The sequence below is a fragment of the Rhodobacteraceae bacterium M382 genome (assembly GCA_025141015.1).
Taxonomy (GTDB): Bacteria; Pseudomonadota; Alphaproteobacteria; order Rhodobacterales; family Rhodobacteraceae; genus Aliisedimentitalea; species Aliisedimentitalea scapharcae.
The window spans coordinates 1-230,686 of the sequence record CP081098.1; the positions used below are offsets into that span (position 1 = coordinate 1).

General features: G+C 55.4%; 211 protein-coding genes, 2 tRNA genes and 4 pseudogenes (1 of these 217 cut by a window edge). 108 read left to right on the forward strand and 109 right to left on the reverse strand.

Annotation, left to right across the window (positions count from 1 at the left end):
- The 5 genes from dnaA to gyrB all read left to right on the forward strand — a co-directional run bounded on the left by dnaA (window position 1) and on the right by gyrB (window position 7,062).
- Window positions 1–1,392, forward strand: a complete 1,392-nt coding sequence (gene dnaA / locus K3727_00005; protein UWQ91248.1) for a chromosomal replication initiator protein DnaA — start codon at window positions 1–3, stop codon at window positions 1,390–1,392.
- 249 nt (window positions 1,393–1,641) lie between these two features.
- Window positions 1,642–2,760 (forward strand): DNA polymerase III subunit beta, encoded by a 1,119-nt coding sequence (gene dnaN, locus K3727_00010; GenBank protein ID UWQ91249.1) that lies wholly within the window; start codon window positions 1,642–1,644, stop codon window positions 2,758–2,760.
- A gap of 93 nt (window positions 2,761–2,853) precedes the next feature.
- Window positions 2,854–3,951 (forward strand): DNA replication/repair protein RecF, encoded by a 1,098-nt coding sequence (recF, locus tag K3727_00015; GenBank protein UWQ91250.1) that lies wholly within the window; start codon window positions 2,854–2,856, stop codon window positions 3,949–3,951.
- Window positions 3,948–4,568 (forward strand): LysE family translocator, encoded by a 621-nt coding sequence (locus tag K3727_00020; GenBank protein ID UWQ91251.1) that lies wholly within the window; start codon window positions 3,948–3,950, stop codon window positions 4,566–4,568. The genes recF and K3727_00020 overlap by 4 nt, the downstream gene beginning before the upstream one ends.
- A 76-nt stretch (window positions 4,569–4,644) precedes the next feature.
- Window positions 4,645–7,062: a DNA topoisomerase (ATP-hydrolyzing) subunit B gene (gyrB, locus tag K3727_00025; protein UWQ91252.1), complete on the forward strand. Its 2,418-nt coding sequence runs from the start codon at window positions 4,645–4,647 to the stop codon at window positions 7,060–7,062.
- Window positions 7,063–7,434: 372 nt separating this feature from the next.
- Here the strand turns inward: gyrB and K3727_00030 are convergent, their stop codons facing one another.
- On the reverse strand, window positions 7,435–8,739 hold the full coding sequence (locus tag K3727_00030) for a hypothetical protein (protein ID UWQ91253.1): 1,305 nt from the start codon (window positions 8,737–8,739) through the stop codon (window positions 7,435–7,437).
- A gap of 137 nt (window positions 8,740–8,876) precedes the next feature.
- Here K3727_00030 and K3727_00035 point away from each other — a divergent pair, with 137 nt between their 5' ends.
- Both K3727_00035 and K3727_00040 read left to right on the forward strand, forming a co-directional pair.
- Window positions 8,877–9,131, forward strand: coding sequence for a hypothetical protein (locus K3727_00035; protein ID UWQ91254.1), 255 nt, complete (start codon window positions 8,877–8,879; stop codon window positions 9,129–9,131).
- A gap of 73 nt (window positions 9,132–9,204) precedes the next feature.
- Window positions 9,205–10,857: a sulfatase-like hydrolase/transferase gene (locus K3727_00040; protein UWQ93210.1), complete on the forward strand. Its 1,653-nt coding sequence runs from the start codon at window positions 9,205–9,207 to the stop codon at window positions 10,855–10,857.
- A 956-nt stretch (window positions 10,858–11,813) separates the two neighbouring features.
- Here the strand turns inward: K3727_00040 and K3727_00045 are convergent.
- From K3727_00045 to dctP (K3727_00120), 16 genes are all read right to left on the reverse strand, one after another.
- Window positions 11,814–12,698, reverse strand: a complete 885-nt coding sequence (locus tag K3727_00045) for an EamA family transporter (protein UWQ91255.1) — start codon at window positions 12,696–12,698, stop codon at window positions 11,814–11,816.
- Window positions 12,698–13,036, reverse strand: coding sequence for a tRNA-binding protein (locus K3727_00050; GenBank protein UWQ91256.1), 339 nt, complete (start codon window positions 13,034–13,036; stop codon window positions 12,698–12,700). The genes K3727_00045 and K3727_00050 overlap by 1 nt, the downstream gene beginning before the upstream one ends.
- An 11-nt stretch (window positions 13,037–13,047) precedes the next feature.
- On the reverse strand, window positions 13,048–14,112 hold the full coding sequence (locus K3727_00055; protein UWQ91257.1) for a tartrate dehydrogenase: 1,065 nt from the start codon (window positions 14,110–14,112) through the stop codon (window positions 13,048–13,050).
- A 12-nt stretch (window positions 14,113–14,124) separates the two neighbouring features.
- Complete coding sequence (locus K3727_00060) at window positions 14,125–15,579, reverse strand: NAD-dependent succinate-semialdehyde dehydrogenase (GenBank protein UWQ91258.1); 1,455 nt, start codon at window positions 15,577–15,579, stop codon at window positions 14,125–14,127.
- Between the two features lie 123 nt (window positions 15,580–15,702).
- Window positions 15,703–16,194 (reverse strand): Lrp/AsnC family transcriptional regulator, encoded by a 492-nt coding sequence (locus K3727_00065; protein ID UWQ91259.1) that lies wholly within the window; start codon window positions 16,192–16,194, stop codon window positions 15,703–15,705.
- Window positions 16,195–16,212: 18 nt separating this feature from the next.
- Window positions 16,213–16,935, reverse strand: coding sequence for a haloacid dehalogenase type II (locus tag K3727_00070; protein UWQ91260.1), 723 nt, complete (start codon window positions 16,933–16,935; stop codon window positions 16,213–16,215).
- Window positions 16,936–16,938: 3 nt separating this feature from the next.
- Window positions 16,939–18,294: an aminotransferase class III-fold pyridoxal phosphate-dependent enzyme gene (locus tag K3727_00075; GenBank protein ID UWQ91261.1), complete on the reverse strand. Its 1,356-nt coding sequence runs from the start codon at window positions 18,292–18,294 to the stop codon at window positions 16,939–16,941.
- A 125-nt stretch (window positions 18,295–18,419) separates the two neighbouring features.
- A complete protein-coding gene (locus K3727_00080; GenBank protein UWQ91262.1) occupies window positions 18,420–19,046 on the reverse strand; it encodes a TetR/AcrR family transcriptional regulator in 627 nt (208 codons plus the stop codon).
- 3 nt (window positions 19,047–19,049) lie between these two features.
- Window positions 19,050–20,360 carry a TRAP transporter large permease subunit gene (locus K3727_00085; protein UWQ91263.1) on the reverse strand — a complete coding sequence of 437 codons (1,311 nt, stop codon included), beginning with the start codon at window positions 20,358–20,360 and terminating at the stop codon, window positions 19,050–19,052.
- Window positions 20,361–20,362: 2 nt separating this feature from the next.
- Entirely contained in the window at window positions 20,363–20,857 is a 495-nt protein-coding gene (locus K3727_00090; GenBank protein ID UWQ91264.1) for a TRAP transporter small permease, read from the reverse strand.
- A 54-nt stretch (window positions 20,858–20,911) separates the two neighbouring features.
- Window positions 20,912–21,910 carry a TRAP transporter substrate-binding protein gene (locus K3727_00095; protein UWQ91265.1) on the reverse strand — a complete coding sequence of 333 codons (999 nt, stop codon included), beginning with the start codon at window positions 21,908–21,910 and terminating at the stop codon, window positions 20,912–20,914.
- Between the two features lie 37 nt (window positions 21,911–21,947).
- The gene (locus tag K3727_00100; protein UWQ91266.1) at window positions 21,948–23,069 is read right to left on the reverse strand and encodes a Xaa-Pro peptidase family protein; all 1,122 of its coding nucleotides are present in this window, start codon (window positions 23,067–23,069) and stop codon (window positions 21,948–21,950) included.
- 267 nt (window positions 23,070–23,336) lie between these two features.
- Entirely contained in the window at window positions 23,337–23,675 is a 339-nt protein-coding gene (locus K3727_00105) for a hypothetical protein (protein ID UWQ91267.1), read from the reverse strand.
- A gap of 123 nt (window positions 23,676–23,798) precedes the next feature.
- Window positions 23,799–25,088 carry a TRAP transporter large permease gene (locus tag K3727_00110; GenBank protein ID UWQ91268.1) on the reverse strand — a complete coding sequence of 430 codons (1,290 nt, stop codon included), beginning with the start codon at window positions 25,086–25,088 and terminating at the stop codon, window positions 23,799–23,801.
- Window positions 25,085–25,663: a TRAP transporter small permease gene (locus tag K3727_00115; GenBank protein ID UWQ91269.1), complete on the reverse strand. Its 579-nt coding sequence runs from the start codon at window positions 25,661–25,663 to the stop codon at window positions 25,085–25,087. The genes K3727_00110 and K3727_00115 overlap by 4 nt, the downstream gene beginning before the upstream one ends.
- Before the next feature lie 71 nt (window positions 25,664–25,734).
- Window positions 25,735–26,733, reverse strand: a complete 999-nt coding sequence (gene dctP, locus K3727_00120) for a TRAP transporter substrate-binding protein DctP (GenBank protein ID UWQ91270.1) — start codon at window positions 26,731–26,733, stop codon at window positions 25,735–25,737.
- A 578-nt stretch (window positions 26,734–27,311) separates the two neighbouring features.
- Between dctP (K3727_00120) and K3727_00125 the strand changes: the two genes are divergently transcribed.
- From K3727_00125 to K3727_00140, 4 genes and pseudogenes are all read left to right on the forward strand, one after another.
- Complete coding sequence (locus K3727_00125; protein ID UWQ91271.1) at window positions 27,312–28,742, forward strand: FAD-binding oxidoreductase; 1,431 nt, start codon at window positions 27,312–27,314, stop codon at window positions 28,740–28,742.
- 1,282 nt (window positions 28,743–30,024) lie between these two features.
- A pseudogene (locus K3727_00130) lies at window positions 30,025–30,418 on the forward strand (transposase).
- Window positions 30,415–30,762, forward strand: coding sequence for an IS66 family insertion sequence element accessory protein TnpB (tnpB, locus tag K3727_00135; GenBank protein UWQ91272.1), 348 nt, complete (start codon window positions 30,415–30,417; stop codon window positions 30,760–30,762). Before K3727_00130 ends, tnpB begins: the two are co-directional and overlap by 4 nt.
- 49 nt (window positions 30,763–30,811) lie before the next feature.
- Window positions 30,812–32,311, forward strand: coding sequence for an IS66 family transposase (locus K3727_00140; GenBank protein UWQ91273.1), 1,500 nt, complete (start codon window positions 30,812–30,814; stop codon window positions 32,309–32,311).
- 27 nt (window positions 32,312–32,338) lie between these two features.
- Here the strand turns inward: K3727_00140 and K3727_00145 are convergent.
- The 6 genes and pseudogenes from K3727_00145 to K3727_00170 form a co-directional block, all read right to left on the reverse strand.
- A pseudogene (locus K3727_00145) lies at window positions 32,339–32,533 on the reverse strand (IS110 family transposase).
- A 161-nt stretch (window positions 32,534–32,694) separates the two neighbouring features.
- The gene (locus tag K3727_00150) at window positions 32,695–34,926 is read right to left on the reverse strand and encodes an STAS domain-containing protein (GenBank protein ID UWQ91274.1); all 2,232 of its coding nucleotides are present in this window, start codon (window positions 34,924–34,926) and stop codon (window positions 32,695–32,697) included.
- Window positions 34,927–35,048: 122 nt separating this feature from the next.
- A complete protein-coding gene (locus K3727_00155) occupies window positions 35,049–35,630 on the reverse strand; it encodes an MASE1 domain-containing protein (protein ID UWQ91275.1) in 582 nt (193 codons plus the stop codon).
- Window positions 35,631–35,806: 176 nt separating this feature from the next.
- Window positions 35,807–36,016, reverse strand: a complete 210-nt coding sequence (locus K3727_00160; GenBank protein UWQ91276.1) for a hypothetical protein — start codon at window positions 36,014–36,016, stop codon at window positions 35,807–35,809.
- A 21-nt stretch (window positions 36,017–36,037) separates the two neighbouring features.
- Window positions 36,038–37,069 carry a glutamine synthetase beta-grasp domain-containing protein gene (locus K3727_00165; protein ID UWQ91277.1) on the reverse strand — a complete coding sequence of 344 codons (1,032 nt, stop codon included), beginning with the start codon at window positions 37,067–37,069 and terminating at the stop codon, window positions 36,038–36,040.
- A gap of 198 nt (window positions 37,070–37,267) precedes the next feature.
- On the reverse strand, window positions 37,268–37,447 hold the full coding sequence (locus K3727_00170) for a hypothetical protein (GenBank protein UWQ91278.1): 180 nt from the start codon (window positions 37,445–37,447) through the stop codon (window positions 37,268–37,270).
- Between the two features lie 76 nt (window positions 37,448–37,523).
- On the opposite strand from K3727_00170, the gene K3727_00175 reads away from it, so the two are divergent.
- From K3727_00175 to K3727_00215, 9 genes are all read left to right on the forward strand, one after another.
- Window positions 37,524–39,515: a mechanosensitive ion channel gene (locus K3727_00175; GenBank protein UWQ91279.1), complete on the forward strand. Its 1,992-nt coding sequence runs from the start codon at window positions 37,524–37,526 to the stop codon at window positions 39,513–39,515.
- On the forward strand, window positions 39,508–41,244 hold the full coding sequence (locus tag K3727_00180; protein ID UWQ91280.1) for a hypothetical protein: 1,737 nt from the start codon (window positions 39,508–39,510) through the stop codon (window positions 41,242–41,244). Before K3727_00175 ends, K3727_00180 begins: the two co-directional genes overlap by 8 nt.
- An 8-nt stretch (window positions 41,245–41,252) precedes the next feature.
- The gene (locus K3727_00185; protein ID UWQ91281.1) at window positions 41,253–42,737 is read left to right on the forward strand and encodes a response regulator; all 1,485 of its coding nucleotides are present in this window, start codon (window positions 41,253–41,255) and stop codon (window positions 42,735–42,737) included.
- Between the two features lie 48 nt (window positions 42,738–42,785).
- Entirely contained in the window at window positions 42,786–43,151 is a 366-nt protein-coding gene (locus K3727_00190; protein ID UWQ91282.1) for a response regulator, read from the forward strand.
- A gap of 43 nt (window positions 43,152–43,194) precedes the next feature.
- Entirely contained in the window at window positions 43,195–44,445 is a 1,251-nt protein-coding gene (locus K3727_00195; protein UWQ91283.1) for an ammonium transporter, read from the forward strand.
- A gap of 73 nt (window positions 44,446–44,518) precedes the next feature.
- A complete protein-coding gene (locus K3727_00200; protein ID UWQ91284.1) occupies window positions 44,519–45,769 on the forward strand; it encodes an ammonium transporter in 1,251 nt (416 codons plus the stop codon).
- Window positions 45,766–46,710 carry a type IV pili methyl-accepting chemotaxis transducer N-terminal domain-containing protein gene (locus K3727_00205; GenBank protein UWQ91285.1) on the forward strand — a complete coding sequence of 315 codons (945 nt, stop codon included), beginning with the start codon at window positions 45,766–45,768 and terminating at the stop codon, window positions 46,708–46,710. Before K3727_00200 ends, K3727_00205 begins: the two co-directional genes overlap by 4 nt.
- A gap of 13 nt (window positions 46,711–46,723) precedes the next feature.
- Window positions 46,724–50,641, forward strand: a complete 3,918-nt coding sequence (locus tag K3727_00210) for a response regulator (protein UWQ91286.1) — start codon at window positions 46,724–46,726, stop codon at window positions 50,639–50,641.
- A gap of 19 nt (window positions 50,642–50,660) precedes the next feature.
- A complete protein-coding gene (locus tag K3727_00215) occupies window positions 50,661–51,695 on the forward strand; it encodes a pentapeptide repeat-containing protein (GenBank protein UWQ91287.1) in 1,035 nt (344 codons plus the stop codon).
- A gap of 163 nt (window positions 51,696–51,858) precedes the next feature.
- On the opposite strand, the gene K3727_00220 is transcribed toward K3727_00215, so the two are convergent.
- From K3727_00220 to K3727_00230, 3 genes and pseudogenes are all read right to left on the reverse strand, one after another.
- The gene (locus K3727_00220) at window positions 51,859–52,149 is read right to left on the reverse strand and encodes a MobC family plasmid mobilization relaxosome protein (GenBank protein UWQ93211.1); all 291 of its coding nucleotides are present in this window, start codon (window positions 52,147–52,149) and stop codon (window positions 51,859–51,861) included.
- A gap of 179 nt (window positions 52,150–52,328) precedes the next feature.
- Window positions 52,329–53,186 (reverse strand): annotated as a pseudogene (locus tag K3727_00225) (hypothetical protein).
- Window positions 53,187–53,341: 155 nt separating this feature from the next.
- A tRNA-Arg gene (locus tag K3727_00230) sits at window positions 53,342–53,418 on the reverse strand.
- 115 nt (window positions 53,419–53,533) lie between these two features.
- On the opposite strand from K3727_00230, the gene K3727_00235 reads away from it, so the two are divergent.
- From K3727_00235 to K3727_00255, 5 genes are all read left to right on the forward strand, one after another.
- Window positions 53,534–54,559, forward strand: a complete 1,026-nt coding sequence (locus K3727_00235; GenBank protein UWQ91288.1) for a LacI family DNA-binding transcriptional regulator — start codon at window positions 53,534–53,536, stop codon at window positions 54,557–54,559.
- Window positions 54,556–55,764, forward strand: a complete 1,209-nt coding sequence (locus K3727_00240; protein ID UWQ91289.1) for a winged helix DNA-binding domain-containing protein — start codon at window positions 54,556–54,558, stop codon at window positions 55,762–55,764. The genes K3727_00235 and K3727_00240 overlap by 4 nt, the downstream gene beginning before the upstream one ends.
- 287 nt (window positions 55,765–56,051) lie before the next feature.
- Complete coding sequence (locus K3727_00245; GenBank protein UWQ91290.1) at window positions 56,052–57,206, forward strand: phosphoserine transaminase; 1,155 nt, start codon at window positions 56,052–56,054, stop codon at window positions 57,204–57,206.
- A gap of 64 nt (window positions 57,207–57,270) precedes the next feature.
- Window positions 57,271–58,866, forward strand: a complete 1,596-nt coding sequence (gene serA, locus K3727_00250; protein UWQ91291.1) for a phosphoglycerate dehydrogenase — start codon at window positions 57,271–57,273, stop codon at window positions 58,864–58,866.
- Between the two features lie 179 nt (window positions 58,867–59,045).
- The gene (locus K3727_00255) at window positions 59,046–59,255 is read left to right on the forward strand and encodes a hypothetical protein (GenBank protein UWQ91292.1); all 210 of its coding nucleotides are present in this window, start codon (window positions 59,046–59,048) and stop codon (window positions 59,253–59,255) included.
- A gap of 30 nt (window positions 59,256–59,285) precedes the next feature.
- Here K3727_00255 and K3727_00260 read toward each other — a convergent pair whose 3' ends face one another.
- Window positions 59,286–60,134 (reverse strand): TIGR00730 family Rossman fold protein, encoded by an 849-nt coding sequence (locus K3727_00260; protein ID UWQ91293.1) that lies wholly within the window; start codon window positions 60,132–60,134, stop codon window positions 59,286–59,288.
- Window positions 60,135–60,210: 76 nt separating this feature from the next.
- On the opposite strand from K3727_00260, the gene K3727_00265 reads away from it, so the two are divergent.
- The 3 genes from K3727_00265 to dapD all read left to right on the forward strand — a co-directional run bounded on the left by K3727_00265 (window position 60,211) and on the right by dapD (window position 62,719).
- Window positions 60,211–61,131, forward strand: a complete 921-nt coding sequence (locus K3727_00265; GenBank protein UWQ91294.1) for a threonine/serine dehydratase — start codon at window positions 60,211–60,213, stop codon at window positions 61,129–61,131.
- Between the two features lie 51 nt (window positions 61,132–61,182).
- Window positions 61,183–61,782: a GntR family transcriptional regulator gene (locus K3727_00270; GenBank protein ID UWQ91295.1), complete on the forward strand. Its 600-nt coding sequence runs from the start codon at window positions 61,183–61,185 to the stop codon at window positions 61,780–61,782.
- Window positions 61,783–61,891: 109 nt separating this feature from the next.
- Entirely contained in the window at window positions 61,892–62,719 is an 828-nt protein-coding gene (gene dapD / locus K3727_00275) for a 2,3,4,5-tetrahydropyridine-2,6-dicarboxylate N-succinyltransferase (protein ID UWQ91296.1), read from the forward strand.
- 106 nt (window positions 62,720–62,825) lie between these two features.
- Here the strand turns inward: dapD and K3727_00280 are convergent, their stop codons facing one another.
- The gene (locus K3727_00280) at window positions 62,826–64,391 is read right to left on the reverse strand and encodes a choice-of-anchor L domain-containing protein (protein ID UWQ91297.1); all 1,566 of its coding nucleotides are present in this window, start codon (window positions 64,389–64,391) and stop codon (window positions 62,826–62,828) included.
- 223 nt (window positions 64,392–64,614) lie between these two features.
- On the opposite strand from K3727_00280, the gene K3727_00285 reads away from it, so the two are divergent.
- Window positions 64,615–64,962 (forward strand): hypothetical protein, encoded by a 348-nt coding sequence (locus tag K3727_00285; protein UWQ91298.1) that lies wholly within the window; start codon window positions 64,615–64,617, stop codon window positions 64,960–64,962.
- 10 nt (window positions 64,963–64,972) lie between these two features.
- Here K3727_00285 and K3727_00290 read toward each other — a convergent pair whose 3' ends face one another.
- The 3 genes from K3727_00290 to K3727_00300 form a co-directional block, all read right to left on the reverse strand.
- Window positions 64,973–66,031 carry a transporter substrate-binding domain-containing protein gene (locus K3727_00290; protein ID UWQ93212.1) on the reverse strand — a complete coding sequence of 353 codons (1,059 nt, stop codon included), beginning with the start codon at window positions 66,029–66,031 and terminating at the stop codon, window positions 64,973–64,975.
- A 66-nt stretch (window positions 66,032–66,097) separates the two neighbouring features.
- Entirely contained in the window at window positions 66,098–67,084 is a 987-nt protein-coding gene (locus K3727_00295) for a Hint domain-containing protein (protein UWQ93213.1), read from the reverse strand.
- 110 nt (window positions 67,085–67,194) lie between these two features.
- Window positions 67,195–68,769: a Hint domain-containing protein gene (locus K3727_00300; protein UWQ91299.1), complete on the reverse strand. Its 1,575-nt coding sequence runs from the start codon at window positions 68,767–68,769 to the stop codon at window positions 67,195–67,197.
- Between the two features lie 363 nt (window positions 68,770–69,132).
- Between K3727_00300 and dapE the strand changes: the two genes are divergently transcribed.
- Genes dapE through rnr form a run of 3 tightly spaced genes read left to right on the forward strand, consistent with a single transcriptional unit; the run spans window position 69,133 to window position 73,190 of the window.
- Window positions 69,133–70,278 carry a succinyl-diaminopimelate desuccinylase gene (dapE, locus tag K3727_00305; protein ID UWQ91300.1) on the forward strand — a complete coding sequence of 382 codons (1,146 nt, stop codon included), beginning with the start codon at window positions 69,133–69,135 and terminating at the stop codon, window positions 70,276–70,278.
- 6 nt (window positions 70,279–70,284) lie between these two features.
- Window positions 70,285–70,872, forward strand: coding sequence for a TIGR04282 family arsenosugar biosynthesis glycosyltransferase (locus tag K3727_00310; GenBank protein UWQ91301.1), 588 nt, complete (start codon window positions 70,285–70,287; stop codon window positions 70,870–70,872).
- Window positions 70,873–70,928: 56 nt separating this feature from the next.
- Entirely contained in the window at window positions 70,929–73,190 is a 2,262-nt protein-coding gene (gene rnr, locus K3727_00315; protein ID UWQ91302.1) for a ribonuclease R, read from the forward strand.
- Here the strand turns inward: rnr and K3727_00320 are convergent.
- Window positions 73,187–73,600, reverse strand: coding sequence for a DUF1801 domain-containing protein (locus tag K3727_00320; GenBank protein UWQ91303.1), 414 nt, complete (start codon window positions 73,598–73,600; stop codon window positions 73,187–73,189). The genes rnr and K3727_00320 overlap by 4 nt on opposite strands.
- Window positions 73,597–74,295 (reverse strand): glutathione S-transferase family protein, encoded by a 699-nt coding sequence (locus tag K3727_00325; GenBank protein UWQ93214.1) that lies wholly within the window; start codon window positions 74,293–74,295, stop codon window positions 73,597–73,599. Before K3727_00325 ends, K3727_00320 begins: the two co-directional genes overlap by 4 nt.
- Before the next feature lie 86 nt (window positions 74,296–74,381).
- Here K3727_00325 and K3727_00330 point away from each other — a divergent pair, with 86 nt between their 5' ends.
- Window positions 74,382–75,101, forward strand: coding sequence for a YafY family transcriptional regulator (locus K3727_00330; GenBank protein UWQ91304.1), 720 nt, complete (start codon window positions 74,382–74,384; stop codon window positions 75,099–75,101).
- 69 nt (window positions 75,102–75,170) lie between these two features.
- A complete protein-coding gene (locus tag K3727_00335; GenBank protein ID UWQ91305.1) occupies window positions 75,171–76,493 on the forward strand; it encodes a lytic murein transglycosylase in 1,323 nt (440 codons plus the stop codon).
- Window positions 76,494–76,565: 72 nt separating this feature from the next.
- Here K3727_00335 and K3727_00340 read toward each other — a convergent pair whose 3' ends face one another.
- The 6 genes from K3727_00340 to K3727_00365 all read right to left on the reverse strand — a co-directional run bounded on the left by K3727_00340 (window position 76,566) and on the right by K3727_00365 (window position 83,910).
- Window positions 76,566–77,810 carry an ABC transporter permease gene (locus K3727_00340; GenBank protein UWQ91306.1) on the reverse strand — a complete coding sequence of 415 codons (1,245 nt, stop codon included), beginning with the start codon at window positions 77,808–77,810 and terminating at the stop codon, window positions 76,566–76,568.
- 6 nt (window positions 77,811–77,816) lie between these two features.
- Window positions 77,817–79,076: an ABC transporter permease gene (locus K3727_00345; GenBank protein ID UWQ91307.1), complete on the reverse strand. Its 1,260-nt coding sequence runs from the start codon at window positions 79,074–79,076 to the stop codon at window positions 77,817–77,819.
- Between the two features lie 77 nt (window positions 79,077–79,153).
- Window positions 79,154–80,230, reverse strand: coding sequence for an ABC transporter substrate-binding protein (locus K3727_00350; protein UWQ91308.1), 1,077 nt, complete (start codon window positions 80,228–80,230; stop codon window positions 79,154–79,156).
- 79 nt (window positions 80,231–80,309) lie between these two features.
- A complete protein-coding gene (locus K3727_00355) occupies window positions 80,310–81,410 on the reverse strand; it encodes an ABC transporter ATP-binding protein (protein UWQ91309.1) in 1,101 nt (366 codons plus the stop codon).
- A 340-nt stretch (window positions 81,411–81,750) separates the two neighbouring features.
- Entirely contained in the window at window positions 81,751–83,148 is a 1,398-nt protein-coding gene (locus K3727_00360; protein UWQ91310.1) for an aspartate aminotransferase family protein, read from the reverse strand.
- A gap of 66 nt (window positions 83,149–83,214) precedes the next feature.
- The gene (locus tag K3727_00365) at window positions 83,215–83,910 is read right to left on the reverse strand and encodes a GntR family transcriptional regulator (protein UWQ91311.1); all 696 of its coding nucleotides are present in this window, start codon (window positions 83,908–83,910) and stop codon (window positions 83,215–83,217) included.
- A 131-nt stretch (window positions 83,911–84,041) separates the two neighbouring features.
- Between K3727_00365 and K3727_00370 the strand changes: the two genes are divergently transcribed.
- The 4 genes from K3727_00370 (at window position 84,042) to K3727_00385 (ending at window position 88,060) form a co-directional block, all read left to right on the forward strand.
- On the forward strand, window positions 84,042–85,127 hold the full coding sequence (locus tag K3727_00370; GenBank protein ID UWQ91312.1) for a polyamine ABC transporter substrate-binding protein: 1,086 nt from the start codon (window positions 84,042–84,044) through the stop codon (window positions 85,125–85,127).
- Window positions 85,128–85,239: 112 nt separating this feature from the next.
- On the forward strand, window positions 85,240–86,367 hold the full coding sequence (locus tag K3727_00375; protein UWQ91313.1) for an ABC transporter ATP-binding protein: 1,128 nt from the start codon (window positions 85,240–85,242) through the stop codon (window positions 86,365–86,367).
- The gene (locus K3727_00380; protein UWQ93215.1) at window positions 86,367–87,248 is read left to right on the forward strand and encodes an ABC transporter permease subunit; all 882 of its coding nucleotides are present in this window, start codon (window positions 86,367–86,369) and stop codon (window positions 87,246–87,248) included. The genes K3727_00375 and K3727_00380 overlap by 1 nt, the downstream gene beginning before the upstream one ends.
- Window positions 87,245–88,060 carry an ABC transporter permease subunit gene (locus tag K3727_00385; protein UWQ91314.1) on the forward strand — a complete coding sequence of 272 codons (816 nt, stop codon included), beginning with the start codon at window positions 87,245–87,247 and terminating at the stop codon, window positions 88,058–88,060. Before K3727_00380 ends, K3727_00385 begins: the two co-directional genes overlap by 4 nt.
- 58 nt (window positions 88,061–88,118) lie before the next feature.
- On the opposite strand, the gene K3727_00390 is transcribed toward K3727_00385, so the two are convergent.
- The 3 genes from K3727_00390 to K3727_00400 form a co-directional block, all read right to left on the reverse strand.
- The gene (locus tag K3727_00390; protein ID UWQ93216.1) at window positions 88,119–88,895 is read right to left on the reverse strand and encodes an aminoglycoside phosphotransferase family protein; all 777 of its coding nucleotides are present in this window, start codon (window positions 88,893–88,895) and stop codon (window positions 88,119–88,121) included.
- A gap of 165 nt (window positions 88,896–89,060) precedes the next feature.
- Window positions 89,061–89,720: a flagellar hook assembly protein FlgD gene (gene flgD / locus K3727_00395; protein UWQ91315.1), complete on the reverse strand. Its 660-nt coding sequence runs from the start codon at window positions 89,718–89,720 to the stop codon at window positions 89,061–89,063.
- A 4-nt stretch (window positions 89,721–89,724) separates the two neighbouring features.
- A complete protein-coding gene (locus K3727_00400) occupies window positions 89,725–91,815 on the reverse strand; it encodes a flagellar hook-length control protein FliK (protein UWQ91316.1) in 2,091 nt (696 codons plus the stop codon).
- Window positions 91,816–91,899: 84 nt separating this feature from the next.
- Here K3727_00400 and K3727_00405 point away from each other — a divergent pair, with 84 nt between their 5' ends.
- The 7 genes and pseudogenes from K3727_00405 to K3727_00435 all read left to right on the forward strand — a co-directional run bounded on the left by K3727_00405 (window position 91,900) and on the right by K3727_00435 (window position 95,855).
- The gene (locus K3727_00405) at window positions 91,900–92,175 is read left to right on the forward strand and encodes a rod-binding protein (GenBank protein UWQ91317.1); all 276 of its coding nucleotides are present in this window, start codon (window positions 91,900–91,902) and stop codon (window positions 92,173–92,175) included.
- Window positions 92,168–92,527 carry a flagellar protein FlgN gene (locus K3727_00410; protein ID UWQ91318.1) on the forward strand — a complete coding sequence of 120 codons (360 nt, stop codon included), beginning with the start codon at window positions 92,168–92,170 and terminating at the stop codon, window positions 92,525–92,527. The genes K3727_00405 and K3727_00410 overlap by 8 nt, the downstream gene beginning before the upstream one ends.
- 204 nt (window positions 92,528–92,731) lie before the next feature.
- On the forward strand, window positions 92,732–93,940 hold the full coding sequence (locus K3727_00415; GenBank protein ID UWQ91319.1) for a flagellin: 1,209 nt from the start codon (window positions 92,732–92,734) through the stop codon (window positions 93,938–93,940).
- A 71-nt stretch (window positions 93,941–94,011) separates the two neighbouring features.
- Window positions 94,012–94,383, forward strand: coding sequence for a flagellar biosynthesis regulator FlaF (flaF, locus tag K3727_00420; GenBank protein UWQ91320.1), 372 nt, complete (start codon window positions 94,012–94,014; stop codon window positions 94,381–94,383).
- Window position 94,384: 1 nt separating this feature from the next.
- The gene (flbT, locus tag K3727_00425) at window positions 94,385–94,789 is read left to right on the forward strand and encodes a flagellar biosynthesis repressor FlbT (protein UWQ91321.1); all 405 of its coding nucleotides are present in this window, start codon (window positions 94,385–94,387) and stop codon (window positions 94,787–94,789) included.
- The gene (locus tag K3727_00430; protein UWQ91322.1) at window positions 94,786–95,586 is read left to right on the forward strand and encodes a DUF1217 domain-containing protein; all 801 of its coding nucleotides are present in this window, start codon (window positions 94,786–94,788) and stop codon (window positions 95,584–95,586) included. The genes flbT and K3727_00430 overlap by 4 nt, the downstream gene beginning before the upstream one ends.
- 104 nt (window positions 95,587–95,690) lie before the next feature.
- A pseudogene (locus K3727_00435) lies at window positions 95,691–95,855 on the forward strand (IS3 family transposase).
- An 85-nt stretch (window positions 95,856–95,940) separates the two neighbouring features.
- Here K3727_00435 and K3727_00440 read toward each other — a convergent pair.
- On the reverse strand, window positions 95,941–97,278 hold the full coding sequence (locus tag K3727_00440; GenBank protein UWQ91323.1) for a FliI/YscN family ATPase: 1,338 nt from the start codon (window positions 97,276–97,278) through the stop codon (window positions 95,941–95,943).
- A gap of 87 nt (window positions 97,279–97,365) precedes the next feature.
- Between K3727_00440 and K3727_00445 the strand changes: the two genes are divergently transcribed.
- Genes K3727_00445 through K3727_00485 form a run of 9 tightly spaced genes read left to right on the forward strand, consistent with a single transcriptional unit; the run spans window position 97,366 to window position 101,935 of the window.
- Window positions 97,366–97,761 carry a FlgB family protein gene (locus K3727_00445; GenBank protein ID UWQ91324.1) on the forward strand — a complete coding sequence of 132 codons (396 nt, stop codon included), beginning with the start codon at window positions 97,366–97,368 and terminating at the stop codon, window positions 97,759–97,761.
- 15 nt (window positions 97,762–97,776) lie between these two features.
- Window positions 97,777–98,169 carry a flagellar basal body rod protein FlgC gene (gene flgC / locus K3727_00450; protein UWQ91325.1) on the forward strand — a complete coding sequence of 131 codons (393 nt, stop codon included), beginning with the start codon at window positions 97,777–97,779 and terminating at the stop codon, window positions 98,167–98,169.
- Between the two features lie 19 nt (window positions 98,170–98,188).
- Window positions 98,189–98,479: a flagellar hook-basal body complex protein FliE gene (gene fliE, locus K3727_00455; GenBank protein ID UWQ91326.1), complete on the forward strand. Its 291-nt coding sequence runs from the start codon at window positions 98,189–98,191 to the stop codon at window positions 98,477–98,479.
- 1 nt (window position 98,480) lies between these two features.
- Entirely contained in the window at window positions 98,481–98,753 is a 273-nt protein-coding gene (locus K3727_00460) for a flagellar biosynthetic protein FliQ (protein ID UWQ91327.1), read from the forward strand.
- Window positions 98,753–99,469: a flagellar hook-basal body complex protein gene (locus K3727_00465; protein ID UWQ91328.1), complete on the forward strand. Its 717-nt coding sequence runs from the start codon at window positions 98,753–98,755 to the stop codon at window positions 99,467–99,469. Before K3727_00460 ends, K3727_00465 begins: the two co-directional genes overlap by 1 nt.
- A 21-nt stretch (window positions 99,470–99,490) precedes the next feature.
- On the forward strand, window positions 99,491–100,276 hold the full coding sequence (gene flgG / locus K3727_00470; protein ID UWQ91329.1) for a flagellar basal-body rod protein FlgG: 786 nt from the start codon (window positions 99,491–99,493) through the stop codon (window positions 100,274–100,276).
- The gene (gene flgA / locus K3727_00475; GenBank protein ID UWQ91330.1) at window positions 100,276–100,695 is read left to right on the forward strand and encodes a flagellar basal body P-ring formation protein FlgA; all 420 of its coding nucleotides are present in this window, start codon (window positions 100,276–100,278) and stop codon (window positions 100,693–100,695) included. Before flgG ends, flgA begins: the two co-directional genes overlap by 1 nt.
- 1 nt (window position 100,696) lies before the next feature.
- Entirely contained in the window at window positions 100,697–101,440 is a 744-nt protein-coding gene (locus tag K3727_00480; GenBank protein ID UWQ91331.1) for a flagellar basal body L-ring protein FlgH, read from the forward strand.
- 9 nt (window positions 101,441–101,449) lie between these two features.
- A complete protein-coding gene (locus tag K3727_00485; protein UWQ91332.1) occupies window positions 101,450–101,935 on the forward strand; it encodes a flagellar basal body-associated protein FliL in 486 nt (161 codons plus the stop codon).
- Window positions 101,936–102,399: 464 nt separating this feature from the next.
- Here K3727_00485 and K3727_00490 read toward each other — a convergent pair whose 3' ends face one another.
- The 11 genes from K3727_00490 to K3727_00540 form a co-directional block, all read right to left on the reverse strand.
- Complete coding sequence (locus K3727_00490; protein UWQ91333.1) at window positions 102,400–102,549, reverse strand: transposase; 150 nt, start codon at window positions 102,547–102,549, stop codon at window positions 102,400–102,402.
- A 175-nt stretch (window positions 102,550–102,724) separates the two neighbouring features.
- Window positions 102,725–103,111: a hypothetical protein gene (locus K3727_00495; GenBank protein ID UWQ91334.1), complete on the reverse strand. Its 387-nt coding sequence runs from the start codon at window positions 103,109–103,111 to the stop codon at window positions 102,725–102,727.
- Window positions 103,112–103,122: 11 nt separating this feature from the next.
- Window positions 103,123–104,214 carry a flagellar type III secretion system protein FlhB gene (locus K3727_00500; GenBank protein UWQ91335.1) on the reverse strand — a complete coding sequence of 364 codons (1,092 nt, stop codon included), beginning with the start codon at window positions 104,212–104,214 and terminating at the stop codon, window positions 103,123–103,125.
- Window positions 104,214–104,984 (reverse strand): flagellar biosynthetic protein FliR, encoded by a 771-nt coding sequence (locus K3727_00505; protein ID UWQ91336.1) that lies wholly within the window; start codon window positions 104,982–104,984, stop codon window positions 104,214–104,216. The genes K3727_00500 and K3727_00505 overlap by 1 nt, the downstream gene beginning before the upstream one ends.
- Window positions 104,981–107,065: a flagellar biosynthesis protein FlhA gene (gene flhA / locus K3727_00510; protein UWQ91337.1), complete on the reverse strand. Its 2,085-nt coding sequence runs from the start codon at window positions 107,063–107,065 to the stop codon at window positions 104,981–104,983. The genes K3727_00505 and flhA overlap by 4 nt, the downstream gene beginning before the upstream one ends.
- Before the next feature lie 12 nt (window positions 107,066–107,077).
- Window positions 107,078–107,839, reverse strand: a complete 762-nt coding sequence (locus K3727_00515) for a transglycosylase SLT domain-containing protein (GenBank protein UWQ91338.1) — start codon at window positions 107,837–107,839, stop codon at window positions 107,078–107,080.
- 103 nt (window positions 107,840–107,942) lie between these two features.
- Window positions 107,943–110,219 (reverse strand): hypothetical protein, encoded by a 2,277-nt coding sequence (locus K3727_00520; GenBank protein ID UWQ91339.1) that lies wholly within the window; start codon window positions 110,217–110,219, stop codon window positions 107,943–107,945.
- Window positions 110,216–111,085 carry a flagellar motor stator protein MotA gene (motA, locus tag K3727_00525; GenBank protein UWQ91340.1) on the reverse strand — a complete coding sequence of 290 codons (870 nt, stop codon included), beginning with the start codon at window positions 111,083–111,085 and terminating at the stop codon, window positions 110,216–110,218. The genes K3727_00520 and motA overlap by 4 nt, the downstream gene beginning before the upstream one ends.
- 73 nt (window positions 111,086–111,158) lie before the next feature.
- Entirely contained in the window at window positions 111,159–111,776 is a 618-nt protein-coding gene (locus K3727_00530; protein UWQ91341.1) for a hypothetical protein, read from the reverse strand.
- Entirely contained in the window at window positions 111,776–112,198 is a 423-nt protein-coding gene (locus K3727_00535) for a hypothetical protein (GenBank protein ID UWQ91342.1), read from the reverse strand. Before K3727_00535 ends, K3727_00530 begins: the two co-directional genes overlap by 1 nt.
- Window positions 112,199–112,208: 10 nt before the next feature.
- On the reverse strand, window positions 112,209–112,751 hold the full coding sequence (locus K3727_00540; GenBank protein UWQ91343.1) for a flagellar basal body-associated FliL family protein: 543 nt from the start codon (window positions 112,749–112,751) through the stop codon (window positions 112,209–112,211).
- A 118-nt stretch (window positions 112,752–112,869) separates the two neighbouring features.
- On the opposite strand from K3727_00540, the gene fliF reads away from it, so the two are divergent.
- From fliF to fliP, 4 genes are read left to right on the forward strand one after another with little or no spacing between them, the layout of a single operon-like run.
- Entirely contained in the window at window positions 112,870–114,483 is a 1,614-nt protein-coding gene (gene fliF, locus K3727_00545) for a flagellar M-ring protein FliF (GenBank protein ID UWQ93217.1), read from the forward strand.
- Window positions 114,483–115,079, forward strand: a complete 597-nt coding sequence (locus K3727_00550; GenBank protein ID UWQ91344.1) for an ABC transporter ATP-binding protein — start codon at window positions 114,483–114,485, stop codon at window positions 115,077–115,079. The genes fliF and K3727_00550 overlap by 1 nt, the downstream gene beginning before the upstream one ends.
- A complete protein-coding gene (locus K3727_00555) occupies window positions 115,072–115,368 on the forward strand; it encodes a FliM/FliN family flagellar motor C-terminal domain-containing protein (GenBank protein UWQ91345.1) in 297 nt (98 codons plus the stop codon). Before K3727_00550 ends, K3727_00555 begins: the two co-directional genes overlap by 8 nt.
- Window positions 115,365–116,105 (forward strand): flagellar type III secretion system pore protein FliP, encoded by a 741-nt coding sequence (gene fliP, locus K3727_00560; protein ID UWQ91346.1) that lies wholly within the window; start codon window positions 115,365–115,367, stop codon window positions 116,103–116,105. Before K3727_00555 ends, fliP begins: the two co-directional genes overlap by 4 nt.
- A gap of 21 nt (window positions 116,106–116,126) precedes the next feature.
- Here the strand turns inward: fliP and K3727_00565 are convergent, their stop codons facing one another.
- The gene (locus K3727_00565) at window positions 116,127–116,840 is read right to left on the reverse strand and encodes a GNAT family N-acetyltransferase (protein UWQ91347.1); all 714 of its coding nucleotides are present in this window, start codon (window positions 116,838–116,840) and stop codon (window positions 116,127–116,129) included.
- A 124-nt stretch (window positions 116,841–116,964) separates the two neighbouring features.
- The gene (locus tag K3727_00570; GenBank protein ID UWQ91348.1) at window positions 116,965–117,579 is read right to left on the reverse strand and encodes an XRE family transcriptional regulator; all 615 of its coding nucleotides are present in this window, start codon (window positions 117,577–117,579) and stop codon (window positions 116,965–116,967) included.
- 172 nt (window positions 117,580–117,751) lie between these two features.
- Between K3727_00570 and lpdA the strand changes: the two genes are divergently transcribed.
- The 8 genes from lpdA (at window position 117,752) to K3727_00610 (ending at window position 127,531) form a co-directional block, all read left to right on the forward strand.
- Entirely contained in the window at window positions 117,752–119,134 is a 1,383-nt protein-coding gene (gene lpdA / locus K3727_00575; GenBank protein UWQ91349.1) for a dihydrolipoyl dehydrogenase, read from the forward strand.
- A 12-nt stretch (window positions 119,135–119,146) separates the two neighbouring features.
- Entirely contained in the window at window positions 119,147–120,097 is a 951-nt protein-coding gene (gene lipA, locus K3727_00580) for a lipoyl synthase (GenBank protein UWQ91350.1), read from the forward strand.
- Window positions 120,098–120,115: 18 nt separating this feature from the next.
- Window positions 120,116–121,486, forward strand: a complete 1,371-nt coding sequence (locus tag K3727_00585) for a sodium:alanine symporter family protein (protein ID UWQ91351.1) — start codon at window positions 120,116–120,118, stop codon at window positions 121,484–121,486.
- A gap of 71 nt (window positions 121,487–121,557) precedes the next feature.
- Window positions 121,558–121,971, forward strand: coding sequence for a universal stress protein (locus tag K3727_00590; GenBank protein UWQ91352.1), 414 nt, complete (start codon window positions 121,558–121,560; stop codon window positions 121,969–121,971).
- A gap of 48 nt (window positions 121,972–122,019) precedes the next feature.
- Entirely contained in the window at window positions 122,020–123,117 is a 1,098-nt protein-coding gene (gene gcvT, locus K3727_00595; GenBank protein ID UWQ91353.1) for a glycine cleavage system aminomethyltransferase GcvT, read from the forward strand.
- Between the two features lie 17 nt (window positions 123,118–123,134).
- Complete coding sequence (gene gcvH / locus K3727_00600) at window positions 123,135–123,500, forward strand: glycine cleavage system protein GcvH (GenBank protein ID UWQ91354.1); 366 nt, start codon at window positions 123,135–123,137, stop codon at window positions 123,498–123,500.
- A 64-nt stretch (window positions 123,501–123,564) separates the two neighbouring features.
- Window positions 123,565–126,420 (forward strand): aminomethyl-transferring glycine dehydrogenase, encoded by a 2,856-nt coding sequence (gene gcvP / locus K3727_00605; GenBank protein UWQ91355.1) that lies wholly within the window; start codon window positions 123,565–123,567, stop codon window positions 126,418–126,420.
- Between the two features lie 244 nt (window positions 126,421–126,664).
- Complete coding sequence (locus K3727_00610) at window positions 126,665–127,531, forward strand: helix-turn-helix domain-containing protein (protein UWQ93218.1); 867 nt, start codon at window positions 126,665–126,667, stop codon at window positions 127,529–127,531.
- A gap of 31 nt (window positions 127,532–127,562) precedes the next feature.
- Here K3727_00610 and K3727_00615 read toward each other — a convergent pair whose 3' ends face one another.
- Both K3727_00615 and gabT read right to left on the reverse strand, forming a co-directional pair.
- Entirely contained in the window at window positions 127,563–128,993 is a 1,431-nt protein-coding gene (locus tag K3727_00615) for an aldehyde dehydrogenase family protein (protein ID UWQ91356.1), read from the reverse strand.
- Window positions 128,994–129,134: 141 nt separating this feature from the next.
- Window positions 129,135–130,439, reverse strand: a complete 1,305-nt coding sequence (gabT, locus tag K3727_00620) for a 4-aminobutyrate--2-oxoglutarate transaminase (protein ID UWQ91357.1) — start codon at window positions 130,437–130,439, stop codon at window positions 129,135–129,137.
- A 134-nt stretch (window positions 130,440–130,573) separates the two neighbouring features.
- On the opposite strand from gabT, the gene K3727_00625 reads away from it, so the two are divergent.
- The gene (locus K3727_00625; protein UWQ91358.1) at window positions 130,574–131,155 is read left to right on the forward strand and encodes a cupin domain-containing protein; all 582 of its coding nucleotides are present in this window, start codon (window positions 130,574–130,576) and stop codon (window positions 131,153–131,155) included.
- 29 nt (window positions 131,156–131,184) lie between these two features.
- Complete coding sequence (locus tag K3727_00630) at window positions 131,185–132,294, forward strand: CoA transferase (GenBank protein UWQ91359.1); 1,110 nt, start codon at window positions 131,185–131,187, stop codon at window positions 132,292–132,294.
- A gap of 116 nt (window positions 132,295–132,410) precedes the next feature.
- On the opposite strand, the gene K3727_00635 is transcribed toward K3727_00630, so the two are convergent.
- The 3 genes from K3727_00635 to dctP (K3727_00645) are packed head-to-tail and all read right to left on the reverse strand — an operon-like array spanning window position 132,411 to window position 135,365.
- Window positions 132,411–133,730, reverse strand: a complete 1,320-nt coding sequence (locus K3727_00635) for a TRAP transporter large permease subunit (protein ID UWQ91360.1) — start codon at window positions 133,728–133,730, stop codon at window positions 132,411–132,413.
- Window positions 133,731–133,776: 46 nt separating this feature from the next.
- Complete coding sequence (locus K3727_00640; GenBank protein UWQ91361.1) at window positions 133,777–134,352, reverse strand: TRAP transporter small permease subunit; 576 nt, start codon at window positions 134,350–134,352, stop codon at window positions 133,777–133,779.
- Window positions 134,352–135,365: a TRAP transporter substrate-binding protein DctP gene (gene dctP / locus K3727_00645; GenBank protein ID UWQ91362.1), complete on the reverse strand. Its 1,014-nt coding sequence runs from the start codon at window positions 135,363–135,365 to the stop codon at window positions 134,352–134,354. Before dctP (K3727_00645) ends, K3727_00640 begins: the two co-directional genes overlap by 1 nt.
- A 393-nt stretch (window positions 135,366–135,758) precedes the next feature.
- On the opposite strand from dctP (K3727_00645), the gene K3727_00650 reads away from it, so the two are divergent.
- The 5 genes from K3727_00650 (at window position 135,759) to K3727_00670 (ending at window position 141,017) form a co-directional block, all read left to right on the forward strand.
- Window positions 135,759–137,213 (forward strand): biotin carboxylase, encoded by a 1,455-nt coding sequence (locus tag K3727_00650; protein UWQ91363.1) that lies wholly within the window; start codon window positions 135,759–135,761, stop codon window positions 137,211–137,213.
- A complete protein-coding gene (locus K3727_00655; protein ID UWQ91364.1) occupies window positions 137,204–138,436 on the forward strand; it encodes a hypothetical protein in 1,233 nt (410 codons plus the stop codon). Before K3727_00650 ends, K3727_00655 begins: the two co-directional genes overlap by 10 nt.
- Window positions 138,436–139,347 carry a carbon-nitrogen hydrolase family protein gene (locus tag K3727_00660; protein ID UWQ91365.1) on the forward strand — a complete coding sequence of 304 codons (912 nt, stop codon included), beginning with the start codon at window positions 138,436–138,438 and terminating at the stop codon, window positions 139,345–139,347. Before K3727_00655 ends, K3727_00660 begins: the two co-directional genes overlap by 1 nt.
- Before the next feature lie 39 nt (window positions 139,348–139,386).
- Window positions 139,387–139,905, forward strand: a complete 519-nt coding sequence (locus K3727_00665; GenBank protein UWQ91366.1) for a VOC family protein — start codon at window positions 139,387–139,389, stop codon at window positions 139,903–139,905.
- 95 nt (window positions 139,906–140,000) lie between these two features.
- Complete coding sequence (locus K3727_00670; protein UWQ91367.1) at window positions 140,001–141,017, forward strand: C-terminal binding protein; 1,017 nt, start codon at window positions 140,001–140,003, stop codon at window positions 141,015–141,017.
- 9 nt (window positions 141,018–141,026) lie between these two features.
- On the opposite strand, the gene K3727_00675 is transcribed toward K3727_00670, so the two are convergent.
- The 5 genes from K3727_00675 to K3727_00695 are packed head-to-tail and all read right to left on the reverse strand — an operon-like array spanning window position 141,027 to window position 147,194.
- Entirely contained in the window at window positions 141,027–141,866 is an 840-nt protein-coding gene (locus K3727_00675) for a DMT family transporter (GenBank protein UWQ91368.1), read from the reverse strand.
- A complete protein-coding gene (locus K3727_00680) occupies window positions 141,863–143,218 on the reverse strand; it encodes an aspartate aminotransferase family protein (GenBank protein UWQ91369.1) in 1,356 nt (451 codons plus the stop codon). Before K3727_00680 ends, K3727_00675 begins: the two co-directional genes overlap by 4 nt.
- 58 nt (window positions 143,219–143,276) lie before the next feature.
- The gene (gene phnY, locus K3727_00685) at window positions 143,277–144,725 is read right to left on the reverse strand and encodes a phosphonoacetaldehyde dehydrogenase (GenBank protein UWQ91370.1); all 1,449 of its coding nucleotides are present in this window, start codon (window positions 144,723–144,725) and stop codon (window positions 143,277–143,279) included.
- Window positions 144,726–144,739: 14 nt separating this feature from the next.
- Window positions 144,740–145,984 carry a phosphonoacetate hydrolase gene (phnA, locus tag K3727_00690; GenBank protein ID UWQ91371.1) on the reverse strand — a complete coding sequence of 415 codons (1,245 nt, stop codon included), beginning with the start codon at window positions 145,982–145,984 and terminating at the stop codon, window positions 144,740–144,742.
- A gap of 22 nt (window positions 145,985–146,006) precedes the next feature.
- Window positions 146,007–147,194: a 2-aminoethylphosphonate--pyruvate transaminase gene (locus K3727_00695; protein UWQ91372.1), complete on the reverse strand. Its 1,188-nt coding sequence runs from the start codon at window positions 147,192–147,194 to the stop codon at window positions 146,007–146,009.
- A 116-nt stretch (window positions 147,195–147,310) separates the two neighbouring features.
- On the opposite strand from K3727_00695, the gene K3727_00700 reads away from it, so the two are divergent.
- Window positions 147,311–148,201 (forward strand): LysR family transcriptional regulator, encoded by an 891-nt coding sequence (locus K3727_00700; GenBank protein ID UWQ91373.1) that lies wholly within the window; start codon window positions 147,311–147,313, stop codon window positions 148,199–148,201.
- 34 nt (window positions 148,202–148,235) lie between these two features.
- Here the strand turns inward: K3727_00700 and K3727_00705 are convergent, their stop codons facing one another.
- The 10 genes from K3727_00705 to K3727_00750 all read right to left on the reverse strand — a co-directional run bounded on the left by K3727_00705 (window position 148,236) and on the right by K3727_00750 (window position 162,498).
- Window positions 148,236–150,257: a putative 2-aminoethylphosphonate ABC transporter permease subunit gene (locus K3727_00705; GenBank protein ID UWQ91374.1), complete on the reverse strand. Its 2,022-nt coding sequence runs from the start codon at window positions 150,255–150,257 to the stop codon at window positions 148,236–148,238.
- Complete coding sequence (locus K3727_00710) at window positions 150,257–151,369, reverse strand: putative 2-aminoethylphosphonate ABC transporter ATP-binding protein (protein UWQ91375.1); 1,113 nt, start codon at window positions 151,367–151,369, stop codon at window positions 150,257–150,259. The genes K3727_00705 and K3727_00710 overlap by 1 nt, the downstream gene beginning before the upstream one ends.
- A 135-nt stretch (window positions 151,370–151,504) precedes the next feature.
- Window positions 151,505–152,527 (reverse strand): putative 2-aminoethylphosphonate ABC transporter substrate-binding protein, encoded by a 1,023-nt coding sequence (locus K3727_00715; protein UWQ91376.1) that lies wholly within the window; start codon window positions 152,525–152,527, stop codon window positions 151,505–151,507.
- Window positions 152,528–152,933: 406 nt separating this feature from the next.
- Window positions 152,934–155,396, reverse strand: a complete 2,463-nt coding sequence (locus K3727_00720; GenBank protein ID UWQ91377.1) for an FAD-dependent oxidoreductase — start codon at window positions 155,394–155,396, stop codon at window positions 152,934–152,936.
- 86 nt (window positions 155,397–155,482) lie between these two features.
- Window positions 155,483–156,238 carry a DeoR/GlpR family DNA-binding transcription regulator gene (locus tag K3727_00725; protein ID UWQ91378.1) on the reverse strand — a complete coding sequence of 252 codons (756 nt, stop codon included), beginning with the start codon at window positions 156,236–156,238 and terminating at the stop codon, window positions 155,483–155,485.
- Window positions 156,239–156,404: 166 nt separating this feature from the next.
- Window positions 156,405–157,442, reverse strand: coding sequence for an extracellular solute-binding protein (locus tag K3727_00730; GenBank protein ID UWQ91379.1), 1,038 nt, complete (start codon window positions 157,440–157,442; stop codon window positions 156,405–156,407).
- 46 nt (window positions 157,443–157,488) lie between these two features.
- Window positions 157,489–158,298 carry an ABC transporter permease gene (locus tag K3727_00735; GenBank protein ID UWQ91380.1) on the reverse strand — a complete coding sequence of 270 codons (810 nt, stop codon included), beginning with the start codon at window positions 158,296–158,298 and terminating at the stop codon, window positions 157,489–157,491.
- A gap of 14 nt (window positions 158,299–158,312) precedes the next feature.
- On the reverse strand, window positions 158,313–159,242 hold the full coding sequence (locus K3727_00740; GenBank protein UWQ91381.1) for an ABC transporter permease: 930 nt from the start codon (window positions 159,240–159,242) through the stop codon (window positions 158,313–158,315).
- A complete protein-coding gene (locus K3727_00745) occupies window positions 159,242–160,363 on the reverse strand; it encodes an ABC transporter ATP-binding protein (protein UWQ91382.1) in 1,122 nt (373 codons plus the stop codon). Before K3727_00745 ends, K3727_00740 begins: the two co-directional genes overlap by 1 nt.
- 65 nt (window positions 160,364–160,428) lie before the next feature.
- Window positions 160,429–162,498, reverse strand: a complete 2,070-nt coding sequence (locus tag K3727_00750; protein ID UWQ91383.1) for an NAD(P)-binding protein — start codon at window positions 162,496–162,498, stop codon at window positions 160,429–160,431.
- Window positions 162,499–162,658: 160 nt separating this feature from the next.
- On the opposite strand from K3727_00750, the gene K3727_00755 reads away from it, so the two are divergent.
- Window positions 162,659–163,453: a helix-turn-helix transcriptional regulator gene (locus K3727_00755; protein UWQ91384.1), complete on the forward strand. Its 795-nt coding sequence runs from the start codon at window positions 162,659–162,661 to the stop codon at window positions 163,451–163,453.
- Window positions 163,454–163,546: 93 nt separating this feature from the next.
- Here K3727_00755 and K3727_00760 read toward each other — a convergent pair whose 3' ends face one another.
- From K3727_00760 to K3727_00810, 11 genes are all read right to left on the reverse strand, one after another.
- Window positions 163,547–165,043 carry an aldehyde dehydrogenase gene (locus K3727_00760; protein ID UWQ91385.1) on the reverse strand — a complete coding sequence of 499 codons (1,497 nt, stop codon included), beginning with the start codon at window positions 165,041–165,043 and terminating at the stop codon, window positions 163,547–163,549.
- Between the two features lie 15 nt (window positions 165,044–165,058).
- Entirely contained in the window at window positions 165,059–165,736 is a 678-nt protein-coding gene (locus K3727_00765) for a DUF1028 domain-containing protein (GenBank protein UWQ91386.1), read from the reverse strand.
- 123 nt (window positions 165,737–165,859) lie between these two features.
- Window positions 165,860–166,276, reverse strand: a complete 417-nt coding sequence (locus K3727_00770; GenBank protein ID UWQ91387.1) for a RidA family protein — start codon at window positions 166,274–166,276, stop codon at window positions 165,860–165,862.
- A 41-nt stretch (window positions 166,277–166,317) separates the two neighbouring features.
- Window positions 166,318–167,847 carry a 4-hydroxyphenylacetate 3-hydroxylase family protein gene (locus K3727_00775; protein UWQ91388.1) on the reverse strand — a complete coding sequence of 510 codons (1,530 nt, stop codon included), beginning with the start codon at window positions 167,845–167,847 and terminating at the stop codon, window positions 166,318–166,320.
- Between the two features lie 209 nt (window positions 167,848–168,056).
- Window positions 168,057–169,316, reverse strand: a complete 1,260-nt coding sequence (locus K3727_00780; GenBank protein UWQ91389.1) for an NAD(P)/FAD-dependent oxidoreductase — start codon at window positions 169,314–169,316, stop codon at window positions 168,057–168,059.
- Window positions 169,317–169,657: 341 nt separating this feature from the next.
- Window positions 169,658–171,073, reverse strand: a complete 1,416-nt coding sequence (locus K3727_00785) for an amino acid decarboxylase (GenBank protein ID UWQ93219.1) — start codon at window positions 171,071–171,073, stop codon at window positions 169,658–169,660.
- Between the two features lie 798 nt (window positions 171,074–171,871).
- A tRNA-Thr gene (locus tag K3727_00790) sits at window positions 171,872–171,947 on the reverse strand.
- 307 nt (window positions 171,948–172,254) lie between these two features.
- On the reverse strand, window positions 172,255–172,824 hold the full coding sequence (locus K3727_00795) for a hypothetical protein (GenBank protein ID UWQ91390.1): 570 nt from the start codon (window positions 172,822–172,824) through the stop codon (window positions 172,255–172,257).
- Between the two features lie 318 nt (window positions 172,825–173,142).
- On the reverse strand, window positions 173,143–174,642 hold the full coding sequence (locus tag K3727_00800) for a tetratricopeptide repeat protein (GenBank protein UWQ91391.1): 1,500 nt from the start codon (window positions 174,640–174,642) through the stop codon (window positions 173,143–173,145).
- 10 nt (window positions 174,643–174,652) lie between these two features.
- Window positions 174,653–176,062 (reverse strand): hypothetical protein, encoded by a 1,410-nt coding sequence (locus K3727_00805; GenBank protein UWQ91392.1) that lies wholly within the window; start codon window positions 176,060–176,062, stop codon window positions 174,653–174,655.
- A 53-nt stretch (window positions 176,063–176,115) separates the two neighbouring features.
- The gene (locus K3727_00810) at window positions 176,116–176,838 is read right to left on the reverse strand and encodes a uroporphyrinogen-III synthase (protein ID UWQ91393.1); all 723 of its coding nucleotides are present in this window, start codon (window positions 176,836–176,838) and stop codon (window positions 176,116–176,118) included.
- A 75-nt stretch (window positions 176,839–176,913) separates the two neighbouring features.
- On the opposite strand from K3727_00810, the gene tsaD reads away from it, so the two are divergent.
- Genes tsaD through K3727_00835 form a run of 5 tightly spaced genes read left to right on the forward strand, consistent with a single transcriptional unit; the run spans window position 176,914 to window position 180,106 of the window.
- Window positions 176,914–178,011, forward strand: a complete 1,098-nt coding sequence (gene tsaD, locus K3727_00815) for a tRNA (adenosine(37)-N6)-threonylcarbamoyltransferase complex transferase subunit TsaD (GenBank protein ID UWQ91394.1) — start codon at window positions 176,914–176,916, stop codon at window positions 178,009–178,011.
- The gene (locus K3727_00820) at window positions 178,008–178,970 is read left to right on the forward strand and encodes an NAD(P)-dependent glycerol-3-phosphate dehydrogenase (protein UWQ91395.1); all 963 of its coding nucleotides are present in this window, start codon (window positions 178,008–178,010) and stop codon (window positions 178,968–178,970) included. Before tsaD ends, K3727_00820 begins: the two co-directional genes overlap by 4 nt.
- A gap of 1 nt (window position 178,971) precedes the next feature.
- Window positions 178,972–179,241 (forward strand): YciI family protein, encoded by a 270-nt coding sequence (locus K3727_00825; protein UWQ91396.1) that lies wholly within the window; start codon window positions 178,972–178,974, stop codon window positions 179,239–179,241.
- Window positions 179,241–179,663 (forward strand): EVE domain-containing protein, encoded by a 423-nt coding sequence (locus K3727_00830; protein UWQ91397.1) that lies wholly within the window; start codon window positions 179,241–179,243, stop codon window positions 179,661–179,663. The genes K3727_00825 and K3727_00830 overlap by 1 nt, the downstream gene beginning before the upstream one ends.
- 47 nt (window positions 179,664–179,710) lie before the next feature.
- Window positions 179,711–180,106, forward strand: coding sequence for a DUF1761 domain-containing protein (locus K3727_00835; GenBank protein ID UWQ91398.1), 396 nt, complete (start codon window positions 179,711–179,713; stop codon window positions 180,104–180,106).
- Window positions 180,107–180,558: 452 nt separating this feature from the next.
- Here K3727_00835 and K3727_00840 read toward each other — a convergent pair whose 3' ends face one another.
- From K3727_00840 to K3727_00855, 4 genes are all read right to left on the reverse strand, one after another.
- Window positions 180,559–180,900 (reverse strand): DUF2853 family protein, encoded by a 342-nt coding sequence (locus K3727_00840; protein ID UWQ91399.1) that lies wholly within the window; start codon window positions 180,898–180,900, stop codon window positions 180,559–180,561.
- 137 nt (window positions 180,901–181,037) lie between these two features.
- Entirely contained in the window at window positions 181,038–181,385 is a 348-nt protein-coding gene (locus K3727_00845) for a hypothetical protein (protein UWQ93220.1), read from the reverse strand.
- A gap of 578 nt (window positions 181,386–181,963) precedes the next feature.
- The gene (ahcY, locus tag K3727_00850) at window positions 181,964–183,352 is read right to left on the reverse strand and encodes an adenosylhomocysteinase (GenBank protein ID UWQ91400.1); all 1,389 of its coding nucleotides are present in this window, start codon (window positions 183,350–183,352) and stop codon (window positions 181,964–181,966) included.
- 121 nt (window positions 183,353–183,473) lie between these two features.
- Window positions 183,474–183,788, reverse strand: coding sequence for a hypothetical protein (locus K3727_00855; GenBank protein UWQ91401.1), 315 nt, complete (start codon window positions 183,786–183,788; stop codon window positions 183,474–183,476).
- A gap of 207 nt (window positions 183,789–183,995) precedes the next feature.
- Here K3727_00855 and K3727_00860 point away from each other — a divergent pair, with 207 nt between their 5' ends.
- Window positions 183,996–184,592: an HD family hydrolase gene (locus tag K3727_00860; GenBank protein UWQ91402.1), complete on the forward strand. Its 597-nt coding sequence runs from the start codon at window positions 183,996–183,998 to the stop codon at window positions 184,590–184,592.
- 7 nt (window positions 184,593–184,599) lie between these two features.
- On the opposite strand, the gene K3727_00865 is transcribed toward K3727_00860, so the two are convergent.
- From K3727_00865 to K3727_00875, 3 genes are all read right to left on the reverse strand, one after another.
- Window positions 184,600–185,799 (reverse strand): glycosyltransferase family 61 protein, encoded by a 1,200-nt coding sequence (locus K3727_00865; GenBank protein UWQ91403.1) that lies wholly within the window; start codon window positions 185,797–185,799, stop codon window positions 184,600–184,602.
- A 10-nt stretch (window positions 185,800–185,809) separates the two neighbouring features.
- Window positions 185,810–186,364: an ActR/PrrA/RegA family redox response regulator transcription factor gene (locus K3727_00870; GenBank protein ID UWQ91404.1), complete on the reverse strand. Its 555-nt coding sequence runs from the start codon at window positions 186,362–186,364 to the stop codon at window positions 185,810–185,812.
- An 81-nt stretch (window positions 186,365–186,445) separates the two neighbouring features.
- The gene (locus K3727_00875; protein UWQ91405.1) at window positions 186,446–187,069 is read right to left on the reverse strand and encodes an SCO family protein; all 624 of its coding nucleotides are present in this window, start codon (window positions 187,067–187,069) and stop codon (window positions 186,446–186,448) included.
- Between the two features lie 91 nt (window positions 187,070–187,160).
- Here K3727_00875 and K3727_00880 point away from each other — a divergent pair, with 91 nt between their 5' ends.
- The 10 genes from K3727_00880 to K3727_00925 all read left to right on the forward strand — a co-directional run bounded on the left by K3727_00880 (window position 187,161) and on the right by K3727_00925 (window position 200,280).
- The gene (locus tag K3727_00880) at window positions 187,161–188,558 is read left to right on the forward strand and encodes an ActS/PrrB/RegB family redox-sensitive histidine kinase (GenBank protein UWQ91406.1); all 1,398 of its coding nucleotides are present in this window, start codon (window positions 187,161–187,163) and stop codon (window positions 188,556–188,558) included.
- A gap of 85 nt (window positions 188,559–188,643) precedes the next feature.
- Window positions 188,644–190,182: a PAS-domain containing protein gene (locus K3727_00885; protein ID UWQ91407.1), complete on the forward strand. Its 1,539-nt coding sequence runs from the start codon at window positions 188,644–188,646 to the stop codon at window positions 190,180–190,182.
- A 41-nt stretch (window positions 190,183–190,223) separates the two neighbouring features.
- Window positions 190,224–190,700 carry a tRNA (adenosine(37)-N6)-threonylcarbamoyltransferase complex ATPase subunit type 1 TsaE gene (tsaE, locus tag K3727_00890; GenBank protein UWQ91408.1) on the forward strand — a complete coding sequence of 159 codons (477 nt, stop codon included), beginning with the start codon at window positions 190,224–190,226 and terminating at the stop codon, window positions 190,698–190,700.
- The gene (locus K3727_00895) at window positions 190,693–191,697 is read left to right on the forward strand and encodes a phosphotransferase (GenBank protein ID UWQ91409.1); all 1,005 of its coding nucleotides are present in this window, start codon (window positions 190,693–190,695) and stop codon (window positions 191,695–191,697) included. The genes tsaE and K3727_00895 overlap by 8 nt, the downstream gene beginning before the upstream one ends.
- Before the next feature lie 11 nt (window positions 191,698–191,708).
- Window positions 191,709–192,377 carry a nucleotidyltransferase family protein gene (locus K3727_00900; protein ID UWQ93221.1) on the forward strand — a complete coding sequence of 223 codons (669 nt, stop codon included), beginning with the start codon at window positions 191,709–191,711 and terminating at the stop codon, window positions 192,375–192,377.
- Complete coding sequence (gene addB / locus K3727_00905) at window positions 192,370–195,288, forward strand: double-strand break repair protein AddB (protein UWQ91410.1); 2,919 nt, start codon at window positions 192,370–192,372, stop codon at window positions 195,286–195,288. Before K3727_00900 ends, addB begins: the two co-directional genes overlap by 8 nt.
- Window positions 195,285–198,644 carry a double-strand break repair helicase AddA gene (gene addA / locus K3727_00910; protein ID UWQ91411.1) on the forward strand — a complete coding sequence of 1,120 codons (3,360 nt, stop codon included), beginning with the start codon at window positions 195,285–195,287 and terminating at the stop codon, window positions 198,642–198,644. The genes addB and addA overlap by 4 nt, the downstream gene beginning before the upstream one ends.
- Before the next feature lie 61 nt (window positions 198,645–198,705).
- On the forward strand, window positions 198,706–199,026 hold the full coding sequence (gene trxA, locus K3727_00915) for a thioredoxin (GenBank protein UWQ91412.1): 321 nt from the start codon (window positions 198,706–198,708) through the stop codon (window positions 199,024–199,026).
- Between the two features lie 541 nt (window positions 199,027–199,567).
- Window positions 199,568–199,915, forward strand: a complete 348-nt coding sequence (locus tag K3727_00920; protein ID UWQ91413.1) for a Lin0512 family protein — start codon at window positions 199,568–199,570, stop codon at window positions 199,913–199,915.
- On the forward strand, window positions 199,915–200,280 hold the full coding sequence (locus tag K3727_00925) for a Lin0512 family protein (protein UWQ91414.1): 366 nt from the start codon (window positions 199,915–199,917) through the stop codon (window positions 200,278–200,280). Before K3727_00920 ends, K3727_00925 begins: the two co-directional genes overlap by 1 nt.
- A gap of 77 nt (window positions 200,281–200,357) precedes the next feature.
- Here the strand turns inward: K3727_00925 and K3727_00930 are convergent, their stop codons facing one another.
- Window positions 200,358–200,549 (reverse strand): DUF1127 domain-containing protein, encoded by a 192-nt coding sequence (locus tag K3727_00930; GenBank protein UWQ91415.1) that lies wholly within the window; start codon window positions 200,547–200,549, stop codon window positions 200,358–200,360.
- Window positions 200,550–200,682: 133 nt separating this feature from the next.
- A complete protein-coding gene (locus tag K3727_00935) occupies window positions 200,683–201,612 on the reverse strand; it encodes a hypothetical protein (protein ID UWQ91416.1) in 930 nt (309 codons plus the stop codon).
- A gap of 137 nt (window positions 201,613–201,749) precedes the next feature.
- Here K3727_00935 and hslV point away from each other — a divergent pair, with 137 nt between their 5' ends.
- A complete protein-coding gene (gene hslV / locus K3727_00940) occupies window positions 201,750–202,268 on the forward strand; it encodes an ATP-dependent protease subunit HslV (GenBank protein ID UWQ93222.1) in 519 nt (172 codons plus the stop codon).
- Window positions 202,269–202,356: 88 nt separating this feature from the next.
- Here the strand turns inward: hslV and K3727_00945 are convergent, their stop codons facing one another.
- Complete coding sequence (locus K3727_00945; GenBank protein UWQ91417.1) at window positions 202,357–202,746, reverse strand: DM13 domain-containing protein; 390 nt, start codon at window positions 202,744–202,746, stop codon at window positions 202,357–202,359.
- A 199-nt stretch (window positions 202,747–202,945) separates the two neighbouring features.
- On the opposite strand from K3727_00945, the gene hslU reads away from it, so the two are divergent.
- The 3 genes from hslU (at window position 202,946) to K3727_00960 (ending at window position 206,703) form a co-directional block, all read left to right on the forward strand.
- Window positions 202,946–204,253, forward strand: a complete 1,308-nt coding sequence (hslU, locus tag K3727_00950; protein ID UWQ91418.1) for an ATP-dependent protease ATPase subunit HslU — start codon at window positions 202,946–202,948, stop codon at window positions 204,251–204,253.
- Window positions 204,254–204,359: 106 nt separating this feature from the next.
- Window positions 204,360–205,472, forward strand: coding sequence for an alpha/beta fold hydrolase (locus K3727_00955; GenBank protein ID UWQ91419.1), 1,113 nt, complete (start codon window positions 204,360–204,362; stop codon window positions 205,470–205,472).
- Window position 205,473: 1 nt separating this feature from the next.
- Window positions 205,474–206,703 carry an MFS transporter gene (locus tag K3727_00960; GenBank protein ID UWQ91420.1) on the forward strand — a complete coding sequence of 410 codons (1,230 nt, stop codon included), beginning with the start codon at window positions 205,474–205,476 and terminating at the stop codon, window positions 206,701–206,703.
- On the opposite strand, the gene K3727_00965 is transcribed toward K3727_00960, so the two are convergent.
- From K3727_00965 to K3727_00975, 3 genes are read right to left on the reverse strand one after another with little or no spacing between them, the layout of a single operon-like run.
- Window positions 206,704–207,288: a Smr/MutS family protein gene (locus K3727_00965; GenBank protein ID UWQ91421.1), complete on the reverse strand. Its 585-nt coding sequence runs from the start codon at window positions 207,286–207,288 to the stop codon at window positions 206,704–206,706.
- The gene (locus K3727_00970) at window positions 207,285–208,328 is read right to left on the reverse strand and encodes a murein transglycosylase A (GenBank protein UWQ91422.1); all 1,044 of its coding nucleotides are present in this window, start codon (window positions 208,326–208,328) and stop codon (window positions 207,285–207,287) included. The genes K3727_00965 and K3727_00970 overlap by 4 nt, the downstream gene beginning before the upstream one ends.
- The gene (locus K3727_00975) at window positions 208,325–208,981 is read right to left on the reverse strand and encodes a Tim44/TimA family putative adaptor protein (protein UWQ91423.1); all 657 of its coding nucleotides are present in this window, start codon (window positions 208,979–208,981) and stop codon (window positions 208,325–208,327) included. The genes K3727_00970 and K3727_00975 overlap by 4 nt, the downstream gene beginning before the upstream one ends.
- A gap of 121 nt (window positions 208,982–209,102) precedes the next feature.
- On the opposite strand from K3727_00975, the gene K3727_00980 reads away from it, so the two are divergent.
- Both K3727_00980 and secB read left to right on the forward strand, forming a co-directional pair.
- A complete protein-coding gene (locus K3727_00980; protein UWQ91424.1) occupies window positions 209,103–209,624 on the forward strand; it encodes an FxsA family protein in 522 nt (173 codons plus the stop codon).
- Window positions 209,625–209,679: 55 nt separating this feature from the next.
- Entirely contained in the window at window positions 209,680–210,192 is a 513-nt protein-coding gene (gene secB / locus K3727_00985; protein ID UWQ91425.1) for a protein-export chaperone SecB, read from the forward strand.
- A 52-nt stretch (window positions 210,193–210,244) separates the two neighbouring features.
- On the opposite strand, the gene dnaQ is transcribed toward secB, so the two are convergent.
- Genes dnaQ through K3727_01005 form a run of 4 tightly spaced genes read right to left on the reverse strand, consistent with a single transcriptional unit; the run spans window position 210,245 to window position 212,979 of the window.
- A complete protein-coding gene (gene dnaQ, locus K3727_00990; protein ID UWQ91426.1) occupies window positions 210,245–210,967 on the reverse strand; it encodes a DNA polymerase III subunit epsilon in 723 nt (240 codons plus the stop codon).
- The gene (coaE, locus tag K3727_00995) at window positions 210,960–211,553 is read right to left on the reverse strand and encodes a dephospho-CoA kinase (GenBank protein UWQ93223.1); all 594 of its coding nucleotides are present in this window, start codon (window positions 211,551–211,553) and stop codon (window positions 210,960–210,962) included. Before coaE ends, dnaQ begins: the two co-directional genes overlap by 8 nt.
- Window positions 211,550–212,383, reverse strand: coding sequence for a shikimate dehydrogenase (locus K3727_01000; GenBank protein UWQ91427.1), 834 nt, complete (start codon window positions 212,381–212,383; stop codon window positions 211,550–211,552). Before K3727_01000 ends, coaE begins: the two co-directional genes overlap by 4 nt.
- A complete protein-coding gene (locus K3727_01005; GenBank protein UWQ91428.1) occupies window positions 212,380–212,979 on the reverse strand; it encodes a Maf family protein in 600 nt (199 codons plus the stop codon). Before K3727_01005 ends, K3727_01000 begins: the two co-directional genes overlap by 4 nt.
- A 407-nt stretch (window positions 212,980–213,386) precedes the next feature.
- Here K3727_01005 and K3727_01010 point away from each other — a divergent pair, with 407 nt between their 5' ends.
- The 7 genes from K3727_01010 (at window position 213,387) to K3727_01040 (ending at window position 220,765) form a co-directional block, all read left to right on the forward strand.
- Window positions 213,387–213,836, forward strand: a complete 450-nt coding sequence (locus K3727_01010) for a CopD family protein (protein UWQ91429.1) — start codon at window positions 213,387–213,389, stop codon at window positions 213,834–213,836.
- 128 nt (window positions 213,837–213,964) lie between these two features.
- Window positions 213,965–215,236, forward strand: a complete 1,272-nt coding sequence (gene rho, locus K3727_01015) for a transcription termination factor Rho (GenBank protein UWQ91430.1) — start codon at window positions 213,965–213,967, stop codon at window positions 215,234–215,236.
- Between the two features lie 31 nt (window positions 215,237–215,267).
- On the forward strand, window positions 215,268–216,551 hold the full coding sequence (gene mnmE, locus K3727_01020; GenBank protein UWQ91431.1) for a tRNA uridine-5-carboxymethylaminomethyl(34) synthesis GTPase MnmE: 1,284 nt from the start codon (window positions 215,268–215,270) through the stop codon (window positions 216,549–216,551).
- 12 nt (window positions 216,552–216,563) lie between these two features.
- The gene (gene mnmG / locus K3727_01025; GenBank protein ID UWQ91432.1) at window positions 216,564–218,432 is read left to right on the forward strand and encodes a tRNA uridine-5-carboxymethylaminomethyl(34) synthesis enzyme MnmG; all 1,869 of its coding nucleotides are present in this window, start codon (window positions 216,564–216,566) and stop codon (window positions 218,430–218,432) included.
- A gap of 14 nt (window positions 218,433–218,446) precedes the next feature.
- Window positions 218,447–219,046 (forward strand): 16S rRNA (guanine(527)-N(7))-methyltransferase RsmG, encoded by a 600-nt coding sequence (gene rsmG, locus K3727_01030; protein ID UWQ91433.1) that lies wholly within the window; start codon window positions 218,447–218,449, stop codon window positions 219,044–219,046.
- Window positions 219,047–219,074: 28 nt separating this feature from the next.
- On the forward strand, window positions 219,075–219,848 hold the full coding sequence (locus K3727_01035) for an AAA family ATPase (protein ID UWQ91434.1): 774 nt from the start codon (window positions 219,075–219,077) through the stop codon (window positions 219,846–219,848).
- A gap of 17 nt (window positions 219,849–219,865) precedes the next feature.
- Complete coding sequence (locus K3727_01040; protein UWQ91435.1) at window positions 219,866–220,765, forward strand: ParB/RepB/Spo0J family partition protein; 900 nt, start codon at window positions 219,866–219,868, stop codon at window positions 220,763–220,765.
- On the opposite strand, the gene K3727_01045 is transcribed toward K3727_01040, so the two are convergent.
- The 4 genes from K3727_01045 to rph are packed head-to-tail and all read right to left on the reverse strand — an operon-like array spanning window position 220,755 to window position 223,583.
- A complete protein-coding gene (locus K3727_01045) occupies window positions 220,755–221,108 on the reverse strand; it encodes a YbaN family protein (GenBank protein UWQ91436.1) in 354 nt (117 codons plus the stop codon). The genes K3727_01040 and K3727_01045 overlap by 11 nt on opposite strands.
- 3 nt (window positions 221,109–221,111) lie before the next feature.
- Window positions 221,112–222,266: a radical SAM family heme chaperone HemW gene (hemW, locus tag K3727_01050; protein ID UWQ91437.1), complete on the reverse strand. Its 1,155-nt coding sequence runs from the start codon at window positions 222,264–222,266 to the stop codon at window positions 221,112–221,114.
- Window positions 222,259–222,873, reverse strand: coding sequence for an RdgB/HAM1 family non-canonical purine NTP pyrophosphatase (gene rdgB / locus K3727_01055; GenBank protein ID UWQ91438.1), 615 nt, complete (start codon window positions 222,871–222,873; stop codon window positions 222,259–222,261). Before rdgB ends, hemW begins: the two co-directional genes overlap by 8 nt.
- Window positions 222,870–223,583: a ribonuclease PH gene (rph, locus tag K3727_01060; GenBank protein UWQ91439.1), complete on the reverse strand. Its 714-nt coding sequence runs from the start codon at window positions 223,581–223,583 to the stop codon at window positions 222,870–222,872. Before rph ends, rdgB begins: the two co-directional genes overlap by 4 nt.
- Before the next feature lie 115 nt (window positions 223,584–223,698).
- Between rph and hrcA the strand changes: the two genes are divergently transcribed.
- Window positions 223,699–224,763: a heat-inducible transcriptional repressor HrcA gene (gene hrcA, locus K3727_01065; GenBank protein UWQ91440.1), complete on the forward strand. Its 1,065-nt coding sequence runs from the start codon at window positions 223,699–223,701 to the stop codon at window positions 224,761–224,763.
- A 9-nt stretch (window positions 224,764–224,772) separates the two neighbouring features.
- Window positions 224,773–225,333 carry a nucleotide exchange factor GrpE gene (locus K3727_01070; protein ID UWQ91441.1) on the forward strand — a complete coding sequence of 187 codons (561 nt, stop codon included), beginning with the start codon at window positions 224,773–224,775 and terminating at the stop codon, window positions 225,331–225,333.
- Window positions 225,334–225,424: 91 nt separating this feature from the next.
- Here K3727_01070 and mutS read toward each other — a convergent pair whose 3' ends face one another.
- Complete coding sequence (gene mutS, locus K3727_01075; GenBank protein UWQ93224.1) at window positions 225,425–228,046, reverse strand: DNA mismatch repair protein MutS; 2,622 nt, start codon at window positions 228,044–228,046, stop codon at window positions 225,425–225,427.
- A gap of 162 nt (window positions 228,047–228,208) precedes the next feature.
- Between mutS and K3727_01080 the strand changes: the two genes are divergently transcribed.
- Together K3727_01080 and K3727_01085 are read left to right on the forward strand one after the other, a co-directional pair.
- Window positions 228,209–230,464: an NADP-dependent malic enzyme gene (locus K3727_01080; GenBank protein ID UWQ91442.1), complete on the forward strand. Its 2,256-nt coding sequence runs from the start codon at window positions 228,209–228,211 to the stop codon at window positions 230,462–230,464.
- A gap of 3 nt (window positions 230,465–230,467) precedes the next feature.
- On the forward strand, window positions 230,468–230,686 hold the start of the coding sequence (locus K3727_01085; protein UWQ91443.1) for a ribokinase. 654 nt of this gene lie beyond the right edge of the window; the window shows 219 of its 873 coding nt (coding positions 1–219); the start codon lies at window positions 230,468–230,470; the stop codon falls past the right edge of the window.

Below are 230,686 nucleotides of genomic sequence, written 5' to 3' on the forward strand. Positions count from 1 at the left end.
ATGACACAAGAGAAATGGGGACAACTCCGTCAAAAACTGCTCAAGACGGTTGGCCGGAATAATTATAAAACATGGATCGAACCGCTGCAGTTCGATCAAATGTCCGAGGGGGTTGTTACCTTTCAAGTGCCCACAAACTTTATGGGCAACTATGTCAGTCAGAACTTTGCTGATCTGATACTATATGAGTTGAACAATTCGGGGGAAACGGTTCAGCGTGTGGCCTTCAAGGTCGCTGCCAATACGGCCACCCGCCCGATGCGGGCATCCGAGACCCCCGCCGAACCCGAAGTCGAACAGGCCATGGCGCCAAAGTCGCAGTCGGCTTATTCGAACACCGGGCTGGATGAACTTCAGGCTGCGCCACTGGATGCGCGGTTCACTTTTGACAGCTTTGTCGTCGGAAAACCCAACGAATTGGCCCATGCAGCGGCGCGTCGTGTTTCTGAAGGCGGCCCCGTGACATTCAATCCGTTGGTTCTGTACGGCGGTGTCGGCCTGGGTAAAACCCACCTGATGCACGCAATCGCCTGGGAACTGAAAGCCCGTAAACCCGAGCTGAATGTCCTGTATCTGTCGGCCGAGCAATTCATGTACCGGTTCGTGCAGGCTCTGCGCGAACGCAAGATGATGGATTTCAAACATCTGTTCCGCTCTGTTGATGTCCTGATGGTTGACGACGTGCAATTCATCGCAGGCAAGGACAGCACCCAGGAAGAGTTTTTCCACACCTTCAACGCGCTGGTGGATCAGAACAAGCAGATCATCATTTCTGCCGATCGCGCACCGGGCGAGATCAAGGATCTGGAAGACCGTGTGAAGTCGCGGTTGCAGTGCGGGCTGGTCGTTGATCTGCACCCCACCGATTATGAATTGCGTCTGGGGATCCTGCAGACCAAGGTTCAGCAATATCGCACGACCTACCCGGATTTACAGTTGGCAGATGGGGTTCTCGAGTTTCTGGCACATCGGATCTCTACCAATGTGCGCGTGCTCGAAGGTGCGTTGACCCGGCTGTTTGCCTTTGCGTCTCTGGTCGGACGCGAGATCGACATGGATCTGACCCAGGATTGTCTGGCCGATGTGCTGCGCGCCTCGGAACGCAAAATCACGGTCGAGGAAATCCAGCGAAAAGTGTCGGATTACTACAATATCCGCCTGTCTGACATCATCGGCCCAAAGCGTCTGCGCTCCTATGCCCGTCCACGCCAGGTGGCAATGTATCTGTGCAAGCAACTGACCAGCCGGTCCTTGCCTGAAATCGGCCGCCGGTTCGGCGGACGGGACCACACCACAGTGATGCATGGCGTCAAGCGGATCGAAGAATTGAAGCTGACCGATGGGCAGATCGCCGAAGATGTGGAAATGCTGCGGCGCGCGCTGGAAGCGTGAGGGTTGAGATCTGGGCGGTGCGTGCAAGCACGCACCCTACAATACGTTGAACACATTGGCCCCGAACATCAGTGTTCGGGGCCTTTTCGTGGTCAGATGGGCAACGAATCCCGGTGTTCTGAACCATTCCTGGGATCCGCCTCTTGACGCCCCCGAAAAACCTGCCGAGAAATCCAAGAAAAAACCTTGTGCCGAAGGGGTAACACGTTAACGTGCTTCTCCCGGCCATGCGGAGAGGAAATTAGGGACATGAAGATCAGCATCGAACGCGGCACCCTGTTGAAAGCCGTATCGCAGGCCCAGTCGGTCGTTGAACGCCGCAATACAATTCCGATTCTGGCCAATGTTCTCATCGAAGCCGAAGGTGACCAGGTTCAGTTCCGCGCCACCGATCTGGACATCGAGGTGGTCGACAAGGCCCCTGCCCAGGTCGAGCGCGCCGGTGCCACGACCGTGGCAGCGACCACGCTGCACGAAATTGTCCGCAAGCTGCCGGATGGTGCGTTGGTGACCCTGATCGCAGACAATGCCGCCGGGCGTCTGACGGTGGAGGCCGGGCGGTCGAACTTTTCGCTGGCCACCCTGCCGCGCGAAGATTTCCCCGTCATGGCGACTTCTGAATACCAGTCCAATTTCTCCGCCAATGCGGCGGTGTTGCGTCGGCTGTTCGACAAATCAAAATTTGCCATTTCGACCGAAGAAACCCGGTATTACCTGAATGGCGTCTATCTGCATGTGTCGGATGGTGACAACGGCAAGGTTCTGCGCTGTGTGGCCACGGATGGTCACCGGCTGGCGCGCATCGATTCGGACCTGCCGCCCGAGGCGTCGGATATGCCCGGTGTCATCGTGCCCCGCAAAACCGTGGGCGAGCTGCGCAAGCTGCTGGATGACGACGAGATGGACATCGCCGTTTCTGTTTCGGAAACCAAGATCCGGTTTGCCACGCCTGACATCATTCTGACCTCCAAGGTCATCGACGGCACCTTTCCCGATTACACGCGTGTCATTCCCACCGGCAACACACGCCGCCTGGAGGTCGATGCAGCCGAGTTCGCTCAGGCCGTTGATCGGGTTGCAACCGTGTCGTCAGAACGGTCGCGCGCGGTCAAGTTGCAGTTGGACGAAGACCGGTTGATCCTGTCGGTCAACGCCCCCGACAGCGGTGCCGCCGAAGAGGAATTGGCTGTGGCTTATGGCGACGAACGGCTGGAAATCGGGTTCAACGCGAAATACCTGCTGGAGATTGCCAGCCAGGTGGACCGGGAAAACGCGGTGTTCATGTTCAATTCCTCAGGTGATCCGACCCTGATGCGCGAAGGCAATGACCTGAGCGCCGTCTACGTCGTGATGCCGATGCGTGTCTAAGCGCGCCTTTGGCACGCGGCCTCCCCTCTTGGCGGCGAAGCCGCCTGCCGGGCAGCGGGACGGGGATATTTTGACCAGAAGAAGGGGGCACGCGTGCTGGCCTTGAAGGCATTGAGCCTGTCCCATTTTCGTTCGCACAAACGGGCCGAGCTGGAGCTGGACGGGCGACCGGTGGCGCTGCATGGGGTCAACGGCGCGGGCAAAACCAACATTCTGGAAGCGGTATCGCTGTTTTCACCTGGACGCGGATTGCGGCGGGCCAGTGCTGCGGAAATGGCCCGCAAACCTGAAGCGTTGGGATGGAAGTTGAAAGCGCTGATTTCCAACGCTGAGCAGACATTCGAGGTGGAAACCTGGTCCGAAGCAGGATCGCCACGTCAGGTTCGAATCGACGAAAAGGCTTCGAACCAGATTGCATTGGGACGGATTGCGCGGGTTGTCTGGTTGATCCCGTCAATGGACCGTCTGTGGATCGAAGGCGCAGAAGGGCGACGACGGTTTCTCGACCGGATCGCGCTCAGCTTTGACCCCGAACATGCCGAAGCCTCGCTGATCTATGAAAAGATGATGCGGGAACGCAATCGGTTGCTGAAGGACCAGATCCGGGATGCCCATTGGTATGCGGTTATCGAAGCCCAGATGGCGACCGCGGGTCTGCGCATTCATACAGCCCGGGTGCGCGCATTGGATTTGATACGCCAGGCCCAGGAAAAGGCACAAACCGCCTTTCCCACTGCTGATCTGGAACTGGTCCAAAGCGAGGGTGCCATGCCGGGTACCGAAGCGGACCTGCTAGAGGCGTTTGCCGAGAGCCGGTTTCGCGATATTCAGGCCGGGCGCACATTGGTCGGACCGCATCGGTCGGATTTGAATGGGGTCTTTGTCGCCAAGGCCGTTCCTGCGCGCGAATGTTCCACAGGCGAGCAAAAGGCGTTGCTGGTATCGTTGATCCTGGCAAATGCACGGGCCTTGGCCGAACAGACCGGATCCCCGCCCATTGTGCTGCTGGACGAAGTGGCCGCCCATCTGGATGCAGGCCGCCGGGCGGCGCTGTATGACGAGATCTGTGCCCTGGGGGCCCAGGCCTGGATGACCGGCACCGGACCCGAGCTGTTTGCCGAACTGGACACCCGCGCACAGGTTCTGGAAGTCACAGATGACAGCGGTCTCTCAAAGGTCAGCCTGACATGACAATCACGGTTTGGGATCTGGTTCTGTACGCAGGGGCATTGTTCATTCTGTTTCTGACCCCCGGACCCGTTTGGCTGGCCCTGATGGCCAGGTCGGTGTCCGGCGGGTTTACGGCCGCTTGGCCGTTGGCATTCGGCGTGGCGGTCGGAGACATCCTGTGGCCGCTGATCGCCATTGCCGGCATGTCTTGGGTCGTCTCCGAAATCTCTGGGGTCATGACTGTTCTGAGATGGGTGGCGACGTTGATCTTTCTGGGGATGGGCATAGGCCTGTTGCGCCATTGCGATGACAGGCTGCAAGAGAACAGGGCCCTGACCCGTCCAGGGGCCTGGGCCGGGTTCCTGGCTGGTGTTGTCGTCATTCTGGGCAACCCAAAGGCCATCCTGTTCTACATGGGCGTCCTGCCGGGATTTTTCGACCTGCACGGCATCACGCGACCAGACATCATCGCCATCGTGGTTCTATCCTTTTTTGTGCCACTGGTGGGTAATCTGTGCTTTGCCGGTTTCATCCATCGGTTGCGCCATATCATCACGTCGCGAACATCGATGCGCAGGGTCAATCAGATCGCCGGTTGCCTGCTGATCTGTGTGGGGGCGATCATTCCCTTTACCTGAGGAAAAAGCCCGGTGATTGCGTGACAATCCCTTTTGCAAATCGTATAAGATTGCAAAAGAAATAGGGAAGTCCCGCATGTCCGAAGACACACAGCAGCCGAACGAATATGGCGCTGATTCCATCAAAGTTCTCAAAGGCTTAGAAGCAGTCCGCAAACGTCCCGGCATGTATATCGGGGATACGGACGATGGCTCGGGTCTGCACCATATGGTGTATGAGGTCGTGGATAACGGCATTGACGAGGCTTTGGCCGGTCACGCAGACGCGGTGACCGTGAAAATTCACGCAGATTCCAGCGTTTCGGTCCACGACAATGGGCGTGGAATTCCGGTGGATATCCATCAGGAGGAAGGCGTATCCGCCGCCGAGGTCATCATGACCCAGCTGCACGCTGGCGGTAAATTCGACAGCAATTCCTACAAGGTGTCGGGTGGCCTGCATGGGGTGGGCGTTTCAGTCGTGAACGCCTTGTCCGACTGGTTGGAACTGCGCATCTGGCGCAATGGCAAGGAACATGTCGCCCGGTTTGAACACGGCGATACTGTCAAGCATCTCGAAGTGGTCGGTGAGTGCGGCGACCAGACTGGTACCCAAGTCCGCTTCATGGCTTCGACAAATACGTTTTCGAACCTCGAATATATCTTCGAAACACTCGAAAAACGCCTGCGCGAACTCGCCTTTCTGAACTCGGGCGTGCGGATCATCCTGGTTGACGAACGGCCGGCGGAGCGGCTCGAAACCGAGCTGTTTTATGACGGCGGCGTCAAGGAATTCGTCAAATACCTGGACCGTCACAAGACCCCGGTCATGGAAGAACCGATTTATATCATCGGTGAAAAGGACGACATCGGCATCGAAATCGCGATGTGGTGGAATGACAGCTATCACGAAAATGTCCTGCCCTTTACCAACAACATCCCCCAGCGGGATGGTGGTACCCATGTGGCCGGTTTCCGTGGCGCGTTGACACGTACCATCAACAACTACGCGCAAAGCTCAGGGATAGCCAAAAAAGAGAAGATTAGCTTTACCGGTGACGATTCACGCGAAGGGTTGACCTGTGTGCTATCGGTCAAGGTTCCGGACCCGAAATTCTCGTCTCAGACCAAGGACAAGCTGGTATCCTCAGAAGTCCGCCCGGTTGTAGAAAGTCTGCTCAACGAAAAGCTGGCTGAGTGGTTCGAAGAAAACCCGATTGTCGCCAAGCAAATTGTTGGCAAGATCATCGAAGCCGCTCTGGCGCGTGAAGCGGCCCGCAAGGCGCGCGAGCTGACCCGGCGCAAGACGGCGATGGATGTGAACTTCCTCGCCGGCAAGCTCAAGGATTGTTCCGAAAAAGACCCGTCCAAGACCGAAGTCTTTCTGGTCGAGGGTGACTCGGCCGGTGGATCTGCCCAGACCGGGCGGGACCGTCTGACCCAGGCCATCCTGCCCCTGCGCGGCAAGATCCTGAACGTCGAACGCGCCCGGTTCGACAAGATGCTGGGAAGTCAGGAAATCGGCAACCTGGTGATGGCGCTGGGAACCGGCATTGGCCGTGACGAATTCAACATCGAAAAGCTGCGGTACCACAAGATCGTCATCATGACCGACGCCGACGTGGACGGTGCCCACATCCGGACGCTGCTGCTGACCTTCTTCTACCGACAGATGCCGGAACTGATCGAAGGCGGTTATCTCTACATCGCGCAGCCACCACTGTACAAAGTCAGCCGTGGCAAGTCCGAAGTCTATCTCAAGGACCAGGCTGCGCTGGATGATTACCTGATCCAACAGGGCGTCGAAGGCGCAACGCTCAAGCTCGGCACTGGCGAAGAAATCATTGGTCAGGACCTGATCCGTGTCGTGGATGATGCCCGCCAATTGAAACGGGTTCTGGACGCCTTCCCAACTCACTATCCGCGTCACATTCTGGAGCAGGCCGCAGTGGCCGGAGCCTTTGTACCCGGAGCGGTCGACGCCGACTTGCAAGGCGTCGCAGACAAGGTTGCGGCCCGCCTGGACGCCATCGCGCTGGAATATGAACGCGGGTGGCAGGGGCGCATCACCCAGGATCACGGCATTCGTCTCGCCCGGATTCTCCGGGGTGTCGAAGAGGTTCGGACATTGGACGGCCCCATGTTGCGTTCGGGAGAGGCCCGCAAAACAGGCAGTTTCACCAAGAGCCTGCAGGACATCTATGCGACCCCGGCCACTCTGATCCGCCGAGACCGCGTTCAGGCCATCCACGGTCCGCTGACGCTGTTGCACGCCATATTGGCCGAAGGCGAAAAGGGTTTGGCGCTGCAGCGATACAAAGGTCTGGGAGAAATGAACCCCGACCAGCTGTGGGAAACGACCTTGGATCCTGATGCCCGCACCCTGCTACAGGTGCGCGTTGATGATATGGTCGAAGCCGATGATCTCTTTACCAAACTCATGGGCGACGTCGTCGAACCCCGCCGCGAATTCATCCAACGCAACGCATTGAGCGTCGAGAATTTGGATTTCTAGGCTTTTGTAGGTGTGCGCATAGCACTTCGCACACCCCATAATTTTGCGTAGTTCGCCCATAGTTTTTCGCGATGACAATAAACATCGTCGCTATTCGAACTGAATATACGAACCGCAACCTTGGAAACACGTTGCAGCGTTCTCATTCAGCATGTGGTGATTACTGGCAAGAACGGTTTCCTTGAAGTGCGAAATAGCTTTTGACGTCCAGATGTAGGAATTTCTTCTCCATCTTGTTTCAACCTCAAGGCGGCAAAGGCAATCGGTCACTTTGGGCGGACAGCGGACATTGGCTGCGTGCTTCACCAAGGTCAGCTCAGCCAGGAAATGGCAAAATGCGGGCCTTTGATCCACCACTATTGCGATGATTTCTTAGTCAATTGACCAACCAACTCGGCCGATGGCGTCCAGAACAGCGGTGGCGTGTAGGGGATCACGATAAAAGCGCGGAAAAACTAAATCGGGGCGAAATTCGGGATAGGTTTCTCTAAGTTCCGCAACTGTTTTTTTGGCTTCCTCCAAACGCCCAAGTCCTTCGTATGAGGCCGCCATAAACACCAGCGTCGGCGGACTAACCGGCGCGCCTTCTTGGATAGCTGTCTCGAACGCGTCGATGGCATCTTCGAATTGGCTCAGATGGAAGGAAGCAACACCCCGAATGTTGTGGCGCACCAACCGCTGCCCGTCGCCGTGTCTCTTGCGGTTGGGGTCGGATGCTGCCGAGGCTTCGTCAAAGTGGCCGGTCATAAACATAACCATCCCGTAGGTATCCAAAACGCTGCTGTCTTTCGGATCCATTTCTTCGGCAAGTTGCGCCGCCTTGATGGCAGTGTCGAAATCCCTTCCAGCGAGATGTGCCCAAGCTCTGGCAGCGTGCGCCCATGCCTCTTGCGGCGCCAGCTCAAGCGCGCGTTGCGACATCTCGGTAGCGCGGGTCAGGAGTGTTTGTTGGCGTGGGCCTTCCGCGGAGAGAAGAGCAAGTGTGCCAATACTGTGCGCCGCACTGGCGTACCCTCCGAAGTATTCGGGATCCAACGCGATGGCTTCTTCAAATAGGGACAACGCAAGAATTTGGCGCTTCGGATCCGTAATCGGGAACAACAAATTGCGCCCTTGCACATCGAGATTTGCGGCCTGCAAGGTGGATAGAGATTTTTCCCGCAATGCCTTCCTTTCGGTTCCGGCAACTGTGTCGCTAACAGCCGAAGGCGAAAGTGTTGAACGTGCCATCCACATTGTCAAAACGCCTCCCCCCATCAAAGCAACGATCAATGCCACGACAATCGCACCAACGTAACTCTGTCTGGGCGTCAGCTTAAAGATGTCGGGCTCATCCTCCATCGTCTCAAGCATTTCAAACCGCGGCGCATATCCTCCGGAATCAATGTGAATCCGCACTGCGTCGCTTGCGCCTTCGTCAGTATAGTAGTCGCTGAGCTTTCTTCTGACGCGGCGTGCCTCGACGCGCACAACATTGTCGCTATCGACTTCGGAAGGATCTCGGCCAAAGACGTCGGCCGCAATTGTCTTGCCTTTGATGCTCTTTGCCTGGCCCGCCAGACTTTGTTCCACCACATAGGTCAGAAACTCTTTTGAGCGGTCAGAATTGCGTAAGGCTTCACTGCCCAGAACGCGCGACAAGGCAAATCGGATCTCAGAGTCGGTGGGGTTAGGCAAAAAACTCATTCCTAAGATAGACCAGATACTTGGTCGCTTTTCTATCTTGTTTTCGGCCCGAGTCTCACAGTGAGACACTTATGTGTCGCCGCGGACTTCGCTTGATTGAAAACAGCAATTGCGGGGAGAGCAAGGGCATGGACACGCCAAAGCCACTTGAGGAAATTTTCTCTGACGTCAGCGCTGAATTTGCGGAACTTTTGGCAGCCTGTGCCCGATTTCGGGAAATTCATGAAGATTACAGGCTGCTGTTGAAGGACTTCGGGCGGCTCAGCGCGGCACCGGAGCACCTAGACGGAACAGCTCTTTGCGACATCGGAGCTGCCCTCTCCGGCTTGGAAGATGACGCGCGAGAGGAGCTGAGAGCCTTTCAACACCAAGGTTCCGAGTGACACTCCGTCGCTTTGTCAAAACCTACCAAAACAAGAGGGACACCCAATGGATATTGCCAAGTATCGATCACGAATGCGAAAGGGGCTGGTGGCGACCGTCCTTTCCGGATCAGGCGCGTTCGGCGCAGCCCACGCGGAAACCAGCATCGTCCATGACGCGGAATACTACATCCTGGAGGCCCAGCATGGTGAGGTTTGGTCGCAGCACGATAAGACCATCGACGCAAAACTCGCCGAGTTCAAAGAGCGCAACGGCGGCAAGCCTCCCAACATCCTCTATGTGCTGGTGGACGATCTGTCTTTTGGCGAGATGGGCATTCCTGAAATGAACTATGTGCGCGGTTCCCAAACCCCGCGCATCAACGCATTTGCCGACGAGGGACTTTCCCTCATGAGGATGTACACCGAACCGTCCTGCACCCCGTCCCGCGCGGCGGTTATGACCGGACGCCATCCGGTGCGTAATGGCTTGGGCGAAGTTAAGGCCACCGTTGCCGGCGAGGCGTTGGCGGCAGAGGAAGTCACAATCGCAGAAGTTCTGTCTGACAGCGGATACAACACTGTGCACATTGGCAAATGGCACCTTGGCGATATCGCCGAAGGCTACCCCCACAATCAGGGCTTTGACTATGCGTCCTTTCCCATCCACCAGCAGGTGCTTCTGGGCTTTATGACGCCTGAATCAGATCACTCGCAGGTCATGCAAGGATGGCTGCCTGGATCAAGCAATGATCCGTATGCGCTGGACGGCACCTTCAAGCCCGATGGCCTTGTCTACTCGCTGGAAGCGCGCCATGGCGAGCTGGCACGAGAGGTTGATTTCACGGCAGGCGAGCGTTGGACGCAGGCGCACTACGATGCCATGCACGAGAAATATCAGCGCGAAACCATTGAACAACTGCAAGACCTCGCAGCCAAGGATGAGCCCTTCTTCCTGCAATACTGGCCGTTGATTCCGTTGGAGTTTGACCGCACGCGGTTCGATACTTTTGAGACCGCGAACGGCGGCACAGGTGTGGAGAGTCTGAAACAACTGGATACATGGTTTGGCGACATCGTGGACGAAGTAGATCGGCTTGGCATTGCCGAGAACACCCTGGTCGTGCTGATGGCCGACAATGGTCGGTTCAAGCAGTTTGATTCAACACTGGGCTTCAGTGGCACAATCTATCGCGGCGGCAAAGTCGACACCTCCGAAGGTGCGCTGCGTGTGAACGCTTTTGCCCGTTGGCCCGGCATGATTGCTGAGGACAGCTTGGCAGGTGACATGATCCATATCTCGGATTTGTTTACAACCTTTGCACGGCTTGGAGGTGGCATGGACCATATCCCAACAGATCGCGTGATAGACGGTCTCGATCAATCCGCCTTGCTATTGGAAGGCGACGGTCATGGGCGTCGCGATTATGTATTTGTCTACAGCACAGACACGTTGCGCGCCGTCGTGAAGCAAAAGTTCAAGCTGGAGTTGCCCCCGCCCGGTGCGCCCGGAGTGTCCGCGGCTGTCTATGATGTCTATCGAGATCCGCGCGAAGCGAACCCGATGCTGCCAATCGCCCTTTGGGCTTCTGCCAGCTATCAGGACATCATTGAGCGGCACGTGAAGACAATTCAGAAATACCCCCACGCCGAAGTCGGCCGCGATCGCCCCTATAGCGGCATCGAAAACCTGCGTCCGGAAAGCGCAGAAATGGTTGATAACTTCATGAGTTGGCAGACCGACTAAAAGGCCTAAAGCAACGAACCTCCGGCCAGCGGTTTTCGCTGGCCGGATTTGTCTATTTGGGGCACCCAAACAGAGCAATATCTTGGTCGATCGTTTCAAAGCGGACGTTCACGGTCTCTTCTTGGAAGGACCGGTTTGGGCCGTTCGCGCTAGCTGGCCTGGTCCCGGCGCTCCGAGTTTGCAAAGTCCACTACCTGCGCATGGCTGCTGTTGCTTGAGAAAGCAGCGACTGGCAGCGGCCCACCCTATATCGACAAATGCTGAACCCGTATTCCTCCCGCTGGGGGCGGTGAAGGCGAGACGTAAAAACCGCGGGCCAAACTCAACTAGATCTTGCACCCTGGGGCATCAAATGCACTTAATGCTAGAGAATCTATGCCTCAAAGTTGATCTCGCCAATGTCTCTCCCCCTATGAGGAGGCTAATTCAGGAAGTAATGCAAACTTATGGGCAACTCGTGCAAATTCATGCGCAAACGCCGCGCAAAGTTATGGGCTAGAACCTTAGATTTTTCCCTTTAGTTTCAATGATGGGGGTGCAGCGTTATGCGCACACCTACAGCTTTTGTAGGTTTCCAGGTACTGCGAACTGACTGACCCCTCTATTCCTGGTTTTCGTTCTTAGCGATCCTCTGCTTGGCATAGCACTTCGCCGGGTGGCGTCTCCGTATGTGTTCTCAGCGGGTTGGCTGACAAACTGCTAGCCGGCCCCACCTCAAATAGGTTTGGCATACCCAAATAGCGTCGAGCAGGTTTTTTGTGTTCCGATGACTTGCGGCAGGCCGCGTTCACATTGGAAGGACGGAGGGGTTTGGCTCAACGCTAGATACGAGCCAGACTGAAAGGCAAACGGAGACTGTTACAAAGACACAAAATGCCCAGAAAAGCAGCTTGGCAATTGTGGGGTTGAGGGGAAGCAGTCTTTCCTTCAGCGGTGGTCTCTGTTCCATTCCTGTTTCACCTCGCGCTCGCCTTCAGCTTGCCGGAAGACGTGTTTGTCGTTCCGATTTGAACCACGATACCGCCCAAGGTGATAAGGGCGATCGCGGCGAAGACTTCCCAGCCTGGTTGGCCGAGGCCGAGCACAAGCATGAGAATGGTGGAAAGAACGGGGGCTGAGTATCCCAGGACGCCAAGCAGAGCAGCGTGACCCTGGCGCATGCCCAGATCCCAGAGAAAGAACGCACCTCCGGCAGGCCCCAACCCCAGCGCAGCGATGACCCAAACATCCTGGGCGGTCAGCGCCGGCAGGTTCGCGCCATTTGCCATCCACCACAGCCCGCATATCAGCGAGGACGCAAAACAGATTGTCGTCATGGTAGAGATAGCATCTGACGGGTCATGGCGACGCAGGTTTGAGAACGTCGCCCAAAGGAGTGCGCCAACGAAGGCAAGACCATAGCCGAAGGCCTCAGACAGCTGCAGCACAAACCGATCATTGCCGATCAGGACCAGCACACCGACAAAACCAAGCGCGGCTCCAAGGTAACCCGGGAACCCGCTGCGCAGTTGGAAGAACAAATTGCCAAGAATGATCAGGCAAGCAGGCCAAAGGTAATTGATCAGCGACACCGGGATAGGTGCGGCATGATGGAAGGCCTCTAGGTAGGCCAGATGGTAGGCGGCCAGAAGCCCGGCAAACAGGACGGTGCGCCGGTCCAGCAGGCGCACCGGTTTCCGGCCCGTTGCAGCACATAGTACAAGCCCCATAGCGGCCGCGATCGCAAAGCAGAACGTCAGGACCAGATAGGGGGGCAGAGAGGCTGAAAAAGCGCCAAGGGCTCCCAATGTGCCCCAGGAAAGAATGGCCAAAGCGCCCAGTCCTGTGTGCCGGGCTGACATCAGAAAACCTCACTGCCCAGAACCGCGTCATGCGACGGTTGCAGCAGGATGGTCTCACCCGCTTCGTTCGGGACACCCATGATCAGGATCTCCGATTTGAACCCGGCAATATTGCGCGGAGGCATATTGACGACGCAAACGACATGACGGCCGAGCAGCTTCTCTTCGGAGTAGTTCTTGATCTGGGCGCTGGACCAGCGCTGACCCAGTTCGCCGAAATCAACGCAAACCTTGTAAGAAGGGGTGCGGGCGCGGGGGAAATCCTTGACCTCGACAATCTTGCCCAGGCGCATTTCCACCTTGGCGAAGTCGTCATAGATGATCTCTTCTTTTTTCATGTGCTTGTTCCTTACGACAGAGCGGCCAGGATGGCGGCTTCGGACCCGGCAGTATCAGCGGTACCGCCGAGGTCGCGGGTTTTAGTGTCTGCGCGCTCCAGCGAGGTTTCGATAGCGCGTTCGATTTCTGCGGCAGCCCCGGTCTCGCCCAGGTGCTCCAGCATCATGGCCGCCGTCCACACCGCGGCTACGGGATTGGCTACGTCCTTCCCTGCGATATCGGGAGCGGACCCGTGTACGGGTTCAAACATCGAAGGGAACTTGCCCTCGGGATTGATGTTTGCCGAGGGGGCGATGCCGATCGATCCCGCGACAGCCGGCCCCAGGTCGGAGAGGATGTCACCAAAAAGGTTGGAGGCTACAACCACGTCAAACCAATCCGGATGCAGGACAAAATTCGCGGTCATGATGTCGATATGAAACTGGGCCGTACCGATATCCGGATGACGCTCTGCGGCGGCGGCAAAACGCTCATCCCAGAACGGCATTGTGTGAATGATGCCGTTGGATTTGGTGGCCGAGGACACATGTTTGCGTTTGCGGGTTTTGGCCACGTTGAACGCATAGTCCATGATCCGGTCTGTGCCGCGCCGGGTCAGGATGCTTTCCTGAATGGCGGCCTCATGTTTCGTGCCCTGATAGACGCGCCCGCCGATCTCGGAGTATTCTCCTTCGACGTTTTCGCGCACGATGATCATATTGATGTCATCAGCACCACGCCCTGCCAAGGGCGAGTTAATGCCCTTTAGCAGGCGCACGGGACGGACATTGGCATATTGATCCAACTCGCGGCGCAGCGGGATCAGCAGGCCCCAAAGCGACACGTGATCCGGAACGCCAGGAAAACCGACGGCCCCCAGGTAGATGCTGTCGAACGCCTTCATCTGCTCGATGCCGTCTTCGGGCATCATCCGGCCCGTTTCATGATAGCGTTCGCAGGACCAGTCGAATTCGGTCCACTCCACAGTGAAGTTGTGCTTTTGCGCCACAAGGTCAATGACGCGCTGACCGACCGGCAGAACCTCTTTGCCGATGCCGTCTCCGGGGATGGCAGCGATACGATATGTTTTTGTCATAGCCAGGTTTCCTTACGCGATACCGCCGATGTGCAGGGTTTTAACCTCCAGGTATTCGTCGATCCCGTGGTGTGCGCCTTCACGGCCCAAACCGCTTTCTTTGATGCCGCCAAAGGGCGCGACCTCAGTAGCAAACCCGCCGACGTTGACGCCGATCATGCCGGTTTCCAGCTCTTCGCTGACACGGAATGTGCGGGTTAGGTCGTTGGTGTAGAAATAGGCCGCCAGCCCATAGGGCGTGGCATTGGCTGCTGCAAGTGCTTCACCTTCTGTTTCGAATTTGAAGAGTGGCGCCACGGGGCCAAAGGTCTCTTCGTCTGCCACAAGCATGTCCGACGTCACGCCGGTCACAACAGCCGGGCTGATAAAGCGGGTGTTGGTGTCTTTTTGCGTTCCTCCGACGATTACGGTTCCGCCCTTGGCAGTGGCATCGTCCAGATGCGATTTGATTTTGGTGATCGCCGCTTCGTTGATCATGGGGCCGATTTCGACACCGTCGGCAAAGCCGTCCCCCAGCTTCATGTTGCCAACAACGGCTGCCAGTTTCTCCGCGAAGGCATCATAGACGCCCGCCTGGACAAAAATCCTGTTGGCGCAAACGCAGGTCTGCCCTCCGTTGCGGAATTTCGAGGCCATGACACCTTCGACGGCAAGATCCAGATCGGCATCGTCGAAGATGATGAATGGGGCGTTGCCGCCCAGCTCCAGGCTCAGGCGTTTCATCGTGCCTGAGCATTGCTCCATCAGCAGTTTGCCCACACGGGTGGAGCCGGTGAAGGACAGCTTGCGCACCGCAGTGCTAGCGGTCAGCGCTCCGCCGACACCTGCCGGATCCCCGGTGACGATGTTGACGGCCCCGGACGGGAAGCCAGCACGTTCCGCCAGAACCCCCAAAGCCAGGGCGGTGAAGGGGGTGAACTCCGAAGGCTTGATGACCACGGGGCATCCAGCGGCCAGGGCCGGGGCGATTTTCCGGGTGATCATCGCGGCGGGGAAGTTCCAGGGGGTGATGATGGCGCAGACACCCACTGGCTGTTTCTGGACAATGATACGTCGATCCTGAACCGGGCTGGGGATGGTTTCGCCATAGACGCGCTTTCCCTCTTCGGCGAACCATTTCACAAAAGATGCCGCATAGGCGATTTCGCCTTTGGCCTCGGCGAAAGGTTTGCCCTGCTCCAGGGTCATGAGTGTGGCCAGATCATCCTGGGCTTCGATAATCAGGTCGAACCACGTCTCCAGCAGCGCGCCACGATGTGCTGCAGTGGTCTTTCGGAAGGTCGCAAAGCATGCCTCGGCGGCGGTTATTGCGCGGTGCGTTTCGCCCGCACCGCAGTTCGGAACAGTGCCGACAACAGAAAGTGTTGAGGGGTTGTCCACTTTGATCGTCGTGCCATCGTCTGCGCTGATCCATTCGCCCGCGACCAGATTTTGTTGACGAAACAGGGTGATGTCTTGAAGATTCATGATTTCCAACTCCAGCAGTTGGAAAAACCCTACCGGGTTTCTGCGGGTGGAAATCTCGAATCTCCCAGCGACGCAGCATTCTGTGCCGCACAAGAAATTCGTTACAACATTTTATGCTGCGTCTTAGTCCCGATCGACCAGATCTTGGATCGGCACGCTGTGCTTTTCGACGACCGGCTTGATCACGATGTAGGAGAAATATTTGTCGATGCCGAGATTCCGTTCCAGCAGATCCTCCATGATCTCCTGATATTGTGACACACCGCGCGCGACAAATTTTAGCAGATAGTCGTAGCCGCCACTCAGCAGGTAGCAGTCCACCACATTGTCATGTTTGCGGATTTCGTTCTCGAACCGAACAAAGTCCTTGCGGCGGTGGTCGGCAAGCGTGACCTCGGTAAAGACCGTCACGTGTTCACCGAGTTTCCTGAGATTGATGACGGCCCGGTAATTCTGGATATAGCCCGCTTTCTCAAGCCGTTTCACCCGTTGAAGACAGGGGCTGGGGGACAAGCCCACAGCCTCTGCCAGATTCACATTGGTAATGTTGCCCTGCGCCTGCAGGGTGGAAAGAATATTGATGTCGATCCGGTCGAGTTTTGGCGTCCCCACCATATTCTTTCCTCCCGTTGCTTAGCCCGCCAACTCTGCCTGATGGGCCTTTACCATGTCCATCATGCTGTTGAACCGAAAGTCATATTTCGGCATCTCACCAGGGTTCATCGTCGCGCCAAAACCTTCCTGGTCGTGGCGGCGGTAGATCCAGCAATTGGACAGCCCGTATTTGTTGGCCGGGGCGTGGTCATGGAACATGCTTTCGGCGGTGTGCAGAATTTCATGCTTCTGAATGCCCTGACGCGCAAGCATTTCGAGCATGTAGTCGAAGTTGCGGTCGAATGGCTTGTAGCTGCCCACATCTTCGGCGGTGTAGACGCCGTCGAAATGCACGCCAAGGCGGGTATTGGCACCCGAGAAGGTAAGGTTGTCGGTGTTGGTCAGGACCACCAGTTTGAAGTGTTTCTTCAGGTAGGTCAGCGCCTCGATCGAATCGTCAAAGGCAGGCCAGTGGCGGGCAGATCGGCCATAGGTCTCGCACTCTTCCCAGGTGGCCTCGACGCCCCATTCCTCTGCCAAGCGGCGGTACACCACGGGCAGCAGTTCGTAGTATTTTTTCGACGGGGTGTAGCGCTGCGTGGTGCTTTCGTAAAAGGCGTGGGCCTCAAGAATGTCGTCGCGGGTCAGGTTGCGGCTCACCCGGTCCGTCAGGGGCTTCAGCCCGGTGACCATGCCGGTTTCCCAGTCGAGCAGGGTGCCATAGACGTCAAAGGTCAGTGCTTTGAAATCGCTCAGTTTCATGTCTTATCCTTTCAGATCCAGAAGGGTGTTCAGGGTCGCACGGAGACGGGCAATCAACAGATCCACCTCAGTCTCAGTGATGCAGATGGGCGGGGCAAGGCCGATCACGTCATCGGCGAATGCACGAAAGATGACGCCATTCTCGTATCCGGCTTTGGCCAGGCGGGCGGCCACGTTCATTTCCTTAGCCGGTTTTGTCTTGGTGGATTTGTCTGTGACGATTTCCACAGCTGCCAACAATCCCTTGGCCCGGACATCACCGACCAGCGGATGATCCAGCAGGGTTTTCAGCTGTGCTTCAAAGTAGGCGCCAACCTTCTTCGAGTTTTCGATCATGCCGCCCTCGTAGAGCTTGATGACCTCAAGCGCGACAGCTGCGCTGACAGGATGCCCCGAATAGGTGAAACCATGCCCAAACGGCACGCCTTCGGGCACGGCATTGGCAATGGTCTGATAGACACCATCCGACACAAACACCGCACCCATGGGGGCATAGCCCGAGGTCAGGCCTTTGGCGGTTGTCAGGAAGTCAGGCGTCAGCCCTTCGTGCTCGCACCCAAACATTGGCCCGGTCCGGCCAAAGCCCGTGATGACTTCGTCCACGATGAACAGGATACCCAGTTCACGGCAGGTGTCCTGCATCGCCTTGGCATAACCTTCCGGCGGTACGATCACTCCGCCAGATCCCTGGACCAGTTCCATGATGAAGGCTGCGGTGTTTTCGGCGCCCAGCTCGGCCACTTTAGCCTTCAGGTTGGCGACGCCTTGCGCGATGATCTCTGCGTCCGAAGTCGCTTCGTTGCGATACGGATAAGGCGAGGCGATATGGTGCTGCCATTGCATCGGAAGATCGAATTTGTCGTGGAACACCGGCAGCGCGGTCAACCCAGCGCCATTGGAACTGGAGCCGTGGTAGCCCTTTTCCAGCGCAATGAAGTGCTTTTTGCTGCCTTCGCCGCGAGCGTTGAAATAGTAGCGCACCATACGGATCACGGTGTCCACCGCATCCGAGCCGCCCAGGGTAAAGAACACGTGATCCAGATCTCCGGGAGACAGTTCGGCAAGCTTGGCCGCCAGTTCAATTGCCGGCTCGCTGCCAAAGTGAAAATACCCGGTTGCATAGGGCAGGCGCTGCATCTGTTCGGCGGCGGCAGCGACCACATTCTCGTGGCCGTATCCTGCGTTCACGCACCACAGGCCAGCAAATCCGTCGAGCAGTTCATTGCCTTCGGAGTCGGTCAGGAACACACCTTTGCCGGATTGCATGACAGTGACGCCGCGCTCTTCGTGGGCCCGGATCGGCACGACAGGATGGAAGTAGTGGGCGCGGTCTTTTTCGATGAGAGAATTGGAGAGCATCGGTTTCTTTCCCGTATGAGCTTTCCTTCGAGGGTAGGGGAAACCAGCGGAAGGAAAGTGCGTTTTACAATTGGGAACGGCATTTTCGACTGTCATTTTTTATTTTGCAGCATTTTGTGCTGCGGCTACCCTGCTGTCTTTGCAGGGATTAAAGCGGATCGTGCTCTGATCAACCAGTTTTGCAGCATATTCTGGAAGTATGCGGGGTCTTCGCGCCACTGGCTTTGGAAGGCCATGCCCCGCACGAGGCACATGAATTCGTTCATCATGGCCTGCCGGATGTCTGCCGCGCAGCCAAAGGCGGCAAGTTCGATGTGCCAGACGTCATTCAGCGCCTCATTGAATTTCTGGGATTCTGCGGCGACATAGGCCAGTTCGCTCTCATTCACACGAGCCTCGGACAGGTAGTCCATGGACACCTGGAAAATTCCGCTTTGATACCTTTCCCAGATGTATTCTGTCAGCGCCTTAAGGCGGTTCTGGCCCGGTTGCAGCGTGCGGGTAAAACTGCGTAGCAGATAAGCCTCCTTGCGAAGCATCTCGGCATAGGCCGCCTGGATCAGTTCCTTGCGCGACGGGAAATGGTGCAGCATCGCACCACGCGAAACCCTGGCCTGGCGGGCGATGTCCTGAGTCGAGGTATGCGCCAGTCCCCGATCCACGATCAGGAACTGTGCTGCTTCCAATATCCGGGCCTGGGTCGCTGCGGATCTTTCGGCCTGTGTGCGCCTTGGTTTGCTGGCTGCCTTCATGCATCAGCCCGCCAGAAATGCCGGGAGCCAAAGTGCAATTTGCGGAAATACGACCATCAGCAGTACGGCAAAACACATCAACAGGAAGAAGGGAATGGCGTAGACCGCCACTTTGTGGATCGGCACGCCAGAAAAGCCCTGAATGACGAAAAGGTTGAAACCGACTGGCGGTGTCATCTGGCCCAGCTCAATCATGATGACAAGGAAAATGCCGTACCAGATCGGATCAAATCCGGCGGCGACCACGACAGGCAAGGTGATGGGCAGGCTCATCACAATGATCGAAATGCCGTCCAGGAAGAACCCAAGCAGAATATAGAACAGCGCCAGGGATGCGATCAGGACATAGGGGGACAGATTGAGAGCGTCGATCGCGACCGCGATATTATGCGGAATGTGCATGTATCCGATGGCGGACGACAGAAAGGCTGCGCACATCAGGATCGCGCAGACCATACAGGAGGTTTTGAGCGCGTTAACCAGTGACTCTGCGAGCATTGAGCGGGACAGCTGCCGGCTGAATGCTGCGAAACAGAGTGCGGCAAAAACACCGATGGCAGCTGCTTCAGACGGTGTGGCCCATCCGGTGTAGATCGACCCGAGAACGACCAGGATAAGCCCGAAGACTGGGGCCAGATTGCCCAGAATGGCGCTGAGGCGCGCGTCTTCTTTGCTGATCGTGTCCTTGGGGGCCAGCGAAGGGGTAATTGCGCATCTTGCAGCCAGATAGGCAGCATAAAATGCTGCGATCATGAGGCCTGGAACCACGCCAGCGATAAAGAGCTTGGCAATCGAAACCTCGGCCAGAACCCCGTAGATAATAAGAACAATTGAGGGAGGAATCAGGAGCCCAAGGCTGCCCGCACCGGCAAGGGAGCCAAGCGCGAGGCTTTGGGAATATCCGCGCTGGCTCAGCTCACTCGTGGTGATCCGGCCGACGGTGGCAGTCGTCGCAGCGCTGGACCCGGAAACTGCAGCAAACAGCGCAGACCCCAGAACGTTGGTGTGCAGCAGCCCTCCTGGAACCTTGGAAACGATGGGAGAGAGACCTTTATAGAGCCGTTCGGAAATGTCCGTCCGGAACATGATTTCACCCATCCAGATGAACATCGGAACAGCGGCCAGTTCCCAGGACGAGGCGCTGCGGACAATGATCCGGCTGGCAATTGCGCCGATCTTGTCCGGGGGAAAGCCCATAAAGGCAAAAAGCGAAACTGCTGCGGCTGTGGCGAGGGCAAGGAATACCCACATTCCCGATGCCAGCACGGCGAGCATCAGGGCGAAAACGGCAAGTGCGGTTGTAACGGGGTCCATGATCAGCCCTCCTGTATTTTTGAGATGAAGGGGCGGATGGTCAGGGCCGACAGTTGCAGCACCAGCAGGCAGGCACCGACAAAGACAATGGCATCCGGTATCCAAAGGGGAACTTCGGCGACGCTTTCGCTGACCGCACCCCGCTTCCAGTTCTTGATCAGGTTGCGCCATAGGAAGGTGCAGAAATACGCGCCCAGTCCGGTTGCACAGGCGGCCACGATGAATTCGACCGTTTGCTTCACGCGGTGAGGGAGCCTGAGAGTGAGCAGGTTCACCTGGATCATGCCTCCGTCCCGCAGTGTCCAGGACAGCGACAGGAAAGTGATGGAAAGAACGGCAAAGCCAATGAACTCATCCAGGACATGGGTCGACGTATCGAACAAGGTCCGCATAAAGGTTTCCAGCAGGATGTGTGAAACGGCGTAAATCAGGATTGCGCCCGCGCACATCAGGGCGAACCAGGACAGGGCATCAATCGCACGCAGAAGAAGTCGCATGGTATTCTCCGGGATCGCCGGTGGCATCAGGGGACGCCACCGGCCTGCTGAGTGTTATTGAGCTTTCGCTGCATTGAAGGCGTCGATCAGAGCCTGGCCTCGGGCACCGGTGGTTTCCAGCCAGTCATTCAGCGCAGCTGCCCCGGCCTCCTGCAGGGCTGTCCGGTAGGCATCGTCATCAGATGTGACCACCGTTACTTTGTTCTCGGCCAGCTGACCGTAGGTTGCAGCAAGACGGTCCGGGATGGCGGCCCAGTTCTGATCGCGGGTTTCGGCGGCTGCTTCGAGGACAGCAGCCTGCTGCTCTGCGCTGAGCCCGTCGAAGGTGCTTTTTGAGATGTGGACGAAATTCAGCGGGATCGCATAGTTGTAGATCTCGGTGAACGTGGTGAAGTGTTCCCAAAAGCTGCCCGAAACCCCGCCCTCGGCAGAGGTCAGAACCGCATCAATTGCGCCGGTTGAGATCGACGGAACAACGTCGGCCCAGGACAGGCGCACTGCGGCGGCGCCAAGTTCGTTCAGCGCTGTGGTGCCATTCTTGTCATAGGTCCGAATTTTCAAGCCAGCCAGCGCTTCGGTGGAATTCTTGGGGTCGCGGGCCCAGATGCCCGACGGCGGCCAGGGAGAGGCGTAAAGCAGGATCTGGTCGTTTTCTTCAAAGACCTTTTTGAACTCGGGTTCAGCGACCTTGTAGAGCAGTTCCGCCTCTTCCACCGTTGTCACAAAGAACGGCAGGGACGAAATCAGAAACAGCGGGTCAATGCCGCCAAGCGCGCCGCCATAGGTGTCAGCGATTTCCAGAGCACCTTCGCCAACCGCATCAAAGTGGTCAGCCGATTTGTAACCAAGGGCGCCGCCATAGTGGACGACGATTTCGACGGAGCCGCCGGTCTTTTCGGCGACCAGCGTGACAAAGCGGGCATCACCAACTCCGTGGATAGACGTGGCAGAATACTCATTAGAAAGGTTCAGCGTGACATTGTCCGCGACCGCGGTTGTGCCGGTGACAGCGAACGATAACGCCGCCACGCTTGCGAGAAGCATGTGTTTCATTTGGGTTCTCCTTGTTGGTTTGGTTTTGAGTTGGAAGTCAGTTGCCAAGCGTCATCGACGCGATGTCATGGGGCATGTCGGTCAGCAGCTCGTATCCGTCATTGGTGATTAGAACGGTGTCCGAGTGGCGAAAACCGCCCTGGCCGCGCCAGTAGATGCCCGGCTCGACGCTGATCACCATGTTCTCCTGCAGGATGTCGTCGCTGCCTTCGGCAACCCAGGGGCCTTCGTGGCCCCCCATACCGATCCCATGGCCGGTTCGGTGCAGAAGGTTGTTCCCAAAGCCTTCGGCGCGGAGAAACTCCATCACCTTGTGGTCGACGTCGTGGCAGCTGACGCCCGGGCGCAAAGCTGCGAAGCCAATCCTTCCGGCCTCGACCATGGTGTTGAAGACCTCGGCATCTTCTTTGCGGGGAGAGGTCACAAAGAAGGTGCGTTCAGTTTCCGCGGAATAGCCGTTCACACGCAGAAAGGAGAGGCCGACATTGGGGCCCTCAATCAGCGTGTCCGAGGGCTCTGGAAAACGATGCGGCTGGGCACTGTAGGGGGCGGCCCAGATGCCCTGCCAGATGTTTGAGATATAGGGGTCAAGATAGCCTTCTTGTTGCACGATCTCTTCGCGCAACCGGGCGTTTGCCTTGTCCGTGTCAGCGATGCGGCCGCCGTGGCAGGCCAGGCCCATCGCAAGTTGCAGGCCGCGGTCGGAATACTTCGCCGCCTTGCGGATCGCCGCGACTTCGTAGGGGCTTTTGACCATGCGAAGTTGTTCGACATATGGTAGGACCCGGGGCGACCAGCCGGACAGCGCCACCAGCAATTCACCGGTTATCGACATCTCGACGCCAATGTTTGCATCCGCGGGCAGCACTGCTTGCAGCGCTTCGATGTAGCTGCCACCGGCCGGTGCGGGGTAATCGATGTATTCGACGATCCGATGCGGCACGGCGATGGTCGCCATGTTTTCCGCTTCGATCCGGGGCGTCAGAAAGACCGGTTGGTTCCCTGGACGGACAACGATGAAGAAGGGCCGTTCAAAGGGTTCATAGCGGAAACCGGTAAAGTAAAAGATGCTGTCTTTGGTCGAAATCAGAAAGGCGTCCAAGCCTGAATTTTTGACTTTTTCTTCGAGTGCAGAAAGGCGGTTTTGGTGTTCGGGCATGGTCTTCCTCAACTAACAATCAGGACTGACTGTTTCTTAATTGAGGCCTGTTCTGCCCGGTGTTTTCTGCTTTTCTCAAAGCAGTTTCGGCATAGAATGCTTTGAGTGCGGACCTGCGCGGCACAATCTATTTCTGGCGGGACGGGCAGGGAGAATTTGACGATCCGGCTCCGAATCCAGCGCCAAAAACGATGAAAGCCGACAGTTAAGCCGGCTCTCAAATGGTCTGTTCTGATGGTTCAGTGTTCCTACACTTCGCTGACGAACTCATGCCAGCGATGCGATAACCATTGCTCCGATAACGGCGAGGCCAGCTGCGACATACCCGAAAAGCTCTGCGGTGTTTTTGAGGTCTTTGGTCATTTTCGTCTCCTGTGATTGAAAGTGATGAGCCCTGACATTGAGCTTGGTATAGTGTTTAAGATATTGCTTTTGAATAATAAACTTCCGGATCGTCATTCCTGATATGCCTGCCTTGCATGTCTTGGAGGAGTGAATTTCACCAAGTTCGTCTTTGGCGAAATCATGTGCCGCAGCCACGGCTGCACGGGGCAGGATTTGCTGAAGCCCTGCATTTGGGTCTTTTCCGTGGCTTTGGGATTTCATGCAATATTCAGCATAATTGCTGTCACCAGATTCGATTTCTGATGAGGCTGAAGGCAAACAGGCCGCACCGGGAACGGCGCGGCCTGCTGCTTCGTTATTTTGCTGATTAGCCGAACTGCAGGATCACCCCAGAAGCAGCTCGGGCAGCCAAAGCGCGATGTCTGGGACAAAGGTTGTCAGCGCCAGGGTAGGCAGCCAGGCAAAGATGATGAAGCTCAGCGTCGGCAGCAACATGCTGGATACCGGCGTCCTGGTGATCTTCGCTCCGAGGTAGAGCAGCGGGGCGGTCGGAGGCGTAATGTTCGCCATTCCCAGGTTAACCCCCAGCACGGCAGCGAAATGGATCGGGTCCATTCCCACACCCTGCACGATCGGCAGCAGGATTGGTGCCGACAGAAGAAGACCGCTGATGTCGTCCATCAACATCCCGATCAGGATCATGACCAGGTTGACCATCAGCAGGATCACAATCGGGTTGTCCGACACCGAATAGACCAGGTCTTTGGCGATGTTCGGAATATCTTCAAAGATCAGGAATTTGCTGACGATCAGCACCATAAAGATCATCACCATGACAACGCCGATGATCACACCTGAATCCGTCAGGGCCTCGACCAGCGTCCGCCAGGTAAGACCGCGATAGACATAGATCGCCACGGGGATGGCATAAACCACGGCGACGCCAGCCGCCTCAGTCGGTGTCATGATCCCGCCATAGATGCCGCCAAGGATGATGAGCGGCATCAGCAGCGCCGGAAAGGCCAAAGTCGCCTTTTGCCGGAACGCCATGCCAAAGTCCTGCGGACGTTCGAGCAGCTCGATGTCATCATATTTGCGCAGCATGAACTGGTTCACGACAATCAGCAGCGTGATCAGAATAAGCGCTGGAATAACGGTCGACAGAAAGCACTTGAGCACCGATTGCTGTGCAACCCAGCCATAGAGAATGTGGTTCCCGCTGGGCGGAATCAGAAGACCCAGAGGGCTGGCGCATACGATCAGTGCAGCCGATTGACCCTCAGGATAATTCGCCCGTCGAAGATGCGGCATCATGATGCTGCCGATACAGGTCAACGTCGCGTTGGCGGCGCCGGAGATCGACCCGAATATCCCGCAGGCCAGAACAGTTGCCGCGCTCAACCCACCCTTCAGATGTCCAATGAACAACTCTGCAAGGCTGACCAGAGGGGCGGCGATCCTGCCGCGCTCCATAATGGTTCCGGCAATCATAAAGAGAGGAATGGCCAATAGTACAAGGGAACGCATTTTCGTTGACCCAGATGGCAGATAGCCGGACACCTCGTGGCCGCCCATTGCGGCAAGAAACAGCAAAACGGCACCGAAGGCGACATAGACACTGACCCCCAGAAGCAACATGCCGCAGATAATAACCAGACTGCCTGCGATGATCATTGGCCTGCCTCCTTTTCGTTGCTCGTTTCCTCGGTGTCGGCGTCATCCCCATTTTCGACCTCCTGCCCGGTGATATGGGCATAGAGAAATGCCGCCGAAAAAACGGTCATGAAGAAGAAGCCCAGGAAGATCGACAGTCGCCAGGCAAAGTAGGGGATCTTCAGGGCCGGCGTGGTCTTCCAGATCGGGTATTTTGCCAGCTCTTCCGCCAGCATCAGATACCCCCAGTACAAAATGGCTGCGGTTACGAAGAATTCGATGGTCAGAACAATCAGCCGCCGCCACCAGCGCAGTTTCGGGCTGGTGATGATGATGCCCAGAATGTCCGCATTGATGTGGTGGCCGCGCTCTGACGCCAGTGCCGCGCCGGCGAAGAACCCCCAGAAACAGGCGGTGAGAAGCCACTCTTCGTAAGCGAACAGGTCGCCGTTGAAACCATATCTGATGATGACGACCAGAAAGAACGTGACCGACATCAGCAACCCGCTGAAGATCACGATCCAGCGCATTGCCCTCAGTGAACCCTGAAGAGGCGATGCGATACCCGTTGGTAATATCTCGGCTATGTGCGCCATAGAGTTCACCCTGTTGTATGTGCATACGTTTAGGCCGGCCTCTCGGCCGGCCCTTGTTGCGTTGTTCGATTTTATTTTAGGCTGGACAGAAGGCGGTCGATGTTTGCCTTGCCGACGCTGTCTTCAAGCATCGGCCAGATTTCAGCGCGTACCTTTTCGGCCATTGCCTGCTGATCTTCCGGCGAAAGTTTGAGAATGGTGTAGCCGCTGTCGACCAACTTCTGTTCGAACACGGCGTCGTTCTCGCGGTTGTAGGCAAAGAAATCGCCCGACGCCTTTGTGAACGCGGCCTGCACAGCTGCACGCTGCGCGTCGTTCAGCTTTTCCCAGGTCTTTTCCGAAACGTAATAGGAGGTGTTCTCCGGGATCGAATTGTACTGAACGAAATGGGTGCCGACGTCGGATTTGGCAAAGATCGAATAGGTCGCTGTCTTGGTACAGCAGATCGCGCCATCGACGATGCCCGACTGAATGGCGGGGAAGATATCGCCCCAGGACATGGTGGTTGCCTGATAACCCAGCGTCTCGACCATCGACTTCACCACGTTCGAGGACCAGACCCGGATGTTCATGTTCTTGGCGTCAAAGTTGTTCCAGTTCGCTGGCTCTTCAGTGGCCACGATGCCGACAAAACCTTCGGGATTTTGACCCAGCAGGCGGATGCCATGGTCAGACAGGGTTTCCTGAATGATGGTGTTGAACTCGGAATCCAGGTCGCGCATGACCGAATTCATTTCGTCCCAATCGCTCACTAGAAACGGCATGGACAGGATTTCAAGGCGGGGGTCCGTATCGGCGTAAAGGAAGGCGGCGGCGAAATCGATGTTCCCGCGCGCGACATCTTCAAGCAGTGCTTCGCCTGACCCAAGCTGGTTGGCCGGGAAGACAGAGATCTTCAGGCCCACGTCAGCGGCTTCGATGTCTGCCTTGACCTGTTCCATCATTTTGGAACCCTGGTGATCGACCGGAAACACCCCGGCGAACTTCAGCCGCATGTCGGCGGCAAATGCGGGTGTAGCAAGCTGCAGTGCGACTGTACCTGCCGCCAGATATTTCAGTAATGTTTTCATCTTCAGAATCTCTCCTCATGATCGAAGGTTGTCCTAGTCGAGGGGTTCCGCGCGCAGCATCGTCGTGCACCACTGTGAGAGCGTCAGCAGTGCGAACAAGGTCAGCAGCGGTTTGCGGCCAGTCTGCCGTTGCCACCGCGAGCTAAACATCTGAACCTGCAAGGTCAGAAAACTGTGATGCCTCCAGCATTTCCAAAGGTTCCCCTCCTCCTCTTTGGTCCAAACAGAGTAGGGTCCGGGCTGTCAGTGATTATGCTGAAGGCTGCCGTGAAACGGCAGAAACTGTGGGTTCGACCAGCTTCCGCAGTGCAATCTGTTAAGCGTTGCCGTCCACCGCCAGCTTGGCGATTCTTGAGCTAGATTTGTTTGACCAGAAGGTCTGGCTTAAGTGGGCTGACTTTTGGCAGCGAAATTTTGTGCCCTGGCTGAAGGAGCTTTCACTAATCGTGAAGACGGCACACAGTTTGGTGGTCTGAAATGCAGCCAATGCGGCACAGAATGCCTAATCCGGACAGGAAAACGAAATTTCATGAAGCGCGCGCGCCTTAGTATGCCAGTCGAACACAAGAGGGCGCGTGATGACTTCATATGAGCAAGTGCTGGCCGCCTTGTCGGCTGAAATCGTGGTTAGCGACAAGGACATTATCGACGGATACACGACGGATTTCCGAAAGAAATACAGGGGCGAAAGCCCTGCACTGCTGCGGCCCCGCTCGACTGAGGAAGTCGCTTCAATTGTCAAGCTTTGCAACAAGCACAAAGTTGCCCTTGTCCCGGTTGGAGGCAACACCGGTTACTGTGGCGGCGCTACACCGGACGAAAGCGGCCAACAGCTGTTGATCAGCTTGCAGCGTATGAACAAGATCCGGGAGGTCGACACCGACAACCTTTCAGTCACCGTGGATGCGGGGTGCATTCTGTCCGAGATCCATGGGGCGGTAGAACGGGAGAGTTTGATGTTCCCCTTATCCTTGGGCTCTCAGCAGTCATGCCAGATTGGCGGGAACATTTCCACGAATGCCGGAGGGGTTTCGGCAGTCCGGTACGGGATTACCAGGGACCTGGTTCTCGGCCTCGAAATTGTGCTGCCGGATGGCCAGATACTCAGCAATCTGTCGCCGTTGAGGAAAGACAACCGAGGCTATGCTCTGCATCAGCTTCTGATCGGCGCGGAAGGCTCGCTGGGGATCGTGACGGGCGCTTCGCTGCGCCTGTTTCTGCCACCGGTGAACCGGGTCACAGCCTTTCTGGCTATTAGCAGGGTCGATGACCTGATGCCATTGTTGGCAAAGGCGCAGCAATACACCGGCGAAGCAGTTACGTCGTTCGAATACATCTCGGGTGCGTCGCTTGATATGCTCTTGGCCGGCAAACCCGAGTGGCGGCGACCGGTTCAATCCCCATCCAAGCACTTTGTACTCATCGAAGCTGCCACGTCCTCTCCGGTTTTGGCGATGGACGAGGCCATCGAAGCCTTCTTTGAAGACGGCATGTCCGAAGAGATGATCCTGGATGGGGTGATTGCGACAAGCGAGCAGCAAAGGCAGGATTTCTGGAACCTGCGCGAACACATCCCCGAAGGTGAGGTGCTCAACGGTGGTTCGGTGAAGCACGACGTTTCCGTTCGTATCTCTGATATGGCCAGATTCATCGCGCTTGGTACCGAACTTGTCGACCGGTACGGGCAAGGAGCGCGGCTTTCAGTCTACGGGCATGTCGGAGATGGCAACGTACACTTCAACATCCTTGCTCCCGAAGGTGTTAAGGCACCCGCTTTTCTCGAAGAAGTGAGTGCTGAGGTCTCTCCCTGCATCTATGATCTCGTAGCCAAACTCGATGGGTCATTCAGCGCAGAGTATGGACTGGGCCAAGACAAACTGTGGCTTGACCAAAATTATGGAGATCCGGTCAAACGCCATCTCATGGGCACAATTAAGAACGTCCTTGATCCAAAAGAGGTCATGAATCCCGGGAAAGTGGTGGGCAGCCAGATTTGCGCCCGAAGTTGAAACCGCAGGGATGGTGCGAAGTATGCGCCCGTCAGTGCAGCCGGACCCATCGATGGCACACATGTTGGCACCAAGGGCGACCTTGCTGGTTTGGGACCAGTTGAGAGTTGAGCCGAGGGTGTTTCGATCAAGGGGGCCCGCCTGAAAGAGGAAACCCGTCCGCCACCCTTTCTCCAACCTGCATTTCACCGTCTTTGTTAGAATTCTGCCGGCAAACCTGGAAACCAGCAGGCTTGTCTGGATGATCGGCTGTAGAGACGGAAACTATAGAAGATTGGCCAAATTACTCTTTTCCATAGGGGAAAAAATGTGGTTTGAACCGGGTGTAGGGGCGGACCCTTGCCCACTGCGGAGTGTACATTTCGTCCGCAATCCATTGGGGTTGAACCGCAGAACTATGCGCAGATTTGGGCGGGAAATGTGAGATTTTCTCTTGCGAATGCATGAGGCCTCCGCTGCGCTTTGGGCGGCCCTACAGCTTTGTTGGAAGCCTCATAATCAAACGCGACACCCATAAGTTTTCGCGAGGTGCCCGAAGTCGGGCGTTGTGAAGAATTTAGGCGAGTCTCGGAACAGGCAATAAATGCCCCGAAATTCGCTTAAATCTGAGGAATTGGTGAAAGCGGATGTCAGTTTTGTTGGCATCACTGAAATTGCCCGATTTTTGGCTTTTGACGTCGCTCTTCGGTTCAGGCTTGGTGCCTTCGACGTTCAGTCGTCCTTCATCGCTTTTTGCATGCGGTAGGAGAAAGGTGAGCAATACCCATCAAAAGGGTTGTAATCATCGGGATCGCAATCGGTTCAGCGCACCTTCTAGGCGTCGTCAAAAAGCACTCATTCAGAACTGGTCACAGGGGAGGGTAAGTGATGCATTTACTCACCTTTCCTCACACCAACGGTGTATCGCCGTTTTCTTCGTTGAAATCAGGAGTTCTGGCGACCCCGGCAGGATTCGAACCTGCAACCTGCCCCTTAGGAGGGATGCGTTCATAGCGTTATTCCTTTTGTGATTTCTTACTGTTGGGTGTTTGTACAGTGTCCGTCTGTACGTGGTTTGTACGAAAACGGGCTCTAACATCGGCCTCATCCGTCTCCGCATGGGCATAGATACGCATGGGCAAATTGGGGTCTGACCAGCGACCACCTGGCGCGCTTCCATGCAGACGACGTCGAACCCAGCCCCGGTTAGTTCGAATGTAAGCGTCCGGTCTGCCTGCTCTGACGCGGCTTAGAGTGTGTTGATAAGTGTCCACTATTGATAGTGGACATCTTGAGGACGGATATGGCGGGCAAGAAGGGTCAGAAGAAGCGGTTCTGGTCGGATGAGGAGAAGGTATCGATCTGCTTGCAAACATGCGCGCCGGGGGTATCAGTGGCGCAGGTCGCGCGGCGGTACGCCATGAACACCAATCTGATCCACAAGTGGCTGCGTGATCCAAAATTTGCGCCCGATCCAAAGACCGTCGAAGAACAGATTGCCCCTGAGCCATGCTTTCTTCCAGTTGAGATCGTTGACCGGCCGGTGACCGAAGAACCGCCCCCCCACTCTTGCGGCCAATGTCGCGTCTGACCACAGCACGATTGAGATCGATATCGCGGGCGGCCATCAACTGAGGATTGTCGGCAGCTACGATCCTCAGTTGATGGCCCGGCTGATCCGAGGCCTGTCTGCATGATCCCTGTCCCGGCGAACACGCGTGTTTGGCTTGCCGCTGGTGTGACCGACATGCGGCGCGGATTCACGACGCTGGCAGCTCAGGCGGAACAGACATTGAAGCAGGATCCGTTTGCGGGACATCTGTTTGTCTTCCGTGGACGGCGCGGTGACCTGATCAAGATCATCTGGTGGGATGGCCAGGGCGCGTGTCTGTTCAGCAAGCGACTTGAGAAAGGCCGGTTTGTGTGGCCATCGGCGAAGGAGGGCAAAATCGCCCTGACCGCAGCCCAGTTGGCGATGCTTTTGGAAGGGATCGATTGGCGTGTGCCGCAACGCAGTTGGACGCCGCTCAAGGCAGGATAAACACCTGCATGGGATTCCCGTCGCACTGTTGTTTTGCTATGGTCCGAGCATGCTGGACGTCGACAAAACCCTGCCGAAAGACCCTGATGAACTGCGGCAGTTCACAGCGCTTTTGTTGGCCGAGGTGAAGTCACAAGCGGTCTTGATCGAGAAGCTGCGACATCAGTTAGTGGGTCAACGTCATCATCGGTTTGGATCGTCATCAGAAAGCATTGAGCAGCTTCAACTGGCCTTGGAAACGAGCGAGATTGCCGTTGCAAAGATGACGGCGAAGCTGCGTCTTCCTGATGACGGACCCAAGGATCAACCAAAACGTCGACCAATCCCAGATCACATCCCGCGCATGGAGGTTGAACTGACCACCGGCGACGACGATTGCGCCCAATGCGGTGGTGGCCTGCGGCGTCTGGGTGAGGATGTGACCGAAGAACTGGAATACGTTCCGGGTCGGTTCATCGTGAACCGCATCGTGCGTCCACGCTTTGCGTGCTCGGGTTGTGAAGCCTTCACGCAGGCAGTGCTACCATCGCGCCCCATCGAGCGCGGAAGGCCGGGGCCGGGTTTGCTGGCCCATGTGATGGTCAACAAATACGCAGACCATCTTCCGCTGTATCGCCAAAGCGGTATCTTCGAACGTGACGGGATCGACATTGATCGCTCAACGCTGGCGGATTGGATCGGCAAGTCCACAGCACTTTTAGAACCATTGGCGGATGCTATCGGGCGGCATGTACTGGCCGGTCAGGCCATCTTTGCCGACGACACACCCGTAAAGATGCTCGCACCCGGCACCGGTAAAACTGCGACGGCGCGATTATGGGCCTATGGGCGCGACGAACGACCCTGGGCTAGCAATGTTCCACCGGCCAGTTGGTATCAGTTCTCGCCAGACCGCAAAGGGCAGCACCCAAAGGATCATCTCGCAAAGTATCAAGGCTGGATGCATGCGGACGGCTATGCCGGGTTCGAAGATCTCTATCGCTCCGGCGATATCCGCGAAGTCGCCTGCATGGCGCATGTCAGGCGTAAGTTTGTGGATGTTCACCGCGCTCAAGGTTCTGCCATCGCAGACGAGGCCATCCAGCGCATCGCGCAACTCTATGCGATTGAGAAAGAGGCCCGGGGATCGCCAGCAAAAAGGCGCGTCGAACTCCGACAGGAAAAAGCAAAGCCAATCTTCGATCATCTGGAAGTCTGGCTGCACGCCCAACTGCCAAGCATCTCTGGTAAATCGCCGCTGGCGGGCGCAATCCGCTATGCCCTGACCCGCATGGCGCGGCTCCGCCCCTACCTCGACCACGGCATTCTCGAATTGGACAACAATACCGCAGAACGCGCGATGCGCTCCGTCGCCATTGGTCGCAAAAACTACTTGTTCGTAGGATCACAGACCGGCGGCCGCGCCGCCGCAATCTCCTATACCCTGATCGAAACCGCCAAGCTGAACGGTATCGACCCGCAGGCGTGGCTGGCCGACACGCTCGCCCGCATTCCAGACTACAAAATCAACCGTGTCGATGACCTGCTGCCATGGAAAACTGCATCGTAGGTGCGGTCAGGCCGGACGCCTACGTTCGAAGAAGAGATGCTGGCTCATCGTTCCCGCCTCAAAGCCGATGCGGTCAATTGGATACGGCAATGCTGTCATGAAAGCTGCAATGTCGCCAACATCACACGGCAGTTCGCGCTCCAACATCACCTTGCCCTTGCCGTCTACAATGCAAAGCGCACACGACCGCAGTGATACGTCTAATCCAGCAAAATATTCCATCATATATCTCCCTTGTTCACAGCTAACCTGTGATCCTATCAGGAGCTCGACCTCAGAACAGAGGCAGCCCAATTACGCATGCTCTGAGCCTAAACACAGCAAAATAATTGCTTATCCACGAGTCGGTCAAATTAGGCAGAGTAAAATTCCCGACTGCTATATTATTCTTCGAGGCGAAGGACCAAAGCAAGCGTGCGCAAGTTGCTTGCCAACCGCTCCGAAACATACTCGAGTGCATATGTCTGAAATTTCAGAGCCAAGTCAGGATCTTCGGACTTCATGCGTTCGAATGCGACATCTGTCAAAACATGAGCGGTTCCTTTGCTGTCCGCTATGCCTACCGCAAGCGTCCCCACGTTTCCTTGCCTAAAAAAGCTGGCGACGCCGACCATCGAACCAGGGCCCGCGCTTCTTATTCTATGCTTTTCGCCATCCAATTCATCGATGTAGATGGAAACGGTCCCTTGCTCGATGAAGTGCAGCAAACGCTGCTTGATGCCGGGTTGTGAAACTACGTCGCCCTGAGAGAATTCAGTCGTTTCCAAGTAACTTCGGAACTTTTGAACAACAGCCTTGGCCTTAAAAACCTCAATCAACCTATCATCAATCGGCAAAGCTTTTGGGCTTGGATCAACGCCAGCCGTTCTGAGAAGGAAATCTTCGCACCATTCCAGGGCGCTGTCTGCATCCTTAAAGATTGGCTCTATAACAGCGTCGCCATCAAGGAACTCTTCCTCATGCAATTGTTGATCGATTTCTGCGGGGACGTGAGCCAAGGCGAGTTGCGTTCCGACTTCCAGCGCCTTCTTCTTGATCTTGACCAGACCGTGAACACCAGAAGTATCCAGACCAGACACTAGCTGAAAATCAAGGATTACAAACTCAGGCGGGCCAGCTTCTCTTGTCAGGGCTCCTACCACTTCCTCGTACAGTTTGATTGAGGATGCAAAGAAGATGAAACCATGGAGTTTGAGATATAGAATCTTCTGCCCCTCGGAGGACAAGGTCTTTCGGTGGTCATCCGGGCGATCGACGTTGCTCGAGAAATCACTTCCATCCATTGCCAATCGAACAACATTTAGCTTGCTGTAGCTGACTACGAACAACACAACAGCTGCGGCTACGCCGGTCGCTACACCCTCCAGAAACCCGATAAACTCGACGACAAAGAGGATCGCAAATATTATCGCAACGTCACCGCGCGTGAGATTAGACCAGCTTTTGACCACCCAATCATAAAGGAAGCCCAGTCCGATGAACATTACCAAGCCGCCAAGCACAAATTTTGGGAAGACAGACAGAGCACCAGCTCCGACTGTCATCGTAAGAAGGCAGAACACTGCGACGACGACCCCGACGAGCCGACTATCTCCACGCATCCGACGCCCAAGAGTGGATAGGCTGACGTAATGATATCCGACAAGGCTTCCGCCGGGCGCAGCAAGAAGGTTTGCAATACCGGCCAGGCGCATCTCGCGATGGACATCTATGTCACGGTTAAAGGCTGACTCGAGCGCTGTGAGGTTCAGAAGTACCGAGATGAGCGCGATCGAGAGAATAGTGGCCAACCCGGTGAACTCTGTCACAAACAATGTCCAGTCGGCTGCAAGGAAGGTGGAAAGAGGTACTGGCTGCCACAATGCGCCCTCCCCAAATGGTTGCAACAACCAGCCCTCGGCAATGGCTTCCTGACTCGAAACACCACTCAGGAACAAAGTGATATGGAAGAGAGCCACCGCGCTTAAGATGAGCCCGGGCATGATGAAAACATTGGAGTATTTGAGGGAAACGAAGAGTGTAATGAGAGCGAATACGGCTCCGGGCAGCCACAGATGCATCACTTCGCCGAGCGCACTGAGTTGGGTGAAATCAAACGTTTGATCTGCCATAACGCTGAAGGAGCCCTTGAAAAGCAGCCAGCCCGTTGCTGCTAGAAAACCAGCGATCACTGGATATGGTATCAGCTGGACAAATGCCGCAAGCCGCCAACGGCCGACGAGGTAGAAGATCACGCCCGAAAGAGCAGTCGACACCACCATTATTACGACTGCCTGGGCAAACAGTATCTCAGGTGAGAGAGCGCTCCCGGGAAGTTGGGATAGAGTTGCAATCATGACAGCGATGATTGCCGTTGGGTTGTCTTGCGGCAGAGCCACAACGCCGCGAAGTTCGCTGAAGAGACCGATGACGAGCGCAATGACGACACCGCCAAACAGAAGTTGCCCTGTCGCTCGTGGCACGTAACCCGAGAGTTCACCGGTAAATATCACGGCCGAATATGAAAACATGAAGGTGACGGTCAGAACACCTGCAACCAACCCGGCAGTGATACTTGGGACAACAACGGGGCCACGCAAGTTTTCCTTCAGTTCCTGTTTCCAGCCTGTCTTCACAATTCCTACTTCTCACTCTGTATTGTTATCGACTTTCTATAAGGTAGCCGTTTCTCTGACTTGTGGCTTCCAATGGCAGCGGCGCATAAATTTCTTCGAGAGGCCACATGAACAGCACTCCGTCACGGCTCAGCGTCGTTGCTTTCTTGCCCCCATAGCATGCAATAAATCAGGACGAACGAGCTAAACAAAAAGATCCCGACTGAATCCCCCTGAACCCACCGAGCCCAATTGGTTGCGAATTCTGAAATCGGCACAATTCCAGCGAAAGAGAGAGATGCGACACCAATTGCGGCGCTAATGGCCGCGCTGATTACTGCTCCGAAGGTGCCCAGCTTTAGGGCTTTGTAAAAGATCGAGAGATCCTCCCATGGACCGAGATTACGCAGAGCCAAGGTAGCTATGATCGCGCCCAAAGAGCTCCCGACTCCAATTCCAACGGCGGCTTGGATGCCTGATCCATAATACAGGTTAGAAGCCAATGCCGCCAAAGCAATGCCTGGCCAAAGCCGCATATCAATAAACACTAGCGCAACTAGGGCAGAACCGGCAGGCAACCAGATGATCGCAACACCGTCGTAGTTCGCCGCCAGTGTCAGACTGAGTATGCCCAGAGCCAAATTTATAAAGAAGTACAAAACGAAAATACCAAGAAACTTTGGGCCTATGGGTAGCCCTTTCTTCTGATTTTCATGTGTGGGCAAATGCCGTTCCCTCTTTCTCTATTTTTTAAGTGGGCGTTCCTAGCCTCAGAGCCAAAAAGCTGAGTCAGCTGCATCCTGCGGGTCGGTGAAAATTCTGCTTCAGGAGGACTGCCGAAAAACGAAGTCCAGCTACTTGGTTTCAGCTGATAACTCCTAGTCAGCTAATCCGGCCGAACTCAGAAGAACTCCAGCTTCGATTCCAGAACGAGGTTCCCCTCTGTGTCTACAATGTGGAACTGCCCGTCTATGCTCCACCCGAGCTTTTCGGTGAGAGTCTTAATTTCGCCCCCGGTCAAGTGTGCCGCATCGGTAACAGGCGCACGTTCGGAAACGTGCACCTCCTTACCGTCCACGAACAGAGTTTTCTGTATCTCGATCCTCGCCATCCTAGATTCCTCTCCTTCTAACTAAACGGCCTTTAGCGCTTCTTCGTGTGCCACTTTGACTGTCCGCATGATACGGTCGACGATCAGATATGGGTCACCATCGGAAGCCGGGCGCCGATCCTCAAGATACCCCTTCCAGTCATGTGTCGTGGTATAGAGTGGAATTCGGATAGATGCGCCTCGGTTCGATGCCCCAAAGCTGAACTGGTCGATAGAGGCAGTTTCATGAGATCCAGTCAGTCTGCGTTCGTTTCCGGCACCATAAACATCGATGTGATCCTGGTGGAACGGGCGGAAGCCTTCACAGAGCGCTTCGATATAGTCCTTTCCGCCGACATCGCGCAGGTAGTCATACGAAAAGTTCGAGTGCATGCCAGAGCCGTTCCAATCCCCAGAGATCGGTTTCGGATCGAGGGTTGCAATCAGATCGTATTTTTCTGTGATGAGCTGCAGTAGGAACCTCGCTACGATCAGGTCGTCAGCCGCACGAAGGGCGCCCTTACCAAAACACTGAAATTCCCACTGACCCAGCATGACCTCGGCGTTGATCCCGGTCACCCCAAGGTCGGCGGCAAGGCAAGCGTCCCAGTGTTCATCGACCAATTCCCTCGCTTCGACGCGGTGCGCTCCGACGGCGCAATAGTAGGGGCCCTGGGGTTCAGGAAATCCGCCGTCAGGAAAGCCAACAGGGCGGCCATTCGAGGTCATCAGAATGTATTCTTGCTCAAATCCAAACCAGAATTCAGCTTCGGCTTCTCGATCAATCAGATTTCGCGTGTTGGTCTCGTGGGGGCGTCCATTCCGATGAAAAACCTCGCACAAAACGAGATAGGCGTTTTGCCTGAAGGGGTTTGGATACACCCGAACCGGCTGCAGGATGCAGTCGGAATCATGGCCCTCCGCCTGCTGCGTCGAACTGCCATCGAAGCCCCATTTTGGGGTGTCTTCAACAGACCCGTTGTACGAACTGTCCGGGTGGATTTGTGCCTTTGTCCGGATGTTTGCGATCTCGTAGCCGTCCAGCCAGATGTAGTCGAGACGAGCGTTTCCCATGATTTTCTCCCTTTAGCTTAGTGTTATCGTTCCACAGCGCAACGAGCCTTCGGACCCCAAGCGGACTGCATGCCGTTCTCGAACAACGTGTGCTTAGTTTGGCGGGCGCATCGGTCCGCGGATCATTCGCATCGCGATCGCCATAGCATGACGGCGGATGTGCTTATGCTCGTCGATGCCACTCAGCGACACATCAAGTCACTCTTCGACGGCCTTCTCTGTGACCGGCATCTTTTGAGCGGCCAGGCCAAGCACCGCTTCCATGGCTGCAGTGTAACCTGCCTTGGTTTCGGCTTCGTCATCCCAGTTGAACGCCAAATCCCCCTCTCCGTTTTTGTTGTTTTCGGTCGACCTGCTGGCGTCCCACAGAAACTCCACGGCAAATTGACTTTGATAACAAAAATGTTACATAATCACATTCAATAATCAATATGTTCTTGGGGTGGGGCAAAAAGTGGAAACCTTTCTGAGATTTATACCTGCCTTGGGTCTTTTTGGACTTTTGGCCTGCTCTACGATTTTGTTGGTGCGCATCGCGACAGTCTATGTGTCCGGCCGCGTTCACCGCATCCGAGCATCAGCGGAACTCATTGGCCTTCTGGTGGTTCTCGACATCACAATCGGCCCCGGGCTTCGCTTCCTCGGAGCTGACTCTCTTGTCGCGCCTGTGGAGAGAGCGGTTCTTGCTGCGACGGCCATCGGTATTGCCTTTCTGTTGAACGGTGTGGTTCGCGTCGTCCTTTGGGACGGTCTGCTCTCGGATCACGGCCAGAGGAAGGTCCCGGTCATTGTCACCGGAAGCGTCGGGGTTTCGATCTACCTTGCAGCCATCTTGCTGGTGATGCACTTCGTGTACGATGAACCAGTCGGCGGTCTGTTAGCCACATCCGGCGTGGCGGCTCTGGTGCTTGGCTTCGCAGCACAATCGACGCTCAAGGAGGTCTTCTCTGGCGTTGCTCTCAATGCCACCCAGGCTTTGCGTATCGGCGACTATGTCGAGATCGACGGAGTGTATGGTCAGGTCCACGAGATCAACTGGCGTTCGATCTCGGTAAAGAACCCGCACACCAACTCTCTCTATATCTTTCCCAACAGTGGCGTCGCTGACCGAACCATTCTGAACTTCAGCGAACCTACCAGTCGGTTTCGGTACTTCCTGACTTTCACTTTGGAACTGTCATCTCCTCCGGAGCTCGCCATCCGCGCAATCGCAAGGGAGCTTGAGAATTCAAGGTTCGTACGCCGCGACCCGAAACCCGACTTCAATATGCTCGGATATACGAGCAAGGGGATTGAAGTGAGGGTTCGGTGGCACTTCGATGATGACGACCATTGGTGGGATGCCCAGAATGAGATGGTGATGGCCATCTGGAGTGCGATGAGGAAGCATCGGCTGCGCATCGCGATCAACAGACATTGGCTGGGTACTGGCGACGAGTGGGAGAATCTGGCCCAGACTGGTCCTGCTGATTTCGGGACAGATAAGATCGCTGAACAGATTGGGAAGTCAGAAATCTTCGCGGAGTGCCCGGAAGAAGATCTGTCCCAGTTGGCCGATGCCGGCAGGGTTCTGTCGCTCAACCCACCGGCTTGCTTCTATCAGCCGGGGGAGCCGTCTGATGGGCTCTATTTCGTCCTTAGCGGGAATGTCGCGCTTTATCAGCCCATAGACGAAAAGAAATTGAACGAAATCAAGATCGAAGACTGTCAGGAAGGCCAGATCTTTGGCTTGCAAAGTTTTCTGGAGTCGTTGCCCAGAAACTACCTCGCGCAGGCTGAACAATACTCAGTGGTTGCTCATATTCCTGACGAGGCCGTCCGAAAGTTGATATCCGATCATCCTGAAGTCCAAGGCAAACTCCAGGACGATCTCGCTGCTCGCGCTCAGCAACGCGAAAAAGATGCAAAAGTCGCCCACAAAGAGCTTCTGGCAGCTCTGCATGCTGAAGAACGCAGCAAGCTTTCCGAAGAGCTACGACAGAACGTGGGAGAATTGCTGGAACGTCCGGCATTGCATCACTTCATGAGCCTTCTGTCATCCAAGGTTCGCCACGAAGATGTATTGAAGTCGACAATGGCGGGCGCTGCCATCATCGCTGCTTGCCGGGGCGATGTTGATGAGACTGAGGAACAGTTTCTCAACAGAACGATGGCCGAGGCAGACTTGCTCAGACATATGAATATTGATCACGCAATGGAGTTGTTTCGCGATTTTGCGGCCGCAGAAGATGTTCTGGACCGTGATGGTCAAGTTTTCGCTATGCTCGACCGGGCAAGCGAGATGAAGGGCGGACCACAAATCGCCCACGCGATTGCCGTCGGGATGACGGGTGTTCATGGAACCCCGAACCAGAAGGAATGCGAGGCGCTTGTGGAAATCTCGAAACGGCTCGACCTGGAGGCGCCAAAATGGGCACTAAACGTCGAGGGAGAGCAGAATGGGTGACGGAGTCGCAAAATCAGGGTTTGTCTTCACAATTGGTCTTACAGGGCACCGTGACATTCATCCTGAAGCCGTTGCCGACATACGCGCGGCGCTAAAAAATGAACTCGAGGCTATGCGGGAGCGGTTTGAAGCCCTTCCGGTTGAGCTTGTCACTGGATTGGCTCAGGGCGCCGATACACTCGCCACCGAGGTTGCGCTTGAGATCGGATTGCCCGTGCGCGCGGTTCTACCGATGCCCCGCGCGCTCTACGAGGCTGACTTTGAGGGCGAAGCCCATTCCAACCTAATCAGACTTTTGGATGACGCACGCGTGAAAGTGCAGGAGTTACCACTCCCTCACGGAACCGAGGCGGACGACTGCAAGGAGGGCGCGGCTCGTGATGCCCTATACGCGCGGCTCATGGATTACCTTGTCAGGCGTTCGAATGTCCTGGTTGCTCTTTGGGATGGAGAGGTGACGGGTCTGACTGGTGGATCGTCCGACGTTGTCGTTCGCTACCTCTCTGGTTCAGAGCCGCAGGCACGGCAAGCCCGCAAACTCGAAGCGGTTGTCGACGCCGGGTTGGCTGATGATCGGTCCGACCTCGCGATTTGGATCGAAGCCCCCAGGCAGACGGATGAGGTTGAACAGGGCGACGTTCAGACAAATTACCTGGTACAGGCGGGTGCTACGGGCCTTATCTGCCGCCTGCCGGATATCCCTGATTTCGTAAAGGAGCGTTGGCGCGAGTTTGACCAGTATGCCTTCGAGCGGGACACAGAAATCGGCACCGATCTGACCGCCTATCCGATCTCTGCACCCGATGATGTCAAGATATCAGAGGTCGCCTCGTCGATCGACGTGGATTTCGTACGTGCGGATCAACTTGCCCTCGCAAATCAACGTCAATCGGATCGTCTCTTTAAGCTCTTCGGGCTCATGGCAGCCCTGATGGGGCTGACATTTCTGCTCTATGCGAAGATTGCCGCACTGAAACTGTTTCTCATCGCTTATGTGGCTCTCTTCGCAGGAGGTTTCTTTATTTTTGCCGTCGGCTCAAGGCGCGGGTGGTTTGGACGTCACCTCGCTTTCCGCGCGCTGGCCGAGGCACTCCGCATCCGATTCTTCCTTGTCTTGTCCGGAGGTGGTGCAACAGGCCAGACGCGGCGCCTCTTGCGACTGACTGGTATCGAGCGTTTCAAGGGCTTTGGATGGATTGGCGATGCAATCCGATGCACAGAACCATTGACCTACGAAAGCACAGTGCACGCAAAAGAAAGAGTTGCGGCAGTTTCGGAAAGGTGGGTCAAGGATCAAGCGGCCTACTTCTCGCGAAAGCATCATCAGTTACATGCTGAGCACGAGCGTCTTGAAACAGTAAAGAAGTATCTGTTTCTCGCAGCGTTTCTCGGTGCCGTCTCGCTGCTCTTCTTCAAGAAGTCACTCTACGGTTTCCATATCGGCGACCTCGATGGCAAGACCCTTGTGGTCTTCCTCATGGGCCTCTTGCCGCTTTGGCTTGCCGTTTGGGAAATCTACCAAACGAAAATGGCAATACGTGAGTTGCTTTGGCAGTACGCAAACCAGGGAGAGTTGTTCGAGCTTGCTGAGCGGCGTCTCGCAGCCATTTCCGATCCCGTCCATGCGCAGGATGTGATCTCGGATTTAGCCGAACGTTCGCTCATGGACGTGGTCCAGTGGAGCACACACCGCTACCACCGTGAACACGAACCGCCGTCTGCCGGATGATGAAGAAAGTGGAACATAGCAGCGATTTCAAAGCACAACTTTCAAAGTTGCGCCACGACCTTCGTACACCTGTCGGACACATCATCGGCTATGCCGAGATGATTGAGGAGGATCTGCCGCCTGATCTCCTGAAGACATTTTCGGGAGACCTGCAAGCAATCCAGAATGCAGGTCACAAAATGCTTGCCCTAATAGAAGATTTCCTAGGCGCTTCGACGGCCTCACCTGAAGAGGTCAATGTTGGTGACGCTCAGTTTCAGTTTCGAATGCAACTCAACCACATAAACGGTTATTCGGAAATGATCTTCGAGGAGGCAACAGACCTCGACGAAGCTGAGTTCATATCTGACCTGGGAAATATCTCCGAAGCGGGGCGAGCGGCGCTAAGTCTCGTAGATGCCATCCCGCAACGTTTGCTCGAGAAAAACACCAACAAAAAAACTGCCCCGAAGAAAGAAGACAAACACTCTCCGCAACAAGACATTTCGATAATCAACAGTCAAATCGGTCAAGGGGGCGAACTTTTGCTGGTAGACGACGACCCGTCAAACCGCGAGCTGTTAAGACGGCGGGTCAAACGCATGGGATACTCGGCGCGGACGGTATCCAGCGGAGAGGAGGCCCTTGCCATCCTCGAAACCGATCGATTTGACCTTGTCCTGCTTGATTACATGATGCCCGGCCTGTCTGGCCTTGAAACTCTGCAACGAATGAAGGCGTCTTCTCGCCTGCGCACGATCCCGGTGATTATGCTATCTGCATCTGACGACATTGAAATGATGGTCGACTGTATCCTTCAGGGTGCCGAAGACTACATTTTCAAGCCGTTCAATCCGATCTTGCTTCAAGCGCGGATCAGTGCATGTCTTGAAAAGGTTCGTCTGCGTCAGAACATCTCAAAGCAATTCCGTATTTTTATCTCTTCACCCGGCGACGTCATTCCCGAACGACGCGTCGCCAAATCTGTTATCGGGCGTCTTAACGAGGAGTTCTTTGGACGTGCCTATCTGATCCCGATCCTCTGGGAAGAGGAACCCATGCTGGCTTCTGAAACTTTCCAGGCTCAGATCCACCCACCGCATGAGACGGAAATCTACGTTGGTATTCTTTGGTCTCGCATCGGCTCGCCTCTACCCGATACGATCCTGAGGCCCGACGGGACCCGATACGAATCTGGTACGGCATTTGAATTCGAGGACGCCTTAGGCGGTTTCAAGCAGCAGGGCTCTCCAGAGATGCTTCTCTACAGAAAGCAGGGGGCACCGACGTTGTCGCTCGAGGATCGTGAGGTTATTCTCGATAGACTCGATCAGATCGACAAGCTCAGCCAGTATCTCGATCGCTGGCTGATTGGCGATGACGGTTCTTATATCGGCGCATTTCACATGTTTGAAACCGAGGAACAGCTCGACACGATGCTCGAGATGCATCTGCGAAAACTCGTTGAAGCTCGGCTGGCACAGGATGAATCGGTGCACACAGACGCAGCCTGAGTCTGCGTACCGAGGATCCGGTGAGGAAGAAAAGGAAGGGAAGACAAAATGGCAAAAATTCTTCTGGTTGAAGACAATGAGATGAACCGAGACATGCTGTCTCGCAGACTCAAGAAGAAAGGCTACGAAGTCGTGATGGCATTTGACGGCCAGCGCGGTGTCGAGATGGCCTCAGAAGAAAGCCCCGACATAATACTGCTCGACATGAGCCTTCCGGTGATGGATGGCTGGGACGCTGCACGGCACCTCAAAGCCAGCGACCAAACAAAGAGCATACCGATTATCGCGCTGACAGCACATGCTATGGCTGGTGATCGAGACAAAGCCCTGGGTGCCGGCTGCGATGATTATGACACCAAGCCGGTCGACTTAAAGCGACTTCTAGAAAAGATTGAAGGTTGGCTTAACGCGTGATGATGCACGGTACTCATATCCGCAAGCTCTGGCAGTTCGTCTGATGGCGAACATTGATCTGCTCTGGGTCATTTTTGCCAGTGCGCTGGTCTTCCTGATGCAGGGTGGTTTCTTGTGCCTTGAGAGCGGGATGACCCGCTCAAAAAACAGCATCAACGTCGCCATCAAGAACCTCGCAGATTTCTGTCTGTCCACGCTGGTTTTCTGGGCTCTCGGCTTCGGGCTGATGTTCGGGCTGAGTTATCAGGGATGGATCGGATCGGACCTGTTCGCGATCGACTTTGCGAAGGCGTCCCCGTCTCTTGCTGTCTTCTTCCTATTCCAGGTGATGTTTTGTGGTGCCGCGGTCACGATCCTCTCTGGGATCGTCGCAGAGCGGATGAAGTTCGGGGCCTATCTCTTTGTCGCGGTGATCGTGTCCGGGCTTCTCTATCCCATTGCGGGCCATTGGAGTTGGGCCGGCCTTGACGGCGCTGGCGGGTCAGGCTGGCTTGCGGATTTGGGGTTTGTGGATTTTGCCGGGTCGACGGTGGTTCACAGTGTTGGCGGCTGGGCGGGGCTCGCGCTCGTCTTGATTATCGGCCCGCGCCTGGGGCGCTTTGATGACGGCTCGGGCGCACAGACCATCACCCCGTCGAACATGCCCACCGCCACGCTTGGCGCTCTTCTGCTTTTCATCGGCTGGCTTGGTTTCAATGGTGGCAGCACATTGGTGCTGGATGACACCGTGCCGTCGATCCTGATCAACACGGTCGTTGGGGGATGTGTCGGTGCCATTTCGGCCGGAGGTCTGCGATATGCGGTCAACCAGCGGCTCGACGTGGATCAGTTCATCAATGGCGCACTGGGCGGGTTAGTCGCCGTTACCGCGAATTGTTTCGCCGTCTCGACAGGGTCCGCCGCCCTGATTGGCCTGGTTGGTGGCATGATTGTCGTCTTTGTCAGCCAGGTCCTTGAGGTGTTGAAGATCGATGATGCGGTCGGCGCGATCCCTGTGCACCTGGGGGCCGGAATATGGGGCACTCTGGCAACCGGTCTCTACGGGGATCTGGATACACTTGGCACAGGCCTCAGCCGCCTCGAGCAGATCGGTGTTCAAGGTCTGGGCGTGCTTGTCTACGGCATCTGGACCTTTGGGATGGCCTTTCTGGTCTTCTCGGCCGGCAACGCAGCTTTCCGGTTCAGGGTGAGTGAAGCGGAAGAGATCGCCGGGCTCAATATCTCGGAACATGGGATGCAGCACGAAAGCGAGATGAAGAATGCACAAGGACATTCATTGGAGGGAGCTGGATGAAGCACCTGCACGCTCGATATGTTCCAAATGCATCACTTCTGCATAGCACCTGCTTTTTCTGGGGGTGGATCAATTGATAGAGCAAATTGATCTTCTTTGGGTGGTCATCGCCAGTGCCTTATTGTTCTTGATGCAAGCGGGCTTTCTTTGCCTCGAAACGGGAATGACCCGTTCGAAGAACAACATCAACGTCGCGATCAAGAACTTCTGTGACTTCTGTGTCTCGGCCCTGGCATTCTGGCTCGTGGGCTTCGGACTGATGTATGGCCTGAGTTATCAGGGATGGATCGGGTTGGATCTTTTCGCACTCGATTTTGCCAAGACCACCTCGTCTCTTGCCGTCTTCTTCCTGTTTCAGGTGATGTTGTGTGTGACATCGGTCACGATCCTTTCTGGAGTTGTCGCCGAGCGTATGAAGTTCGGGGCCTATCTCTTTGCCGCCGTTTTCGTGTCAGGGCTGCTCTACCCCATTGCAGGGCACTGGAGTTGGGCCTGGCGCGCAGCAGAAGGATCAGGTTGGCTTGCGGATTTGGGGTTTGTGGATTTTGCCGGGTCGACGGTGGTTCACAGTGTTGGCGGCTGGGCGGGGCTCGCGCTCGTCTTGATTATCGGCCCGCGCTTGGGGCGCTTTGATGACGGCTCGGGCGCACAGACCATCACCCCGTCGAACATGCCCACCGCCACGCTTGGCGCTCTTCTGCTCTTCATTGGCTGGCTAGGCTTCAATGGTGGCAGCACCTTGGTGCTGGATGACACCGTGCCGTCGACCCTGATCAACACGGTCGTTGGGGGATGTGTCGGTGCCATTTCGGCCGGAGGTCTGCGATATGCGGTCAACCAGCGGCTCGACGTGGATCAGTTCATCAATGGCGCACTGGGCGGGCTTGTCGCCGTTACCGCGAATTGTTTCGCCGTCTCGACAGGGTCCGCCGCCCTGATTGGCCTGGTTGGTGGCATGATTGTCGTCTTTGTCAGCCAGGTCCTTGAGGTGTTGAAGATCGATGATGCGGTCGGCGCGATCCCTGTGCACCTGGGGGCCGGAATATGGGGCACTCTGGCAACCGGTTTCTACGGGGATCTCGAAACCCTTGGAACAGGGCTCAGCCGCCTTGAACAGATCAGTGTTCAAGGTCTGGGCGTGCTTGTCTACGGCATCTGGACCTTCGGCGTAGCCTTTCTGGTCTTCTCGGCTGGTAACGCTGTTTTCCGGTTCAGGGTGAGTGAGGAGGAAGAGATCGTCGGGCTCAATATCTCAGAGCTTGGGATTCATCAGGAGAGTGAGCTGCAGGATTCACAAGCAATACAAGATAGGACGCTTTCATGATCAGGGGTCCCATTTTTTCTAAAACGACAATCGGTGGAATGAATTCTCGCCAACAGCCTTTGAAACGTCGGGAGTTACTCATAGGCATGGGAGTTTTGACCTCGGTCTTAGTTATGAATCCGACGAGTGTCATTGGGCAAACGGAACAGTCTGACGGGGCTCATAAAATCAACTTGTCAGGCCGCCAGAGAATGTTGATCCAACGTACCGGAAAGTTTGTCTGTCTTGCCTATAAGAACCCCAATCCAGGCCCACTTCTTGCGGCTGCAACAGAGGCACAGGCGCTGCATCAAATAACCGAAGCAGGACTAAGGAACGGGGATGATGAACTCGGACTTGAACCGGAATCCAATGCCTCGGTTTTAAAGGCGCTGAGCCGAGCCAAGAATGCCTTTGCCCCATATGGTCAAACAATCCGTGATGCAATCGAGCGCCGCAGTGTCCAAGACGAACACATTCAGAAAATTTCAAACCTCAACGGACCTGCTCTTGCCGAAATGCACGCCGCGGTCAACCTGATCGAGCGCGTTTACAAAAGCGCTGAGCTATCCGAGCAAATGGCCATGCTCATCAATATCTCGGGTCGACAGCGAATGTTTACTCAAAGATTGGTTCTGCTGCTGTGCCTGACGCGGCATGGCGCGATATCAGGTGAAGCCCGCCAGGAACTCTTCAGAACCATGAACCGGTTTAGCCTATCGCTGAATATTCTGAACCGGGTAACGCCCGGAGCGCTCCCAACTTCAAAATCACAGCCAATCCTTGAGCGTCTAAGCGAGGCTCAGGGATACTGGGAAGCGCTCAGGCAGTTAGTTTCAACGGCCAGATGGTCCACAGAAAATCAGTTTGTCGATGATGTTCAGGCTGTCGACGAAAAAGCAGAAGATCTTCTCAAGAGGATGAACGAAATCGTCCTGCTCTATGAAAAGGCCGCCGAATGAAGGGAACCCAGATATGACGACTGAAAGGCAAACCCCAAAACTGGGATTGACGATCGGCACAAAGCTGGCGGCAATTAGCATCGTCATATCGATGGCTGCTGTCTGTATCGCGGCCGTCTTGGCTGGATACTCGTCAAACGAAGCCCTGAAGCGTGCGGCGTTCGAAAGACTGACAGCCGTTCGCGAACTCAAGGCACAGCAAATTGAAAGCTATTTCTCACAAGTCGAGAACGAGCTCAAGTTTGTTGCGGAAAGCGCACCGTTGAAAGACAATCTTCAACAACTTCGGCGAGGGATAGTTTATCTGCAAGTCTCCGAAGATCTTGTGACGCCAGAGTATCGGGATGATCTAAATCAATTCTACCTTGAGGACTTTCGTGCGCGGTATGAGGCGGAAACAGGAACCCGCGCCGACAACGCGGTCATTGATGGCTTGCTGCCACGGGATCCCTTGGCGATATTTCTGCAGCATAGATACATGCTTGATCCTCAACTAGTAAATCAAGTTCAGTTCGAGACTCAATATGGGGCAGCCGTTTCAGCGCTGGAACAGTCACTGGGGGAATTTCAGGACCGCTTCGGTTTTTATGATGTATTTCTAATCGAACCTAACGAGGGACGCATCGTCTACTCCGTTGAGCGGGAAATTGATTTCGGAACCAGTGTATTCGACGGGCCGCATTCAAACACAAACCTTGCCCGGGCAGTCACGACCGCCATGGCTGCAAATCCAGATCAGGTCATCTTTGCCGACTTCGAACCCTATATCCCTTCATTCAACGCGCCAGCCGCATTTGCCGCCTTGCCCGTGTATGATGGACCAAATCCGATTGGGGTTCTTGCCGTGCAACTTCCTCTAAGCGGGATCAACGCGATTATGACCTCTAACGAGGCTTGGAGCGACGTTGGGTTGGGCGACTCCGGCGAAGCGTATCTTGTTGGTCGCGATAAACTTCTGCGCAATCAGTCCCGCTTCCTGATCGAAGATCGTGAAGAGTATCTGAAGTTGGTCGGTGAAGTTGGCCTCCCAAGCTCCATCATAGATCAGATCGAACGGACAAACAGTTCCGTTGGCTTGCAAGAAGTCGACACCGTTGGCACGCAGGCAGCTCTCTCAGGACACACAGGAACAGAGATTTTCCCCGACTACAGAGATGTCGAAGTCTTGTCCTCTTATCGTCCGCTTGAGTTGTCTGGACTAGATTGGGTCATTATGAGCGAAATCGATCGCGAGGAAGCCCTGCGCGATGCCGACCGATTGATTGACCGGTTGATCTTGGTCGCCTCCATAGTTCTTGCGATCGCAATTTACGCGTCATACCTCTTTTCAATTTCGCTTACGCGGCCTCTTAGATTGCTGTCTGGCAGCGCCGCAAGACTAACTACTGGTGAATTGGACGAGCCTATTAAGGTGCGGACAAGCGACGAGATCGGCGAGCTGTCGCAGAATTTCGAAGCGTTGCGCCTATCGATTATCCAGTCACTCGAGGAAGTTGAAACCCAAAAGTCGTTGTTGGAAACAACCGTGGCTGCACGGACAACCGAACTAAACGAAGCATCGGCTCAGCTTCAGCTTGCGTTGTCGAAGATGTCGAACGGCATCTATATGCTTGATGCAGGCATGAATTATGTCCTGACAAATGAGCGCTACACCGAGATGCTTGCTCTGCCACCACGTCTGGTCGAACCGGGGCAGCCAGAAGAAGAGGTCATCCGTTGGCACGCAGAAAACGGTGACTATGGGCTTGGCGATACTGAACAGCTAGTCCGGACTCGTTTGGAAGCTCTCGCCGAAGGCCACTCATCAAACGTTGTTCTCAATACAGCGGCTGGCCGGACGATTGAAATCAGAACAACGCCAATCAGCGGAGGGGGACTCGTCGGGGTCGTTTCCGACATCACAACGATCAAACGTAACGAGGCAGAACTTCTTAAGCAGAATGAAAATCTGAAGAAGATTCAAAGCGATCTCGCGTTCAGTGAACAGAGAATATCGAAGATTATTGAAGCGAGTCCCATCGGTATCCTTTCAATTGACAGAAAAGGAAAGATTGAAACATTCAGCTCCGCTGCTGAACAAATTTTTGGTTACTACGCGTCAGACGTTATTGGAAAGAACCTCAAGATCCTGATGGAGACACACGTCGCCATTGAGCATGACCTTTATCTTGAACGCCGTATTCATGGTGCGTCGTCTACGGTCGTTGGTCAAAGTCGGGTCGTCAACGCCGTTCGAAAAGATGGATCGGTATTCAAACTGGAAGCGCGGGTTGAGGAAGTTCAAGTCGGGGATGAAATCTTCTATATCGGGCTCGTGGAAGACATAACTGAACGCCTTGAACTGGAACGGCAAGCCGAGGAGGCGCGCGAGCAGGCGGAACGGGCGAATGAAGCCAAGAGCGCGTTCCTTGCAAATATGAGCCATGAACTTCGCACACCAATGAATGCGATCATTGGATACTCGGAAATGATGGCAGAGGATGCTGAAGATGACGGGCTGGAAGACATGCTCGAGGATCTGAACAAGATTACCAACGCTGGTAAGCACCTTCTGTCCTTGATTAACGACGTTCTCGACCTCTCCAAGATCGAAGCCGGGAAAATGGATATGTTCCTTGAAGACTTTGCCGTCAAGGACATTACCGAAGACGTGGCCAGTACAGCACTTAGCCTTATCCAAAAGAATTCCAATGAACTGGTTCTGGATGTCGATCAGGATCTAGACACCATGCATGGCGATGTTACGAAAGTTCGCCAGATTCTCTTCAATTTGATCTCCAACGCAGCGAAGTTCACAAAGGAAGGAAAGATTACTCTCTCCGCCAATTTGGATTCCATAGCAAATGAACCGGCAATTCGGTTTGCCATCACCGATACCGGGATCGGCATCCCTGAAGACAAGATTGAGCATATATTCGCGGAATTCTCTCAAGCGGATGAATCTACGACACGCGATTACGGTGGAACCGGTCTAGGGCTCGCCCTCGTCAAGAGATTTTGCGAAATGATGGGCGGCAGCATCCGTGTCGAAAGTACCATTGGGCAAGGTTCAAGTTTTATCGTCACATTGCCAAAGAAAGCTCAAAAGAAGCATGCAGGGCTTGAAGAGGAAGCGCGCATTTCAGGCGCAACGTCAGAGCCCGCTTCATCGGATGAGGACGCGACACCTATTTCAACTGAGGCAATGAAGGATACTTCTGTTCGAAAATCGGTCCTTGTCATTGATGATGAGGCCTCGGCCCGGGAACTTCTGAAGAAGCGTCTAGAAGCGGAGGGCTGTTCGGTGTTATTGGCCAAATCCGGCGCTGAAGGTCTGGCACTCGCTGCGGAACACTTGCCCGCCCTCATAACGCTGGATGTGATGATGCCCGGAATGGACGGCTGGACAGTCCTCCGCCGACTAAAGGCTGACAATACACTGAAGGATATTCCCGTCGTCATGATTTCGATGGTTGGAGACAAGGCCATGAGCTATTCGCTCGGTGCCGTCGAATCTCTTCAAAAACCGGTTGACCGAGGCAAACTATCGGGGCTTGTCAAAAAGTATGCGTCGGTCGGTCAAAAGACAGCACTTGTCGTTGAAGACGATCCGGCTGCGCGCGAAACCATGGTGCGCACGCTTCAAGGCGACGGCTGGGAGGTCGATGAAGCGGGGAACGGAAAGATTGCGCTTGGGAAAACAGAACAGCATGAATTCGAACTCATCCTTCTTGACCTCATGATGCCGGTGATGGACGGTTTTGAGTTTCTGGAAAGGCTCAGATCAAGCGACCACCCATCGGCCAACACTCCAATAATTATTGTTACAGCGATGGAACTGAACACCGAAGACCGCAAGCGCCTTCAGACCAGTGTTAGCGATGTCGTGCAAAAGTCTGGCGGAGATGTGGAGGGCGTTTTGGAAGAAATACTCTCGCTGGTTCATCGATAGAGCGTGAAGGATTCTTGATTTGAAAGAAACGGCTGGCAAACAGGCTCCGGGGCTTGATGAGGCATTGCGGGCACTTAACGGTGAAGTGACAGACTGGGAGCTTTTCCTCTCAAGTTACCCTGATACTTCGGCAGTTTTCGCTGGGGCCGACCTTTCCGAGGCGGACCTATCGGAACGTAACCTTTCAGGACTTGACCTCACCGGCACCGACCTTTTCGAAGCCCGATTGTCATCTGCAAACTTGAAGCACGCAAAAATGGATCACGCGGAGCTTTCAGGGGCGGATCTTTCTCATGCCGGACTATACAAGGCCAGACTGACAGATGCTACACTCACCGCGGCAAACCTCCAGAACGCCGACTTAACAGAGGCTGATCTTTCCGGCGCGGATCTGCGTGGAGCAAATTTTGTCGGGGCCGACCTGACCGGCGCTGACCTCCGTGATGCAAACCTAACAGACGCCGACCTTCGCAATACCTGCCTGAAGAATGCTAATATTTCGCGCGCGTCACTCTGCACAGCAAGGGTCGAAGGGGCCAAGGTGACCGGCATCGTCTACGGCAATTTAAAAGAAATGAGCGGTCGCTACCTCGGAATTCGCGGCATAGACTCTGTTTACGGCAACGCGCTTTTTGTACGAGACGCTAGGGATCAGGACTACATAGACACCCTGGAAGCTTCTATTTCAAATATGCCTGCCGGTTTTGCGAAGTCCGTTGAGCAAACTTTGTTCAAGGCTTGGGGACTATTTGATCACGGCCGCAGCCTTCTAAAAGTGGGAGCTTACGCGCTATTTCTCGCAACGCTGTACGGGATTATTTATTCGTTTGATATGTGGCTAGGGTGGGGAATGATGGATTATTCCAACTCGGCGCAAAGCTGGTTTACACCCTTCTACGTCTCGTTGGTTACATATACGACGCTGGGATATGGCGATGTAACAGCTGAAAACGTCTATGGAGAAATTCTCGTCATTAGTGAAGTTGTACTAGGCTATTTTACTCTCGGTCTGCTTCTTTCCATTATCGCAAATACTATTGCCCGGCGAAGCTAGACTGATCCTCCCCCACTGAAGTGGTCCGCCCCTATAGTTAGGAAACGGAGGATCAAGCATGGGAATCAAACGACACAAACCGGAAGAGATTGTCACTAAGTTACGGCAGGTTGAGGTGCTGTGCGGCCACCGCCACCGGTGCCGGTAGAGAAGAACGAGATGATCATTCGCAGTTCTCGCCTGTGTGCGCCGCCACGATCTGCGCCATCTGCCGTTCGATGATCACCAGCTGAGCAGCGACCTTGAGCGCATCGATCTGGCTCGCACGGCCGGATTTGACCGCTCCGTTGATCCAGCGTGACAGCTGATTGAGGTTGCCGCCGATACGGGCAATCGCAAAGGTTAACTTCGGATCAACGCGAGGGACGGGCTTGCGTCGGCGCGCCTCGACCAGCCCCAAGGCCTCGCGCATCAACGTGGCATTGGGCAGGCCAGCGGCGTGCGCCTTGGCCACAAGCGCTGCCTTTTCCGACGGGGTGCATCGAAAGATCACACTCTCGGAAAAGCCCTCTTTGACGCCGCTTGCGTGCGTCTGGTTGGGGTTTGAAGGGGAGGCTTGCCGCCCCTCACAAGTCCCGCCGATGTAATCGGTGGGTAACCTTGCTCTCTGCTCTTTGTGGGGGGCTGCCGCATTCATGCTCTGAGCCCCGCCGCTTCGATTTCAGCAGGGCTGACCAGGTTTGCGGCCAGCAACGCGGTCACTTGGCCGGGTGTTATGTGGCGGCAAAGGGGGTGCTTGTCCGTGACCCAGTCGGCCAAACCTTTCAGCAATTCAGCCTCTTTGGCTTTGCCCGCTTCTCGCGCCTCCTCAACCTCCTGAAGGTATTTCAACCAACGGCCAGAGGAGAACCAATTGTCGGAGAAGCACACCTTGGAGCGGGTGAAGCCTTCGCTCTCGTTCGCATAGGCCCGCACGGCGTCCTCGAGGTCTTTGGCGTCCACTCCGTCGGCCAGCGCTTGGCGGATTTGCGAGATACAAACCGCTTTGCCGCGAACGCGATCCTCGGGATAGGCGGACAAAATCTTTTCAGAAACTTCATCCTCCACCACCGCCTTCGCGTGCGAAGGATTTGGTTTTTGATATGGTTTATATCTGTTCTTATTGGATTTGCGCTCAGGGGCAGATGGCTTGCCCTCAGGGGCAAATGCATCATTTTCCCTTTCGGTCAGATCGATTTGCCCATTTGGGCAAATGGAGTTGCCCAAGGCATACCAACAGGTCCGATCATAACGATCATCGCTGAAATTGCCCTTGATGATCAGCCCTGCGCTGACCAGCTTTTCGAGCGCTGTTCGGATCTGCTTTTCGCTCAGATAGGGAAACTACTCACTAAAGGCCGAGATCGAATTGTAAGTCCAATACCGCCCGTCTCGAAGGTTGCGGCGATTGGCTTGGTTATTCTCGATCCAGAAGGTGATGTTCTGGAAAATCACCGCCGCGTTCAGGCCAACACGTCCCGCGATTTCGGGATCAAAGCTATGGCGGCTCATGATTGGCCCCCGAAATACGCACAAACGTGCGAATTTTGTACAGGTTTTGTACGAGAAATCGGCCGTTTCAGTCGATTACGGCCCGAAAGCTGACGGGACTTTTTGCAGTCTTCCGCACAACGTCCTGTAAATAAGCCATATTTGTCAGGTGGTTTTGGCGACCCCGGCAGGATTCGAACCTGCAACCTGCCCCTTAGGAGGGGGCTGCTCTATCCAGTTGAGCCACGGGGCCGATGACCGCTATTTAGACCAGCTTTGCCTGCATGTCACCGGAATTTCTGTAGCATTGTATTGCCCGATGTGGTTGCGTTAACGTGGTAGCGTAATCAACAAGAAGGCAGAGCTTCGTGACACTGGATACCAAACGGCCCCTGACCCTGCGTGATGTTTCCGAAGCGACAGGTGTTTCTGAGATGACGGTCAGCCGCGTACTGCGCAATCGAGGTGATGTATCCGACAAAACCCGGCAAAAGGTGCTCGTTGCGGCCAAGGAATTGGGGTACGTGCCCAACAAAATCGCCGGCGCGTTGGCATCCAGCAGGGTCAATCTTGTTGCCGTGATCATCCCGTCACTGTCGAACATGGTGTTCCCCGAAGTTCTGACCGGGATCAACAGAATCCTGGAAAACACCGAACTTCAACCAGTCGTGGGCGTTACAGACTATATCCCTGAAAAGGAAGAAAAGGTTCTGTACGAGATGTTGTCCTGGCGGCCCTCGGGTGTGATCATCGCCGGGTTGGAGCATTCCGAAGCGGCCAGGGCCATGCTGAACGCAGCAGGCATCCCGGTGGTGGAAATCATGGATACCGATGGCAAACCGGTCGACGCAATGGTTGGGATCTCGCACCGTCGTGCCGGGCGCGAGATGGCCAAGGCGATCCTGAAAGCAGGTTATCGCCACATCGGCTTTATGGGCACCAAAATGCCACTGGATCACCGCGCCCGCAAACGGTTCGAAGGATTTACCGAAGCGCTGGCCAAGGAGGGTGTCGAGATTGAAGATCGCGCCTTCTATTCAGGTGGTTCGGCGTTGGCCAAAGGTCGGGAAATGACCCAGGAAATGCTGGAACGGTCGCCAGATCTGGATTTCCTGTATTACTCCAACGACATGATTGGTGCTGGTGGGCTGCTCCACTTGCTGGATCAGGGCATTGATGTGCCGGGGCAGATCGGGCTGGCTGGATTTAACGGTGTTGAACTTCTCCAAGGCCTGCCACGTCAGTTGGCCACAATGGATGCCTGTCGTCAGGAAATCGGTCGCAAGGCAGCTGAGATCATAGCAGCCCAGCTGGATGACCCCGAAGCAGACATCGAAACCCGGATCACCCTGACACCCACCATCTCATATGGCGACACGCTGAAACGGCGATGACGGCGACGCTCGACAATCGCAGCGCGCGGCGGCTGTTTCTGGATCGGCACGCGCTGTTGGAACAGCCAACCGGGACAGCCCGGGGGCCGGCTCTTTTGGACCTGATTGACCGGTTGGGGTTTGTGCAGCTGGACAGCATCAATACGGTTGCGCGGGCCCATGATCTGATCCTGTTTTCGCGCCGCTCGACTTATCGGCACGAGAACCTCAAGCGGCTCTACGAACGGGACAAGAGCCTGTTTGAACATTGGACCCATGACGCCGCGGTCATCCCCATGCGGTTTTTCCCCCATTGGCATCTGCGCTTTCAGCGTGACGCGACCCTCCTGCGCGACCGGTATCGCAACTGGAGGCGTGACGGGTTCGAAGACCGGTTTGAAGCGGTTCTGACGCACATCCGTGATCACGGGCCAGTCAGTTCGTCAGATGTTGGCACAGATGAGAAAAAGGGGTCCGGTGGGTGGTGGGATTGGCACCCTTCAAAGACCGCACTTGAATACCTGTGGCGATCCGGCGCGCTGACCGTGATCGGACGGCAGGGGTTCAAGAAAATCTATGACTTGACCGACCGGGTGATCGAAGAATCTCTCTGCCCTGGTGCCCTGCCCTGCGATGCGGAACAAACGGTGGATTGGCTTTGCAACGCAGCCATCGATCGGCTGGGCTGCGCAACTCCGCGCGAAATCGCGGCCTTTTGGGACACCGTTTCAACACAGGAGGCCCAGAATTGGTGCATGGTTCAGCAGGCGTCCGGCGCGCTGCAACCGATCGAATTGACTTGCTGCGATGGCACACCACACAAGGTTCTGGCGCGTCCCGAAACCCTGACGCAGGTCAAGGAACTGGGCCCTGCTCCTGGGCGCATGCGGGTTCTCAGCCCATTTGACCCGGCCCTGCGGGACCGCAAGCGAGCCGAACGGCTTTTTGGGTTCCATTACAGGATCGAGGTGTTCGTTCCCGCCCCCAAACGCACATACGGTTATTATGTTTTCCCGCTGCTCGAAGGCGAACGTCTGGTTGGCCGTATCGATATGAAGGCATTTCGGGACCAGGGATGCCTGCGGGTCACCGGCCTGTGGCCGGAGGCGGGCGTGAAATGGGGAAATGCCCGCCAATCGCGATTGGAATCCGAATTGGACCGTGTCCGTCGGTTTTGCGCGCTCGAATCCGTTGAGTTTGCTGATGGATGGCTGAAAGGGAGCTGAAATTTTGATAATCTGGTCGCTGTCCAGTATCTAAAATTGTAAATTATTTTATATTTTCAGAGTGTTAAATATAATTTCCAATAGCGGTCCCTCTTACACTTTCTGTGCAGGGCACGCTGATGCACTCAGAGACATCTGTTTCCGATAATGGAAAATCACGTCGTATTTGAATGTCAAACCGCCGAATTCTGACATTTTTGCAGTTGCAGCATAAGGCTGACCCGACTACGTCTGTGCGTGGGACACCTCTCCCCAACGAGAGGCAGATATCTGTAAGGATAGCATTTATGGCTACTCAGCAACCGGCAACGCGGCCGGCCAATCCGCGTTTTTCTTCTGGCCCCTGCGCCAAGCCCCCCACATTTGATGTCACCAAACTCGCCGACGCCGCTCTTGGCCGCTCGCACCGTGCCGCCGTTGGCAAGGACAAGCTGAAGGCCGCGATTGAAGGCACGCGTGAAGTTCTGAGCATCCCCGCCGACTATCGTATCGGCATCGTTCCCGCCTCGGACACCGGAGCCGTGGAAATGGCGCTGTGGTCGCTTTTGGGTCAACGCAGGGTCGAAATGCTGGCCTGGGAATCCTTTGGGTCCGGTTGGGTCACTGATGTTGTCAAGCAACTGAAACTGGATGCCGAGGTCAAAACCGCCGACTACGGTCAGATCGTTGACCTGGCATCGGTCGATTTCAACAATGATGTCGTGTTTACCTGGAACGGTACCACCGCCGGCGTTCGTGTTCCCAATGGCGACTGGATCGCAGATGACCGCACCGGATTGACCATCTGCGACGCGACCTCGGCCGCCTTTGCAATGGATCTGCCCTGGGACAAGCTGGATGTGACCACCTTCTCCTGGCAGAAGGTTTTGGGCGGCGAGGCTGCGCACGGCATGCTGATCCTGTCACCCCGCGCCGTAGAGCGCCTGGAAAGCTATACCCCTGCCTGGCCGCTGCCCAAGATATTCCGCCTCACCAAGGGCGGGAAACTGATCGAAGGCATTTTTACCGGGGCAACCATCAACACCCCGTCAATGCTGGCTGTCGAAGACTATCTGTTCGCGCTCGATTGGGCGCGTTCGGTTGGCGGCCTTCAGGGGCTGATCGCCCGCGCCAATGCAAACGCTCAGGCGGTCTTTGATTTCTGTTTTGAAAACAACTGGATCACCAATCTGGCCGAAGATGAGGCGACCCGATCCAACACCTCGGTGTGTGTCAAATTCACCGACGCCCGCATTCAGGACGGCGCGGCCTTTGCCAAGGCGGTTGCCAAAAGGCTGGAAGCGGAAAACATCGCGCTCGATATTGGTGCCTATCGCGATGCACCTGCCGGTCTGCGGATCTGGTGTGGCGGTACAGTCGAAACCACTGACATCCAGACCATGCTGCCCTGGTTGGCTTGGGCGTATGAGGCTGAAATCAACGCCCAAACGGTCGCCGCGTAATCCAACAGCGTAGGGTGCGTGTTCACACGCACCCCTCCCCCGATCTTCCAAAAGGACCAAAACAATGGCTCCCAAAGTACTCGTCTCTGACAAACTGTCCGAAACCGCCGTCCAGATTTTTCGTGATCGCGGCATCGACGTCGATTTTCAGCCCGATCTGGGCAAAGACAAAGACAAGCTGGCCGAAGTAATCGGCCAATATGACGGGCTGGCCATTCGCTCGGCCACCAAAGTCACCGAAAAGATCCTCGCTGCAGCAGACAATCTCAAAGTCATCGCACGCGCAGGTATCGGGACGGACAACATTGACAAAGATGCTGCCTCGAAAAAAGGGGTGATCGTCATGAACACACCCTTCGGGAACATGATCACCACCGCCGAACACGCGATTGCCATGATGTTCGCCGTTGCCCGGCAGATCCCCGAAGCCTCTGCTTCGACCCATGCCGGCAAATGGGAGAAGTCCAAATTCATGGGGACCGAGCTGACCAACAAAACTCTTGGCGTCATTGGCGCGGGCAATATTGGCGGTATCGTTTGTGATCGGGCGCGGGGCCTGAAGATGAAGGTCATCGCCTATGACCCCTTCCTGGGCGAAGAAAAGGCCGACCAGATGGGTGTCGAAAAGGTAGAGTTGGATGATCTTCTGGCTCGTGCCGACTTTATCACACTGCATGTGCCGTTCACCGACGCCACCGCCAATATTCTGAGCCGCGAAAACCTGGCCAAGACAAAAAAGGGCGTGCGCATCATCAACTGTGCCCGCGGCGGTCTGGTCGACGAAGAGGCGCTGGCCGAAATGCTGCAATCTGGCCATGTGGCCGGGGCTGCCTTTGACGTTTTCGCCGTTGAACCGGCCAAGGAAAACGCCCTGTTCAATTTACCGAACGTTGTCTGCACCCCGCATCTGGGGGCCGCCACAACCGAGGCACAGGAAAACGTCGCGCTTCAGGTGGCTGAACAGATGTCGAACTATCTGCTGACCGGTGCCGTCGAAAACGCGCTGAACATGCCATCTGTGACTGCCGAAGAAGCCAAGGTCATGGGGCCCTGGTTGAAATTGGCCAGCCACTTGGGCAGCTTTGTTGGTCAGATGGCGGATGAGCCGATCCAGGCGATCAACATTCTTTATGACGGTGTCGCATCCGAGCTGAATTTGAATGCACTGAACTGTGGCTTGGTTGCAGGCATCATGAAGAAAGCAAACCCGGATGTGAACATGGTCAGCGCACCAGTTGTGGCCCGAGAACGCGGTATCCAGATCAGCACCACCAATCAGGATAAATCTGGCACCTTTGATGGGTACATCAAGGTGACCGTCGTGACCGACAAACGCGAACGATCGGTTGCCGGCACCGTGTTCAGTGACGGCAAACCGCGCTTTATCCAGATCAAAGGCATCAATATCGATGCCGAAATCGGTGCGCATATGCTGTACACAACAAACGAAGATGTTCCCGGTATCATTGGAGCATTGGGGCGGACCATGGGCGAATTTGGCGTCAATATCGCGAACTTCACCCTTGGGCGTTCCGAAGCCGGCGGCGAAGCGATCGCCCTGTTGTATGTGGACGAACCGACTCCTGCCGAAGCCCGCGCCAAGCTGGCCGAAACCGGGTTGTTCACCCAGATCAAACCATTGCAGTTTGACGTCGCCTGACCTGGCAACATCACCCGGCCGAACCGGGCCGGAACCGAACATCAAACGCGCTGCGACCCTGTCGTGGCGCGTTTAACGTTTCTCAGGGTGCCTTGAACTTGCCCCAATTCCGGTAAATTGCTGCCCAGATCAACAGTCAGTTTCCAAATTGTAAACAAACAACTTGCAGGAGAAAGAAAATGGCACTGGCAGAAACAGCAGGACATATGATCGACGCAGGCATCCTGGAGCTACTGCGTCACGAACGCACCCAGGCACTGAGCAACCGGGAATGGAAATTTCGACTGGGCGCGCATGGGCTGGCGGTCAAGGACGTTCAGGGCAAACAGATCGTAACACGCCTGCCCCAAGGTATTGAACTGGGTGTTATCCCGGCAGATGTTGCATGATGCGATCCAAATGGATCGCGTCGTTTGACGCTATTTTTCACGACCAGGTAAACTATCACGGGGCGGTGCAGGTTCCCAATTCTCAATGAGCGCCATCGCCTCCTGAGCCGTATCAACAAAGCGGAACAGGTCCAGATCCTGATCGGAAATTGTCCCCGCATCCGCCAGGGCATCCCAGTTGATCACTTTTTCCCAGAATTCCCGACCAAACAGCAGGAATGGCACCCGCTCCATCCGGCCTGTTTGAATCAGCGTCAGGGATTCAAACAATTCATCCATCGTCCCGAATCCACCCGGAAATACGCAAATCGCCCGCGCCCGCATCAGGAAGTGCATCTTGCGGATTGCAAAATAGTGGAAGTTAAAGCTGAGTTCCGGCGTGACATATTCGTTCGGCGCCTGTTCGTGTGGCAATACGATGCTCAGACCGATGGAACAGCCCCCCGCATCCGCGGCTCCGCGGTTCCCCGCCTCCATCACACCAGGGCCACCACCGGTGACGATCACATTCTCCCGACATCCACTGAGCTTGGATTTTTCGGTCATCAGCCGGGAAAATTCGCGGGCTTCGTCGTAGAAGGACGACAGGTCAGCCAAAGTCCGGGTGCGCGCCTTGTCCTTGTTGACCGGATCTGGAATACGCGCCCCCCCGAACAATACGATGGTCGAGGTGATTTCGTGTTCTTCCAACAACAGCTGCGGTTTCAGCAACTCCAATTGCAACCGAACCGGACGCAGTTCATCCCGACACAGAAAATCCTCGTCAGCAAAAGCCAACCGATAGGCCGGCGATTGGGTTTGGGGCGTCAGCGGAACATGTTCGGCGGTATCCCTATCGGAATGTGCGTCCCGAAATCGGCTGCGGCGATCGTCTTTCATGAACATGTTCCCTATTTGCCTGTTTCCTTTCAGCCTATAAGGTCGCCATCCGGAACACTAGGCACAGGCGCGTGAAATGGCTTTTAAATCAGATATTCAATCCGCGGCAAAACGTGTGTTGGGGCATGTTCAAGTGACACCGGTGCTGACCACACAAGGGTTTGGTTTGCCCTATCCCGTCGAATTGAAGCTGGAGCACATGCAACATACCGGCAGCTTCAAGGCCCGTGGGGCGTTCAACACGCTGCTCAGCCGTCCGGTTCCAGATGCCGGGCTGGTTGCCGCATCGGGAGGAAATCATGGTGCGGCTGTTGCATATGCCGCGCGAACATTAGGGCACAAAGCACGGATATTTGTTCCTGAAATGGCTGGGCCATCCAAAATCGCCCTGATCCAGCAAACCGGCGCTGACCTGGAGGTCGTTCCGGGAGCCTATGCCAATGCGCTGGAATTGGCACAGCGATTTGAACAGGACACGGGGGCCATGCAAGTGCACGCTTATGACGCCGCCGCAACTGTTGCCGGCCAGGGGACTTGCTTTGCCGAATGGGAGGGGCAGGGATTGAAAGCCGACACCATTCTGATTGCCGTTGGCGGTGGCGGATTGATCGCAGGGGCTCTGAGCTGGTTTGAGGACAGCCGCAAAATTGTTGCTGTCGAGCCCAACACCTCCTGCGCGCTACAGGCCGCGTTGAAGGCCGGGGCACCTGTAGATGTTGATGTGTCGGGCATTGCCGCCAATGCCCTGGGCGCAAAGCGGATCGGACAGATCGGTTTTGATCTTGCTCAAAAGTCAAACCTGACATCGGTGACGGTGTCGGACGACCACATCGCCCGTGCGCAGCGTGCGCTGTGGCTGGAACACCGGATCCTGGTCGAACCCGCCGGCGCTACTGCGCTGGCCGCATTGATGAGCGGCGTCTATCAACCAGAAGACGGCGAGCGGGTTGCTGTATTGGTGTGCGGCGGCAACATCGCTCCTGACCCCTTTGGGTGATGAGACCGGGGTACGGTTGCGGAACCCCGGCTTTGAAACTATCGATAATCCATGACCGCAACCATCGTCGACACAATCTATCAGGCGCTGAGCCAAAGGATCATCCAGGGCGATCTGCCTGCTGGTGAAAAACTGCGTCAGGATCACATCGCCCGCGAGTTCTCCGCCAGCCATGTGCCCGTGCGCGAAGCATTGCTGAGATTGGAAGCGCATGGGTTGGCCAAATCCCAACCCCGACGTGGCATGCGGGTAACGGCGTTGAACCCGACCGAAGTGCGCGAAATCATTGAGATGCGTGTGGCTCTGGAAATTTTGGCGCTGCAAAATGCCGCTTTCAACATGACATCCCAGGATCTAAGGGATGCCGAAGCCGCCCGCGTCGCCTGCGACGAGGCAACAGACATGGTCACCTGGGAAAACTGCAACCGGCGGTTTCATCGGGTAATCCTCGCGCCATGCGCCATGCCCCGTCTATTGGCAACGATTGATGATCTGCACATCGCCAGCGCCCGTCATCTATTCGCTCATTGGCAGCATCAATGGACCCAACGTATTGACACGGATCACGCCGCGATCCTGCAGGCACTATTGCGTCAAGACGCCCCCGCCGCCTGCGAAATCCTGCGTCGCCACCTGCGTCGGGTCCGCTGAACCCGTAAAAGGCCGCCCCAGAGGGTGTTTTCGCCGCAAACAGGGAATGACGCCTGCGCCCTTTGCCGTTATGTAGTCCCGAATCCAACCGCATCCGGAGCACCGCACAATGTCCAACGCCCAGCTGGAAACCGCAATCGAGGCCGCGTGGGAATCACGCGACACCATTACCCCTGCCACCACCGGCGAACAGCGCGAAGCCATCGAAGACACGTTGAACGCACTGGACAGCGGATCGCTGCGCGTGGCGGAAAAGCTGGACAATGGCGACTGGCATGTAAACCAATGGGCAAAAAAGGCTGTTCTGCTCGGCTTTCGCATCAAGGACATGGAAATCCAGGATGGCGGCCCGCAGGGTGGCGGCTGGTGGGACAAGGTCGACAGCAAATTTGTCGGCTGGGGCGAAAACCAGTGGAAGGCTGCCGGCTTTCGTGCTGTGCCCAACTGTATTGTCCGCAAATCTGCCTATGTTGCGCCAGGCGTGGTTCTGATGCCGTCATTCGTGAACCTGGGTGCCTATGTGGACGAAGGTACGATGGTTGACACCTGGGCCACCGTCGGCTCCTGCGCACAGATCGGCAAAAACGTGCACTTGTCAGGCGGCGTCGGCATCGGCGGCGTTCTTGAGCCCATGCAGGCCGGCCCGACCATCATCGAAGACAATTGCTTTATCGGCGCACGCTCTGAAGTGGTCGAAGGTTGCATTGTCCGCGAAGGATCCGTTCTGGGTATGGGCGTGTACATCGGCAAATCCACCAAGATCGTGGATCGCGAAACCGGTGAAGTCACCTATGGTGAAATCCCGCCCTACTCTGTGGTCGTTTCCGGCTCGATGCCGTCCAAGAACGGCATCAGCCTGTATTGCGCCGTGATCGTCAAACGTGTGGACGAGAAAACCCGTTCCAAGACCGGTATCAACGAACTCCTGCGCGACTGATCAGGTTCGGCTCCCGCAAGTATTATGGCCGCAGCGTTGCTACGCTGCGGCCTTTTTCGTTCCACGCCTGTGGTCAGGATATGCGCCAACTTCTGGACACCGACCCTCATATCGCGGCGAGCAAAACACGACTTTCATGCGCCCTGAGCGTCACCCGTGCCGTGGGACCATAGGAAGCTGTATCCAGATCCGGCATCAATTCCAGGATTTCATCTCTCGTTGCTGCGTCAAAGGATTCGATGGTCTCGATTCCCGGATGATAGCTTTCGCTATCCAACCCATTGCCCCGGACAATTTCATGCTGGTCAAACAGCAAATGGAGGTAGGTTATCGGCGTTCCATCGTCCCGCTGCCGTATCGACCTGCCATTGACCAGATACAGTGCCTTTACCAGAACTTCGGGTTGATCGAACATCAGCTCCGCTGTTTGTGATGTCAGCAAAATCCGATGGTTTGGCGATACTTCCAACCGACCGTGATGCCCCAAGGCATTTTTTTCGATTCGGACCGGCGCATGCCGCCCTTCGGCTCGGCGTTCGCTGCGACCAACCCAACGCAAAGGTTGCGCCCCATGGTCGCGTGTCAAAACCATTTCGCCCGGCTCCAAGTCTTCCACCGGGATTGAGCCCAAAGTAGTCTCGATCAATGTTCCGGCAACAAAGCAAGCCGTCGTTATCAGTTCGACAAAGGCGGTATCCGTATTCCCGTCTTCATCAGCGACGGTGTAACTGAATACATTACTCCCTTCTTCCCCGTCCGAAGTGACTTCAAAGCTCCCGTCCATTGCCAGGGTAATCTGCTCTCCGGTCGCCAATGTCACCGAATCCCCTGCTGACACAGGCTGACCGTTGATATGGGTGATCGTCAGTTCCCCGCCAACAGATGAACTGTCATTGGCCAGAACATCAACATTGCCAGATGCGAGCCCCTGAACGCTGATTGTGTCATCTTCAGCAACCAACGCCGTTTGGATCGAATCCCCGGCGATCAATAGATTGCTATCGTAGTATTGGTCGCCACCATCCGCGATGGCGATCTTGATCGTATTGGTCTCACCAGGATTGACCGGTGCCTTGAGCGTCAGTTTGACGGTGAATCCATCCATCTCCGTATTTGCCACTTCGGCGTCTGCCGGGTTGTCGACATACAGGTTGGCGTTACTCTCGTCGTTGATATTGTTGATGGTAATATCGCCGTCGCCAACACTCAGAGTTGCCGGTTCGCCATTGACCCAGACACCAACCGCGTCATTGAACCCTGAGTTCACGTATTCCAGGTATTCCTCCGAAGCAAACGTGATCTGCATGGTCAAAGTTGATCCCTCCGGGATGAACTCGGCCTCAAGAACAGCGGCGTCATAGGTTCTGGCCCCTGCCATGTCATCCAGATCATCGTCACCGCTTGTTCTGTTTACGGTTGATGTATGTGCCCGAACATTCGCGTCGCCGCTGCTGTTTGTGATATCTGTTGCTCTGCCTGTCGACAGAATGACCCCAGTATCTGATGGGGTCAGTTCGGGTGCCACGTCGTCCCCTTCTGAATAGATCCCCGACGCCCGTGCAGCCCCGGAATAATCAGCACTGACGATTTCGATACCCGAGCCAAACATGGCCTCGGCCATGTCGGTCGCAGTCGCGGAAGTATCAATTGGCAGTTCAGAAGCAGTCGGCATTGCAGTCCCCAGAAATCATCATCGCCATTCAGCAATACGGCCCAGGGTCTTGGGATTTCCTTTCCACCGTGCGTCAAAACACACAGCATTCATGTCAAATCGGCTCAATCTCGGCTTTGGCGTCGAATCTGGTCGGAATTCGACCGTCAGAGCAGGCAGCAGGGTTGAGCTTGGGCCACAGTTAACGGTATGCGAAAGCCGGATCGTCACGAGAGGCCCGGCAATGGAAAAGAAACCCAAACGCGTGCAGCAGGTTTACACCTTGCTCGTTCAAATTGGCCGCAAGGATGGTGATGGCCTCCCAAAGGGAGCCACAGGTGCCGCGCTGATGATCTTTGCTTCTGGCGTTGACGAGGCCGAAGCCGTACGCGAGACCGTCGCGATCCTGAAACAGGCAGATACCGCTCCGCTGGATGTTACCGGATATGGTACATTGGAAGAGCGAGAAGCCGAAGGTCACGAGATCGAAGCCGATGAACGCGCGCTGATGCAACGTGCGCTCGACGAGAATTCAGTAATCGTCGCACAGATGACGCCATTTTTTGACGAGCCCGGCAAAACTGTTCATTAATGGCGGGCCATCAGTTCCGCCATCCGAACCACTTGCGATAGATGGATTCATACGTCCCATCTTCGCGCAGGGACAACAGTGCCTGATTAAAGGGTTCGACCAAATCCGACCCGGTCGAGAAGGCGATCCCATAGTTTTCGGACAGAAAGATCGGCCCCACCAGCCTGCCATGCTCAAATCCATGATGGCTGGTATAATAGGACAGGATCGGAGCATCGAACACCACGGCCTGCAAGTTGCCTGCTTCGAATTCGGTCAGCATTGGTTCCAGCCCACCAAATCCCTGATAGTCGATTTCACGCCGTTCCAAAAAGCCCGCCGCCGTCGATCCACTGATCGTACCGACGCGCTGACCATATAAGTCATTTACCGAATTCACCGACCCTGTGATGGCTTCGACAGTCATGGCGGCGGTGATTTTCGCAACAAAGACCGACACGACAAATAGCGATGACACCACAAGCAGCACACCAAAGATCCTGCCAAAAAAGGTGCGCGGCATCCGCTCTTCGAACCCTCCGTTGACCACCAGGTTGAGCGCCCACCAAAAAGACGGAAACCAGGCTTCCTTCAAAGGACGTTCAAAATAGGGCTGCGACCGACGTTCCAGCAGCCACATCAACATGCCGCCCACAAACAAGACCAAAAAGGCAACACCCAGGGCGACCATGATATCCGCGGAAAACAAGGTGTGAATCAGCAGCGGCCGCCCGGAATCAGTCACCGGCACCATGATTTGCAGACCCGACGCAAAGATCGGCTGGCTAAAATCCATCTGCGCTTCGCGCGCCGCCGTGATCGAAATATTTGCAATCGCCAGATCAGCAGCCCCGGAGCGCACAGCATCAAGCATCTCCGGGAACTGATCGACCCGATCTATGGTCACTTCCAACCCCTGTGCGTGGGCTAAAGCACCGAGCAGATCCATCGAAAACCCGGTTTGCGCGCCCTGATCCGTCATCGAAAAGGGAGCACGTGTGACAGTCGCTACATTCAGCGTCTGGGCTGCGGCCTGTTGGGCCGCAACAACGACCAAGGCCGCCAGAACATAGAATATCCGGTTCAGCATTGAAAACATGAGGTCCGCCATTTTCACCCGATTACGCAGAATTTGCAGGTCAGGCAAGCATCGCGGTCAGGCCACACGCCGCTCGGCCAGAATGGTGGCGTCAAAAGCACGCAATACCGGGTGCACCGGCTTGGCGTGTTCCGGCAGGCTGTTGCGGTCCAGATCGGCCAATAGGCTTCGGGACAACACATCCCGGTTACGACGCAGCCGTCCAATGAAAAGACTGTCGGCCATGGTCCCCGCAACTTTCATGGCTTCGTGGCCGGGCAGGACCAGCTGTTGATATGTGATCAGCTGCCCAACGGGCGGTATATAGGCCCGCGGAGTTCCCGTCAGATGACGCGTCGACAGCAGAACCGCCTGACATCCGAATAAATATTCCACCTCGGAACCGGTCAGAAGCAGCCGTTGGGCTGGGGACACATCAATATCACGCCACAGCCCAAAGAAAGGGGCCCGCAACCTGACAGGCCGGAATGATCCCCGCGCAGGGACAACGCGCGAGATTTTGTGCAAGATCGGAACCGCGCAATCGTTTTGCGTCAAAACCACATCGCCCCGGCGCAGTTTGGAAATCGGCCGATAGCCGTCTGGCGTTGCGATTGGCGTGTCCATCGCCAGCGATGGCATTGGACCGATGGGTTCGATACCCGCTGACAGCGCCAGGTATCGCACTTCGCGCGACACATACCGTTCTGGCCCAGGCATTAACAAAGCTCGTGCATCCATGACTCGCAAGGGGCGTGGCGACGAGACCGGCACCGAAATCACGCAATCATCCTGTGGTCGTTCGACCGTCAACCGTGCCCAGCGCCGTGGTGCATCCCAGACATAGGTAATCCGCAGAGTTTCCGTACGTCCCCCTTCGGAATGATTGATTGTCTGATGCAATGGAAGTCCACCCTGGTTCAATACCAGGCTCAACCCTCCGCCGGGAATCGCGTGCAACGCCAAATGCAATGGCCATTCGCCCTGTTGATCATAGATGAACAGGGGTTCCATCCTGGCCGTCGCCGGAACATTCGTTTCGACGACCAGAGATCCTCGTACCATCAAGGCATCAGGACCGGATTGGACCAGTTTTGCCGCGCCTTTGGGTTGCCCCAGTCCCTGAGGGGCAAACCAATGCCCGTCATGATCGGACAAGGCGATCCAGTTGGCCATTATGCAGCCTGTTCTCGGTTGAACAACAGCTGGGTTTCATAGCTGCGCAATGTAGGTCTGGCTGCAGGTCCATAGCCTTCACCTGTGTGCGGGTCCAGTTCTGGAAACAGGGTACAGATTTCGTCGATAATCGGTTGCTCGAACAGGCTGGAGCTTTGTGGACCGGGCAGAAAGCTTTCGGTTTGCAGCCCTTCGGAATAGACTACCTGATGGCGATCAAACATGATGTGGACATAGGTGACTTCACCGCCTTGATGACGCACCACGGACTGATCGTTGATCATGTCCTTGGCCGCCACCAGAACTTCGTCCTCACCAAACAGAAGTTCGGCAACCGCATCGCGCACCAAAATTCGATGTTGGGGTGAAACCAACAGGTCGCGATGTTCACCAAAGGTCCCCGCCCGAATGTGGATAGGGGCATAATCCCCAGTCGCCTGCACCACCCGCGACCCGATCCAGCGCAAGGGCTGAGCCCCGTCATCCCGGGTCCAGACTGGATCTCCCGGTTGCAATTCCTCCACTGGCACCTCGCCATAAGGAGTTGCGATCAACGTTCCGGCAACGAAACACGGGATGGAATTGACCTGTACAATACCTGTGTCGGTGTTCGCCCCATTCGACACGGTGTACGTAAAGTTGAATTCCTCGGTGTCCCCGTCACCTATGACCTTGAGCGTACCATCTGAGTTCAACTGAACACTTTGGCCAGTATTGAGCTGAACGATATCGCCAACATTGACCGCGATGCCATTGATGTGGGTAATGGTCAGCGTGCCGCCGCTGGCACTGACGTCATTGGCTGTCACGTCCAGATCAACAGATCCCGTTGGAAACAGATCCGTGGAATCGCCCAATGCCACCAGGTCGGTTTGAACTGAATTTGCTGCAATCAGCAGGTTGGAATCATAGCTGCTGTCTGTCACATCCGCGATGCCGATACGGATTGTATTCACAACGCCCGGGATGACATTCATGGTCAGCGTCATGGTCACGGTCAGACCATCCATCTCGGTGTTGTAGGCGTCGCCGGTATTGTCCAGAAACAGGTTTTCATTGGTGCTGCTGTTCACATTTCCCGGATCAGTATCACCATCGCCAATCCCCAGTTCCACCTGCGTTCCATTAACCCAGACACCCACAAAATCCTGATACAGAGAATCCGTATATTCCGGGTATTCTTCCGAAGAAAACACAAACTGCATGGTCATCAACGACCCGGTCGGGATAAAGCTGACATCCAGATAAGAGGCGTCATAGGTATTCGTACCCGCCGCAGCATTGAAGTCCGGATTGTTGTTTTGACCAGAGGTGTTGGTCGATGTGCTGGCTGACCGGTTCGGGTCTCCGCCCGAACGGGTGAAATGCGAGGCGCGACCAGTTGACAGGATTACGCCGGTGTCTCCCGGTGTCGCACCAGGTGCCAACGCATCCCCGTTAGAATAGATCGCCGAAGATTGGCTCCATCCAGAATAGGACGCGCTGACAACTGTCGCACCATCTCCAAAGATCGCCTCGGCCATTGCTGTGGCGTTGGCATTTGTCTGATAGCCAAGTTCGGCACCCGTCGCCATTTTCTGCCCCTTTTTTCATTCCAAGGCAGAAATTCCGCGAACAGGCAAATCCCGGTCACGAAATAGGTTCTCCAGCCATAGTATGGCGGAGAGAAAAATTGGCGGCCTCTTGTGTGCCGTCCTGCTCGAATTGCCCTGCCTCGGGTCATTTTGTTTGCCTCAGATGTATCACGACTTTTTCAGCTTGCTAAGGCGTTTCATAATGCTGCCGCCAAGTTGCTGCTTTTGAGGCACATTTGACACAAGCCCCCAGCTTACCCATCAAGGTGAGCTCAGAAGGGTTTGGTTGGCGGATATGTGGTTTGCACCGAGTATCAAACCGCGCTAGGCCAGTTTCAACGACCCCTTTCCGGAGCCTGCGCCATGTCTCATACAGATCCCGCCCAGCTGACAGCCGATTTGATCCGCTGCCCTTCAGTAACACCTGAGGAGGGAGGCGCTCTGGTACTCCTGGAAAAGCTGTTGAGTGATGCCGGTTTCGACTGCACTCGCGTGGATCGAGGGGGCATCAGCAACCTGTTTGCCCGTTGGGGAACACAAGGTCACGCCCGGACGTTTGGGTTCAACGGTCATACGGATGTCGTGCCGGTCGGGGATGTGGCGGCCTGGACTGTTGATCCCTTTGGTGCCGAAGAAATCGACGGATTCATGTATGGCCGTGGTGCAACTGACATGAAATCTGGCGTGGCCGCCTTTGCCGCTGCGGCTGTTGATTTCGTGCGGGACACACCTCCGGACGGGGCGATCATTCTGACGATCACCGGCGACGAAGAGGGCGATGCATACGACGGCACCACCGCTTTGCTGGACTATATGAACAAGTCGGGCGAGGCGATGTCGGTCTGTCTGGTGGGCGAACCGACCTGTCCTGATCACATGGGCGAGATGATGAAAATCGGGCGGCGCGGGTCGATGACGACCTGGTTTACGTTCTCCGGGGTTCAGGGCCACGCCGCATACCCGCATCGGGCCAACAATCCGTTGCCTGCCATGGCACGCCTGATGGATCGGTTGGCATCACACGAACTGGATCAGGGCAGTGACCACTTTGATGCCTCGACCCTGGCAGTGGTGACAATGGACACTGGCAACCCTGCAACCAATGTGATCCCGGCGCACTGTCATGCCACAGTAAACATTCGGTTCAATGATCTGCACAACGGTGCCGCGCTGAGCGATTGGCTAAAGACCGAAGCTGACAAGGTCGCAGACACATTTGGTGTCGGCATCGAACTAAAGACCAAGATTTCGGGCGAAAGCTTCCTGACACCTCCGGGCACGCTGTCCAATCTGGTTGCCGCCTCTGTCAAAGCGGAAACGGGGGTAACACCAGTTCTGTCCACTACCGGGGGTACGTCAGATGCGCGCTTTGTCAAAAATCACTGCCCGGTTGTCGAATTTGGCCTGGTGGGTCGCACCATGCACCAGGTGGATGAACGGGTTGAAATCGATCAGATCCACCAACTAAAGGCGATCTACACGCGTGTCCTGCGGGACTATTTTGCCTGATCCCGCATGAAACGCACATTGGTCATCATGGTCAAGGTTCCGCGCCCCGGGAGGGTCAAGACCCGTTTGGGGCGCGACATTGGCATGGACGCGGCCGCCTGGTGGTTTCGCCACCAATCGGCGCGGCTGATCCGTCGGCTGCGTGACCCACGCTGGCAGATCGTTTTGGCGGTCGCGCCGGATGTCGCGGGAATGGCGTCCAAAGTATGGCCTGCTGACCTTCACCGCATTCCGCAGGGAAACGGCGATCTGGGAGACCGGATGGGACGCATATTGCGCTCTATGCCGGCGGGGCCCGTGTGCATCATCGGAGCGGATATTCCGGGGATCACGCGCACGCATGTCGCGCGAGCCTTTGCGGCATTGGGAGACCATGATGCGGTCTTTGGACCTGCCTTTGATGGCGGGTACTGGCTGGTCGGGGCCAAACGTGTTGCCGCCTTACCCAGTGGGATGTTTCGCAACGTCCGCTGGTCAACACCACATGCATTGGCCGACACAATCGCCACACTGCCGGGGCGGCGTATCGCGCAGGTCGATCAATTGCGTGATGTCGATACTGTCCTGGACTTGCAACCAGCACCTTTGCCCTGAACGTACCATCGCTTTTGCGCATGACGAAGGCGGGTTGCCGTGCTAGGGCACATGACATGACGCGTATCCCTTCCAAGCAGGAGGTCCTTGATTGGATCTCGGCGCACCCGACCCAGAATTCGAAACGAGACATTGCCCGTGCCTTTGGCATCAAGGGGTCTGACCGGATCGACCTGAAACGGCTTCTCAAAGAGCTCGAAGCCGAGGGGCATCTGGAAAAGCGACGCAAAACCTATCGCGACCCCGAACGGCTGCCACCGGTCAGCATCCTGCAAGTCAAGGCACCGGATGCAGATGGCGACCTGTTTGCACGCCCCCTGGAATGGCACGGGGAAGGTGTGGAACCTGTTGTGCTGGTCATGCCCCGCGCCAGCGATCCGGCGTTGGGTGAAGGTGATCGAATTCTGGCCCGGCTGACGTTTGTGCAGGAGAGCGACCATTCCTACGAAGCCAGGCTGATCCGACGCATCGGTACCAATCCGAAACGCATCCTGGGCGTGTTCCGCAAGGGGTCCGAAGGCGGGCGTATTGTGCCGATCGAAAAATCTGCGTCTACCGAATGGACTGTGGCTGAAGGTGCTATTGGCGGTGCACGCGATGGTGAGCTGGTCGAGGCAGAACAGGCCGGACCAAAAACGCGGCTGGGCCTGCCCAAAGCGCGGATCATCAACCGTCTGGGTGATCCATCCGCCCCCAAGGCCGTATCGCTGATCGCCATTCATCAACATGGCATACCCGACAGCTTCCCGGACGCCGCCATTGATGAGGCTGACAAGGCCAAGCCCATGGGCCTGAGCGGACGCAAGGATCTGCGTGATATGCCATTGGTCACAATTGACCCTTCGGATGCGCGCGACCATGACGATGCTTGTTTCGCTCAGGCCGATGACGACCCGAACAACCCTGGAGGTCATGTCGTCTGGGTCGCGATTGCCGATGTGGCAGCCTATGTTCAAAATGGCACGGCACTGGACCGCGAGGCCCGCACGCGCGGCAACTCCAGCTATTTCCCCGACCGAGTTGTCCCTATGCTACCTGATCGGCTGTCCGGAGATTTGTGTTCTCTGCACGAAGGGGTACCGCGCCCTTGTGTCGCCGTTCGGATGCAATTGGACAGCGAAGGCCACAAGATCAGCCATGAATTTGTACGGGGCCTGATGAAATCAGTCGCTTCGCTGCATTATGCCGAAGTGCAGGACGCGATGGACGGTGCTGCCAATGAACGCACCGAACCGTTGATGGATGATGTCATACGACCGCTCTATGCGGCCTATGACGCGCTGAAAGCAGCGCGAGCCAAGCGCCAGCCCCTGGAACTGGACCTGCCAGAACGGCGCATTGTTTTGGATGACGATGGTCAGGTGCAATCGGTCAACTTCCGCGACCGGTTGGATGCCCATCGCCTGATCGAAGAATTCATGATCCTCGCCAACGTCTGTGCGGCAGAAACCCTGATCGCCAAACGGTCCCCCCTGTTGTTCCGTGTGCACGAAGAACCCGCCCCAGAAAAGCTGGAAGCGCTGCGCGAGACCGCCCAGTCTGCCGGCTTGACCCTCGCCAAGGGGCAGGTGTTGCAAACCCGGCACCTGAACGCCTTGTTGAACCAGGCAGCCGGTACGGACGAGGCCGAGTTGATCAATATCTCGACTCTTCGCTCGATGACACAGGCCTATTACAGCCCTGAAAACTTTGGTCATTTCGGGTTGGCTTTGCAAAGATACGCCCATTTCACCTCGCCCATTCGCCGTTATGCTGACCTGATCGTGCATCGCGCACTGATCTCGTCGCATGGGTGGGGCGATGATGGGCTGGCCCCGGATGAAATTGATCGGCTCGAAGATACGGCCACTCATATCTCGGAAACCGAACGTCGGTCGATGATGGCTGAACGTGACACCACCGACCGATATCTGGCCGCCTATCTCAGCGAGCGTGTCGGAAATGAGTTCACCGGTCGCATTAGCGGCATCGCCCGGTTTGGCGCCTTTGTGAAACTGGACGAAACCGGAGCAGATGGGTTGGTTCCGGTGCGCACACTGGGGCGTGAATTCTTCCATTTTGATGCCGAAAGCGGCACGTTGATGGGCAGTGACACCGGGCTTCTCATCTCGATCGGACAGCGAGTCACCGTGCGTATCACTCAGGCTACGCCTGTCACCGGAGGGCTGGAGCTGGAGTTGCTGACGCTTGACGGTCAGGCCCTACCCCGAGGAGGTGTGCGCCGCAGCCCCGCAGGTCAAACGGCAAGACGCAAGTCCGTCAAGGCCAAACGAAAGAAGGACAAGATCGCCCGCAAGGTTGAACGCAAGCGCCGCTAGGCACTGCGACGCGTCAATTTGTAGGTCAAAGCCCGTTCGACCAACCACCCATGGCGCAGGGATTCGATGTCGGCGACCTTGGAAAACAAAACAGCTCGCGTCCCTTCCACCCTGTCCCAAGCCGGAAATTTCTGCTGAAATTCTGGAATGACCCGGCTTTGACAATGGACAAATAGGGCAAAGCCACCTGTCTTTGGCACACCCAATCTGATGGGTGTGCCGGATTTTGTCTGCTCGGTGATGTAAGACGGTTGCCCCCACCGCAATGCTTCGGTGACAGGCCCAACTTTGGGGAGGTTGGCGGCCGTCTCAAAGATCAATTGCCGCAATGCCAACATCCCCTCGCGCGCCTCGGGTTCCGAACTGTCAAAAACCGCCTGAACAAGGTCGCTGGAAAACGGCTGTCTCACGGCAGTGGCACCGCTTTGCGAACGCGCTCTGCATATGCAGAAAGCACAGGATCATCGCTGATCCGCTTGTTCAATTCGGTCTTGATCGGTGTTTCCATCATTGCCGACAGCATTGGCCCCATGCTCAGATCCGCGGCTGTTACCTGCTCGCCAAACAAGAATGGGCGATCCCCCAGCAAGTTTGCAATGGCTACCAGATCCTTTTCCAGGCGGGCATGACGCTCTGATTGGGAAAACCTGGATGTGCCCTGAAATCCCAACCCCCTGAGCACAGATTTTCGTATGGAGTTCGAAATGGGACGCCGGATCCAACGGGGAATCGCGACAAAAAATATGTCTCGAATGATCGGCCACACGGTATCATTGGCCCAACGATCCTGAACGATGTGGAAATACAGGTGATCTTCGGCCATGTGGATCAGCGCGCGGGAATGGGCCTTTTGTTCGGGGGTCAATCCGGGGTCGAAATCCATGCCGGCCTGTTCCAGCCAGTCCCGGATGGAGTCGCTGTCTGCAACCAACCGTTCCCCGGTTTTCATCACCGGTAGCTTTTGGTGCGGCATTTTGCGGGGATCCAGCAGATCCTCGCGTTGCCACGGCTGACCAGATTGGGCCAACAGCATGGCCGCCTTGACGCAAAAGGGGCTGAGGCTGAACGTTGCTAGATTGCCGGGATAGGTGAGGAGGGTCAGCATGGTGTCGAATTTCCTTGTGAAGTATTCCATCAACCTTAGCTGCCAGTCATGACAAAAACTGTCATCAGTGATAGGCTTCATGCATCATGTCCAGATCTCATCGCCTGCTCCAACTGATGCAATGCCTGCGCGACGGCGCAGGACCAAAGACAGCGGTCTCCCTGGCCCGCGAGTTGAACATTTCTGCCCGTTCCATCCATCGCGATATCGCGACCTTGCGGGAAATGGGGGCGGTCATTGATGGTGCGGCGGGATATGGTTTTACCCTGATAGAAGACAATGCCATCCCGCCATTGCGGTTCACCGATGACGAACTGGAGGCTCTGGTTCTGGGCCTGCGCGAAGTCCAGCAAATCGGTGATCCGGATTTGGGCTTGGCCGCTGGTCAGGCTTTGACCAAACTGCAGGGTCGGCTACCACCACGTCAATCTCACAGACTGAAACACGCAGTACTGTCAGCCAAGCGATTTGTTCAACCCGAAACGCCTGGGATCTCGGCGGCACGGTTGCGGAAGGCAACTTGGGATGAAATGGAAATCAGGTTCGGTTATACTGACGTGCACGGGGCCGTCACCCATCGTCAGGCGCGCCCTCTTGGCATTGCCTATATGGATCGGTCAACTGTTTTGATTGCCTGGTGTTTGTTGCGACAGGACAAGAGGGTGTTCCGCCTCGACCGAATGCGCGATCTTGAGGTGACACAAACCTGCTTTAGACCCAATCGTGTACCGATGTTACGCGACGCAATTGAACAGATCCGATGTGACATCGAAAAGACTGGAAAAGAGCGCAACTCCGCAAACTGACCGCTTTGGAAATTCGCGTGTTCGCATTAGAATCAGGGAAGAGCAGAGCAGACGGTCAGGGACAATACAATGCGGAGACATGTAACCGGAACGGTCTTGGCCCTTTTGTCAGGCAGCGTTGGATGGGCAGAGTTGCCGACATCAGTCGTTCGTCCAACAGCGCGCCCGGACAAATTTGGCGACACATATGTCCATGTCATCGTTGGACAAAAACGCCCCCAAGCCCGACCTGTGGCACAAACGACAATTTCGGAACCCAAGATCATGGACCGTACGCAGACCTTTGCCGAATGGAGCAACAGATTTCGGGAAAAGGCGGTTGCAAACGGTATTTCACCAGAAACTGTGGACCGTGCCTTTCGGGGTATTGTCTATGACGCCGAAGTGGTCCGGCGCGACCGAAATCAATCCGAGTTCACCAAGACAATCTGGGACTATCTAGACACCGCCGTATCCGACGCCCGTGTCAACAACGGCAAAACGGCCCTGGCGCAGAACCGGCACCTGTTGCAACGGATCGAAGAAACCTATGGCGTCGACAAGCAGGTGCTGCTGGCCATTTGGGGTCTGGAAAGTGCCTATGGGGCGTTTCGAGGCAACGACAAAACGGTCCAATCCCTGGCAACTCTTGCCTATGATCCGCGCCGCAGCTCCTTTTTCGAAGAACAGCTGATGGAGGCATTGAGCATCCTGCAATCCGGGGATGTATCAGCTGACCGCATGCGCGGCAGCTGGGCCGGAGCAATGGGGCACACCCAATTCATGCCCACATCCTTTCGGGATCATGCGGTGGATTTCACCGGAGATGGTAAACGCGACATCTGGTCGGACGACCCTAGCGATGCCCTGGCATCCACTGCAGCCTATCTGGCGCATCACGGCTGGACCACGGGGCAACCTTGGGGCGTAGAGGTTACGCTACCCAAGGATTTTGACTATCGCCTGGCCAATCGCAGCATAAAAAAGCAACCGGCTGCATGGGGACAGATGGGGATCCTTGATACCAATGGCAAACCGGTCAAGAATCACGGCCTGGGATCGATCCTTTTGCCGGCAGGGGGGACGGGAGCGGCCTTTATGATCTTTGACAACTTCGAGGTCATCGAAAGCTATAACACCGCAGATGCCTATGTGATCGGGGTCGGGCATTTGGGAGATCGGATCATGGGTGGAAACCCCGTACAGGCCAAATGGCCGCGTGCGGACCGCGCATTGACGTACAAGGAGCGCACAGAGATGCAGCAGCGATTGACGCTGCTTGGGTTTGACACCCAAGGTATCGACGGCAAGATTGGCCCCCGAACCATAGATGCGGTGCGGGCCTATCAGGTGGCCAACGGTCTGCTCCCCGATGGCTATCCGTCCCTGCGGCTATTGGATCTGTTGCGCTAGTTCCTACAGACCAAGACACAAGAAAAGGCCCCCGCCGTTGGCGAGGGCCTTATTCATTTTCTGTCAATACACTCAGCTGGGCGACAGGCCCCGCATCCGTTCGGACCTACGACGAAGCAACTCGACGACAGTCAGAAGACCGATCGAGATGATCACGAGAATCGTCGCCACGGCCAAAATCGTCGGGCTGATCTGTTCACGAATACCCGAGAACATCTGGCGTGGAATGGTCCGCTGCTTTACGTCCGCCAACTGCAGGACCACGACCACTTCGTCGAATGAAGTGATAAAGGCAAACAGGCCGCCAGAAATAACCCCAGGCAGGATCAACGGCATCTGCACCCGGAAGAAGGTCGTCACCGGCCCTGCCCCCATGTTCGATGCCGCCCGTGTCAGGCTTTGGTCAAAACCGGACAGGGTCGCGGTCACCGTAATGATCACGAATGGAGTTCCCAGGGCCGCGTGGGCCAGAATCAAACCGGCATAGGTCTTGGCCAAGCCGACGCCCGAGAAAAAATAGAACAGACCAGACGCGGTAATCACCAACGGAACGATCATCGGCGAAATCAGCAACGCCATGATTGGGCGCCGCCAAGGCATTTCGGATCTCGACAGACCAATGGCCGCCAAAGTACCCAAGGCCGTGGACAACAATGTTGCCCAAATCCCGATGAAGAACGAGTTGCGGATCGAACGGATCCACTGGGCATTGTTCCACATGTCCGACCACCAGCCGGCGATGGCTTCGGGAGCCACCATACCATTGGCCAGAATGTCCTTGTACCAACGCAACGAGAACGCATCAGGATCCAGTGCGAGCATACCGGGAGTAAAGCTGAAGTAAGGCTCCTGGTTGAAGCTGAGCGGGATCAGGATGATGATGGGCGTGATCAGAAAGACAAAGATCGCACCACAGATCGTCCGGAAGGTGTAGAACCACAACACCTCGCGCGCTGTCGCATAAGGTGGCTGGTTGAGCCGGTAGGATCCCGTATGCAACCACAGTGCCATGCGCCCGATGATGTAGCCAACAAACATCAGCAGCACCCCATAGGGGAAACTGACCAGCAAGGACCCAAGAATCAGGAAGGCGGCACCCGTGGCCAACCCAGCCATCAATGGTTTGGGGACAGCCTTGACCACGACCATACCGGCCGCAGCAAAGATCACAGCACCAACCAGTAGGTAAGGTAGGAACAGGGATAGGCTGCCCTGCGCTGTCATCAGACCAATCAGTGCACCGAACCCGGCCAGGATACCCAATGTAAAGCCAATGGGCGGCTGCGGCGGGATATATCTAAATTCACCACTACTCATGTCAGATCACCCAAGTTTCATATTGTCGATGCCGACAATGCGGTCATACAACCAGAACAGGAACAGCACGAACACCAGCAACACCAGCCCCAGGGCCGCGGCAAGGTTCCAGTTCAACGACCTTCGCATGTGGAAATCGATGATGTTCGAAATCATCTGGCCGTCTTGCCCCCCCACAAGTGCAGGCGTGATGTAGTATCCAATCGCAAGGATGAATACGAGCATAGCACCCGCGCCGATACCGGGAACAGACTGTGGGAAATAGACCCGCCAGAACGCGGTCCAGTTCGTAGCCCCCATGGATTTCGCAGCACGCACATAATACGGCGGGATGGTTTTCATCACCGAGTAGAGCGGTAGGATCATAAACGGCAGCATGATGTGCGTCATCGCAATCAATGTCCCGGTCTTGTTGTAGATCAACGAGAACCTGGCATCATCGGTCGCAAGTCCAAAAACCACAAAGAGGTCATTCATCACGCCCTGCGCCTGCAACATGGCAATCCACGCCGTGGTTCGCACCAGAAGCGATGTCCAAAACGGCAGCAACACCAGAATGAGCAACAGGTTCGATGTGCGCACTGTCAGGGTCGACAGCAAGTAGGCCACCGGATACCCCAGAAGCAGGCAGAATATTGTCACCAGGAAAGAGATCTCGAGCGTTCGATAGAACAGCTTGCCGTGGATTCGGCGCTCTTCATCCTGGCGTTCAAATGATCCGTCGGCGTTGTATTTCATATCCAGCGCAGACGCCACATAGCCCGGGTTGAATGTCACGGATGCGATTTTGATCGCTTTCCAGACTTCGATGTCGGCCCAGTCTTTGTCCTTGGCGATCAAAGCTTCCATGAAGGGAGCTTCCATCTTCTTGGCGCTACGGGCGGTTTTGGTAAACAGGCTGCGGGTACCGGATTTCTCACGGTTCACCCGGGTTGCAACCTGACCGATTGTCTTGTTTTCCCGCGCTTTTGCCAAATCGGAAACCATCGCCGCTGCCATGGCTTCGGTTGGCGGTGAAATCGCGTCCCAATCGGACATCGACGCCGCGGATTCGGGCATCAGGTTGGTATAGCGTGCATCGTAAACAGCCTGCTGTAGCAGGACCACGATTGGCACAAGAAAGACCACGATAATGAAGGCGATCAGTGGAAATGCGAGCCCGAAAGCGCGCGCGCGGCTGCGGAACATTGCCTGGGCAAGACGCTTTTTAAGAGGCGTGCCATCCGCGGCAAGCAGCGGTCCGGAGGACCCTGTGGTGTCTGTCATAAGTCTCTGGCCTCGAAAGAATTCTTGGCGAAATGGAAAAGGCCCGGCATGGGCCTTTTCCACATTTCATTCGCAGATTAGTTGGCCAGCCAAGAGTTGAAACGGTCGTTCAGCTCGTCCTGGTTGTCAGCCCAGAATTCAAAGTTGTTGACCAGAGCATTTTCCAGGTTTGCTTCGGCAGTCGGCATGTGCGGACCCATCTCAGTCTTGCCGTCGTTGTACAGACCAACAAGCGGACCGGACGATTTACGCGCCGGGCCATAGGAAATCCAGGATGCCTGTGCGGCCAGCTGCTGGGTGTCCGTGGAGAACGCCAGGAAGTCCAGAGCCGCGGCTTTGTTTGGTGCACCTTTGGGCATGACCCACAGGTCAAAGTCCATGATCTGACCGTCCCAGACCACTTCGAACGGTTTGCCTTCACCGGCAGCCGCGTTGAAGATCCGACCGTTATAAGCGGTGGTCATGACAACTTCGCCATCGGCCAACAGCTGCGGAGGCTGGGCGCCAGCTTCCCACCAGACAACGCTGTCTTTGATGGTGTCCAGCTTGGCAAATGCGCGATCCACACCTTCGTCGGTGTCCAGGATTCCATAGACTTCGGCCGCCGGAACACCGTCTGCCATCAGAGCCATTTCCAGCAACGATTTGGGGTTCTTGCGCAGGCCGCGCTTGCCCGGGAAGCCTTCGAGATCGAACAGGTCATCGATGCTGTCGACGCCCGGAGTTTTCGAGCTGTCATATGCGAAAACAGTCGACCACACGATGTTGGCAACAGCACAGTCGCTCAGCGCACCTTCGATGAAGTCATCGGAAGCTGGGGTGCCGTCGGGTGCCGCAGGCAGGATCGAATGATCGATCTCTTCCAGCAGACCTTCGTCACAGCCGCGGATCGCGTCGGACAGTTCTACGTCAACCAGGTCCCATGTGACAGTACCGGCTTCGACCTGAGATTTGATTTCCGCGAGACCACCATTGTAGTCCTCGGAGACAACCGTGTTGCCGGTCTTGGCGGCCCATGGCTTGTGATAGGCTTCGACTTGGCTTTTGGTATAGGCGCCGCCCCAGCTGACAACGGTGATGGAATCAGCAGCCGATGCAACACCGGCAGTAAAGGCCAATGCCGTGGTCGCGAGAAGGGTTTTGGTCAGGTTCATACTTATACTCTCCTAGTTGGTATTCAGGTTGGTTTTGTCCCTCGGTCCATTGGTGGCCGAGGGTTGTTGGAAATTTGAATTACGCGTCCAGCGCGCGGCAGTCGTCCGGCAACCAGCCGATTTCGATCTGCGCACCAGGTTCCAAACGCACCTGATCAGGTGCATTTCGGGACTTGATGACAAAGTCGTCGTTTCCGGCCACGCTCAGACGTGTGCGGAAAATGTCGCCCATGTAGATGAATTCCTTGACCGTAGCCTTCAGAAGGTGCGCGCCACCTTGCAAACGATCCTTGTTGAATTCCACGCGTTCAGGACGGATTGAAACACGGGTCCGCTCACCTGGCTTGGTCACATTAACCGGCTTGCAGTCAATCAGTTCGCCATCGTCCAGCTGAACTAGCGCGATGCCGTTGTTGATCTCCTTGACCACACCTTCGAGCGTGTTGTTCTCGCCGATGAACTGGGCAACGAAACTGTTCTGGGGCGCTTCGTACAGCTCATCTGGCGGTGCCAGCTGCTGAATCACACCGTCGTTGAACACGGCGACACGGTCTGACATGGTCAAAGCTTCGGTTTGGTCGTGGGTCACATACACCACGGTAATACCCAAACGGTGGGCCAAGTGGGTAATCTCGAACTGCATCTTTTCCCGCAGCTGCTTGTCCAGCGCGCCGAGCGGTTCGTCCATCAGAACCAGTTCCGGTTCGAACACAAGCGCACGGGCCAGGGCGATCCGCTGTTGTTGGCCACCCGACAACTGTGCGGGACGTCGCCCACCAAAGGCACCCATTTCAACCATATCCAGGGCGCGTTTGATTTTTTCTTCACGTTCGGATTTGCCGAACTTGCGCACTTCCAGAGGAAAGCTGAGGTTCTCCGCAATGGTCATGTGCGGAAACAGGGCATAGTTCTGAAAAACCATGCCAATGCCGCGCTTGTGCGGCGGGATGTTGTTAATCGGACGCCCGTCAAGGCGAATTTCGCCATGGGTGGCTGTTTCAAACCCGGCCAGCATCATCAGGCAGGTGGTTTTACCCGACCCTGACGGCCCCAACATGGTAAGGAATTCGCCCTTGGGCAATTGGAGGTTAAGATCTTTGACGACAAGCACCTCGCCGTCATAGCTTTTCTGAACGCGTTCGAACTCCACGAACGCGTTGTTATTCGATGCATCAGCCAAATCAGGCTCCCCGTCTATGTTCCCGGCAGCTTGGCGCTGCACTTGTTTTGATCTAATCACACCCAGCATAGGTAACGCTAGGTACGAATAAAATAAATTTCCGAAGCTTCGGTTACGTAAAAACTATGTTCTCAAGCGTGAACTTCGGAAGTTCGTTGCTATGGGGAGTTGATTACAATTCGCACCAGAGGCGGCGACTTTTTGCGACTCATTGATGACGATTTGCGCCGCGCACATGTCGCATTTGGTTCGGTTGCGCCCCCTATTCGTCTTTCAGGGGCTGCAACCGATCCTGATGGCGTGGGACCAATTAACTGATTTCTCGGCTTTTTAGCAGATTTTAGGAGGCAGAGACCATCAACCCGTCGCCGGTGATCTGTTCAAGGCAGTCATCCAAGGCCAGACGCGCCCGTTTAATCATCAGGTCAATCTCGGACCGAGAGATAACCAATGGCGGTGAGATCACCATCCGGTCGCCCACATGGCGCATGATAAGGTTGTTGGCAAAAGACTTCTCGCGGCAAATCAGTCCAACAGTCCCCTCGTCGGCGGCAAATTTGGCGCGCGTTTTCTTGTCCGGAGTCAATGCGATCGAAGCCATCATACCAACGATCTTAGCCTCGCCAACCAGCGGGTGATCGACCAGGCTTTCCCATTTTTCTTTTAGATAGGGGCCCGTGTCGACCCGAACCTGATCAACAATTTGCTCTTCTTCCAGAATTCGGATGTTTTCCAATGCCACGGCAGCGGCGACCGGATGCCCGGAATAAGTGTAACCATGATTGAATTCATCGCTGGCAATCACACCCGCGATCTCCTCGCTCACGACCGATGCTGCGATTGGCGCATAGCCTGAGCTAAGGCCCTTGGCGATGGTAATGATATCAGGCCTGATCCCCATGGTTTCACTGCCGAACCAATTTCCGGTCCGGCCAAAGCCACAGATGACCTCGTCCGCGATCAACAGGATTTCATACTTGTCACAGATCCTTTGAATCTCGGGCCAATAAGTTTCCGGGGGCACGATAACTCCCCCGGCACCCTGCACCGGTTCTGCGATAAAGGCGGCGACACGGTCTTCGCCCAATTCCAGAATTGCGTCTTCCAAAGCACGCGCACGCGTCAAACCAAAGTCTTCGGGGGACGACTCTCCGCCTTCGGCCCACCAGTGAGGTTGCTCTATGTGATGAATGTCCGGAATCGGAATCCCGCCTTGTGCGTGCATTGCGGACATTCCACCCAAGCTGCCACTGCCAACGGATGATCCATGGTAGGCATTCTTGCGCGAAATGAAGATCGACTTATCCGGCTTGCCTTTCAAAGCCCAATAATGCCGAACCATGCGAATATTGGTGTCATTGGCCTCGGATCCCGAGCCGGCGAAAAACACATGGTTCAGATCACCCGGGGTGAGTTCGGCGATTTTGTCCGCCAGGGCAATCGCAGGAACGTGGGTGGTCTGAAAAAACGTATTGTAATACGGCAGCTCCCGCATCTGGCGTGCTGCAATATCTGCCAGTTCGTCCCGACCATATCCGATATTCACACACCAAAGGCCGGCCATGCCGTCCAGAATCTCACAGCCTTCGCTGTCAGTCAGATACACACCCTTGGCGCGTGTGATCACTCGCACGCCCTTGTCAGCCAGTTCACCATTGGCGGTAAACGGATGCATATGATGGGCCGCGTCAAGGGCCTGCAATTCTTCCGTTGGCATGTGGTTTGTAATCGCGGTCATCTGCAAGCAACTCCTGAATTCGAGATACCAGCCACAATATGATCAAATTTTACGGTGTCAATCGAATCAGTTGCCCTCTTCCAATCCCGTCACGACCTGATCCATACCCTGAGTCACGTCACGTTCCATTGCCAGCGCAGCCAATTCCGGATCACGTTTGCGCAGCGCGTCAATGACGTCCTTGTGACGGTCCGGAAAGCTCTGGGTGCCAAAGCGACCACACATCACCCGCAAAGAGGGGCCAAACCGAAGCCAAAGCCGATCTGCCAAGTCGGCCAAAATCGGAGCTTGGGCGTGGTCGTAGATAGTCGAATGGAATTGATAATTGTGATGCAGATAACCGGTGACATCCCCCGTATCAATCGCGTGATCCAATGCTGAGTCAATCCGCTCCAATGTATCAATATCCGCCGCATTTATTCGAGTTGTAGCGCGTCGGGTAAGCTCGGTTTCTATTGTTTTTCTTGCATAAATCAGTTGTCGAACATCGTCCGCAGACAATATCGGAACACTGACACGCCGATTGCCCTGAAAGATCAATGCACCATCGGATATCAACCTCCGAATGGCTTCGCGAACCGGAGTCATTCCGGCACCAAGTGAGCCGGTCAATCCCTGGATGGTAACAGCCTGTCCAGGGGCCAGTTCCCCAAACAGAATCTGTGCACGCAATGTCTTGTAAACCGTTTCATGCGCGGTCTGTTTCGAGCCGTTTTCGACCACGGTTTTCTCCGCTGCTAGGGGTTGCTCCACGTTACTCATTTTCCCTCTTTTGATCCTCGGCTGAACAAAGTTCCGACACCCAGTATCATAATTCTACTTGCCCCAAATGGCAAAACTTGATCAAATCCGATCAGCCGGACCCTGAAACCGGCACGAACAGGGAGACATTCATGACACTCAAAACGATGACCTTGACCGCCATCGTCGCTCTCGGCACCACTGCAGCATTTGCTGAAGAGGTTCGCGTTTATAACTGGTCCGACTATATTGATGAAGAGTTGCTGACCAAGTTCGAGGCAGAAACCGGCATTGATCTGATCTATGACGTGTTCGATAGCAACGAAGTTCTGGAAACCAAAATGTTGGCCGGCGGGTCGGGCTATGACGTCGTTGTGCCCAGCGGAACATTCCTACAGCGCCAAATTCAGGCGGGGGCATTCCAGAAGCTGGATTCGTCCAAATTATCCAATGCCGGCAATCTGTGGGATTTGATCGAATCGCGCACCGCACAATACGACCCTGATAATGCCTATTCCATCAACTACATGTGGGGAACAACCGGCCTGGGGGTTAACGTCGGCAAGGTCCGCGAGGTGTTGGGCGACGACGTTGCATTGAACAGCATGGATCTGGTGCTAAAGCCCGAGAACATGGAAAAACTTGCCTCCTGCGGTGTCCACGTCCTGGATGCCCCGGCTGAAATCATTCCCATGGTTCTGCAGTATCTGGGCGAAAACCCGGACAGTCATGACAAGGATGTTATCGCCAAGGCCGAACCCGTCCTGATGGCCGTGCGCCCCCATATCCAGAAATTCCACAGCTCTGAATACATCAATGCGCTGGCCAATGGCGATATCTGCGTTGCCGTAGGGTGGTCCGGCGATATCCTTCAGGCCCGCGACCGCGCAGCCGAAGCGGAAAATGGCGTCGAGATCGAGTATCACGCATTCGCCGAAGGCTCATTGATGTGGTTTGACCAAATGGCGATCCCCGTCGATGCACCGAACCCGGATGCCGCACACAAGTTCCTGGACTTTATCTTGGACGCCGAAAACATGGCCACGGCATCGAACTATGTCTATTATGCCAACGGCAACAAGGCGTCTCAGGAACATCTGGTCGAGGACGTGATTGGCGACACCGCAATCTATCCAGACGACACAACCATGAAAAACCTGTACACCACGACCCCTTATCCGGTGAAAACACAGCGAACCGTGACGCGTTTGTGGACCAAAATCAAATCAGGTACCTGACCTGAAGTGTTACACAGGCGGGTTTTGAAACCCGCCTGTTTTCGTTTGTATTCCAACCACTTGACGCGCCGCACAGGCGCGGCTTGCGAAGCTGACCAAATTGGGGGTTTTCGTGACTTCATCCGTTTTTGCACCCTGGGAAGACCCCGAGGCCAGACCGCTGATCCATTTTCAGAATGTCACCAAACGATTTGGCGACTTTGTTGCCATCGACGATCTGACTCTGGACATCTTTGAACAGGAATTCTTTGCGCTGCTGGGCCCTTCCGGATGCGGCAAGACCACAATGATGCGCATGCTCGCGGGGTTTGAAACCCCAACCGAAGGCACAATCGAACTGGCTGGAAAGGACATCGCCCCGACACCACCAAACAAACGCGCCACAAACATGATGTTCCAATCCTATGCCTTGTTTCCGCATTTGTCTGTCTGGGAAAACATTGCCTTTGGCCTGAAACGGGAAGGCATGCCCAAAAATGACATTCATGATCGGGTCGAAGAGATGTTGCGTTTGACTCGGTTAGAGAAATTCGCCCGGCGCAAACCTCATCAGATTTCAGGTGGGCAGCGTCAGCGTGTGGCTCTAGCCCGATCTTTAGCCAAAGCCCCAAAGTTGCTGCTGCTGGACGAACCGCTGGGTGCCCTGGATAAAAAGCTGCGGCAGGACACTCAATTTGAACTGATGGACATCCAAGAGAAAACCGGAACCACCTTCGTCATCGTCACCCATGACCAAGAAGAAGCCATGACCGTCGCATCCCGCGTGGCCGTCATGGATCATGGAAGGATCATCCAGGTTGCCACTCCGGATCGAATTTATGAAACACCAAATTCTGTCTATGTCGCTGATTTCATTGGTGATGTGAACATTATCCAAGGCACAACTACGCCGAATGGCGAAGACAGCTACGCCATTCGCTGGGCCGAAGATCAGGCTCCGCTGCACGCCATTTCGAACAGTAGTTTTTCCGATGGGCAGACCTGCAATCTGGCAATTCGACCAGAGAAGGTGACCATCTCGGCTGAACGACCTGAAAACGCCGATAACACAGTACAAGGGCGTATCCTGGACATTGCCTATCTCGGCAACATTTCGACTTACTATGTGGAATTGCCGTCCGGGGACACGATCAAGGCGCAGACGGCCAATACCCGGCGTATCGCGCGTCGCAGTTTTACATGGGAAGACACTGTTTGGTTGTCCTGGACGGCAACCGCAGGCGTTCTATTGGCTGAATGATGCGCCGTTTTGTTCTGATCGCCGTTCCGTATCTATGGCTTCTGGCCCTATTTTTGGTGCCGTTTGTCATCGTCCTCAAAATCTCGCTGAGTGATGCGGCCCTGGCCCGCCCCCCGTATTTTCCACAGTTCTCATGGGATGAAGGGATCGGAGCGCTGCTGTCCCAGTTGGACTTCGAAAATTTCATTTTTCTAACTGAAGATGATCTGTATTGGAAAGCCTATCTAAGCAGTCTTAAAATCGCATTGATTTCAACGGTCCTGACGCTGTTTGTCGGCTTCCCGATCGCCTATGGCATGGCGCGTGCGCCATCCGAGTGGCGCCCGACGTTGATGATGCTGGTCATCCTTCCCTTTTGGACCAGTTTTCTGATCCGGGTCTATGCCTGGATGGGGATTCTCAGCAACGAAGGTTTTCTTAACCAATTTCTGCTGTGGATTGGTGTGATTTCCACTCCGTTGACCATTCTGAACACCAACACGGCTGTCTATATCGGGATTGTCTATACTTATCTGCCATTCATGATTCTGCCGATCTATTCTGCCTTGGAACGCCTGGACGGGTCATTGATCGAAGCCGCCGAGGATCTCGGGTGCTCTCGCCTGACTGCATTCTGGATGGTTACCATTCCCCTATCCCGACCCGGGATTATCGCAGGTTCGTTTCTCGTCTTTATCCCTGCATTGGGTGAATTCGTGATCCCATCGTTGTTGGGAGGTTCCGGCACTTTGATGATCGGCAAGGTTCTGTGGGAAGAGTTCTTCTCGAATCGCGATTGGCCCGTTGCCAGCGCAGTGGCTGTTGTCCTGTTGCTGATCCTTGTGATTCCGATCGTTTTGTTCCAGCGCAACCAGCAGAAACAACAGGAGGCGGAACAATGAACAGGTTCAGTTGGTTCAACGTCGTTTCTCTGACTTTGGGGTTCGCGTTTCTCTATATCCCGATGATCATCCTGATCATCTTCAGCTTCAACGAAAGCAAGCTGGTCACCGTCTGGGCCGGGTTCTCGACCAAGTGGTACGGTGAGCTGATCCAGAACGAGGCCTTTTTGAGTGCGGCTTGGGTGACGCTGAAGGTAGCGGTCCTCTCATCAACCATTGCGACGGTGCTTGGCACGATGGCTGCCTATGTGATGGTGCGTAGTGGCCGGTTTCTGGGGAGAACGTTATTTTCAGGAATGATCTACGCGCCACTGGTGATGCCCGAAGTGATCACCGGACTGTCTTTGCTGTTGTTGTTCATCGGCATTGGTCTGGACCGGGGCGTGTTGACCATCGTTCTGGCACATACCACATTCTCCATGTGCTATGTATCGGTAGTCGTGTCTTCCCGGCTGGTTACATTTGACAGGTCTCTTGAGGAAGCCGCCCTGGACTTGGGATGTTCTCCAGGAGAAGCCTTTCGATTGGTGACGCTGCCAATTATCGCGCCTGCCGTAATTTCGGGATGGCTGTTGGCCTTTACCCTATCGCTGGATGATCTGGTCATTGCTTCCTTTACGTCCGGCCCCTCTGCGACCACTTTGCCGATCAAGATTTTTTCGGCCGTTCGCCTGGGGGTTAGTCCGGAAATCAACGCCCTTTCCACAATCATGATTGCCATTGTCACGGTCGGTGTACTGACTGCATCTCTGGTCAGTAAACGTCAGACGTTAAAACAAAAACGCGATGAACAGGAAGCCGCGCGCGCATGACAAATCACAGAGCCCGTTTGGTATTCGAAGAAAACGGGCTCTTCGACTCAATACCCACTCAGGCCCTACGCAAGGCTTCCAATTCCAGATACATCGCGTCCAGATATTCCTGTTGCCCTTGTTCAGTTTTCCACAAGCAATAGGCCGCCATTCTCCAGTGGAACCAAGGCTTCAACAGTTGAAAACGCTCTACCACTTGCCGGTCAGGGTAGGCCTGAAAGAAAGCCTCTTTTTCTTGGTCGGACAAGGGCGCACCGCGGTACAACAATTGCATCGCAGGTGACGCGAAAATTGCCAGATCTTCAGCCGGATCGCCCAAAACGGGGCATTGCCAGTCGATCAATGTCAATGTCCCATCATGTTCCACAATGTTCCCTGGAACAGGATCACCGTGAATAAATGTTATGAAGTTGGTTTTGGGGACAAAAACCAACGGGCGTGCATCCTGAATCTGTTGCCGTTCAGCCCCGAAACAACGGTCCAGAATGTAAAACGCTGCAGTGCCAATTTGTTGGCTACCATTTGGACCTTTTGGCGATGTTCCAAAATACGGTTGGTCGTGCAGTCTTCCCAAGAGTTGTGCAACATGCTCTGCGCCTCTGCGCCACGTATCCCCCGTCACATGTGTGTAAAGAATCCATCTTCGCCCCTCGAATGCACCTTCATCCAGCAACCTGGGAGCCATTCCGGTTCCAGCCAGCGCCTTGAGGCTGGATACTTCGCGATCGGGGTCATTGGAAAACAACGGGTTACGCGAACCTAGCCCATATAATTTTAGGACGCAGCTTGTTTGTCCCAGAACTCGCCAGACGTAATTGGAGCGACCACCAACCAAAGGCTGAAGTCTATCGGATGGCGCGAGGACACCCCTGCCAACCAGCCACGCAAAGAACCGGGCTTCGTACTCTGTTTGCAAACCTGACAGACTACCGCTCCCACAATCGGGTGCCACCCGAAGTCCCCGGCGGCAAACAGGAGCGGTTTATAGAATCATCGCCTGTTAAACTGGTTCGCGAAGCGCCGTTACCGCAGAGGACAAGATCGCCTGCCCGCCCGGAAGGATCAAGATCACTTCTCCATTTTGTATCTGCGCTTCCTGTACACGCGCATAAATCTGCGCCGGTTCGGTTAGGATGACGTCACCGCCTTGTCGGCTTTCGACAGTGAAACTGTAATTGCCCGAGGGAAATGCAGCGCCTGAGCTGTTCAACCCATCCCAGTGATACGGCTCCGCGGAAACAGGAAGCGGTAATCTTTGAACCTCTGCTCCGCTGCTGTCCGTGACCACCAGCTCCACACTGTCCGAAACCGCAGCCGGATTAGGTGAAATCGTTATCGGGCTTCCGTCAAAATGACCCGGCATTGCCGCCCTGGCTTCCATCCCAACCCAATTCGACATTGCCGAAAATTGAGACGTTCCGATCGACCCAACCAACGACGTAAGAGAATCGTTGGTCTTTACTTGCTGCTCAACCATGGAAAATTGGGCCAGTTGCGCCGCATATTCCGTGGAATCGATCGGTTCCAACGGATCCTGGTAACGGGCTTGCGCCGTGAGCATTTTCAAGAATGTTTCGAAATCAGAAGTCAACGCAGACGTATTGGTTGCTGCGGGTTGCGGAGTGGTCGTTGTCTGTACCTGCGAAACTGCGTTTACCATTGCTTCAAATCCTTATGTCCAACCCATTTGTGACCACAGCCGACTGCCCTTTGGACGAACCTTGCACATGCTCCCCCGTGTCGCCCATAGCCTCCCCAACATTGTCTTCTCTGGTCTCCGCTTCTGGTGAATGTTCAGGTTTTTGACCGCTTCCGGAGAAATCCAGATTGATATCGTCATATCCCATGTCCTTAAAATCACTCAGCAGTTGATCAACGTTTCGCCGCAGCAATTCCAATGTTTCAGATCGCTCGGCTACAATCGAAACTCCGATCGTGGCGTCCGATAGAGTCAGGGCTATTCTGACATTTCCCAATTCCTCTGGATTCAATGCAATTTCGACTGGACGAGTACCCGATCTGGCCATTGCATCCTGCATCTGGGTGACGACAGAGCGGTAGACCTCTGCCCTGGATGCGAGAGGAGAAACATTTTTCACATCTATGGGAAACTGAACGTCACTACGTGACCCGCGCTCTGCAAACTCGGGCACATCCACCAATACTTCTTTTACAATGGTCGCTGACGTGGATTCTGCCTCCAGTCCAAAGTGCGAACGCGTGGCGGCGATCTCTGTGGGTTGAACAGCCCATTCTCGGCCAGCTGTTTGTCGGTTGGAACTGCTGGCGTTCGCCAGTTGCGGCGCAAGCAACGTGGATGCGAATCGCCCAGAATCTCCCCAGTTTTTCGCCTCAAGCTCGGCTATGTTACTATTATTTGGCTCCGGGAGCCGTACTTCAGCCTGCATCTCTGCCGTATGGTTTTGCTCAGGGGGCGTCGCTGCTGGCACCATGCTCTGGCCCGAGATCCGGCGACTTGCATCAACCTGACCGAAAACTGGGCTCGGCGCATCAGCGGGGCGACCAATGTCATCCTGGCTCAAACCCGCACTCTGTCCCGTGCCAGAGCGACCAGAGTCAAGTTGGCCAACAATTGCACCCAGCCCATTAATAGAGCGCCCCAATTCCAAATGACCCACCGCGGACCGATCGACATGGAACTGGCCCGTCACTGTGCTCTGAGATATATCAAGACGATCGACATCGGCCTGCCCAGCAGCGGCCCAGTTTTTGGCAGCAGGGTGAACCTCATCCGCCAGAGCAAAAACGGCCCGTCGACCCAAATCAGGGTCACCTAGAGACACCTGACCACCTTCAGCCCTCAGTGTGGCTGTAGTCCCCAGCATTTGCGGTGCCGTTCGGACTTCTGAACCCACTGTCCGCTGCATAATCTCTGGATTAGATGCCCCAATAAAATCCGCGTTTTGATGATCGATCGAGAGGTCGGAATCTCTGTTTTCTGTCATGGCACCCGCCAAATTTCCAACCGGGTCCTGAGGATTCATTTTACCCGAACGCACAGTCTCGGCCTCTACCTGAACCGCGCTCGGTGGCGAATCATTCTCGGTGTTCGGCGTCGCGTTCAAAGATGGCCTGGAACGCGGATCCGGTTGATTAGATGCACCCTGTTCCTCTGTGTGGGCTCGAACGTCCAATACATCGGAAGGTTCAGCAATACGCTGCATCGTGTGAGTTCGCATTTCACCTGTGGTACGTGCAATCATGGAAAACATGATTGCAGGACCAGATGCACTATCGATTGGAACTTCGGGATTGTTGCTGTTCTCCCCTTGCTTATCAGGCATATTCTCCTGTTGCGGCACGTTGTCTCTGACAGAAGCCACAAAATTCTCAGCGGCTTTCTCGTGTCCAATCAGAGTTCTAGTACCGGGCTGAGTCTCAGACTGGTCGAGCAAGCGAGTTTCACGCACATTCGGATTTTCCAGCGTTGATTCATCGACGTCCTGATCCACGTTGGCCTCGGGGTGGGCAGGATCATCCGAAAGAACAATGCCTTCGTTCTCTGGGTCAGGCAGGGTCAGCGTTTCCGTTCCAAAAACGTCCGGATGACGGCCGTTCGTCTTGATACCCGCCTGTTGATCAAAAACGGACTGAAATGCCGCAGCTTTGGACAACGGGATGCTAGCAGTCGACTCGGACTTGATATCTGTTTGCAGTGCCATCTGTGACACCTGATTGATCAAAATCTGCATTTCACACCGGAATTCTTTCACGTTGCCCATAGCAATAGGCAATTTCGGTTACCGTCTTTTTAACCGCCCTTGCTGCATCCTGAAAAAGTTGAAGCAATTCGAAACTTTGTAAACCGGAGGTCGCAGATGACACTCATTTCCATCCCCCCCCCTCAAGTTACTACGACAGGGCAGCCAAGCCCTATGCATCAGGCTGCACAGGAATTGGAAGCTACATTTTTGGCTGAAATGCTGAAATCAGCCGGGCTTGGTGAGACCCCCAATGCCTTTGGTGGCGGAAGCGGAGAAGATCAATTCTCGAGCTTTTTGGTGCAAGCCCAAGCGCGTGAAATGGCCCGTTCCGGTGGAATCGGGCTCGCCGAATCACTGTTTCAAGCCATGAAGGAGGCCTCGGATGTCTAAACAAACCAGCCAACATTTGATTGATCAGCTTGACAGCCTTCTCGAACACGAACGCAAGGCGCTTGTATCTGGTGATCTCGCACAATTAACAGAAATCGTTCCCCGCAAAGAAGTTCTGATCGACAATCTGAATGCCTTGGATCAGCTGGAGCGGTCTGTGCTTGAGCAGACACAGACCAAACTTGAGAGAAATCAGTTGCTGTTGAACAGTGCGCTGGCTGGGATTCAAGCCGTCGCCGGGCGAATGGCTGAACTGCGCAAAGCCCGCGAAGGCCTGGATGTCTATGATGAAACCGGTCGCAAAACCCGGTACGGCATGATGGCAACCGCCAAGCTGGAAAAGCGGGCCTGAAGCGACTGTGTTTATGAAAATACGATCTATCCAGTTGGCCAAGCTTAGCATTCCATTAGCACATATCGCGCCAATCTGCCCCTGCACCCAGCAAGTGGTGGCGCGATTAGAAAGTGAATCGCAACAGTCAGAACGACACTTGGTCCGTCCTATGGGGGCGGGATGAAACCGGGCTTAAAAGCCCCATGACTAAAGGATAGAAGCATGTCCAGCATTCTGACGAACAACAGCGCAATGGTTGCATTGCAGACTCTGAAATCAGTAAACAAGAACCTCGCTCAAACCCAGTCGGAAATCTCGACCGGGAAATCGGTTGCAACGGCCAAGGACAACTCTGCCGTCTGGGCGATCTCCAAAGTGATGGACTCGGACGTTCAAGGTTTCAAGGCCATTTCGGACAGTCTGAATCTGGGGCAGTCCACTGTTGCTGTGGCCCGGCAAGCATCGGAAACCGTAACCGACCTTTTGACCCAGATGAAGGGCAAAATCGTTGCTGCACAAGAAGACAACGTAGACCGGGGCAAAATCAACGATGACGTGACTGCGCTGAAAAATCAGATCAATTCCGTGGTTGCTGCCGCGCAGTTCAATGGACTGAATCTTGTGAGTTCGACCGGCTCTTCGTCGATCTTGTCGTCTCTGGATCGCGACGCTGCTGGCAACGTCACAGCGTCCAGCATTACAGTCAGCAATCAGGATCTGTCGTCCGGTGCCTATGTAACCAAGCAGGTATTTGACGGATCGACCGGTGCATCGGGAGACCTGGATCGTGTCGCCGAAGCAATTGACAATGGTGCGACTTCGGCGACTGCATTGGTCACGGACGAGTCCTCTGGTGCATTTGTAGCGGGTGACAAAGTCATCGTGGCAATTGATGACCAGACGATTTCATACACCGTAACGGCAGATGACGCGGCGGCGACAACCACTGGTGATATCGTTGCCCTGGGTCTCAAAAACGCCATTGACGATCTGGGAATTACCGGTCTGACAATTGACTACGACTCCGGCACTGCTGGCACCCTGTCAGTGGCCAACGCAACAGGTGCCGACATTTCGTTCTCAGCACAATTTGTGAACGCTGGTTCTGGCGGACTGGGTGCGATGGCTGGAATTGATGTCAGCACCGGTGTTGGTGCCGGGGCCGCGTTGGGCGCAATCGAAGCTCTGATCGACACGGCAATTGATGCGTCGGCCGCCTTTGGTTCCGCACAGGGGCGGATCGATACGCAGGCTGATTTTATCGGCAAGCTGACCGATTCACTCAAATCAGGCATTGGCTCGATGGTTGATGCCGATATGGAAGCAGCCTCCGCGCGCTTGCAGGCCTTGCAAACACAGCAGCAACTGGCAACCCAGTCTCTGTCGATCGCGAACCAGGCACCACAGTCAATCCTGTCGTTGTTCCGGTAACAAACACGGCGGGGCGCAGCGACGCGCCCCGCACTTCGCCAGCCCCTGATAATTACATGTAAGGAAATGACGTGAACGCCACGATGAAGGCCCAACGCGCCTATTCCACAGCTTCTGCGCCAACGCGGACCTCCAAGGATATTGAGTATGACGCAATGGCTCGAATAACTCATAAAATTCGTAGCTCCGCCCAGAAAGGACCAACTGGCTATCGGTCTCTGGTCGAAGCCCTGCATGACAATCGAAAGCTCTGGGACATTTTTGCGGTCGAAGTCGCCGATGCTAATAATCCGCTCCCTTCTGACTTAAAGGCACGTCTGTTTTATCTGGCCGAATTTACACGCCATCACACATCCCGAGTTCTGGCCAAACAGGAAACCGTGGATGCCCTTGTCGAGATCAATACCTCAGTATTGCGCGGCATGAGAGGAGGAGATATCTGAAATGTCGGGACTGGTTCTGAAATTGGCGCCAAAAGAGCGCATTTTGATCAATGGTGCCGTGATTGAGAATGGCGACCGTCGCAGCCGACTGTCTGTTGTGACGCCCGACGCCAATATTCTGCGCCTCAGAGAGGCCATACACCCGGAGGAGGCCACAACCCCTGTCCGCCGGGTTTGCTATGCAGCCCAACTTGTCCTGACGGGGGATAGTAATCCTACGGATGCACGACTGCCATTGCTGCGTCGTATCGAAGAGCTGAGCCAGGTCTTTACCGATCACGACAGCCGGGCGTCCTTGGCTGAAGCTACAGACGCATTGATCCAAGAACACCACTATCGGTGCCTCAAAGCATTGCGGTCGCTGATACCCCGAGAGGACCGGCTCATGGCCGCGCACGCCACGTGACACTGCAACCAATCATTCCAGCAGGCGGAATTCAGGGGTGGCGCTTTCTCCAGCAAACCTACGACCGCCAGTTTTCATCCTTTTCAAAAGACCCAGTCCTGAAAAGGGACGCAGAGTATTTTGCCGAAAACATCGGCGCAATCCAATCAGCTGAAGACCTTGTCTCGGATCGGCGCCTCCTGAGGGTTGCTCTTGGAGCCTTCGGGCTCGAGGATGACATCAACAATCGCTACTTCGTGCAAAAAATCCTGTCTGACGGAACATCTGCTGAAGATGCGCTGGCGAACCGACTTGCAGATGAAAGATACAAAGACTTCTCTGACGCCTTTGGCTTCGGTCCAAGCTCTGTCCCAAAGACCGTCAACTCAACAGACATGCAAAACATTGTTGATCGCTTCAGGGAACAGTCTTTCGAGGTTGCCGTGGGGGAGCAAAATAATGACATGCGGCTGGCATTGAACATGCAACGATCGCTGAAAGACCTGGCTACTGGCGACATGAGCGAAGATGCCAAATGGTTCACTGTCATGGGAAACCCACCTTTGCGCCAGGTATTTGAAACTGCGCTAGGCTTGCCTTCTGCAACGGGTCAGCTGGACATTGATCAGCAGTTGGGAATCTTCAAAGACCGTGCAGTTGCCAATTTCGGGAGCTCGACCTTCGCCCAGTTCAGCACCGATGCTGGTATCGAAGATGTGACTATCAGGTTTCTCGCTCGATCCCAGATATCCCAAATTGGCGCGTCTGTCTCTTCCGCATCCACCGCTTTGATTTTGCTACAAAATAGCAATTTCTGAAGTCTAGTCGTTTTATGTCCTAAAATTTGACGTCGAACACACGGGTGCACGTATCCACTAACAGATACGCAGGTGATACAGAGCCCCAGTTATTCAAACGAGTGGACATCAGCTATGTGTGGCCCCGTGAAGGCTGATTGTCTCTCGCCGTGATCCTCGACCCGCATTTCAGGCGCGTGATCGGCTGGGCTGTGAGCAATCGAATGAAACGGGATGTAGCGATACGGTCCCTGGCGATGGCGATCGTATTCCGTGCGCCACCCAAGGGGTTCAATCCATCATACTTGTTACTTGGGACCCAGAAGCTCCTTTCTCAACAAGATTGGCATGTGTATTCGCCAGGGTTCGAGTGTCTTATCTGCTCGCAGGTTGGATACCGGCCCGTCGTAGGATAACGCTCAGGCGATCAAAACTATTCGAAATTCCGACATCATCGGATTTCGCAAAAAAAGCATCCAACTCGTCCCAGATTTGAACGGCCTGATCCAGTTTGGTGTCTGTCCCCGCCTGGTACAGCCCAGCCTTGATCATCACTTCTGATTGTTCATAAGCGCCTAAGAGCTTGCGCGTTTCCGAAATGAGTACATTTTCCTTCTCTGTCGCCGCATCCGGTAGTGATCGAGAGACCGAGCGCGCCACATCAATCGCCGGAAACCTACCCCGTTCCGCAATGCTGCGATCCAGCAAGATATGCCCATCCAGTGTCCCCCGCAGGATATCAGCAACAGGCTCTTCCATGTCAGATCCTGCAACCAGAACACTAAACACCGCAGTTATGTCTCCCTGACCATTGCTCCCTGGGCCAGCGCGCTCGCACAGGGCCGTCAACAACGGTGACAATGATGGCGGATACCCTCGCAAAGCGGGCACTTCACCAGAAAGAGTCGAAATTTCGCGGTGTGCTTCGGCAAATCGGGTAACTGAATCGGCCAGAAACAAAACGTTTTGACCCTGATCGCGAAAATGTTCAGCGACTGCCATGGCGGCCCATGCGCACCTGCGCCGCGTTGTGGCGGGTTGGTCAGAGGTGGCAACTACGATGATTGATCGCTTCATTCCCTCTGGCCCCAAAACACGGTGAACGAATTCATTCACTTCGCGCCCTCGTTCGCCGATCAAGGCAATTACAACCACATCGGCCTGCATCCCGTTTGCCAGGGATGACAAAAGTCGAGACTTCCCGACTCCGGAGCCGGCAAAAAGGCCAATTCTTTGTCCACGTACAATTGGCAAAATCGTGTTCAGAACAGCCAAACCAGTTGCGAGACGATCTCCCAATGGCTTGCGTTTTGCGGCTTGGGGCGGCGGCGCAAGCACGTCATGAGACATAGCGCCGGGCCCCAGCGGTCGACCATCCAAAGGTCGACCGAACGGATCAATCATGCGACCGATCCATTGACCACAAGGTGCAAAATCAGGGACAGGCGACAAAGCCGCGGGGTCACCGACTGCTACCTTTTCAGGCGTGGTTTCCGGCAGCATGAAAACAGTTTCATCTTCAATCTGAATCACTTCGCCGTTCAACGTAGTTCCGTTCAAACGTTTCAGTTCCAACAGATCTCCGATGCAAGCGTCCTGAGCGAGCCCGGACAGTTTGATACTGCCCCCCTGAACCGCGACCACACGCCCCACAGGTCGCGCCAACGGTTTGCTCGCGACAACATTTCGCAACATTCGCAAGGTTTCGTTCATTGGGGAACTCCAAACAATTTCCTGAAAACAATTTCTAAAGGAATCGGGGTTAAGCCTTGATTGAGATTGGTCGAGGGAGAAGCCCCGGTGTTTTCAAAACTGAATGTTTTTCAATTGGCACATGCCATGGCTACGCATGCCGGCAAGCGCCAAGCTGTTATTTCCGCGAATGTCGCAAACGCAGACACTCCGGGTTACATGGCCAAAGATCTGGTCTCATTTCGCCAACTCGTGGAATCCGCCGAGGGCGGTCGGCCGGATACGATGGTGGCTAGCCGCACCCGACATCTAAACGGCCAGTCTTCCTCTCTTCTATCCGCAACAGAAGCAACAACATCCAGCCAGTTAAGTTCTGGCGAAAACAGTGTTTCCCTGGAAACTGAAATGCTCAAAGCAGCAGAGGCCAAGCGTGAGCATGACAGGGCGCTGGCGATCTACAAATCATCCCTGAACATTTTGCGAACCAGCCTTGGTCGCTCCTAATTCACAGGTATCCAGATGAGTGATCTCTCCGACGCATTAAACGTGACAGCCAGCGCATTGAAGGCACAAGCCTCACGGCTGCGGCATGTTTCCGAAAACCTGTCAAACGTTGATACACCAGGATATCGGCGCAAAACGATCGCCTTTGAAACCAAACGCGATCTGTCCAGTGGTGTCGAAACCGTGGCTGCGGGTCGGGTCCAATTGGACCAAAGCACATTGCGCCAAGTTTATGATCCGTCGCACCCCATGGCGAATGAAACGGGATATTTCGAGGCATCAAACGTCGATCTCATGATCGAGCTGGCCGACGCACGAGAAGCTCAACGCAGCTATGAAGCAAATCTGAAGATGTTCGATCAAGCGCGACAAATGTCGTCATCGCTGATGGACCTATTACGTCGTTAATCAACCAAGGAGATCCAGAATGGATATTCGCAGTCTTTCCGCTGCCAGCGGCTATGCGGCCGCCAAACCCGCAACCCAAACCGACCCCGATTTTCAGGGAAACGCATCGGCATTCAAATCGACATTTCAGGATTTTGCAGCCACCCTGCATGGCAGTGAACAGACGTCTATCGCAGCCATGACAGGTGGCGCGGACCCTCATGCCTTGGTACAGGCGCTGGCACAGACCGAACTGGCCGTCGAAACCGCCGTAACCGTGCGCAACAAGGTCGTCGAAGCTTATCAGGAAATCCTGAGAATGCCGGTTTGACATGTTAACGGACGGAGTCATTTTTGACACGTTGCGGCAGGGCTTGTGGACAGCAGTAATCATCTCGTTCCCGATCCTCACCGTTGCCTTGGTTGTTGGTCTGGCCATTGGTTTGTTCCAGGCTCTGACATCCATTCAGGAAATGACGCTAACTTTTGTACCAAAGCTGGTCGCCATCGTGATCGTCTTTTGGCTGTCCATGAATTTTATGACTCACACGCTGGTGTCCTTTTTTGGCAGCCAGATCATACCGCTCATTGCAGGAGGTTCCTGATGGAAACGGCAGGCTATGCTACGCTATCGCGGCAATCCGGTTTGATGCAGGAAATGCAGGTTGTTGCCAACAACATTGCAAACTCTGCAACGACCGGATTCCGACAAGAAGGTGTGATTTTCTCCGAATACGTCAAATCGACAAGTGATGGATCCCCATCGCTGTCGATGGCACGGGCGCAGGCCCATGATACATCCCTGTCCCAGGGTGCATTGACCCAAACAAACGGGACCTTTGATCTGGCAATCGAAGGCGACGGTTTTTTTATGGTCGAAACACCCAGTGGAAACCGGCTGACCCGGGCTGGAGCCTTTTCAGCAAATGCTGACGGCGACCTTGTGACGCCCGATGGGTACCGGGTTCTCGATGCAGGTGAAGCCCCAATTTTTGTTCCATCTGATACCGGGAAGATACATTTTGCCAGCGACGGCACGGTCAGCGCAGATGGTCGTCTTTTGGGTCAGATAGGCCTGTTTCAGGCCACGGAAACAACCGCCATGAAACGCGAAGATGGTGTCATGTTCGACCCCGGTGGTGACGTTGAACCCGCATTAAATGCCCAAATCATTCAAGGGTTTCTCGAAGGGTCCAATGTCAATCCAATCCTTCAGATTTCCCGAATGATTGAAATTCAACGCGCCTACGAGCTTGGCCAGAGTTTTCTTGAATCCGAAGACGAACGGATCCGGAATGCTGTCAAATCCATGCTTCGCTAACCTCTGAGAAGGAGACCCAAAATGCGAGCCTTGAAAATTGCGGCTACAGGCATGAGCGCGCAGCAAATGCGCGTCGAAACGATCTCTAACAACCTCGCCAATATGAACACCACAGGTTACAATGCGCGTCGCGCAGAATTCGCCGATTTGCATTATCAGCAGATGGCACGCGCAGGCACAGTAAATGCGTCCGATGGAACAGTTCTCCCGACAGGGGTCCAGCTCGGGCTGGGGGTACGCCCCACGGCAGTGACTGTTCATCTTGCCCAGGGGGCTTTGTCTGCGACTGGCAATGATCTGGATGTCGCGATCGAAGGCAACGGGTATCTCGAAGTCACGCTGCCATCCGGACTCTCGGCCTACACGCGCGACGGCGGGTTGAAACGGTCTGCCGAAGGGTTGATCGTTACTTCCGACGGGCACACGGTATCGCCGGAAGTAACGATCCCTTCTGATGCACGTAGCATTTCGATCAACGCCACTGGCGAGGTATATGCCTACTTCGATGACACGGCCGAGGGCCAGTTGCTTGGACAATTTGTTCTTGCTGGTTTCACCAACGCCAAAGGGCTCGAAGCCATGGGGAGCAATCTGTTTGCCGAAACCGAAGCCTCAGGGCCACCGCTGTTGTCTGAAGCCGGTTCGGACGGGTTGGGGACCTTGCGTCAGGGATACCTGGAAGACAGCTCGGTTGATGCTGTTCGCGAAGTAACCGAACTGATCGAAGCACAGCGCGGGTATGAAATGAACGCCAAAGTGATATCGGCCGTCGACCAGATGATGGGCGCGACGACACAGGTGCGCTGATGAAACGAACCCTTCTCATGACTTTGCTGACCGCAATGGCGCTCCCGGCTTGGGCCGATATCCTGGTTCCGGTGCGCACAATCCGGGCCAAGGAAATCATTGCGCCCGAAGATCTGATGATCAAACGGGTCGATCTGGCAGGTGCCCTGTCAAATCCCGCAAATGTCGTTGGCTTGGAAGCACGGGTCGCCCTGTATCCCGGACGCCCATTGCGCCCTGGTGACATAGGCCCGCCAGCCATTGTCGAACGCAATGACTTGGTCACATTGGTTTTTGTGCAGGGCGGTCTGAAAATCGTGACCGAAGGGCGTTCGTTGGGCCGAGGCTCTGTCGGCGAAACCCTTCGGGTCATGAATATGCAATCCCGATCGACCGTTTTTGGGAAGATCAGGACAGATGGTACGGTTGAGGTAAAGTGATATGAATACACGATTGTTGTCCAACAGCTTAAAGATCTTTTCCCTGTTTGCCGCTGTGACAGCCTGCGGTCGGGTGGACCATCTGGGAAAGCCACCATCTTTTTCCGAAAACACGGAAACGCCGGAACATGTTGCAATGCTTTGGCCCGGGCTCCCGTTGCATACCCAACCGCAACGCAATGTCGACCAGTCCTCACTGTGGAGCGGCGGGCAGCATTCTCTATTGGGGGACCGGCGCGCCATTAAGAAGGGTGATATTCTGACCGTTGTCATCGAAATTGATGAAGAGGCTGAGATTTCCAATGACACCGAACGCTCCAGATCAGGATCCGAGAGCTTGGGCGTACCTGACCTCTTCGGGCTTCCTCAACGCATCAACGAAAATCTTCCCGCTGGTGCCAGCATGGACAACGCAGTAGATATTGCGTCTAACAGCTCGTCTGGTGGTCAAGGTTCTGTAAAGCGCAAGGAAAAGCTGACTCTTCGGGTTGCAGCCACAATTGTCGACGTTTTGCCAAATGGCATCCTTTCGATTTCCGGATCTCAGGAATTGCGGGTCAACTTCGAATTGCGCGAGCTGCTGGTAACAGGCTTTGTACGACCGGAAGACATCTCGAGACAAAATGAAATCACCTATGACAAAATTGCCTCTGCCCGGGTTTCGTATGGTGGGCGCGGACAAATCACTGATGTGCAACAACCCCGTTATGGACAGCAGATACTTGATGCCGTTCTGCCGTTCTGAGGATTAGAAATGCTTGCCAAGATTCTTCCCCTCATACTGGCGTTTGCAGGTACTGGCGGCGGCATTGCCGCCGGGCTGTTTCTGACACCTGCAGATCCCGTTGATCCTGCTTCAACACCACATCAAGCGGCAAAAACCGAAGAGCACAGCGAGACATCGGAAGAGAAAAAGAACGAATTCGTCAAAATTTCCAACCAGTTTGTCATACCGGTTGTGCATAGGGACAAAGTAGCGGCCCACGTTGTTCTATCGCTGAATCTCGAAGTTAATCCCGGGACCCAAGATACCGTTTTTGAACGTGAGCCCCGGTTACGTGCCTCATTTTTGCGGGTCCTGTTCGATCACGCCAACATGGGTGGGTTTCAAGGTACATTCACAACCTCGTCACATCTGGATTCATTGCGCACCGCCCTATTGGAAACCGCCCAACTGGAGTTGGGAGAAGACGTCATCGACGTCTTGATCGTTGATATCGCCAAGCAAGACACCCGTTAAGAAGCAGGTCCCAGGCGGCGTCAAAGTTGGTCACCTTAACTCTCGACCAAATGCTCCTCTTATTCCCAATTGGGCACCGCTCTGCTGGTGGGGCCCTGTCAACCGCCACCGATGGCCAGCTGATCATACACAATTCCCACTGCCCATGCTTCATTGCTTTGCGTTCACCAGCTAGCCTTCTCGCCTCAACAGAACGTGGATGCGCCTGTAACCACAGCGCACACGGGTTTCCGAGATCTTCTTGATGCGTTTGTTGAGTTCGGGCTGCTCGTCGCCGTGCGCCTTGTCGTGATAGGTCGAGCGTTCCGCTTGCAACACACCACAAGCACACCGGATGCTGACGAGCCAAACCGCGCGCAGGTCATCAACCAATTGCCAGCGACGGGCAGGCCTCAACGCCTTCGCTTGATAACGTTCTGCAGCATCGCTTTATCCAGAGCCAGAGACAGATCAGCCACCAGGCGCTACAGTGTCGTGTTCTCTTCGTCGAGCATTTTGATCCGCTTCATCCCGGAAGGCATCAGCCCGCCATACTTCCTGCGCCAATTGTAGACCGTGGCTTCCGCGATCCTGGTCTTGCGGCACCCCTCCGCGACGCTCGTGCCCTCTTCCACTTGCTACTGGACAATCGCGAACTGCGCTTTGGTGAACTTGCTCGTCTTCATGGAACTCTCCTTCTCCCGTTCTCGGGATCAAAATGGAGAATTCCAGTTCAATACGGTCCTTTTTTCGGGCAGCAAGTCACCACCCGTGAAACCCGTTCTGGATTAGAGTTTCATCGGCAGCGTGTCAGGTCCATCCCAGGTTTCGCGCTTCATTGCGTTTTCTTTTTTGCATAACACGGTCATTTTTCTTTTCGTCAACGAGTTTCCGAATGGCTTGATCCCGCCCAAATGCCAATCGAACTCGACCCATCAATTGCAACTTCTGGCCTCTGATCTGAGCCAGTTCCATGTTCAGACGTTGCCGCGTGCTGTGTTGCCACGCATTCCACAAAAGATCCGCACCGATCATCTTCATGGCATCATCACCCATGCCAGAATCCAATCCACTTTTCCTTTGCTCGTCCAACCTGCCCAACGCGGATCGGATTGACTCTTCCTTGGCCAGAAGCTTGGAGATTTTTGCCTGTTCCTCGAGATAAAGAACCCCTGTTACTTTTTGCAGATCTTCCAACTTCTTAACGCTCATACGAAACTCTCTTTCGCCTTACGTCGCATTGTTTCGGCAAATCTGATAGCCGCAGCTACCGGGCCGTAATGCTCTTCTGTGATCTCTTGGCCAATGGCGACAGTGGCATGCAATGCCCGCGCTGTTGGCGCGTCTTGATGGATTGGCACTCCATTTTCACTTGCGATCTCACGAATGACTGCCGCAACTTCATCCACACCTTTTGCTACACAAATTGGTGCCGACCCTGGCATTCTATCCCATTTCAAAACAACGGCGTAATGCGTCGGGTTTACGATCACAACGTCTGCATCGGGTACATCTGCCATCATCTGCGAACCGGCAATCATTTGCGCACGCTGACGGCGTTCCTGCTTCATATGCGGATCACCTTCCGCCTCTTTCATCTCGTCCATCATCTCTTTGCGTGACATACGGTTTTTCCGAATGTGCTCATGATATTGCCAGACAGCATCAATTCCCCCGATGCACGCGGATATGACTGCAACCAAAAACAGGAACTCCAATGCCAATTGCGCGAGCAGTGCTGTAACCGAACGGGCTTCGACTCCAACAGCGGCAACAATATCGGGTAGGCGAAAATTCAGATAGAACCCCAGGCAAACCGCATAGAGAGTCAATTTCACAAAGCTCTTAAAGAACTCAAACAAGCCACTTCGTCCGAATTTGTTCTTTGCGTTGGACAAAATGGATATTCGAGATGCTTTGAACTCTAGCTTGGATGGTGCAAAGACCATTGCGCGCTGCGCAAGAACAGACAACAAAACTGCTACAGCGGGAGCTATGAACCAAGGGGCGATCGCCTGCATAACCGCCGATAGAATTCCCCCCATCAATGCACCGGGGTTTCCCTTAAAAATCAATTCAGCCAGTTCTCCGGACTGTCCGATCAAAACCATCAAACTGGTCCCCAAATCGGCAACCGTGCTGGCACCGACAGCGGCCAATGCGATCAAAAGACCAAAATAGGAAGCCGCGACCGACAAATCTGCAGACTTCGGAACCTCGCCCTTGTCGCGTGCTTTTTGTAGCTTTTGCTGCGTCGGTTCGTACGTCTTGTCAGAGTCATCATCGGGCGCCCCGGACATCAGTTCATCCTCACCGGGTTTTCAAAGAAGCCCATCAAGGCGTCAATCCAAACGGTCAGCAACATTGGCGATGCCACAAAGAGCAGAAACAGGCCGCCAAAGGTAATCAACGGTGCACCAACAAAGGCAACCATCATCTGAGGCATGGCACGGTTGATTGCCCCCAAAGCCAGATTATAGATTACGGCCGTTATGACAAATGGCGCAGCCAAGACAAACGCCAAAGAAAACGATCTGGCAATTTGTCGGATGCCCCATTGGGACAACCCGGCCGGATCTGGAAACTGTCCTATGGGCAACATGTCATAAGACAGGATCAAAAACTCAGCCGCGCGAATATGAAGACCTGCAACAATGGCCAAGGCAAGTGCCGCAAAAACCAACACCTGCCCCATTGCCGGGATAGGGTCCATGCCAGCAGTCCCAAAGATCTGAGAAAGCGATGTCGACTGACCCGCGATTGACCCTGCTGTCTGCAAAGCAAGAACGAGCAATCGGATACCCAAACCCATGGCTAAACCGATTGTCGCCTCGGCAACTGCAAATAGGGCCAGCCCGGCTAAGCCCTCCGGCTCTGGCACAGCGGGCACCGCTGGGGCGACGATTGCCGTAAAGGAGAAAGCGGCAACCAACTTAATTCGGGTTGGCAGCGTCGACGCTCCGAAAGCCGGCAGCACTGAAACCAGGGCAGAAACCCGAAAAAAGACAATCGCAACATGCCAATATCCACCAATTAATGGCTCGAGGGCCGTCAGATTGTCGAGGCTCATGTTTGGACCATTCCGACAAGAGCGGGTCGCGCATCCAGACCGATTTCCTCGAAGGACAGGACAGGGTTAGACACGCCCCGTGCCTTGAGGATGGTTCGCAAAAATCGACGTCGCCGTGTGGATGTGACCAAAGCCGGAAATACGCCCTGCTCTGATATGGAGTTCAACTTTTCTGTCATACCATCTGCCAGACGATTAAAGAGATCGGGAGGCAACGCAACATCTACTCCGGATTGGGTTTCGATCTGGTAATTGGCAAATGTCTCTTCCCACTCCGGGGCCAGTTGGACCAATGGAATAGATCCATCGTTCCGCTTCATCTCAGAGACCAGCTGAAACCCTAAACGATGGCGCACATGCTCACAAATGCCATCGGGCTGGGTCGTGTGCAAACGCGCCTCTGCAATTGCTTCCAGGATAAGCGGCAAATTACGAATGGACACCCGTTCGTCCAAAAGCAATCGCAGTACGGCATGCAAAGTGTCGATTGGCACCTTGTCTGGAACCAACTCATCCAGCAGTTTTCGGTTCGCTTCGGCACGCGCCGGATCACTCAAACGGGTCATTTCTGACATCAACCGGCGCAGCGCCTTGAGCGTTAGAAGACGCGCAAAGTTCTGCTTGATCACTTCCAGCAAATGGGTCGCAAGAATTTCCGACGGCGACACAATTGTCGCGCCAATAATCACCGCATCCTCCTGATCTTTTGCCGAAATCCATCGCGCGGGTGCACCGTAGACGGGTTCGGTCACGTCGTTCCCCGGTGGCAATTCATCGGTTCGGTCCATCAGCAGCGCAAGAACCAGTTCCGGATGCAGTACACCACGCGCCTGTTCGACACCTTGAACGCGGATCAGATAAGTCCCTGTCTCCAGCTCAGGTTGATCGGTAAGCCGAATGTCCGGCAAAATCAGTCCGAATACACTGGCAACATGTGTGCGCATGTTGGCGATGCGGGCATCCAGTCCGGTACCAGGATCCAAAACCATTTCCACCAAGTCCGGAGCAAATTCGAGATGCACATCATCCAGATCCAGAACGTCCCCCAAAGCACGTTGGGGCACTGCATTGTCGTCATCTTTTGGGTCTAATTGTTCAACCTGATGCTGCAGAGTTTCCCGATACATATAGAATGCGGCATAGCCCAACACACCTCCCCCCAGAATAAAGGGGAGGAACGGCAGGCCTGGAACCAATGCAAACATCACCATAAGCGCCGCAACTGTCGCTATGGCCGCTGGGTGTTTGCCAAGTTGTGAAAAAAGAGCATTATCCGTAGCTCCAGGTGTTCCGCCACGCGCCAGTAGCAATGCCGATGCGATCGAAATAATAACCGCCGGAATCTGAGTGACCAGTCCATCACCAACAGTCAGTATCGCATAGGTTTCGAATGCAGCACCGACGGGCATTCCATGCACGATCACGCCCATGATCAGCCCCATAACCAAATTGAGCAACGTGATTAGCAGACCAGCAACTGCATCTCCTTTTACAAACTTCGACGCACCATCCAAGGACCCGAAGAATGTCGTTTCTTGCTGCTCACGCTCCCGCCTTTCCTTGGCCTGTTGATGGTCAATGGCCCCTGCTGACATATCGCTATCAATGGCCAATTGTTTACCGGGCATCCCGTCCAACGCGAACCTGGCACCGACCTCTGCCATCCGTGCCGCCCCTTTGGTGATAACCATAAAATTGACGATCAACAGAACGCCGAAGACCACCAAACCCAGGAAAATACTGCCGCTCATGACAAAGCTTGCGAATCCTTCGATCACATCTCCGGCGGCGCTTGGTCCGGTATGACCTTGTCCAATGATAAGTTTTGTCGAAGAAATATTGAGCGACAGGCGCAGCATTAAGGCCGCCAGCAGGATTGTTGGAAATGATGAGAAATCAAGCGGCCGTTCAATAAACAACGTGACGGTAAAAATTAAAATGGCGATCCCAAATGATGCAGCCAAACCAACATCCAGCACCCATGAGGGCATCGGCAAAATCATCATCACGATGATCGCCATTAACGCTAACGCCAACATTACCGTAGAGTTCAATAGGTTTTTCCCAGAAATCTGAAACACGATTCAATACCCCTATTGAAATTCTATTGTGGCACGTGCCGTATTAGAACGCCCGCCCATGGGAACCAAAGATCCCATCCTGGGTGAGGATCCTGAAATCAATGCGCTTACAGCGCCATTTTCATTCACCGACCATGTATTTTCATGCGAGGGCGTTTTTGAAACGGCTCGAGCGCTCAAAGTTTTCGCATCATTCAATTGGCTATGTATTTTTTCAAAGCGATCTGAATATGCAACTGCGTATTTTGGAGTTCGGGAGTGGTAAGCGCCTGCCGCTTCCTCCCAATTTCCATATTCCGCATATAGAGATTTCAAAAAAGATGCTGCATAATCAGCATTCGACATGGGGTTAAACATTTCTTCGATTGATTGAAATGCACTTCCATGCCATTTAAAGTTTATCTGAAAACACCCCAAATCAAAACTTCTCGCACCAAGTTTGAAGTGTCGAAATACAAATGCCAAAGCCTGATCTTTGTCGGCAAACCAATGACCGGCCCCCTCCATGTTGACCGTCCACGGCCAAGGCTGGAGTCCATCCGGCTGTCTGTGGCGCCCAGTTTCCAGCCGAGTGATCGTCCGAAGAATATCATATGGAACACCAGAGCGACTTGCAGCTTCAAAGGCTGCCTGGTCACATGTAGACAGCCCGCTAGTCTGAGGGGTTATCGCATGAGCGCAAACCGGGAACCCCAAAACCACTAAGGAAAGTACAGTCCATTTACGTTTTGGCGGCTGTACGTCACCACGCCTGATTATATTGGCTCTCGGCATTCTGCGCGACCTATGATGCATTCAGTTAGGTCGATTTTAAGTGCGTTGATGTTTACAAAAGATGACCATTGATGCGCTAAGGGAAAACAAAATCTCAATAAAATCAGCGCGCAGGCGTATCCTGCAACAACTCACGTAGGTTCTGTCTTATGCTCATGCTTTCTGCGACGAGTTCATGTGCACTGGCCAGCGGAGGCAAATCAGATCGGACCCCAACTGGGTCGATCAAAGCATCAGAGAGCGAAACGAAACCTCCATACCTACCCGATACGTTACCCAGGTTTTCGGGTTTTTCACCGGAATGCCACACACTACGTAGTGCCTGGTCGACGTCCTCATTTTGAACAAACAGGTTTGCAGCGTCAGAGAAATCGCCATTCAACATCATCGCTTGCGCTCGAATACGGCTCGCTTCCCGTCCCTGGACGCCCAGTAAATCGATCATGGCGCGATGTGGAAGATCGAGATCCAATGCTGTTTGACCTAGCAAAAGGCTTGCTTCTTTCCGTTCATCGTCGGAAAAATGCGCTTTTTCAAGAAAGTCACGAGCTGGGCCTGAGAACCCCATTTTCGAAAGCCTACGGGCCAAAGCAAGTATTACGTTCGCTTCTTCTGGCCATGACTCCCAAGTCGCGACCTGGAAGGCATGGCGTAGGAATGTTACATCGTCGGCCTGCTCTGTTAACGCAAATAGCGCAGGCACGAGAGCGGTATTCACATGAGACCGCCCATCAATCTCCCGAACAATTGCCAAGCGCTCAAAGACACTTTCAAAATCTCCAGCCATCCCCAATGCTATGATTTCAGCCTGCCTGACTTCCGGCCCAAGCGCATCCTTACGATATTCTAGCGCGTAGGAAGAAATCAGGTCCGAAACGTCTGGTGTCAGTGGTTTTCTGACTTCCCAACGCTTCCCTATTAGGCGCACCAAGGCTTCGACAGAATTTATATCCGCCGAATTGACAGTTTCTATTAGCTTCTCATCTTCCAACGTCGAACGCCCACTGAGCCCAGCAATCTCTGCTTGTGCAAGGCTGAGGTCCGATGTTGGTTCGCCGCCCAACCTGGCGACGGCTCGGAGAACTGCCTCAGCCGCATCCTTGTTTCCGTGGTCTACAAACATGCGGCTCAATTTCGGACCCAAGTTCTCTCGCAAATGAGAAGGCAGACTTGCAAAGCTTCTCAATACGGATTCCGTATCAGTCCGGTCCGATATCTGACCCGCTGCGAGAACCGTCCACAATGCCCCAGATCCAGGACAGGCGCTCTGGTCTTGGAATGGGCTGGGGTAATCTACTTTTCGACCATCCACGATTTTCGCCAAACTTGGCAGAACGGTCGCTTCCACATTGTTTTCAGGAAGAATTTGAAGAACTTGCTCTGCTTCTGCACCGAAACCCAAATAGATATACAGCCTGGCAAGTTGCTTGATCTTTTCTTCATCAAGAACGTCAAACTCTCCAAATATTTCCGACCTGATTTCACTCACCCGATCAAATGTGGCCCCGTCATTTATCCACAAGTTTATGTCAGTGATATCCTCTGATAGACACACAACATCCGATGGGCGTGCTGCTGTACCTTCCAAAGAGGATTGAAAATCCCGGTCAATTACCGTTGATGCGTTAATATTTTCGACTAACGAAAGCTCACCTTCAAGTGCCGACAATCCAGAATAATCTTCTGTCGCCACAGTGTTTGTTTTCGGCTGTAAAACGCCTTGGTTCAAAGCGCGTGATAACAGCCCGTCGAGGTACTTCTCTGTATTGTCATTGGATTTTTGAAATTCTTGATTTTTGATATTGAATGGAAGTACTAACGTAGGTGATGTCGTTTTGTTCTCCTGCATAGTTGCAACTGTGGAGTCTAGAGCTAATCGGCCATACCCCCCATTAAGGGCAAACGTTCTTTCCACACCTGCGGTTTCTTCAACACTTCTAACTTCATCCATATTAAATCGGTACGAAACTCCACTTTTTGGGAAAAACTTTTCTCGTGATTTCCAAAGTGTCCGCTTTGGTTCACGGATATCAATTACCAGAAACGAGTTGTCCTGCATGAATCCTGAAATGTCGCACCGGCAGGCCAAATCCAACTGAAGATCGCCTTCTTTTGAAACTTGCCTCAAGGCCAAAAGATGTTGCTTTCCAATTCTGGAGAAAACTTTCGAAGTGTCAAAAATAATATCTGGACTATCCACGGAAATTGTTGCCGCCTGACCATGGGTAGCAACATTCCATTTAACCTGATCAGGGACTTTTAGAACTAGTCGGGTAAATCCATCATGAGCGCCCGATCGAACGACACTTCGAAATGTTTCAGCAAGCGCAAATCCCGGACCAAGCAGAAACATAACCAAGAGGAAGAGCAGGCGCATCATGCGGCGTCCTGCTTAATTGCCTTCAGCGATTCCTCGAGATCTGAGAATCCTGGTCGAATATGAGACGGAGTGTTTTGCCGCCCCACTTCGATGCAAATCGAAACGGCATGGTTGTGAAGATTGGCAACCAAAACCTCCCTGATCAGCTGATAAAAGTGACCGTCTTCTTCAACGACTGCCTTTACCTTTGCTGCGAATGGGCCAACCAAACCATAGGCTAGAAACACTCCCAAGAACGTTCCAACCAAAGCCCCACCAATCAACCTGCCTAGAACTTCGGGCGGCTGGTCGATCGACCCCATGGTTTTGATAACCCCGAGAACCGCCGCAACGATCCCCAAAGCTGGCAGCCCGTCTGCGACGGTTTGCAGCGCGTGGCTGGAATGCAAGGCATGGTGCAGATTCGCCTCCATCCTCTTTTCCAAGACTTCTTCGACCTGATGGGGATCATCGTAATTCATGGACGCAGAACGCATGGTATCGCAAATGAGATCGATTGCTTCCCGATCCTGCAGAATTTTGGGATATTTTGAAAAGATCGGAGAATTTTGCGAATCCTCAATATGCTGTTCAACTTCCACCGGATTGGCACGGGCGACCCGGATCAATGCAAACAGCAGGCACAGTAGATCACGATAGTCATCTGGCTTCCACTTTGGCCCCTTGAAGACCTTTCCGATGTCCTTCGCAGTATGTTTTACCCCGCCCATGTCATTGCCGATCAAAAATGCTCCAACGGCAGCGCCGCCAATCATCATCATTTCGAAAGGCAAAGACTTCAGGATGATTGCCATCTTGCCGCCAGCGGCGAGATAGCCGCCAAACACCATGGCAAAGATCGTTATAATACCAATAACACCGATCATGCGGGATCTCCTGGGTTCTGCTCTGAATAGAGTTTTCCCGACTGGGGTTAAAAAAACGTGTCAGGAAGGCCGTTTATTCCCGCGGGACATTCGCATTTTTTCCGGCCATCACGACGCTGATAGTATAGGCGGTATTGGGTGCCAGCCCTGCCAGAATGGCGGCTGCTGCATCGGGCTTCATTCGTCCCAGAAATCCCGCCGCAAAATCCGGGTCCATTTCTTCAAACAACGCCGCCGAATCCTTTGGTTTCATTTGCTCGTAGACTGTCGTGAGCTTGGCCAAATCATTTTCAGAAGCACCATCTGCCAATGTCAGTGTCGCTCTGAGCTGTTCTTCGGCCTGAACCAAAGCGGCCATTTGCTGCTCGATCGCCTGATCGGCGATCTCCAAGGCGCGCATCCGATCTTGAATTTCGATCTCCTTAGCCTCCAGAATCGCCTCCCTCTCACGAAATGCCGTTAGCATCGCGTGAAAGTCTGGATTCACCTGGCTTTCGGACCGGAAAGGCATTTCATCCTCCGCACCCGCCTCTTTTTCCTCTGCCGTGTCTGGCATCAATTCCCTTGCAATTGCTGGCCCCGCTTCCAAACCCAATCTGAGAACCGCAGAGCCGGACAAAAGAACCGCCAGTACGAAAAGTGTACCAATTCGCGACGGGCGACCTGTTTTTGATGCTCGTTTGGTTTTCATCAGGCTGCCCCCTGTTGCTTCCGCTCATGCCGCATGAATATCAGGCCGGGCTTTGCAGGCTGCGGCTTGGGTTCAGCTGGCTCTCCACTATGAGGTTGCTCTACGGAGCTCGGCTTGGGGCTGTCTACATCTTCCAGCCCGGGCATGTCGTGCATCGAAGCCATCATCAACTCTAACCTTTGCGCGACACCTTCTGCTCGCATCGTCAAGTCCTGCAACGCTTCCTCAGAACCGTGCGACGCATCGCGGGCAGCCGAGAGTGTTTTGGTCAAATCATCAACTTGCGCCGAAAGAACAGCGACAGCGCCCCCGACTCCTTTCTCCAAGTCATTGAAACGGTTCAATCTTCGCGCCAATACAAAGCAATAAAAACCTGCACCTAACGCCCCCGCTGCCAGCAGGATATCTGCAATCAATTCCACCTTATGCCTCCTAGTTCAGCACAAATTCCATGACCAACAAGTCCCTCACACGCCCACGACCGGTGACAATATTGATCCGCCTCAGCATCTGTGATCGAATTCGAGTGAGCGCAACGGGGTCTTGAAGATCACTCACCTTGAGAGCCCGCAGGTAGCTATTGAGCACATCTGTTACCCTGGGCAGCAGTTTTTCAACGTCCGCCTGCGCGTCACTGCGTACTTCCAACTGCGCAACCATCCGCAGTTGCTGCGCCTCGCGCCCCTGCCCCATAGAGAGATGAATAGGGTCCAGGGGCACGAAGGCGATTTCACTAATATCGGTCATTGGGTCGGCCAGTGCCTCCACTGGCATCTCCGTAGAATGTTCCGCTGAATCCGATGATTCCGAATTTTCGTTGCCGAATCCGAACGGCAATAATCCGGACTGGGCGGCATAAAAGCCACCTCCGCCCCCAATCACAGCCAAGATCACCCCAATGATTAGAGGAAGTTTCCCCCGTTTCGTTGATGGATCACCAGCATCCGGGCCCGTATCGGCAACTGCGTCAGTCATAGATTTCCTCAAACTCTCTGTTCCTCCTTCATAACCGTTGAGGGACTAACCGAATGTTAAGGCCGATCCATCAAGTTCGGGACACGCCGCGCAGAATGTCGGCATGACGGAGGATAAGGTGCAGCAGATCAGAACTATCTGGGCAAGTTTGGATGGGCGTAAACGGATTATCGTGGTGGGTGCCACGATGGCGATGTTTCTAAGCGTTCTTTTATTGTCACGCGTCGCAACAGCCCCGACGATGCAATTGCTGTATGCTGGGCTGGAAAGCGGCTCGGCCGGTGACGTCATCCGTTCTCTTGAACAACGCGGAACAATTTATGAAGTTCGGGGGGGCTCGATCTATGTGCCATCGAACCAGCGTGATGAATTACGTATGACGCTGGCCAGCGAGGGGCTGCCAGCAAATGGCGGCAAAGGTTATGAATTGCTTGATTCGCTCAGCGGATTTGGAACAACCTCGCAAATGTTTGATGCAGCATATTGGCGCGCCAAAGAAGGAGAGTTGGCGCGCACAATTGTGGCAAGCCCTCACATAAGTCAGGCCCGCGTGCATTTGGCCAACGCGGCCTCAAATCCATTTCAACGCACAGCGGAACCAACGGCCTCCGTTTCTGTCGTTCCCTTGGGGGCCGCGATCACGGGTACTCAGGCAACGGCCATCCGACACCTCATCGCTTCCGCGGTGACTGGGTTGGACGCGTCAAATGTCGCTGTGATCGACGCAAATGGTACGATGATAGGGGCGACAGACTCAACGGTTGCAGCTGTGGGGTCAACAGGGGATGACCGCGCCCAAATGCTGCGCGAACGCGTCTTGCGGCTTGTCGAAGCCCGGGTCGGAGCCGGGAATGCCGTTGTGGAAGTAAGCGTTGATACTGTAACCGAAACCGAGTCGATCCGGGAAAAGAGAATAGACCCCAACAGCCGGATCGCTATCAGCACAGATGTCGAAGAGCGTTCAGACTCTTCAACCAACGAATCCCAGGCGGTTACCGTTGCTTCAAACTTGCCGGATGGGGATGCCGCAGCAGGGGAAGGTTCCAAGGCAAGCACGAGTTCGACCCGGGAACGGGTCAATTATGAGATTTCCGAAACGGAATCGGAAATCATTCGTGCGCCCGGTGCAACCAAACGGCTGTCGGTGGCTGTGTTGGTCAACGGGGTAACTGCGGACGACGGAAACGGAAACCTGATTTTTGAACCCCGTCAGGAACAAGAACTGTCGGCGCTGCGAGAACTTGTGGCCTCGGCAGTCGGGTTTGACGAGACACGCGGCGATGTGATCACCCTGAAATCCATGGATCTACCCCGCATTGAGCCACAGGGGACAGTGGTGAGCTCATCAATTTTGAACAATGTGTTTTTTGACGCCATGTCCCTGATACAGCTGGCAGTTCTTGCACTTGTCAGTCTTGTTTTGGGTCTTTTCGTCATTCGCCCGGTTTTTGCCAATGCCGCGCTCCCGGCACCAGGTCAATTGACCCCGCTCCCTGTGTCCACCAACACAAATTCTACCGGTGATGCACCAGTTCTGACCGGAGAAATCGACCCGACCGGCGACGCGTTTGACTCCGCGTCCCGACCACCAGCTGCAACAACCTCTCTCCCGGCGCTCGGCGACCCACAGGAAAACCCGGTTGACCGTCTTCGGGCAATGATTGGTGAACGTCAGGAAGAAACGGTGGAGATCCTAAGAGGTTGGCTCGAAGAGAGTGAGGAGAAAGTTTGATGACCATCGCACATCTTTTAGAAGACTTTGCCATTCCCTTTGATGGCAGCCAGATTTTCACGTTGAGTGAGGACGCGTTGGAAGATCAACGGCTTGCGTCCTTTGAACAGGGATACAGTGCAGGATGGGACGACGCAGTCAAAGCCCGAGATCAAGAGACCGGTCAAATATCCGCTAACTTGGCAAGCAACCTGGAAGATCTTTCCTTTACCTACAACGAGGCGCTTACGCAGATGACCGACTGTTTGACTCCGTTTTTTCGTGGGTTGGCTGACGTTGTTTTACCAGAAACCATGGCGCTCAGCTTTGGTCACCATATTGCCGAGGAAATGGCAAAAATGGGGCGCGACCAGGCCGAGCAACCCGTGTTTGTCGTCGTCTCACCAAACGACAAGGCCGTCGTCCAATCCGTTCTATCCGAGCAAGCAGGCATGAATGCTCGAATCGAAGGCGACCCGCTGTTGGGTGCCGGACAGGCCTATGTCCGGATCGGAAACCGCGAGAGAGAAATCAATTGCGACTCGCTGGTTACCAGCATCCGTCAATCGATCGATACTTTTCTTTATCAGAACCAAGAGGATTTGAAACATGGCTGACCAAGACGCGACCCGTGCGGCGACCCACGACCCGGGAAACCCGTTTGTCAACGTCCCGATCGAAGTCACCGTTTGTGTCGGCAAGGCCCGGCCCCTGATCCGGGATCTGGTCAATCTTGGGGAGAATGCAATCCTGCCGCTCGACAAAAAGGTCGAAGATCCGGTGGATCTGTTTATTGGCGACCGCTTGATCGCACGCGGATTGCTGGAAGAAGTCGAAGGTTCGGACTCTGGGCAATTGGCAGTACGGTTGACTGAAATCGCAGATCTGCAAAGTGGATTGGGATGATTTTTCGGCTCCTTTTTGGGATTGCGGTGACTGCGATATGCCTGGCTATGCCTCAGGCCAGCCACGCGCAGGAGCTGTCTCTATCGCTCACGGACGACGGGTCTATTTCGGCGCGCTCCATTCAGTTGATCGTTCTGATCACGGTTCTCAGCCTGGCACCCGGGCTCGCGATCACGATCACTTGCTTCCCGTTTCTGGTCACAGTTCTTTCGATCCTGCGCCAAGCAATCGGATTGCAGCAATCCCCGCCCAACATGTTGATCGTAAGTCTCGCGTTGTTCCTGACTTACTTCGTAATGGAGCCGGTTTTTTCCAAATCCTGGGAGATCGGGATCAACCCCTTGCTGCAGGAGCAGATAGACATCGAAGCTGCAATTCCACGGGTTTTAGAGCCTTTTAGGGTTTTCATGTCTGACAGAGTCGACCCCGTCACCTTGGACAGCATGGCAGCATTGCGAAACTATGATGTCACCAGTCAGCCTACGGATCAGGCACCGCTTTCGATCCTGATCCCCAGTTTTTTGCTGTCTGAAATTTCGCGCGCCTTTCAAATCGGGTTTTTGGTCTTTCTACCCTTCCTGATCATCGACTTGGTTGTCGCAGCAATCCTGATGTCTATGGGCATGATGATGGTACCGCCGGCCATCGTATCCCTGCCTTTCAAGCTGGCATTCTTTGTCGTTGCCGACGGGTGGAGCCTGATTGCGGGGGCATTGGTGCGCAGCTATTTCAATTGAAGTAACAGGATTCCAACACAGTCATGTAATCTGGATCAAGTCGGTCAACCGTTCTCTTTGTCTTCCTGCCTCGTCAAAATTCTGGGGGTCAAGCCACAGACAAAGAGCTCGGCTGATCCAGGGCCAGTCCCGATCCAATATGGAATACCACGCGGTATCCCTGTTTCTTCCCTTGTAGACCAAAGCCTGCTCGAACAAACCGTCATAGCTGAACCCCAGACGCTCAGCTGCCCGCCTCGAGGCTTCATTCAGAGCGTCGCACTTCCATTCATAGCGTCGGTACCCAAGGTCATCGAAAACATGCCGCATCATCAGGAACATGGCCTCAGTCGCGCCACGTGTACGCTGTAACAGAGGGGAGAACGCGATCCCCCCGACCTCGACGCTTCCAGCTTCCGGTTTGATGCGCATATAGCTGGCGACCCCAATGGCACGCCCGGTGTCGCGATCCAATATCGCGTAATAGACAGGATCACTCTGTGCCGAAATGGACACCAGCCAGGCCTGCATGTGATTCTTGGTAGAGAATGGGCCAACAGACATATAGGTCCACAGCCCGTCCTGTTTGCCCGTCTGAAAGGCGGTAAACAGGTCATCGGCATGTTGTACCGGATTCAATTCAATCAGGTCGCAGTATTGGCCACGCATCGGTTTTCGATCAGGCACTGAACGCGGATGCCAATTGGGAACCTCCTGGCCGATCGGCTGTCCGAAAGCGTTGATCCGATGTGTCATGGTTGAACTCCGAATAATCACCGGGATTGGGTTATCAGGATAGACCAGCAGGCAAACAGTCAATTCCAGTTTGGTCATTCAATCCAACTGACACCCTTGCAGATCGCCCCAAAACCCGCTGCATCTACAGTTGCAACGACACCCAAAGAACCTTGGCATCTTCTTCGCTGGTGGACACACAGCCATGCCCCATACCGCTGTCATAGTATACTGAGTCCCCGGCCCGCATGGGTAACGGACGATAGTGTTCTGTATACAGTGTCACTTCGCCGCTGATGACATACATGAATTCCTCGCCGCGGTGACGAACCCATGTGTCAAATTCACTGACATCGCGTGCCTTGATCGTGCTGATATAGGGCAACATCTGTTTGCTGGTCAGTTCGGTACAGAGCAGTTCGTGATCATAGGTGCGCGTCTCCTGATGCTCGCCCTGCCCCAGGCGGGTAAAATCACGGCGCCCCGAAATATCGCTCTTGGCTGACTGCACGAACAGCTGTGGGGTTTCCAGTTCAAGTGTCTGCATCAGGCGGCGAATGATTTCGAAACTGGGTTTGGTCTGATTGTTTTCAATCTTGGACAATGTCGACCGGCCAATGGCGGCAGACTTGGCCGCCTCCTCCAAAGTCAGGCCCTTTTCCTTGCGCGCCTCCCGAATCATGCGACCCAGAACTTCGCCATCTGGCGCCTCCATACCTTCGACAAGGGGGCCAATTTCTTCTGCTTGTACGGGTTCCATTTGGCGTTTTCTCCTGCTCCCCGGCCAGCTTAGCTTTGATACATCACATAGTCAAAATTTCCCCTACATTTCTTTTGTTGATTATTGTGGAAAAGTTTCCTATAGGAACGAAACGACGCATACTGGTGCATACATTCCTAAATTGGAACGTTTTCGTTCAGAGAGGGAAATCATGAGCGACTATAATTTGGTGGTGATCGGCGGAGGCCCCGGCGGCTATGTGGCGGCGATACGCGCCGCGCAACTGGGACACAAAGTTGCCTGTGTCGAAGGACGCACGACGCTGGGCGGCACATGCCTGAACGTCGGCTGCATCCCCTCCAAGGCCCTGCTGACCTCTTCGGCAAAATACGCCGAGCTTTCTCATCTCTCCTCCCACGGCGTTTCGGTCGGAGAGGTTGGTTTGGACCTGAACGCCATGATGGCCCGCAAGGACAAGATCGTCGGTGACCTAACGAAAGGTATCTCTTTCTTGTTCAGAAAGAACGGTGTGGATCACATCGAAGGTTGGGCCAGCATCCCGACGGCCGGACAGGTTCAAATTGGCGACCAGATCCTAACTACCAAGAATATTGTAATCGCCACCGGCTCGGAGCCCACGCCTCTCCCTGGGGTGGACATCGACGAAGTGGATGTGCTGAGCAGCACCGGAGCACTGGCATTGGAAGAGGTGCCAGAACGCTTGGTGGTTATCGGCGCGGGCGTGATCGGACTTGAATTAGGTCAGGTCTGGTCACGTCTCGGATCCAAGGTGACAGTCGTGGAATACCTCGACCGGATCTTGCCCGGCATTGACGGTGACATCGCCAAACTGTCCCAACGCGCACTGTCCAAACGTGGGGTAAAATTCCAACTTGGTCGTGCATTGAAGTCAATTACCAAGGGCGACACCGCCCTGGCTCTGACCCTCGACCGGGTTGGCAAGGACAAGCAAGAAACGCTTGAAGCCGACAAGGTTCTGATCGCCATCGGACGTCGCCCGGTAACGCGCGGGTTGAACCTGGAAGACCTGGGTGTCGCGACCAATGCCCGCGGGTTTATTGAGGTAGATGATAGTTTCCGGACATCGGTTCCGGGGATCTACGCTATCGGTGATTGCGTGCCCGGCCCAATGCTAGCGCATAAGGCCGAAGAAGATGGTGTTGCCTGCGTCGAACTCCTGGCTGGGAAACACGGACATGTCGATTATGACACCGTCCCGGGCGTCGTCTACACCGACCCCGAAGTCGCCTCGGTTGGACAAACCGAAGAGGCGCTGAAAGAGGCGGGTACCCCTTATACCGTTGGAAAATTCGCTTTCATGGCCAACTCACGCGCCCGTTCGACCGGTGAAACAGATGGTGCGGTCAAGGTCTTGATGGCTTCAGATGGCGCATTGCTTGGTGCCCATATCTGCGGAGCCCATGGTGGTGATCTGATCGCTGAACTGGTTTTGGCGATGACCCAGGGCATCACAGTCGAAGAAGTCGCCCGCACTTGTCACGCCCATCCGGCGATGGGTGAGGCGGTCAAGGAAGCCTGTCTCGATGCGCTTGGCCGCGCGATCCACGCATAAGGAGGTCGCCAGATGACTGTCCAGCTCCGCCCCCGCCACCCGGAAAAAGCCAAGCGCACCGACAGCGTCATCCCGCGCAAGCCCAAGTGGATCAGAAAGAAGAAAATCGAAAGCGCCGAATATTACGACACTCGGCGTCTGATGCGGGATCATGACCTGACGACAGTCTGCGAAGAGGCCGCCTGCCCCAACATTGGTGAATGCTGGTCCAAACAGCACGCCACCATGATGATCATGGGCGAAGTTTGCACCCGCGGATGTTCGTTTTGCAATGTCGCAACCGGTAAACCGGATACGCTGGACGTCTTTGAACCCGGTCGTGTGGCCTCCGCAGTGAAGAAGCTGGGTCTGCGCCACGTTGTGATCACATCCGTAGACCGGGATGATCTGGCAGACGGCGGCGCAGAACATATCGCCCAGACCATCCGCGCCGTGCGCCATCAGAACCCCAACACCACGGTCGAAGTTCTGACACCTGATTTTCTGGGCAAGGGCGACGCCGCCAATATCGTTTTTGATGCAGCACCGGATGTCTTCAACCACAATCTGGAAACTGTTCCGCACCTGTATCCGACCGTGCGCCCTGGAGCCCGCTATTACACCTCATTGCGGCTTCTGGATGACGCAAAGCGGTCAAATCCACAAATTTTCACGAAATCCGGCCTGATGGTTGGATTGGGGGAAACCATGAATGACGTACGCCAGGTGATGGATGACCTGCGTGCAGCCAATGTCGATTTTCTGACAGTGGGTCAGTATCTGCAACCCACTCCAAAACACCATAAAATAGACCGGTTCTGGACCCCGGAAGAGTTCGCACAGCTGGAGCAGATCGCACGCAACAAAGGTTTCCTGCATGTTTCTGCGACGCCGTTGACACGATCCTCGTTCCACGCGGACCAAGATTTTGCCGCCCTGAAACGCGCGCGCCAGCAGGCGCTGGCAACTGGGCATTCACTGTAACGCAATGGGAGGGAAACCATGGAAGCGTTAAATTCAATCGTAGGAGCCATCAACGGCGTCGTCTGGGGGCCGCTGATGCTGGTCCTCATTCTTGGCGTAGGCTTCTTCTTGCAGGTTGGGCTGAAATTCATGCCGATCCTGAAACTGGGCACGGGTTTTAGCCTGCTGTTCAAAGGTCGCGAAAGCCAGGGCGAGGGCCAGATCAGCCCATTCAACGCGCTGATGACTTCGCTGTCGGCGACTATTGGTACCGGCAACATTGCCGGTGTGGCTACTGCTGTCTTCCTGGGCGGTCCAGGCGCCTTGTTCTGGATGTGGATGACCGCGTTGGTAGGCATGGCCACCAAATATGCCGAAGCTGTCCTCGCGGTAAAATATCGCGAGACCGACGAGCTGGGCAATTATGTCGGCGGGCCGATGTATTACATCAAAAACGGCCTGGGTGCCAAATGGGCCTGGCTGGGTTTTGCATTTGCTCTGTTCGGAGCGATCGCGGCATTCGGCATCGGCAACGGTGTACAGGCCAATGGTGTGGCACAGGTTCTGGAAAGCAACTTTGGCCTGAACACGTCGGTTACAGGTGTTGTCCTGATGATCCTGACCGCAGCCGTGATCCTGGGTGGCATCACCCGCATCGGTGCGGTCGCCGGTAAGCTGGTTCCATTCATGGCCGTCAGCTATATCGTCGCCGGCTTGCTGGTTCTGCTGATCAACATCGGTGCCATTGGCGACGCGATCAGCCTTGTCTTTACCCACGCATTTACCCCATCGGCTGCCGAAGGTGGTTTTGCAGGTGCGGCTGTTTGGATGGCGATCCGCTTTGGTGTAGCACGTGGTGTGTTCTCGAACGAAGCCGGGTTGGGCTCCGCCCCGATTGCACATGCTGCTGCATCGACTGCCGGTCCTGTCAACCAGGGTCTGGTTGCCATGTTGGGCACGTTCATCGACACCATCATCGTCTGCACCATCACTGGCCTGGCCATCATCGCATCGGGTGCGTGGACGTCGGGTGAATCTGGCGCGGCTCTGACATCGCTGGCATTTGAACTCTCATTGCCAGGCATCGGCGGCTATTTGATTGCAATTTCGCTGTCGATCTTTGCCTTCACCACAATCCTCGGCTGGTCGTTCTATGGCGAAAAATGTGTTGGCTACCTGATGGGTCACAAGTTCCTGATGGTCTATCGCATCGCATGGATCGTGATGATCTATTTTGGTGCAACCGCCGATCTGGGTTTCATCTGGTTGCTGGCGGATACGCTGAATGCCATGATGGCCATTCCGAACCTGATCGCTCTGGCTCTGCTCAGCCCGATTGTCTTCAAGCTGACCAAGGAATTCTTCGCTTCTGGCGGAGCCTCGGAAAGCGGCAATTCGCCTGCTGAATAACCGTCGCGGCGGGCCGTGATCCGCGGCCCCCCGCTTCCCCAAAGTGAACTCTCATTTCGAGGAGATGACAGATGGCTACCAAAATCATGCTGCCGATTGACCACACCGACGATCGTTCGTGGAAAAAGGCACTGCCCGTCGCGCTGGAACAGGCGAAATTCTACGGGGCCGAACTGCACGCGGTTTCGGTCATCCCCGAGATCATTCAATTGCCCAACCTTCCGCCCAACTATGGGGCGGGTGCCAAGGCGCACGTTCAAAAGGCTGTCGAAGACATCCTGAAGCACGGCGGCGCAGCGGATGTGTCTGTACATATCGAAGAAGGCAGCGTTTATCGCGAAATTCTCAAGCTGGCTCACAAGGACGGCTATGACATGATCATCATGGCCTCGGCCAAAGGTGATTTTCCAAATTACGAGATCGGCCCCAACCTGGCCCGCGTGGTGCGTAACGCCCATTGCACTGTTATGGTTGTACGCGACTGATCGCGTTTCCTTTCCGATTCAAGCCTCGTTTCAAGCAAGGACAAGAATATGACCGACGCACCCAAACGCACACCGCTTTATGACCTGCATGTCGAACTGGGCGGCAAGATGGTTGATTTTGCTGGCTGGGAAATGCCTGTGCAATACCCGATGGGCATCATGGGCGAACACAAACATTGTCGCGAGAAAGCGGCGGTGTTTGATGTCTCTCACATGGGCCAGGTGATCCTGAAAGGCGACAATGTAGGCGAAAAGCTCGAAGCGCTCTGCCCGCAAGCCTATGCCACATTGAAAGAGGGCAAAGCCCGCTATGGTTTCTTCACCAACGAAGATGGCGGCATTATGGATGACTTGATCGTATCCAACGCGGGCGATCATTATTTTGTCGTGGTCAACGCCGCACTGCGCCACCAGGACATCCCGCACATGGCCGCCAATCTGGATGGTGTCGACGTCATCGAGATTTTTGACCGTGCATTGGTCGCGGTTCAAGGTCCCAAGGCCGAAGACGTCGTGGGCGACCTGTGCCCTGCCGCCCGTGATCTGAAGTTCATGGAAACCACCGTCGCAGACATCAATGGTGTTTCCTGTCGCATCTCGCGCCTGGGTTACACGGGTGAAGACGGGTATGAGATTTCGATTCCGGACGCCGATGCCGTAGCTGTGACCCGTGCCTTCCTCGCACACGAAGACTGCGAGCCTGCCGGTCTGGGCGCGCGTGACAGCCTCCGGCTCGAGGCCGGTCTGTGTCTCTATGGCAATGACATCGATCAATCGACTTCCCCGATCGAAGCCAGCCTGAACTGGGCCATCCAGAAACGCCGCAAGGAAGAAGGCGGTTTCCCCGGTGCTGCACGCATCCAAAAGGAATTGGCCGAAGGCGCAGCCAAGAAACTGGTCGGCATCAAACCTGCCGGTCGCGCCCCAGCCCGCCAAGGTGTAGAAATCCAATGCGCCGAAGGCAACACCATCGGTGAGATTACCTCGGGCGGTTTTGGCCCGACGGTCGGCGGCCCGGTCGCCATGGGCTATGTCTCTGCCGGACATGGTACCGTTGGTGAACAGGTCAACCTCGTTATCCGCGGCAAGGCCCAGCCTGCCGAGATTGTATCGCTGCCTTTCGTGCAGCAGAATTACAAACGCTAATCCCAGGAGCAAAAACAATGGCCATCTATTATTCCGAAGAGCACGAATGGGTTCTGGTCGAAGGCGACGTCGCCACAATTGGTATCACCCAGCACGCCGCTGATCAGTTGGGTGAAATCGTTTTCGTCGAACAGCGTGAAGCAGGTGACGAATTCGCCAAGGGCGATGACATCGGTGTTATCGAATCCGTCAAGGCGGCCTCGGAAATCTATGCCCCCGTCGATGGCGAAGTCGTTGAGGCAAACGAAGCTCTGGCCGACAACCCTGGCGCATTGAACGAAAGCCCCGAAGGCGACGCCTGGATCTATAAGATCAAGTTGGCGGATGCCGCACAGCTGGAAGATCTGATGGATCTAGACGGCTACAAGGCCCTGATCGGCTAACGCATCCCCTCCTCGCCGGAAACACGTCCGGCGGGGCCCATTGCCCAAACAAGGACCAAGAGACATGGCCTTCAAACTGACCGATTACGAAGCATATGACTTCGCCAATCGCCGCCACATCGGCCCCTCCCCACGGGAAATGGCCGACATGCTGCAGGTGATCGGCTTTAAAACTCTGGATGAGCTGATTGACGCCACGGTGCCCCCGGCGATCCGCCAGGAAGAGGCGCTGGATTGGGGTCCGGCAATGACCGAGCGTGACGCGCTGTATCACATGAAACAGGTCGCCTCCAAGAACAAGGTTCTGACCTCTCTGATCGGTCAGGGATATTACGGCACTACGACGCCTGCGCCGATCCTGCGCAACATCCTTGAAAACCCCGCTTGGTACACTGCGTATACCCCCTACCAGCCCGAAATTTCCCAGGGCCGCCTCGAGGCGCTGTTGAACTTCCAGACCATGGTCAGCGATCTGACCGGGTTGGACATCGCCAACGCTTCGCTTCTGGACGAGGCGACCGCCGCCGCCGAAGCAATGGCCATGGCACACCGCGGTTCGCGCTCCAAAGCGAACAACGCGGCCTTTTTTGTCGACAAAAACTGCCACCCGCAAACCGTGGCAGTGATCAAGACCCGCGCCGAACCTTTGGGGATCGAGGTTCTCGTGGGCGACCCGGATACGATGGATGCGGACGCTGTCTTTGGCGGTATCTTCCAGTATCCGGGTACTTATGGGCATGTACGCGACTTTACCGATGAAATCGCCGCGCTGCATGCAAACAAGGGCATCGCGATTGTCGCGGCCGACATCCTGTCGCTGGCGCTGCTGAAATCACCCGGTGAAATGGGTGCCGACATTGCCATCGGATCGACCCAGCGGTTCGGCGTGCCCATGGGCTATGGTGGCCCCCACGCTGCCTATATGGCGACCACCGACAAGCTGAAGCGTGCCATGCCCGGCCGCATCATCGGTGTGTCGATTGATGCGCGCGGCAACCAGGCCTATCGCCTGTCGCTGCAAACCCGCGAACAGCACATCCGCCGTGAAAAAGCCAACTCGAACGTCTGTACTGCTCAGGCGCTGCTGGCCGTCATTGCGTCGATGTATGCAGTTTACCATGGTCCCGACGGGATCAAGGCGATTGCCCAGTCGGTGCACCGCAAGACCTCGCGGCTGGCCGATGGCCTGGAAGAAGCAGGGTTCAAGGTTGAACCCGAAGTGTTCTTTGACACCATCACCGTCGAAGTCGGTCACCTTCAGAATGTCGTCATGGAGGCCGCCGTCGCCCGTGGCGTCAACCTGCGCAAAGTTGGCGAAACCAAAGTCGGCATCTCGCTGGATGAACAGACCCGCCCCGAAACCATCGAAGCGGTCTGGGGTGCCTTTGGCATCGACAAGAAAGACGACAGCTCGAACAAGCATTATCGCCTGCCCGATTATGCGCTGCGCGAAAGCGAGTATCTGACTCACCCGATCTTCCACAAGAACCGGGCCGAAGCAGAAATCACCCGCTACATGCGTCGTCTGGCCGACCGTGACCTGGCACTGGACCGCGCGATGATCCCGCTCGGCTCCTGCACCATGAAGCTGAACGCGACCATCGAAATGATCCCGGTTACCTGGCCGGAATTTGGCAATCTGCACCCCTTCTGCCCCGAAGATCAGGCGCAGGGCTATCACGAGATGATCGCCGATCTGAACGACAAACTGTGCCAGATCACCGGTTATGACGCGATCAGCCAACAGCCGAACTCGGGTGCGCAGGGTGAATATGCGGGCCTGCTGACCATCCGTAACTACCACGCCTCGCGTGGCGAGGCAGGCCGGAATGTCTGTCTGATCCCAACCTCGGCGCATGGCACCAACCCGGCGTCGGCGCAGATGGTGGGCTACAAGGTGGTTCCGGTCAAAGCGGATGACAGCGGCAACATCGACGTCGCTGACTTCCGGGAAAAGGCAGAAAAGCATTCGGACCAGCTGGCCGCTTGCATGATCACCTACCCATCGACCCACGGCGTGTTCGAAGAGACCGTACAGGAAGTCTGCCAGATCACCCATGATCACGGCGGTCAGGTCTATATCGACGGCGCCAACATGAACGCCATGGTGGGTCTGGCCCAGCCGGGCAAGATTGGCGGCGACGTCAGCCACCTGAACCTGCACAAAACCTTTTGCATTCCGCATGGCGGTGGCGGCCCCGGCATGGGTCCGATTGGCGTCAAGGCACACCTCGAAGAGCACCTGCCGGGTCACCCGGAGTACGGCACCGCTGTTGGTCCAGTGTCGGCCGCTCCGTTTGGTTCGCCGTCGATCCTGCCGGTGTCCTGGGCCTATGTGCTGCTGATGGGTGGTGCGGGTCTGACCCAGGCCACCAAGGTTGCGATCCTGAACGCCAACTACATCGCGGCCCGTCTGAAGGATGCCTATCCGATCCTCTACACCTCGGAAACCGGTCGTGTGGCGCATGAATGTATCCTGGACACCCGTCCGCTGGACGAACAGGGCCACGTTACCGTGGACGACATCGCCAAGCGTCTGGTCGACTCGGGCTTCCACGCACCGACCATGTCCTGGCCGGTGGCTGGCACGTTGATGGTGGAGCCCACGGAATCCGAACCCAAGGACGAACTGGACCGCTTCTGCGAAGCGATGCTGTCAATCCGAGGCGAGGCCCAGGACATCATCGACGGCAAGATCGACCCCGAGAATAACCCACTGAAACATGCACCACACACGGTGCGTGACCTGGTGGGCGATTGGGACCGTCCTTATACCCGCGAACAGGCCTGTTTCCCTCCCGGTTCGCTGGGCGTGGACAAATATTGGTCGGTGGTGAACCGGGTGGACAACGCCTATGGCGACCGCAACCTGATCTGCACCTGCCCGCCGATGTCTGATTACGAAGACGACGCATCCTGATCCGACGCTACTCAGTCCCGCCCGCATGTCGGGCGGGACTGTCTATTCTGGCCCCATCGCCAGAGTATTTCTCACGTGACTTTCAGGTGACTCCCAACGACTTCACTCATGCGAAGGGACACATATGGCTTATCTGGAACCCATCCAAAGCTGCGCCTTGGCACCAGTTGAAAGCAGGGCGAACAAATCCGATTTGCGCGTGGACATCTTTGTGCCTGATGTGACAGCTAACGCTTCGGCACAAATGTTCCTGGACCTGTTCCAAGCAGCCAACGATCTGCTGACCGGAACACGCTATCGCGTGACCCTGCGCACCTTGTCGACACCAGTGAACGAGGACCCCCGTCAATGGCAACGCCGGACGGTCATTTTCTTGGGCAACCTGCAATCACGATGGGTTTCGCGCCCCGACCAACGCAACCGGTTGGCCTCGATCCTCAGATTGTCACCTCGCAGCATGATGATTGGGGGCGCTGTATTTCTGATGCGGGATGCCGGGATGAACCATGACGTCAATCTGGCCATCCATCCAAATTTTACCGCCGCAGCCCAGGAAGAAGGGTTGCTTGCCGATGCGTCCACCACCGTTCGGGAAGGCCGCATTAACAGCGCTTCTTCCGGCTTTGCCGCTCTGCCATTGATAGTGGATCTTATCGGTGAAGATCATGGCCCCTATATCGGCAAAACCTTGTCGGCGTATCTGGGCCTTTCGGACGGTCGCCAATCACCACAAAGCCGGGAAATCGTGTCGCTGCGCCACCGCAGCCGCGGGGACCGGTTGATCGACGTGGCCCTGAAAATGATGCAGGAGCATATCGAAGAACCGCTACAGATCCGCGAATTGGCCAGCACATTGGGTGTTTCAACCCGCAAGCTGGAACGCCGCTTTCAAGAGAAAACCGGTAGTACGCCATTGACCGTCTATCGCCAATTGCGCATCGAACGAGCGCACCAGCTGATCAGCCAGACCGACCTAACCAATTCCGAAATCGCCGTGGCAACCGGCTTTGGGTCACGCGCCAATCTGGCCCATTGGTTTCGCAAACAATATGGCACCGGACCAACCGAAGCGCGCACCCGGATGTTTCAACGACCGGCCCTGACGGGTTGACCCAGGCGCCGGGTCAACCCATTCGCAAGATCTACCCGGCAAAGCTGTAGGCCGTTTTGACCGTGGTATAAAACTCCGCAGCATACCGCCCCTGTTCGCGCGACCCATGCGACGATCCTTTGCACCCACCAAAAGGCACATGATAGTCAACGCCGGCCGTCGGCAGGTTAACCATCACCATGCCTGCCTCGCTTTGACGCTTGAACTCGCGCGCGTATTTCAGGCTGGAGGTACAGATCCCCGACGACAGGCCAAATTCTGTGTCATTGGCCACGCTCAGCGCATGATCAAAGCCTGAAACCTTGATGATGCTGGCGCAGGGACCAAAGATCTCCTCGCGGCTGGATCGCATGTCGTTGGTCGCATTCAGGAACAACGCCGGGATTTGATAATATCCGGTTGTGTCCCGGTCTACGTGTTCTCCGCCAATAACTTCGGCCCCTTCGGCCCGTGCCAGGTCCACATATTCAAGGTTCCCGACCAACTGCTTTTTCGACACCACCGGCCCGATCTGCACCGACGGATCCAGCGGATTGCCGACATTCAGAGCCTGCGCCTGAGTCACCAATCGGTCGACAAAAGCATCGTGAATACCCGCATCGACGATGATCCGGCTCGAGGCCGTGCATCGTTGGCCGGTAGAAAAGAAGGCACCGTTCAACACAACAGGTACCGCAATATCCAAATCGGCGTCATCCATGACGACCATCGGGTTCTTGCCGCCCATTTCCAGCTGAATCTTTTTCATGCTGCGGGCCGCGTCTATGGCCAGGTTCTGCCCCACAGGAACGGACCCAGTAAACGAAATCGCGTTGATCCCACTGTGCGCGGACATTGCATTGCCCACAACGGATCCTTGTCCCATCACCAGATTGAACACGCCTGCGGGACACCCTGCCTCATGAAGAACCTCGGTCAACAAGTGGGCACTGGCCGGCGTCAAATCGGCGGGTTTGAACACAACAGTATTGCCATAGGCCAGCGCAGGCGCAATTTTCCAGGCGGGAATGGCGATGGGAAAATTCCATGGCGTGATCAGGCCAACGACACCCACAGGTTCGCGCACCACATCGACATCCACATCCGTGCGCAATGATGCGATGGCATCACCTGCCACGCGGACCGCTTCGCCCGCAAAGAAACGGAACACCTGAGCAGCTCGGACAGTTTCACCAATGGCTTCTGCCAGGGTCTTACCCTCTTCCCGGGCCAGGACAGTGCCGATTTCGGTCTTGCGCGCAAACAACTTCTGCGCCACCGCCTCCAACAAGTCAGACCGCACCTGAGGCGACGCCGAAGCCCACCCTCTCAGAGCGCCGTTGGCGGCCTGGACCGCCTGATCAACCTGTTCGACCGAAGCGCGGGCATAGACACCGATCACCTCGGAAATATCTGCTGGATTGCGGTTCTCTACCGCGTCATGCCCGTCCACCCAGGCACCTGCAATTAAGTTCTGTTTCATGACTCACTCGATGTTTGGGAAGACCACTGCGCAAACCCAGCGCCAGACCGACGGATTTGACAAAAGAACCGGCTGAAGCAATCGGGGGAACATGTTGCTTCAGCCGGAGAGAGAGGCTGGACCCAGACGGGCCCAACTCTCCTATTCTGCTGCAACTGCCGTTGCGTTGATCGCAGCGTCGATTGCCGATTCGAGCACATCCAACGCCTCGTCGACCTGCTCCATCGGCGTCGTCAGCGGCGGCAAAAGACGTACAGCATTGGCACGGGTGCCGCAGGGCAGGATGATCAGCCCGCGGGCCTCAGCTTCGGCCACGATCGCCTGGGTCAGCGCCGGGTCGGGAGCGTTGCTGCCCCGGTCCGTGACCAGCTCGAACGCCACCATGGCACCTTGGCCGCGCACATCACCAATTGCTTCGTAGCCCTGACGGGCCGCGATATCGGTCAGGCGTGCAATTATGCGGTCCCCGACCTCAGTGGCCCGCTCACACAGGTTTTCTTCGACGATCACATCCAGAACTGCATGTGCCGCAGCCACCGCCAGCGGGTTGCCCGCATAGGTGCCGCCGATACCGCCCACAGGGGCGGCATCGACGACCTCGGCCCGACCGGTTACGGCTGAGAGCGGAAAGCCACCGGCCAGTCCCTTTGCCATGGTCACCAGATCGGCAGCGACACCAGCATGTTCAAAGGCAAACAGTTTGCCGGTGCGTGCGATTCCCGATTGGACCTCATCCGCGATCAACAAGATCCCATGATCATCACAGATCTGGCGCAGCGCGCGCAGGAAATCTGGCGGGGCAATGTTGAAACCACCTTCACCCTGCACCGGTTCGATAATAATCGCGGCCACACGTTCGGGATCAATCGAGCTGCGCAACATGTTGTCCAGAACCGCCAGGGATTGTTCAACTGTCACCCCGTGGAACTCATTTGGGAAAGGCACGTGCAGGACCTCGGGCGGCATGGCACCGAAAGCTTTCTTATACGGGTTTACCTTGCCGCACAGCGCCATGCCCATCAGGGTTCGACCGTGGAACGCCCCGGAAAAGGCGATGACACCGGAGCGCCCAGTATAGGCGCGGGCCATTTTCACTGCGTTTTCGACAGCCTCGGCACCGGTGGTGACCAGCATGGTTTTCTTGTCAAAGTCACCGGGGGTCGATGCATTCAGTCGCTCGGACAGGGCAATATAGCTCTCATACGGGGCGACGTGAAAACAGGTGTGGGTAAAGTTTTCGGCCTGTTTTGCCACCGCAGCCATGACTTTGGGGTGGCGATGGCCCGTGTTGTTCACCGCGATCCCGGCAGCAAAGTCGATGAAGCGATTACCATCCGCATCCCATAGTTCGGCGTTTTCCGCGCGAACCGCATAGATTCCACGGGTGGCGACACCCTTGGCCACGGCGGCCTCGCGGCGTGATTGGAGGTCAAGGCTGGCGCTCATGCGATATGTCTCCTCTGCGTGCGCTTCGATTCTTCACATCATATTGCGCATTATTTTGAACTTTACTACTTATAAATTGCGCAACATCCAGAGATTCGCCTATCCTAAGCAAAATGACACAGGGATATTCAGTCATGACAGATGATTTCGATGTTGGAGACCGGTTAAAGACGCTGAGAACACAGTTTGGCATGTCCCAGCGACAACTTGCCGAGGCCGCCAATGTACCTCATGGGCAGATTTCCATGATCGAAACCAACCGGAGCAGCCCTTCGGTGGCTTCGCTGCGCAAGATTCTAGGCGGATTTGGCATCACCATGTCTGAATTTTTTGAGCCCGAATCTATTTCAGCTCAAAAAGCCTTCTTCACTCCGGCGGAAATGCGCGACCTGACGTCTCTCTTGTATCGGCGCGATGATCCGGCCCAACAAAAAATCACCATCATGCAGGTCGGCGACGCCAAGGCACATGGCCTGCAAATCCTGCACGAACGGTATGAAGCTGGTGCAGACACCGGCGATTCCATGATCGAACACGAGGCCAACGAAGGTGGCATCGTCGTCTCGGGCGAAGTCGAAGTGACCGTCGGTGACGAAGTCCGTGTGCTGAAAGCCGGGGACGCCTATCTGTTCAACAGCCGGGAACCGCATCGGTTCCGCAATATCTCTGATCGCCCCGCCGAAGTCATCTCGGCCTGCACCCCACCTTATCTCTAACTTGACTTCCGTCATCAAAGGAAACGCTTATGTCCCCTCTTGAAGGTCTCAAAGTGGTCGAACTGGCCCGCATCCTGGCCGGTCCCTGGATTGGCCAATCGCTGGCCGATCTGGGTGCGAACGTCACCAAAGTCGAGGCCGAAAGCGGCGATGACACCCGCGCCTGGGGGCCCCCATTTATCGAACGCGATGGGGACAAAACTGCTGCCTATTACTACGCTGCAAACAGGGGCAAGACCGCGGTCGTAGCAGACTTCCGATCCGCGGAAGGTCAAAAAATCGTGCGTGACCTGGTGGCCGACGCCGACATCCTGATCGAAAACTTCAAAGTCGGCGGATTGGCGAAATACGGGCTGGACTATGACAGTCTGCGGGAGCTGAACCCGCGGTTGATCTATTGTTCGATCACAGGGTTCGGACAGGACGGCCCTTATGCCAAACGCGCGGGCTATGATTTTTTGATCCAAGGCATGTCGGGGCTGATGTCGATCACGGGCGAACCCGATCGCCAACCACAAAAAGTAGGAGTGGCGGTAACGGATGTCGTGACCGGGCTTTATGGCACCATCGGGATTCTGGCGGCGGTGGAGCAACGTCACCGCACCGGGCTGGGTCAGCATATTGATATGTCGCTACTGGATTGCGCCACCGCACTGTTGGCCAATCAGGCGATGAATTACCTGGCCACCGGCAACAGCCCAATGCGCAAAGGCAATGACCACCCCAATATCTCACCCTATCAGGTATTGCCCACGGCGGACGGGCATATCATTGTGGCCGTTGGCAATGACGGACAGTTCCAGCGGTTCTGCCGGGTGATCGAGCGCCTGGATCTGGCAGAGAACCCCGATTATGCCAGCAACGGGTTGCGGGTGTCCAACCGCGACGCGTTGACAGCTGAGTTGGCGGACTCCCTGAGCAACTGGACCTCGGCCGAGCTGTTGTCTGCACTGGAAGCGGCCACTGTGCCTGCCGGGCCGATCAACTCTATCGGGCAAGCTTTTGAAGACCCTCAGGTGCAAGCCCGTGGACTGGTGATCGAACCCGAAGGCATCAAAGGCGTACGCGGCCCTTGGAAATTCTCGGACGCCGAACTGGCGCTGGACAAGACCGCACCGGTCCTGCCCAAGGCCCAGTAGGCCGCATTCCGCAGATTCAGAAAACAGCCGCCTCGGGAACGAGGCGGCTGTTTTAGTTGGGGGTCACAGGTTTGGATCTATGCCCACAGACTCTAACGCAGACGCCAATCCCGCGATCAGAACAGCAAACCCGGTAACCACAGCGCGATCTGCGGGAAGGCCACAACCAGCGCCAACCCGATAATCTGCAGCACCACAAACGGAATCGCCGCCCAATATATGTCGCCAATGGTGATATCCGCCGGTGCAACCGATCGCATGTAAAACAGGTTGTAGCCGAACGGTGGTGTCAAATACGCGGACTGCATAGACAGAATGAACAACACCGCAAACCATGTGGTGTCATAACCCAGATCCCGCACTATCGGGACGAACAACGGCACAGTGATGAACACGATGGCAAAATCGTCCAGAAACATACCCAACACAAAGTAAGTGGCCAACATGGCGATGATCACCAGTATGGGTGACAATTCAAAATCTTCGATCAGCTCACCGACGATCATCCCCGCACCCAGGCCCACATAGATTTTCGAGAAGAACACGGCCGCGATGGTGATCCACATCAACATTCCCATCAGCTTGGTCGTCGTCAGCATGACATAGCGCAGCATGTCCCAGTTGACCCGGCCGTGCAGCGCCGCAATCACCAACGCGCCAAATGCACCAATGGCAGACGCCTCAGACGGAGACGTCACTCCGCCAATAATACACCCCAAGACCGTAGCAATCAGAACTCCTGGCGGGATCAAATGGCGCAGGGATTTCAGTTTTTCCAAACCGCTGAACCGCTCTTCATCCGGGGCGGGTGGGCCAAGGCTCGGGTTGAACCGGCAGCGCACCAATACATAAAGGATATATATCCCGGCCAGCATCAGCCCCGGCATCAGACCGGCGGCAAACAGTTTGCCCACGGAATCGCGACTGAGAAACGCATAGATGATCATCAACACCGAAGGCGGGATTAGGAAACCCAACGCGCCTCCGGCCATAATCGTGCCGGTCACCAGTTTCTTGTCATAGCCGCGTTTCAGCATCGCAGGCAGCGCGATGATACCCAATGACACGGTGGCTGCGCCGGAAACACCGGCCATGGCGGCGATCAGGGCACAAATGATGACAGTACCGACCCCCAATCCACCGGGCACCCCCCCCATCAGCTTGTGGATCATCTCGAACAAGTCATCCGTGATGCCGCTCCGTTGCAGCACAAGCCCCATGAAGATAAATAGTGGCAACGCCACCAGCAGGAAATTGTCCATCGCGCTGTAGGTCGAGCTGACCAACAATTCGAGCCCACCGGGTCCCCACAACACAAAGGCGCTGCCAACGCCGGAAATCGTCAATGCCCAGGCCAGCGGCGATCCCATCGCCATCAAGGCCAGCATTGACAGGAACATGATCGCCGTCGTGGTCAGCGGATCGAGTTCAGCCATGTTTCCTCCTCCCCGGGCAACCATTGGCTACCCGCGTAAATGCGCCCTACTTGGTGGCGGCTTCCAATAATTCGGGGTCAATGTCGCTCTCGTCTTCGCCCGCGCGAGGATCGACAAAATCAATTCCCAGCAGAACCAAAACCGAACGCAGCAATTCCGCGATGTTTTGCAGGATCACCAGGCCGACTGCGACAGGGATGACCGTCTTGATCGGGTAGATCGCCGGTTGCCAGATGCTTTTGTTCGAATACTCGCGTACTGCCCAACTGTCGGCGGCAAACTCAACGGCCATTTTAAAGAAGACACCCAGCACCACCAAGCCGATGGTAAAGATGATGGTGTCGCAGAACGCCTTGCCACGCGGCCCCATCAGGCCATAGATCACTTCGGACCGGACATGTCCGCGATGGCGCAGGGTATAGGACCCAGCCAACATGCAGAACGCTCCGTACAACATTGTCGATGTCTCATGCGCCCAAATGGTGGGCGAATTGAGGAAGTAGCGAGCCACGATTTCCAGCATCAGCACAGAGATCATGGCCAGGGTCAGCCATGAAATGGCCCGCCCGACAAAATCGGACAGGCCATCCTGGGCGACCAGATATCTGGTCACCGCGCTCATTACAGGCGGCCTTGGGCCTTGGCATTGGCGATCAATGCGTCAACAAATGCCTTGTTGCGGTCCGACCGTGCCGCCTCTTCGGCCCACACGCCTTGTGCAGCCTGTGTCAGCGCCTTGGAATCCGCATCGGGTAAAGTCGCGTATGCAAAGGTGCCATCTGCGACGCCGGCGTTGCCGTCTGCCAACCACTGGTGAATGTCATCTGCAAACTGCTGAATTGCGACGTTCAGGATCTGCTTGTGCTCATCGCTCAACTTGTCCCAAGCTGCGGGATTGGCCAAAAAGGTTTCAGTCCAGCCCGGCATCAGCATGTTCATAAAGGTATAGTTCTGGGCCGTTTCGTTCAGCTTGAGCTGTTCGTATTCAACCGGACCACCATAGATGGCACCATCGATCACGCCTGTCGACATGCCGATATACAGCTCCTGGGCCGGGAGATACACGGTTGGAATGTCAAAAGCGTTCAAAACCTTGGCGACATTGGATGTGGCGCGGATCTTGCGGGTTTTCAAATCTTCCAGAGAAGTGACCGGCTCTTTGGTCAGCAGGTCATAGTTATGACCATATCCCTTGCCCAGATACACGGTGCCGGCTTCGGAATACGCTTCGGTCAGAAGCGCTTCAACTTCGGGGCTGTCAAACAGCGCCTTCGCTTCATCCACGCTGGCCCAAGCCCCCGGAAGCCCGGCCTCGATGTTGCCGACATCCACCTGGCCAGACCAATACCCGCCGGTACCATGTACGATATCTACAGTACCCTTCGAGACGGCATCAGCAAACTGATCCGACGCGACCAGTTCACCCCCACGAAAATACTGGATACGCAGCGAACCGTTTGAAGCTTCCTTGACAGCCTTTTTGAACTTCTTGGCGATCGGATCAATTTCAGTTCCATAAAAAGTGTGGAACCGCAGGCGCACGGTTTCGGCAGAAGCAGCCGATGCAACCGATGTCAGCGCAGCGGCACCTGCAATCATGCCCAGCGCGGCACGGCGGGAAAAAGAGAGTTTCATGGTTGTTCCTCCTGGTGGGGATTGATGCATCCCAAAATATTCCAGCAGACGGACATGCGATCAATTTTTTGCGCAAACATCCATCAGCATGGCGCACCACCTACAGGATTCAGTCATATTTGCGCAATAATTTACGACTTCAATTCTTGCTTATTTGACGAATTCTCGGCAAAATCGATTGTGTCGCACGATGATTTCAAATTTTTATGGCATAGTTTCAAATATATGGCGAATATGGGCTTCAAAAAATGGCAAAGTGACGCACTCAATATTATGAGCGAAATTGTATCGCTATTTAGAGCATCATTACTTTATAAGATTGTGCGCAAGACCGAATCGAAGTTGCCCATGGGTCAACCTCCCGTCACCGCGCCCAGAAGGAGTAGCGCCCATATGAGTTCCCAGAAACCGCCCCTTCGCGGGCTGACCGAGATTTTTCGTTTCTTGCGCCGCAATGAAACGCCAATCTATGTGATCATGCCGACACCCTTTAACCTGCTGGGATTGGACCAGTGGGTTGGTGGGCTGGAGTATGTAAATTACTTTGATATTTTTGACGGGCGTCACCCGCGTACATTCCTCCCCACTCAGACCGAGCCTCAGGATTTCAGGTCGATGGAGGACGTGGGCAACTATCTGATCGATCACCCAGAGTTCCGAGCGCACGTTAAATCCCAGAGTCCTGGGATGGCGCTGTTCGTACAGTTCGATGACAAGACCGAAGAGCTGTGTGAAGAGGTCGGCCTGACCATCGGCTTGCCTTCAAACGACCTGCGCAACCGACTGGACAGCAAAATCGAAACCACCCGCCTGGGCAACGAGGCCGGAGTGCCCAGCGCGCCCAACATCATGGGCGAAGCCAATACCTATGGCGATCTGGTCAAACTGGCCGAACGCGCCGGATTGGGACGGGATCTGGTTGTTCAGACGCCTTATGGAGACAGTGGCCGCACCACTTTTTTCATCAAATCCACAGACGATTGGGACAAATACGCCAACAAGATCATAGGCCAGTCGTTGAAAATCATGAAGCGGTTGAACCATCTGCCCGGCACCATCGAAGGCTGTGCCACACGACACGGATCGCTGGTTGGTCCTGTCATGACGGACATCACCGGGTTCGAAGAAATCACTCCGTACAAGGGCGGTTGGTGTGGAAATGACATTTCGCCCAGCATTCTGCCTGACGGCATCCCGGACAAGGTGCGCGACATGGCGCGCAAGTTCGGAGATCGCCTGTACCAGGAAGGATACAAGGGCGTGTTCTGCATCGACTTCTTGCTGGATACAGACACCAACGAGGTCTATCTGGGCGAGCTGAACCCGCGTATCAGCGGTGCCTCTCCGCCAACAAACCTGATCACCTCGACCTATGGCGGTTGCCCCCTGTTCCTGTTCCACCTGCTGGAGTTCATGGACGTCGAGTACGACGTTGACATCCAAGAGATCCAGTCGCGCTGGAATCACTATGACCACTGGACCCAGCTGATCCTGAAACAAACCGACGATAAGGTCGAACTGATCACAAAAGCACCGCAATCAGGTATCTGGCAAATGGGCGACAATGGCGACATCGAATTTCTGCGCCCTGGTCACAATATCAACGCTCTGGGCAATGAGAACGAGGCGTTTTATCTGCGCGTCTATGGGGTTGGCGAATACTGTTATCACGGTGCCGATCTGGGGTGCCTGCTGGCTCGTGGCCGGATGCAGTCGGACGATCGCGAACTGCTGGATCGTGCCAAGAAGTGGAACAAGGCGATCAAGGGCGAATTCAAAAGTGTTCCGCTCTCTCCCCACACGCATGTTTCGCTGCCAACCGACATGACGGCAGGGAAATGGTTCTAGAACCGAACACAAATGGGTTGGATGTGGACGCTGCCCATGCCCAATTGACGTTCCGGTGCTTATGCGAACAGGCACCGGACGATGCGTGGCGGCGTGTCGTTGCACACGGGTGGCCAGGTTGGCGCGAATGGTTTACGTCGCGCGGTGGAAATGACCTGCCCATCACAGAAGCACATCGTGCCCTGCGTCGGTTCATGCCCGAATTCGAACCCCTCGTGGAAGAGCTCAATCAGGCAACCAACCCAGACGAGTCCCTGCAAAGGTTTCTCACGTTCTGGTGCCCACCGCGCTATCTGGTGAACTGTTCGCAGGCGGTAATTGTGGATGACAAAGGTCCCTTTCTGATCCGCAATTATGATCTGGATCCTGCGCTGAATGAAGCGACACTGCTGACTACTTCCTGGCGCAGCACGCGGGTCATGGGCATGGTCGAGGCCATGGCGGGGCTGGCTGACGGAATGAACGAACACGGGCTGACAGCGTCGCTGACCTTTGGTGGGCGGATCAACGTGGGCAAAGGGTTCGGTATTCCGTTGATCATGCGCTATTTGCTTCAGATGTGCCGTGATACCCAGGACGCAGTCGACCTCTTGCGGGCTGTCCCCGCGCATATGTCTTATAACATCACGCTGATTGATGCCTCGGGGGATTGGTCAACCGTAATGGTCGCTCCAGACCGGCCAACAATCGTTCGCCAACAACCTTGGGCAACCAACCACCAACTGGGCGTGGAATGGCCTCGGCATGGGCGGATCTCGAACACGTTGGGACGGGCGCAACATCTGGAACGGCTGCTAGAAGATACAGCCACGAACGCCTGCACTCTGCACCAGACGTTCCGTCAAAAACCCGTGTTCAGCACAAACTACCGTCAGGGGTTCGGCACCGTCTACACCGCGGCCTACCGCCCCTTGCAGCGCGAGGTCCAACTGAGCTGGAGCGATGGAACAACGGTTGTTCGTACGATGGATCAGGTCGGCTCTCACAAACAGCCTATCGCCTATTTCGACAGCGGGTCCCGCGCACCCGCAACACCCACCTATACCCCACCAGCGTGGCACCCCGATTGGTACGACGTCTTTGTCAAAGCCACCCACCCGGCGCATAGCGGCCCGGAACAGGTCCGCCTGGCCGCGTTCTGGCGGCGCAACCATTTTGGGCAGGACCATGACTGGTGGAACCTGCTCCCCAACACCACCGACATTCTTCAGGAGGATAGCTAATGTCCCGTTTCGCCATCGCCGGCATCCAGATGCACATTACCACCCATCGCAATATCGAAGAGATGCGCCAGCGGATGGAAATCCTGTTTCATTTGTACCCATGGGTCGAAATGGTCGTATTTTCTGAACTGGCCGCGCACGGTCCGGCACTGCATGCTTCCCAGCCGATAGGCGGAAGTTATGAACGTGAATTTGCCGAGATGGCCCGCCACTATGACACATGGCTGATCCCCGGGTCATATTTTGAAGAGCTGGACGGCGCGATCTATAACACCACCCCGGTCTTCAACCCCGAAGGCGAGGTGGTCACCCGCTATCGCAAGATGTTCCCGTTCACACCCTATGAAAAAGGTGTCACCCCAGGTCGCGAATTCTGCGTCTTTGATGTCCCGAACGTGGGCCGTTTTGGTGTTTCAATCTGTTATGACCTGTGGTTCCCCGAAGTGACCCGGACCCTGACATCCATGGGGGCCGAGGTCATTATCAACCCCGTATTGGCCAGCTTTGTCGATCGTCCGGCCGACCTTGCGATTGCCCAGGGTTCCGCGGCGATGTTCCAGTCCTATATTTTCCACATCAACGGTTTGCTGGCAGGCGGAAACGGCTATTCCATGGTCATCGATCCGGCTGGCCAAATCCTGCATCGCGGCAACGTTCAAGAGGAAATGATCCCCATCGAAGTGGACTTCGAACTGGTTCGTCATCAACGCCGCAATGGTATCCTGAACATGGGTCAGCCGTTGAAAAGCTTTCGCGACAACACCGTCGAATTCCCGCCCTACCAGCCCGGGTTTGACCGCGGCTATCTAAATTCTCTCGGGCCGCTGCAAAAGCCCGCCCGGAGGGCAGGGAAAACGGCAATCGCTGCCCTGCCAGCCGCGATGCCCGCAACCGATCAGAAGACCGGTTGAAAGAACCCCATTCCAAAACTTGATGTGAAAGGAAAGCACATGACTTCATCTCACGCCAAAATCCCGACCAAACCCAAAGGGTTCAACGCCATCACCGCTTCGATTGCGGTTCCAAACATCTCGGATGCTGTTGCTTTTTATGCCGACACTCTGGGCGCTGACCTGATCGAATGCCTGACCATCCCCGGTTCTGAAACCGCCATCTATGCAACGATCAAAGTTTCCGGCACCACGGTTGTTCTGAACCTAGATGACACGGCCCTGCCTTATGGCGAACCAGGCCACGTGACCCTGCACCATTATCTCAACGATATCGAAGAGGTGTTTGAAAAGGCAATCAACAACGGCGCGGTGGTTGTTTCGCCCATCACCCCGGCCTGGTGGGGGGATTTAACGGCCGTTCTGGTCGATCCCTTTGGTGTCCGTTGGAGCCTGGCGCAACGTGCCGAACAGTTAAACTCACAGGAACGCAGACAGCGACTCGAAGCGCTGTATAGCCCACCCAAAGTCGAAGAGGTGCCTGAGCAGGTTGGTCCGGGTTTCGAAGCGGGCACCTAAATGCGGCAAAACTTATCAACCTATCGGTAAAACAACTTTGCCTGATCGCGGGCGGTCGCGGATAGTTTCCCTGAACTGCAAAAAAGGGAACCGAGATGAAAATCGTCCGGACCGACCGCGAATTGCAAACGCCCCGATTGGACACAGCATTGACAGCGGCCGGGCATGAGCTTGTGTTGTTGCCAGACGGGGTACCCGAAGATGATTTGATCGCGGCCTGCACCGATGCCGACCTGGTCCTGATGTGCTATACGCCGATTACACGGCGGGTGATCGAAAATGCGCCGCGGCTGAAAGGGATCGTGAAATACGGTGTCGGGATAGACGCCATCGACATCCCCGCCGCCATCGACAACGGCGTCTCTGTGGTCAACATCCCCGAATACGCCGAGGAAACGGTGGCCGAAGGTGCATTTGCACTGATGATCGCGCTGGCCAAGAAGCTGACCCGTTTAAACACCCACATGACCACATCGGGCTGGGCCTGGCCCGAGCCGACTTGGCTAGGAACTGACATCGCTGGAAAGACGGTTGGAATTATCGGGTTGGGCAAAATCGGACGCAGCATGGCGCGCATGGCCGGAGCTGGGTTCCGGGCCCGGGTCATCGCCTACAGCCCGCATACCTCTGACGACGAGATGCGAAATCAGGGCGTTAAAAAGATAGAGAATTTGCACGATTTTCTGGAGCAATGCGATTTTGTCACCATCCATAGTGTCCTGAATGATGAAACCCACGGGCTGATCGGTGCGGCCGAACTGCGGACGATGAAGGAAACCGCATTTCTGATCAATGTGTCACGCGGTGCCATCGTGGACGAAACCGCGCTGGTTCAGGCGATCACACAGGGTTGGATTGCAGGCGCGGGATTGGATGTATTCAGCCAGGAACCTCTGACACGCCGTGGCCACCCGATGAGCGCACTGTTTGACCACCCCAATGTGATCCTATCCCCGCATCTGACGTTCTACACCGAACAGGCGATGCAACGGCTGGAAGACGAAACGCTGGAACGCTGTTTGGAGGTTCTGGAGGGGCGCGACGTTCAGATTACATCAACGGACCCAAGGTTGCGCGCCCAGACCTCGGGCGTCACGTTCACAAGTCGGTAAACCACCGTTTCATTTTCCCAAAGCAATCAGGATTATGCCGGCTCCAACGACCATCGCGGCAAACAATCGTGTGCTCCGGGGCCCCTCGCCAAACCACATCACTCCGATCAACGCAGCAAAAATCACTGACGTTTCCCGCAGCGCTGATACAAGCCCCAGAGGAGCCAGCGTCTTGGCATACAGAACCAGCGCATATGCGGTTCCCGACACAATGCCGCCCATGAATCCAAGAAACAGCGCCTTGGCCGGTTCGGCCCGCAGTCGGTCAATCCGGGTCGGGAACAGGAACAAGACGATCAGGATCTTGGACAGAAACAACCATGTGATATAACTTAACGCATTGCCCGACAGCCGGACACCTACCCCGTCCACCAACGTATAGATCACCACGGTTCCGCCAATCCCCAAGGCTGCAAAAACCGCATTCTTGGACAGGGTCGATTGAAACGCACCGCGCGCCAAAAGCATTATTCCCAGGGACACGCACAGGATTCCGATCCACGCTTGGATCGGCAGTTTCTCTCCCACGATGCCCTGTGCCCCGAGCGCCACCATAACCGGCGCAAAACCGCGTGCGACCGGATAGATCAGGCTCAGATCCCCCATCCGGTACCCGATGTTCAACATAAAGAAATAGACCCAGTGGATCAGAATGGACGCCACCATATACGGGATAGCGGCCATATTCGGTGCGGGGACAAAGCCAATGAAAACCAGGCTCCAAACCACATGCCCCAAGGCAATCATGCCCAGGGTGATCACCCGATCTCCCGCACCTTTGACAATGGCATTCCACAAGGCATGGAGAAAGGCGGCCGACAGAACGACCACCCCAACCCAAACTGTCATGCAGCAGCTTTTATTGCAGTCACCACAATATCCAGTGCCCGATCCAAATCAGCACGCGAGATGGTTAATGGCGGAGACAACGTCAATACACACCCTTGGCTGATCTTGAAACTCAAACCAGCGTCGAGACAGGCATAATATATCTGTTCTGCCCGCGCATTCCCGGGGGTCTTGTCGGCCCGATCTTCAACAATTTCGACACCGAACATCAGACCACGACCGCGAATGTCACCAACGATCTCGACATCACCCAGCCGGTTCTGAAGCTGATCCATCGCATATAGGCCCAATTCGGCCGAACGTTCGACCAAACCTTCTTCTTCGATGATCTGGATCGTGGTCAATGCCGCCCGCGATGTCACCGGATTCTTTTCGTGGGTGTAATGCCCAATGGCGAAATCACCGCACACATCCAGGTCAGCCCGCGCCACACAGGCAGCGATCGGCAAGATGCCCCCGCCCAATGCCTTGCCCAGCGTCACGATGTCCGGAATAATTTCATCATGCTCAAATGCGAACATCCGACCCGTCTTGCCCAACCCGGTCGGGATCTCGTCCATGATCAGCAAAGCACCGCGCCGATTACAGGCTTCGCGCACGGCCTTCCAGAACCCCGGAGGCGGCACATAGGGAACCGCGCGCATTGGCTCTGCGATAACGGCTGCCACGTCGCCCTCGCGCTCCAGCACAAAATCCACCATCTTGGCGCAGGCCAATCCACACGTATCCGGACCGGCGTGATTATAGGGGCACCGATAGCAGGCAAAAGGCGCAACATGCTCGGTTCCCGGCAACAATGGTCCGGCAATATGGCTGCGGAACGTTGCTTCGCCGCCGACGCTGGCCGCGCCCATGCCAGCACCGTGAAAGGAATCCCAGAAGGAAATCGTCTTGAACCGGCCCGTCGCAGCACGGGCTATTTTCAGAGCGACCTCATTGGCGTCCGACCCGCCGGTGGTAAACAAGACCTTGCCCAAATCCCCCGGCGCAATCTGTGCAAGCTTTTCTGCCAGTTCGACCGCTGGGTCATTGGTAAACCGGCGCGGAGCAAATGGCAGATCATCCAATTGCGCTTTGATGGCTGCCACCAGTTTCGGATGCCCATAGCCGATGTGATGCACAGAGTTCCCATGGAAATCCATGAACCGGCGCCCATCCATGTCCTCAATCCAGATGCCGTCTGCCTTGGCAATGGTACTGACACAGGGGCTGGACAGGCTTTGATGCAAAAATGCCGATGAATCCCGTTTCAACAGCGGCTCAGACCGGGGCCCGATGGATTTCTTTAGCCAGGTCCTCCGCGCATCGGACGTGTTGGACTCTCCTTCGGTGTGAACGATCTTGCTGGACATGGGGCCTCGCTGAAAAAAGGGCGGCCCAAATGGGCCGCCAGGGAGAACTTGGAAATGATTAGTTAGGCCAGGGAAGCGAGTAAGTTTTGACGTTTGTGAAGAACTTCATGGCTTCTGTTACGCCTTCTTTCACTGCGTTTCCGCTGTCCTTGATACCTCCAAAGGGAGAGGTTTCGATGCGGTATCCGGGTTGTTCCCAGATGTTGCAGGTGCCCACATCCAAACCATTGATATAGGAAATCGCCCGGTTCAGATCATTGGTGCAGACACCGGATGACAGACCGAATGCAGTTGAGTTCGAGATCTCCATGACCGCGGCGTCATCGTCGGGCACCCGCACGATTGGAATAATCGGGCCAAAGGTTTCTTCCATAACCAATTCGCTGCCGTGGGGCACCTTGTCGACCACAATCGGTGGCAGCAATGCGCCCTGGCGGCCAGGGTGGTACAAGATCTCGGCACCTTCTTCCTCGGCCATATAGACCCGCTTTTCGAACAGCTCTGCTGCCTGGGCATGGATCACACAGCCCAGTTCGGTTTCCGGGTCCTGCGGGTCGCCAAATTTGATCTTCTTGGCCTTTTCCAGCACCAGGGGCACGAATTTGTCGGCCACGCTTTCCTGCACCAAAATCCGTTTGATCGCGGTACACCGCTGACCCGAATTTCCGGTCGCCCCGGCCACGGCAATGGTCGCCGCCTTGTCCAGATCGGCGTCACTCAGGTCGTTGCAGATGATCAGCGGGTCATTTCCGCCCAGCTCCAGCGCCTGTCGGGTATAAGACGCCTTTTCGGCGATCAGCTTGCCCACCGGCACACCACCGGTAAAGGTGATGATATCAATATTTTCATTGACGATCATCTCTTCGCCAATGTCCTGGGGCCAACCGGTGACAACCTGGAACATCTCGGGCGGCAGGCCTGCTTCGTAGAGGATATCGGCCAGCGCCAGCGCCGTCAGCGGCGTCAACTCGGTCGGCTTGCAGACCATGCAATTGTTGGTGGCAATCGACGGGGCGATCTTGTGGCTGACCATGTTCAGCGGATGGTTGAACGGGGTGATCGCTGAGATCGCCTTGACCGGTTCGCGCTTGGTAAAGATTTTGCGCTCTTTGCCGTTGTGGGTCAGGTCGCAGGAAAAAATCTCGCCATCGTCGTTCAACGCCTGGGCGGCGGCGAACTGGTAAACATCCTGAGCGCGCTTGGTTTCATAAATCGCGTGCTGGTGGCAAATGCCCAGTTCCAGCGTCAGCCATTTGGCCAGGTATTCGCGTTTTTCGCCGATCAGCTCACCTGCACGCTGCAGGATCTGTGATCGCTCATAGCGCGACAGTTTGGATTTGTAATTGGCCGCGATTTCAAACGCCTTACGCGCGTGTTCGGCCGTACCCGCAGGTACGGTGCCGATCACCTCGTCGGTATAGGGGTATTTCACCGGGACGACAGCGTCCGTAAAGACGATCTCGCCGCCGATGCGCATACCTTCGTTGCGGATTTCGTTTTGTGTCATGGGCTGGTCTTTCATCAGAGGGCCGCCGCCTGGGTGGCGTAAAAGAACGCATCAAAGTTGCGCAGAACCGGTTGCTCTGGCAAGGGCAGAACCCGATTGCAGATAAACGGAACTTCCTGTTCGGTGAGCCCGCCATGGCTGCGCAGCGGTTCCTTGAGCGCCGCCAGATCGTGACGATGTTCGGATGTGCCGATGCAGATGTTTTCGCCTGACACCATCACGATGTCTCCAATCCGGTCGCTGGGCAGTTCAAACCGGGCCACGGCCTGGGCGTTGGTCAACACATGAGTGATCCCGTCAATCGCCAGCAAACGGTCCATGATGTCTGCCTGATCAGCCCCTTCGGGCAGATAGCAGGTGGCAAAGGAGCCCAGCGCGCCATGGTGCACCACATAAGGGTCAGTAATCGGCAGGATCACCCGCGCCGCGCCTTCGCCCAGCCAGTCATCCATCAAGTCCTGCGCATAGATCACCGCGGGGCTGCCATCGGCCAGATGCTTGGGCTTCATACCGTGGTCTGCCGTCACCACAATGGCCGCACCCAATTCATCCAGTTCACCCAGATAGCGGTCGAACATTTCGTAGAAGTCCAACGCGCCTTGCTGTTCGGGGGCGAATTTGTGCTGGATGTAATCAGTAGTCGACAGGTACATCACGTCCGGTTTGAAATCTCGCAGCAGCTTGACGCCCGCTGCAAAGACAAACTCGCTCAACTCCGCGGAATAGACTTCGGGAACCTCCATACCCAGCCACTCACTGGCATTGTCGATGCCGTGTTCTGCCTTGGTGGTTTCGCCCGAACGCTCTGATGAAAACGCCACGGCGCGGTCTTCGTCAAACTTCAGACCTGCGCCCAACAACGCGCGCAGCTTGTCCTTGGCCGTGACCATCGCCACCCGGGCACCTGCTTCGTAGAATTTGGAGAACAGCGTCGGGGCCCGCAAGAACCGCACATCGTTCATCATGACTTCTTCGCCAGTGTCCGGGTCAATCAGATAATTGCCGCAAATCCCGTGTACGACTGGTGGACGTCCGGTTGCGATCGACAGGTTGTTGGGGTTGGTAAACGACGGGATCACCGAATGCGCCAAACGATCGGTGCCGTCGGCCCGCATCCGTTTAAGGTTCGGCATCAGGCCTTTTGCAATCGCCACTTCGAGGTATTCGGGTTCGCAGCCGTCCAGGCAGATCGCAATCGCGCAAACCTTGGGCACATCATAGGCCCGACCATTTGCTACAACAGGGGATGATATAGTCATGAAAGTAGTTCCTCTTATGATCTCAGACGGCCAGCTTGGCGCGTTCTTGAAGTGCAATGGCCGGGGGAGCGGCGCTGGTCACACCCATCTCGTCCAACGTTTCCTTGGCGGCGGCTACGACCTGCCGCATAACGTGTTCGTCCATCTGACCGATACACCCAACGCGGAAACTGTCCACAACCGTCAGCTTGCCGGGGTAGATGATGAAACCCTTGTCCTTCATCAACTCATAGAACCGGTCAAAGACGAATTTGGCATCGTCCGGGCAAAAGAATGTAACAATGATCGGAGACAACCAGCGATCCTTGAGCAGGGTTTCAAATCCCAATTCGCGCATACCATCGACCATGACATCGCGATTACGGGTATAGCGCGCCCCACGTCCGGCCACGCCGCCTTCGTCTTTGTGGGCCCGTAGCGCGACCAGAAAGGCCGCAACCACATGAGTCGGTGGCGTGAACCGCCACTGGCCGGTCTTGTTCATATGCGCCCACTGCGCATGAACATCCAGGCTCAGCGAATGACTGTTGCCCTTGGCCGCCTCCAGTTCGCTCTTGCGGGCGATGATGAAGCCAAACCCCGGAACACCTTCGATGCATTTGTTGGCCGACGACACCATGGCCTCATAGCGAATATCCGCGACTTTCAACTCGATCGCGCCAAAGGCCGACATCGAGTCGATCAGAAGTTTGCGCCCTGCAGCATAGGTGGCCTCGGAAATCTCCTCGACCGGATTCAGAATACCTGAACTGGTTTCGCAGTGAATCGCGACCACATGGGTGATGTCCGGATCATCGGCCAGGATCTGCGCAACCTCGTCGCCGCGGGGGGGAAGGTAATCCCCCTTGTCCAACACCACATGCGCCCGCCCGAGATATTCCAGCGTCTGGGCCGACCGCATCCCATAGGCACCATTGGCCAAAACCAAAGCCTTGCCATCACGCGGAATAAAGGATGCCAGCATCGCTTCGACAGAGAATGACCCGCTGCCCTGCATCGGCACACAGTCAAAGTCGGCAGACCCATCGCCCAACAATGACAGCAGGCTGGTTCGCAGTTCGCGCGTCATGGCGCGAAAGTCTTCGTCCCAGCTGCCCCAATCACGCAGCATGGCTTCTTTGACCGCATAGGATGTTGTCAAAGGGCCAGGCGTCAGCAGATAGGGTTCCCCCAGTTTTGGCCGTTCAAGTCCGGTTTCAGGAGCGGTCATTTTTCATCTCCGATATGATCTTTCAAGAACACCATTGCAGCAACATCTTCTATATGTGAAATTGCAATTAACAATCGTTGCATAGGTTCAGCCTATACAAAAATCAGGAGCGATTCATGCGCCACAGCCAATTGGTTGCATTCCACTATGTTGCCTTGTTGGGCGGGTTTTCACGAGCAGCGGAAAAGCTGTACCTGACCCAACCTGCGATATCGGAGCAGGTCAAAAAATTGGAACAGGACCACGACACCCTGTTGTTCTTTCGTGAACGCAAAAGGGTTCGGCTGACCAACGAGGGAGAAGCGCTTTTCCGTCTGACCAAACAGTATTTCGAAATCGAACAGCAGATGGGCGAATACCTGTCATCTACCAGCGCAGCCGTCGCAGGAGAGTTGCGGATCATCGCAGATTCTGCCTACCACATTACCTTTTTCCTGGGAAAGTTCCGAAAACGATATCCGAACATCACTGTTATTCTACGAACCGGAAACACAGAAGAAGTCCTCGAAGCGTTGCGCACCTACAATGCCGAAATCGGGATCATCGGCAGCCCGTCCCCGGGCAAGGACATGGATACTTTGAAATTGGGAACTTCGGAAATCATTGCATTTGCCGCCCGCGGGTTTCTATTGCCATCAAAGCAATCCCTTTCGCTGGCCGAATTGGCAAAGCAGCCGCTCATTTTTCGCGAAACAGGCTCTAAAACGCGTCAAAAGCTGGAAGACGAGGCACGAAACCAGGGCATCACGCTTTTGCCTGCCATCGTTGCAGAAGGACGCGAAACTGTGCGCGAGGTGGTGGCATCCGGTGCGGGGATCGGGTTTGTGTCACAGGCTGAATACGTCAAGGACGACCGGCTGACCCAAATCAAACTGTGCGATACCAATATCCAGATGAGCGAAACCATCGTTCACCTTGGGCAACGACGCGATGTCCGGGTTATTAGAGCATTCATGGAATTTGCTCGAACCGCGCAGGCCGAAAAGGAAAAACACGCCGACGGATAGGTCGGCGTGCCTGTTGTCTCTCCCAGAACGCGCGTCAGCGGGTGCGCCAGGCCTGGGTTCGGGTCAAAACACCCTTGGACACCAGAAGGTGTATGATCCGCGCCGCCGCGTTGGTGTAAAAGATCATCATCCCCATCGCTGCCGCAGGTGCGATGTCCCCGGCGTCATCCATGTTCAGAACCGCAATCGACGCCAATGATGTCTTGGGGGAATACAGGAATACAACCGCAGACACCGTCGTCATCGCATTGACGAACAGATAGATCGAAATATCCAGAACCGAGGGCAAACACACCGGTACCGTCACCCGAGTGAAAAGCTTCATTGTGGGTTGCTTCAGCGACGCCGACACCGATTCAAATTCCCGATCCATCTGTTTGAGCGCAGTCACTGCCGTCAGGTGGGAAACCGTATAAAAATGCGTCACCGAACAGATCACCAGGATTGCCATGGTGCCATAGATCCCGTTCAGCGGATTCGATGGGTTGTTGAAGAAAAAGATGTAGGCGAGCCCAAGAACCATTCCAGGGATAGCCATCGGCAGCATTGCAAACATCTGAAACAACGCCCGGCCCAGCTTGAACCCGTTCGATTTTTCGACCAGGTAGGCCCCAAAGAACACAATTGCGGTGCCAGCCACGGCCGTCAAAAGACCCAGCTTGATCGAATTGTAATACGATCCCCAGCCACCGCCATCCATCTTGTCGAACTGATAATTGTTCAGGCTCAAACTCAGGTCATAAGGCCAGAATTTGATCAGCGCCGCGAATTGGCAGACCGCCAGGATTCCGACAATGAACACCGCGACCAATGTGCAATAGGCCAGAGACAAGCGGTCGACACGTTCATTGGGCTGCGGCTGATACGGAACCGAACGCGCCGACAACAATGCCACCTGCTTGGACTGGACCAGACGGTCGATGCCAAAGGCCAGGATCGCCGGAACCACCAAGACCACAGACACCACAGCCCCCATTTCAAAATTCTGCTGACCGATGACCTGTTTGTAGATATCCACCGCGAGCACGTTGAATTGGCCTCCGATCACTTTGGGCAGGCCAAAATCGGTGATCACCAGATTGAACACCACAAACGCCGCAGAAATCAGACCATAGCGCGCCCCGGGAATGGTCACAGTCCAGAAGGTCCGCCAAGGTGACGCGCGTAGGCTGGTGGCCGCTTCGTACAGCCGGGCATCCGAAATCGCCAAGGCCGTTGAAATGATCATGAAGGCATGGGGAAAGGTAAAGAACACCGATCCAATCACGATCCCGATCGGGCCATAGATACTGGCCCCAAACAACAGCTCCTTGATCATGCCCTGATTGCCGAAAAGATACACCAATGCGATTCCGGGCAACAATGACGGCACCAGAATCGGGGCCATGGCAATCAATCGAAACACGCCTTTGTAACGCATACAGCTTCGGTTCAACGAATAGGCAAACCAGAATGCCAACGTCACGGTCACAATCGTGCTGATGACCGCGATCCACAGCGAATTCTTGATCGAGTTGAACAGCGCAGGTGTCGAGAAGTAATTGACAAAGTTGTCGACGCCCGTCGCCTTGACCGGGCGCAATTGAACCCTGCGGAAAGTATTGGAATCCAGTGTCACCCATTCCAGGTCATTGTGCAGCTTGGATCCAACCAGAAAGCGCCCGCCAGCAGCTGTGTTGCGCACCATATACATAACTGGGCTGCGAAAGCTGAAATCCGGGAAGAATTTTGTTACCGGCAGCCGCCCGTCCGATCCGGTACTAAGCTCCAGGTCCTCGTAAGCGCCCGTTTCGCGGTTCAGCTGTGCGCCAGTCAGGATCGTACCATCGAACACGCCATCTTCATCGCTGACCTGAAATTCATACTGTGACAGTTCCATCCGATAGGTCGAAAACGATTTTGACAGCATCGCATACAATGGAAAGGCAAGGGTGATGACCAGATAAAGGGCGATCACCATCATGCCCCCGCGCATCATGATGTCATCGCGGCTCAGCTTGCCCTTGACCACCGGTCCTTCGGGGAGCTTGTTTGACGTGCTAGACAGTACAGACATCAGCTTGCCTCCGGTCGCTCGAACGCCATCAGGCGGTCGATTGGCAGTTCAATGGACATCTGTTTGCCTTCTTCCAATCCCAGACGTCGAATTGCATTGATCGAAAAATCCGCGATCAGTTCAGATCGACCAAACCGTTCATTCTGCAATCGACAGCGCCAGAACGAGCCCAGGAATTCCATTTCGTGCAGCAAAACATCGATGCAGTTCCGGTTCGGATCATCCGAGACATACCCCTCTTGGTGCGGGATGACGTCTTCGGGACGGATGGCCGCCACAACCGGCGTCCCGTCCCCGAATGCATGTTCGTGACACGCAAAGGTTTTTTCCCCGACACTGAGGCGCCCGCCTTTGGTCACCATGGATTCAATCTGATTCATTTCACCGATGAAATCTGCAACGAACAGATTGGCGGGTTCGCGGTATATTTCCGTGGGAGAGCCGACCTGTTCGATCACCCCATGGTTCATCACCACGATCCGATCCGCCATTGCCAACGCTTCTTCCTGATCGTGGGTCACCATGACTGTGGTTACACCCAATTTGCGTTGCAACTCTTTGATTTCATGCCGCAGATGCACGCGCACCTTGGCGTCCAGTGCAGACAAAGGTTCATCCAACAGCAGAAGACCGGGATTGGTGGCAATCGCACGGGCCAGAGCGATCCGCTGTTGTTGCCCACCCGATAGCTGTGCAGGGTATTTGCGGCCCTGATCCGGCAGGCCTACCAATTCCAACAGCTCGCTGACGCGTACCGCGATCTCCGATTTTCCGCGGCCGGTATTTTCCAATCCGAACGCAATGTTCTTTTCAATAGTCAGGTTTGGGAACAGGGCATAAGACTGGAACACAATGCCAAAATCCCGTTCCGAAGGGGGCAGGTTCGACACGTCCTTGCCATCTTGCATCACCGTGCCTTTGGTCTGCAGATCCAGACCGGCAATGGCCCGCAACAATGTGGTCTTGCCACAACCCGACGGGCCAAGAAAGCAGACAAACTCGCCTTCGTTGATGTCCAGGGAAATGTCCTTGAGAGCCAGGAAATCACCGAATGCTTTCCATAGGTTCTCGATACTTAGGTAAAGGTCGCCAGAAGCGTTTGCTTGTTTCACAGGGTCGGGTCCTTACGTCTTCGCGGTGCGCGCGTCGAAACGGGCCGGCAGGGCCGGGTTCGTTTGATTCAATCTGTTGGAGAGCATGGGCAAGCTGTAAGCGAAGGACGCAGATGCGCCCTTCGCCTCCAAGACTTAGTTCTTGGGGTCGGATTTACCGTCGTACCGGCTCTGCCATTCCTTGAGGATAGCTGCGCGGTTGTTGGCGGCGAATTCAAAGTCATTGTCGATCATTGCATCCAACAGACCTTCTGGGAAGTGTTCAACCGGCTTGGCGACGCCAGGGTAAGCAACAACAGCGTATCCGGTGTTGTACATCTCATTGGCTTCCTTGGTCACGGTGAAATCTACCAGAGTCTGGGCGGCTTCGAGGTTGGCAGTCCCTGCAACGATTGCAGTGGCTTCCATGTCCCAACCAACACCTTCGGACGGCACGATGATCTCCAGCGGTGCACCAGCTGCCTTGGACTTGGCACCCCTGAAGGCAAAGGAAATGCCGATCGGAATTTCACCAGCTGCGGCCAATTTGCACGGTTTAGAGCCTGAATGGGTATAGCGCGCGATGTTTTCATGCAGCCCGTCCATATAGGCCCAGCCACCTTCTTCACCAAACATTTGCAGCCAGCTGGACACATCCAGGAAACCGGTGCCGGAAGAGTTCGGGTTCGGCATGATCAAATGACCCGCGTACATCGGGTCGGTCAAATCTTTCCACGATGTTGGTGGGGTCAAACCATTCTTTTCTGCTTCGACGGTGTTATAGCAAACCGAGGCCACCCAGGCATCCATGCCAACCCAGGCCGGAGGGTTGTCGTTATCGACGAACTTTGGGTCCAGCTTGTCCACACCAGTGGGCGCATAGCCTTCCAGCATCCCTTCGGATTTCAACAACAGCAACGATGTCGCCGCCAGACCCCAAACAACATCCGCCTGTGGGTTGTCGCGTTCGGCCAGCAGCTTGGCGGTAATGATGCCCGTAGAATCGCGCACCCAATTGATCTTTATGTCTGGATGGCTGGCATTAAAGGTTTCAGCATAGCGGGCCAGGTCTTCGGCCTCGACCGCAGTATAAACGGTCAACTCGGTTTCTGCCGCTGCCGCAGTTGCAAACAATGCACCTGCCAGGAAAGTCGTAAAATTCTTTGCAGTCAGTTTCATTTATTTCTCCTCCGTTGGTCTTGATTTTTGTCGACTGCAAACGACCAGAGCTGCAGTCGGATTTTTGAAAACAGTTTGGCAGTTTCCTGCCACAAGAAAAATCGATTAATCCTACTAGTTGATCAGCTAAGCCTATACTAAAGCAACGCGTACAAACCAGAGATCGATTCCCTTGATCGCTCCCCAAACGTTATTGCCGCATGTTCGATCGCGTCCGACCAGAGATTTTTTCCCTGCTTCCATACGATTGGGATCGGTTTTTCGCCCTTGGCCGCAACGTTACGAAGCGGGGCAGGTTTGCCCTCAACAGACAGGAAAACACGGGTGTGCCTGTGGGTTGATGGGGTTCGAAGCGATCCGTTTTCCGCTGTTGTTGCCACATGCAACAGCACTTTCGACCGATCTGCTACCCATCCACCTTTGGGCGCTCGCTTGATGGATCATATGGTGGACGCAAAGATGCATGCGCTGTCAGTTTGACCCCGGCCAGATCCACTTCGAACCTGTGAGACGAAAGAAAAGCGGCCGTCACACGCTCAGGTGCGTGCAGCATGCACAAAGCGACAGCGGACCCCACAGTGTGTCCGTATGCAGCCGAGCGAATCTCGCCTATCTCAACTCCGTTGCACAACACGGACTCACCGCCCCACAACTGGGCGTCCCTGTCTTCCAGCACCAATTGGACAATCCGTGTATTCAGATGATCCGGATCCAATTTGGCCCGTTTTAGAGCCTTTTTTCCGATAAAGCCGCCCGGTTTTTCATAATCCACCGCGAAATTCAAACCTGCCTGAAGCGGTGTAATGTCGGGCGTCAACTCGCGGCTCCAGGCGCGAAACCCCTTTTCGATCCGCAACCCTTCGAGCGCATAATACCCGGCATCGCAAAGGTCGAATTCGACACCCGCATCCATCAGGTCTTCATACACCCCCACGGTGAACTCGACCGGAACGATCAGTTCCCACCCTAATTCGCCAACATATGTCATGCGATTGGCAAGCACAGTCGCATATCCCAAATCAATCTCTTGGACGGTGCCAAAGGGGAAGGCCGTGTTTGAAAAATCTGCCTTGGACAATTTTCGCAACACATCACGCGATTTGGGTCCCATAACCGCGAGCACCGACCAGGCAGCGGTCACATCAGTCAGGAACACATGGGCGTCTGTGTCAAAATTCTTGCTTATCCAATCCGCGTCATGCACCGCTTGTGCCGAACCGGTGATCAACAGAAACTCCTGATCTTTGAGTCGCAGAACCGTCAGATCGCTTTCATACCCGCCGCGCTCATTCAACAATCCCGTGTAGACAGTTCCACCGACAGCCACATCCACATTTGCCGCACAGATCCGGTTCAGCTGAACACAGGCATCGCGTCCCTGGACCAAAAGTTTTGCGAATGAGCTTTGATCGAACACCGAAACACCTTCGCGTGTGCTCCGATGCTCTGCTGCGACAGTATCATGCCAATTTTGGCGGCCAAAACTGTATTCCACGTTTGGATTTTCACCATCTCGCGCAAACCAATTGACCCGCTCCCATCCCATCTTTGAGCCAAACACGGCCTTTTTTGAGGACAGATGCCCATACAACGCAGATCTGCGGAACGGCCGGGCGGTATCCAGCTCCCGGTTAGGCCAAGGCATGGCATAGTGCAGCCCCAGGGTTTCCTTGATCCGGTCATGTAACCAGGTCGGATTGTTATTGAAGTTCGCAAACCGGCGGATGTCGACAGAAAACAGATCGGACGTGGGTGCCCCATTGACGATCCATTCTGCCAGGGCCCGCCCCGCACCTCCCGCGCTGGCTATTCCCATGGAATTAAAGCCGGCACCGACAAAGAAGTTCTTTACCTCCGGCGCTTCTCCCAACAGATAATTATTGTCCGGGGTAAAGCTTTCGGGGCCATTGTAGAATTTGCGAACCCCGGCGTCGGCCATTTGAGGCACACGGATCAAACCGTTCTCCAACAGGATTTCGAATTGGTCCCAGTCATCGGGCAACAGCTGGAAAAAGAACTTGTCCGGGATGCCGTCCATTGCCCAGGGTTTGGCCTCGGGTTCGAACCCACCCAGCACCAGACCTCCGGTTTCTTCCTTGAAATAAATGTACCCATCGGGATCGCGCAACACCGGCAAATCCGGGCTGACCCCGTCGATCTGTTCCGTCACAATGTACATGTGTTCGGCCGAATGCAGCGGAACATTCACGCCACACATCTGGCCCAGCCTGCGGGCCCATTGCCCACCACAGTTCACGACCACTTCTGCCCGAATGGTGCCTTGATCGGTCACAACGCCGGACACCGCGCCGCCGTCCGTCTGGATGTCCGTGACAGTCACGTCCTCTATGATGCGCGCGCCATTCATCCGCGCGCCCCTAGCCAACGATTGGGTCAAATCCGTCGGGTTGGCCTTGCCGTCCCCGGGCATCCACAGCCCGCCCTTCAGATCGTCCACCTCCATCACCGGCCATTTTTCCTGCGCCTGCGACGGAGAAATAACCTCCACATCCACGCCCTGAGCCCGTGCCGCCGCCGCAGTGCGCAACAGCATAGTCATACGATCATCGCTGCGTGCGACTGTGACCGATCCACATTCGTTCCATCCCGTTGCCAATCCGGTTTCGGCCTCGAGCTGCGCGTACAATTCAGTGGAGTATCGGATCAGGTTGGTCATGGCAGGCTGACTGCGCAGCTGTCCTACCAACCCAGCCGCGTGCCAGGTTGTTCCACAGCTCAGCTGACCCTGCTCCAGCAGGACCACGTCACGATGCCCCATCTTGGCCAGGTGATAAGCGACCGAACATCCGACGATGCCCCCGCCAATGATGACGTATTGTGCCTGTTCCGGGATATTGCCGTCGACCATAGTCAAACTCCGTAGGTGGGAAACAATCATTCCACGCACCCTAAAGTGACTTTGCATTAGTTTGCAATATCTTTCTTTTTTTGGCGTTACGCCAATTGATAGTCCATTCCGACCCGGCCCATCGCATCTATGGTTTCCGGGTCCGGCTTTTCGTCCACCACAACCAATGCTCCATCCGGCAAAGGCCGCATGACAACCTTGCCGACAACACCGAATTTGGAATGGTCAGCCAGAATGAAACTCTGCTCGGCCTGCGCAATCATGCGATGCCGCAAATCAGCGGCCTCTCGCGAAAAATCCGTGAGCAAGGCTCGTGCGCTCACCCCCCCTGCTGCAATCAGGGAAAACTCGGCGCGATACCGGGACAGATGTTCGATGGTTTCGATGCCGAACGTTGCGTTCTCTGAAACATTCAATCGCCCACCCAAAACTGTTATTTCCTTGGAAACAGGGCCTAATAAGGACGAAATAGACAAATCGTTGGTATAAACTGTCAGGTTCTGCCTGTGATATCTTAGCAATCTGGCCACCGCCAAAGTTGTCGATCCATTGTCGATGATCAGGCTGGCACCATCCGGAATCTGGCTCAGGACAAACTGCGCAATTCGGGACTTCCCTTCGGGGTTTGTCGCAGCTCGCGTTTCGATCTCTGGTTCTTGGTTGCGAATCCGCGTGGCACCACCGCGAACCTTGTGCAGCTTGTTTTCACTGGAAAGCTGATCAATGTCCTTGCGAACAGTTTCCCGGGTCACTCCCAATACTTCGGTCAACGATCTGATCGAAACCGCCGGTTGCTTTGAAATCTCCCGCAGAATGATCGCATGCCGTTCGGATGGAAGCATGACACTGCCCCTTTGAATTTGCCAAGTTTTGCCAAATTATCGCAGAATGCGTCGAATGGCAATTTGTCCTGTCATACACCCAAAGGGCGATCAATGCCTGTCGAAAAAAAACCGCGCCCGACCCAATGGCCCGGACGCGGTGAATTTCCAGTCAAACCTGAAGCGCTTATTTCTTCACATTTGTCCAAATCTTGTCGTACACGGCCTGTGTTTGTTGGTCACAAACTTTGATGAAGACGCCCGGTCCTGCGGTTTTGGGCGGGTTTGCTTCAGGCAGTGTTGCCAACGCCGGGTCGAGATGGTCGGCGACGCCTGAGACGCCCGCGCCATAACGGGCATAGTTCGACACTGCGGCAATGTTTTCGGGTTCTAGCAAAAAGTCCATGAACTTGAGCGCGTTGTCGCGGTTCGGGGCGTCCTTGAGCAGAACGACGTTGTCCATCCACACCACATACCCTTGGGTCGGGAAGGCGTATTCCACATTCGCACCCTCTTCGCGCGCCTTGGCACCGAACCCGTCATAGATCTGGCCCACCGCCGCATCACCCGAGACCAGCACTTCCTTGGCGGTGTCCGAGTTGAACGAGGCCCAGTGACCTTTGGCCTGGACCAACATGTCATTCAGCGCTTTGAGCTGGTCACGATCCGAGGAACATTGCGGAATACCCAGATGCAGCGATGCCATGGCCATGACCTCGCCCTGGCTGTCCAGCATATTGATCTTGCCCGAGAGTTCGGCAGGCGGGTTAAACAAGATGTCGGTGGTGTTGATGTCGCCCTGATAGACGTCGCGGTTGACCGAAAAGGATGTGGAACCCCACTGATACGGGATCGAATGTGTCCGCCCCGGATCAAAGCTGGGATCGGCCCACTCTGGCGCGATGTTGCCTTTGTTGGCCAACTCGCCGTCGCCGATGGTGTCCAGCAGGCCTTCGCCAGCCATGATTGACACCATGTAGTCGCCCGGCACCGCCACGTCGTAGGTACCGATGGCGCCGGCCTTGAGGCTGGCCAGCATGGCTTCGTTGCTGTCATAGGTGTCGATCACCACTTCGATGCCGGTTTCGGCAGTGAATTTGTCGGCCAGCTCCTGGGGCATATATTCGAACCAGTGATAGACGACGACCTTGCCTTCGGCAAAAGCGGCGCCTGCGGTCAAGGCCAAGGCCGAAGCGGCGACGGTTGTTTTCAGTAGATGTTTCATGTGGCTCTCCTGTCTGTTGGTTTTGGGCTTTTGGTTTCTTCTCGTATTACTTGGTGTTGTCGGATTTGCTGACGAAGTAAGAGATCGTGACCATCACCACCGAGACGCTCAGCAGCATGGTCGAAATCGCCATGATATTGGGTTTCAACCCCTGTTTGACCGACCCAAAGATCGCCGTGGGCAAGGTTTCAACCCCGGCACCTTTGACAAAGTTGGTGATGATGAAATCATCAAGGGACACGATAAAAGCCAGCAGAAAGCCCGAGATGATCCCGGGCATCATCAAAGGCAAAAGGATCCGGGTAAACGCCTGGCGTTTGGTGGCATAGAGATCCATCGCCGCCTGTTCAAAACTGTCTTCGATCCCCTGCATCCGGGCCGAGATCGGCAGATAGGCAAACGGGATACAGAACGCGATATGGGCCAGCAGGATGGTCAACAACCCGCGATCAAACCCGATGGCGTTGAAAAAGATCAGCGTCGCCACCGCGGTCACGATTTCCGGTACCATCAATGGCAGGCTTATCAGCCCGAAAGACAGGGTGCGCAGCCGGAACCTGCCGCCACGCACCATGGCGGTGGCCGCCAAGGTGGCAATCGATGTGGACACGGTCGCCGCAATGATCGCAATGACAAAGCTGTTGCGCGCCGCCAGCTTGAACTTTTCGCTTTCGGGGCCGACGAACACATCGGCGTACCAGCGCAGGCTCAGGCCCTCCCAAACAGTGATCGATTTTGACGCATTAAAACTGTAGATCGTCACGACGACCAGCGGCGCATAGAGGATCACAAGGCACAACAGGGTGATGGGTTTGAACCCGGCATAGGATTTGATGTCGAATTTTGCGGTTGCCATGGTCTTACCCCTCCTCAACCTTCTGACGCCTGGGTCTTGGCCTGTTGACGAGAAAAGAGCATCAGCAGGATCAGAACCATGCTCAGCAGGATCATTGACGCCGCGGCGCCAAACGGCCAGTTCCCGGCGTTGCCCTTGAATTGCTCCTCAATCAACGAGCCGATCATGAAGTTCTTGGCACCCCCGAGCAGATCCGGCGCCAGGAACGACCCCAAAGAAGGGACAAACACCAGGATACAGCCCGCAATCACCCCCGGTTTGACCGCAGGCAGCAGGATGCGCCGCAGGGTCACCCATTTGGTGGCGTACAAATCGGCGGCTGCCTCGGACAGCGTGAAGTTATAGCGTTCCACAGCCGCATAGATCGGCAGCACCATGAACGGCAGATAGGAATAAAACAGGCCCAGCTGCACTGCAAAATTGGTGTTCACGATGTGGATCGGGCTGTCGATCAGCCCGGTGCCGATCAGGAAATCATTCAGCGGCCCCTGATCACGCAGCAGGAATTTCATGCTGACTGTGCGGATCAGCAGGTTCACCCAATAGGGGATGGTGATCAGGAACACCCACATCGGGCGTACTTTTTCCGGTCGGGTGGCGATGAAATAGGCGGTCGGGAATCCGATCACCAGGCTTAGGATCGTTGCCGCACCCGCCTGCCAGATCGAACGCCAGAAGATCTGGATATAGGTCCATTCGATCACCGGTGGCTCGTCCCCGAACAACCCGCGGTCAAAAAAGAACTGATCATAGGCCGCCAGGGAAAACTCCCAGATCACCCCGCCGCGGAATTCCTTGGTCAAAAAGGAATAGATCAACATCATGGCAACCGGGGCCAAGGACAGGATCAACAGAACCACCCAGGCCGGCATCAACAGCCAGTTGCGGGACTCTGCATAGGTATCGGTGAGTGCGCTGCCGCCGCTTGCCGCTCCGCCCGCCATCAGTCCACCAGGAGGCGTGCCGCCCCCAGCTCCATATTGACGAACATGTCGGCACCTGGCTCAAAAATCCGCTTGTTGCCGCGATCAGAATTCGACGTGCGCACGATAAAATCCGGGCCCTCGTCGAGCGCGACGATGGTCGAGATATCGGTGCCGACAAAGATGTTTTCCTTGACCCGACCGTGCAGGCTGCCGTCTTTTTCCGGCTCGCCCGACATGTACAGCCGCTCCGGGCGGATCGACATATGCACGCGGGATCCGGCACCGACGCCCTCCACTGCATTGCAGGTCAATTCATGCCCGCCGCCCAGGTGACAGATGGCGCGGCCATCGGTGATCTGATCCACCGAAACCTCCAGCAGGTTGGTTTCACCGATAAAATCGGCCACGAACATATTGCGGGGTCGTTCGTAGATGTCCGTTGGAGCGCCCAACTGCTGGAGCTCGCCGGCCGACATCACCGCAATGCGGTCCGACATGGTCAGCGCCTCTTCCTGGTCGTGGGTCACAAAGATGAAGGTGATCCCTGTCTCTCGCTGCAGATGCTTCAGCTCCAACTGCATTGCCTTGCGCAGCTTGAGATCCAGCGCCGACAGCGGTTCATCCAGCAACAGAACCTTGGGTTGTGGCGCCAGCGCACGCGCCAGCGCCACACGTTGCTGCTGTCCACCTGAGAGCTGTGAAGGCTTGCGAGCAGCAAATTGGCTAAGTTGCACCAGCTCAAGCATTTCGCCCGCCCGCTGGCGCGCTTCGGATTTGGACTTGCCCCGCATTTCCAGGCCAAAACCCACGTTGTCCAAAATCGTCATATGCGGGAACAGCGCGTAATTCTGGAACACCGTATTCACTGGCCGCTGATGTGGAGGCAAGGTTTCAATTTCGTCGCCATAAAGGAAAATCTCCCCTTCGGTGACGTCCTCAAATCCCGCAATCATTCGCAACAACGTCGTCTTCCCGCACCCCGACGGGCCCAACAACGTGAAAAACTCATTGTCATAAATCGACAACGATATCGTCTTCAAGGCGGTAAAATCCCCGTAACGCTTAACCGCATTACAAACATCAATCGCAATGGTTCGGTCTGCTTTCACTGGTCTCTCCCTTGTTGCAAGGACGTTCATTTTGATCGTGATCCAGCCAGCTATCCGGCCTGTCCCTGGGCCAGTTGGCTGGGTGTTTGGTCGGATCATCCAACTGCCAGTTCGGTAATCTCACGGCGGAAGGGCAGCGCATCGCCAATGTCCTGGCCATCCAGCTCACGCGCATAGCGGTGCCCGGCATAGGTGGCCCAGGCAATCGGTCCCGGCGCATTGGCGTCGCCAATGATCTTGACGGATTTGATCCCGGCATCAGCCCAATCGGTTTCGCGAGATTTGAGATCCAGATAAACGTGGTTGTTCTCCAAACGAGACGACACCATGACCACAGCGTCACAACCATACTCGCGCGACGCATCTGTATAGATGCAATTGGACATCACGCGGCCGCTGCCGATTTCAGTCACGCCACGGTTCAGCACGATATGGACACCCATTTCCGCCAACTTTTTGTGGATTGCGTGTTGTTCCAAAGTGTTGTTGGTCCAATCCGACAAATAGGCCGAGGGCGTGATGATGGTGACGTCGCACCCTGCCTTGCGCAGCAATTCGGCCAGGACACCGCCCATGTAGTAATGGTCATCGTCATAGATCACGACCTGGCCGGAGGGCAGCGTGCCTTCCATGATGTCATCGGGGGTAAAGATCGGCATCGCAGGATCAGTGGCAAAGGGCACAACATGCTGGCGGCTGACCCCATCACGACGCCATTTTGACCCAGTTGCCAGACACACGTTTTCAAACCCGAATTCCAAAATGCTGTCTGCGTCCAACGCGCTGTCAAAATAGGTTTCGACATTGGGTTTCTGGCTGATCTGATAGTCGCGGTAATCCACCACGCGGCCCCAGGCCGACAAGCCGGGCAGGTGGCGTTCGCGGGCCACACGCCCGCCCAAAGTGGTTGTCGCCTCGGCAATCGCCACGTCATATCCGCGCTCAGAAAGCGCACGGGCTGCTTCCAACCCCGCAGGACCGGACCCAACAACCAACACGTTGTCGCTGGTGCCCTTGGGGTTCATACGTTCCGGATGCCAGCCTTTGCGCCATTCTTCCATAAAGGTGGGATTCTGGGTGCAGCGACTGATTGACATGGTCATGTCGCCGGTGATGCAAATATTGCAGCCAATGCATTCACGGATATCTTCGATCCGGCCTTCGTCAATCTTGAGCGGGATAAACGGATCGGCAATCGACGGTCGCGCACAGCCAATCATATCCAACGTGCCGGATTTGATCATCTTGGCCATCACATCAGGAGAGGTAAACCGACCAACCCCGACAATCGGCTTGTCGGTCAGGTCGTGAATGCCCCGCACCAGTGCTTCTTGCGCGGCCTCTTCCTTGAACCGGGAAGGACCTGAACAATCTTCCCAAGTTCCCTGTGCCAGATCCCAGATATCGGGCAGATTTCGGTTCATTTCGACAAAATCACGGACTTCGGCATTGGAAAAGCCAAGATCCCCGATCGTTTCGTCCAGCGACACCCGCAGGGCGATCCCCATCGTATCGCCCACGGCGTCCTTGATGTCGCCAATCACCTCATTGGCAAACCGCGACCGGTTTTCCAGCGACCCGCCATATTCATCTGTTCGATGGTTAGTGGCGCGGCTCAGGAAATGCTGAAAGATACCAAAGCCATGCGCACCATACAGATTGATCAGGTCAAACCCGGCTTCTTTCGACCGCTTGCCTGCATTCACGAACCAGCGACGCAGATCACGGATGTCGGATTTATCCAGCGCGCGCGCCTGAATCGGATCATTGGTAAAGGTGCGAATGGGTTGGGCCGAAACCGCCAGCGGAACTTCCTTGGAGTAAAGATTAGGACCGTTGACCCCGGAATACGCCAATTGAATTCCGGCCAACGCGCCATGGGTCTTCATCTTTTCCGACATCTTGCGCAGCTGGGGAATGTCCTTGTCTTCCCACAGGCGCAATTCAATGAACGGAGTGATTTCCGAAGTATGATGCATCTCGCATTGTTCGGTAAAGATCACGCCCCAGCCGCCTTCGGCCTTGATACCACGCATGGCAGCCGCAGCAGACGGATCACGATAACCTCCACCGTTGCAGTGGGGCACCTGATAGAACCGGTTTTTGGCTGTGACAGGGCCGATCTGCATCGGTTCGAACAGAATATCGTAACGTGGGTCGCGCATTGCGTGCCCTCCCTTTAGCGTCTGGCTGGGGTTGCGCAGCGAGGTGCATAAGTCCTGCGAGAGATTTTCTGGTCCCGGTATCGAGCCTTTGATATACCTCTCAATTCAAGGACTATTAATATCTGGAGCTACCTAGAGGGGTATATACCCCCAAGGAGGTATGAACGTGTCTGCATCTGGTCCGGAACTGGCTTTGGCCCATGCAATTTCGGCCATTGGAAAAGCTGATTTCCAGACTTTGCTTTATCGGTGGATTTGCCTGATTGGTGAAATCGACAACGGTGCCATGATCGCCTTTTTCAAAGACCGAGGCCCCGAAGCCTATTTCTCTGAAGCACAAGACCGACGTGTGTTTGCAAATCTTGACAGCCACTATTTGCGTGGTGCCTACCTGCTTGACCCAGTCTATTCGCTCCATGTCAAACACGCCGACGAGGGCCTGTACCGTCTGATCGACATTTCGCCGGATCACTTCAGACGTAACGAATATTTTGCGTCCTATTTCCGACGCACGACCTTGATCGACGAATTGATTTTTCTGGCCCACCCCGCACCGGGGGTGACCGTCACAATCTGCGTCGGAAGGGATGCCACATCCGGTCGGAAATTTTCAGCACGCACCATAACGCGGCTCAGAGAAACAGCCCCCATCGTTGCGGCTCTGGCGAACGCACATTGGGGCAATCTGCGGTCAGAAACAGAAACAGATGACCTGCAGGTGGTTGAAGCGCTCAGGAACAGGTTGTCGAACGAGCTGAAAATCTCGCTCAGCCCACGTCAGTCTGAAATCGCCTTTCTTGTGCTGCAAGGTCATTCCTCGGTTTCCATCGGGTTGACCCTTGGAATCAGTCCGCTCACCGTAAAAACGATCCGCAAGCAGCTGTACAGAAAATGCAACATATCTTCTCAGGCAGAGCTCTTTTCCCTGCTGACGCCATATCTGTTGCGAACATGATGGCAAGGAAACTGACCCTGCAAGGTCGGAACAACTTTGGTAGTTCAGCGGCCATCGGCGATGCCTGAGCGTTCGCCAATGGGGCGTTTTGGATCAGGCTTTATACTTGATCCAGGTGGTCTTGAGCGCAGTGTATTTCTCAAGGCTGTGCAGCGACAAATCCCGCCCGAACCCGGATTGCTTCATTCCACCGAACGGCGTCTGTGCCGACAGAGCGTCCACCGTGTTCACCGACACGGTCCCGACGTGCAATCGGTCTGCCACCCGACAGGCGCGGCTCAGATTGTCGGTCCAGACCGAGGCCGCCAGCCCATAAATTGAATCATTGGCCATGGTCACGGCCTCTTCTTCGGAATCGAACGGAATGACCGACAGCACCGGTCCAAATATCTCATCCCGCGCCAGAGGATTGTTGTGGCTCACGTCATCAAAGATGGTTGGTTGTACAAAACATCCCTTGCCACCCACTGTGATCCGTTCACCCCCCGCCACCAGGTTGGCAGACGTCTTGCCGGCCTCGATAAATCGCATAATGCCCTGGGTCTGCTTTTCATCAACGATGGCCCCCATTTTCGCGGCAGGATCCAATGGGTCTCCCGGCTGCATGGCCCTGGCGCGTGCGATCAACTTTGCGACAAATGCATCCTTGATCGACCTTTCGACATAAAGCCGCGAATTGGCTGAACAGACCTCTCCCTGATTAAAAAAGATGCCAAAGGCCGCCATATCTGCCGCCGTATCCAGATCCTCGCAATCAGCAAAGACCAGATTCGGGCTTTTGCCGCCGGTTTCAGGCCAAACCTGTTTCAAATTGGATTGACCAGAGTATTGCATGAACATTTTGCCAATACCGGTCGACCCGGTAAAGGCCAGGCTGTCCACATCCATATGCAGACCCAACGCCCGACCTGCGGTGGCGCCAAAGCCGGGAACCACGTTCAACACGCCGTCCGGCAACCCGGCCTCGACCGCCAACTCCGCCAGTCGCAAAGCAGAAAGAGGCGATTGCTCGGCAGGTTTCAGGACAACCGAATTCCCGGCCGCAAGAGCCGCGGCTGCCTTCCATGTTGCCATGTCCAAGGGAAAATTCCAGGGCGTCACCGCCCCGACCACCCCCAACGGAACCCGTGCCACCAAAGCCAAGTCGCCCGGACCTGTGGGGGCCACTTCGTCATAGATCTTGTCGATGGCTTCGGCGTACCACTGAAAGAAATGCGCTGACCCCGGGGCATCGACAGTGGCCGCATCGGTAACCAGTTTGCCCATGTCCAGGCTGTCGAGCAGCGCCATCTCTTCCAGGTTGGCCCGGATCAAATCCGCAAGCTTCAGCAAAACCGCCTTGCGATCGCCAGGTGCCATGCGCGACCAACGACCATCGTTAAACGCGCGCCGTCCGGCTACCACGGCCAGATCCACGTCCGCCGTGTCACATTCCGCAACCGCAGTCAGAACCGCGCCTGTCGCCGGGTTGATGCTGTCAAAGGTATTACCCGAAACCGCATCAACAAATTTGCCGTCAATAAAGGCCTGCCCCCGCAGGGTCAGAGCCTCAGCGCGGGTTTTCCAGTCTTGGTAAGTATAGTCCAGCATGGCATTCTCCTGCTGTTATTCATCGCCCGGCACGCCGTATGATGGTGCCTCTCGGGGATCCAGGGCGCGCTGGATATAGGCGTCCAGTTGCGGTTTGTAGACGTCCCAGGCGGCGGCGATATTTTCGATCGGACAGGCGTCCTGGGACCAATCACAGCGCAATTCGGCCACCGGCCAGCTGACGGTGTCGACGATCAGCATGCCCGCCGAATGCACCGGGCCGGCCTCACCACCCGCCGCCATCCCGGCGCGCATCGCGGCGATCAGCCGGTCCCCGATATGGCCAGTCGCGGCTTCGAACCCGTCGACAATGGCCTGGCAGACCCCGTCATTGGCCAGCAGATTACCGCCCGACGCCACATCACGCCCCTGCGCCTGGGTCCAGATGCCCAGACTGTTGGGCCCGGAATGGATCGCCGTGTCGCCTTGCGCATCCACAGCCAGAACCTGGCGATAGTCGATATGCGCACCGCGCCGCTGCACCTGGGCAATCGCCTCGGTCGCACTCAGCCCCTGCTCCATCAGATCGAGCGTCAAAGGCCCCAGCGAGGGATCAGTCACATTCTGGCTCGCCACCGCGCCCACGCCCGCCCGGGCAAAGGCACATCGCGCCGCGACTGCTGGCGAAGATGACGAAATCGCCATTCCGAACATGCCCGTTTCAGCGCAGCGCGCCACCAGCGAAAAGGTCATCTCTCACTCATCTCCCTATAGCCCCTGAACGGGCTTCTTTCTGGTCCCAAATACCTTCGGGGGGAGCGTTGCAATCCAAAAAGGATTGCAACGCGGGGGGGCAGACAGCCCCCAATTCACGGATCAATCGGGAATGACTGCTGTACCATCAATTTCGACCAGCCAATCGGGACGGGCCAGCGCCTGAACGACCAGACCAGTCGACACCGGATGCACGCCTTTGATATATTCGCCCATGGTGCGATAGACGTCCTCGCGGTAGCGCACATCGGTGATATAAACGACAACCTTGACCAGATGCTCCATCCTACCACCCGCCTCTTCGATCAGTTGACGGATGTTCTGCATCACCTTGTGGGTCTGTTCGACAGGGTCGTGACTGTCAATATTCACGGCGTCATCCAGATTCTGCGGGCACTGGCCACGCAGATAAACAGTTTTGCCACCTTGGGTCACAACAGCCTGACACAGATCATTGTCCAGGTTCTGTTCCGGGTAGGTGTCCGAGGTATTGAACTTACGAATACGGGTATGGGCCATTTGGGTCTCCGTTTGTTTGGGTATTGGAATGGTGAAACAGGCTAATGGGCGGTGATGCTATCGCTCTGCGTTGCATCCATCGCGAACCACCGGCTGACAGCGCTATCTGCCTTTGACGTTGTCCTTAGTCCCATGACGGTGTCGGACAGGTCTGCGGCGTGTTTGACGAATGCCATCGGCCCGTCCCAGTCAAAGTTCTGGTAGACAGCCGCGAGGTGGGTGTGGGGCGGGGATTGGGCGAACAGCTGGAACGACAGGCGGTGACCGGCGTAATCCGAATTCAGCAGGTCGCGGGCAAAGGCCAGCAGCCTGCGCCGGTCCTCGGCCGCCCATTCGTCGTTGAGGGTATAGTATTTCTCGAGCCACGGACCCGTGTCATCGCTGGCGAAACTCGCCGCATCCGGGGTCACGCAGACCTGGCCACCGCACAGGTCGCGGGTCAGCTGCACCATGGCGGGCAGTTGCGAACAGGCCTGCACCCGGCCCGCATACAGCAGCGATTGGTTCGGCATCATCAGCCCGGCGGGCGATTTTTCCGCCAACGCCACCGACGCCGTCAGATGTGCGTTGATCCCTTCGCGGTAGCACGCCAGGGTCGACAGCTTCTCCTGCACGCCCTGTTCGCGGTCCAGCCCGGTCTGGCGGACATTGTACAGCGCCGCACCGATCATCATGTCGGTCTGTTTCAGGATGCGCTGCAGGAACGGAAACGCCGAATACCGGTGCAACGTGGCGCGCATGAACATCGCCGCGCGGGTGTGGCGGTAAAACAGCACGTTCTCCCAGGGGATCAGCACATCGTCAAACACCACCAGCGTGTCGATCTCGTCAAACCGGTTGGCCAGCGGGTAATCTGCGGCAGGCGCGCGACCGGCAAACCCGGTGCGACAGATGAATTTCAACCCCGGCGCGTTCAGATCACAGATGAACCCGACCGCATAGGGCGACATCTCTTCCTCGCCCCAATTGGCGATCGTCGGCTTGGTAAAGGCCTGGTTGGCATAGGCGGCTGCGGTTTCGAATTTGGCCCCGCGCACGATGATCCCGGCATCGGTTTCGCGCACCACATGCAACAGCATGTCCGGGTCCTGATCCCGGGGCGGACGCGACCGGTCGCCCTTGGGGTCGGTATTGGCCGAGACCTGGAACAGGTCCTGACGCAGCACCGCGTCGATATGGGTCCGGATGTTGCCGGCAAACTGCGGGTCGAGTTCGGCCAGCACATCAGCCCCATCCAGTAGCGACCACATCTCGCCCACGGTTTCATCGCCCACCCGGGTCACGACCCCGCCGATTTCATTCATCATGTGATCGGTGGCGCGGCGTTTGGCCCACCAATCGGCCTGGCTGTAGGGCAGCTTGTAGCCCATGGCCGAAACCTCGCCAGCTTCGGTATAGGTCATCAGATCCGCATGCGGCGCCTGATGCTGCATGTCATAAATCCGCGCCCGAATATCCACCAACGGCTTGAACTGAGGATGCCCCGAAACATCACGCACCCGTTCGCCATTCACATAAACCTCACGGCCTGCGCTCAACGAGGCGAGATACTCAGATCCTGTGCGTATCATGGTGTGTCTCCTGCACCTGCTGGGCCCCCTTTCGGGAGGGTCTGGCGCGTTTCACCCTAATGGTTTTCATATGGTCAGCAGGAATTGAAGCATTGTCTGTCTCATCCCTGATAAGGGTGTGCCTAAGCTTTTTCACCCCAAGGGACGACGGGTCGCCACACCTTTTGGTGCGGCGATCCTGATCATCACGATTGCGACCATTACAGCAGTCAGCTTTCGGTTGGGCCGCGATACTCCAGATACTTGCGCTGGGTGGCAATCTGATCGGCCACATGTTTGGCGTCATGCCAGACCCCCCAGATAAAGGTCGATCCGCGACGCGACTGCCAGGGCAGCCCCAGAAAATAGATGCCCGGTTCGGATGATACCCCGCGCTGGTGCTGCGGTTTGCCAGTGTCGTCAAAAGCATCAACCTTCATCCAGCTGAAGTCCTGACGGAATCCGGTGGCCCAGATGATCGACGTCACGCCTGCCTCTGCAAGGTTCAGCTCACTGATCGGATTGGTCAGGCAATCGGGGTCGGCAAAGGCAATACGGGCCTCGGGCTCTTCGGGCAGGTCGATGCCGGTACGTGCGACATAGGCATCTGCGGCGTCCAGCATTTCCTTATAGTTGATGTCGCCACCGTTGACATTATCCTGCAGATCACCAGCAAAGGTCAGCATACCGTCGGTGTAAGATTGTGTCAGCCCGACAAGGGTGACGCCTTCGTTACCGAGGCGACGGAAATCCATGGTCTGCCCACCATAGGCACCGCTGACCGAGATCGTCACATGTTCGGTTCCGGGTTTCAGCGCAGCAACGTCCCACAGACCCAGAACTCCCAGCCACCAGACAAAGTCACGACCCCGATAGGCCCGCGGCGGGCGATCATGCGGGCCGACCGACAGGTAAACCTCGCGCCCAGCGCGGTTCAGTTCATCAGCAATCTGAGCACCCGAAGACCCGGCACCCACAACCATCACTGCACCTTCGGGCAGCTGATCGGGGTTGCGATAGTAAAACGAATGGATTTGTTCAACGCCAGCATCAGCTGGAACAACCGGCGGGATAACCGGATGTTGGAAGGCACCAGTTGCCGCCACGACGTTCCTGGCTTCAATCACACCATCAGAGGTTTCGACGCGGAACCGGCCCTGACCGTCCAGACGTTCGGCGCTTTTGACTTCAACACCGGTTCGGATCGGTGCTTTGATCATCTCGGCGTAGTCGTTCAGATAATCAGCGACGCGTTCTTTGGTCGGAAAGGCATCCGGATCGACATCAGCGAATTCCAGGTTTGGGAAACGGTCATGCCAAGCCGGACCATTGGCCACCAGATTGTCCCAGCGGCCCGTCCGCCAGGCTTCGGCGACACGGTTCTTTTCCAATACGAGGTGAGGCACACCATTGTTGCTCAGATGTTCGCTCATGGCGATGCCGGCCTGGCCACCTCCAACAACAAGCGTATCTATGTGTTCAACTGACATTTGCGGGTCCTCTTGAATGATATCTGGATGATCATGGCGCGTTTGAGATCACCTTAAGGAAGCCGTCAGCGAGCGAAAAACATGATTTGTTTAAGCACTGGTTGCGTTGCGCCTAAGTGGGTGGGACACGAGGGAGAAGGGTCTGATGGAGCCTGGTATCATGGGCCAACCGTGTATTGTCCGGCGAGTTTTCTGGCTTCGGGCCGACGGCCAGATCCAACACAGGCAGCAGGAGTCTCGTGGCGTTCTGGCCTGATAATCCCCCATCTAAAACGGAAAAGCCTACAAATCCTGGATGCCGTCCGGAGTTCTGCTTAAAATGGGGGTGTTGCACGCGCGGTTTATGATCGGTGGGACGCGAGGCTGTTGTGCCTGGCACGTTCCAGGTCCTGCCCCAGCCTGGTGACTTCCCGCACCAGCAGGTCCAGATCCTGTTTCTTGGTACGATGATTGTTGATGGCGACCCTCAGGCAATGGCGATCACCAACGGTGGTATCGGATGGCACAGCCACCCCGGTCTCTTGGAGACGCAGCATGATTTCCGTGTTCAGCTCTTTCAGCTCAGTTTCAGCCAAGCTGGAGCCGCAGTAACGAAAACAAACGATATTGATTGATGTCGGTGCCACCAGCTCCAACAGCGCATTCTCCTGAATCAGCTGGGTCAGATATGAACCTTGGGCAATATTCTGGTCAATCAGACGACCAAATTTGGCAACGCCCTGCTCCTTGATCGACATCCAGATCTTGAGCGCCTTGAAACCACGCGACAATTCAAATCCGTAGTCACCCAAAAACTCGGCAGCTGCGACGCCACGTGGTTTTTCCTCCAGGTATTCGCCATGCAGCTCAAACGTGTGGAAGTGGAGCGCGGCATCCCGAACCAACGCACATCCAGCCTCAAAAGGCGTATGCAACCATTTGTGAGGGTCCAGGGCCATCGAATCCGCCCGTTCTATTCCATCGACCAGGGATCTGTTCTCTGGCGCAATCTTGATCAATGCCCCGATACAGCCGTCGACGTGAAACCACATGTTTTCCCGTTCGCACAGATCAGCAATTGTCGGCATGTCGTCAATTGCACCGGTATTTGTTGTACCCGCGGTCGCAATCACGCAAGTGGGCAGGTATCCGGCCGCCCGATCATCTTCGATAGCTTTTTTCAAAGCCGCGATATCCAACTTCAGGTTAGCATCAGACGGAACAATATGCAGCGCCCGCCGACCCAAACCCAGGGTTTCAAGAGCCTTCTGACTCGCGCTATGAACCTGATCTGACGTGTAAAACCGCAATGGTTTGGGCAGCGCCGTAATCCCCTCCTCGCGCACATCGACCCCAGCCATCTTATTGCGGGCCACGGTCAGACAAACCATGTTGGCAACAGACCCGCCGCTGGTCAGCGTGCCACTGGCCGAAGCCGGAAACTCGACCATCTGTTTGAGCCAGTTGACCACCTGTCGGTCAACCTGTGCAGCCGCCGTGTTCCCACCTCCCAGGTTTGATCCATCTATGGCGGCCAAGAAATCAGCCATGGCCCCTGTCATATTCCCGGACCCCATGTACCACCCCCAGAACCGTGGATGAGTATTCCCCATAGCATATGGCAGAACATGAGATTGAAATTCTTCATACACCGCCCCGACCGGCATTGGGTCCAGTGGTACATTTGTCTCGAAGTGATCCCGAACCGATTGTGGCATCTGTTGCCAGACAGGCCGATCACGCAGGGTTCCAATATGCGCAAATGCATCCTCTACCATCCGCCTTGCGGTTTCCTGGGTCTCGGTCCAATCCGCTGGGTCAAGACTCTCTTCGGGACAATCAGTCATGGGGAAACTCGCTTTGCTCTGAGGGAAAAGGAAAATTTGTAAATTTGGGTCAGTCGCCTTTGCATTGAGAAATCAAGCGTGGGAACACGTTTGAACTATACACGTCAGATGTCACCTGTCATCGGTCCAAACCATGCCTCTCGCACCGTGCCGCGTTCGGATGTGACTACCAATACGGTCTGTATACCGGGATATTGCACGACAAAAATACGCTGACGTCCGTCACTGACTGGATGCAACGGAGCAGTAAAAGCCTTGAACGATTGGGTCGCTCGGAAATACAAGGTCACGAATTGATCCTCCAGCTGCGGCAGTCCTAAATGGGGGAAATCGTTGTCAGAATTTGTAGATTCTGAAATGGTCTTGCCGTCGTGGCCAAGAAAAAAGCCGTGTCAAAACCAAACTGCTGTACCGAGCCGCCGCTCCGCTCTTGGTCAACACGTTATTGATGCAATCGGCCATGTATCCCCGGGGAATCCCCAGAAATGCCCGACCAGAATTTTCCTAACTGGCGTCTACCCGAATGGCAAAGACGCCGTTGCTGACGACGACATGGTTGGCGGAAAAACCATTGAACGCAAGAAACAGAAAACAGACAAGGAGTTCAAAAGCGCGGATATTTGGAGCCCAAACGTCTTACACCGACCCAACTAAGGGGGATATTCAGAGGGAGAATCAAGAAATTCCCAATAACCTCTTCGACAATATCAGGTGATTACCCCAAAACTATGGTGCCTCAAGAGGGACTCGAACCCCCGACCTTGTCCTTACGAAGGACCTGCTCTACCAGCTGAGCTATTGAGGCATGCGCCAGACCGTTTAAACGGTCACAATAGTTCGCGCAAGTCTGGAAAAATCCACGCAATAGACGCAATTCCTGTTTTGCAATGTCCGACCACAACCCGCCCGAATGCTGGATTTTTCCCAATTTCCAAGCCGCCCACAGCCAATTTTCCAGAACAGTTTATAATATGAGCTTGGTAGCATTGAACGTTGAGCCTGTTTGTCGCCGCAGGTCTGCTTGACTGTTCTTTCGGCGCGCAGGCGATGCAGAGCTGGCTGCAATGCCACAACCGCCCTGTGCACACCCCGGGAACCGCGTCAGGAGCTGATCATTTGACGTTGGGAACAAGGTTCAGCGACCCTTGTCCCATTTTCCGCAATAGACCGGTTGCCTGAGCAAAGGTCATGTCGAGTTGCTGAATACGATCCAGTGAAACAATCACCGAACTCCCAGACCAGGCCGATGGTGATCCAGGCAAGAACAGGATCGCCCGATCTTCAAACCGTTCAACTTCAAATGCGATTTGGTCAAAATCATCGAACCGAACCAAAACCGGGATCAGTGCCGCACTTTTGTCTTCTGCCCTGGTTGCGCTGGTTACGACGCCTTTGACCACTGCATACCCTGGGATGACATCAAAGAAGATATTGTCCAGACGCTTCAAGCCGCCACCAAAGACAGCTTTTCTTGCGCCCAAACCGATCAGATAACATGCAAACAGAATGAACAGGATCGCGATCACATCAGCAACAAATACGCCAACCGCCCTATCCAATGGAAAAAACCGTTCCATTGGCTTGGCTGCAAGCCGAGCGAACGTAAAAACTTTTTCCAAGATGATGATCATAACGGCCAGAGGTGCCAGCAACAACAAGCCATTTAAAATAGTGGATTTCACAACCAGTCTCCTTAGGGGTTCTTCCCGTCCCGATGATATTGGTACCGCATCGTATTGCTCCCGTAACCAGAATTCTGATCATCGCGGCTTTGCCCGTTTGGTCGGGTCGACAAACGCGGCTGCGCGGCATTCTGATCAAAGCCGCTTGGCATTGGACATGGCGCGACCCCTGCCAACGGGCATTCCAGAGACACCAGAGAATTTACTCAGGCGTCAACCGCAGACGTCGACATTCGCTCCAAAAAAGGCCCCCGCTTGCGCGAGGGCCTTTGATCAGGTCAGTGCAATACTGGTCAAGTTCGCGGGTCCATAGTCACCCTACGCCTGCTTGGCTTTGGCGTCGGTCATGTCCTCGGTGGTTACGTCGATTGCGGAATCGTCAGGGGTTTCGTTGATATCTATCACGACTTCGGTATCCGCAGGAGCTTCGCTTTTGTCCTCCAGCGATCGAACAATCAGGGGCAGCATATGCGCACCCGTTGCGCTGGTGACTTCGGCAGCTTCTGGAGCCTTCCAGCTGAGCGTATCAAAGCTGGCACAGGTGTCACAGACAGGAGCCCATTCCGCATGTGTATGATGACAATTGTCACAGACCCACTGTGGGCCGCGTGGTGCCTGCAACGCCCGAGCCAACCAACCCTGTACCACAGCATCGGACGCCCCTTCGCCGCGTTCGATGGCTGCCATTAGCGTAAATGCACGGGCATCCGGTGCCTTGTCGATCAGATCGCCCAAAGACCGGCGGGCTTCGGGGAAATCTTCGGCCACAATATTCAGCTCGGCAGCCAACAGTCGGGTTTCAGTGTGGTCTGGATGGATCTTGGTCAGAGCTGTAAACCGTTTCACCCGCTGTTCGGCGGTCTCATCCGGTTCGATTTCGGCAAAAGCATGAGCCAGATCGGGATGCGGCTGGGTCTCCCAAGCCTTGCGAAGCACTTTGATTGCCGCGCGTTTCTTGCCCTTGGCAATATCCGCCCGGGCAGCCATCGCAGCTGCAGGAACCAGATCCGGCGACAGCCGGTTGGCTTCAATCGCACGCTCCTGATGTTCAGTCGTAGCACCATCAGCCAGCAAATCTTTTGCCGACGACAGCGCCAGAACCGCGTCGCGGCGTTTGTAAACATCGCGCGGCAAGGTTCCGGTCTTCAGCTTGGTCGACAAAGTTTGACGCGCGCCCGCCCAATCCTGTGCCTGCGCCTGCAATTTCAAAAGAGTATCTTGAACCTCTTCATGCTTGGGCCGCAACGCCAGCGCTTTTTCCGCCAAAAGTCGCGCGGTGTCTGTATCACCCTCGGACAGCTTTTGTTTCATGATCCCACGCACACCAACGAAACGGGTCTGGTGGTTTGTCACCAGCCGCTTGTACGTCTCGGCCGCCTTGCGTGTGTCGCCGGTCATCTCGGCGGCCTGTGCGGTCAATAGATCGGTCAACTCTGGTTTTTCTAAATAGCGTTCGGCACGCGCTGCCTTAGCCATGGCCTGGCGTCCTTCACCAGAAGCCAGCGCCATCAAGGCATCCGCCAATGCCTGATACCCCTTGCGTTCACGCCCCTTGTCAAAAAACCGAGACAAGGCGGTTTCGTCACCGTTCAGGAACCGCAAAGTAGCCACCAGCAGTGACAACAGCTTTAGGAAGGCCCAGACCAGCACCACCAGCGCACCAAAGGCAATCACCGACTGCAATGCGCCCAACGTGTATTCAGTTCCAGCAAAGGTGATCTGAACCCCGCCGGCGGTTTCCATCAGGATGCCCGCGCCCAGAGCCAAAAGCCCAATGATCGCGACAAAAACGAGGATTTTCAACAATGACCAGAGCATAGCGGGTCCTTCAATTGGAATTCAGGCTTTGCGCCAAAGCATCGGCGGCGCGAATGGCAGTCAGGCGGGCAGTTGCTGCAGCTTCCCAATCGGCAAGCGCGGCACGCGCGCTGTCGGGCAGCGCGGCCAATTCAGCCAAAGCCTGTTCCAGTTGTCCGGATGTCACAGCAGCTTCGACACGCGACAAAATGGCATCGGGATCATCTCCCTCTCTGGGCGTAACGGATCGGGCCCCCAACTGTCTCTGAACATAGGCCAGAACCCCGCCAGAGCCTTTTGCTTCTGCTCTGGCTTCAGCCAATGCAGCGCGGGCTGCCGGGGCGTAATCTGCGATTAACGCTTGGAGTGTTGGAACCCCGCCTGCCGCTTCGGTCAAGGCGTCGGGGATGGCCACCCCCAGGCCGCGTAACTCTTCCAGACCTGCGTCTATTGCGTCGCCGGCATCCAAACCGACCTTGAGCCGTGCAACCGCCGACTGTGCGCTGGCCGCAAGAGCCGCAGCCGCGCTGGCGGCATCCAGCGCCTTGGCCTCGGCCACCATGTTTTCGACTTCTTCACGCTGTGTTGCCAGCGAATCCTGCAATCTGGCCAACTCGGCCTCATATGCATCAATGGCCAGATCCGAAACACCTTCGGTGATCGGTCGCTTTTCCAAGTCACCCAAACGAGTGGTCAGCGGCGCAATCTGACCCTCTATTGCCTCCAGGCGTACCAGTGCATCGGACAGCCCATCGGCAAGCGGTGCAACCTGTTCGGATAACATAGTCAGATCTTCGGTCACCGGCCCAAGATCAGGCAGATTCAACCCATCTATCCTGGCCTGAACTGCGGCAAGCGCATCGGACAATTCAGATTGCGCCAGACCCACAGCTGTGATTGCTTCGCTATTGTTGTTGGATTTCAACGCATCCGGTAAATACGGGTCCAGAATTTCACCGCGTCCAGCTACAAACCCCAACCCAGCCGCAATTACGCCACCCAGCAAGGCAGCCCCAAAGCCACCCTTCTTTTCTATAACCCGTTCCACCGCAGCAGGCGGTTCTGGATCTGTCACGGCTTGGTAAGAGGGGTCTTCCGACTCTTCTGCCGGGTTTTTGACCGGATCCTCCAAAGGATCTCCGGTCGCTTCAACTTCGCCCGTCTCGGTCTCGGTCTCGGTCTCGGTCTCGGTCTCGGTCTCGGTCTCGGTCTCGGTCTCGGTCTCGGTCTCGGTCTCGGTCTCGGTCTCGGTCTCGGAAGCAGTGTCCTGGAGGTTCACCGAGGACTCAACTTCTTCGACCACATCGAACTGGTTTTCCTCGGATTCTGGCAGAACTTGACCTTCAGCACCGTGAGTATGCTCTTGGGTCACAGCCTCTTCGGGTTGCCCGGAATTGGCATCCGCTTCATGTTTCAGATCGGATTTCTTCTTGTCAGCCACTCCGGCCTCTCCCTCGATTCTCAAATCAAATGTGCGAACCCGCGACGGTGACACTACTGCGCGGGCCCATCTCCCTCAACCCGGTGCAGGGATTTGCACAGATTAATGATCTGGGTCTTCATCGCATCTGCATCTGGGGTTTCACATTCGGTCAAGCTTTTGAATTTCAATTCTTTTAATTGATCAGCCACGGCTGAACTCATCGCAATTAGGTGCGGATTTGCACCCGTGGGACAAGTGTCGGCAAATTGTCGCGCACTGCGGGGTGAGAAAAGCGGCACAATGATATCATTACGCGCCATCAACAGGTTACGGGCCTCTTCAGTCAGAGGTAGCAGTTGCTGTTCGTAAACCACAACCTCCGAACATGGTACACCTGCGCCACACAATGATTGGGCCACATCTCCCCGCCCGTGACAGCCGCGGATGTGCAGCAAGGGCGCTGTCACAGGAACGTCGGTCAAGGATCGGATCAGGGTTTCGGCGTTCTCTCCGCGCATTTCCGCCTGCCATCCCGCGTTCTTCGCGGCCCAAGTCGTGGCCGCACCAACGCAATAGGCCGGAACATCCGGCGACAACCGTCGTGCCCAGCGGACGCCATTGGACGAAGTGAAGATCACGCCGTTGATCCCAGCTAGGTCCACACCCACATGACTCTCGCGAATGTCCAGCAGTGGAGAGATCACAGCAGGTGCCAAAGCCAGTACCCAATCCGGCAGACCTGCAACAAATTTTCGGGACGCCGCAACAGGACGGGTCATCAACAAGCCAGCCATTCAGAGCCCCCGGGATTGTTTGCGCTCTGTTAGGGTGGTACCTGCGAGACAAAAGGGATGCAACGGTCAGGACCTATGACAGATACTCACACGATCCTGGGGCTGGAAAGCAGCTGTGACGACACTGCTGCCGCCGTGGTGCGCCAAACCAGCGACCAACGGGCACAAATTCTGTCGTCTGTCGTATTCGGTCAGACCGACCTGCATCGCGCCTTTGGCGGGGTGGTTCCCGAAATTGCTGCGCGGGCCCACGCGGAAAAGTTGGACGTCTGTGTCAGGGATGCCTTGCAGGCCGCCAATGTGACGCTGAAGGACCTGGATGCCATTGCTGTGACGGCTGGTCCGGGCCTGATCGGCGGTGTCATGTCGGGCGTCATGTGTGCCAAAGGGATGTCCGCCGCTACCGGCCTGCCACTGGTCGGGGTAAACCATCTGGCCGGGCACGCGCTGACCCCGCGCCTGACAGATGGGGTGAATTTTCCTTATCTGATGCTGCTTGTCTCTGGAGGACATTGCCAATACCTGATCGCCCGCGGACCCGAAGATTTCACCCGACTGGGCGGCACAATTGACGATGCCCCGGGCGAAGCTTTTGATAAAACTGCACGTTTGCTGGGATTGCCCCAACCCGGCGGACCCTCGGTTCAGGCAGAAGCCGACGCCGGTGACCCCAAACGTTATCGCTTTCCTCGCCCCCTGCTGGATCGTCCCGATTGTGATCTCTCGTTCTCAGGGTTGAAAACTGCCCTGCTGCGGATGCGCGACCAGATCGTCGCCGAAAAGGGAGGGTTGACCCGGCAGGATCGCGCAGATCTGTGCGCGGGTTTCCAGGCGGCGATTGTCGACACATTAACCGAAAAAACCCGCCGCGCCTTGCGTCTTTACATGGCCGCAAACCCGCCCTTTCCAACCGTGGCCGTTGCCGGAGGTGTAGCGGCAAACACTGCAATTCGGACTGGGTTAGAGACTGTTTGCGCAGAATTCGGCGCGACCTTTGTCGCGCCTCCACTGGCTCTATGCACCGACAACGCCGCAATGATTGCCTATGCCGGGCTGGAGCGGTTCAAAGCAGGCGCGCGGGATGGCATGGACCTGACCCCTCGGCCCCGTTGGCCATTGGACAATACCAGCCCATCAATGTTGGGCGGCGGTCGCAAGGGGGCCAAGGCATGATCGTTTCCGTTCTGGGATCCGGCGCGTTTGGTACTGCGTTAGCGATTTCGCTAGCGGGGAATGGCCCTGTGACGTTGTGGGGGCGAAATTCGGACCAAATCCGCGCGATGCAAGACTCGCGCCAAAATGAAAGCCGCCTGCCCGGTGTGCCTCTGCCCGAGGGCCTCAAGGTCACAAGCGATCTTGCGGATGCGACGCAAAGTCAGACGCTGTTGTTGGCAGTTCCAATGCAAAAACTGCGCGCGTTACTGTCCGAAAACCACGCCATGTTCAAAGGCAAGACACTGGTCGCCTGCTGCAAGGGGATAGAGTTGAACACTGGATTGGGTCCAATTGCCGTGATCCGGGAATGCCTTCCTGATGCACAGCCGGCCCTGCTGACCGGTCCCAGCTTTGCCGCTGATATTGCCCGTGGGTTGCCAACCGCGCTCACCCTGGCTTGCTGTGACGAAGCATTGGGACGGGACCTGCAACAGGCTCTAACAACGGCAAATATACGGCTTTATCGCACCCAGGACACGGTTGGGGCCGAATTGGGCGGTGCTTTGAAGAACGTAATGGCCATCGCCTGTGGTGCTGTAATTGGTGCCGGTATGGGCGACAGCGCCCGTGCTGCATTGATGACCCGTGGATACGCGGAAATGCAGCGCATGGCGTTGGCCTGTGGTGCCCGGCCTGAAACATTGGCTGGCCTATCAGGCTTTGGTGATTTAACGCTGACGTGCTCATCCGAGCTGTCGCGCAATTATCAACTGGGTCTGTCCATCGGGCACGGACGGGCATTTGATCCCTCCGTCACAGTCGAAGGGGCCGCCACTGCCCGCGCCGTAGACGCCAAGGCCCGCGCCATGCTTCTCGATATGCCAATCACGCATACGGTGGTGGGCTTACTCGATCACAGCTTGACCATAGCACAGGCCACCGCTCAACTGTTGGCCAGACCACTGAAAGAGGAATGACATGCTGATTGCCCTTATTGCCCGCGATAAAATCGGTGCCCTGCAAACCCGCGTCGATACCCGCGCGGCCCATCTTGACTATATCAAAGACACTGGCGTTGTGTCTCAAGCTGGCCCGCTATTGGACGACGACGGCAATATGACCGGTTCGCTGATCATTCTGGATGTCGAAGACATGGCGGCGGCGCAAAACTGGGCAGATCATGACCCCTATGCCAAGGCAGGCCTGTTCGAGAAAGTAGAACTCATCGCCTGGAAGAAGGTGATCTGATGGCCTATTGGCTGTTCAAATCCGAACCCTCGACCTGGAGCTGGGATGACCAGGTCGCCAAGGGGGACGCGGGAGAAGAGTGGGATGGCGTCCGGAATTATCAGGCGCGTAACTTTATGCGTGAGATGAAGATTGGCGACCGCGGGTTCTTTTACCATTCGCAAAAGGAAAAATCGGTGGTTGGCATTGTCGAGGTTTGCGCTGGCGCTCACCCAGACAGCACCACCGATGACGACCGGTGGGACTGCGTGGATATCAAGTCGGTCCGCTCCTTTGTCACTCCGGTGACGCTGGACCAGATCAAGATGGATCCACGGTTGGAAGCAATGGTACTGGTCAAGAATTCCCGCCTTTCTGTACAACCTGTAACACGGGACGAATGGCTGACCGTTTGCGGAATGGGGCAGACAGACCCTGATTGATCGACCACACTTGGCCCAACTGGATTGTAACTCAGAAGGGAGCAGCTATGGAATTTGTCAGTGTCATCGCCGCAGCAGCGGCTGGGTTTGCTTTGGGCGCGGTCTGGTACGGCGTATTGGCCGACCAATGGATGCAAGCCGCAAACATTCCTCGCGGGGAAGACGGCAAACCCGAAGGCGGTCAAAGCCCGTCTCTCTTTGCCGCCACATTTGCATTGCAACTGATTGTAGCAGGCATGATGCGCCATGTATTTGCATTGGCGGGAATTGACGAGCTTGCCAAGGGGCTGGTTGCCGGGCTGGGTGTTGGCCTGTTCTTCATCAGCCCGTGGATTGCGATCAACAACCTTTACGCAGGCCGCCCTGCTCGGCTCAGTTTGATTGACGGCGGCTATGCCACACTGGCCTGCGGGGCAATTGGCCTGGTTTTGTCTCTGTTATGAACCCACCGGAGCAGACGGAACCCTTTCGGGCAGGAAGCTTGGAAGCACCCAGTTGCCCGGTGTTAGTGATTTCTCTGCTCATGGATCTGCCCATGGAAATATCGAACCGTTTCTGGAGCATGCACAGAGGTTTCCAAGCAGGAAAACTGTCAGGCACCCTTCTGTTTTACCACCGGTGGAACATCAAAACGGTGCACGGACATCATCTGTCCGCACACCGTAGCATCTGGAAAAACCGGGGAAGAGGCCTGTAAACACCGGCTCCTTCCCCTTCACCCCGCGTGTATCCTACTCACCACACGCGTATCGAAAACTCAGGTCCCGGCCATCCTGGCCATATAGTGACCCTAGGTGCTTTCCATCTTTTCAGCAAACTCAAAGCCCTGACAATACAGCTAAAATGCGAAACGCCCGCTCGAGCGGGCGTTCAATTGGTTCACAGAGCTGGTCAGTTAGCTATACGCTGCTTCCTTGCCGAAATGCTTGGTCAGCATGTAATAGACCACTGCGCGGTATTTGTTCCGGTTCGAGCGACCATACGTGTCCAGAACCGAATTGATGCCTTCCATCAACTCGGGGCTGTCTGCCAATCCCAGCTTCTTGATCAGAAAGTTGTTTTTTACGGTTTCCAACTCACTGTCTTGTGTTGCCGCAACGGTTGAAGCATCCGCATCATAAATGGATGGGCCGCACCCGATCGTGACCTTGGTCAGCAGATCCATATCGGGATCCATCCCGCATTTGTTTTTCAGATCATCTGCGTATTGAGCGATCAGGTCGTCGCGTTTTCCCATCACATTTCTCCCGGGGCTGTTCAGGCCGGATTGACCTGAACAAAACGTTAGTTCGAAATGGGGCGGTTACAAACAGGAAAAATCAGGCTCTTTTCCCCGTAGTTGCACATTCACATCCATCCGACCGCTTAATCTGTCTATTTCGGAAAAAGAAATGTCAGGACAAGGCGAGCTCCCCAACCGTCAGGACCGTTTGTTGTACTATCCGCCCAGTAACGGACACCGGCCCCTATGCTGACAGGTTGGTCACCGATATTAACCAGCTTGGTCACCACAAAATTTACTGGCAACGCTGTATCTTTGCGTATCCAATCGTAAGTCGTTTCGCTGTTCAGCGTAAATGTCCAGGCGTCCGGTGTGGTATAACTGAGAAACGGCTGCACAAATGTCGTGCTAATGTCAGTCGATCCAGAGCCTTTGCCAACGTCCCACAAATGATTGGCCAGACCGCCATAGGTCCACGGCCCGGATTGCTTCAGCACCACGCCCGTAATACCAGCAGCAAACTGATCGGCACCCAGCGTATTACCTCCCGTCGGCAGAAGGAAAGCCGGTCCGACCCCCCAGATTAGGCCGCCTTTTGTGGGTTGCTTTGGGGAAAGGAATATACTTTGAACAACGTCTCCGATCCCATTCTGCGACGTCCCAGGCACAAAATCCTGTTGATCAATCACGGGGATGATGGTGCGGCTGATCAAATTCCAGTTATCACCCAACGAGATCGGGACCACCGGTTGCAGGTTCATAAAGGTCCGCTTGCCAGATCCTGATGGCCCATATCCGCTGTCATAATTGAATTGGAATGGCACACTGATCAAAGACGCCACCGGGTTTGACAGCTCCTTGGCCAAATCCGCATTCTCTTGCGCTTTTACCACATACGGCGTTATCGCTGCACACCAAGCCAGCGCCAAAGACAACAGAATCCGAACTCTCACAGGAACTACTCCCAGACTGAAACAAGTATTTTGAAATCGACTCTATCTAAAAGTGGAAAGCAAAAATAAACAAGCCGCCATGGAACCCATGACGGCTTGCGACTTTACGTATTTTCCGAAAGCTATCAGTAACGATAGTGTTCCGGCTTGAACGGGCCATCCGGGCTCACGCCGATATATGAGGCCTGATCGGCATCAAGTTTCGACAGCTTCACGCCAATCCGATCCAGATGCAGTCGGGCGACTTTTTCGTCCAAGTGCTTGGGCAGGATATAAACGTCGTTGTTGTATTCGTCACCTTTGGTGAACAGTTCGATCTGCGCCAGCACCTGGTTTGTGAACGATGCCGACATAACGAACGACGGGTGGCCGGTGGCGTTACCCAGGTTCAGCAGGCGACCTTCGGACAGCAGGATCAGACGGTTGCCCGAAGGCATCTCGATCATGTCCACCTGTTCCTTGATGTTGGTCCACTTGTGGTTCTTCAGAGCGGCAACCTGAATTTCGTTATCAAAGTGGCCGATGTTGCCAACGATGGCCATGTCCTTCATCTCGCGCATATGCTCGATGCGGATCACGTCCTTGTTGCCCGTGGTGGTGATAAAGATATCGGCGGTTGCGACTTCATCTTCCAGAAGGGTGACTTCAAACCCGTCCATGGCAGCCTGCAGGGCACAGATCGGGTCAACTTCGGTGACTTTCACGCGGGCACCCGCACCACGCAGAGAAGCGGCCGAACCTTTGCCAACATCGCCGTAACCACAGACAACTGCGACCTTACCGGCCATCATGGTGTCGGTGGCGCGGCGGATGCCGTCGACCAGCGATTCTTTGCAGCCGTATTTGTTGTCGAACTTCGATTTGGTGACCGAGTCGTTGACGTTGATCGCCGGGAACGGCAGGTGACCGTCCTTGACCAGTTGATACAAGCGATTCACGCCGGTGGTGGTCTCTTCGGAAACGCCTTGGATCTGGTCGCGCATCTTGGTGAACCAGCCCGGCGAGGCCGCCATGCGTTTTGCGATCTGCACCTTGATCACTTCTTCTTCTTCCGAGGTCGGAACCGCGATGATCTCTTCGCCGGCTTCGGCGCGCGCACCCAGCAGAATGTACAGCGTCGCGTCGCCGCCATCATCCAGGATCATGTTCGGGCCGTCAGCGAACATAAAGGACTTGTCCAGATAGTCCCAATGCTCTTCCAGAGTTTGACCTTTGATGGCGAAAACCGGAATGTCTGCCGCTGCGATCGCAGCCGCGGCGTGGTCTTGTGTCGAGAAGATGTTGCACGATGCCCAGCGCACATCCGCACCCAGAGCAACCAACGTTTCAATCAGAACCGCAGTCTGGATGGTCATGTGCAGCGACCCGACGATCCGCGCGCCTTGCAGTGGCTTGCTTTCACCGTATTCCGAACGTAGGGACATCAGCCCCGGCATTTCGGTCTCTGCAATATCCAATTCCTTGCGGCCGAACTCGGCCAGCGAAATGTCCTTGACGATATAATCCCCGGCCATGGTCAGCTCCGTTCCGGTTAAAGGGTCAGTTTCGCTGCCCCCTAGCACTCCTAGGCAAAAGAGGCAACAAAGTAGACCCGCAGACCCGGTATGACCGGCAAGACCCTGCGTCAGCCATTTATCAACTGGCGGTATCGTTGGTGATTTCGATGGGTGTGGCTTTGAAAAAATCGGTACCGGCCGCCATCACACAGCTGATCCCGTTTGCATTGGTCATCAGGACCGTGAACGTACCGGTTTCGTCCGAGGACCAGATTTCTAGAACAGAATGCGTATTGCCGCCGGTTTGCAAACCCCCGACGGTCAGTTGCTCGGCAAATTTGGATTGCAACCGCTCGACAACGGTGTCGCGCAGCGCGCAATTCGCGGCAAATGCAGGGGGGGCCAATGCGGCCATTCCAAAGGTAAGGGATAGTGCCAACAAACGCTTGAACATGACGTTCTCCTTCACATAGTGGTTGCTATCTGAGGAGGGCACGCCTGGGAGGAAGACACGCCCCCCTCGTTCTTGATATCATGATCGGTGGCCCGGATTTCAAACCACGGGTCCTCAAGAAAAGTTGGCAGCATGTGATCGGATACGGTTTTCAGACTGCGCCGAAATTGTGGCAAAACCAAGGCAACAAGCAAAAGGTGTACCAAAATGGCAACAAAACCCAGAGCTTGGCAACGGATGTTGTCCGGTCGCAGATTGGACCTTCTTGACCCTACACCAGTCGATATCGAGATCGAAGATATCGCCCATGGGTTGGCGTTTGTTGCGCGTTGGAATGGTCAGACTCAGGGCGATTTCGCCTATTCCGTGGCTGAACATTCTTTGTTGGTTGAGACTCTATTTTGTCGGCTAAACCCCAAAGCCCCGGCAAAGTGGCGACTGGCGGCCCTGCTGCACGATGCTCCGGAATATGTGATCGGAGACATGATCTCCCCGGTGAAAGCGTCCGTAGGCCCAGCCTACGAAGAGCTGGATACACGATTGACCGCAGCCATTCACATCCGGTTCGGCCTACCCGCTGCGTTGCCGGTTAGCATCAAGAAGCAGATCAAAAAGGCCGACCGCATCAGCGCCTGGATGGAAGCCGTGCAAATTGCCGGTTTCACCAAAACCGAAGCCAACAAATTTTTTGGTCGCCCAGATACTGACCTTATCAACGATCTGAACATCACGTTGCGTCCTCCGGTCGAGGCACGCAACGCCTATACTGCACGTCATCAACAGCTTCTTGAAGCGTTGGATTGATTGGCCATCAGGCTTTCTGGGAGTCGGATTGCGCCTGCTGCGCACGCCGTTGACGGCGCTCCTGTCGGATCTGGCGAATGCGCCGCTGGACAAACACTGGGGATTCGACAAACCGATCGTTGCCACCCAACCCTTTGTCTTCGAGTGCCTGTTTGCGGTCCTCATCGGACAAAGCAGTCCAATGGGATCCATCCTGGATGAACCCGTATTTCTGTAGCGCTGGACCGATAACAGAGTGGTCCAATTCACCAAAACTGAGCCGACTTGATTTACGTTTGTTTGTTGGTACCCATTCTGTCCGCAAGGCTCCGATGACCAGCGGTTTGCTACCGCAAAACTGACTGACGTTCCTTGCCAGCAAATTATCCACGCCTGATTGACGGCGCAGGATCATGGCCACAGGCTGATCCGGCCGCCCCACCATTGCGAACAGGTGCAAGGCAGATCCATCAGCGGCGATGACTTTCCTGGCGGCTTTGTAATGCGCCAGTTGAACCGTCAGGCTGTGCTTTTCAGGGTAAAAGATTTCGTACCCTTCGGCCCGCAGATAATCCTCCATCCGCTCTTCACCCAGCATGCCACCTTTGGCCAACCCCAGCTTGGACCGTGAGATGTAGATCTTTTCCGGCCCATCGGGTTCGACGTCACGTGCGAAACGAGAATGGATGGCATCCCTATATTTCTGTGTACCCGCCGTTATCAATCCCAGACCAAATCCCTGACCTGGGACCACCAGCTCTTCGACCTGCATTGGCTGGGCCGTTACCCGAACTGGAAGATCGGGCTGCATCAGGGACATGTATTCGCGATGAAAACCACGCACCTCTTCACCGACACGCGGGCGCTTCGGAATGAACAGGATACCATCAAAAGGCGTGTCCATTTCAGCCAATGGCCAGATCCGTGACGCGCTTTCCACCAGAAAATGCCCGAAATGCGCCCACAGCACCCCGCCCCACAGCCATCGCCCCGGCAGAGTTTCCGCAATGGCATCAGGCATTGCCGGCTGGGTGGTGATAGGTCGGTATTTGCGCCACAGCGCACCCTCAGGACAATACGTTCCATCGGAATGCAGAATGCCGGCCTCTTGTACAAAGCTACTTTCGATCGGAGGTACGACGATAGCGTTGCGCAACGTCGTCAGGCTCTCTGACCATCCGCCTTCTGGCAATGGCTGATGGTCAGGACCGAATTCGGGCTGGGTCATCTAGCGAACCTCAGCGTGGGCTACGCTTGGCAAGGATCCGTTGCAGCGTCCGCCGGTGCATATTCAACCGTCGGGCAGTTTCCGAAACATTCCGGTCGCACAACTCATAAACGCGCTGAATATGTTCCCAGCGGACGCGATCTGCGCTCATCGGGTTTTCTGGCGGAGGCGGCAGCTCATCTTCGCGGGTCAGCAGTGCATTGGTGATATCTGTCGCATCGGCGGGTTTGGACAAATAGTCTGTCGCGCCAATTTTGACCGCAGCCACCGCGGTTGCGATCGCACCATATCCGGTCAACACAACAACCCGGCTATCGGGGCGTTTTTCCCGCAACACTTCGACAACATCGAGCCCGTTTCCGTCCTCGAGCCGCAGATCCACAACGGCATAGGCCGGTGGACGCGCGGTGGCAATGGCGCGCCCGGCAGCGACAGATCCCGCTGTTTCCACTTCGAAACCGCGTTTTTCCATGGCCTTGGCAAGGCGTCTCAGGAAGGGTTCGTCATCATCGACCAACAACAATGACCTATCAGGTCCAATCTCCTGCTGGGCGCCTTCGACCATGTTTGTGTCCTCCGCAGCGAATTTATTCATCTATTGTGACGAATATGACGGGCGCAGAGTCAAAGGTCAAACACTGCGCCATCAGATGTTGTCGATAAAACAGCCGATCTTGTCCGCCATCTGTTCAGCCGTCTCATCACGACGGAAAAACTCGACAAATCCCTGTTCCGGCAACACGAGATAAGAAAAGGTCGAATGATCCACCAGATAATATTCCGGATCGCCTTCCTGCTTCTTGAAGTAGGTTTTGTAGGTTTTGCTTGCTGCTTTGACCTGTTCCTGAGATCCGGTCAGACCGATCATCTTTTCATGCAGGTTTTCAGCAAAATCACCGACAACTTCGGGCGTGTCCCGTTCCGGGTCGATCGAGATGAACACCGGCGTTATCGACTGTCCGCGCTCGGCCAGTACATCTACGGTATCGGCATTGCGCGCCGTGTCCATCGGGCACACATCGGGGCAGAACGTATATCCAAAATAGACCAGCGAAGGTTCGGTTATCACATCCACGTCCGTGACGGTTTCCCCACTGGCATTGACCAATTCAAACGGGCCGCCAATGGTCGCAGTTCCACCGGCAATCTGGGACGACCGGCATTGGGCAAACTGATCCTTGCCCCCGCCCATCATCTGGGTCGCAACCCAGGTGCCCCCCACTGCGGAAACAACGGCGGCGGCGGCGATATAGGCATACATACGGGACATGAGACTCTGCCTTGCTGTGCAAGATATGTTGAACGTTTCGGCGCAGACACCTATCAATTTGGTCAGCCGATGCAACCTAGATGGGATCACAATGTCGGAATCCAATATCGGCCTGTTCAGCGGTCAACAAAATAGCAACCGGATTCGCCTGCGCACGATGATCCTGTTGCGGTGGGTCGCCATTGTGGGCCAGATCGCTGCCATTTCAGTGGCGCAACAACTGTACAATCTGCAGCTGGAATTGGGCCTGTGTTACATGGCCATCGGCGTTTCGGTGATCGGCAACCTGATCGCGATCTTTGTGTTCCCAGAAAACAAACGCCTGACCGAATTTGAAAACTTCATGATGGTGATGTTTGACCTGCTGCAACTGTCGATGCTGTTGTATCTGACTGGCGGCTTGAACAACCCATTTGCCCTGTTGGTTCTGGGACCAGTAACCGTGGCCGCCAATGTCATGGGAATGCGATCGACGCTGATCATCGGGGCCACGGCTATCATCATGGTGACCCTGCTGGCCCAGGTACATTTACCATTGCGCACCGATCAGGGATTTATCCTGCGGGTGCCTGAGCTGTTTGTATTCGGCAATTGGATTGCCATCATTATTGCTGTGATTTTTATGAGCGCCTACTCCCAAAGGATCAACGCGGAAATACGCTCTATGTCGGATGCGTTGGCAGCAACGCATATGGCGCTGTCACGTGAACAGAAACTGACGGACCTGGGCGGAGTTGTGGCGGCCGCCGCACACGAGTTGGGCACCCCTTTGGCCACGATCAAATTAACCAGCGCCGAGTTGATTGAAGAACTGGATGACAGACCCGAACTGCGCGACGACGCTGCGCTGATCCGGGAACAGGCCGATCGCTGCCGAGATATTCTGCGCGATATGGGACGGGCCGGTAAAAATGATCTGCACCTGCGCAAGGCCCCTTTGTCAACTGTGGTCAATGAAGCCGCTGAGCCGCATACCACCCGGGGAAAATACGTGCATTTTGACGAAGGTCCGGCCGAAGGCGGCGGGCTTCAACAACCAACCATCTTGCGCAAGCCTGAAATCATTCACGGCTTGCGCAACCTCATCCAGAACGCTGTCGACTTCTCGCGCGCAAATGTCTGGGTCGAAACTGCATGGACTGATGACACGATCACTGTACGTATCACCGACGATGGACGGGGATATCCTCCGCAAATGCTGGGTCGGATCGGAGACCCATTTGTTCGCCGTCGCCGCACAGAAAGCGACCGCAAGACGCGCCCCGAATACGAAGGAATGGGATTGGGACTGTTTATCGCCAAAACCCTGCTGGAGCGCACAGGTGCCGAGCTGAGCTTTGCCAATGGATCTGATCCACTCGGCACAAAGACGACTCCGGTGGAACGGCGTGGTGCGATTGTGGTTGTCAAATGGCCCCGCGATCAGATTGACGCCGTGTCCGGAGAGAATGCGTTGCCAATTGGACTGAATCAGCATTTTGAAATCTGAATTCCTCCAAAGTTCGGGTTGGTTAAGCCTCCGTTAACCATTTAGCCACCAGAGTCTGCCTAACGGAAAACTACATGGCTAAGAGATGCAGGACTTTGGAATATTCGACTGGCTTGTCATTGCTGCGATCTGCCTGACGGCTGCGTCTTTGGCTGTTTTTGTTCTGTCACCGCGACTGAACAAATTCGGATCAACAATCTACTCGGGCGTCAACGTCAATGACCCGGTGTTTCTGTTTGATGAAACACTCCTGATCGACAAATCCTCCAGCGCCGCCCGATTGCTGTGCTCCTGCTCTGACCCGACATCCTGGTCCGGGATCCGGAAAATGCTGCTTCCAACATTCCCCGGCCTGCCCGAGACACCCGATATGCTGCGCACGAGCGGCGCAATGACCTTGGGAGGTGTTGGGAATAATCACGGGCGCGAGGCCGTTTGCGAATGGATTGACGGCGTGACCCGTGTTCACCTGCGCAAAGCGGAATTGCCCGAAAATCCGATATGCGGTTCCGAATTACAGAACTTGCGAACGGCCATGGATGCCGCTCCTTATCCGGTATGGCGGGAATCTGAAGACGGACGCATCGCGTGGTGCAACCAAGCTTATGAGAACTTACATCACAGGTTGAAAAGAACCGGGCGCAAGGTTTCGGACCCTCTGTTTCCTGAACTGTCCCTGCCGGTGGTTGCCGGCCGCAAATCCCGCGTTTCCATTCCTGTCCCTGACAGCAATCAAAAGCTGTGGTTTGACGTCTCTACTGTCCCAAATGATGGCGGTAAATTAGGGTATGCTGTTGATATTAATGCAGTTGTTGATGCCGAGATAGCACAAAGAAACTTTGTACAGACGCTGGCCAAAACCTTTGCCCAACTGTCGATCGGATTGGCAATTTTTGATCGCAATCGCCAGCTTGCACTGTTCAACCCCGCCTTGATTGATCTAACCGCACTGCAAGCGGATTTTCTCAGTTCACGGCCCACATTGTTCGACTTTTTTGACCGGCTCCGCGACAGCCGCGTCATGCCCGAACCCAAAGACATCAAATCCTGGCGTCAGCGAATTTCAGACCTGGTGGAAGCGGCCGCCGACGGGCGGTATCAGGAAACTTGGTCACTGCCATCCGGTTCGGTTTATTCGGTCAGCGGGCGACCACACCCCGATGGCGCTGTGGCCTTCCTGTTCGAAGACATCACTGCAGAAATCACCCTGACCCGTCGGTTTCGCTCGGAGCTGGAACTGGGCCAGTCGATTGTTGATAACCTGGATCAGGCCATTGCCGTTTTTTCCGGAGATGGAACTCTCACATTTTCCAATGCGACCTATCATGCGATGTGGGGGCTGGATCCCGACACCAGCTTTGCCCAGATGACTGTCCTGGAATCTTGTCGTGCCTGGCAGGACAAATGCCGCCCCACAATGTTGTGGGGTCGTGTCAGTGACATTGTACAGATGCGTGAACACCGCAGTGAAAGCTGGGAAGACGTGGTCGAGATGCGGAGCGGACAACGGTTCACCTGCAAGGTCAGCCCAATCCAGAACGGAGCCACCATGATCTGTTTTTCAAAAATGGATGGTTCAGAAATTTCCGCGCAAGACACTGTACAGCTTCCTGTTCTGACCTGATCTGACTTGCTGCCGATCATTGGCTGGGCCATTGTAGCGGCATGACGGCAAAGCAGCAGAAAATCACCCTTTCATCCCCCCAGGACACTGCAGAACTGGCCGCCCGTTTGGGCGCTAAATTGGTGCCTGGCGATTGCCTGTTGCTGAACGGAGGCATCGGCGCTGGCAAAACACATTTCGCCCGCAGTTTGATTCAATCTCTCATGGACTATCCCGAGGACGTTCCCTCGCCTACCTTTACCCTGGTTCAGACATACGACACCAACGCCGGAGAGCTATGGCACGCCGATTTGTATCGGCTGTCCTGCGTGGATGACATTGTCGAATTGGGCCTGGATGAGGCCATGGCCTCAGCAATCTGTCTGATTGAATGGCCTGACCGGCTCGCTGAATTGACCCCAAAGAACGCCCTGACACTTTCCTTTTCGCTTGCCCCCGAAGAGGCTGACACCCGACATCTGACCCTTGGCTGGACCGATCAGAGATGGTCCGATTTGCTGGAAGTGACCCATGACTGACCGTGCCCAATTGGCTGACCTTTTTCTGGCCCAAACTGCCTGGGCTCACGCCCAACGCGCTCCTTTGGCCGGGGATGCCTCCAACCGCCGCTATGAACGCCTGACGGACCCAGACACGGGGACAACTGCAGTTTTGATGGATGCGCCACGGGACAAAGGCGAGGATGTCCGCCCATTTGTCCGTATCGCCCGCCATCTGTCAGCCCAAGGCATGAGCGCGCCAGAAATCCTGGCCGAAGACGCCGAACATGGGTTTCTCCTGCTCGAAGACCTAGGCGATGCGCTGTTCGCCCGAGTGATCCCTGAGCATCCAGAGCTGGAAACCACGCTGTATCAACGTGCCACAGATCTGTTGGTCACACTGCATCAGGCACCCCTGCCCGATCTGGATCGCTATGGCCCTCGATTGATGGCCGAAATGGCCGGGCTTGCATTCGGGAAATATCGCGCAGGTGTTTTTGGCGGTTCGGAACCGGAACTGCAAACCCGTTTTGAAAACAGGTTCGAGGATATTCTTCGCCTGAACATCAAGGGCGACAGCGTTCTGGTCCAGCGCGACTACCATGCCGAAAACCTGTTGTGGTTACCCGAACGCAAGGGCATCGCCCAGGTCGGTTTGCTTGATTTTCAGGATGCCCGCGCGGGGCATCGCGCTTATGATCTGGTATCCCTGTTGCAGGACGCCCGCCGCGATGTACCACCGGGGATCGAAATGCGAATGATCGACAGGTACATCACCCAAACTGGCATCGATGATCACGGCTTCAGAACCGCTTATACAATTCTAGGTGTGCAGAGAAATCTGCGCATTCTGGGCGTGTTCGCCCGACTATCACTGGAACATGGCAAGCCACATTATGTCGATCTGATCCCGCGGGTCTGGAACCATTTCATCCGCGGATTGGATCATCCGGTGCTTGCACCTGTTTCGGATATGTTACGCGAATCGCTACCCGCCCCAACCCCGGACACACTCGACCGGTTGCGCGGCCAATGACACTTCCAGTGATGCTGTTTGCCGCTGGTTTCGGCACCCGTATGCGCGACCTGACCCGGGACCGTCCCAAACCGCTGATAAAAGTCGATGACTGCCCGTTGATTGACCACACGTTGGGCATTGCCCGTGCCGTCAATCCACCCCGGATTGTTGCCAACACCCATTACAAACCACAGATGTTGGCGGACCATCTGCTGCCGCAGGGCGTGATCATTTCAGAGGAACAGCCCGACATATTGGACACTGGCGGCGGTTTGCGCGCGGCGCTGCCAGTGCTGGGCCATGGTCCGATTATCACCATGAACACTGATGCGATCTGGTCTGGCCCGAACCCGGTTCAGCTGGCTCTGGACATGTGGAACCCGGATTGCATGGATGCGCTGTTGGTCTGTGTTCCCATGGAACAGGCCCTTGGACGCCAGGGCGGCGGCGACTTTTCCTCCGATGAACACGGTCGGGCGTTCCGGGGCGGCAATCTGGTCTATGGAGGTGTGCAAATCCTGAACCCGGAAGGGCTGTACGACATCCCCGATCGGGTGTTTTCCCTGAATATTTTGTGGAACGCAATTTCGGCCAAAAACAGGCTCTATTGTGTGAAATATCCCGGAAAATGGTGTGACGTTGGTCACCCCGAAGGCATCCCACTGGCCGAAACCTTGTTGAGACAATCTGATGTTTGAACCCACCGACAAGCCCCGCGTTTTTGCCCTGCCTTGCGGTGTTGATTTCCCGCGTGCCCTGGTGGACGGGCTGATGCACCGCTCCCAGGGTCAATCTCCCGATGCGCTGGCCCGGGTCGAGCTGATCGTCAACACAGACCGAATGTACCGACGCGTCAACACGTTGTTTGACTGTGGACCGGCTCTTCTGTTGCCACGATTATCGCTTTTGACCACCATTGGCGCACACAAACTACCCCGGGCTCTGCCTTCATTACGGCGTCGGCTGGAATTGTCACAACTGGTCGCAAAGCTGTTGGACGCGCAACCAGACTTGGCCGCACGGTCATCTCTATTCGACCTGGCCGACAGCCTTGCAGAATTGATTGATGAAATGCAGAGCGAAGGAGTCGCTCCGCAAGTAATCCGGGAATTGGATGTTTCCGACATGTCCAACCACTGGAGCCGTGCGCAGAAGTTTATCGACATCGCGGATGACTTCCTCGGCCAGCATGACCATCCCGTTGATACCCAGGCGCGACAGCGGCAGATCGTGTTGAACCTGATCGAAGAATGGCAGGAAAGCCCACCACAACATCCCGTTATTCTGGCGGGGTCGACCGGATCGCGTGGCACGACGTTGATGTTGATGCAGGCCATTGCCCGCCTGCCCCAAGGGGCTGTCATCCTGCCCGGCTTTGACTTTGACCAACCTGACAACGTCTGGCGCGGGCTGGATGATCCGATGATTTCCGAAGATCATCCTCAATTCCGATTCCACCGTCTGATGCGTGATTTAGATCTGTCACCGCAGGATATTCAACGTTGGACCAATGATCCGGCGCCTTCAACAGCACGCAATCGGTTGGTGTCCCTCGCCATGCGCCCAGCGCCTGTAACGGATGCCTGGATGAGCGAAGGCCCCAAGTTGAGCGATCTGGATCAGGCCACCACCGATGTGACCCTGGTCGAAGCGGCAAGCCCACGAGCCGAAGCGCTGGCCATTGCGTTGCGTCTGCGCCAGGCCGCTGAAACCGGGCAAACTGCGGCCCTGATCACCCCGGACCGTATGCTGACCCGCCAGGTTTCGGCCGCATTGGATCGTTGGGACATCCTGCCGGACGATTCCGCAGGCCAGCCGCTGCAGCTGTCTCCTCCCGGTCGATTTCTGCGCCATGTGGCGGAACTGTTCTGCAAGCCATTGACCGGTGATGCGCTGTTGACCTTGTTGAAGCACCCTTTGACCCATACGGGAGACGAGAGGGGCACACACAAGAAAAATTCACAGGATCTCGAGTTGTTCATACGGGATAAGGGAATCCCTTTTCCTGATTCGGAAAAATTTGAACAGTTCGCAGCTAGACACGCCATCACGCCGGGTTGGGTAGATTGGTTATCTAAACAGTTCGTTGACCAACACGTGGCGGGATCATTGCAACTAACCGCATGGGTCAAACGTTTGGTCGATCTGGCCGAAGCGATTGCTGCTGGCTGTCAATCCTGTGGGTCCGGCATTCTGTGGGATGAAAAAGCGGGTCTTGAGGCGCGAAAAGTCATCGACACGCTCACCGCCGAAGCCACACACGGCGGCAGTATGAAGGCACGCGAATTTGCTGACCTTTTGAACGCAATATTGGCACAAGGCGTCGTTCACGACTACAACGCTCCCCATGGCCGCATCATGATCTGGGGGACGCTTGAGGCGCGAGTAATGGGCGCGGATCTGTTGGTCCTTGCAGGGTTGAACGAAGGCAGCTGGCCGGAACCTTCCAAACCCGATCCCTGGTTGAACCGGGCATTGCGAAACCAGGCCGGGCTATTGTTACCAGAACGCCGGATCGGCCTGTCAGCTCACGATTTCCAACAGGCCATCGCCGCGCCCGAAGTCTGGTTGACCCGGTCCGTTCGCTCGGACGAGGCGGATTCGGTGCCCTCCCGCTGGTTAAACCGTTTGTGCAACCTGCTGGACGGTCTCCCCGGTCAAGGTGGTCCACAGGCGTTGACGCATATGCGGGCCCGAGGTCAGACTTGGCTGGAATGGGTGGACGCGATCGAAACCCCAACCCCCATACCAATGGCAACCCGACCATCCCCGCGCCCGCCGGTTCACGCCCGCCCCCGTCGATTGACCGTGACCGAAATTCCCCGGCTAATTCGCGACCCCTATGCGGTATATGCCAAACATGTCCTGCGCCTTAGACCACTGAACCCGCTGGTGCAGGCACCCGATGCATTGTTGCGCGGGATTGTCGTGCACGAGGTGTTTGAAAAGTTCATCCGTGACTCGATGGATGACAAAGATCTTTTGACCGCCGACTCGTTACTGAATCTATCGGAGGCACTGTTGGAACAGCATGTGCCCTGGCCAACGGCACGGCGTCTGTGGTGGGCCAGGATCAAACGAATTGCCGGACCATTCATAACCAGCGAACTGGCGCGACGCGCAACCTGTCATCCGGTTTCATTCGAAGCCAAAGGAGAAATCCGGCTGGACCCGTTGGATTTCAGCATCGTCTGCCGCGCCGATCGGATTGATATAGATGATCGCGGCTTTCTGCATCTGATTGATTACAAAACCGGCGAACCACCGTCTGAAAAGAAACAGATCAAATTCGAAAAACAACTGCTGATCGAAACTGCCATGGTCACCGAAGGCGCGTTCACGAATTTTGGTCCAGCCGAAGTTGCCCGCGCCCTGTTCATCGGATTGGGCAGCTCACTCAAAGAAATTCCTGCGCCCATCGACAAAGAACCACCCGAAAAGGTCTGGGCAGAGTTGCGGAAACTGATTGAAACCTATTTCGACCCTAACCAAGGGTTTTCCAGCCGCCGTATGCTGCATCTGGATACGGATCACGGCGATTATGACCATCTGGCACGCTTTGGTGAATGGGACCGCAGCGCCATGCCAGAACCGGAGACATTTACATGAGTGCGCGCAACGATGCCACCGAGCGCCAGGTTCAGGCCGCCCGCCCCGATACGTCAACGTGGCTGGCCGCGAATGCCGGATCGGGCAAGACCCGGGTTCTGACCGACCGGGTGGCCCGGTTGTTGCTGCGTGGGGTTCAGCCCCAGCATATCCTGTGTCTGACCTATACCAAGGCGGCAGCTTCGGAAATGCAAAACCGGCTGTTCAAACGGTTGGGCGAATGGGCGATGCTGAATGATCATGCATTGACGGTCGCGCTCGAAGATCTTGGTGCCGAGGATGCTATCTCATCAGATCGCTTGCGTCAGGCCCGCACTCTGTTCGCCCGCGCCATCGAAACGCCAGGTGGGTTGAAAATTCAGACGATTCATTCCTTCTGTTCGTCTCTGTTGCGACGATTTCCATTGGAAGCAGGTGTCAGCCCACAATTCTCCGAGATGGAAGACCGCGCCGCATCGCTGTTGCGGGCAGAGATCGTCGAGGATTTTGCCAAAGGCGACCGGGTCACACTGATCGATGACATGGCTCAGCATGTGACTGACAGCGATTTCGATACCCTGACAGCCGCAATTTGCCATCGCCGCGCCAGCTTTGACACACCAATGTCCGCATCCGATCTGTTGGCGTTGTTCGACCTGCCCGATGGATTTGACCAGGCCGCGTTGGAAGCAAGAGTGTTTCTGGGCGGCGAGGAGAACCTGCTAGAGCGCACGCGCGCGATGCTGTCCACTGGCGGTACTAATGATCAAAAGGCGGCTGTCAAACTTGCTGCCATTGCCCGACCTACGGTGCCAGATTTGCCGGTTCTGGAAAACGTATTTCTAACCGGAGCAAGCGCCAAAGAACCTTTTTCCGCCAAGATAGGGTCTTTTCCCACCAAAAAGCTGCGCGAATCTCATGGCGAGCTGATGGATCAGCTAGAGCCATTGATGCTGCGCATCGAAGACGCGCGCGCCAAAAGGCTGGGGCTGGTGGCGGCGCGCAAATCCATGGATCTTCATGCGTTTGCCGCTGCGTTCCTACCTGAATACGAACGGCGCAAACAGCTGCGCGGGTGGCTTGATTTTGACGATTTGATCCTAAAGGCACGTCAGTTGCTGAACGACCCGGCGGTGGCGGCTTGGGTGTTGTATCGGCTCGACGGTGGCATCGACCATATTCTGGTGGACGAAGCCCAGGACACCAGTCCAGTTCAGTGGGACGTCATCGAAAAGCTGGCTCAGGAATTCACCAGCGGTGAAGGGGCGCGTTCGGATGTGGAACGCACCATCTTTGTCGTTGGGGACAAAAAACAATCGATTTATTCGTTTCAAGGTGCCGACCCAGATGCCTTTGACAGGATGCAGGCCGATTTCGGTGCTCGGTTGCGCGATACCGGTTCGCAGCTCGAAGACCTGACATTGGAATATTCCTTTCGCTCTTCTGCAGCAATTCTGGGGCTGGTTGATCTGGTGTTTTCCGACAGTCCTCAGGCTGGATTTCACAAGGAAGCACTGCATCGCGCATTCAAATCCGATTTGCCAGGGCGGGTCGATCTGTGGCCAGTTGTGGAAAAGGTCGATGATGACGAAGACCGCGACTGGACAGACCCGGTAGACCGGCCCAGCGCGCGGCATCACAATGTCATCCTGGCCGAACAGATCGCGGACAGTATCAAACAGCTGATCGACAGCGGTGCAACATTGCCCGAAGACGGATCCAAACGCGGCACATTTGTGCGCCGCCCTGTGCAACCGGGGGACTTTTTGATCCTGGTGCAACGCCGGTCGGATCTGTTCTCCGAAATCATCCGCGCCTGCAAAAAGGCCGAATTGCCGATTGCCGGAGCAGACCGGCTCAAGGTCGGCGCGGAACTTGCGGTCAAGGATCTGGCAGCGCTTCTGAGTTTTCTGGCCTTGCCAGAGGACAACCTTTCTCTAGCCTCTGCACTAAAATCACCTCTTTTTGGCTGGTCAGAACAAATGTTGTTTGATCTGTCTCATCGCCGTCAAAATAAAGAATATCTGTGGGAAACGCTCAGAAAGCGTCAGGAGGAGTTTCCCGAAACATTTCGCGTTCTTTCTGATTTACGAAAAAATGCCGACTTCCTCCGCCCCTTTGATCTGATCGAACGCATTCTGACCCGCCATGACGGGCGGCGAAAATTGCTGGGTCGATTGGGTCCAGAGGCCGAAGACGGGATCAACGCTTTGCTTTCCCAGGCTTTGGCCTATGAACGCACGGATATTCCCAGCCTCACTGGGTTTCTCGTCTGGATGCAAACCGACGATCTGGAAATCAAACGCCAGATGAGCGCCGCGGGCGACATGATCCGAGTGATGACTGTTCACGGCTCCAAGGGATTGGAAGCACCGATTGTGATCCTGCCGGACACCGGTCCGCGCCGTGCCAGCCGGGATGGCGAAATCATGTTGGCCCAGGGCGTTCCATTGTGGAAGCTGCCCAAGGATCAGATGCCAGATGCGCTGATGCAGGCCAGAACCGAGGCACAGGACAGGCAAAAGAGTGAGCGTTTGCGTCTGCTATATGTGGCTCTAACACGGGCAGAAAAATGGTTGATTGTGGCCAGTGCCGGGGAGATGTCAAAAGAAGGCGACAGTTGGTACCAGTTGGTCGAAACCGCAATGCACGATGCTGGAGCCATCGAAGTAGAGGTTCCAAATGGTCGTTGTCTGCGAATGGAACACGGCGACTGGAATGGGTTGGAATTGGTGACTCCCGCGCATCATGTGCGCCATATCGTTCCCTTGCCCGGCTTTCTGACGCTTCCGGCAGCCCCCTATTTCGCGCCGCCCAGAGCGCTGAGCCCGTCTGAATTGGGAGGCCCAAAAGCTTTGCCTGGAGATCAGGGTTTGGACGAAGAAACCGCAATGCTACGCGGGACCCGGATCCATCTTCTTCTCGAGCATCTGCCCGCCCTACCCCAATCCGACTGGGATCATGCCGCAGAGATGCTATTGGTAGACGCACCAGATCTGGCTGATCTGATGGCCGAAGCCAAAACTGTTCTGATTTCCCCTGATCTGGCCTGGCTGTTTGCCCCCCATGCGCTGGCCGAAGTTTCCGTAACCGCAGATTTGGGCCCGGAGCGGATACATGGGGTGATCGACCGGCTGGTGATCGGGGCTGATCACGTGCTGGCGGTGGATTTCAAAACCAATGCCACGGTCCCCACAACGCCTTCGGAGGTACCGCTGGGATTGTTGCGCCAAATGGCGGCCTATAGCCACGCGCTGGCACAAATCTACCCGGACAAACGGATCGACACTGCAATCCTGTGGACCCGAACAGCAACACTGATGCCGCTACCACACGATCTTGTGTCAGGCACCATCATTGGGCAGCTGTCGGGTTGACGACGACGGTCGGGCTACATACGTTCCGATCCCAGTTGCCATACACTCAGGAGACATTCAGATGTCCACCGTAGCCGTCACCGACGACACATTTGACGCCGAAGTCAAAAATTCCGAAGTCCCCGTAGTCGTGGATTTCTGGGCCGAATGGTGCGGCCCCTGCAAACAGATTGGTCCCGCTTTGGAAGAGCTGGCCAGCGAATACAATGGTGCCGTGAAAATCGCCAAGGTTGATGTGGATTCCAACCCGAATGCCGCTGCAGCAATGGGTGTTCGTGGCATTCCGGCCCTGTTCATCTTCAAGGACGGACAGGTCGTGTCAAACCGTGCTGGCGCTGCCCCAAAGGCTGCGTTGAAAAGCTGGATCGACGATTCGATCTGATCTGTGTGATCAAATCTTGTGAACAAGGCGCTCCGGTTGGGGCGCCTTTTTTTGTGGGCGTTCTTGTTGCGAACGCGGCAGCGTCATACGCTCGCTTGCAGATTGGCCAGCACAAACAGGGAAGAAACTCATGCAACATGTTCTTTGTCTCGTCGTCTTTTTGGCTGTTGTCGTGACAACCGCATCAACCGCCCAGGCGACAATTGCATGTTCAATCGTTTCCCATGCACAGAACAAAACCAGCGTGAGCCTATTTTTGGAACCAGACGGGACGTCAGTCGCAATACGGGAGGTCCCTGTGGGCGATCTGGTTGTCTATCCACAAGAAGAACTGGCACCGGCCCAGGCCGAAGGCTGGGTCTGGGTTCGGCACGACATGACACAAGAAACAATATGGCAGACCGGCATGTTCGGTTGGGTCAGGAGCGAGAACATAGCAAATTGTGGATAGCTGCCAAACTGGCTTGCCCGTCGATCGCAGACTGGATCTGTTTCGGCACTGCGATGTATGATCAAACTATTGAAAAAATACGGAGATAGCATGGCCAAGACACGGGTATTGGTGGAATTCGGAATGGGCACGTCGCTCAGGCGCGAAGACTACACTCAGGCTGCGGATCGAGCGATCCGGGACGCGTTGTGGCACAATTCGGTCAATATGGCCGAGCTGTTTGATTTCCCAAAAGAAGCCATGATCATCGATGCGGAAATTGGCGTACAACAGCCGGACAAGGTGGATGTCACAGCATTGATGAAGATTTTTCCATATGGCACGCCGACAATCACAGTCAGAAAAGGCGGGCTGAATGTGGAAAAACACCACACCGATGGGTGCACTGTAATCGCCAATGCAGCTATCGTTGTCTCTTTTGATCTGGAGGCCGTGTGATGGGCGAAAAACGCATCATTTTGGAAATGGGTACCGGCAACGATTTATATGGTCAGGACTATACCAAGGCTGCGCGCCGCGCGGTTCAGGACGCGCTGCACCATTCTTCGATTACGCTGTTTTCAAAGTTGGGGGTGGATCATACCGAAATGCGGGTACAGGTGACCGTTGCTGTGCAGAACCCGGATGCGGTGGATTGTGATCTGGTTGCCGGCGATCTGCCCAGAGGTCGGGCCCAGGTGCGCGCTGTCCACGGTGGGCTGGACATACAAGATATCGAAGCCGGGACTGTTCACGTGATCGCCACTGCTGCTGTCGAGGCCTTTCTGCCGGACTTGTCCGGAGCCTACAAGCTGACACAGTGAAGACAGCTCTGGAAAAAACGAAAGCCGCGCCTCTGATCAGAGGTGCGGCTCAATTGCCTTGAAATATCTGCATGGGTTCAGAACAGATCACCACGGGTCAGACCGATGTCGTTCAGCTGGTGTTCGCTAAGACGGGACAGGATCTTGCGGGTCACGCGGGCCTGGTTCCAGGCAACAACGGAATTTTTTACGTTCATCAGCGAGTCGACAACACGCAGAGTTGCGACTGCACCAACTGGAGCTTGAGTTTGGGCGAGGGTATGGGCCATTTTTCACGTCCTTCAGAATTGGGGTTGTTCGTGTGTTTGTTGATGAGGCTCATGTAGGGTCCAAAGGTGAGTCCCACAATTGCCAAAAAAACAGGCCCGCTCTGCGCGCTTTGCATAGCACTTGAACAAAACGTTAACGGGCACCCAACGGCCAGCCCGCCGTCAACAGCCTGTCGCGGATCTTTCCCTCCGCGCCATCAATCCCGGCGTTGATCGACATCTTTTGCCAAAACCAATAAATATAGGCCGCATAATCCGGGCGCAGTTGGGGGGCCATTTCCAGCGCTCGGGCCACGCCCGTTCTGTGTACATTGGCTGCAATGTGATGAAAATCGATCCGCCCGAACAGCACCAATGGTTTGCCGAAAAAGAACCCAGCAAACCCCGCGGATGAATTCTGGGTTACAACATAGTCGCAATTGGCCAATAGATCGACCATGCCTCCCACGGCTATCTCAAGTCGTGGATACCGAGACTCGAGTCGCTCCAAGGCCGTCAGTTCGGCCTGCGCATAGGTCTCTTTTGGGTGCAACGTGGCAATCACTTTGCGACGCGGTTCGTGTTCCAGTACTGCTTGGATCATCGAAATGGGGGAACAGGTTTGAAATGATCGGTGATCAAGCAACCGACCCTGAAGCGGAACATAAACATACCCATCCTCTTGAGCGCGCTGCGGTGCATCCCCGAACTGGCGCTTGCTCCAAAATCGATAGAACCGGTCCATTTCTTGTCTGGGTGTGTCCGGGCAAGGCGTGAAATCGGCCATGGACACCGGCCACTCCCACCGCTTGGCCGTATCTGCAATGTTCCAGAACGGAAATTCATAAACCTTGCGCATGGTCAGGGCCCGATCATGAAGCGGATCGGACATATGGAACATGGCGTATCCCGGTCGGTCTACCGATTGTTGCAATGTATCCGGGTCGTGACCCAGATAGGCAATGTCAAAGCCCGCTGCCCGGACGACACGGTTGATACGGTTAATGAAATTATGCCCACCTCGCTCTGCCCGCTGGCGCAGTTGATCATGCAGGTAATAAGTCAAAATGCGGTCATCGGGCATGATGGCACGTTAGGCAGACAGAAAAGCCATCGCAACCTGAACCTCTTGTGCGCATGGGAGCACGGGGCCATATAGATCAACAACAAACGGAGACATTCATGGCAGAAGATCAATTTCCAGGCTGGCACGGCACCACAATCATTGGCGTCAAGAAAGGCAAAGAGGTGGTAATCGCCGGCGACGGCCAGGTCTCGCTTGGGCAAACCGTCATCAAGGGATCCGCCCGCAAGGTCCGCCGCCTGAAACCCGGTGGGTTCGAAGTGGTTGCAGGATTTGCTGGCTCTACTGCCGATGCCTTTACTCTGCTGGAACGTCTCGAAGCCAAACTGGAATCCACTCCCGGTCAGCTGGCGCGGGCCTCGGTCGAACTGGCCAAGGACTGGCGCACTGACAAATACCTGAAGAACCTCGAAGCAATGCTGATTGTGACCGATGGCACCGATATGTTCGTGATCACCGGAGCCGGCGATGTGCTGGAACCCGAACATGACGTGGCCGCCATCGGATCGGGTGGTAATTTTGCCTTGGCCGCCGCACGGGCCATGATGGACAGCGACAAGTCCGCCGAAGAAGTGGCCCGAGGCGCAATGGCGATTGCTGCCGACATTTGTGTCTATACAAATGGTCGACTGACAGTCGAAAAAATCGACAGCTGACTTTAATCCGCTATTGCTCCCTCAACAAAAAAGGGGCGGCTGTCTCCAGCCACCCCTGTCAGGTCATCCGTGAGTGGGTTTCGACCTGTTAGTTCAATGTTGCAACGCCCAACGGCACGTTGAATTTGCGACACCAAATGTAAACTTCGTTGTGGCCGGAAATATCGACCCCGGCTGGAACCGCATAAGATTGCCCACCTTTCAGGTTGCGCAGTTCACCCAAATCCGTGGCTGGGTCATATTTCCCGTTTTTGCCCAAACCGACACGTGGATCAGGTGCTCCGTCCAACGAGAAGTCGTCACCCAGTTCGACGACATATCCACCATCCTCTTTCACAATTTTCACCTTGCCGGTGGTGATGTGTTTGCTGCGGCCCTCAAAATGACCACCCTCGGCGGCAAATGCCTGTGGCCCTGAAATGATCAGCGCTGCGCCGGATGCTACGGCTACGCTCAGAAAATTTCGACGATTGATCATTGGATCTCTCTCCATATTCACGTCCCTGGGCATCTGTGCCCTCGCCTAATCTCGGTGTACCGACCAGTCATTGTAAGGGTTGCTCACGCGCCGCTGATCTATCGTGTTTGCTGGGTGTTTTTGCGTGAGCATCTTGTGATTGGGTTGAGTTTTCCGCGTCCATGATTAGGTTCGCATCGAAACAATGAAATGAGTGACCATGACCGATCTGACCCCGCGCGAAATCGTTTCCGAACTGGACCGGTTCATCATTGGACAGAACGACGCCAAACGCGCCGTTGCCGTTGCGCTGCGCAATCGCTGGCGACGCAAACAATTGTCCGATGACCTGCGCGACGAGGTTTATCCAAAAAACATCCTGATGATCGGCCCCACCGGTGTGGGCAAAACCGAAATCAGCCGCCGCCTGGCCAAACTGGCCCGCGCCCCCTTTATCAAGGTCGAGGCGACCAAATTCACCGAAGTCGGCTACGTGGGGCGTGACGTGGAACAGATTGTCCGTGATCTGGCGGATGCGGCAATTCTGCAAACCCGTGAATACATGCGCGAAGACGTCAAGGCCAAGGCCCAAACGGCCGCCGAAGAACGGGTGATTGATGCCATTGCCGGTGCAGAGGCCCGCGAAGGCACCCGCGAGATGTTCCGCAAAAAGCTCAAGTCTGGTGAACTGGACGACACAGTCATCGAGGTGGATGTGGCTGACACGTCCAACCCGATGGGCAGCTTTGAAATCCCCGGCCAACCTGGATCCAATGTCGGTATGATGAATCTCGGCGATTTGTTCGGCAAGGCTATGGGCGGGCGCACCGTGCGCAAGAAAGTTACCGTAGCCGACAGTTATGAACTTTTGATTGGTGAAGAGGCCGACAAGCTTTTGGATGACGAAGCAGTCACACGTTCTGCACTGGATTCGGTTGAACAGAACGGCATCGTGTTCCTGGATGAAATCGACAAGGTTTGTGCCCGATCTGACGCACGCGGTGGCGATGTCAGCCGGGAAGGCGTGCAGCGGGATCTGTTGCCACTGATCGAAGGCACCACCGTCAGCACTAAACACGGCCCGATCAAGACCGACCACATTCTCTTCATTGCGTCTGGTGCATTCCACATTGCCAAACCCAGCGATCTTCTGCCCGAACTTCAGGGCCGCCTGCCGATCCGGGTTGAGTTGCGCGCCCTGACTGAAAAGGATTTTGTGCGCATCCTGACGGAGACTGACAATGCGTTGACCTTGCAATACACCGCCCTGATGGGCACCGAAGAGGTCACAGTCAGCTTTACCGATGATGGGATCGCCGCATTGGCCAAGATTGCAGCCGACGTGAACCAATCTGTCGAAAATATTGGGGCTCGCCGGCTTTATACGGTGATGGAGCGTGTGTTTGAGGATCTGTCTTTCGCTGCGCCCGACCAGTCCGGAACAAGCGTTACCGTCAACGCCGATTTTGTCGAAAAAAACCTGGGCGAACTGACCCGGTCCGCGGATGTGAGCCGTTATGTTCTGTAGTTCTGTCGCATTGATCAAACTGTCTATTTGACTGATCGTTCGTTCCTGTGCTGGACATTCGCAATCGCATGACTAGCCTGTCCCAGAATTCTGGGTCAGGTGGATCATGACACGCTTAACTATTAGTTTGATTGTCCTCCTGGCGGGTCTGGCTGGTTGTGTTGACAGGTCTGTTGTCGAAACGGTTCCGGCGGCATTGACAATCGGAACCGCAAAAACCGTATTTGCCGCAACCACGCGTGAGAATGGAACAGGCGGAGACTTTGGGCCTGGACGCTCAGAAATGCTCAGCCTGCTGGAACTCACTGTCAGCATCCCTCCGGAGCATCAAACTGGGCGGATCGAATATGGATATACCAATCCCGATCCGCGAACCCAATTCGCCTTGGCCGGCAGCAGAGAGTTTGCCTCACCATCCGAATTTCGAACCCATGTAAACCAGGCTGTGACCCGGCGCCCGGCCGGAGACCGCGAAGCGACATTGTATGTGCATGGGTTCAACACCACCCAAACCGAAGCCGCATTCCGCGCAGCCCAACTGGCCCATGATCTGGATCTGCCCGGAGTGCAGATGATCTATTCATGGCCCAGCCTGGGCAGCCCTTTGGGATATGCCTATGACGGAGACAGCATGTTGTTTGCGCGGGACGGCTTGGAGAAGTTGCTGCGCGACATCCATCGCAGCGGTACGGAACGGATCGTGATTGTCGCCCATTCAATGGGGTCCGTATTGGTGATGGAAGCCTTGCGTCAGATCGAGATTGCCGATCCGGGATGGTCGTCACGGTTCCTGAATGGGATCGTGCTGATTTCCCCCGATCTGGATGTTGATCTGTTTCGAACCCAAATGAGCCGGATTGCCAAACCGCCCCAACCTTTTATCGTTTTTGTGTCCCGCAAGGACAAGCTGTTGACCCTTTCACAACGGCTTAGGGGTACCCACAGCCGGGAACGGTTGGGTAATATCAGCTCGGTCGAAGCGATTTCCGATCTACCCATTGATATCATTGATACGACAGAATTTTCAGATGACGCACAATCTTCGCATTTTGTGGCCGGGTCTTCGCCCACATTGATCAAAATGCTGAACGAAGCTACCAAAATGGCCCAGTTCGTCGGGCATGATCGGATCACCCCAGAGAGCCTGTTACCGGGTGCTGTGGCGCATTATTCTGCCGCGACGGAAATCACTCCTTACAACCTTGCCGGTGAGCGTTGATATGGCACGGCAGGCCGACCTGACATCGGACACCGGGTTTGTGATCCGAAACGCCCGCTGGCTGTCGGCCGGTGCGTTGCTGACGCTTTTGTCCTGTTTTGGACAGACGTTTTTTATCTCTTTGTTTGCTGGCGAAATTCGTGCCGAATTTGGACTGAGCCACGGAGAATGGGGAGGCATCTATTCGGCTGGAACCATGGTTTCGGCGGTTGTCATGGTGTGGGCGGGCGTATTGTCCGATATGTTCCGAGTGCGGGCGCTTGGCACAATGATCCTGTTTGGTGTCGCAGTGGCCTGTCTGGTAATGGCCGGAAACCAATGGTTCTGGGGGTTGGTTGGGTCCATTTTCCTGCTTCGGTTCTTTGGGCAGGGCATGGCCACCCATATTGCAATGGTTGCTATGGCCCGGTGGTTTGTCGCGACGCGGGGCAGGGCGCTGGCCATTGCAACATTGGGTTTCTCTTTTGGTGAAGCTCTGTTGCCTGTGACGTTTGTTGCCCTGATGCCGATATTGGGATGGCGTGTGTTATGGGTAATTTGTGCTGGTCTTGCGATCCTGGGAATCCCAATCCTGATGACCCTGTTGAAACAGGAGCGCAGCCCGCGCCATCAGGCCACGGATCAAACTGCCACGGGTATAGAGAACCGTCATTGGACCAGGGCCCAAGCGTTAAAGCACCCGCTGTTCTGGTTCATCGTGCCATCCATTCTCGGCCCAAGCGCCTGTTCCACTGCGTTCTTTTTTCACCAGGTACACCTGGCAGAAATAAAGGGCTGGACCCATTTGGAATTTGTTGCATGGTTCCCTGTTTTTACCGGAGTTTCGGTGCTGTCGATGGTCGGAGCAGGTTGGGCGCTGGACAAGGTTGGAACCCATCGGTTGATGCCGCTATTCCAACTCCCTGTGACAATCGGCTATCTGATTTTCGCCTGGGCCACCGAACCGACAGCCGTCATGTTCGGTTTTATCTTTCTGGCACTGACCACCGGAGCCAATGCCACGATCCCAGCGGCGTTTTGGGCTGAAACGTATGGCACGGCTCACATCGGTGCCATAAAATCCCTAGCCACCGCAATCATGGTCCTGGGCACAGCCATTGGGCCAGGCATTACCGGGGTTTTGATAGACGCCGGGATCAGCCTGGAAACCCAGTTTATCGGCTTTGTTGCGTATTTCCTGGTAACATCTCTGGGCGTGGCAATCGGACTGAAAAAGTATGGCCGATTGTGATCAGCCGCGTCTAAGATAGACGTAATAGGCACCGTCGCCACCGTGGCTGATATGCGCGGGTGTCACCTGCAATACAGCCTGTGCCATTGGTGGAAGCGAAAGCCATTGGGGCACTTGATGTTTCAATACTCCGAATGGGGTTGGAATCGGACCAGGGTCGTCGCGCCGCTTGCCCTTGCCCGTAATCACCAGCACCAATCGTTTTCCGGCGGCTTGTGATGACAAGATGAAATGACGTAACTCTGGATGAGCTTCAGCCTGACGCATCCCATGTAGGTCAATCCGGGCTTCGGGTTTGATCTTGCCACGTTTCATGCGGGCAAAGGATTTAAAATCCATTTGGAGCGCACTGGCGCGCATACTGTCCGCAATCGACGGTTTCAGTTCGTGTTTCACCGGTTTGGATTTTGCAGTGCGACCCAGTTCAAAATTCTCGATCCGGGGCAGGGGCTGTTTCGTTGGTTTGGGCTTGGGCAGAGGTAGCGCCTGTGGGGTGCTATGCGCCCCAGGATGCATACGTTCAGTCTGCTCGACGACCCTATGCCAAAGGTTGATCTCGTCGCTGGTCAGTTTTCGACGTGTCATTGCAGTTCGTCCGGCAAAAGGGCAAAGGCCCGCTGAATAGGCAGCAGGACAACCATCCTCCCCGGATCACGCAACCGCCCGGCTGCCTGACCCGCCGCGTCTCCGGTTCCAAAGAAGATGTCAGCCCGCTGGGCGCCCTTGATAGCCGAACCTGTATCCTGCGCAACCATCAGGCGTCGCATCTTGCCAGAACCGTCCTTTTCCAACCAGACAGGTGCCCCCAGGGGGACGAATTTAGGATCCACCGCAACGGTCCGCAACGCTGTCACCGATCGATTCATCGCCCCCAGGGGGCCAGCGCTGGCAGGGACTTGGTTTACGGTGCGAAAGAACACATAGGACGGGTTGTGCATCAACAAGTCATCGCCATCCACCGGGTTGCGACGCACCCAGTTTTTGATGACCTGCGCACTGACCTGATGGGCGTTATAAATCCCACGACGAATCAATTCGACCCCGATCGAGCGATATGGATGTCCGTTGGCACCGCCATATCCGACCCGAATCGTTGATCCATCGGACATTCTGATCCTGCCAGACCCCTGGATTTGTAAGAAAAAAAGCTCAACCGGATCATCGACCCATGCGATTTCCAAACCGCGACCGTCCATGACACCGCTGGTCAGAATATCGCGGCGGGGAAGCCAGGGATTATTTCGCTTTGCTTCGGGTGGCATCCGGTAGATCGGATACCGATAGCGCGCATTGGGGCTGCGAGCGCCCTCCAGCTCTGGTTCAAAATAGCCAGTGAACAGCGCCGGGTCGCCATCCTGGGTCAGAACCGGACGAAAGAACAATTCAAAGAACGCCTTGGCCTGCTCGACAGGGTGATTCTGGGCCACCGCACACAGGCTCGTCCAATCCGGGTCATCCAGATCCGGACACGTGTTCAGAAACGCCTGCAACGCAGCCGCATGATCATCCTTGTCCCAACCTTCCAGTTGATCAAATCCAAGGATTTGGTGCGTGACTTCGCCCTGTGCTCCGGCCCCGCACATCATGGACACCGCCACACATGCTGCCCGGAGCGCATGAATCATCCGTCCGTTGCGACCAACTGCCAGTTCGGATCGTTCGAACCCATGGTGCGGGCAAACGTCCAAGTGTCTTTCTGGCGCTTGATATGTTTGGGATCACCTTCGACAATATCACCACCGCGGTCACGAACGACCGAAGTCAATTCACCCACGAACCGCATGGTAACTTCGGCCAGGTTGGTGTCCTTGTCGAAATGTACGTCAGACACTGTGGTTTCACGCACACCTACAAATTCGGCTTCAATTTTCAGGCCCTGATCTTCTCGGCTGGACACAACGTCAACAAAGGTCTGGAATACCTCGTCGGCCAAAAAGGGTTTCAATCCGTCCAGGTCACCGCGTTCAAAACCCATAACGATCATCTCATAGGCACCTCGGGCACCCTGTACGAATTCGCTAACGGAAAACCCGGGTTCGATCCGTTTCATAGCCGCAAGGTCATTGGCCTGTGGGCTGTCCTCGGGCACATGGTCGGTAATGTCACGATCCGGACCACCTTCGATCACTTCGAATTCTTGGCGACGGCGAGGCGACTCTTTTGGTGCGGGCGGCTTTTCAAACCCTTCACGGGTTCCCAGAACGCTTTTGAGGCGCAGGATCAGGAAAATGGCAATGCCAGCCAAAACCAACAGCGTGATCATGGGGGGTGGATTCATTTGGACCTCTTCTGGACCACTTCGGGAGCTGTGGCCTTTGTAACTTGCACCACATGCACTTATGTAGGTTACGGGCGGGGTCAAGTCCACAGCCCAGCCATACGTTGATGAGGAAACTGACATGTATCTTTTCTTGGCCTTTCTGATGGTTCCGATCCTCGAGATCGCTTTGTTCATTCAGGTTGGCGATTTGATTGGGCTTTGGCCGACCCTGGGAATTGTGGTTCTGACCGCAATTTTGGGTACATGGTTGGTCAGGACACAAGGTCGCATGGCCATGGGTCAGCTGCGCAATTCGTTCTCTCAGCTGGGTGATCCGACCGAACCACTGGCGCATGGCGCGATGATCCTGTTCTCTGGTGCGCTGCTGTTGACACCCGGTTTCTTTACCGATGCCATTGGATTTGCGCTGTTGGTACCTCCGGTACGTGTCGCGGTGTACAAATATCTGCGTTCCCGGGTGACAGTCGCCCAATTCCAGATGGGCCCCGGACCAATGCCAGGACACGGGTTCAATCCTGGAGCGCGGCCCAACCCAACAGGCCAGAACGACGACATTATTGACGGCGAATTCGAAGACGTTACGTCTCCACGTCCCCGCACCGGCCCCTCGGGTTGGGTCGAAGGTCCTGATCGCCGTTGAGGTGCGCGGATCAAGCTGATAAGCACAGCTAAACGTGATTTTCAGGAGTAGTTCCATGGCCGAAAACGACGCAGCCGAAGGCGCACAGCCGCAGCAACAGCAGCAAGCCCCCCAAGTTCAGATGAATGTTCTGGGTCAGTACGTGCGCGACCTGTCCTTTGAGAACGTGATGGCCCAAAAGGGTGGCGGTGGCGACGCTCAGCCCGATGTCAGTGTACAGGTAAATCTAGACGCCAAGAAACGTCCGACCGAAAACCAGTACGAAGTGATGATCAAACTGACGGTCGAATCCAAAGCCAAGGAAAAAGGCGACGTTCTGTTCGTCCTGGAAGTCGAGTATGTCGGGATATTCAACATTGTTGGCGTGCCCGAAGACCAGCTGCATCCTTTCCTGCTTATCGAATGCCCGCGGATGCTGTTCCCGTTCCTGCGTCGCATTGTGTCCGACATCACCAGCGATGGCGGCTTCCCTCCGCTGAATCTGGACAACATTGATTTTGTGGCGATCTATCGCAATGAACTGGCCCGCCGTCAGCAGGCCGCCGCGGATGCCGCACCCAAGAACTAAACCGGTTTTTCGGGATTTTTGAAAACGCCGCCTGTTACATGGCGGCGTTTTTTTAGTGACGCCACAATACGCCCTCACCCATTTTTTCGACAAATGCATCATGCGCAGCCTGTTCATCCGCAGTCAGGCGCGGTGGCAATGCGGTTGGGCGCGCAGACGGGCGCCACTGGTCATTTCCCGCCGATCCGGGTGTGTTGGAAACGGTGGCCAGACCGAAATCGGGTTGTCGTCCACCGACCAGCTCCAAATACACTTCGGCCAGGATCTCAGAGTCGAGCAAAGCGCCATGCAAAGTCCGGGATGAGTTGTCGATGTGAAACCGGCGGCACAAGGCATCCAGTGATGCAGGTGATCCAGGAAAACGCTGACGGGCGATCGCCAACGTGTCGATCGCCTGATCCCAGGGCAATTGTGGCAGCCCAAGCCACCGCAATTCGGCATTCAGGAACTTCATGTCGAATGCCGCGTTATGGATCACCATTTTTGCATCACCGACGAAATCCAGAAACTTCTGCCCAAAGGCAGAAAACACCGGCTTATCGCGCAGTGTCACCTGACCTGGGGCAGGGGCCTGAGGAGGCTCCAAAAGATCCGGACCGATTCCGTGGACCTGGAATGCTTCGGACGGCATCGACCGTTCGGGGTTGATATAAACGTGAAACGTTTCTCCGGTTGGCAGGTGGTTAAACAGTTCCAATGCCCCGATTTCGACAATGCGGTCGCCGGATTCCGGATCAAATCCCGTGGTTTCGGTATCAAGTACGATCTCACGCATTGGCCATCCCCTCGCGGATACTGGCAACAATCTGCTCCACCTGTTGGCGTGCATGATCCAAGGTGTCAGTGATGATCACATAATCGGATCGCGCCACTTTCTCGTCATTCGGCAATTGCTTTTTCCGAATGTGTTCAAACTGCTCGACGGTCATCGTTCCACGATCCATAACGCGATTTTTTTGCAATTCATCTGGAATAGAGACACATGCTACGGCATCCATCGCGACATTTCCCCCAGTTTCGAACAACAGAGGAATGTCAAAAACCAGAATATCTGACGTCGCAAGCGCGCGGAATTGCGTGCGATCCAGTGCGACCAGCGGATGCACGACAGACTCGATCTGTTTCAGTGCGTCCGGATTTTGCCCGATGATGCGCTTCAACGCGTCCCGCGACACGCGACCATCAATGACTGCTTCAGGGAAAAGATCCCTGATCGGCGAGACTGCAGCACCGCCCTGTTCATACAAACGATGCACGGCCGCATCCGCGTCCCACACATCACATCCCGCATCAGCGAACAGTCCAGCGGTTGTGCTTTTCCCCATGCCGATCGATCCCGTCAGTCCGAGTGCAAAGCTCATCTCAGTGCGGCCGCCCGTGTAGCGTTGTCGACGTCGGGACGCTGACCAAACCAACGTTCAAATCCAGGAACAGCCTGATGCAGCAACATGCCCAGACCATCGACCGTCTGACACCCAACTTCTTCTGCAATTCGCAAAAGTCGGGTTTGCAACGGAGCATAAATCAGATCTGTCACCAAAGTTCCCGGTTCCAGCCCATCCAGCGGCACCCGCAGTTCTGGTTTTCCAACCATGCCCAGCGATGTGGTATTGACCACCAGATTGGCGCCTTCAAACAAATTGCCAGCCTGCACCCAATCGACGACCTTGATCCTCTGACCAAAATCTTCGCGCAGCTGCTCTGCTCGTCCCCGGGTCCGGTTCGTCAACAGAATCTCAGGCGCACCGGCTTCGACCAGAGAAGCAACGACTGCACGTGCGGCTCCACCGGCCCCCAGCACAACCGCCGGTCCGGCTTTGGCATCCCAATCTGGTGCGCCCTGTTGCAGATTGGTGATAAACCCATAGCCATCGGTGTTATCTGCATGGATCTTGCCATCCGGGCGAAAGATCAACGTATTCGCCGCACCGATCAACGTTGCTCGATCGGTGATTTGATCCGCAATCGACATAACCGCCTCTTTGTGCGGGATCGTCACATTGGCACCGACAAACCCCATATCCGGCAAGGTTCGAATGACCCGCTCCAGATCTTTGGAGGCCACATCCATCGGGATGTAGTACCCCTGTAATCCATAGGTATTCAGCCAGTGCCGATGCACACGCGGAGACCGTGAATGTGCAACAGGTGACCCAATGACACCCGCCAACGGAATTTTTGCCTCACTCATTGCTCGATCACCCCCTGCGTTGCCAGATAGTTCAGCAATTCCAATAATGGCATACCCAAAACGTTAAAGTAATCGCCGTCAATGGTGCTAAAGAGCCTGACGCCCTCTTGCTCGAGCTTGTAGCCTCCCACGGCATGACGAATGCTGTCCCAATTTCGGGCCACATAGTCAGAGAGATAGGCATCGCTGGCAACGCGCATCCGCAGGCGGACCTGGCCCACGTGCCGCCAGATTGGCTGAGCATCACGATAGATCACCGCGGCCGACAACAGCATATGTCGTTGTCCGCGCATCTCACACAATTGTTCCAAAGCCTGTTCCGGTGAATTGGGTTTGGACAGCAACCGCCCCTGAAAATCCAGAACCTGATCACAACCCAAAACCATAGAACCTGGGTATTTGGCGCTGATTTTGCGCGCCTTCAGTTCAGCAAGAGCATCAGCAATGTCCCGAGGCGCTGCATTTTCAGCCAACAGCGCACGTTTCACGGATTCTTCGTCGACCTTGGGCACCCGAATTTCGAAGGGAACATTGGCCTGACGCAGCAATTCGGCCCGAACGGACGATCCGGATGCCAAAACGAGGGGGATAGACATGTGGAAAACCCCTATGAAAACCACTGGAGGAAGTTGGGACGGTTTAGCATGATTTCGGGGGTTACTGGCAAGTGGGGGAAATACACGCGACTTTCGCAGAGTCGTTCGCTGATTCCTCCTTTGGGGACCGGGATAAGATTCCAATCGGGGATAAACCGGGTTGTGCATTCACATCCCCAGCTTATCCCCAGCTGCACTCAAATTCTCAATCACACAAGTCACTGAATAAAAACAAATATTCCAGTTTTCCCCGTGCGTAATCCCTGACCCTCTTTTCCCCATCCCTGAATGGGGATAAGCCAAGGGATCACTGAATTATCCACGGGAATCCGTGAGTCCTACAAAATCATCATCCTTTTTTCTTAATTTTTTATTTAAGGGAGAAGGGAAAACCGGGCGAGACTAACATGGCTGACCTGCTCTTTACGCTGTACCCTTGGGTCAAGGCCCTGCACATCATGGCTGTGCTCAGCTGGATGGCTGGATTGTTCTATCTTCCCAGACTATTTGTGTACCATGTTGAACAGGCAGAGAAGGTCCAGGATTCCCTCCCGATCTTCAATATGATGGAAGACAAGCTGTTGCGTGTAATCATGCGCCCAGCCATGATTGTGACCTGGATCGCCGGTTTAATCATCGTGTTTACTCCGGGGATCGTTGATTGGAGCTATGTCTGGCCCTGGACCAAGGGCGCGTCGGTAATCGCCATGACCGGGTTCCATCACTGGCTGGTCACGCGCCACAAACAATTGGTTGCGGGCACCAACACGTTGACAGGGCGACATTATCGGATGATGAACGAGGTTCCGACAGTTCTGATGGTGATCATCGTTCTGTCGGTTATTCTCAAGTTCTGACGCATCGTTTGACTCACCTCGGTCAAGTGTTTATGTAACCGCTCAAAGCAGGCCCGTCCGGGTTGTGCGTTTTCCTATCTTATTGTGACCCCGCACCGGAACACCCGGTGTTCAGAGGCTGTATATCCATGACCGTCGAAACCTTGAATCTCGCTGATCTCAAAATCAAAAGCCCCAAGGACCTGTTGTCCATGGCTGAAGAGCTGGAGATCGAAAACGCGTCTACCATGCGCAAAGGCGAAATGATGTTTCAAATCCTGCGCGAACGCGCGGATGAGGGATGGGAAATTTCGGGGGATGGTGTGCTCGAAGTTCTTCAGGACGGTTTTGGATTCCTGCGCTCTCCTGAGGCGAACTATTTGCCAGGTCCAGATGACATTTATGTGTCGCCCGACGTCATCCGTCAGCACTCTCTGCGTACAGGAGACACCGTAGAGGGGGTTATTCAGGCCCCCAATGACCAGGAGCGCTATTTTGCCATTACCAAGGTCACACTGATCAATTTTGAAGAGCCGGAAAAAGCCCGTCACAAGGTTGCCTTTGATAACCTGACACCGCTTTATCCTGATGAACGGCTCAACATGGAAACGGCCGATCCGGCGACTAAGGATCGTTCGGCGCGCGTCATTGATCTGGTTGCGCCGATTGGTAAAGGTCAACGGTCTTTGATCGTGGCACCGCCGCGTACAGGCAAGACAGTGATTTTGCAGAATATCGCGCATTCGATCGAGAAAAATCATCCCGAATGCTATTTGATTGTGCTTCTGATCGACGAACGTCCTGAAGAAGTCACCGACATGCAGCGGTCCGTAAAAGGTGAAGTTGTATCCTCGACCTTTGACGAACCGGCGACTCGCCACGTAGCCGTATCCGAAATGGTCATTGAAAAAGCCAAACGCTTGGTCGAACATAAACGAGATGTTGTTATTCTTCTCGATTCCATCACAAGACTTGGTAGGGCGTTCAATACTGTGGTGCCGTCGTCAGGTAAAGTTCTGACAGGTGGTGTTGATGCAAACGCCCTGCAACGCCCCAAACGCTTCTTTGGTGCCGCTCGGAACATCGAAGAGGGTGGGTCGCTGACCATTATCGCAACAGCGCTGATCGATACTGGATCTCGTATGGACGAAGTGATTTTTGAAGAATTCAAGGGCACCGGTAACTCGGAAATCGTTCTGGACCGCAAGATCGCAGACAAGCGTGTGTTCCCGGCCATAGACATTCTGAAGTCTGGTACACGGAAAGAGGATCTGTTGGTCGACAAGGGCGATTTGGCCAAAACTTATGTTTTGCGTCGGATTTTGAATCCGATGGGCACAACAGATGCCATCGAATTCCTGTTGTCCAAGCTGAAGCAGACCAAATCAAATTCTGACTTCTTTGACTCGATGAACACCTGACCTGATACAACGTTTCTGAAAGGGTCGTTACATGGACACGATCTTTGCGTTGGCCAGCGCCCAGGGCAAGGCGGGGGTTGCGGTTATCCGGATCTCCGGCCCGTCCGCACATGTGGTAGCAGGACGAATGGGTGGAGATCTACCCAGCCAGGGTACCACATTGCGGGTTCTACGGGACCCGAACGGGTTGCCATTGGACGAAGCGCTGGTTCTGACCTTTTCGGCCCCACGCAGCTTTACCGGGGAAGATGTCGTTGAATTTCAAATTCACGGCAGCATGGCCGTTATTGCCTCAGTGTTGCGCGAACTTGAAACCCAACCTGACGCACGTATGGCTGAACCTGGGGAATTTACGCGCCGGGCATTGGAGAATGGGAAACTAGACCTTACGCAGGTCGAAGGTCTGGCGGATCTGATTGATGCAGAAACCGAAGCGCAACGAAAGCAAGCCCAGCAGGTTCTGGCTGGCGAATTGGGACAGTTGGCGGAGCGGTGGCGCCGCGGCCTGATCCGGGCCGCATCCTTGATCGAGGTCACAATCGATTTTGCGGATGAAGAAGTTCCTGTCGATGTAACTCCCGAGGTTTCTGCGCTGTTGACCGGAGTTCAGTCAGATTTGGCCCGTGAGGTTGAAGGTGTTACAATTTCGGAACGTATTAGAAGCGGGTTTGAAGTTGCGATCGTAGGTGCGCCAAATGTCGGAAAATCAACACTGTTGAATGCTTTGGCAGGGCGAGAAGCGGCAATTACCTCGGAGTTCGCCGGAACAACGCGTGATGTCATCGAAGTCCGAATGGATTTGGGTGGCTTGCCGGTAACCTTACTTGATACTGCCGGTTTACGTGAGACTGACGATCACGTCGAAGGGATTGGCATCGAACGCGCCCGCGAGCGTGCGGAAGCAGCTGATTTGAGGGTATTTTTGGTCGATGATGACAGCCTGTTGGATGTCGATTTTGTTCCCGGTGATATCAAACTGCAACCAAAAGCCGATATCCATCCTGGGCGGCCCGATGCAATTTCGGGAAAAACAGGCGAAGGGATCGATAAATTGGTCGATCACATTTCGGCTGTTTTGGGTCAGAGATGTGCAACGTCGGGTATCGCCACCAGAACGCGGCATAAAGAAGCAATGACTTCGGCCTTGAACAGGCTCATCTCTGCTCAACGAGTTTTGGCTGATGGGCCCGATTTCTATGATATTGCTGCAGAGGACCTGAGATCTGCGATTCGATCTTTGGAACTCTTGGTTGGGCGTGTTGGTGTTGAAAACCTTCTGGACGAAATATTTTCGAGTTTTTGTCTAGGTAAGTAAGGAGTGTTTCACGTGAAACATTCAAACTATGATGTGATTGTTATTGGGGGTGGGCATGCGGGGACCGAAGCTGCCCACGCATCCGCACGGTTGGGTGTGCGAACAGCCTTGGTCACATTGACCCGACAAGGAATCGGTGTAATGTCCTGTAATCCTGCCATTGGCGGACTAGGCAAAGGACATCTGGTTCGAGAAATTGATGCACTGGATGGAGTTATGGCCCGGGTCGCGGACAGGGCAGGGATCCAGTTTCGTCTATTGAACCGTCGCAAGGGACCCGCGGTGCAAGGTCCCAGAACCCAGGCGGATCGGCAAATTTATCAAAAAACAATGTTGGCGGAAACAGTTGCACAGCCAAATTTGGACATTGTCATCGGTGAAGTAACTGACTTCCTGATGGATGGAGGCCGTGTCATTGGGGTTCAGTTGGCTGATGACAGCGAAATTTCTGCCAAAAAGGTAATCCTGACATCTGGAACATTTCTTCGCGGTGTAATCCACATCGGTGATGTCTCGCGACCAGGCGGACGAATGGGTGACAAGCCGTCTGTCAAATTGGCGGAACGCCTGGATAGTTTTGAGTTACCCATGGGCCGGCTGAAGACAGGCACACCGCCCAGGTTGGATGGGCGAACGATCGATTGGTCGGGGCTGGATATGCAACCAGGGGATGACGACCCGACATTTTTTTCGTTTCTTACCCGACAGGTTCACGCCCGCCAAATATCATGCGGGATTACGCATACAAATGCGCATACGCATGAAATTATTGAAAAAAATCTCTCCAGGTCGGCAATGTACGGCGGGCACATAGATGGCGTGGGACCCAGATATTGCCCATCCATTGAAGACAAGATCGTTAGATTTTCTGAAAAGTCCTCGCACCAGGTATTTCTGGAGCCGGAAGGAATTGATGATCACACGGTATATCCGAATGGAATTTCGACATCTTTGCCAGAAGATATTCAGATGGAATACGTCCGGTCTATCAAAGGCTTGGAGAACACCGTCATTCTGCAACCTGGGTATGCGATCGAATATGACTATATTGATCCTAGAACGCTGACACTGGAGTTGGCGCTCAAGGATGTTCCGAATTTATATCTCGCTGGACAGATCAACGGGACAACGGGATATGAAGAAGCTGCAGCTCAGGGAATGGTTGCAGGATTGAATGCGGCGCTCGCGTGTTTGGAACAGGACCCAGTTCAGTTTAGTAGATCAAATAGTTACATTGGTGTGATGATTGATGATCTGACAACAAACGGAGTGGCCGAACCCTATCGCATGTTTACATCTCGGGCTGAATTCAGATTGTCGCTGCGGGCTGATAATGCTGACCAAAGACTGACGCCACTGGCAGAGAAAATGGGCTGTGTTAGCCCAGAGCGTTTGAAAATTTTCCATCTGAAGATGGATAAGATCGAAAAAGCCAAGGCTGTGCTCGAAACTGACCGCTTTACACCAAAGCAAATTTCAGGTGCCGGAATTCGGGTCAATCAAGACGGTAATCGAAGAACAGGTATGGAGATCCTTGCTTTTCCGGACGTGGTTTTTGAGGATATTGTGCACCTGCTGCCCGAGTTGGGGCCGGTCGACGCAGAAACACGCCGGCAAGTAGAGCGGGACGCTTTGTATGCAAACTATATCTCCCGGCAAATGCGGGAAATCGAAGCCTTGAAAAAAGACGAGAATGTGAAGATTCCAATTGATTTTGACTTCTCATCGATCAGCGGATTGTCAAACGAGCTCAAATTCAAGCTTGCGCAGGCACGACCGTCAAGTCTCTCCCAGGCTGCGCGTATTGATGGCATGACGCCAGCGGCTTTGGCGCTTGTACTTGCCGTAATCAAGAGATCGGGCGAGAGGTCTACCGCGTGACGCAAGAACAAGCTATGCATGATCTCGATGTTTCACGTGAAACAATCGAAAAACTGAAGCAGTTCGAGGCTTTGGTTAGAAAATGGAACCCAAAGATTAACTTGGTTTCAAAAAGTAGCTTGGACAACCTGTGGTCACGACACATTGTTGATTCCATTCAGGTTATCCGAACGTTGAACCCAAAGGGGAAATGGGTTGATTTGGGAAGTGGCGGCGGGTTTCCCGGGCTGGTTGTGGCTCTTTTTGCGTCTACAGAACTTCCAGATCTAACTGTAACCTTGATTGAAAGCGATCAACGAAAGGCTGCATTTCTTCGGAATGCGGCCAGAGAATGCCAGGCAACTTGTACAGTGCTCAGCAAACGCATTGAACAGGTTGAACCCCAGTGTGCCGACATTTTGTCAGCTCGCGCTTTGGCCGATCTTGCGAAGCTCCTGGAGTTTTCGGAAAGACATCTAAAGCCAGACGGTACCGCCTTGTTTCCAAAAGGTATCACATGGGAAAAAGAGGTGGAAGACGCACGTCTGAAATGGTCCTTTGACATAGAAGTGATTAAAAGCATTACAGAACCCAACGCTTCAATACTGAAGATCAAAGGAGTGACGCGTGTCTGATCTTTCGCGCCCTGAAGGGCCTCGCATTATGGCCGTTGCAAACCAAAAAGGGGGCGTTGGCAAAACCACAACAGCAATCAATCTTGCTGCGGCTCTGGTAGAGCAGGGTATGCGCGTTCTGGTGGTTGACCTTGACCCCCAAGGTAATGCCTCGACCGGTTTGGGGGTCGAAGCGGTTGACCGTGAGCTGACAACCTATGATCTTTTGATGGATGACGCACCTTTGGACGACGTAATCCAAAAATCCAGCTTTGACGGGTTGTACATCATTCCAGCGACCGTGGACCTGAGTTCTGCCGACATCGAACTGATGTCGAACGAAAAACGTAGCTTTTTGCTGCATGATGCATTGCGCCAAACCGCCATGGACAAATTTGGTTGGGACTATGTTCTGATTGACTGTCCGCCGTCACTGAACCTTTTGACAGTAAATGCAATGGTTGCGGCCCATTCTGTATTGGTGCCGCTTCAAAGTGAGTTTTTTGCACTCGAAGGTCTCTCACAGCTGATGTTGACCATACGCGAGGTCCGGCAAACAGCGAATGCGGGACTTAGGATCGAAGGGGTGATCATGACAATGTTCGATCGCCGGAATAATCTATCCCAACATGTTGAGAAAGATGCGCGGGACAACCTAGGAGATCTGGTATTCAAAACCGTTATCCCCCGGAATGTGCGTGTTAGCGAGGCACCATCCTATGCGGTTCCTGTTCTGAGCTATGATACAAATTCCCAAGGTGCGACGGCGTATCGTGCTTTGGCAAAAGAATTGCTGTCCAACCACAATAAGCTGGCAGCCTGAAAACTGGGAGATCGAGCATGGCAGATCATACAAAGGGTAAACCAAGGGGGTTGGGCCGCGGGCTGTCTGCTCTGATGGCAGATGTGAACCCGGTGACCGAGGAAAACAACGCACCATCCAACCGACAGCCGGACATGATGGTCCCGATCGAAAAGGTAATTGCCAATCCGGACCAACCGAGACGTCGGTTTGATCAGCAAGATCTGGATGACCTTACGGCGTCAGTAAAAGAAAAAGGGGTTATTCAACCTCTAATCGTGCGCCCCGTCGAAGGTGGGATGTATGAAATTGTTGCGGGTGAACGCCGATGGCGGGCGTCCCAGGCTGCGCAACTGCATGAAGTCCCGGTGTTGGTTCGTGACTATAGCGATCTCGAAGTCCTGGAAGTGGCCATTATTGAAAACATTCAGCGCGCGGACTTGAATGCGGTCGAAGAGGCTGCAGGGTACAAACAGCTGATGGAAAAATTCGGACATACACAGGAGCGACTTGCGGAGGCCTTGGGAAAAAGCCGCAGCCACATCGCAAATTTGATGCGTTTGTTGCAACTGCCGGAAGACGTTCAGGAAATGGTACAGCGCCGGGATTTGTCAGCTGGCCATGCACGGGCGTTGATAACGTCGGAAAATCCGACAATCCTGGCGAAAAAGGTTGTGAAAAATGGAATGTCCGTTCGGGCGACCGAGGCGATGGTGCGTAAGGAAGCTGGCGGCGACAGGCCAAAGTCATCCAAGCCGGCACAGCGACCTGCTTCGGAAAAAGACGCCGATACCAAAGCTTTGGAGGCGGATTTGTCATCATGGTTAAAGATGCAGGTATCCATAGACCACAAGGCTGGAACAGAAGCGGGCACTGTTACGATCTCATACGAGACATTGGACCAACTGGATGAACTTTGTGGAATTCTCAGCCGTTAGGGCGAGACCATATGAAGACCAGAACACATCCTAGAACAACTGCTTGGATTACGACAACATAGGTCGGAACACCGAGTATGAGGGACAATGCAAAGACGGCGGCGATCGATACGGTCGCCGCCTTTTTTGCACCGGGTCGGATGGATCCTGAACTGCGCCAGTCTTCGATCAGAGGGCCAAAAATATTGTGCTCAAGGATCCAGTTGTGCAAGCGGTCTGATGAATTGGCAAAAAAGAAAGCAGCCAAAAGTAGGAAGGGAACAGTCGGCAAAAGGGGGAGGACAATTCCAATAACGGCCAGAGCGACACACAATAGACCCAAACCGGCGTATACAAAACGCATGTGTTAATCCGATAACAATTCGCGGATGACCGCATTCAACAACGAGCGACCCTGTAGCGTCGCCTTGAGGCAAGACCCCGATCGTTCGATCATGCCCAAGTCTTCGAGATATGTCAGATTTTCCTCAGGTAAAGGGGAGCCAGACAATCTCTGATATCTTTCCACATCCAAACCTTCGGTCAATCTGATGCCCATCATCAAGAACTCTTGCGCTGCGTCACGGGACGTTAGCATGTTGTGAGGCAATTCTCCTGACCCGGCGGATACGTCTGACAGCCATCTTCCCGGCGCAAGATGGGTTTCAGTGGCAAACTTTTGTCCCTTCAGCGTGAGACGCCCATGGGCTCCAGGGCCAATTCCCACGTAGTCACCATAGCGCCAATAGATCAGATTATGACGGGATTGCGCCCCTGGAACAGCATGATTGGACACCTCATAAGCAGGCATACCGCGGTCGGCGCAAATTTGTTGCGTGACCTGGTACATGTCTGCTGCTGTGTCATCAGTTGGCAAATCACGTAGTTTACCCCGGGCATAGCGATCCCCGAACGCCGTGCCTTCTTCAATCGTTAACTGGTAGAGCGACAAGTGGTCTATTGCCATGTCCAGAGCCTGAGTCAGCTCTGTTTCCCACTCTGAGGTGGTTTGATCCTGTCGGGCATATATCAAGTCAAAGCTGACTCGATCAAAACATGATCGGGCTACGTCGAATGCGGCTTTGGCTTCGTCCACCGAATGTATACGTCCAAGGCGTCGCAAGTCCCGGTCATTCAGCGCCTGGATCCCCATGGAGATTCGATTGACACCGGCATCCCTGTACCCAGAAAACCGCTCTGCTTCGACGGAACCGGGATTGGCTTCGAGTGTGATTTCGATGTCATTGGCAAATGGCCAGATATCGCGGGCAGTTTCGATTACTGCGGCAACGGTATCGGGATGCATCAGGCTGGGAGTGCCACCCCCAAAGAATATGGCGTTCAGAACACGGTCGGGGAGCAGATTTCGGTATCTCTCCAGCTCGTGAATATAGGCTCTAACCCATGCTTTTTGGTCTATTTTGGACGACACATGGCTGTTGAAATCACAATAGGGGCATTTGGCTTGGCAGAATGGCCAGTGGATATACAGGCCAAATCCGCCGTTGCGCCAATCATCCACTGAAACAGCCCTGAATGAATTTGGTGACGGCCTTGCCCCGATGGCTGATCTTGTGTTTTTCAGCGGGATCCATCTGGGCACATGTAATGTCTAATCCGTCTGGTTGAAACATCGGATCATAGCCAAATCCGTTTTCACCGCGAATGGGCCAGATCAGTTGACCGGGCATGACGCCTTCGAACACTTCGTCGTGTCCGTCGGGCCAGGCGATGACCAATGTACAACGAAACTGTGCAGTGCGTGGGGCGGTGGCCTTGGCTGTATTCAACTCATCATTGGCCCGTGTCATTGCCAGCATGAAATCGCGGCCATTTGGGGTCTCGGCCCAATCAGCGGTATACACACCAGGGGCCCCACCCAGCGCATCTATGGTGATGCCCGAGTCATCAGAGAGAGCCGGCAGGCCGGTCGCCTTGGCTGCGGCATGGGCCTTGATCCGGGCGTTCCCGACAAATGAATCTTCGGTTTCTTCGGGTTCGAGCAAGTCCATATCGCCGGCGCCGATGACGGAAACCCCAAAGGGTGCCAGAATTTGGGTAATCTCTGCCAACTTTCCGGCGTTGTGGGTGGCGACAAGTAACTTGTCGCCCTCAAACTTGCGTGTCATGCGCATGCGGCCTTTTGTATTTCGGCCAATTCGGCAGTGCCAGCAGTGGCCAAATCCATCAGTTCATTCATCTGATCGCGGCTGAATACCGAACCCTCGGCGCTCATTTGCACTTCGATCAGTTTGCCCGATCCGGTCATGATGAAGTTACCGTCAACGCCGGCCTCCGAATCTTCGGGGTAATCCAGATCCAAAACAGGCTGACCCGCGTAAATGCCGCAGGACACGGCGGCAACAGGATCAACCAGTGGATCCATGATGACATCGCCCGCTTTCATCAGTTTGTTGACCGCCAAACGCAGCGCGACCCAACCACCGGTGATTGATGCACAACGCGTGCCGCCGTCTGCCTGAAGTACGTCACAGTCGATGGTGATCTGACGTTCTCCCAGTGCAACCCGGTCAACACCGGCGCGCAGGGCGCGGCCAATCAGGCGCTGGATTTCGACGGTTCGGCCGCCTTGTTTCCCCGAGGCTGCCTCGCGGCGCATCCGGGTGTTGGTCGCGCGGGGCAACATGCCGTATTCGGCGGTGACCCAGCCCAGGCCAGACCCTTTGATGAACGGCGGAACGCGCTCTTCAATCGTGGCAGTGCACAGCACGTGGGTTTCGCCTACTTTGATCAGGCAGGACCCTTCGGCGTGTTTGGTAAACCCGGTTTCGATGGAAACGGGGCGCATTTGGTTCAACTGTCTTCCAGAGGGTCGCATGGGATATCCTTTGTTTCTTGGGATCGGGGATACCTGCGGGGGGCTGTTGAGCGCAACCCCGATTGACCTTTGGTGCTGCTGCTCTTTAATGGCGGAGCAGATAAAAGTGATGGCAATGGGCGACGCGAACAAAATTCTGGATGATATGAATGACAGATCGCGCGAGGTTTTTCGCACGGTTGTTGAGTCCTATCTCGAAACCGGTGACCCGGTTGGCAGTCGAACGCTGACGCGGAGCCTGAGCGAAAAGGTCAGCGCAGCGACAATTCGCAATGTAATGCAGGATCTGGAGTATCTGGGTTTGCTCGACAGCCCGCATGTCAGCGCCGGGCGCATTCCGACCCAGATGGGGTTGCGGATGTTTGTGGACGGGCTGTTGGAGGTTGAAGATCTGAAAGCCTCGGACAGGCAAAAGATTAACGCCACCCTAGGGTCCAACACTGCCGATGTTGGGTCTATGCTGGATCGGGTAGGGGCGGCGCTGTCAGGTGTCACGCAAGGGGCGTCTTTGGTCCTGACGCCCAAACACGAAGCCGAAATTCGACATATCGAATTTGTGTCCCTGGCCCAGGATCGTGCATTGGTTGTTCTGGTGTTTTCGGATGGCCACGTTGAAAACCGGGTATTCACCCCGCCTGCAGGTCAAACGCCCAGTTCAATGCGCGAGGCGGCCAACTTTCTGAATGCTCAGATCGAAGGAAAAACGTTGAGCGAAGTTTCTGGCTTGATGCGACGTGAGATCGCGGATCGTCGTCAGGAAATCGACGTTCTGGCCCAGGATCTGATCGAAAGTGGGTTTGCGGCCTGGGATAGTCAGGGGGATGATCAGGCACGGTTGATCGTTCGGGGGCGGGCGAATCTGCTGGGGGATGGGGAAAAATCCGAAGAGCTGGACCGCATCCGTGTGCTGTTTGACGACCTGGAACGCAAGCGCGATATCGCAGAATTTCTGGAACTGACCGAAGACGGCGAGGGCGTGCGCATTTTTATCGGCTCAGAGAACAAACTTTTCTCACTTTCGGGTTCCTCTTTGGTGGTGTCTCCCTATATGAACTCTGACCGAAAGATCATTGGTGCTGTCGGCGTGATTGGGCCGACTCGCCTGAATTATGGACGGATCGTGCCGATTGTGGACTACACGGCGCAACTGGTTGGAAAGCTGCTTTCCGATCGGAGTTAGAGGTGAAAGATGGCAGAGCCCAAGACTGAAGAGTTTCTGGACGATATCGATACTGCAGAAGCCGAAGAGCTGGCTGAAGAGTTTGCCGAGATTGACGAGGCAGAGTTGGAGCTGGAATCGCTAAAGGCCGAACGGGACGAATTCAAAGACCGTTTCATGCGTGCATTGGCGGATGCGGAAAATTCCCGTAAACGCGGTGACAAGGCACGGCGTGATGCCGAGCAGTACGGCGGATCAAAGTTGGCCCGGGACATGCTGCCGGTTTATGACAACATGAAACGCGCGTTGGAAACTGCAACTGATGAACAGCGCGAAGTGTCAGGTGCCCTGATCGAAGGCATCGAACTGACCATGCGGGCGTTGCGCGATGTGTTCGGCAAGCACGGCGTTCAGGTGATCACGCCTGAGGTCGGTGATCGCTTTGACCCGCAGTTCCACGAAGCGATGTTCGAAGCGCCGCTTCCTGGGACAAAAGCTGGCGACATCATTCAGGTGTCGGCTGAAGGCTTTATGTTGCATGATCGGTTGCTGCGCCCGGCCCAGGTTGGCGTGTCTTCCAACCCAGGTTGAGTTCAACGCATCCGGAGGATGCGTGCCTTCGGCGAAGGTGTTTTTAACCAGAAAGAAGCAGGGGCAGGCACCAGGCCGGGCCCCTGTTTTGTTATTTGCTGGCGGTTTCTTTCAGCTTGTAGAGAATTTCCAGCGCCTCGCGCGGGGACAGGTGATCGGGATGGATCTCTTCCAGAAGAGTTTCTACGGGCGAAGGACCTTTTGGGGCGGCAGGTTGCGTCGGAGGTGCGGCGGCAAACAGCGGCAGGTCGTCAATCCGAACCTGTCCACCGGTGCCTTCGCGGCTGCTTTGTTCCAACATGTCCAGCACGTCGCGCGCGCGGGCAACGACGCTGGGTGGTAGACCGGCGAGCTGGGCGACCTGTACCCCATATGATCGGTCGGCAGCACCCTTGCGAACCTCGTGCAGGAAGATCACCTCGCCTTCCCATTCCTTGACGGTGACGGTCGCATTGTCGACACCGGGCAGTTTATTGGCCAGCTGAGTGAGCTCGTGATAATGGGTGGCAAACAGCGCGCGGGACTGGTTGGATTCGTGAAGATGTTCGAGCGTGGCCCAGGCGATGGACAACCCGTCGTAGGTGGCGGTGCCGCGACCGATTTCGTCCAAGATCACCAAGGCGCGGTCGTCCGCCTGGTTGAGGATCGCGGCGGTTTCCACCATTTCCACCATGAATGTCGACCGGCCACGTGCCAGATCATCCGAGGCACCCACGCGGCTGAACAATTGGCTGACAACTCCGATATGGGCGTCTTCGGCCGGAACATAGCTGCCCATTTGCGCAAGCAAAGCAATGAGAGCATTTTGGCGCAGGAAGGTTGATTTACCGGCCATGTTGGGACCGGTCAGCAACCATATTGCAGCACCGTCTTGCGCTGTCAGATCACAGTCATTGGCCACAAACGATTCGCCAGCCTGTTGCCGCAACGCGCGCTCTACCACTGGGTGACGACCGCCGATGACACTGAAGGCGCGGGTATCGTCAATTCTGGGACGGCACCAGTTTTCCCCGTTTGCTATATCTGCCAATGCGGTGAGCAGGTCGAGCTCCGCCAGACCCCGCGCAGCAAGGTTCAGGCGCGCGGATTGCTCCAGAATGGCACCCGAAAGCACAGAATAGAGTCGCTTTTCTATCTCCAGCGCCAGATTGCCGGCATTCAGGATCTTGGTTTCAATCTCGCTGAGTTCGACTGTCGTAAACCGCACCTGATTGGCAGTGGTCTGACGATGAATATAGGTTTCGTTCAGCGGTTCGCCCAACATCTTGGCGGCATGGGTGGCGGTGGTTTCGATGAAGTAGCCAAGCACATTGTTGTGCTTGATCTTGAGCGAGGTAATGCCTGTGTGTTCAGCATACTTTTGTTGAAAGCTGGCAATCACCGACCGGCCTTCGTCGCGCAGGGTTCGGGCCTCGTCCAATTCGCTGTCATATCCAGGCGCGATGAATCCACCATCGCGCGTCATTAGTGGAGGTTCAGCGACCAGCGCGGCATCCAGCAGCTCCAGCAATTCGTCAAACCCTTGCAGGTCGCTGGTGGCCTGGGCGATCAGAGCTGGCAACTCCATATCATCACAGGAGGCGGCGATAGCTTCGGCCTGTGTCAGGGCATTGCGGATCGCGGCCAAATCACGGGGTCCGGCCCGGTCCAAGGCGAGCCGGGACAGGGCACGGTCCAGATCAGGGGTTTTGCGTAGGGCATCCCGCAATTGCGCCGAATGTGCGGATTGATCGACGCAGAAATCCAATGCAGCCAGTCGGGCGTGGATGACGTCCAGATTACGCGATGGGCTGGACATGCGTTGTTCCAAAAGGCGGGCTCCGCTGGGGGTAACGGTGCGGTCCACCACCGACAGAAGTGAGCCGAATTTTTCCCCTGACAACGACCGGGTCAATTCCAGATTGCGCCGGGTGGCAGCGTCGATCTGAACAACGCGATCTTCGGACTCCTGCTGCGGTGGTTGCAGCAGGGGAAGTTTGCCTTTTTGGGTGATTTCCAGATAATCAACCAGCGCGCCCATCGCCGAAAGTTCCGCCCGGTTGAACGAACCGAACCCTTCGAGCGACCCGACCTTGAACAACTCACACAGTCGAGTTTCGGCGGAGACGCTGTCAAAGCTCGATTTACCCAACGGGGTCAAGGGAACCTTGTGTTCGTCGGCCAGAGGGCGAAGTCTCTGATATACTGGCTCGTCCAGGACCAACAGTTCGGATGGGGCCAACCGTGCCAGTTCCGGACTCAGCCGGACAGGGGCCACGGGCATCACATGAAACGCGCCGGTCGAGATATCCGCCCAGGCCAACGCAGCACCGGCGCGCAGTTCGGAATAGGCAACAAGGAAATTGTGCCGGCGGGCATCCAGCAGTGCGTCTTCGGTCAAGGTACCAGGAGTGACCAGGCGTACTACGTCGCGCTTCACGACAGCCTTGTACCCGCGTTTTTTGGCTTCGGCGGGGCTTTCCAACTGTTCGCCAACGGCCACGCGGAACCCTTTGCGGATCAGGGTCAGCAGATACCCGTTAGCGGCATGTACGGGAACGCCGCACATCGGGATGTCTTCGCCTTCGTGCTTGCCGCGTTTGGTCAGCGCAATGTCCAACGCCTCGGCGGCATTCACCGCGTCATCAAAAAACATCTCGTAAAAATCGCCCATCCGGTAGAACAGCAATGCGTCCGGATATTGCGCCTTGATGTCGAGATATTGTGCCATCATCGGCGTGACTGTTGACAAAGGTCTATTCTCCGCTGTGCTGATCGGCGCGACCTTACAAATCCCCTGCCTGCGGCGAAAGGCGAAAACGTATTGTGATTGTGACCCAGCGTTCACTGGGGTATTAGGCAAAAAGCCCGAGTTTGCAGAAGAACGACACATCCCATGCCAAAAGCGAAGATCACCAACGAAGAGGCGCTGGCCTTTCACCTCGACCCGACCCCCGGAAAATGGGAGGTGCAGGCAACGGTTCCGATGACCACACAGCGCGACCTGTCGCTGGCCTATTCCCCTGGTGTGGCTGTTCCGTGCGAGGCGATCGCTGAAAACCCGGAAACCGCGTATGATTACACCAACAAAGGTAATCTTGTTGCGGTGATTTCCAACGGGACAGCGGTTTTGGGTCTGGGCAATCTGGGCGCGTTGGGGTCCAAGCCGGTTATGGAAGGGAAATCCGTTCTCTTCAAACGCTTTGCTGATGTGAATTCGATCGACATTGAGCTGGATACAGAAGACCCGGATGAATTCTGCAATGCCGTGCGTCTGATGGGGCCAACCTTTGGTGGCATCAATCTCGAAGATATCAAGGCACCTGAGTGTTTCATCATTGAACAACGTCTCAAGGAAGAGATGGATATTCCGGTCTTTCACGACGATCAGCACGGCACGGCGGTGATCTGCGCCGCGGGTCTGCTGAATGCGTTGAAAATCTCGGGCAAAAAGATCGAAGACGTCAAAATCGTCTTGAATGGGGCAGGGGCAGCGGGCATCGCCTGTATCGAACTGCTCAAAGCGATGGGCGCGCGGCACGAAAACTGTATCGTCTGCGACACCAAGGGCGTGATCTATCAAGGTCGTACAGAGGGCATGAACCAATGGAAATCGGCCCATGCGATCACCACCGAATTGCGGTCTCTTGAGGACGCAATGAAGGGTGCAGATGTGTTCCTGGGTGTGTCTGTCAAAGGCGCTGTAACCCAGGATATGGTTGCAAGCATGGCTGACAATCCGGTGATCTTTGCCATGGCCAACCCTGATCCGGAGATCACCCCGGAAGAAGCACATGAAGTCCGCGTGGATGCCATCGTTGCGACCGGTCGGTCGGATTATCCCAACCAGGTCAATAACGTTCTGGGCTTCCCCTATCTGTTCCGCGGTGCGTTGGATATTCACGCCCGTGCAATTAATGACGAAATGAAAATCGCCTGTGCTCATGCGTTGGCCAACCTCGCGCGCGAGGATGTGCCGGACGAAGTGGCCATGGCCTATGGCAAATCGCTGACCTTTGGTCGTGACTACATCATTCCGACGCCGTTCGACCCGCGCCTGATCCACCGGATCCCACCAGCTGTGGCCAGGGCCGGGATGGATACAGGGGCTGCGCGGCGTCCGATCATTGACATGGACGCCTATGAGCTGAGTCTGAAATCCCGCATGGATCCGACCGCGAGCATCCTGCGCGGTCTAAACGCCCGTGCCCGGTCAGCCCAACGCCGTATGATCTTTGCCGAAGGTGACGATCCTCGTGTGTTGCGTGCGGCTGTGACTTATCAACGCTCCGGCTTTGGCAAGGCAATGGTTGTTGGTCGCGCCGACGAGGTGAAGCAGAAGCTTGAAGCCGCAGGTCTGGCGGATGCGGTACGTGAGCTGGAGGTTATCAACGCAGCCAACACCCAGCATTTGGATGTGTACAAGAGTTTCCTGTATAAGCGCCTTCAGCGCAAAGGCTTCGACCAGAAGGACATTCACCGTCTCGCCGCCCGCGATCGACATGTGTTCTCGGCATTGATGCTGGCGCACGGGCATGGCGACGGTCTGGTAACAGGCGCGACCCGCAAATCTGCGCATGTGATGGATCGGATTGACCATGTCTTTGATGCTGATGCCGCGCACGGTGCCGCTGGGGTCACAGCTCTGTTGCACAAGGGAAAAATCGTTCTGATCGGTGATACCCTGGTACATGAATGGCCCGACGAAAATGATCTGGCCAATATTGCAGAACGGGCTGCTGCAGTTGCCCGCCATATGGGCCTAGAGCCTCGCGTGGCCTTTGTCAGCTTCTCGACCTTTGGATATCCGGTATCGGAACGGGCCGAGAAAATGCACCTGGCGCCGGATGTTCTTGCCGCCCGTGGTGTTGATTTCGAATTTGAAGGCGAAATGACCGTTGATGTCGCGCTGAACGCACATCAACAGGCGGGCTATCCCTTCTCGCGCCTGACTGGACCTGCAAACATCCTCATTGTCCCCGCGCGGCACTCGGCCAGCATTTCGACCAAGCTGATGCAGGAAATGGGCGGCGCCACCGTGATCGGCCCGATCCTCAGCGGGATCGACAAACCGATCCAGATTTGTTCCACAGGCGCAACCGCAAATGACATTCTGAACATGGCGGTTTTGGCCTCATGTGACATCGGTTAAACCATGGCGATCTGGAACCTCGGCTCGATCAATGCGGACATGGTGTATACTATGCCGCACCTGCCGACAGCAGGTGAAACTTTGGCCGCGACGGCGTTGGATCAGTTTCTTGGTGGCAAGGGAGCCAACACGTCCGTGGCAGCCGCCCGTGCCGGATCCCTCGCGCACCATATTGGTGCCGTCGGACCGGATGGTAAATGGGCTGTCGATCGTCTTACGGAA

What these genes read in the sequence shown, in the direction of transcription:
- serA (UWQ91291.1), top strand. Translation starts at nt 57,271, where the DNA reads ATGGCTCCCAAAGTACTCGTCTCTGACAAACTGTCCGAAACCGCCGTC.
- K3727_00035 (UWQ91254.1), top strand. Translation starts at nt 8,877, where the DNA reads ATGGACACGCCAAAGCCACTTGAGGAAATTTTCTCTGACGTCAGCGCT.
- K3727_00255 (UWQ91292.1), top strand. Translation starts at nt 59,046, where the DNA reads ATGGCACTGGCAGAAACAGCAGGACATATGATCGACGCAGGCATCCTG.
- K3727_01080 (UWQ91442.1), top strand. Translation starts at nt 228,209, where the DNA reads ATGCCAAAAGCGAAGATCACCAACGAAGAGGCGCTGGCCTTTCACCTC.
- K3727_00280 (UWQ91297.1), bottom strand. Translation starts at nt 64,391, where the DNA reads ATGCCGACTGCTTCTGAACTGCCAATTGATACTTCCGCGACTGCGACC.
- K3727_00615 (UWQ91356.1), bottom strand. Translation starts at nt 128,993, where the DNA reads ATGAAACAGAACTTAATTGCAGGTGCCTGGGTGGACGGGCATGACGCG.
- K3727_00660 (UWQ91365.1), top strand. Translation starts at nt 138,436, where the DNA reads ATGTCCCGTTTCGCCATCGCCGGCATCCAGATGCACATTACCACCCAT.
- rph (UWQ91439.1), bottom strand. Translation starts at nt 223,583, where the DNA reads ATGCGACCCTCTGGAAGACAGTTGAACCAAATGCGCCCCGTTTCCATC.
- K3727_00830 (UWQ91397.1), top strand. Translation starts at nt 179,241, where the DNA reads ATGGCCTATTGGCTGTTCAAATCCGAACCCTCGACCTGGAGCTGGGAT.
- rnr (UWQ91302.1), top strand. Translation starts at nt 70,929, where the DNA reads ATGACGCGTATCCCTTCCAAGCAGGAGGTCCTTGATTGGATCTCGGCG.
- K3727_00520 (UWQ91339.1), bottom strand. Translation starts at nt 110,219, where the DNA reads ATGATGCGCCTGCTCTTCCTCTTGGTTATGTTTCTGCTTGGTCCGGGA.
- K3727_00340 (UWQ91306.1), bottom strand. Translation starts at nt 77,810, where the DNA reads ATGAGTAGTGGTGAATTTAGATATATCCCGCCGCAGCCGCCCATTGGC.
- K3727_00465 (UWQ91328.1), top strand. Translation starts at nt 98,753, where the DNA reads ATGGAAACGGCAGGCTATGCTACGCTATCGCGGCAATCCGGTTTGATG.
- K3727_00625 (UWQ91358.1), top strand. Translation starts at nt 130,574, where the DNA reads ATGACAGATGATTTCGATGTTGGAGACCGGTTAAAGACGCTGAGAACA.
- gcvP (UWQ91355.1), top strand. Translation starts at nt 123,565, where the DNA reads ATGGCCTTCAAACTGACCGATTACGAAGCATATGACTTCGCCAATCGC.
- K3727_00210 (UWQ91286.1), top strand. Translation starts at nt 46,724, where the DNA reads ATGACGACTGAAAGGCAAACCCCAAAACTGGGATTGACGATCGGCACA.
- secB (UWQ91425.1), top strand. Translation starts at nt 209,680, where the DNA reads ATGGCCGAAAACGACGCAGCCGAAGGCGCACAGCCGCAGCAACAGCAG.
- K3727_00655 (UWQ91364.1), top strand. Translation starts at nt 137,204, where the DNA reads ATGGTTCTAGAACCGAACACAAATGGGTTGGATGTGGACGCTGCCCAT.
- K3727_00765 (UWQ91386.1), bottom strand. Translation starts at nt 165,736, where the DNA reads ATGACCTTTTCGCTGGTGGCGCGCTGCGCTGAAACGGGCATGTTCGGA.
- K3727_00065 (UWQ91259.1), bottom strand. Translation starts at nt 16,194, where the DNA reads ATGGTGGGGACGCCAAAACTCGACCGGATCGACATCAATATTCTTTCC.
- K3727_00720 (UWQ91377.1), bottom strand. Translation starts at nt 155,396, where the DNA reads ATGGTCGACGGCAATATCCCGGAACAGGCACAATACGTCATCATTGGC.
- K3727_00285 (UWQ91298.1), top strand. Translation starts at nt 64,615, where the DNA reads ATGGAAAAGAAACCCAAACGCGTGCAGCAGGTTTACACCTTGCTCGTT.
- K3727_00955 (UWQ91419.1), top strand. Translation starts at nt 204,360, where the DNA reads ATGACACGCTTAACTATTAGTTTGATTGTCCTCCTGGCGGGTCTGGCT.
- K3727_00875 (UWQ91405.1), bottom strand. Translation starts at nt 187,069, where the DNA reads ATGTCCCGTATGTATGCCTATATCGCCGCCGCCGCCGTTGTTTCCGCA.
- K3727_00330 (UWQ91304.1), top strand. Translation starts at nt 74,382, where the DNA reads ATGTCCAGATCTCATCGCCTGCTCCAACTGATGCAATGCCTGCGCGAC.
- K3727_00800 (UWQ91391.1), bottom strand. Translation starts at nt 174,642, where the DNA reads ATGCTCTGGTCATTGTTGAAAATCCTCGTTTTTGTCGCGATCATTGGG.
- motA (UWQ91340.1), bottom strand. Translation starts at nt 111,085, where the DNA reads ATGATCGGTGTTATTGGTATTATAACGATCTTTGCCATGGTGTTTGGC.
- K3727_00060 (UWQ91258.1), bottom strand. Translation starts at nt 15,579, where the DNA reads ATGAATCTTCAAGACATCACCCTGTTTCGTCAACAAAATCTGGTCGCG.
- K3727_00700 (UWQ91373.1), top strand. Translation starts at nt 147,311, where the DNA reads ATGCGCCACAGCCAATTGGTTGCATTCCACTATGTTGCCTTGTTGGGC.
- K3727_00735 (UWQ91380.1), bottom strand. Translation starts at nt 158,298, where the DNA reads ATGGCAACCGCAAAATTCGACATCAAATCCTATGCCGGGTTCAAACCC.
- rsmG (UWQ91433.1), top strand. Translation starts at nt 218,447, where the DNA reads ATGCATGATCTCGATGTTTCACGTGAAACAATCGAAAAACTGAAGCAG.
- addB (UWQ91410.1), top strand. Translation starts at nt 192,370, where the DNA reads ATGTTTGAACCCACCGACAAGCCCCGCGTTTTTGCCCTGCCTTGCGGT.
- K3727_00925 (UWQ91414.1), top strand. Translation starts at nt 199,915, where the DNA reads ATGGGCGAAAAACGCATCATTTTGGAAATGGGTACCGGCAACGATTTA.
- K3727_00900 (UWQ93221.1), top strand. Translation starts at nt 191,709, where the DNA reads ATGCTGTTTGCCGCTGGTTTCGGCACCCGTATGCGCGACCTGACCCGG.
- K3727_00640 (UWQ91361.1), bottom strand. Translation starts at nt 134,352, where the DNA reads ATGAGCGCGGTGACCAGATATCTGGTCGCCCAGGATGGCCTGTCCGAT.
- gyrB (UWQ91252.1), top strand. Translation starts at nt 4,645, where the DNA reads ATGTCCGAAGACACACAGCAGCCGAACGAATATGGCGCTGATTCCATC.
- dnaA (UWQ91248.1), top strand. Translation starts at nt 1, where the DNA reads ATGACACAAGAGAAATGGGGACAACTCCGTCAAAAACTGCTCAAGACG.
- dnaN (UWQ91249.1), top strand. Translation starts at nt 1,642, where the DNA reads ATGAAGATCAGCATCGAACGCGGCACCCTGTTGAAAGCCGTATCGCAG.
- trxA (UWQ91412.1), top strand. Translation starts at nt 198,706, where the DNA reads ATGTCCACCGTAGCCGTCACCGACGACACATTTGACGCCGAAGTCAAA.
- K3727_00105 (UWQ91267.1), bottom strand. Translation starts at nt 23,675, where the DNA reads ATGAAATCCCAAAGCCACGGAAAAGACCCAAATGCAGGGCTTCAGCAA.
- K3727_00965 (UWQ91421.1), bottom strand. Translation starts at nt 207,288, where the DNA reads ATGACACGTCGAAAACTGACCAGCGACGAGATCAACCTTTGGCATAGG.
- dapD (UWQ91296.1), top strand. Translation starts at nt 61,892, where the DNA reads ATGTCCAACGCCCAGCTGGAAACCGCAATCGAGGCCGCGTGGGAATCA.
- K3727_00090 (UWQ91264.1), bottom strand. Translation starts at nt 20,857, where the DNA reads ATGCGACTTCTTCTGCGTGCGATTGATGCCCTGTCCTGGTTCGCCCTG.
- K3727_00415 (UWQ91319.1), top strand. Translation starts at nt 92,732, where the DNA reads ATGTCCAGCATTCTGACGAACAACAGCGCAATGGTTGCATTGCAGACT.
- K3727_00270 (UWQ91295.1), top strand. Translation starts at nt 61,183, where the DNA reads ATGACCGCAACCATCGTCGACACAATCTATCAGGCGCTGAGCCAAAGG.
- K3727_00165 (UWQ91277.1), bottom strand. Translation starts at nt 37,069, where the DNA reads ATGGGAAACGCTCGTCTCGACTACATCTGGCTGGACGGCTACGAGATC.
- K3727_01040 (UWQ91435.1), top strand. Translation starts at nt 219,866, where the DNA reads ATGGCAGATCATACAAAGGGTAAACCAAGGGGGTTGGGCCGCGGGCTG.
- K3727_00675 (UWQ91368.1), bottom strand. Translation starts at nt 141,866, where the DNA reads ATGACAGTTTGGGTTGGGGTGGTCGTTCTGTCGGCCGCCTTTCTCCAT.
- K3727_00205 (UWQ91285.1), top strand. Translation starts at nt 45,766, where the DNA reads ATGATCAGGGGTCCCATTTTTTCTAAAACGACAATCGGTGGAATGAAT.
- K3727_00760 (UWQ91385.1), bottom strand. Translation starts at nt 165,043, where the DNA reads ATGCTGGACTATACTTACCAAGACTGGAAAACCCGCGCTGAGGCTCTG.
- K3727_00300 (UWQ91299.1), bottom strand. Translation starts at nt 68,769, where the DNA reads ATGGCGACGGGTGCCGAACTTGGCTATCAGACAAATGCCAACGCCACA.
- K3727_00350 (UWQ91308.1), bottom strand. Translation starts at nt 80,230, where the DNA reads ATGAACCTGACCAAAACCCTTCTCGCGACCACGGCATTGGCCTTTACT.
- K3727_00085 (UWQ91263.1), bottom strand. Translation starts at nt 20,360, where the DNA reads ATGGACCCCGTTACAACCGCACTTGCCGTTTTCGCCCTGATGCTCGCC.
- K3727_01000 (UWQ91427.1), bottom strand. Translation starts at nt 212,383, where the DNA reads ATGAGTGAGGCAAAAATTCCGTTGGCGGGTGTCATTGGGTCACCTGTT.
- K3727_01070 (UWQ91441.1), top strand. Translation starts at nt 224,773, where the DNA reads ATGGCAGAGCCCAAGACTGAAGAGTTTCTGGACGATATCGATACTGCA.
- K3727_00440 (UWQ91323.1), bottom strand. Translation starts at nt 97,278, where the DNA reads ATGAACGAAACCTTGCGAATGTTGCGAAATGTTGTCGCGAGCAAACCG.
- K3727_00705 (UWQ91374.1), bottom strand. Translation starts at nt 150,257, where the DNA reads ATGTCTGTACTGTCTAGCACGTCAAACAAGCTCCCCGAAGGACCGGTG.
- K3727_00080 (UWQ91262.1), bottom strand. Translation starts at nt 19,046, where the DNA reads ATGAAGGCAGCCAGCAAACCAAGGCGCACACAGGCCGAAAGATCCGCA.
- K3727_00865 (UWQ91403.1), bottom strand. Translation starts at nt 185,799, where the DNA reads ATGACCCAGCCCGAATTCGGTCCTGACCATCAGCCATTGCCAGAAGGC.
- K3727_00835 (UWQ91398.1), top strand. Translation starts at nt 179,711, where the DNA reads ATGGAATTTGTCAGTGTCATCGCCGCAGCAGCGGCTGGGTTTGCTTTG.
- K3727_00295 (UWQ93213.1), bottom strand. Translation starts at nt 67,084, where the DNA reads ATGGTACGAGGATCTCTGGTCGTCGAAACGAATGTTCCGGCGACGGCC.
- K3727_00485 (UWQ91332.1), top strand. Translation starts at nt 101,450, where the DNA reads ATGCTTGCCAAGATTCTTCCCCTCATACTGGCGTTTGCAGGTACTGGC.
- K3727_00570 (UWQ91348.1), bottom strand. Translation starts at nt 117,579, where the DNA reads ATGGAACCCGTACAAGCAGAAGAAATTGGCCCCCTTGTCGAAGGTATG.
- fliP (UWQ91346.1), top strand. Translation starts at nt 115,365, where the DNA reads ATGATTTTTCGGCTCCTTTTTGGGATTGCGGTGACTGCGATATGCCTG.
- lipA (UWQ91350.1), top strand. Translation starts at nt 119,147, where the DNA reads ATGACTGTCCAGCTCCGCCCCCGCCACCCGGAAAAAGCCAAGCGCACC.
- K3727_00895 (UWQ91409.1), top strand. Translation starts at nt 190,693, where the DNA reads ATGACTGACCGTGCCCAATTGGCTGACCTTTTTCTGGCCCAAACTGCC.
- K3727_00380 (UWQ93215.1), top strand. Translation starts at nt 86,367, where the DNA reads ATGCGCCGTTTTGTTCTGATCGCCGTTCCGTATCTATGGCTTCTGGCC.
- K3727_00650 (UWQ91363.1), top strand. Translation starts at nt 135,759, where the DNA reads ATGAGTTCCCAGAAACCGCCCCTTCGCGGGCTGACCGAGATTTTTCGT.
- K3727_00265 (UWQ91294.1), top strand. Translation starts at nt 60,211, where the DNA reads ATGGCTTTTAAATCAGATATTCAATCCGCGGCAAAACGTGTGTTGGGG.
- K3727_00860 (UWQ91402.1), top strand. Translation starts at nt 183,996, where the DNA reads ATGGCAACAAAACCCAGAGCTTGGCAACGGATGTTGTCCGGTCGCAGA.
- K3727_00240 (UWQ91289.1), top strand. Translation starts at nt 54,556, where the DNA reads ATGACGGCGACGCTCGACAATCGCAGCGCGCGGCGGCTGTTTCTGGAT.
- flbT (UWQ91321.1), top strand. Translation starts at nt 94,385, where the DNA reads ATGTCGGGACTGGTTCTGAAATTGGCGCCAAAAGAGCGCATTTTGATC.
- gcvH (UWQ91354.1), top strand. Translation starts at nt 123,135, where the DNA reads ATGGCCATCTATTATTCCGAAGAGCACGAATGGGTTCTGGTCGAAGGC.
- K3727_00100 (UWQ91266.1), bottom strand. Translation starts at nt 23,069, where the DNA reads ATGCCCGAACACCAAAACCGCCTTTCTGCACTCGAAGAAAAAGTCAAA.
- ahcY (UWQ91400.1), bottom strand. Translation starts at nt 183,352, where the DNA reads ATGGCCGGGGATTATATCGTCAAGGACATTTCGCTGGCCGAGTTCGGC.
- tsaD (UWQ91394.1), top strand. Translation starts at nt 176,914, where the DNA reads ATGACAGATACTCACACGATCCTGGGGCTGGAAAGCAGCTGTGACGAC.
- tnpB (UWQ91272.1), top strand. Translation starts at nt 30,415, where the DNA reads ATGATCCCTGTCCCGGCGAACACGCGTGTTTGGCTTGCCGCTGGTGTG.
- K3727_00820 (UWQ91395.1), top strand. Translation starts at nt 178,008, where the DNA reads ATGATCGTTTCCGTTCTGGGATCCGGCGCGTTTGGTACTGCGTTAGCG.
- flgC (UWQ91325.1), top strand. Translation starts at nt 97,777, where the DNA reads ATGAGTGATCTCTCCGACGCATTAAACGTGACAGCCAGCGCATTGAAG.
- K3727_00385 (UWQ91314.1), top strand. Translation starts at nt 87,245, where the DNA reads ATGAACAGGTTCAGTTGGTTCAACGTCGTTTCTCTGACTTTGGGGTTC.
- K3727_00725 (UWQ91378.1), bottom strand. Translation starts at nt 156,238, where the DNA reads ATGCTTCCATCCGAACGGCATGCGATCATTCTGCGGGAGATTTCAAAG.
- K3727_00410 (UWQ91318.1), top strand. Translation starts at nt 92,168, where the DNA reads ATGTCTAAACAAACCAGCCAACATTTGATTGATCAGCTTGACAGCCTT.
- K3727_00585 (UWQ91351.1), top strand. Translation starts at nt 120,116, where the DNA reads ATGGAAGCGTTAAATTCAATCGTAGGAGCCATCAACGGCGTCGTCTGG.
- K3727_00930 (UWQ91415.1), bottom strand. Translation starts at nt 200,549, where the DNA reads ATGGCCCATACCCTCGCCCAAACTCAAGCTCCAGTTGGTGCAGTCGCA.
- hrcA (UWQ91440.1), top strand. Translation starts at nt 223,699, where the DNA reads ATGGGCGACGCGAACAAAATTCTGGATGATATGAATGACAGATCGCGC.
- K3727_00140 (UWQ91273.1), top strand. Translation starts at nt 30,812, where the DNA reads ATGCTGGACGTCGACAAAACCCTGCCGAAAGACCCTGATGAACTGCGG.
- K3727_00780 (UWQ91389.1), bottom strand. Translation starts at nt 169,316, where the DNA reads ATGTCAGTTGAACACATAGATACGCTTGTTGTTGGAGGTGGCCAGGCC.
- K3727_00095 (UWQ91265.1), bottom strand. Translation starts at nt 21,910, where the DNA reads ATGAAACACATGCTTCTCGCAAGCGTGGCGGCGTTATCGTTCGCTGTC.
- K3727_00190 (UWQ91282.1), top strand. Translation starts at nt 42,786, where the DNA reads ATGGCAAAAATTCTTCTGGTTGAAGACAATGAGATGAACCGAGACATG.
- K3727_00880 (UWQ91406.1), top strand. Translation starts at nt 187,161, where the DNA reads ATGTCGGAATCCAATATCGGCCTGTTCAGCGGTCAACAAAATAGCAAC.
- dctP (UWQ91362.1), bottom strand. Translation starts at nt 135,365, where the DNA reads ATGAAACTCTCTTTTTCCCGCCGTGCCGCGCTGGGCATGATTGCAGGT.
- K3727_00945 (UWQ91417.1), bottom strand. Translation starts at nt 202,746, where the DNA reads ATGATCAATCGTCGAAATTTTCTGAGCGTAGCCGTAGCATCCGGCGCA.
- K3727_00775 (UWQ91388.1), bottom strand. Translation starts at nt 167,847, where the DNA reads ATGATACGCACAGGATCTGAGTATCTCGCCTCGTTGAGCGCAGGCCGT.
- K3727_00935 (UWQ91416.1), bottom strand. Translation starts at nt 201,612, where the DNA reads ATGCCCGATGACCGCATTTTGACTTATTACCTGCATGATCAACTGCGC.
- K3727_00745 (UWQ91382.1), bottom strand. Translation starts at nt 160,363, where the DNA reads ATGAACGTCCTTGCAACAAGGGAGAGACCAGTGAAAGCAGACCGAACC.
- K3727_00045 (UWQ91255.1), bottom strand. Translation starts at nt 12,698, where the DNA reads ATGTCAGCCCGGCACACAGGACTGGGCGCTTTGGCCATTCTTTCCTGG.
- K3727_00540 (UWQ91343.1), bottom strand. Translation starts at nt 112,751, where the DNA reads ATGACTGACGCAGTTGCCGATACGGGCCCGGATGCTGGTGATCCATCA.
- K3727_00960 (UWQ91420.1), top strand. Translation starts at nt 205,474, where the DNA reads ATGGCACGGCAGGCCGACCTGACATCGGACACCGGGTTTGTGATCCGA.
- K3727_00530 (UWQ91341.1), bottom strand. Translation starts at nt 111,776, where the DNA reads ATGAAAACCAAACGAGCATCAAAAACAGGTCGCCCGTCGCGAATTGGT.
- K3727_00740 (UWQ91381.1), bottom strand. Translation starts at nt 159,242, where the DNA reads ATGGCGGGCGGAGCGGCAAGCGGCGGCAGCGCACTCACCGATACCTAT.
- K3727_00840 (UWQ91399.1), bottom strand. Translation starts at nt 180,900, where the DNA reads ATGGGAAAACGCGACGACCTGATCGCTCAATACGCAGATGATCTGAAA.
- flgD (UWQ91315.1), bottom strand. Translation starts at nt 89,720, where the DNA reads ATGGTAAACGCAGTTTCGCAGGTACAGACAACGACCACTCCGCAACCC.
- dnaQ (UWQ91426.1), bottom strand. Translation starts at nt 210,967, where the DNA reads ATGCGTGAGATCGTACTTGATACCGAAACCACGGGATTTGATCCGGAA.
- flgA (UWQ91330.1), top strand. Translation starts at nt 100,276, where the DNA reads ATGAAACGAACCCTTCTCATGACTTTGCTGACCGCAATGGCGCTCCCG.
- K3727_00500 (UWQ91335.1), bottom strand. Translation starts at nt 104,214, where the DNA reads ATGTCCGGGGCGCCCGATGATGACTCTGACAAGACGTACGAACCGACG.
- rdgB (UWQ91438.1), bottom strand. Translation starts at nt 222,873, where the DNA reads ATGACACGCAAGTTTGAGGGCGACAAGTTACTTGTCGCCACCCACAAC.
- K3727_00590 (UWQ91352.1), top strand. Translation starts at nt 121,558, where the DNA reads ATGGCTACCAAAATCATGCTGCCGATTGACCACACCGACGATCGTTCG.
- K3727_00245 (UWQ91290.1), top strand. Translation starts at nt 56,052, where the DNA reads ATGGCTACTCAGCAACCGGCAACGCGGCCGGCCAATCCGCGTTTTTCT.
- addA (UWQ91411.1), top strand. Translation starts at nt 195,285, where the DNA reads ATGAGTGCGCGCAACGATGCCACCGAGCGCCAGGTTCAGGCCGCCCGC.
- K3727_01010 (UWQ91429.1), top strand. Translation starts at nt 213,387, where the DNA reads ATGGCTGACCTGCTCTTTACGCTGTACCCTTGGGTCAAGGCCCTGCAC.
- K3727_00180 (UWQ91280.1), top strand. Translation starts at nt 39,508, where the DNA reads ATGGGTGACGGAGTCGCAAAATCAGGGTTTGTCTTCACAATTGGTCTT.
- K3727_00365 (UWQ91311.1), bottom strand. Translation starts at nt 83,910, where the DNA reads ATGAGTAACGTGGAGCAACCCCTAGCAGCGGAGAAAACCGTGGTCGAA.
- K3727_00505 (UWQ91336.1), bottom strand. Translation starts at nt 104,984, where the DNA reads ATGAGCCTCGACAATCTGACGGCCCTCGAGCCATTAATTGGTGGATAT.
- hslU (UWQ91418.1), top strand. Translation starts at nt 202,946, where the DNA reads ATGACCGATCTGACCCCGCGCGAAATCGTTTCCGAACTGGACCGGTTC.
- coaE (UWQ93223.1), bottom strand. Translation starts at nt 211,553, where the DNA reads ATGAGCTTTGCACTCGGACTGACGGGATCGATCGGCATGGGGAAAAGC.
- K3727_00020 (UWQ91251.1), top strand. Translation starts at nt 3,948, where the DNA reads ATGACAATCACGGTTTGGGATCTGGTTCTGTACGCAGGGGCATTGTTC.
- K3727_00160 (UWQ91276.1), bottom strand. Translation starts at nt 36,016, where the DNA reads ATGGCGAGGATCGAGATACAGAAAACTCTGTTCGTGGACGGTAAGGAG.
- K3727_00195 (UWQ91283.1), top strand. Translation starts at nt 43,195, where the DNA reads ATGGCGAACATTGATCTGCTCTGGGTCATTTTTGCCAGTGCGCTGGTC.
- K3727_00750 (UWQ91383.1), bottom strand. Translation starts at nt 162,498, where the DNA reads ATGCGCGACCCACGTTACGATATTCTGTTCGAACCGATGCAGATCGGC.
- K3727_00680 (UWQ91369.1), bottom strand. Translation starts at nt 143,218, where the DNA reads ATGTCCAGCAAGATCGTTCACACCGAAGGAGAGTCCAACACGTCCGAT.
- K3727_00115 (UWQ91269.1), bottom strand. Translation starts at nt 25,663, where the DNA reads ATGGCGCACATAGCCGAGATATTACCAACGGGTATCGCATCGCCTCTT.
- K3727_00670 (UWQ91367.1), top strand. Translation starts at nt 140,001, where the DNA reads ATGAAAATCGTCCGGACCGACCGCGAATTGCAAACGCCCCGATTGGAC.
- mnmE (UWQ91431.1), top strand. Translation starts at nt 215,268, where the DNA reads ATGGACACGATCTTTGCGTTGGCCAGCGCCCAGGGCAAGGCGGGGGTT.
- K3727_00345 (UWQ91307.1), bottom strand. Translation starts at nt 79,076, where the DNA reads ATGACAGACACCACAGGGTCCTCCGGACCGCTGCTTGCCGCGGATGGC.
- K3727_00360 (UWQ91310.1), bottom strand. Translation starts at nt 83,148, where the DNA reads ATGACCGCGATTACAAACCACATGCCAACGGAAGAATTGCAGGCCCTT.
- K3727_00970 (UWQ91422.1), bottom strand. Translation starts at nt 208,328, where the DNA reads ATGATTCATGCGCTCCGGGCAGCATGTGTGGCGGTGTCCATGATGTGC.
- K3727_00325 (UWQ93214.1), bottom strand. Translation starts at nt 74,295, where the DNA reads ATGCTGACCCTCCTCACCTATCCCGGCAATCTAGCAACGTTCAGCCTC.
- K3727_00665 (UWQ91366.1), top strand. Translation starts at nt 139,387, where the DNA reads ATGACTTCATCTCACGCCAAAATCCCGACCAAACCCAAAGGGTTCAAC.
- mutS (UWQ93224.1), bottom strand. Translation starts at nt 228,046, where the DNA reads ATGATGGCACAATATCTCGACATCAAGGCGCAATATCCGGACGCATTG.
- K3727_00635 (UWQ91360.1), bottom strand. Translation starts at nt 133,730, where the DNA reads ATGGCTGAACTCGATCCGCTGACCACGACGGCGATCATGTTCCTGTCA.
- K3727_00515 (UWQ91338.1), bottom strand. Translation starts at nt 107,839, where the DNA reads ATGCCGAGAGCCAATATAATCAGGCGTGGTGACGTACAGCCGCCAAAA.
- K3727_00055 (UWQ91257.1), bottom strand. Translation starts at nt 14,112, where the DNA reads ATGACAAAAACATATCGTATCGCTGCCATCCCCGGAGACGGCATCGGC.
- K3727_00870 (UWQ91404.1), bottom strand. Translation starts at nt 186,364, where the DNA reads ATGGTCGAAGGCGCCCAGCAGGAGATTGGACCTGATAGGTCATTGTTG.
- K3727_00855 (UWQ91401.1), bottom strand. Translation starts at nt 183,788, where the DNA reads ATGTTCAAGCGTTTGTTGGCACTATCCCTTACCTTTGGAATGGCCGCA.
- gabT (UWQ91357.1), bottom strand. Translation starts at nt 130,439, where the DNA reads ATGAGCGCCAGCCTTGACCTCCAATCACGCCGCGAGGCCGCCGTGGCC.
- gcvT (UWQ91353.1), top strand. Translation starts at nt 122,020, where the DNA reads ATGACCGACGCACCCAAACGCACACCGCTTTATGACCTGCATGTCGAA.
- K3727_00695 (UWQ91372.1), bottom strand. Translation starts at nt 147,194, where the DNA reads ATGACCGCTCCTGAAACCGGACTTGAACGGCCAAAACTGGGGGAACCC.
- K3727_00810 (UWQ91393.1), bottom strand. Translation starts at nt 176,838, where the DNA reads ATGGCTGGCTTGTTGATGACCCGTCCTGTTGCGGCGTCCCGAAAATTT.
- K3727_00610 (UWQ93218.1), top strand. Translation starts at nt 126,665, where the DNA reads ATGTTCCTGGACCTGTTCCAAGCAGCCAACGATCTGCTGACCGGAACA.
- K3727_00770 (UWQ91387.1), bottom strand. Translation starts at nt 166,276, where the DNA reads ATGGCCCATACCCGTATTCGTAAGTTCAATACCTCGGACACCTACCCG.
- K3727_00405 (UWQ91317.1), top strand. Translation starts at nt 91,900, where the DNA reads ATGACACTCATTTCCATCCCCCCCCCTCAAGTTACTACGACAGGGCAG.
- lpdA (UWQ91349.1), top strand. Translation starts at nt 117,752, where the DNA reads ATGAGCGACTATAATTTGGTGGTGATCGGCGGAGGCCCCGGCGGCTAT.
- dapE (UWQ91300.1), top strand. Translation starts at nt 69,133, where the DNA reads ATGTCTCATACAGATCCCGCCCAGCTGACAGCCGATTTGATCCGCTGC.
- K3727_00070 (UWQ91260.1), bottom strand. Translation starts at nt 16,935, where the DNA reads ATGAAACTGAGCGATTTCAAAGCACTGACCTTTGACGTCTATGGCACC.
- K3727_00730 (UWQ91379.1), bottom strand. Translation starts at nt 157,442, where the DNA reads ATGAAACATCTACTGAAAACAACCGTCGCCGCTTCGGCCTTGGCCTTG.
- K3727_00290 (UWQ93212.1), bottom strand. Translation starts at nt 66,031, where the DNA reads ATGCTGAACCGGATATTCTATGTTCTGGCGGCCTTGGTCGTTGTTGCG.
- K3727_00040 (UWQ93210.1), top strand. Translation starts at nt 9,205, where the DNA reads ATGCGAAAGGGGCTGGTGGCGACCGTCCTTTCCGGATCAGGCGCGTTC.
- K3727_00260 (UWQ91293.1), bottom strand. Translation starts at nt 60,134, where the DNA reads ATGAAAGACGATCGCCGCAGCCGATTTCGGGACGCACATTCCGATAGG.
- flgG (UWQ91329.1), top strand. Translation starts at nt 99,491, where the DNA reads ATGCGAGCCTTGAAAATTGCGGCTACAGGCATGAGCGCGCAGCAAATG.
- K3727_00785 (UWQ93219.1), bottom strand. Translation starts at nt 171,073, where the DNA reads ATGGTAGAGGATGCATTTGCGCATATTGGAACCCTGCGTGATCGGCCT.
- K3727_00825 (UWQ91396.1), top strand. Translation starts at nt 178,972, where the DNA reads ATGCTGATTGCCCTTATTGCCCGCGATAAAATCGGTGCCCTGCAAACC.
- fliE (UWQ91326.1), top strand. Translation starts at nt 98,189, where the DNA reads ATGGATATTCGCAGTCTTTCCGCTGCCAGCGGCTATGCGGCCGCCAAA.
- K3727_00075 (UWQ91261.1), bottom strand. Translation starts at nt 18,294, where the DNA reads ATGCTCTCCAATTCTCTCATCGAAAAAGACCGCGCCCACTACTTCCAT.
- K3727_00565 (UWQ91347.1), bottom strand. Translation starts at nt 116,840, where the DNA reads ATGACACATCGGATCAACGCTTTCGGACAGCCGATCGGCCAGGAGGTT.
- K3727_00335 (UWQ91305.1), top strand. Translation starts at nt 75,171, where the DNA reads ATGCGGAGACATGTAACCGGAACGGTCTTGGCCCTTTTGTCAGGCAGC.
- K3727_00110 (UWQ91268.1), bottom strand. Translation starts at nt 25,088, where the DNA reads ATGATCATCGCAGGCAGTCTGGTTATTATCTGCGGCATGTTGCTTCTG.
- dctP (UWQ91270.1), bottom strand. Translation starts at nt 26,733, where the DNA reads ATGAAAACATTACTGAAATATCTGGCGGCAGGTACAGTCGCACTGCAG.
- K3727_01035 (UWQ91434.1), top strand. Translation starts at nt 219,075, where the DNA reads ATGGCCGTTGCAAACCAAAAAGGGGGCGTTGGCAAAACCACAACAGCA.
- K3727_00555 (UWQ91345.1), top strand. Translation starts at nt 115,072, where the DNA reads ATGGCTGACCAAGACGCGACCCGTGCGGCGACCCACGACCCGGGAAAC.
- K3727_00125 (UWQ91271.1), top strand. Translation starts at nt 27,312, where the DNA reads ATGACTTCATATGAGCAAGTGCTGGCCGCCTTGTCGGCTGAAATCGTG.
- K3727_00920 (UWQ91413.1), top strand. Translation starts at nt 199,568, where the DNA reads ATGGCCAAGACACGGGTATTGGTGGAATTCGGAATGGGCACGTCGCTC.
- K3727_01005 (UWQ91428.1), bottom strand. Translation starts at nt 212,979, where the DNA reads ATGTCTATCCCCCTCGTTTTGGCATCCGGATCGTCCGTTCGGGCCGAA.
- K3727_00370 (UWQ91312.1), top strand. Translation starts at nt 84,042, where the DNA reads ATGACACTCAAAACGATGACCTTGACCGCCATCGTCGCTCTCGGCACC.
- K3727_00980 (UWQ91424.1), top strand. Translation starts at nt 209,103, where the DNA reads ATGTATCTTTTCTTGGCCTTTCTGATGGTTCCGATCCTCGAGATCGCT.
- K3727_00975 (UWQ91423.1), bottom strand. Translation starts at nt 208,981, where the DNA reads ATGAATCCACCCCCCATGATCACGCTGTTGGTTTTGGCTGGCATTGCC.
- K3727_00885 (UWQ91407.1), top strand. Translation starts at nt 188,644, where the DNA reads ATGCAGGACTTTGGAATATTCGACTGGCTTGTCATTGCTGCGATCTGC.
- K3727_00630 (UWQ91359.1), top strand. Translation starts at nt 131,185, where the DNA reads ATGTCCCCTCTTGAAGGTCTCAAAGTGGTCGAACTGGCCCGCATCCTG.
- K3727_00480 (UWQ91331.1), top strand. Translation starts at nt 100,697, where the DNA reads ATGAATACACGATTGTTGTCCAACAGCTTAAAGATCTTTTCCCTGTTT.
- K3727_00460 (UWQ91327.1), top strand. Translation starts at nt 98,481, where the DNA reads ATGTTAACGGACGGAGTCATTTTTGACACGTTGCGGCAGGGCTTGTGG.
- K3727_00550 (UWQ91344.1), top strand. Translation starts at nt 114,483, where the DNA reads ATGACCATCGCACATCTTTTAGAAGACTTTGCCATTCCCTTTGATGGC.
- phnY (UWQ91370.1), bottom strand. Translation starts at nt 144,725, where the DNA reads ATGACACAAAACGAAATCCGCAACGAAGGTATGCGCATCGGCGGCGAG.
- tsaE (UWQ91408.1), top strand. Translation starts at nt 190,224, where the DNA reads ATGACGGCAAAGCAGCAGAAAATCACCCTTTCATCCCCCCAGGACACT.
- K3727_00755 (UWQ91384.1), top strand. Translation starts at nt 162,659, where the DNA reads ATGAACGTGTCTGCATCTGGTCCGGAACTGGCTTTGGCCCATGCAATT.
- K3727_00050 (UWQ91256.1), bottom strand. Translation starts at nt 13,036, where the DNA reads ATGAAAAAAGAAGAGATCATCTATGACGACTTCGCCAAGGTGGAAATG.
- rho (UWQ91430.1), top strand. Translation starts at nt 213,965, where the DNA reads ATGACCGTCGAAACCTTGAATCTCGCTGATCTCAAAATCAAAAGCCCC.
- K3727_00310 (UWQ91301.1), top strand. Translation starts at nt 70,285, where the DNA reads ATGAAACGCACATTGGTCATCATGGTCAAGGTTCCGCGCCCCGGGAGG.
- K3727_00715 (UWQ91376.1), bottom strand. Translation starts at nt 152,527, where the DNA reads ATGAAACTGACTGCAAAGAATTTTACGACTTTCCTGGCAGGTGCATTG.
- K3727_01045 (UWQ91436.1), bottom strand. Translation starts at nt 221,108, where the DNA reads ATGCGTTTTGTATACGCCGGTTTGGGTCTATTGTGTGTCGCTCTGGCC.
- phnA (UWQ91371.1), bottom strand. Translation starts at nt 145,984, where the DNA reads ATGACTATATCATCCCCTGTTGTAGCAAATGGTCGGGCCTATGATGTG.